The organism is Micrococcus sp. iso_229, from assembly GCF_058072725.1.
Window position 1 is genome coordinate 168,333 of record NZ_CM176514.1, and the last position, 226,039, is coordinate 394,371.

Here is a 226,039-nt window from a genome sequence, read left to right on the forward strand (position 1 = left end):
GCTGCTCCGGGGTGAGCGCGTCCCGGCTATTGGCGGCGTAGAGGGGCTGGACCCAGGCCGCGTCCTCGGCGCGGAGCGGGCGGACGTGGACGGATTCGTCGGTGGTGCTCATGGTCATGAGGGTAGCCCCGCGCCGCCGGCGGCGCCGCGGATGGTGGTGACCACGCGGGTGAGCGCGGGCCGGCGGGGCGTGGACGAGAAACCGAAGCGCGTGGGCGGGTCCACCGGAGCCAGCGCCCCGAGGTCCTGCCCCTCCCAGCGGGCCCCGATGCCGACGACGTCCCGCACGTCCGTGGCTCCGTAGAACTCGCGCCGGCCCTGCCCCGCGGTGCCGCGCGTGCGAACCCCGGGCATCACCACGCGGGCGATCGGGTCCGAGAGCGCGCAGAACGCGGGATGGGAGGCCACGGACGCCGGGACCAGGCGCAGCGCCCAGCCCAGCGGCCGGCGTCGGCCCAGGTGCGCTGTCAGGGTGAGCGACGGCGTCGTGACGGTGAGGGCGCCGGCGGTGAGGTCCGCGGTGACGGGCGCGATGCGCACCTCGTCGAAGCGGTAGGTGGCGGTCACGAAGTCGGCGACCTGAGGGGTGGGCGCGAGGAGGAGCCGGTGCCCGTCCGCGCGTTCGACCATGACGTCCGCGAAGGACCCCAGCGGGGAGTCCGGCCAGACCCCGACGACGATCCGGGTGCCCTCCACGGTGCCGACGCCGAGGATGTGGCCGCGGAAGCGCCAGACGACCGGGGACGGCGACGGAGTGGAGGCGGCGGTCATGCCCCCGAGCGTAGCCGCAGCGGCGGGAGCCCCCGTCGGGCCACGGGCACCGGACCGAGACGGCTCAGCGTGCCCCGCGCCACTGCAGGACCTGCAGGGCGGCGGCGACGTCGACGGGGTTCTCGGCCAGCGGCCGCGGGAGCAGCTCGTCCGCGCGGGCGAGGCGCCGGATGACGGTGTTGCGGTGGGTGTGCAGCCGCTCGGCGGTGCGCGAGGTGTTAAACCGCTCCTGCACGAGGGTCAGGACGGCGTCGTGGATCTCCTGGGCCGCGGTGGCGAGGTCTCCCAGGACGTCAGTGACGTACCCGTCCGCCCGCACGGGCTCGGCGGTGAGGACGTCGACCAGCTGGACGTCCTGGTACCGCGCGATGCGCTGGGGGGACGCCAGGCGGGTCATCATCCGCTGGGCGGCGGCCGCGTCGAGATGGCTGCGGCGGAACCCGACGACGTCATGGCCCGGGCGCCCGATGGCGACGCTCACCTCGGGGTGCCCGGTCAGCCGGGAGGCGACGTCGTCGACCGCGGGCGCGGCGGCGAGGGGGAGCCAGAGCCAGTGGGAGGCGGAGCTGGCGACGACGGTGAGCCGTCGGGCCGTCCCGCCGGCCTGGGCCAGCGCCTCCGCGGCCGCTTCGAGCGCGGCGGGGTCCCCCTCCAGGGTGGTCCACACGACGGCGGCGACGTGCGGCCCGGTCAGCGGGTGGCCGAGCTGGGTCTCGGCACGCGCCCGGCTGATGGGCGCCCCCTCGACGATGCGGGCGACGACGGCCCGGCGCTCAGCATGGCTGCCGCGGTGGAGCTGATCGCGCTCGGCCTCGAGGACCGCGAAGACGGCGTCGAGGGTGTCGTCGATGAAGGTGGCGATGGACAGCAGCGAGACGTCGAGGAGCTCGTGGAGGAGGCTCAGGTCCTGGGTGAGCTCGAAGCAGATCGCCATCCAGCGCCGCGAGGCCAGGCTCTGGCCGGTGCGGTAGCTGTCCAGCGCGGTCCGTCCCAGGCCGCGCCGGGCGAGGTCGCGCGCGGTCTCCAGGTTGTCCGGCTCGAGGTTCGGCGGGACCCTCCGGCCGGGCGCCTTCACGTTCGCGGCGGCCCAGTGCAGCAGGTTGGCCGTGGTGGTGCGGCGGATGCCCTCCGCGAGGACCGGGTCCGCGGCGATGACCTCCATGCGGGTGCCGGCCAGAGCCGCGGCGTCGATGTCGGCCGTCCATTCCGGACGCGGCCGGAGCGCGAGCTCGGCGGCCTGGCGGAGGAGGCGCCGCACCGGCGGCGAGGGGGCCGGCCACGGCTCGGTCATAGTGGCATTGTGCACCACGCGGCTCAATGATCAGGGGCGGATCGCCCTATCCGTGGACGCGGCGGCGTCGGAGACTGTGACACATAAGACATCGAACGCCGTGGGGCCCTCCGCGCCCACGCACCGAACCGCCAGGAGACACCATGCCGCATCCATCCATGCCCGACACCGAGAGCGCGCCGCTCGGCGCCGTCGAGCAGGTCGACGTCCTCATCGTCGGGGCCGGCCTCTCCGGCATCGGCGTGGGCTGCTACCTCACGAGGACGCTGCCGCAGAAGAGCTTCGTCATCCTCGAGGGCCGGGGAGCCTCCGGCGGCACCTGGGACCTGTTCCGGTACCCCGGCATCCGCTCGGACTCCGACCTCACGACGTTCGGGTACGAGTTCAAGCCCTGGCGCGAGGAGGAGTCCATCGCGGACGCCTCACAGATCCTGGACTACCTGCGCGAGACCGTCCGCGAGAACGACCTCGAGCAGCACATCCGCTACCACCACCGCGTGGTGGGGGCCGAATGGTCGTCGGAGACCGCCCGCTGGCTCGTGACGGTGGAGCACGCGGAGACGGGTGAGCAGCGCCTCTTCAGCGCGGGCTGGCTGTTCTCCGCGGGCGGCTACTACGACTACGCGGAGGGCTACACCCCCCACTTCGAGGGCCGCGAGCGCTTCCAGGGGCAGATCGTGCACCCGCAGCACTGGCCCGAGGACCTGGACTACGAGGGCAAGAAGGTCGTGGTCATCGGCAGCGGCGCCACCGCCGTCACCCTGGTGCCCTCGATGTCCGACGAGGCCGCCCACGTCACCATGCTGCAGCGCACCCCCACCTACGTGATGCCCATCCCCCGCGAGGACAAGCTCGCCATCCGCCTGCGGCGCCGCTTCGGGGACGAGCGGGGCCACGCGCTGGCCCGGCGCAAGAACATCGTCAAGCAGCGGGCCATCTGGACGTTCGCCCAGAAGTTCCCCGGCCCGGCGCGCAAGGCCATCCGACGGTTCAACGAGCAGCGCCTGCCCGCGGGCTTCCCCGTGGACGAGCACTTCAACCCCCCGTACAACCCGTGGGACCAGCGGCTGTGCGCCGTCCCCGACGGAGACCTCTTCCGGGCCATCCGCAGCGGCGACGCCTCCGTGGTCACCGACCGGATCGTCACGTTCACCGAGACCGGCATCCTCCTGGAGTCGGGTCAGGAGCTGCAGGCGGATGTGATCGTGACGGCGACCGGGCTCAACATCAAGCTCTTCGGCGGCGTCGACCTCACCGTCGACGGCCAACCCGTGGACGTCGCCGACAGCGTCGCCTACCGCGGCATGATGCTCAGCGGCATCCCGAACTTCGCGATGGCGATCGGCTACACGAACTCGTCGTGGACGCTGAAGATCGGGCTGGTGTGCGAGTACTTCTGCCGGATGCTCGGCTACATGGACGAGCACGGCCACGACGCCGTGTGGGCGGTGGCCGACCCCGACATGGAGACGCGTCCGCTGCTGGACTTCGGCGCCGGATACGTCCAGCGTGCCCTGGGCTCCATGCCCAGGCAGGGCACGGCCGCGCCGTGGCTGATGTCGATGGACTACTTCCAGGACGTCAAGACCCTGCGCCGCGCCGCCGTCGTGGACGAGCACCTGAGGTTCGCGGACGCGGGGTCGGGGGCGACGCCGTCCGGCCCGGACGCCGCGGACGGCGCCTCGCGAGGCGAAGTGGCGACGAGCGCCGCGGGCGCCGCGGCGACGGACCAGCTCGTCGGCTCCGGATCGGGGGCCCGCGCATGAGCGCCGCGGTCGAGTGGCAGCCCGACATCCTCGGCGAGGGCTACGAGCAGACGGTCTTCGAGCTCGGCCCCGACCCGGACGGTCAGGGCGACGTGCGCGCGGTGCTGGTGCGGCGCGTCCCCCGGGCGGGCGAGGACGTGCGGGGAGCCGTGCTGTACGTGCACGGCTTCGCGGACTACTTCTTCCAGACCGAGCTGGCCGACTTCTTCGCCGCCCGGGGCTTCGCCTTCTATGCCCTGGACCTGCGCAAGAGCGGCCGGGCCCGGGTGGCCGAGCAGCACGGCCACTACGCCTCGAACCTGCGCCAGTACGACCTCGAGCTCGACCGTGCCGTCAAGGTCATCACCCTGGAGAACCCCAAGAAGCCGCTCCTCGTGGTGGCGCACTCCACCGGCGGGCTCATCACCCCCCTCTGGCTCGACCGGCGGCGACGCGAGCGTCGCACCGGGCGCATCGTCGGCCTGGTGCTGAACAGCCCGTGGCTCGACCTCCAGGGCCGCCCCGCCATGCGCACCCGCGCCTTCACGACCGGGCTCCACACGCTCGCCCGGGTGCGCCCGTTCCATCCCATCGAGATGGCCGCCGGCGTGTACGGGCAGTCGCTGCACGTCAGCCACGGCGGAGAGTGGGACTACGACCTGGAGCTGAAGCCCGACGCCGCCTTCCCGGTGACCGCCGGCTGCCTCAGCGCGGTCCGCCGCGGCCATGCCCGCGTGCACCGCGGCGTCGAGGTGGGGGTCCCCACCCTCGTCCTGCACTCCGACCGCAGCCACTTCTCGCGCACCTTCTCGGAGGAGACCCACAAGGCCGACGTCGTCCTCGACGTCACGCAGATCGCCGCGCGGGCGCCGTCGCTGGGGAAGGACGTCGAGGTCGTCGAGGTCCCCGGCGCCCGCCACGACGTGTTCCTCTCCCAGGAGGCCGCGCGTCGGGACGCCTACGCGAAGGTCGCCGACTGGCTCGGGCGGCACCCGATGACCGCCGCGGAACGGGTGTGAGGGCCGGACGGAGCACGAGCGGGCCGACGACGACGTCGAGGAGCCGGTCGAGAAGACCTACGGAGAGGCCTCCGAGGAGGGGGCCGACCGGCTGCACTGCTCGTGGCCGGCCCTGCTGACCACCGGATTCCTCGGCGGGGTGGAGATCACCATCGGACTGCTGGCGTACCTGCTCGCCCTGCACGAGACCGGCAGCCACCTGCTGGCGGGCGTGGCGCTCTCAGTGGGGTTCATCGCCCTGTTCCTGGCGCACTCCGAGCTGTTCACCGAGGGGTTCTTCTACCCGATCATGGCCATCGTCGACGGCCGGGGCACCTGGCTCGAGCTGCTGCGGCTGTGGGGCGTCACGCTGGCCACGAACCTGCTCGGCGGCTGGGTCACGGTCGGGCTGATCGCCTTGGCGTTCCCCCAGCTCCACCCGGACCTGGCCGAGACCGCCCACCATTTCCTCGAGATCGGCCTGAGCTGGCAGGGCGCCGCCTTGGCCCTGCTGGCGGGGACGGCCATCACCCTGATGACCCGGATGCAGGCCGGCGCCGAGGACGCACCCACGAGGGTGGCGGCCGCCGTGGCCGGCGCCGTGGTGCTCGGCGGCGGCTCGCTGTTCCACTCGGTGCTGGACTCGGTGATCATGTTCGGCGCCATCCACTCCGGGGCCGCGGGCATCGACTACCTCGACTGGTTGGGGTGGATCTGGTGGGTCATCCCCCTGAACATCCTCGGCGGGCTGCTCCTGACCACGGGGCCGCGCGTGCTGCGCTCGGTGGAGGCGAGGGACTGAGCCGCTCCCCCGACGACGACGAAGCCCCGCGGGGATCACGCGGCAGGTCCTCCTGCGGCGTGTTCGGCGCCACCGCCCGACGCCTGTCCAACACCACCGGACTCCGATCATCGAAACCACCCGTATGCCCGGCCCGCTCCCACGCCCGGTGATGCAGCACCTCGAACAACCCCGACTGAAGCGCCCTGGGTTTCGTTCCGATCCAACTGAAGGAGAATCGGAACATGCCCAAGAAGTACACCCCCGAGCTGCGTGAGCGCGCTGTGCGGATGGTCCTCGAGCGCCAAGTGGCCGAGGGAGGCCCTCGCTCACACTCGATCCGGGCTGTGGCCCCGCAGCTCGGCGTCGGCGAGGAGACCCTGCGCATGTGGTGCAACCGCCACGGCCACGAGATCACCCAGGCGCCGGCGGGAGAAGATCTGCAGCAGGAGAACAAGCGCCTCAAACGTGAGCTCGCTGAAGCCAGGCGCGCGAACGAGATCCTCAAAGCCGCCTAGGCTTTTTTCGCCAGGGAACTCGACCGCCCCACGACGAGATGATCGCGTTCATCGACGAACACCGCGATCAATTCGGGGTCGAGGCCATCTGTCGCACCCTGCGTGCGACGGAATGTGGGTTCATCACCTCCCGCGGCTACCGCGCCGCGAAGACACGACCCAGGTCTTCGAGAACGCTGCGGGACGGGATCCTCGTGGAGGAACTCCGCCGGATCCACGCGGAGAACTACAGCGTCTACGGTGTCCGAAAGATGCACCACGCGATGCGCCGCGCCGGGTGGGAGATCGGCCGGGACCAGGTCGCCCGACTGATGAAGCTCGCCGGCGTGGAAGGGGTGCGGCGCGGACGCACGCCGATCACCACGAGGCCGGCAGATGAGCCGGATGCTCGTCCTGACCTCGTGGAGCGCTGCTTCACCGCCCAGCGGCCGAACCAGCTGTGGGTCGCTGACATCACCTACGTCAGGATCCTGGGCGGGTTCTGCTTGAGTCGCTTTCATCACCGCCGTCTTCTCCCGGCGCATCGTGGGATGGGCGGTCTCGGGCAACCTTCACACCGCGGGGCTGCCGTTGCTCGCCCTCGAGCACGCCCTCGTGAGCACGGGAGCCAGCCGTGGCCGGCAGGGCCTGGTGCACCACAGTGACAGGGGCAGCCAGTACGTCAGCTTGGCATATTCAGACGCGCTCATCACCGCCGGGGTGAGCGCTTCGGTGGGCACCGTGGGCGACTCTTACGACAACGCCCTGGCCGAGACCGTGAACGGGCTCTACAAGGCCGAGCTCATCCACGCCAAGCGGATCTGGGAGTCCGTCGAGGCGGTCGAGCTGGCCACCATGGGGTGGGTGCACTGGTGGAACACGCAGCGTCTCCACGAAGCGCTCGGCTACCGCACTCCAGTGGAGGTCGAGGCGGCCTACACTCACGACCAGGATTCAGCGCCCGTTGCGTCCTGACCTCGGAACGAAACCCAGGGCGCTTCAAAACGACCGTTTGTGCCTCAGGCCAGCCGCGGGGGAGGCGACATCTCTGGCGCACCCCAGGGGAACCTCGTTGAGGACTCGGCCATACGGGCCCGGATCAGGTCTGGGTTGTGGGTGGGGAGCGGGCCGGGCAGGTCGGACATGGTGACCGGCACCGCGTCGACCACGTCCGCGGGGGTGGTGCTGGTCCACTGACATTCGGTGATGACGGCACCGATGTCAGAGTCCAGGTAGGGCGGTTGACGAGTGAAGGCTCCGGCATTGAGGACGTAGACCGTGCCGGCCTGCACGGGAGCGGTGCCGTCGGGGCGGCGTCCGTAGGAGTAGAACAGGCGCCGGTCGCTCGCGGCGCCTGCCCGCTCTCCGGGGTAGAAGCAGGCGTTGAGGAACTGCGGGCAGTCCGGTGCCCGGAGGGCGTAGGCGATGGCCCAGGTGGGGTCCTCAGTGGCGAACACGGCGGTGCGCTTGGACCAGTCGTCGGGGCTGTGGTCCAGCGGCGCGCGGGGTTCGAGGCGGAGCAGGCCGGAAGTGCCCGACCCGTGGAGCAGGTGGCGCCCGTCAGCGGTCCACTGGGCCAGGCGTGTCCAGGCCGGGCTGCCCTGAGTGGGTGCCGGCCAATGCCCTGAGGTCACGAAGGTCTCCCTCTGTCCGACTGGTCTGGCGGTTCGCACTGCCGCTGGCGGAGCGCCCACTCCTTACAGAGCCGAACCATCACCTCCGTGCATGTCAAGGTTCCAGGCGCTCTGGGGCGTATGAATCCAATTGGCGCGTTTTGGAACTCTTCGCTGCATCTCGACACCGGCCCCTCTGGACCGGCGCACTCGCTGACGTCGGGGCCATGGTCCCGCGCTCCTGAACGCTGTTCAATGAACACTGTTAGAGTCCCTCGGGTCAGACCCACCCGGGGCCGAGCCCCGCCCACCGGAGAGGCCCTCCCATGACCGCAGCCCAGGACGACGCCGTCGTCGCCCCCGCCCTCGACCCCGAGGAGCTCGTGGACCGCATCGAGGCCGGACACCGGCTCACCGCCGCCGAGGCCGTCGCCGTGCTCGACGCCCCGGACGCCGAGACCTTCCGGCTCGTCGCCGCGGCGTCCCGCCTGCGCGAGCGCCACTTCGGCCGCACCGTGAAGGTCAACTACCTCGTCAGCCTCAAGACCGGCCTGTGCCCCGAGGACTGTACCTACTGCTCCCAGCGGCTCGGCACCGAGGCCCAGATCCTCAAGTACACGTGGCTCAAGCCGGACGAGGCCGTGCGCCAGGCGGGCCTGGGCATCGCCGGCGGCGCCTCCCGCGTGTGCATGGTGGCCTCCGGCACCGGCCCCACGGACCGGGACGTGGACCGCGTGACCGAGATGATCGGCCGGCTCAAGGACGAGCACCCCCAGGTCGAGGTCTGCGCCTGCCTGGGCAAGCTCAAGGACGGCCAGGCCGAGCGCCTCAAGGCCGCCGGCGTGGACGCCTACAACCACAACCTCAACACCGCCGAGTCCCACTACGAGTCCATCTGCACCTCCCACACCTACGCCGACCGCGTGGACACGGTGGAGCGCGCCACCGCCGCCGGCCTGTCCTCCTGCTCCGGCCTCATCGCGGGCATGGGGGAGACCCACGCGCAGCTGGCGGAGGCCGTCCTCGCCCTGCGCGAGCTCGACTCCGACTCCATCCCCGTCAACTTCCTCATGCCCTTCGACGGCACCCCGCTCGCCGGGCACGTCCAGCTGACCCCGCTCGAGTGCCTGCGCATCCTCGCCGTGGTCCGCCTGGCCTGTCCGGACAAGGAGCTGCGGATCGCTGGAGGGCGCGAGATGCACCTGCGCTCGCTGCAGGCCGTGGGCCTGCAGGTGGCCAACTCGATCTTCCTCGGCGACTACCTCACCTCCGAGGGGCAGGACGCGGAGGCGGACCTGAGCATGATCGCCGACGCCGGCTTCACCGTGCTGGGGGCCGCGGCCGCGCCCGCGGACGACGACGGCGCCCCGGACGGCGGCTGCTGCGGCGGGGGTGGGTGCGGGGAGGGCGGCGTCGAGGACGCCTCGACGCGGGGCGGCACGTCGCCCTCGCCGTCACCGGCGCCGCGCCGCCGGGGCGCGGGCACGGCCGAGCCGGCCAACGCCTGAGCCGGCCGGCTCCGGAGCCGGCCGCAGGATCGGCTAGCGTGGGGGCGCCCGACACCGCCCCGCCCCAGCCGCGCCCCGCGCAGGAGGACCGTCATGACCGACGAACAGGACGCCGTGGACGGAGGCGCCGGCGTCCCGTCCTGGCGCGTCATCGCCGACCGCATCAGCGCCGAGCACCGCGCCGCGGACGACGGGCCGATCGACGAGGTGGACCCCGCCGACTTCGACCTCGACGAGGACTGCTGCCTCGGTGGCTGCTGCGCGAAGGGCATCGCCTACCTGGACGCCGTCGAGCAGGCCGCCGCCCGCCGGGCCCGCCGCACCCGCGCCTGAACCCCCGGACGGACGGACAGGAGGACAGACGGCACCGCGCCGGCCGCCCCGTCGATCCGGGGCGGCCGGCGCGGTGTCCGGCGGGTGCTCGGTCAGGCCGGGCCGCGCTCGGCGTACTCGGCGAAGTAGTCGATCACGCGGGCCTGGTTCACGATGAGGAACGGGAACTCGCTGACCGCCGTCGTCGGGAGCGTGCTCAGCGAACGGCGCGGATCCGCCGCACCACGCACACCACGATCACCGCGAGACCCGTGAGCGCGCTGACGGCCGCGAGGGCGAGGCCTGCCACGGAGCCGACGTCCATCGCGGTGCTCTTGCCGAGCAGGTCCATGAGCACCGGGGTCGTGGCGGCGGAGTCCGGGTGGTCGCCGGCGTCGGGGAAGAGGATCGCGGCCAGCGCGAAGGACCCCCAGGAGACGCCCAGCAGCGTGTGCAGCAGGCGGCCCAGCCGGATGCCGCCCCGCTGCTCGTCCAGCGGGTTCACGCGGGGCAGGAGGAACAGGCTCCCCACCATGAGCATGAGGAAGAGCTCGTGGGGCAGGGCGCCGAAGACCATGTAGATGATCGTCATCCAGCCGTTCGCGCCGAAGTTGGAGCGCAGGGCGAGCGCGATCAAGGGCAGGGCGAGCAGGGCCAGCGCCCACGGCAGCACGGCCCAGGGCCGCCACGTGCCCACGCTCGGGCCCTTGCGGGTGGGGGCCGGGGCGGTGAAGTCCGAGTGCTGTGTGTGGGGCGCTGCGGTGCTCATGGAGCCAGCGTAGCCAGAGGGTGGCATCCGTCACGCTGGTAGGATTCGGGGGTACGGCCTCCGTGCGCACCGCAAGGAGGCGTCTTCCATGTATGGGCCCGAACGGGGCGACCCGCGGCCCTGAGGAGAGATGCAGATGCCAGCGATCGCGATCGTCGGAGCCCAGTGGGGCGACGAGGGCAAGGGCAAGGCCACCGACCTGCTGGGCGGGCGGGTGGACTACGTCGTCAAGCCGAACGGCGGCAACAACGCCGGCCATACCGTCGTCGTCAACGGGGAGAAGTTCGAGCTCAAGCTCCTGCCCGCCGGCATCCTCTCGCCCAACGCGACCCCCGTGATCGGCAACGGCGTGGTGGTGAACCTGGAGGCGCTGTTCGAGGAGATCGACGGGCTCGAGTCCCGCGGCCACTCGTGCGAGCACCTGAAGATCTCCGCCAACGCCCACCTCGTGGCGCCGTACCACCAGACCATGGACAAGGTGACCGAGCGGTTCCTGGGCAAGCGCGCGATCGGCACCACCGGCCGCGGCATCGGCCCCGCCTACATGGACAAGGTGGCCCGCCTGGGCATCCGCGTGCAGGACATCTTCGACGAGTCGATCCTGCGCCAGAAGATCGAGGGCGCCCTGCGGCAGAAGAACGAGCTGCTGGTGAAGCTCTACAACCGCCGCGCCGTGACCGTGGACGAGATCGCCGAGTACTTCCTGGGCTACGCGGACCGCCTGCGCCCCATGGTCGTGGACTCCGTGAACCTGCTCAACGACGCCCTGGACGAGGGCAAGGTGGTGCTCATGGAGGGCGGCCAGGCCACCTACCTGGACGTGGACCACGGCACCTACCCGTTCGTGACCTCGTCCAACCCGACCGCCGGCGGCGCGGCCGTGGGCGCGGGCATCGGCCCCACCCGCTTCTCCCGGACCATCGGCATCGTGAAGGCCTACACCACGCGCGTCGGCGCCGGCCCGTTCCCCACGGAGCTCTTCGACGAGATGGGCGAGCAGCTGCGCACCACCGGCGGCGAGTTCGGCGTGAACACCGGCCGCCCGCGGCGCACCGGCTGGTACGACGCCGTCATGGCCCACTACGCCGCCCGGATCAACGGCTTCACGGACTACTTCCTCACCAAGCTGGACGTGCTCACCGGCATCGAGAAGATCCCGGTGTGCGTGGCCTACGAGGTGGACGGCGTGCGCCACGACCGCATGCCCATGACCCAGACCGAGTTCCACCACGCGAAGCCCGTCTACGAGCACTTCGACGGGTGGACCGAGGACATCTCGGGCGCCCGCGCGTTCACGGATCTGCCGCTGAACGCCCAGCGCTACGTGGAGGCCCTCGAGAAGCTCTCCGGCTGCCGGATCTCCGCGATCGGCGTGGGCCCGGGCCGCGACCAGGTGGTCCAGGTCCGGGACCTCATCCAGGACTGACCCGGCCCGCCGCCCCGCCCCCGGCCCACCCTGACCTGCACTTTCGAACGTGGAAGAGGGCGAATGGGCGCTTTCGAACGTGAGATAGGCCCTATCTCACGTTCGAAAGCGCCCGGGGGTCGCTCGGTCAGTCGGCCAGGCGGCCCGTCGTCGGGAAGCGGTCCCACACGCGGTGCGCGGGCAGCAGCTCCGTCAGCCGGCTGACGGCGGAGGCGCCGTCCGCCGCGGACTCGACGCCCTTGCCGGACACCTGGGCGGCCGCGAGGACGGCCTCCGCCGGCTCGAGGGCGAGGATCGCCTTGGAGTGGCGCCACATCTCCTGCAGCACCTTGACGACGCGCGGGTCCACCGCCTCGGAGTCGGCGGCGCCGGCCTTCTGGTCCAGGCTGGGGGCGGCGTCTGCGGCGGGGGCCGCCGGCGAGGCCACGACCACGGCATCCAGCTCGATGGACGCGGCGGTCAGGTAGGTCCGCTGGGCCACGATCTCCCCGGCCACGGGGCCGCCCTTCGGTGCGATGACCAGCGGGACCATGCCCGCACCGTGGATGCCCTGCACGAGGGCGTCCAGCTCCTTCTCGTCCACGGACTCGCCCACCACGACGCCGACCTGACGGCCGTCGAGCGGCCACGCCCCGCCGATCTGGGACAGCACGGGGGAGGGCTGCACGTCGGCCGGGGTCTCGGTCGGCGCGGGGACGGGGATGCCCAGGCCGTCCGCGACCTGCTGGGCCAGTCGCGTGTCGATCGCGGCGAGGTGGGCCAGCTGGCGCTCTCGGATGGTCTGCTCGTAGCACTTGCCGAGCTCGAACGTGTACGCCTGCGCCACGTGCTCGCGCTCCACCTCGGAGAGGGAGAGGAAGAACAGGCGCGCCTGCGAGAAGTGGTCGTCGAAGGACGCGGCGTGCGCGCGCTCCTTCACCGAGGCCGGCAGCGGCTCCGGGTGCTCGATGAACGCGTGGTCGTCCGCGGGGGTCTCGTACGGCAGGCCGCCGTCGAGCGAATTGGGCCGGTACGGTGCCACCCCGCGATGCACGGCGCTCTGGTGGAAGCCGTCACGCAGCATGTCGTTGACCGGGGCGTGCGGGCGGTTGATGGGCAGCTGGTTCCAGTTCGGCCCGCCGAGGCGGGTGAGCTGCGTGTCCAGGTAGGAGAAGAGGCGGCCCTGCAGGAGCGGGTCGTTGGTGACGTCGATGCCGGGCACGAGGTTGGCCGGGTTGAAGGCCACCTGCTCCGTCTCCGCGAAGTAGTTGGACGGGTTGGCGTTCAGCGTCATGCGGCCGAGGGGCTGCACGGGGGCGAGCTCCTCCGGGACCAGCTTCGTGGGATCGAGCAGGTCGATCCCCTCGAACATCTGCTCCTCGTTGTCCTCGAACACCTGCACGCCGAGCTCCCACTCGGGGAAGGCGCCGGCCTCGATCGCGTCGGCGAGGTCACGCCGGTGGAAGTCCGGGTCCATGCCGTTGGTGAGCAGCGCCTCCTCCCAGGTCACGGAGTGCACGCCGAGCATCGGCTTCCAGTGGAACTTGACCAGCACGGTGGAGCCGTCCGCCGCGATCAGGCGGTAGGTGTGGACGCCGAAGCCCTCCATCATGCGGTAGGAGCGCGGGATGCCGCGGTCGGACATGTTCCACAGGGTGTGGTGCTGCGCCTCGGTGTGCAGGGACACGAAGTCCCAGAACGTGTCGTGCGCGGACTGCGCCTGTGGGATCTCCCGGTCCGGGTGCGGCTTCACCGAGTGCACGACGTCCGGGAACTTGATGGCGTCCTGCACGAAGAACACGGGGATGTTGTTGCCCACCAGGTCCCACGTGCCCTCGTCCGTGTAGAACTTGGTGGCGAAGCCGCGGGTGTCGCGGGCCAGGTCCATGGAGCCGCGGGAGCCGGCCACGGTCGAGAAGCGGACGAACACCTCCGTCTCCTTGTCCTTGGCGAAGAGCCCGGCCCGGCTGATCTTCGCGGCGGTGCCGTAGCCGCGGAACACGCCGTGGGCGCCGGCGCCGCGGGCGTGGACCACGCGCTCGGGGATGCGCTCGTGGTCGAAGTGGCTGAGCTTCTCCCGCAGGTGGTGGTCCTGCAGCAGGGTGGGGCCGCGGCGGCCGGCCTTGAGCGAGTGGTCCGAGTCCTGCAGGCGGACGCCGTGCGCGGTGGTCAGGTACGGGCAGCCCTGCGCTGCGGTCGCCGGGTCTGCACCGGTGTCCTGGCCGGTGGGGGAGACCTGGGCCGGGCCGCGCTGGTCCGGGGCCGGGACGGCCACGGGCTGGTCCGGGTGGGTGAGGGCGGTGTGCTCCTCGAGGTCGGGGGTGATCGGCCCCGGCGTGCCGGGGATGTCGGGCTGCTGGGTGGTCATCGCGTCTGCTCCTGTGGTGTCGACGTGCCGCGCGGTGCCGCGCGGATCGGGGGATGGACGACGACGGCGGCCGATGCGGGCCGACGTCGTGCCCGGCTTCCAGCGTGGCGGCTGGCCGCGGCGCTGACCAGGGCTGACGGCCACCGGCGGGGGCCTGGCTACCCTGGGGGCATGAGGATCAGCGTGGGACAGTTCGGGCCCAGGGGCGACGTCGAGGCGAACCTGGCCGTGATGGCCCGCCTCGCCGCCCGCGCCGCGGGCGAGGGGGCGGACCTCCTGGTGCTGCCCGAGGAGGCCATGCTCGGGGCCCGCGAGGTGGGGGAGGAGTTCCCCGACGCCGTCGCCGCGGCCTGGGAGCCGTTCGCCGCGGGCCTGGCCGCGCTGGCGCGTGAGCACGGGATCGCCGTCGTCGCGGGCGGCTACGAGCCGGGACCGGACCGGCGTCCCTACAACACGCTGCTGGCGGTGGGCGCGGACGGCACCCGACTGGGTGCGTACCGCAAGCTCCACCTCTACGACGCGTTCGCACATCGCGAGTCGGACCGGATCACCCCCGGCGACGGCGGCGTCGCGGCGATCGAGCTCGGCGGGCTCCGCCTGGGTCTGCTCACCTGCTACGACCTGCGCTTCCCCGAGCTGTCCCGGCGTCTGGCGGTGGAGGGCGCGGACGTGCTCGTGATCCCCGCGGCGTGGTTCTCCGGCGAGCACAAGGTGGACCACTGGCGCACCCTGCTCAAGGCCCGCGCGGTGGAGAACACGGTGTGGGTGGCCGCGGCGGACACGTGCTCGGACGGCACCGTGGGCCACTCGATGATCGTGGACCCGCTGGCGCTGCCCGTCGCCGAGCTCGCCGACGAGCGGGAGGCCGTGGTGACCGCGGAGGTCACCCGCGAGCGGATCGAGGAGGTCCGGGAGTTCCTCCCCTCGCTCGCCAACCGCCGCACCGACGTCCTCTGAGCCGCCCCGCCCGGCGGACGGGTCACCATTACCCCCTCGGGCTGGGAAAAGCCTAAAATCACGTCAGACGTGCAACCAGACGGGCGCCCTGGCGCCCGGAACGCGCCCCGCCCGGGGCGGGACGGGAGATCAGAGATGACCATCAACGCCGACGGCAGCCACGCCGTCCAGCCCCACACCGCGAACGCCCACACCGCCCCGACCCGCCCCGTGCGCCACGCCGTGGTGGAGGAGGAGGTGCTCGAGCCGCTGCGCCCGGTGGACGGCTGGGGCTTCACCAACCGCGTCATCCTCGTCTCGGTGCTCGTCGTGATCATCGGCGACGTCGTGCGCGTGCTCACCGGCGGCCTGGGTGATCCCAACGGCTCCGTGGCGCTGGGCGAGACCGGCCACGGCTGGGTCGTGCTGGTGCAGTCGTTCATGTTCGGCCTGGTGGGCGGCGCCCTGGCGGGCGCGGCCGGCTACCTGATCGTGCTGCTGATGGGCGGGGCCGCCCGCTCCGTCGTGCGCTACGTGGTCGGTGGCGTGGTCGGCGGCTTCCTCGGCGCCGTGGGCCTGTTCGCGGTGTTCTCCAACACCGTCCTCTATGGGTCGGGCCTGCACCTGTTCTGGATGCTGCCGGTGGCCGGCCTGCTCGGCGGCCTCTGGGCGGGCGTCGTCTCCTCCCGCCGCTGATCCCCGGACCCGGCGCCTCGGGCGCCGGTCACAGAGAAAGGCCCCGGTCCCGGCTCTCGCCGGGCCCGGGGCCTTCTCCGTCATCACTCGCACCTTCGATGAGGTGGCTTCAGCCTACGAAGTCGCCTTGGGCTTTCCAGGGGAGTCGACTGGGTGTTCCCTGGGAGTGTCGGCCGCCCCGAGCAGGTGCGCGAGCTCGCCGGTGGCGGCGACGAGGGCCGCCCCGCACCGGTCCGCCAGCTCGTCCGTGCAGCGGTAGGCCGGCACGAGCGTGCTGAGCGCCCCGACCACCGTGCCCGCCACGCTGATGGGGGCGGACAGCGAGGTGACATCCTTCTCCACGGAACGGGTGCGCAGCGTGTAGTCCCCCGCGGCCACGCTGCCGCGCAGGGCGTCGCCCACGGCCGTGCCCGCCAGGGGGACGGTGCGTCCGACCCAGTTCGTGTGGCGGACCGAGTGCGTGCCCTCCACGATCGCCAGGTAGACGGCGGAGTCCGGAGGGGTCGTCACCGAGAGGTAGACGGATTCGCCCGTGGCGGCCACGACGTGGTCCATCGGCCCGCGGGCCAGCTGCACGAGCGAGTCCCGGGAGAAGGCCCGCGCCCCGAGCTGGATGAGGCGCACGCCGGGGCGGTAGGCACCGTCGTCGTCGCGGGCCACGAAGCCGGACCCCTCGAGGCTGCGCAGCAGGCGGAGCGCCGTGGACGCCGGCAGCTCCGTGGCGCGGGCGGCCTCGGTCAGGCTCAGCCGGGGCTGCTCGGTGACGGCGGCGAGCAGGTCCAGGGCCCGGTCCACGGTGCGCGTCGAGGCGGTGGGGGTGGAGGTCATGACAGGGAGCGTAACGGGTGCGGGACATGCGGATCGGGCTTGCGCGTGAGCCGGGCCACTGTTTCAATGTTCGGAAAGTGCATGCCGAGCCGTGAAATCACAGGGGCCACCCGTCCCGCCGGCGCACGCACCCCGTCGAGAGGAACTGCCATGGCCGTGGGCTTCACCCAGCACGACCCGTCCCGCACCATCCGCGCCCCGCGCGGCACCGAGCTGTCCGCCAAGTCCTGGCAGACCGAGGCCCCGCTGCGGATGCTCATGAACAACCTGGACCCCGAGGTCGCCGAGCGTCCCGAGGACCTCGTCGTCTACGGCGGCACCGGCCGTGCGGCCCGCTCCTGGGAGGCCTACGACGCCATCGTCGCCACCCTCAAGGACCTCGAGGAGGACGAGACCCTCCTGGTGCAGTCCGGCAAGCCGGTCGGCGTCGTCAAGACCAACGTGTGGGCTCCCCGCGTGCTGATCGCCAACTCCAACCTGGTGGGCGACTGGGCCGACTGGAAGACCTTCCGCGAGCTCGAGGCCGAGGGCCTGATGATGTACGGCCAGATGACCGCCGGCTCGTGGATCTACATCGCCACCCAGGGCATCCTGCAGGGCACCTACGAGACCTTCGCCGCGATCGGCCGCAAGCGCTACGACGGCTCCCTCAAGGGCACCTTGACCCTCAGCGGCGGCTGCGGCGGCATGGGCGGCGCCCAGCCCCTGGCCGTCACCCTCAACGGCGGCGTCTGCCTGATCGTGGACGTATCGGAGGACCGCCTGCGCCGCCGCATGGGCAAGCGCTACCTGGACGAGGTGGAGACGGACATCGACAAGGCCGTCGAGCGCGTCATGCAGGCCAAGCGCGACGGCGAGGCCGTCTCCGTGGGTCTCGTGGGCAACGCCGCCGAGGTGTTCCCCGAGCTGCTCGAGCGCCAGAAGGCCGGCACCGTCGAGATCGACATCGTCACCGACCAGACCTCCGCGCACGACCCGCTGTCCTACCTGCCGATCGAGATCGACGAGAAGGACTGGCACGCCGAGGCCGAGTCCGACCCGGACACCTTCACCAAGAAGGCCCAGGAGTCCATGGCCCGCCAGGTCGAGGCCATGGTCGGCTTCCAGGACATCGGCGCCGAGGTGTTCGACTACGGCAACTCCATCCGCGACGAGGCCCGCAAGGCCGGCTACTCCCGCGCGTTCGAGTTCCCGGGCTTCGTCCCGGCCTACATCCGCCCGCTGTTCTGCGAGGGCCTCGGCCCGTTCCGCTGGGCCGCGCTGTCCGGCGACCCGGAGGACATCCGCGTGACCGACGAGGCCCTGAAGGAGCTGTTCCCCGAGAACGAGCACCTGCACCGCTGGCTCGACGGCGCCGCCGAGTTCGTGGAGTTCGAGGGCCTGCCGGCCCGCATCTGCTGGCTGGGTTACGGCGAGCGCCACAAGGCCGGCCTGCTCTTCAACCAGCTCGTGGCCGAGGGCAAGGTCAAGGCGCCGATCGTGATCGGCCGCGACCACCTCGACTCCGGCTCCGTGGCCTCCCCGTACCGCGAGACCGAGTCCATGCTGGACGGCTCCGACGCGATCGCCGACTGGCCGCTGCTCAACGCGCTGACCGCCACCTCCTCCGGCGCCACCTGGGTCTCGATCCACCACGGCGGCGGCGTCGGCATCGGCCGCTCCATCCACGCCGGCCAGGTCGGCCTGGCCGACGGCACCGAGCTGGCCGCGGCCAAGCTCACCGCCCTGCTGACCAACGACCCCGCCATGGGCGTCTTCCGCCACGTCGACTCGGGCTACTCCCGGGCCGTCGAGGTCGCCGCCGAGCGCGGCGTCCGTGTGCCCATGGAGGCCACGATCCGGGACTGACCCCGGTCACGTCGTCGGACGGCGACGGTGCCGCCGCGCCGTCGCCGTCCGACGGCTTCACCGCCGCGAGCCGGACGGGCGGACGCCCGTCCGGCTCGCGATCGAAAGGACACCACGATGGACTCGTCCCGCCCCGCAGACCACGAGCTGCACACCGACACCACCGCGATGGCCGCGATCGAGGCCGACGCGCCCCGCCCGCCGGCGCGCTGGCGCATGATCGTCTACTCGGCGATCGGCATCGTCATGTTCTTCGTGCCCGTCACGATCAACGGGGCGAGCTCCATCCCGCTGGACCACCTGGTGACCTGGGTGCGCGGGCTGCTCGGCCCGGCCGACCGCTGGGTGGGCATGGCCATCATCGCCGCCGGCGCCGTGTACCCGTTCGCCTCGGGCCGCTGGCGCACCAGCACCACCCGGACGGTCTTCGCCTTCCTCGCCGTGCTCGGCCTGGTCGCCTCGGCGATGGTCGTGTTCGGCGTGGGCCCGAGCTGGATTCTGGACGAGAGCATCGGCCCGTTCCTGATGGACAAGCTCGTGGTGCCCGTGGGCCTGATCGTCCCCATCGGCGGCGTCTTCCTGGCCCTCGTGATCGGCTACGGCCTCATGGAGTTCGTGGGCGTCTACCTGCGCCCGGCCATGCGGCCGATCTGGCGCGTGCCCGGCCGCGCCGCCGTCGACGCCGTCGCCTCCTTCGTGGGCTCCTACGCCCTGGGCCTGCTGCTGACGAACCGCATGTACACCGGCGGCCGCTACACGGCCCGCGAGGCGGCGATCATCGCCGTCGGCTTCTCCACGGTGTCCGCGACCTTCATGGTGATCGTGGCCAAGACGCTGGGCCTGATGGACATCTGGCTCTGGTACTTCTTCGGCACCCTCGCGGTGACGTTCGCGGTCACCGCCATCACGGTGCGCATCCCGCCGCTGAGCCGCATCCCGGACGAGTGCTACCCGGGCGTCACCCACTCGCCCGAGCAGGCCGTCACCCGGGACCGCTTCCGCGTGGCCCGTCGCGCCGCCGAGCAGACCCTCGCCGAGGCCCCGTCCCTGCCGAAGAACATCTGGGTCAACTTCCGGGATGGACTCGTGATGGTGCTCCAGATCCTGCCGTCCATCATGTCCGTGGGCCTGATCGCCCTGGTCCTGGCCACGTACACGCCCGTGTTCGAGTGGATCGGCGTGATCTTCTACCCGCTGTTCTGGGCGCTCGGCTACTCCGACCCCGGCCTGCTGGCCTCGGCCTCCGCCACCTCGATCGCCGAGATGTTCATCCCGGCCACGATGGCGGCCGGTCACGAGGACCTCGTCGCCCGGTTCGTGATCGGCGTCGTCTGCGTCTCCGCGATCATCTTCTTCTCCGCGGTGGTTCCTGCCATCCTGGCCACGGACATCCCCGTGAAGATGTGGCACCTCCTGGTGATCTGGGTCGAGCGCGTGGCGCTCACCATCGTGCTGGCCACGCCGCTGGCCCACCTGGTGGCCGCGCTCACCTGAGGCCCGCCCCACCGGCCCACCCCCGTCCGTCCCGCAGAGAGGCCCCCATGCGCTCCACGCTCATCACCGACATCGCCGAGCTGACCACCGTCGACCCCGAAGGGCGGGTGCTCACGGACGCGGCCGTTGTCGTCGAGGACGAGCGCATCGCCTGGATCGGCCCCGCCGCGGACGCCCCGGAGGCGGACGACCGGGTGTCCGTCGAGGGCCGCGCCGTGCTGCCCGGCTGGGTGGACTCCCACACGCATCTCGTGTTCGACGGGGACCGCTCCGCCGAGTTCGAGGCCCGCATGGCCGGCGAGTCCTACGCGGCCGGCGGCATCGGCGTGACCACCTCCGCCACCCGCGCCGCCTCGGACGCTCGCCTGGCCGAGCTGGTCCGCGGCCGGGTGGCCGACGCGGTGGCCGGCGGCACCACCTACCTCGAGACCAAGACCGGCTACGGGCTCACCGTGGAGGAGGAGGCGCGCCACGCGCGCCTGCTGGCCGGGCTGCGCGAGGAGGGCCTCGTGGACGAGGTGACCTTCCTCGGCGCCCACCTCGTGCCCCCGGGCCGGGATGCGGAGGACTACCTGGACGACGTCGTCGGGCCGATGCTCGCGGCCGTGCGGGAGCACGTGGGCTGGGTGGACGTGTTCTGCGACACCGGCGCCTTCGACGCCGAGCAGACCCGCCGCGTGCTCGCCGCGGGTGTGGCGGCGGGCCTGGGCGTGCGCCTGCACGGCAACCAGATCGAGCAGGGCCCGGGGGTGGGCGTGGCCGTGGAGTTCGGCGCCGCCTCCGTGGACCACGTCAACCACCTCTCCGACGCGGACGTCGAGGCCCTGGCCGGCACCTGGGCCGACTGGGACCGCGCCTCGGCCACCGGCACGCCCGGCACCGTGGCCGGCTGCCTGCCCGCGTGCGACCTGTCCACCCGCGCCCCGCTGGCGCCCGCGCGCCGCCTGCTCGACGCCGGCATCGAGGTCTCCCTGGCCTCGAACTGCAACCCGGGCACCAGCTACACCACGTCCATGAACTTCAACGTGGGCACCGCCGTGCTGCAGATGCACCTGACCCTCGCCGAGGCCGTGCGCGCCGCCACCCTCGGCGGGGCCATCGGCCTGCGGGCGCAGGACCGCGTCGGCAGCCTCGAGGTCGGCAAGCGCGCCGACCTGCACGTGCTCGACGCCCCCGCCGCCATCCACCTGGCCTACCGCCCCGGCATGCCGCTGACCCATGCGGTCTGGCGCGCGGGCCGCCGCGCCGTCTGATCGACCGACATCAAGGAGAACGCATCACCATGACCACCCCTCCCGTCACCGTCACGCTCGGCACGTCCGGGGCCACCCTGGACGACGTCGTCGCCGTGGCCCGCCACGACGCCCGCGTGGTGCTCGCCGACGACGTGCTCGAGACCGTCGGCGCGGTGCGCCGCCACGTCGAAGCGCTGGCCGAGGCCGAGACGCCCACCTACGGCGTGTCCACCGGCTTCGGCGCGCTCGCGGACAAGCACATCCCGCTCGAGTCCCGCGCGCAGCTGCAGAAGTCCCTGATCCGCTCCCACGCCGCCGGCATGGGCCCCGTGGTGGAGCGCGAGGTCGTCCGCGCGCTGATGTTCCTGCGCGCCACCACGCTGGCCTCCGGCCGCACGGGCGTGCGCCCCGTGGTGGTCGAGACCTTCGTGGCCATGCTCAACGCGGGCATCACCCCCGCCGTGCGCGAGTTCGGCTCCCTGGGCTGCTCCGGCGACCTCGCCCCGCTCTCCCACGTGGCCCTGGCGCTGATGGGCGAGGGCGACGTCGTCGGGGCGGACGGCGCGCTGCGTCCGGCCGGCGAGGCGCTCGCCGAGGCCGGGATCGAGCCGGTCGAGCTGCGCGAGAAGGAGGGCCTGGCCCTCGTCAACGGCACCGAGGGCATGCTCGGCATGCTGATCATGGCGCTGGCCGACCTCGAGGAGCTCGCCGACACCGTGGACCTCACCGCCGCGATGTCCGTGGAGGCGCTGCTCGGCACCGACCGAGTGTTCGTGCCGGAGCTGCACCTGCCGCTGCGCCCCCACCCGGGCCAGGCGACCTCCGCCGACCGGATGCTGAAGATCCTGGCGGGCTCGCCGATCGTGGCCAGCCACAAGGAGGGCGACTCCCGCGTGCAGGACGCCTACTCGCTGCGCTGCGCCCCGCAGGTGGCCGGCGGCCTGCGCGACACCCTCGCGTACGTGCGCACCGTGGCCGAGCGCGAGCTCGCCGCCACCGTGGACAACCCGGTGGTGCTCGACGACGGCCGGGTGAGCTCGAACGGCAACTTCCACGGGGCGCCCGTGGCGTACGTGCTGGACTTCCTGGCCATCCCGGTGGCCGACGTCGCCAGCATGTCCGAGCGCCGCACCGACCGCATGCTGGACCCGGCCCGCTCGCATGGGCTGCCCGCGTTCCTCGTGGACGACCCGGGCGTGGACTCCGGCATGATGATCGCCCAGTACACGCAGGCCGGGCTCGTCTCGGACATGAAGCGCCTGGCCGTGCCCGCGTCCGTGGACTCCATCCCGTCCTCCGCGATGCAGGAGGACCACGTGTCCATGGGCTGGCACGCCGCCCGCAAGCTGCGCTCGGCCGTGGAGAACTTCCGCCGCGTGCTCGCCGTCGAGCTCGTGGCCGCCGCCCGCGCGATCGAGCTGCGCGCGCCGTTGCAGCCCTCCGCCGCGACCGGTGCCGCCGTCCGCGTGATCCGCGAGGCCGGCGTGCCCGGTCCGGGTCCGGACCAGTACATGGCGCCGCAGCTGGCCGCCGCCGAGCAGGCCCTGCGCGACGGGTCCGTGCTGGCCGCCGTGGCGGAGGCGCTCGCGGGCGTCTCCGCCGACGCCGAGCCACAGGACCTGGCCGAGGAGTCCGAGGGCGCCGAGGCCGAGGGGCACTGACGCCGCAGAGCGGTCAGACGCCACAGAGTGGTCACGACATGCCGCGTGCGTCTGCACGAGACGGCGTGTCGTGACCACTCTGTGTGTGGGCGACCCTTCCGGCTCAGGCCGCCAGGTCCACGTCCTTCGTCTCCTTCATGAACAGGCCGGTCAGGCCGGTGAGGCCGCCGACCACCATGAGGTAGATCGGGAACGCGCTGGTCCATCCCTGCGCCGTCAGCCACGTGATCAGGTACGGTGCTGTGCCGCCGAAGATCGCGGTGGCCAGCGAGAGCATGGTGGCCACGCCCTTGGCGCGCACCGCCGTGGGCAGCGCCTCGGACCAGACGGCCCCGTTGACGCCGAACAGCAGCGCCACGGCCAGCAGGGCGATGGTCTGCACGAGCAGGAACGAGGCGAAGGTGCCGTCCAGCATGCCGAACAGCGGGAACGGCAGCACCACGAAGAGCAGGCCGAAGGCGATGACCAGCGGACGGCGGCCGACTCGGTCGCCCAGCAGGCCCGCCCCGAGGATGGCGACCAGGAAGATCACCTGGGCCACGAGCGAGGCCGAGAGGGTGGTGGACTTGTCCATCTGATGGGCCACCTGCGCGTGCGTGGGCAGGTAGATCAGCCACGTGTAGAACATCAGGGAGCCGCCCGCGGAGACCAGGAAGATCGTCAGCAGTCCGCGCCACACCGCACCCGGCTCCCGGCGCGGGGCCTCGTCGGCGGTGGGCACCACCTGCTGCGCCGCCGTGAAGTGCTCCGACTCCGTCAGGCTCCGTCGCAGGTACAGCGCGTAGAGGCCGAGGACGCCGCCGATGCCGAACGCTACGCGCCAGCCCCAGGACGCCACCTGCTCGGGGGAGAGCAGCGTGTTGACGGCCAGGCCCACGAGCGTGGCCAGGATCGTGCCCACCACCACGGACACCCACGACGTCGCCCCGAACAGCCCGCGCCGGCCCTGCGGCGCCCGCTCCACGAGGTAGGTCACGGAGGTGCCCATCTCGCCTCCGTGCGCCAGGCCCTGCAGCAGACGGGCGATGACGAGGATCACCGAGGCGAGGACGCCCACCGTGCCGTAGGTGGGGGTGAAGGCGATGATCAGGCTGCCGAGCGCGGTGATCATCATCGCCGCGAAGAGGCTGCGCTTGCGGCCCACCCGGTCCGCGTAGGCGCCGAACACGTAGCCGCCGATGGGGCGGGCGACGAAGCCCACCGCGAAGACGGCCAGGGTGGCGAGCAGCTCGGAGGTGGGGTTGTCCGCGTGGAAGATCTGCGCCGCGAAGACCGGGGCGAAGATCGTGTAGACGTTCCAGTCGTACCACTCCAGCGCGTTGCCGAAGTTCACGGCCAGCATGTCCTTCAGGCTCCGGGGGCGGGCCTCGGGCACGGGAGCGGGCCGGGCCGCACCGGTGGCCGCGGTGCTCATGACCGCCCCTCGAGGCCGGCCTGGGCATCGCCGTCGGCGCCGGGCACCCGCATCTCGAAGGTCTCCCGCACCACGGTGTAGTCGAAGTAGCCCAGGCGGGCGATCGGCTGGATGCGCGGGATGTCGAGGCGGCCGTCGGCGGTGATGACGTCGTCGTCGATGTGGATGGTGTCCACGTGGGCGAAGACCACGTCGATGGTGCCGACGTTCGAGTCGCCCTTGATGCGGTGCGTCGAGTGGTAGCGGCACTCGAAGCGCACGGGGGACTCGGCGACCATCGGGATGGGGTGGTTGTCCGCGTAGACCTTGGTGACGCCGTGCTCGGCGATGCGGTCCCACTCGCTCTCGCCCGGCTCCAGGGCCATGGCGGAGACGTTGACGGCCTCGCGCAGGTCGTAGGTGGCCATGTTCCACACGAACCAGCCGGTCTGCTCCGCGTTGAGGACGGTGTCCTTGCGGCGTCCGTCCGGGTACTGGTTCGCGGAGAACATCACCATGGGCGGGTCGAAGGTGAGGTTCTGCCACTGGCTGTAGGGGGCGATGTTCTCCATGCCGTCCGTGCTCACGGAGGACAGCCAGCCGATGGGCCGCGGCACCGTGGAGCTCTTGAAGGGGGAGTAGGGCAGGGGGGTGGCCTCGTGCTGCGGGCGGTACTTCATGAGTCCTCCATGTGATGCCGGTAACAGGATGTGGGCCACGCTACGCCGCATATTCGGGATATATCAAGAGGATGCGGGAAGATGACTGCCTAGGCTGGGCCCATGAACAAGTCGGAGGAGGCCTACGCCCGCCTGACGCAGAAGATCGAGACCGGGGAGCTGCCACCGGGCGCCGTCCTCAGCGAGGCGGCCCTCATCGACGCCGCCGAGACGGGGCGCACACCCCTGCGCGAGGCAGTGCAGCGCCTCATCCGAGACCACTGGCTCCTGGCCGGTGGGGGACGTGGCCTGCAGATCCCGGCGATCTCCGTGGACGACCAGCTGGAGAGGCTGGAGGTGCGGCGGTCGCTCGAGGCGCTGGCCGTGGGACTGGCCTGCGCGCGGGCGGACGAGGAGCAGCTGGCCGTCGTCGCGGATCACGTGCGGCACCTGCGCACGGTGGAGGACCTGCCGGCGTACGTCGCCGCCGTCGGGCGCTCGCACGAACTCCTGCGCACGATCGCGAAGAACCGCTATCTCGCCGATTCCCTGGTCCCGCTCCAGGGGCTCTGCCGCCGGTTCTGGCTCGCGACCACGAAGGGTCTGCCCGACGAGGTCGAACGCGGCCGGGCGTTCTACGTCCCGGCGCTGGAGGCCGTGACCCGGAGGGACTCGGCCGGAGCCCGGGCCGGGGTGCTGGCCCTGCACGACTTCCTGGCACGCTCGGCGCTGGACTACGCCGCCCGACGCGCGGCCCACGGCAGCGCCGAGCCCCCCGCCCCGTGGGCGGAGGGACGCTGAGGCGCGCGGCCCTCCGCGCCTGAACGGACCCCCGCCCGCCTCAGGCCAGCAGCGAGGCGTCCGTCCGGTGACGGCTGACGATCGTGTGGATCAGCCGGGCCGCGGCCTTCGCCGTGCGGCCGTCCACGTCCAGGGCCGGGTTGAGCTCCACGACGTCGGCCAGGGCCAGCTTCCCGGACTGGGTGGCCTCCACCGTGCACGCGTGGATCACCTCGTACGGCACGCCGAAGCCGGCCGGTGCGCTCACCCCCGGGGCGACGGCGGCCGGCAGCACATCCAGGTCGATCGTCAGGTAGAGCACGTCCACGGCGTTGATGAACGAGCGCACCCAGCGGCGCACGCCGGTGACGTCGGCGGTCTGGGCCTGCTCGTCGGTCACCCACGTGACCCCGCGTTCGCGCGCGGTGTCGAACAGGGCGCGGGTGTTGTTGGCCTCGCTGATGCCCACCACTGCGTAGGAGAGCTGATGCTCCGCCCCCTCGGCGTCGCGCAGCGCCTGCAGGAACGGAGTGCCGGAGCTGGGCCGCGGCGCCTCGCGCAGGTCGAAGTGCGCGTCCAGGTTGAGGATGCCCACGCGGGTGTCCGCACCCACGCGCGTGGAGCCGGTCAGGCCCGTGATCGAGGCGTAGGCGGTCTCGTGCCCGCCGCCGAGCACCACGGCCAGGTCGTGGGCGTTCAGCAGCCCGCTGACCACCGTGCCCAGCTCGGCCTGGCCCGCCTCGAGCTCGCCCGGGGCGTCGTCGTCGCCGCGGTCCACGGACACGTCGCCCGCGTCCACGAGCGCGCCCGTGCCCTCGAGGTACGCGAGCGAGGCGAGAGCGCCGCGCAGCGCCTCCGGGCCGTCCTCGGCGCCCACGCGGCCGTGGTTGCGGCGCACGCCCTCGTCCGAGGCGAAGCCGACGAGCGCCGTGGACCGCGCGCCCGACGTCGGCGCGCCGGCGCCGGGGTGGCGCTGCGTCGCCGTGGGCTCACCGCGGCCGTCGGCGGGGCGGACGACCTGGTGCCAGCGCAGGTGCTCGGGGGCGTCGCCGTCGGTGCGGCCGGTCCAGGCGGGGGAGAGGGAGGTGGTGGGGAGCTCGGAGGTCATGGGCCCATCCCACGCCATCGACGGGCGGGTGCGCAACGAGGGCCGGACGATGCCCGACATGGGGCGTCGTCCGCCTAGCGGTCCAGTTCCTGGCGCCGTGAGCTGATCACGCCGGTGACGAAGCCGGCGAGGTTGAGTCCGCCGTGGAAGCGGGCGTGCTCGATCTTCACGCAGCGATCCATCACGATCTCCAGGCCCGCGGCCTCGGCCTGACGCGCGGCGTCCTCGTTCCAGATGCCCAGCTGCAGCCACACGGTCCGGGCGCCCACGCGGGCGGCGTCCGCCACCACCTCGGGGGCGTCGGAGGACTTGCGGAACACCTCCACGAGGTCCGGGGTGACGGGCAGGTCGTCCAGTGAGGCGTACACGCGGTGGCCGAGGATCTCCTTGCCGGCCGCGGCGAGCACGGGATTCACGAAGTAGACGTCGTACGTGGTCGAGCTCAGCAGGTACGTGGCCACGAAGTAGGACGCACGGGCCGGCTTGTCCGAGGCGCCCACGATCGCGATCGAGCGGGTGCGCCGCAGGATCGCGAGGCGCTCGGGGGCGCCGGGGCCGATCCAGGTCCGTTCGGGGTGGGTGGTGCTCATGGCTCAGGCCTCCTGCTCTGCGGGGACGACGGCGCCGTCACGGGTGCGGCCGGTGGCCTCGGTCAGGGCCTGGTCCAGGTCCCAGAGGATGTCCTCGACGTCCTCGATGCCCACCGAGATGCGGATCAGGTCCGCCGGAATGCCCGCGGCCACGAGCTGATCGGCGGTGAGCTGCTGATGGGTCGTCGTGGCGGGGTGCAGCACCAGCGTCTTCGCGTCGCCGATGTTGGCCAGGTGGGAGGCCAGCTGCAGCGCGGAGATGAAGCGCGACGCCGTCGCGCGCCCGGCCTCCGGGCCGGAGGCGCCGTCGTCGGTGTCCGCGGCCGCCGGGGCCACGCCGAAGCTGAACACCGAGCCGACGCCCCGGGGCAGCAGCTGCTGCGCGCGGGCGTGGTGCGGATGGTCGGGCAGCCCCGCGTAGCGGACCCAGGAGACGCGCGGGTCCTCGTCCAGCCACTGCGCCACGGCCTGCGCGTTGGCCAGGTGGGCGTCCATGCGCGGGGCCAGCGTCTCGACGCCGAGCAGCAGCTGGAACGCCGACTGCGGGGCCAGCGACGGGCCGAAGTCGCGCAGCTGCTCCGAGCGGAGCTTGGTGAGGAAGCCGTACTCGCCGAAGTTGCCCCACCAGGAGACGCCGCCGTACGAGGGCACGGGCTCGGTCATGGACGGGAACTTGCCGTTGTCCCACGGGAAGCGGCCGGACTCCACCACGACGCCGCCGAGCGTGGTGCCCTGCCCGCCGAGGAACTTCGTGGCCGAATGGATGACGATGTCCGCGCCGTGCTCGATCGGCCGGATCAGGTAGGGCGGGGTGAGGGTCGCGTCCACGACGAGCGGGACGCCGTGGCGGTGGGCGACGTCGGCCAGGCCGGGCAGGTCCACGACGTCACCGGAGGGGTTGGCGACGATCTCCGTGTAGACCGCCTTGGTGTTGGGCTGGAGGGCGGCCTCGAAGTCCGCGGCCTCGGCGGAGTCCACGAACGTGGTCTCGACGCCGAACCGGCGCAGGGAGACGTCCAGCTGGGTGATCGTGCCGCCGTAGAGCTTCGAGGACGCCACGATGTGGTCGCCGGCCCCCGCGAGGGCCGCGAAGGTGACGAACTCGGCGGCCATGCCGGACGCCGTCGCGACGGCCCCGATCCCGCCCTCCAGCGTGGCGACCCGCTCCTCGAACGCGGCGACCGTGGGATTGCCGATCCGCGAGTAGATGTTGCCGTACTTCTGCAGCGCGAAGAGGTTGGCGGCGTCCTCGGCGGACTCGAACACGAAGGAGCTGGTCTGGTGGATCGGCACCGCGCGGGAGCCGTGGACGGCGTCCGGGACGGCGCCCGCGTGCAGCGCCTGGGTGCGGAAGCCGAACTCGTGGTCAGCCACGGGGGTCCTTTCGATGGAGGCTTCGGGACAGTCCGTCCCATTGTCCCGGGCGAGGTGCGCCGGGGGCAGGGTGGGCACGTCGCAGAGCGTCACGCGGGGCCGGCCGGTGGCATGCAACGCGGGTTGAGTTATCACCGGTTACGCGGGCCTGGACCCGTGACAAGTGAACCCGCGTTGGCGTGGACCCGTGACACCTCAACCCGCGTCGGGACGGGCGGGGGCGGGTCAGCGCGCGTGGGCGAGCCGATGCCGGACCAGCCCCACGATCCGCCCGAACCCCGCGCGCTGGTCCTCCCAGGTGCAGCGCAGGGTCGTCCATCCCCGCTCGAGGCAGTACGCGTCCCGACGGGCGTCCCTCGCCTGTTGCTGAGCCGTGCGGTGGCCGGCGCCGTCGTACTGGAGGGCCAGGCGAACCGCCCGGTACCCGAGGTCCACGACAGGCGAGGCCGGGTCGGCCGGGTCGACGGCGACCTGCAGCTCCGGCTCCGGCAGCCCGGCCCGGATCAGCGCGAGCCGGAGGAAGGTCTCGGGCGGGGAGTCGGCCCCGACGCGCACCTCCGCCAGCGCGGCACGTGCGAGACGGACGCCCGGTCGGCCTCGGCAGCGGGCGAGCACCTCCGACAGCTCGGGCACGGTGGCCTCGGGATCCGCCCGGCCCGTCGGCGTCCACGGCGGACGCACCAGGTGGTCGCCGGCCGCGATGAGCCAGTCCACCTCGTGGGGGCGGAGCATCCCGGCGAGGTCGAACCAGGTGCGCGCCGCCGTCGTGACGCGCTGGCCGTCGGGAAGGTCGAGCACGTGGTCGGAGGGCAACCGCACCCGGTGGCTGACGACGCCGCCCAGGTCGGTCCGGTGCGTGCGCGCGGACCGGTCGAAGGTCAGGTGCAGTCCGGCCGGCCGCGCGAGGCGGGGCGGCAGCGGCAGTCCGTGCCAGAGGGCGGCAGAGACGTGGGAGACCACCCCGCCCGTGAGGCGGACCAGCGCGGCCGCGCCGTCCGGGGCGCACGGGTCGGGGACGCCCGCGGTGTGCACGCCGCGGCAGATCCGGGCGAGGTCTGCCGCGAGGGTCCGGCGCCACGGCAGGCCGGCGGCCTGCAGCTCGGCCGTCGTGAAGGCGCCCGCGGCGAGGGTGGGCGGCAGGGGCGTGCGCGCGGTCATGGGGCGAGCCTGCCGCCCCCGGACCCTGCGACGGGCCGAACCGACGCGCCCTGGGGAGGGTCGCCGTCGTCGTGGTGGCTGTGCAGGAGCGGCCGGCCCGCCGGACACGGTGGCCCCGGCACAACGCCGGTTGAGTTATCACGGGTGCAAGCCGCCTGGACCCGTGATAACTCAACCCGCGTTGCGGGGAGCGGCCGGCCCGTCAGTCAGGGCGTGCGGTCGACCGGCACCAGCTCCACGTCCTCGAGCCGACCGCCCCGCACCACCGCCCGCATGAGGGTGCACACCGGCTGTCGTCGCCGGTCCGTGCAGGAGCCGGGGTTGAGCAGCCGAAGCCCCGGGTTCGCGGTGTCCGGCCCGGCCACGGTGTCCCACGGGATGTGGCTGTGCCCGAAGACCAGCACGTCCGCGTCCGGGAGCGCCGCGGCCATGCGGCGCTCGCGGCCGGCCGCCGGGCCCGTCTCGTGGACCATCGCGATCCGCACCCCGCCGAGCTCCACGCGCGCCACCTCGGGCAGCCGCGCCCGCAGCCGAGGCCCGTCGTTGTTGCCCCACACGCCCACCAGCCGGGCGGCCCGCGCGTCGAGGTCGTCGAGCACGTCCTCGGCCACCCAGTCGCCGGCGTGGAGCACGACGTCGGCCCGCGCCACCTCGGCCCGCACCTGCGCGGGCAGGGCGCGGGCGCGCCGCGGGATGTGGGTGTCCGCGATCAGGAGCAGGCGGACGGCGACGTCGTCGGGCACGGTCCGCCTCACCGTGCCGCGAACGCGCCGAGCCAGATCGCCAGCGGCAGGCCGACGATGAACACGGCCACGAATCCGCGCACCAGCCACCGGCCCACCGGGGTGGCGAGGTTGACCGTCACGCCCACGCCGTAGCCGGCGCGCTTGGCGGGGAAGACGGCCGGGTCCTTCGGGTCGCGCTTGAGCCCCAGGGGCGTCCACACCTCGTCCTCGGCGAGCTCCGCGGCCGTGGGTCGGTACCCGAGCTCCGCCGCGACGCGGTCCGACCAGCGCGTCCACCGCTGCGTTCCGGTCCGCAGTGCCGGGAAGACACCCACCATGAGCACGGTCAGCGTGAGCGGCAGGAGCCACCACGGCATCGTCCAGGCGCCGGCGGCCAGCACCTCGACCGTCGACGGGACCAGCACCAGGACCATGAGCACGCACAGCCAGCCGAGGCCCTCCTGGACCCCGCGGTGCACCCCCGCCTGGCGCACGCGCCGCCACGGGGACAGCCCCGGATCCGTGGGGACGAGGGCGGTGACCATCGCGGAGACCAACGCCAGGAACCCCGTCATGCCGAGGCCGATCAGCGGCCCCGTCGCCACCGTGCCGAACGAGGCGTCCTCCCACGCATCGGGCCGCCCGTCGACGCCCCAGTGCGTGGGCACCCGCACCGGCAGGCCCGGCAGGGCGACGAGGGCCCACCCCAGCAGCGCCAGGCACAGGGCGGCCGCGAGCAGGAACGGCAGCCACGGACGCAGCCGGCCACGGCGCAGGGCGGCGCGCTCGACGGCGGGGACGTCGTCGGGGGCGGGACGGGACGGGTGGGGCATCGACCCAGGCTAGCCGCGGCCCCCGCCCGCCGCACCCGGTGACCGGCCCGTCCAGACGGCGGCCGCGCACGCCGCGATCACCAGCAGCATCCCCGCCAGGTCCAGCGGGGTGAGCTCCTGCCCGCGCACGGCCCAGGCCGTCAACGCCGCCGCGATCGGCGACAGGCACGTCAGCAGGGAGAACAGGGCGGTCGGCATGCGGCGCAGCACCTGCAGGTCGATCCCGTACGGCACCGCCGTGGACAGCAGCGCCACGGCCAGCCCCACGCCCAGCACCACGGGAGAGAGCAGAGCCGCCCCCGCCGTCGCGACGCCGACCGGCAGCGCCACGAGGGACCCGGCCGCCGTCGCCAGGGCCAGCCCCTGCACCCCCGGCAGATGGGTCCCCGCGCGCCGGGAGAGCAGGATGTACCCCGCCCAGCACGCCGCCGCGGCCAGCGCGAGCGCCACCCCCACCGGGTCCAGTCCCGCCCCGCCGATCCCGCCGCCCGCGCTGAACCCCTCCCGGCCGAGCACCCCGATCCCGGCGAGCGCGAGGGCCGCCCACGCCGCCGACCGCCACGACGGCCGCGCCGCCACGGACAGCGCCAGCGGCCCGAGCACCTCGAACGTCACGGCCACGCCCTGCGGGATCCGCACGAACGCCTCGTAGATGGTCAGGTTCATGCCGGTCATGGCCGCCCCCAGCCCGACGACGGCGGCCCACCCCCGGGGGCCCAGGCCGGCGAGGGCGGCGCGGCTCGGCCGGGTGACGAGCAGCAGCACGGCCGCGGAGAACACCACGCGCAGGGCGACCATGGCCGACGCGCCGACGTCGTCGAACAGCAGGCCCGCCACGGACGCGCCGAGCTGCTGGCTCACCAGCGAGAGCAGGACGAGCAGGACGAGACGCACGCCCACAGCCTAGGGGCGCGCCGCGCCACCCCGGCCCCGGCCGGCGCGGGACCGCTGCTGCCGGAGGACCACCGGGGGCCCGGTTCCGCTGACCCCGAGGCCGCGGAAAACATCACGCTGACGTGCGCTAATCCGCCGCCTCGTGGGAGAGTGGGGGACGCGCGTCCGCGCAGACCCCGCCCCGACCCCAGGAGGCCCGCATGGCCCGGCCCCAGACCGTCCTCACCGTGGTGGCCGCCCGCCGGCTCACCCCGCACCTCGTGCGCCTGACCCTCGGCGGCGAGCAGTTCGACGCCGTCCACGCCCGCTGGGTGGAGAAGGGCGCCACGGACCAGTACGTGAAGCTGCTCTTCGCCGACCCCGCGCTCGGCCTCGAGCCCCCGTACGACCTGGACGCCCTCCGCGAGCGTCTCGCCCCGGAGCAGCTGCCGGTCCGCCGCACCTACACGGTGCGTCGCATGGACGCGGCCGCCCGCACCATGGACGTCGACTTCGTGGTCCACGGCGCGGACGACGACGGCGGCACGCCCGGGCACGACGGCGGCCTGGCCGGGACGTGGGCGGCGTCGGAGCCGGTGGGGCAGCAGGTCGCGTTCCTGGGTCCCGGCGGCGCCTACCGTCCCGACGCCACGGCCGACTGGCACCTGCTCGCCGGCGATGAGGCCGCCCTGCCGGCGATCGCCGCCGCCCTCGAGGACCTGGCCGCCACGGACGCCGCGGCAGCCGGCGTCGCGCTGATCGAGGTGACCGACGCCCGGGACGAGGTGCCCTTGACCGCGCCGGCCGGCGTCGAGGTGCGCTGGCTGCACCGCGGCGGCCCCTTCACCCCGGAGACGACGCGGTTCGCCGCCGCCGTCGAGGACGCGGCGTGGCGGGACGGACGGGTGCACGCGTTCGTGCACGGCGAGCGGGAGCAGGTCAAGCGCGTCCGGGCGTACCTCACGGACGTGCGCGGTGTGGACCGGCGGCAGCTGTCGGTGAGCGCGTACTGGGCCTACGGCCGCGCCGAGGACGTGTTCCAGGCGGAGAAGCAGACCCCGGCGGGACAGATCTTCGAGGACGGCACCACCGGCGGCTGACCTGCACAGGGTCGGCACAGGAGAAGTTCTGGCGTCCGTCAGGGCGCGACGGGCCAGGGGTGGCGTGAGAGGGTCGACGGGACATCGTCCGGCGGTCCCCGGCCGCCGGCACGTCCGCACCTCTGTGAAGGAGTCCCCATGAAGACGCCCGCACGCCTCGCCGTCGGCATGCTCGCCGCCTCCGGTCTGCTGCTCACCGGCTGCGCCTCCGACCCGACGCTGGACGAGAGCTGGCCCGAGGTCCGCCAGAAGGTCGTGGATGCCGAGAGCCTGCGCCTGAGGATGGAGGGCACCGCCGCCGACAAGGAGGAGGACAAGGACGACGCGTCGGCCTCGGCGTCGCCCTCCGCCTCCCTGGGCACGGACGCCATCCAGTCCGCGAACGTGGACCTCGCCGGCGCCACCGACGACTCCCACCTCAAGGGCACCATGAACATGGACATGGGGGCGGCCACCATGGCCATCGAGGTCCTGCGCCGGGACGCCGACGTGTTCTTCAAGCTCCAGGCCGACGGTGACGACCTGCCCCAGGAGATGGGCATGTTCTCCACCCTCGTGGGCGACCGCTGGATCAAGACGAGCGCCGATCAGGCCGCGCAGATGGACATCTCACTGGAGGAGATCATGTCCGACCTCGAGGAGGACATGCCCGCCGCGGACGCCTTCGACGGCAAGGACCTGAAGGCCGAGGAGGTGGAGCTCGAGGGCAGGAAGTACCTCAAGTACGCGCTGCCCGAGGAGCACCACGAGTTCGGCCGGACGATGCTGATCGACCCGGAGAGCACGACCCTCTACCGTCTCGAGGACGTGAACTCGGAGGACGAGGACGTGGACGCGAACGCCACCTTCACCGAGTGGAACGCGGTCGAGGCGCCCGAGGCCCCCGCCTCGGAGGACGTCTTCGACCTGGCCGAGCTGCAGGAGCTGGCCGGCTGACCCGCTGCGCGATCCAGGTGGGCCGGCGGGCCGCCACGGCATGATGTCCTCATGGACCGCACCGCCCCCACCCCGCCCGCGAACGCCCTCGCCCCGGACCTGCCGGAGGACATCGCCCGGGAGGCGATCGCCTTCCGCCGCCTCCTCCACGGGCATCCGGAGCTGGACCTGCACCTGCCCCGCACCCAGGCCGCCGTCCTCGAGCGGCTCGAGGCCCTGCGCGCTGAGGCGGGGGAGGATGCCGCCACCGGCCGCCCCGCGCTGGAGACGGGCGTGGGCCGGGCGCTGAGTTCCGTCGTCGTGGTGCTGCGCGGCGGGGCCCCGCTGCCGGAGGGGGCCCGGCGGCCGGTCGTGCTGCTGCGGGGGGACATGGACGCCCTGCCCGTCACGGAGGAGACCGGGCTGGAGTACGCCCCCTCCGTGCCGGGCACCATGCACGCCTGCGGCCACGACCTGCACACCGCCGGCCTCTACGGCGCGCTGGCCTGGCTGGTGCGCCGTCGCGGGGAGCTCACCGCCGACGTGGTGGCCATGTTCCAGCCCGGGGAGGAGACCGGCGGCGGCGCCCTGCACATGATCCAGGAGGGACTGCTGGAGGCGGCCGGGCGGCCGGTGGACGCCGCCTACGCGATCCATGTCTCCTCGGGCACGTACCCGCGCGGCGTCCTGCTCAGCCGCCCGGGGGCGATCCAGGCCGGCTGCGACGACCTGGTGGTGACGGTGCACGGTCGAGGCGGGCACGGCTCCGTGCCGCACCTCGCCCAGGATCCGGTACCCGTGGCCGCCGAGATGGTGCTGGCGCTGCAGTCCGTGATCACCCGGCAGTTCGACGCCTTCGACCCGGTGGTCGCGACCGTCGGGCACCTGAGCGCGGGCACGGCGGCCAACATCATCCCGGACAGCGCCACCCTCGCCCTCACCCTGCGGACCTTCTCCGCGCCCGCCCGAGCCCGGCTGCGCGCGGCCGTGGAGCGCATGGTGCACGGGATCGCCGCGGCGCACGGCATGAGCGCACAGGTCCGGACGGACTGCGCGTTCCCGGTGACGGCCAACGACGCGGACGCGGTGGCCTTCGTCCGCCGGACCGTGGAGGACCTCTACGGGGCCGACGCCTACCGGGAGCTGCCCGAGCCCGAGCCCGGCAGCGAGGACTTCTCCGAGGTCCTCCAGCGCGTGCCCGGCGCCTACGTCCTGCTCGGGGCGGTCCCGGAGGGCGTGGACCCGGACGAGGCCCCGGTCAACCACTCTCCGCAGGCCGTGTTCGACGACGCCGTGGTGCCGCGGGCCGCTCAGGTGCTGGCCGAGCTGGCGCTGCGGACGGCACCGGTGCCGGCGTCCTGAGCGCGGCGGCCGGCCCGGAGCACCTCGGCGATCTGCCCGACGCACGGCTCGTTCTGCAGGCTCGTGGTGTCCCCGAGCGCGGTGCCCTGGTGCAGCTGCGTCAGCAGCCGCCGCATGATCTTGCCCGAGCGGGTCTTGGGCACGTCGGGGACGAAGACCACCTCGGCGGGCTTGGCCACCGGCCCGATCACCCGTCCCACGTGCTGCCGCAGCTCCTCGGCGCGGTCGGCGGCGGAGGCGCCGGGGCCGTCGTCGCCGGCCAGCCAGCTCTCGTGCGCCACGACGAAGGCGACGGCGGCGTGCCCGGTGGTCTCGTGCGGCACGGGGCACACCCCCGCCTCGATCACCTCCGGGTGCGCCACGAGGGCGGACTCGATCTCGATGGTGCTCAGGCGGTGTCCGGAGATGTTGATGACGTCGTCCACGCGCCCGAGGATCCAGACGTCGCCGTCCTCGTCCCGCTTGGCGCCGTCGCCGGCGAGGAACCAGCCCGCCTCGCCCTGGTCCGCGTAGTCCTCCCAGTACGAGTGGAAGTAGCGGGCCGGGTTCCGCCACACGGTCCGGGCCATCGACGGCGAGGTGCGGGTGACCACGATCCGGCCCTGCAGGCCCTCGGGCGTGGGGGCGCCGTCGTCGTCGACCACGGCCACGTCCACCCCCGGCAGGGGCCGGGAGCCGCAGCCCGGCTTGAAGGCCGTGTCCGTGGGGCGCGGGGAGAGCACGGTGGCGCCCGTCTCGGACTGCCACCACGTGTCCACCATCGGCAGGTCCGGGGTGTCCCGGCCGATCTGGGTCCGCGCCCACGTCCAGGCCTCCGGGTTCACGGCCTCGCCCACGGTGCCGATCAGGCGGATCGAGGACAGGTCCGGGCCGCCGTCCGCGTGCGCCGGGATCCCGTCCGGATGCCAGCCCTTGAGCGAGCGGATCAGGGTGGGCGCCGTGTAGTAGCTCGTCACCCGGTAGCGCTCGATCACCTCGAAGTGCCGGCCCGGGTGCGGGGCGTTCGGCACGCCCTCGTAGATCACCTGCGTGACCCCGTTCGAGAGCGGACCGTAGATCTCGTAGGTGTGCGCGGTGACCCAGGCCAGGTCCGCGGTGCACCAGTGGACGTCGTCGTCGCGCCGTGCCGGGTCCGGGTGGGAGAACAGGAAGTCGTGCGTCCAGGAGGCCGCCGCGAGGTACCCGCCCGAGGTGTGCACGAGCCCCTTGGGCTGTCCCGTGGTGCCGGAGGTGTACATGATGAACAGCGGGTGCTCCGCGTCGAAGGCGCGCGGGGTGTGGGTGTCCGGCTGGCGGTCCACGACGTCGTGCCACCACAGGTCCCGGCCCTCGGTCCACGGGATGTCCCGGTGGCCCGTGCGGTCCAGGACGAGGACGTGCTCGATCGCGTTGTCCCCGGACACGGCCTCGTCCGCGTTGGCCTTCACGGGGACGGCGGTGCCGCGGCGGAACTGGCCGTCGGTGGTGACGAGCAGCTTGGCGCCCGTGTCCTCGACGCGGAACCGCAGCGCCTCCGCCGAGAACCCGCCGAACACGAGTGAGTGCACGGCGCCGATCCGCGCGCACGCCAGCGTGATGACGATCGTCTCCACGAGCACGGGCAGGTACACGACGACGCGGTCGCCCGCCTCGATGCCCAGCTCCTCGAGGGCGTTCGCGGCCCGGGCGACCTCTCGCTGCAACTGTGCGTAGGTGACGGCGCGGCGGTCGCCGGGCTCGCCCTCGAAGTACAGGGCGACCTTCTCCCCGCGCCCCGCCGCCACGTGCCGGTCCACGCAGTTCACGGCCACGTTCAGGGTGCCGTCCTCGTACCAGCGGATCTCCGGGCCGCGCTCGGCGGCCGGGTCCGGGGCGGTGAGGGAGCGCGTCCGGGTGAAGGGCCGCTCCCAGCTCAGACGTCGGCCGGCCGCCTCCCAGAACGCGAGCCGGTCCGCCTCGGCCACCGGGCGGCCGTCGCCGCGCCCGCCGTGCAGCCGGTCCGCCGGGCGGCCGGGATGGACGTCCGGGTCGGCGGCGTCGACGAGCGCCTGCGGGAGGGGGCCGGGCAGCGTCGCGAGGGCCGCGGCGGGCACGCCGTCGTTCGGTCCGCGGACGGCCCCGGAGGCGCCCTCCTCGGCCGGGTCGGGGTGGGCGGGGTCCTCGGTGAGCGTCATGGGCGGCGGTCCTCCTGGTCGGCGGGTCCGACCAGGCTAGGGACGCCGACGACGGCGCCGCGCCCGCCGGCGTCACCGGCGGTCATGCTCGGCCCGCCAGACCCCCGCGGGCGCCCGGCGCGGGCCACGGCGACGGCGGCCGGTGTGGACCCCGTCCCACGGCCGGGGCGTCCCGGCCCCCTGGCCGCCCGCGCGTGTCAGAGTAGGTCCATGACCACCTACGCCACCCTCGCCGCCCGGTACGCCGACGCCTTCGACTCCGTCGCCCACGGCGAGCGGGCCCGCGAGGCGGGTCGGCACCTGCCGTTCGCCGCGCTCGGGGAGCTGCAGGCCGCCGGGTTCGGGAAGGTCGGCGTCCCCGTGGACGCGGGCGGCGAGGGCGGCGGCAGCGAGACCGTGCTGCGCCTGCTCATGGACCTGGCCGCCCGGGACGTGAACACCGCGCACGTCTGGCGCTCCCACCTCGTGTTCATCGCCACGGCCATGGACCAGACGCCCGCCCGCCGGGACCGGTGGCTGCGGCACATCGTCGCGGGGGACTGGGCCGGCTCCGCCCTGGCCGAACGCACCGGCGGGGCCGCGCCGGGCCGCGCCGCCACCCTGGCCAGCCGGGACGAGGGCGGCACCTGGGTCGTGCGGGGGCAGAAGTACTACGCGACCGGCTCGGCCTTCGCCACGTGGACCGCCGCGACCGTGGGCATCGAGGGGGCGGACCTCGTCTCGCGCCGGAACTCGAAGCGGGCCGGGGGCGCGGTCCGCGAGCCGGACCGGGCCGTCGCCGTCGTGCGCGTGCGTCAGCCGCGCGTGGGCATCAAGGACGACTGGGACGGGTTCGGCCAGCGCCTGACCGCCACCGGGTCCGTGGTGCTCGACGACGCCGCGGCCGAGGAGCTGCTCGAGGTGCCGCGGCAGGACGGGCCGGTGCCCGTGCTCATGGAGGCGACCCTGCTGGCGCTGCAGGCCGGGATCGGTCGGGCGGCGCTCACGGAGGGCACGCAGCTGCTGCGGAAGCGGCGCCGCACCTTCAACACCGGCACGGCCGCGCTGCCCAAGGACGACCCGCAGCTCCTCGAGATCATGGGGCAGCTGGCCGGGCGGCAGGCCGCGGCCGAGCTGATGGTGCGCGAGGTCGGGCGTCTGCTCGACGAGGTCGAGGACGGCGCCGACGGGGCCGGCCCGGCGGAGGCCGACGTCGTGGCGGCGTCCGCCGAGGCGATGGCCGCCGCGTACCGGGCTCAGGCCGTGGTGCCGGAGGCCGTCCTCGAGGTGTGCACCCGCATCTTCGACACGCTCGGCGCGTCGGCGACGTCGGCCACGCTGCGGCTCGACCGGCACTGGCGCAACGCCCGCACCCTCGCCACCCACGACCCGGCGGCGTTCAAGGTGCGCATGGCCGGCGACTGGCTCGTGAACGGCACCCCGCCGACCGCGTACACGTCGGCCGGCGAGGTCCCCGAGGAGGACTGACCGCCCTGCCTCAGCAACGCGGGTTGAGTTGTCGCGGGTACAGACGCTCTCGACCCGCGATAACTCAACCCGCGTTTCGCCGGAGGTGCCGGGCTCAGGCCCAGCGGCGCAGGGCCCGGCGCTCCAGCAGACCGAGCAGCCAGTCGGTGAGCTTGCCCAGCACGGCGAGCAGGATGATCGCCAGGATCAGGCGGTCCGTGCGTCCGTTGTTCTGCGAGTCGGTGAGCAGGAAGCCCAGGCCCATCGAGGAGGCGATCAGCTCCGCGGCCACGAGGAACAGCCAGGCCTGGGCCAGGGCCAGCCGCAGTCCGGAGAACACGGCCGGCACCACGGCGGGCAGCTGCACCGTCCGCAGCAGGGACAGCCCGTGGTAGCCGAAGGCCCGTCCGGCCTCCACGAGGTGCGGGTCCACATGGCGCAGGGCCCCGTAGACGGTGGTGAACACCGGGAAGAACGCGCCGATCGCGATGAGGGTGACCTTGGACTCCTCGCCGATCTGCATCCAGAGGATCAGCAGCGGCACCCAGGCCAGCGAGGGCACCGCGCGCAGCGCCCCGATCAGCGGGGCGAACAGGGCGTCCGCCCACCGGGACAGCCCGAGCGCGGACCCCACGGCCAGCCCGAGCGCGGCGCCGAGCAGGAAGCCCAGCAGCACGCGCTGGGTGGAGATGCCCACGTGCAGCCACAGGTCGCCCCGCTCCAGCAGGTTGACGCCGGCGCTCAGCACCGCGCCGGGGGAGGGCAGCTGCACCGCGGAGAGCAGGCCGGCGGCCGTCACCGCCCACCACAGCACCAGGAGGACAGCGGGCGCGGCCAGGCCCACCACCGCCCGGGCGCCGGGCCGGTCCAGCACCCGGGGCCGCTGCCGTCGGCGCGCCCCCGTCCCCCCGTCGTCGTGACCCGACCGCTCGCGTGCCTCGGGGTCCGTCGTCGCGGCGGGGGTGGTCGGGGCGGTGCTCATCGGATGGCCTCCTCGGCGAAACGGGTGTCCAGGATGCTCGCCAGCGCGGCGTCCACCTGGTGCTGGTAGTCGACGGACCCGGTGTCGACCAGGATCCGGCCGACCCCCGTCAGGGCGTCGAGCAGCTCCTGGCCCGGCACGGGGCTGACGTCCGCGTTGGTGCGTTCGAGGATCACGGTGCGGGCGACGTCGGGAGAGATCTTCGCGGCCTCGGCCAGGATCCCGATGGTCTCGTCCGGGTGCTCGAGCGCCCAGGCGCGGGCGCGTTCGTACGTGTCCAGGACGGTCTGGGCGGTCTCCGGGTCCTCCTCGAGGAAGGACTCCGTGGCGTTGAGGACGGAGAACGTGTTCAGGGCGAGATCGCGGTACAGGAAGCGGGCGCCCTCGGCCTCGGCCTTCGCCATGATGGGGTCGAGCCCGGACCACGCGGCCACCGAACCGCCGGCGAGGGCGGCGCGGCCGTCGGCGTGCTGCAGGTTCTGGATCTCGACGTCGGCCGGGTCCACCCCGGCGGCCTCGAGCGCCTGCACGGCGAAGAAGTAGGGATCCGTCCCGCGCGTGGCGGCCACCGTGCGGCCCGCGAGCTGGGCGACGTCCGTGATGTCCGAGCCGGGCGGGACCATGAGCGCGGACCACTCCGGTCGCGAGGCGATGCCCACGATGCGCGTGGGGGCCCCGTTGGCCCGGTTCAGCAGCGCGGCGGAACCGGCCGTCGAGCCGATGTCCACGGAGTTCGAGCGCAGGAGCTCGTTGGCCTTGTTGGAACCGGCGGAGAACACCCAGTTCACCCGGACGCCGCGGGGCGCGAGCGTCTCCTCCAGCCATCCCTGGTGGCGGATCACGAGGGAGAGCGGGTTGTAGGTGGCGTAGTCGATGCTCAGCGTGTCCCGGTCGTTCACCGGGCCGGCCCCCGCCTCACCCTGCAGGACACATCCGCTCAGGCCCAGGGGCAGGGACGCGGCCAGCAGGCCGAGCGCCGTGCGACGGGTCAGGCGTGTGGAGCCGGCGCCGCTCATCGGGCGTGGCTCTCGACGCCGAGGCCCTCGAGGAGCTCGGAGCGCAGCCGGGCCAGGCGGGTGTCTGCGCGGTCGCGGGGGCGGGCCCCCGGCACGTCCACGATCCGCCCCACGGTCGCTCCGGGGCGGGCCACGCCGTCGAGTACCGGGACGTCACGGGAGAGCAGCAGCACGCGGTCGGCGAGCTGCAGGGCCTCCTCCACGTCATGGGTGATGAGCAGGACGGTGGTGCCGGTGGCGGCGTGCACGTCCAGCAGCAGGTCCTGCATCTTCAGACGGGTCAGGGCGTCGAGGGCGCCGAAGGGCTCATCGAGCAGCAGCACGCCGGGGCGGCGCGCCAGGGCGCGGGCGAGCGAGGCCCGCTGGGCCATGCCGCCGGAGACCTCCCGGGGGCGGTGCTCCGCGAAGGGCGCGAGGCCCACGAGCTCGAGCAGCTCCTGCACGCGGTCCCGGCCCGCGGCGCGGTCCAGCCCCCGGGGCAGGCCGAGCTCCACGTTGCGGCGCAGGGTGCGCCAGGGCAGCAGGCGCGGCTCCTGGAAGCCGACGGCGGTGCGCTCGTCGTAGGGGCGCACGGGCGAGCCGTCGATCAGCAGCTCCCCGTCGAAGTCCGGGTCCAGGCCGGCCACGGCGCGCAGCAGCGTGGACTTGCCGCAGCCGGAGGCGCCGAGCACGGCGAGCACCTCGCCGGGCGCCACGGTCAGGTCCACGTCGCGCAGGACGACGCGTGGCCCGTCCGCGGTGGGGAACGTGCGCCCGACGCCCCGGAAGACGACGTCGAGGCTGTGGCGGTCCTCGTCCCGGACCGGGGTGGAGGCGGTGGCACGGGAAGGCGCGTGCACGCTCATGGAGGGCTCCCATCGTCGCTTCGTCGTCGGTGTCGGCGCCGGACGGATGCGGATGCCAGCAGACCACCGCGGGCCCGGTCGGCTGCGAGTCTGCCCCGCCGCCGGCGCCGGAGGGCCGCACGGGCGTCACACCGGGGGCGCCGGGGCCAGCGCCGAGCCAGACGTTTCGGTCGTCGCCGCAGGGTGGAGGCAGCAGATTTCTCTGGCTCAGCGCTGGGGTGCCGCCGGGCCGCAACGGGGCCGCCACCCGCGGACGTGTCCTCCGTCACGTCAGGGCATGTCACGAACCGGGCGCCGGACGCATGGCCGGGCCCGGCGGGGCCGTCATGAACCCCTGGGCCGGACCGGCTTCCACCGCCGGCCGCGTCGGCGTTGCATGGTGCGGAACCGTCGCCCGCCCGGCCGTGCCCCTGCGACCGGGCGGCCCTGGAAAGGAGACCCATGAGCACCGCCGAGAACGCCGGGGCCGGAGCACCCACCCGCCCGGACGAGCACCGCGAGATCCTCTTCAACGCATTCGACATGAACTGCGTCGCCCACCAGTCCCCGGGTCTCTGGCGTCACCCCGACGACCACGCCCGCGACTACAACACCCTCGGCTACTGGACGCACCTGGCGCAGACGCTGGAGAAGGGCCTGTTCGACGGCCTGTTCATCGCCGACGTCCTCGGCCCGTACTCCGTGTACGGCGGCACCTCCGAGGCCGCCATCAGGACCGGCGCGCAGACCCCCGTGAACGACCCGTTCCTGCTCGTCTCCGCGATGGCCGCGGTCACCGAGCACCTCGGCTTCGGCGTCACCGCCGGCACCGCCTACGAGCACCCCTACCCGTTCGCCCGCCGCCTCGCCACGCTCGACCACCTCACGGGCGGCCGCGTGGGCTGGAACGTGGTCACCGGCTACCTGCCCTCCGCCGCCCAGAACATGGGCCAGGACGACCAGATGGAGCACGACGAGCGCTACGAGCACGCCGACGAGTACCTCGACGTCGTCTACAAGCTCCTCGAGGGCTCGTGGGAGGACGACGCCGTCGTCTACGACAAGGAGTCCGGCGTGTTCGCGGACCCGGCCAAGGTCCACGACATCGCCCACGAGGGCACGTGGTTCAAGGTCCCCGGCCACGCCGTCACCGAGCCGTCCGTGCAGCGCACCCCCGTGATCTACCAGGCCGGCGCCTCGACGCGCGGCCGCGCCTTCGCCGGCAAGCACGCCGAGGCCGTGTTCATCAACTCCCCCACGAAGGAGCTGGCGGCCGCCACCGTGAAGAAGATCCGCCAGGCCCTGGTGGACGCCGGCCGTGACCCGTACGACGTGAAGATCTTCGCGATGCAGACGATCGTCACCGGGGCCACCGACGAGGACGCGCGGGCCAAGTACGACGACCTGGCGCAGTACGTGGACCCGCTGGGCGGCCTCGTGCTCATGTCCGGCTGGATGGGCATCGACCTGTCCCAGTACGACCTGGACGAGCCGATCGGGGACGTGAAGTCGAACGCCATCCAGTCCGCTGTGGAGACCTTCCAGAAGGCCTCCGGCACGGACGAGGAGTGGACCGTGCGCAAGCTCGCCGAGTGGGTGGGCATCGGCGGCTTCGGACCCGTGATCGTGGGCGGCGGCGAGTCCGCGGCCCGCCAGCTCGTCGAGTGGGCCGACGAGACCGACGTGGACGGCTTCAACCTCGCCTACCACATCACCCCGGGCACCTTCGAGGACATCGTGGAGTTCGTGGTGCCGGAGCTGCAGAAGCTCGGCCGCTACAAGACCGCGTACACGGACGGCACGCTGCGCCACAAGCTCTTCGGCCGCGGCGACCACCTGCCGCAGAACCACCACGGCGCATCCTTCGCCCTGCGCCGCCGGTAGGGTGACGCCAGTGGCCGCGGCGCCCTGCCTCGGCCGGCAGCAGCCCCAGGAGGAGAACATGCAGCGCAGACGTGCCGTCCGCGCGGCCGGGCTCGGCGTCGTGGGCGCCCTGGCCTTGGCCGGGTGCGCATCCGAGCCGCAGTCGGCGGGGGAGGCCTGGCACCAGGCCCGCACCCAGTTGGACGAGGCCGAGACCGTCCGACTCGAGACCGCCTACACCACCGGCCGTCAGGGCCCGCAGTCGGTCCGCTGGGACATCGCCGGCCGGCTCGACGGCGGCGACGCCGAGTCGAAGGGCGTCATGCAGGTCGGCCGCGACTCGCACATCACCATGGAGTCCCGCCAGGTCGGCGAGGACGTCTTCGTGCGGGTCGACGTGGACGGGTCCGACGTCCCGGACGACGTCCAGATGATGTACTCCGACCCGCAGTGGCGCCGTGTCTCGGCCGGCGAGGGGCAGGAGCCGCCCCTGAAGTCCCTCCTCGACCAGGTGGGCCTCCCCGCGGCGGACGCCCTCGACGGCGCCGAGGTGCGCGCCGAGGAGGTCGACTGGGACGGCGGCACGGCCTACCGCTATGCCGTGCCCGAGGAGGTCGCCGACGCGGCGATGGCCGAGGGCGACGCCACCCGGGTGCACTCCTTCACGGTGGACGACGACGGCGAGCTGGTCGCGCTCACCGTCGACGACGGCCGGGCCACCCAGCAGTACGCCCTGAGCGACTGGAACCAGATCGAGCCGGCCGAGGCGCCGGAGGAGGTGGCCGAGTGAGGCAGCGCCAGACCCAGACCCGCCGCACCCGCCGCGGCCTGTCCCTCGCCGCCGTCGGGGCGGCCGCCCTGCTGCTGACCGGCTGCGCCTCGGGCGATGACGCCCCCGGCGCCTGGGACCGCGCCCGCACCCAGCTCGAGGAGGCCGACTCCGTCCGCATGGTCACCGAGCTGCGGTCCGAGGCCCCGAGCAACGGCCGCGCGGTCCCGGACTCGGTGGACATCTCCGGTCCCGTGGACGGCTCGTCCATGCGGTACGTGTCCGTGTACCAGGACGACGGTCTGATCACCCGGGACGAGTCCCGGATCGTGGACGGCACCGCGTACTCCCGGTTCACGGTGGAGCGCGCCGGCGCGAGCGGCGAGGACCGTCCCGCCTATGTGGAGCGCTGGACCGCCACCCCGTACGAGGGCGATCCCAGCGCCACCGGCATGGGCGCGATGGTGAGCTCGCTCCTGGGCTCCCTGCCGGAGTCGGGCGGCCTGGACGACGTCGAGGCGGACGCGGACGGCATTCGCCGCAGCGGTCAGGACGCGATCCGCTATGTGCTGGACGAGCCCGTCTCGGGCCCGCAGGAGGGCGTGGAGCTGACCGCGTTCACGGTGTCCAAGGAGGACGGCCGCCTGCTCACCGTGGAGACCGAGTCCGCCGGCACGAAGGCCGTGGTGACCCTCTCCGAGACGGGCGAGGTGGATCCGGTGCAGGCCCCGCCGGCCGACGAGGTCCTGAAGCAGGACGGCTGACCCGGCCCACGACGACGGCGGCCCGCCTCCCCGAGGGGAGGCGGGCCGCCGTGTCTGCGCGGGTCAGCGCGTCAGCGGACCCTCGTCACCCAGCGGGGTGGACGGGTCCGAGACGGTGTCCGGCTCGGCACCGTGGCGGGCCGCCGAGGTGATGTTGTCGTTGTTGGACTCGGTCACGCGGTCGTCGCGGACGTCGTTCTTCTTGTCGTTGCCCTGCATGGCATCCTCCACCTTCGTCGTGGCCTTCTGCACCGGATCGGACTTCTTCACCTCAGCGAACTTCTGCTGGGCGGTCTCCTGGACCTGGCCGACCTTCTCCTGGGTCTTGGGGTCGTTCCAGAGTTTCTGGGCGTTCTGGGTCATCTTCTCGAGGTTCTTGCGGCCCTCGGCGGAGCCGAGCAGGTAGCCGAGTGCGGCGCCGAGGCCCAGGGTGATGAGGCGCATGGGTGGTCTCCTTCGTGTGTCGGGACCGCGCCGACCCTCTTGGACGGGCCGGGCGGCGCGCTGGCGCGCTGTCCTGGGATCACTCTGGTCACCGGAGCCCGCCGCGTCAACGGTTGAGGCGCACGGCCGCGCGACGGCCGGTGGCGCGCGTCCCCACCGTCCCGCCCCACGACGACGGCCGCCCACCCCCGGGGGTGAGCGGCCGTCGTCGTGCCGGGGCCCGTGGGCCCAGGGGGTCAGCCGAAGTGCGTCGGCAGGGTGGCCTCCCAGGCCTCGCGCAGCTCCGCGATCGGCAGGGTGAAGGCGTCCTGGACCTCGAGGGCCGCGGAGTCGGCGTCCACCACGCCGATGCGCACGGCCGCGTAGCCGCGGGCCGTGGTCATGTCCGTGAATCGGACCTCCTCGGTGCGGGGCACGGCCACGACGGCGCGCGCCTGCGTCTCCGAGAACAGCGCGGTGAACAGGTCCACGCCGTCGCGGCGCAGCACCTCGTCCAGCACCACGCGGGCGCCCACGCCGAAACGCAGCACCATCTCGGACAGGGTGGCCGCGAGGCCGCCGCCGGAGACGTCGTGGGCGGCGTCGATCATGCCGTCCCGGGACATGTTGACCAGCAGCTCGCCGAGCAGGCGCTCCTTCTTCAGGTCGACCTTCGGGGGCAGGCCGCCGAGGTGGCCGCGCAGGCGCGCGAACTCGGAGCCGTCCAGCTCGTCCCCGGTCTCGCCCAGCAGGTAGATCGCCTGGCCGTCCGCGTCCGGGGCGAAGCCGGACGGGGTGCGGCGCAGGACGTCGTCGAGCTGGCCGAGCACCGCCACCGTGGGGGTGGGGTGGATCGGGGTGCTGCCCGTCTGGTTGTACAGGGACACGTTGCCGCCGGTCACCGGGATGCCGAGGGTCTGGCAGCCGTCCGCCAGGCCGCGCACGGCCTCCGCGAACTGCCACATCACGTCCGGGTTCTCGGGGGAGCCGAAGTTCAGGCAGTCGGAGACGGCCAGGGGCACGGCCCCGGCGGTGGTGACGTTGCGGTACGCCTCGGCCAGGGAGGCCTGCGCGCCCGTGTACGGGTCCAGGTAGGTGAACCGGTCGTTGCAGTCCGTGGCGAGGGCCACGCCCATGCCGGTCTCCTCGTCCACGCGCACCACGCCCGCGTCGTCCGGGGCCGCCAGGGCGGTGTTGCCGCGGACGTAGCGGTCGTACTGGCGGGTGATCCAGGAGGTGTCCGCCAGGTTCGGAGAGCTCATCAGCTCCACGACGGCGGCGCGCAGCTCCTCGCCCGTGGCGGGCAGGTCCTGACCGGCCTCGGAGGAGCGGAACGTGTCCGCCTGGAGCTCGTCCTGCCAGGCCGGACGCGCGTACGGGCGCTCGTAGACCGGGCCGTCGTGGGCCACGGTGCGCGGGTCCACGTCGACGATGACCTCGCCGTCCCAGGTGATGATCAGGCGGCCGTCGCCGGTGACCTCGCCCAGCCAGGAGTACTCGACGTCCCACTTGGCCATGACGGCCTCGAACGCGGCGACGTTCTCCGGCGTCACCACGGCCATCATGCGCTCCTGCGACTCGGACATGAGGATCTCGCCCGGGGTCAGCGTGGAGTCGCGCAGCAGCACGTCCGTCAGCTCCACGCTCATGCCGCCCTCGCCGTTGGAGGCGAGCTCGGAGGTGGCGCAGGAGATGCCGGCGGCGCCGAGGTCCTGGATGCCCTCCACGAGGGAGTCGCGGAACAGCTCGAGGCAACACTCGATGAGCACCTTCTCGGAGAAGGGGTCGCCGACCTGCACCGAGGGGCGCTTGGCGGGCTTGCCGTCGCCGTCGAAGGACTCGGAGGCCAGCACGGAGGCGCCGCCGATGCCGTCACCGCCGGTGCGGGCACCGAACAGGACCACCTTGTTGCCCACGCCGGAGGCGTTGGCCAGGCGCAGGTCCTCGTGCTTGAGCACGCCCACGGCGAGGGCGTTGACGAGCGGGTTGCCCTGGTAGACCGGGTCGAAGCGGGTCTCGCCGCCGATGTTCGGCAGGCCCAGGGAGTTGCCGTAGCCGCCGATGCCGGCCACCACGCCGTGGAACACGCGGGCGGTGTCCGGGTGGTCGATCGCGCCGAAGCGCAGCGGGTCCATCACGGCCACCGGGCGGGCGCCCATGGAGATGATGTCGCGCACGATGCCGCCGATGCCCGTGGCCGCGCCCTGGTAGGGCTCCACGTAGGAGGGCGAGTTGTGGGACTCGACCTTGAACGTCACGGCCCAGCCGTCACCGAGGTCGGTCACACCGGCGTTCTCGCCGATGCCCACCATCATGTGCTGCTTCATCTCGTCGGTGAGCTTCTCGCCGAACTGGCGCAGGTGCACCTTCGAGGACTTGTACGAGCAGTGCTCGGACCACATGACCGAGTACATGGCCAGCTCGGCCGCGGTGGGGCGGCGGCCGAGGATCTTCTTGATCTCGGCGTACTCGTTCTCCTTCAGGCCCAGCTCGGCCCAGGGCTGCTCGACGTCCGGCGTCGCCTGCGCGTCCGCGACCGTCTCGATGTTGAACTGCTGGCTCATGCATGGCCTCCACGGCTGGCGAGGGTGGTCAGGACGGAGGTGAAGAAGCCGAGGCCGTCCACGCCGGAGCGGGGGCCGGCGGCGGTGTCCGGGCCGAAGCCCGTCTCCACGGCGTGCTCCGGGTGCGGCATCAGGCCGACGACGTTGCCGGCCGGGTTCGCGATGCCCGCGATGTCCCGGCGCGAGCCGTTCGGGTTCCAGCCCCGGTAGCGGAACACCACGCGGCCCTCGGCCTCGAGGGCGTCGAGGGTCTTCTCATCCGCCACGTACTGGCCGTCCTGGTTCTTCAGGGGCACGGTGATGGTCTGGCCCTCCTCGAAGTCGCGGGTCCACACAGTGTCCGTGCCCTCCACGACCAGCTCCTGGTCGCGGCAGATGAAGTGCAGGTGGTCGTTCTTGATCATCGAGCCCGGCAGCAGGTGCGACTCCGTGAGGATCTGGAAGCCGTTGCAGATGCCGAGCACCGGCAGGCCGTCCGCGTCGCCCTCGGGGCCGCCGGCCGCCGTCGCCACCGCGTCCATCATGGGGGCGAAGCGCGCGATCGCGCCGGCGCGCAGGTAGTCGCCGTAGGAGAAGCCGCCCGGGATCACGACGGCGTCCACCCCGGCGAGCGTCCGCTGCGGGTCCGCGTCGGCGTGCCACAGGGAGACGGGCTCGGCGCCGGCGAGGCGGACGGCGCGCAGCGCGTCCACGTCGTCCAGGGTGCCGGGGAAGGTGATGACGCCGATGCGCGCGCCGCTGAGCGGCGTCGCCGGCGTCGAGTAGTCGCCGATGAGGGGGAGCTCGGTCATCGGGCGCCCTCGGCCTCGTCCAGGACGGCCACGTTCACGACGTCCTCGATGACGGGGTTGGACAGCATCTCCTCGGCGGCCGTGCGGGCCTGGGCGAGGATCTCGTCGGTGACCTCGCCCTCCACGGTGAGCTCGAACCGCTTGCCCTGGCGGACCTGGCTGAACTCGGTGAAGCCGAGGCGGGGCAGGGCCCCGTTGATCGCCTTGCCCTGCGGATCGAGGATCTCGGGCTTGGGCATGACGTCGACGACGATGATGGGCATGAACACGCTCCTGGGTGCGGGACGATGCCGCGGAGCAGGACGGTGTGATGCCGTCTCACGCCCGGCCCGGGGCGCTCCGCGTGCTTGCCCGCCCAGTCTACTCGGCCGCCCGGACGCGGAATCGGGGGTGTGACGGGGGCGGCACGCGGCAGCCGGCCCGGCGTAGCCTGGCGGCATGAGACCTCAGCAGACCCGTGTGTCCCCGCTCGGCCGCCGTCGGCCGATCAGCCCGCTCGGCCCTGCGCTGCTCGCCGCGGCGGCCGGCGTCGTGCTGACGGGAGTGCGCCGCATCAAGGCCCGGTCCGCCCGGCGTCGCGCGGCCGGACGTCCGCGCCGGTGACCCGTCCTGACCCCTGCCCCTGCGGGTCCGGAGCCGGGCTCGCGGCGTGCTGCGGTCGCCTGCACGAACGTTTCGCCCGGGACGGCGCCCTGATCGCGCCCACCGCCGAGGCGCTCATGCGCTCCCGGTACACGGCGTTCGCGCGGCTGGGCGAGGCCGGGCCGGCGGAGGCCCGGGCGATGGCCGACTACCTCGCCGCGACCTGGGCCCCCGAGCATCGGCCCACCGCGGCCGAGCTGCTGCCGGTCGCGGGGGAACAGGCGCCGCGGTTCACCCGCCTGGCGGTGCTGGAGGTGCGGGACGGCGGGCCGTTCCAGGACGCCGGGACCGTGGAGTTCGTGGCCGTCGGCACGGGGGCCGGGGGGCGGTTCCGACTCCATGAGGTCAGCCGGTTCCGCCGTGAGGACGGGATCTGGCGCTACGTGGACGGCGACGTGCGCTGAGGCCGGGGTGGCGCGTTGGCCGGCGGCCGGCGGTGACGCGTCAGAAGGCCGAGAAGATCCCGGCACCCACGCTGAGGACCAGGCCCAGGATGGCGATCCACGCCACCAGGGTGACGATCGGACGGGGGCGACGCGGGGCGTCGTCGTACCAGTCCACGCCCTCCAGCTCCGGAGGGGTGCGCAGCTCTCGATCCATGGCCCCAGCCTCTCACGCCCCACGCCGACCCGGGCTCAACGCGGGTTGACTTGTCACGGGTGCTGGGTCCCTGGACCCGCGACAACTCAACCCGCGTTGCCGTCAGGGGTGAACAGGTCCTCGATCCGCCGCCCGAACACGGCCGCGAGGCGGAAGGCGAGGGGGAGCGAGGGGTCGTAGCGGCCCTTCTCGAGAGAGATGACGGTCTGCCGGGAGACGCCGAGCTCGTCGGCGAGCCGCTGCTGCGACCAGCCGAGGCGGGCACGCTCGTCGGGGATGGTGTTCTCCACGGCTCAGCCCCGGCGCTTCTGGAGCGCGTAGCGGACGGCCACCGAGGCGCCCGCGACGAGGAGCAGCCCGGCGCCCACGAGGGGGAGGCTGGGCTGCCATCCCGCCAGGGCGACGACGAACGTGCCCAGGCCCAGCATCACGAGCAGGTCGCCGAACGCGCCGGACTGCGCCTTCTCGAGCCACCGGCCCTCGATGGTCTCCTCGGTGTCTCGGATGGCCCCGCGGACGGTGGTGCGGTCCACGAGTGCCAGCCAGGCGAGGGCTGCGCCGACCGGGAGCGCCGACGCCGCCATGACCGCGCCCATGACCGCCGGGAAGCGGGGATCGGCGTCGCCCTGGCTCGAGGCCAGACCGTAGGCCGCGGCCCCGATCAGCAGGGCGATGACGACGCCGGCCACGAGGCTGACGACGATCAGTCGCCCGGATCCGCCGCCCAGACGGGAGGAACGGCCCCAGCGGGAGCGGGTGTCCCGGCGCGGATCGGTGGTGGCGGTGCTGGCGTGCTCCGCCGCGGCGCCCTGGCTGTCCGCTGCGGCGGCGGTGTGGTGGGAGTGGTTCGCGGTCATGGGCCCTCCTGTGGTCGATGCCCTGGGCCGGTGGCCCGGCCCGCCTCGGAGGCCCTGTGAGGGGGACCGACCGGACGTTGTGAAGCAAGCTTGACAGTCAAGTGAGCTTGTCGTCAAGGGAACTTGACGCCGGGGCCCGCACGAACTCCTCCCACGTCATGGGCGGGGTCAGCCCGAGCCAGGCCGGTTCGAGACGGAATCCGAGGGCCGCGTTCATCCGCAGGGACGCCGCGTTGACTTCGGCACCGCCGGTGCCCCACTCGCGCCCACCGCGGGCATGGGTCGCCAGGACGGTCGCCGCCTTGACGGCCTTCGCCACGCCACGGTTCTCGTGCTCGGCCGCGACCGCAGTGCGGTCGACCTCCCACCGGTCAGGGGAGCGGAACGTCAGGGTGAATCCGATGAGCACTCCTCCCACGAAGGCCCCCACGGCAAGTCCCTCTGGGGTGGACAGTCGAGCCTCGAGGTCGTCCGGCAGCGGCTCGTGACGGGAGCCGTCGGTGCGTGGGAATCGGGGAGCCGCTTCCTCGTCGAGGGCCCGCAGCGCGGGCAGGTCGACGGCGGTCAGTCTCCGCACCTCGATTCCCCGCGCTTCGGAAGCCGCGACGTGGCCACGGTAGGACGCCAGGTCGGCGTCGTCGTCGAGGTGGAGGCGCGCGCCCCAGGAGCGGGAGCGTATGCTCCACCCGGCATCGAGCAGCGCGGCGGCCTCGGCCGAGTCTTCGCGGTGCACGCGGGCTTCCGCCCGTGGGTCGGTCACGGGGGTGAGCATCGACCACGGGATGTGCCCGGAGACGGCCTCGCCCGGATAGACGTGCGGGAACTCGGCCGAGTGGGGATCGGAGGGGTCTCCCGGCTCGCGCCGCACCCGCAGGCCGGCCCCCGCCAGTTCGTCCTCGTCCAGGCCGACGACGAACGCGTCTGGCCGGTCCGGGTAGATCGCCGCGCCGACCACGCCCACCTGGGCGGCGTCGTCGGAGGCGTGGAGGAAGCCGACGTCGTCGATCGAGGCGCCGCGCGTCGACGCCGTGTAGCGGCCGATGCGCCGCGCGGCGGCCCAGTCCTCCGGGAGGGTGATGTGCAGGATCATGGCGCGAGGCTATCGGCCCCGGCGTCGACGCCACCCCTCCGGCTGCCCATCGCGGGTTGAGTTATCGGGGGTGCTGGGCGCCCGGACCCGCGACAACTCAACCCGCGTTGCAGGCCCTCCCCGGGCGCGACGACGGCCCGGCGTCTCCGCGGGGGAGTCGCCGGGCCGTCGGGGGCGGACCGGGTTCCGGGTGCCCGGGCCGTCAGTCCTCCAGGAAGGCCTCGACGTCCGGGGTCACCGCGCGGGAGTCGATCAGCTGACGCTCGATCGCGTCGTGGGTGATGCGGTTGGCCTCGCGCACAGCATCGGTGCGCATCGAGATCTTGATGTCGCCCTTGTGCGTCGGGGTCCCGGCCACCTGGACCGGCTGAGTCTCGAGCGGCAGCGGGACGGCGTCGCACAGTGACTTCTCGGCCGGCTGGGCGCCGGTCAGGAAGTAGTCACGGATGGGCGCGTCCACGCACTCGGTGCCGTACGGGAACAGGCCGTGGGTGCCCTCGTTGTCCACGGAGATGAGGGACGTGTTGCGCAGCACGCCTGCGGCACGGTGGCCGCCCTCGTACGGGGTCGCCGCGTCCAGCTCGGACTGCACGATCACGGTGTTCGGGGCGCCCTTGCCGCCGGGCTGGGCGGGCATGGAGGTCTGGGCGGGCCAGTACATGCACTCCGACGGGCCCATCAGCACACCGATCCACGGGGCCTTGCGGCCGAGGTCGTCCACCCACGAGGTCCAGTAGCCCTGCGAGGTGTTCCACTGGCCGTCCTGGCAGCGGATCGCCGAGAACGCGCCCTCGAAGGTGACGGCGTCACCGGCCTGGGTGGCGGCGACGAGCTGCTCGCGCTCGCCCACGGTCTCCAGGCCGCGGGCGGCGAAGCGGTCGAAGGAGTCGCGCTCCTCGGCCGGCAGCGACGCACGGGCCTCGGCCAGGATGCGCTCGATCTGGGCGCGCTGCCCCGCGGGGTCCGTGGCTGCGGCCTCGGACTCCATGATGCGGATGTAGGCGGCGATGACGGACCCGGCGCTGAGGTACTGGGACGTGTCGTACATGGCGGGCAGCAGGAACGAGCCGGCGACGATCATGCCGAGCTGCGTGCGGGTGCCGCCGCCGTCCTCCCAGCGCTGCCGGATCTGCATCGGGTCGTCGCCGAGGCCGAAGATCTCGTCGTGCCGGGCCACGTAGGGGAGCATCGCGTCCTGGAACTGACGGTCGCGGGAGCGCGGCTGCAGGTCCCAGGTGGTCTGGAGCCCGTCGCGGGAGATGTCCACGGCGGAGTCCAGCAGGAACCGGTGCGCGTGTTGGGGGAAGACGCGCTGGTACCAGCTGCCCAGCCATGTGCCGTACGAGTAGCCGATGTAGGAGGTCTTCTCCTCGCCCAGGACGGCGCGGATGAAGTCCATGTCGTACACGGTCTGCTCGGTGGTGATGTACGGGGTGAGCTCGTTCTCGAGGCAGGCGTCGACCTGGGCCTTCGTGTCCTGCCACACGTCGTGCTCGGCGTTCGGCGTGTAGGTGCACTCCAGGGCGGTGGACTGACCCACGCCGCGGGGGTCGAAGCCGATGAAGTCGTACTGTTCCGCGAGCTCCGGGGCGCGCTCGGCCATGGCGGGGCCCCAGGGCAGGCCGGAGCCGCCCGGGCCGCCGGGGTTGACCAGCGCGATGCCCTGGCGGTCGGGGTTGCCCTTCGAGGTCTCCGTCTTGGCCACGCGCAGGGTGATGGTGCGGCCGTCCTCGGGGTTCTTCCAGTCCCGCGGCACCGTGACGTCGGAGCACGCGGTGCCGGGGATCGCGTTGAACCGGGCGTTGAGGCTCTCGCTGCCGAAGTCGCAGGCCTCCCAGTCCAGCGTCTGGCCCACGAGGTGCGGCGCGAGCGCGGCGGCGTCGTTGACCTTGTTGCCGCGCGTGGTGGAGAGGTCGTTGGAGCGGGCCTGGCCCTGCGATGCGGACCCCTTGCCGTTGCCGTTGCCGGGCGCGGAGAGCGCGGGGGCGGCGGCCGTGATGGCGAGTGAGACGGCCGCGACGGCGGCGGCGAACGTGGTGCGGCGGCGAGCTGGAACGGTTCTGGTCACGTCAGGTCCTCGAGTCGTTCGGTGCGGAGAGGGCCGGGGCGCTCACCGGATGACGCGAGTGACGCGCCTCACAGCCTGTATGGCAGCCATCGTAATCATGGACGCGCGCTGGAAGTCCACTCGGCGTCCGGCCGGGCCCCGGGGGCCGCCCCCACGGCCTCGTCCAGCACCGCCAACAGCCGCGCCCGTAGCGCCTGCCCCCGCTCGGCGAACTCGCGCTGTCGCCGCGCGTACTCGGCACGCCCGGCCGGCTCCTCGATCTGCACGGCCGCGTAGCCGCCGCGCCCGTCGGAGAGGTCGCCCACCCCGGTCAGGTCGTACGGCGAGGCCTCCATGTCCAACCGGCGGATGTCCCACGCGAGGTCGAAGCAGTCCGCGAGCAGGTCCGAGTCGACCACCGGCACCAGCTTGTACGCCCACTTGTACAGGTCCATCCCCGCGTGCAGGCAGCCGGGCTGTTCCATCGCCCGCATCCCGGCGCGCGTGGGCAGGACGCCGTCGTCGCCCTCGTTGCGGTCGCGGGCCTCGGGCGCGAAGAACCGGAACGCGTCGAAGTGCGTGCACCGGATCCGCGAGCCCTCCACCACCGCGTCCGTCCCCTCGGCCCCGAGTCGCAGCGGCAGCTGGGAGTGCCGCACCCCGTGCACGTCCGAGCGGTACGCCATCGCCCACTCGTGCAGCCCGAAGCAGCCCAGGCGCGGCGCCCGCGCCGCCGTGCGCGCGAGCAGTTCCCGCGTGAACGCCACCCCCGACGCGCGGTCGGCCAGCACCGCCGCCACGTCCACCAGCCAGCCGCCCACCGGGTGGCCGTCGACGACGGCGCCCGCCACCTCGCCGGCCTCGACGCGCCGGTAGTGCTTCCACTCGCCCCGCGGGGTTGTGCCCAGCTCGGTCGCCTCGGCACGGGCCGCGGCGCCGTCGTCGTCCGCGAGGAGGACCCCCGGCCCGGGGTGCCAGCGCTGCAGTGCGGCGGGGGAGTGCGTGTAGTAGCCGAAGAGGAAGTCCTGCACCGGGTGCTTCTCGCCCCGCATCCGCAGGGCCACCAGCGGGTCCGTGCGTCGGGCGATGCGCGCGCGGTGCGCCCGCGCGTGGGCCCGCCACACGTCGGCGGGCAGGGCGACGACGGCGGTCGGCGGGGACACGGGGGCGGTGCGTGGCTCGGGCATGACCCCACCATCCTCCCCCGTGGCGCTCCTCAAGGGCGAGCGGGCCTGCGGCGCCGACGCGGGGAGCGCGCTCCGGCGGCTCTTATTCGACGGTCCTGGACGTTGCCTGGCAAAGGTCTGGTCAAACGCCCTACCGGACGGTAGATTTCACCTGTCTCGCTGTGGTGCCCATCACATGGGTGCCGATCTCCCCGTCCCCCGGCGCCATCCCCGCCGGTGTGCCACGGGCGAGAGCTGGGCGGACCTTGATGAGAAAGGCGGAGGCAATGCCTCAGAACCCCACCCCTGCCCGGCGCCGTCGGGCCCTGGCCGCGGCCGTCGCCGGCGCGAGCCTCGTGGCCGCTCCCGCGCTCGCGGTGTCGGCCACCGCCGTCGAACTGCCCGACGGCAGCACCGTCTCCAGCCCGCAGGGCGAGGTGCAGGTCCAGCAGCAGTTCGAGGACGGCCGCTACTTCGTGGTCCTGAAGGACCAGCCGTCGGTGACCGCCCCCGAGGCCGGCGCCGTTCCGGGCGCCGCCCCGAAGGCGAAGTTCGACCCCTCGCACCCGCGCGTGAAGAACTACGAGGCCAAGCTCCAGCGCCAGCAGGAGAAGGTCGCGAAGACCCACGGCGCGAAGGCCGAGATCTCCTTCCAGCGCGCCGTGAACGCGTTCGTAGCCGAGCTGACCGCCGAGGAGGCCCAGGAGATCGCGAAGGACCCGGCCGTGCTCGGCGTCGCGCCGGACGAGCAGGTGGCCCCGGACTACAGCTCCACCGAGTTCCTCGGCCTGCCCGGCAAGAAGGGCACCTGGAAGTCCGTGTACGGCAAGGCCGAGAACGCGGGCAAGGGCGTGGTGGTCGGCGTCATCGACTCCGGCATCCACCCGGACAACCCGTTCATCGACGGTCAGCCCGTCCAGCCGCTCAAGGGCAAGGCCAAGGTCGGCGTGCCCTACCGCACCGCGGACGGCCAGATCGCCGTGCTCAAGGCGGACGGCACCACCGCCACGGCCGAGTGCGAGACCGGCCCGGACTTCCCGGCGTCGTCGTGCGACTCCAAGCTGATCGGTGCCTACGCCTTCTCGGAGGACTTCGAGCGCTTCGTCCCGGTGGATGAGCGGGCCCCGGAGGAGCGCATCTCCCCGCTGGGCGTGTTCTCCCACGGCACCCACGTGGCCACCACCATCCTCGGCAACACCGGGGTGGAGCAGACCATCGACGGCGACTCCTTCGGCGAGGGCGCGGGCGTGGCCCCGGCCGCCCACCTGATCTCCTACAAGATCTGCTGGGAGGACACCGATCCGAACACCGGCGGCTGCTACACCTCCGCCTCCGTGGCCGCCGTCGAGCAGGCCATCGAGAACAACGTGGACGTGCTGAACTACTCGATCTCCGGCTCCAACACCTCGATCGTGGACCCGGTGGCCATGGCCTTCAAGTCCGCCGCCGAGGCCGGCATCTTCGTGGCCGCCTCCGGCGGCAACTCCGGCCCCGGCCCGAACACCGTGAACCACGGCTCCCCGTGGCTGACCACCGTGGCCGCGGAGACGTTCTCCAACGAGCTCACCGCCACCGTGCAGTTCTCCGACGGCACGCAGCTCCGCGGCGCCTCCTCGGCCCGCACCGGCGTGGGTCCGGCCGAGGTCATCCACGCGTCCGAGGTCGCCGCCGGCGACGCCGAGGCCGCGCGTCTCTGCCTGCCCGGCGGGCTCACCGACGAGGCCGCCGGCAAGATCGTGCTCTGCGAGCGCGGCGTGAACGCCCGCACCGAGAAGTCGCAGGTGGTGGAGGAGGCCGGCGGCGTCGGCATGATCCTCGTGAACACCCCGTCCGGCTCGCTGGACGCGGACATCCACGCGGTGCCGACCGTGCACATGAACGACAACGGCGTGATCGAGAAGGTGAAGTCCTCCGACCTCACCGCCACGATCGTCCCGGGCGACACCACCGGCCTGCCGGAGGACCCGCTGCCCCAGATCGCCGGCTTCTCCTCCCGCGGCCCGGCCAACGCCGTGAACCAGGAGCTCCTGAAGCCCGACCTCGCCGCCCCCGGCGTGAACGTGATCGCCGGCGTCTCCCCGCTGGACCCCGACTACCACGGCAACACGTTCGGCCTGATGTCCGGCACGTCCATGGCCTCGCCGAACCTGGCCGGCATGGCCACGCTGCTGATCGGCAAGTACCCGGCCTGGTCCCCGATGGCCGTGAAGTCCGCGCTCATGACCACCGCCGGCGACGTGTACAACGCCGACGGCACCGTGAACACGGACAACTTCGCCACGGGCGCCGGCTCCGCCGATCCGGCCGCCGCCGCCCGTCCGGGCCTGGTCTACGAGTCCGGCAAGGAGCAGTGGGACGCGCTGCTGCGCGGCGACATCGCCGGTCGTGACGTGAACGTCCCGTCCCTGGCGATCCCCGACGTCGTCGGCTCGGCCACCGTGACCCGCACCGTGACCGCCCTGGAGAACGGCCGCTGGCAGTTCTCCGCGAACGTGCCCGGCTTCGAGATGACCGCCTCCCCGGCCGTGCTGGACCTGAAGGCCGGCCAGTCCGCCGACGTCGAGCTGACCGTCACCCGCACCGACGCCGCGGTGAACACCTGGACCCACGGCTCCATGTCCTGGACCACCGCCAAGGGCAAGGCCGTCCCGGAGGTGACCTCCCCGGTCACCGTCAAGGCGAAGTCCGCGACCGTCACCTCCGCCGTCGAGGGCTCCGGTGCCACCGGCTCCGCCGACGTGGAGATCACCCCCGGCGTGACCGGTGAGCTGACCCCGCAGGTCCTGGGCCTGGGCAAGGTGGACTCCACCGTGGCCACCGCGACCGCGAGCAACTCGCTCGTGTCCAGCGCGCTGGCCGTGTCCACGGTGACCGTGGAGGAGGGCACCAAGTCCCTGGTGGCCTCGATCAACGCGGGCGCCGCCGGCGCCGACTGGGACCTGTACGTGATCACCCCCGAGGGCAAGCAGCTCTCCCGGGCGACCGCGGAGGAGTCCGAGACGCTGACGATCGCGAACCCCACCCCGGGCGCCTACACCGTGGTCGGCCACCTGTACGCGGCCAACGGCGGCAAGGACACCGGCACCCTCGAGACGCTCAAGCTGCGCGAGGACGCGGGCAACCTCACCGTCTCCCCGAACCCGGTCCCCGTGACCTCGGGCAAGGCCACCGAGGCGACCCTCTCCTGGTCCGGCCTGACCTCGGGCACCTGGAAGGGCCTCGTCACCTGGGACGCGGGCATCACGACCGACGTGACCGTCCAGGTCCCGTGACCGCCGACCCCCTCCGTCCTCGCTGACGGAACGGGAGGAACCGCCCGCACGACGCCGGCCCCGCACCTTCACGCTGAAGGTGCGGGGCCGGCGTCGTGATGGGTGGGGCAGCGGCGGGTGCGGCGTCAGCGGCCGGTGCCGCCGTAGACCGTGGCCTCCTCCTCGGCGTCGAGGCCGAAGGCGGCGTGCACGGCGCGGACGGCGTCGTCGAGCTTGCTCTCGGCGGTGACCACGGAGATGCGGATCTCCGAGGTGGAGATGAGGTCCACGTTCACGCCGGCGTCGGCGAGGGCCTTGAAGAAGGTCGCGGAGACGCCCGGGTTGGAGCGCATGCCCGCGCCGATCAGCGAGAGCTTGCCGATCTCCGGGTCCGAGACGATGTCCTGGAAGCCGATCCGGTCCTGGGCGGCGCGCAGGGCGGCCATGGCGTCCTTGCCCTCCACGATCGGCAGGGTGAAGGAGATGTCCGTGCGGCCCGAGCCCTCGCGGGAGATGTTCTGCACGATCATGTCGATGTTCACGTTGGACTCGGCGATCACGCGGAAGATCTCGGCGGCCTTGCCGGGCACGTCGGGGACGCCGACGATCGTGACCTTGCCCTCGGAGCGGTCGTGGGCGACGCCGGAGACGATGGGCTGTTCCATGGGAGCGCCTTCCTGAAGGGTGATGGTGTCGTTCGGGTCGGGCAGGATCCAGGTGCCCTCGTGGTCGGAGAAGGAGGAGCGCACGTGCAGCGGCACGCCGAAGCGGCGCGCGTACTCCACGGAGCGCAGGTGCAGCACCTTGGATCCGGAGGCCGCCATCTCGAGGGTCTCCTCGGAGGAGAGCTCGGTGAGCTTGCGGGCGGTCGGCACGACGCGCGGGTCGGCCGAGTAGACGCCGTCCACGTCCGTGTAGATCTCGCACACGTCCGCGCCGAGCGCGGCGGCGAGGGCGACGGCGGTGGTGTCCGAGCCGCCGCGGCCCATGGTGGTGATGTCCTTGGACTCGGGGCTCATGCCCTGGAACCCGGCCACGATGGCCACGCGGCCGGCGTCGAGGGCCTCCTGCACGCGGTGGGGGTTGACTTTGACGATCCGGGCCCGGCCGTAGGAGGTATCCGTCAGCATGCCGGCCTGGGAGCCGGTGTAGGAGCGGGCCTCGAGGCCCTCGGCATGGATCGCCATCGCCAGCAGGGACATGGAGATGCGCTCGCCGGCCGAGAGCAGGATGTCCATCTCGCGTGCGGGCGCGTCCTGCGTGAGCTCGGCGGCGAGGTCGAGCAGCTCGTCCGTGGTGTCCCCCATGGCCGAGACGACCACGCACACGCGGTTCCCGGCGCGCACCGTGTCCGCGATGCGGCGGGCCACGCGCTGGATGCCGGCGGCGTCGGCCACGGAGGAGCCGCCGAACTTCTGGACGATGAGACTCATGGGTCGCTCCGGACGGGGTCGAGGGTCGGTTCGGGCCAAGTCTAGGGGCGCACTCTCGCGCGGGTCCGCCAGGTGAACCCCTGTTCCGGATGCTGGACCCGGCGCCCGCGGCAGGCCAGCACGACGGCGCCCGCGGCCCCGCCTGCGACCCCGGTCGGGCTGGGATGGCGCCGGGATCATCCCCCGGGTGGATCCGCGTCCGTGCCCGGCGCGGCAAGGATGGGGCCATGACCGCTCCAGCGCCCCCGCCCGCCTCACCCGTCCTGGGGGTGGCCGCCCACGACGGGATCGTGGCTCACGGCCTCGCCCGCTCGTTCGGCGCCGTCCATGCGGTGCGGGACGTCTCCCTCACCGTGCCCGCCGGCTCCGTGACGGCCCTCGTCGGCCCGAACGGCTCGGGCAAGACCACGCTCCTGCTGATCCTGGCCACCCTGCTGCGCCCGGACGCCGGCGCCGTGTCCGTGGCCGGGGTGGACGCGGTGCGCGAGCCCGTCGAGGCCCGGCGGCGGCTCGGCTGGATGCCCGACACCCTGGGCGTGTGGGAGGAGCTGACCTGCCACGACATCCTCGCCAGCCTGGGACGGCTCTACGGCATGGGGAAGGCGGAGGCGTCGGCGCGCGCGGACGAGCAGCTCGAGTGGGTCGAACTCACGGAGTTCGCCCACCGGCCCGCCCGCGTGCTCTCCCGCGGCCAGCAGCAGCGCCTGTCCCTGGCTCGGGCCACCGTGCACCGGCCCTCCGTCCTGCTCCTGGACGAACCCGCCAACGGCCTCGACCCGGCCGCCCGCATCCGGCTGCGGGACGACCTGCGCGCCATGGCCGCAGCCGGCACCGCCGTGCTCGTCTCCTCCCACGTGCTCGCCGAGCTCGAGGAGATGTCCGACCGCGCCGTGTTCCTCCGTGAGGGCGCCACGGTGGCCACCCAGGAGTTCCGCGCCGCCGACGACCTCGCCCGCCCCTACCGGATCGCCGGACCCGACCCGACGGCCCGGGACACGCTCGTCCGCGCCCTCGAGGCCCGCGGCCTGACCGCGACCGCGGCCACCGGCGCCGGCGCAGGCCAGCGCCGGGACGGCGTCGTGGTGCAGCTGCGGGGGGAGGCCGCCGCGGCCGCGCTGCTCGCGGACCTCGTGCGCGAGGGTGTGCTCGTCAGCCACTTCGCCCCGGAGGGCTCCCGCCTCGAGAACGCCTACCTGGGCCTCCATCTGGAGGGCCCCCGCACCGAAGGAGACCGGCCGTGAGCACCGCCGTCGCGACCTCGATCCACGACCGCCGCCCGCCGCAGCCGCAGCCGGGGGGACGCCTCGGCGCGGCCCAGGCCGTGGCCACCGTGGTGGGCATGGAACTGCGTCAGCGGCTGCGCTCGCGCGGCTGGTACGTGCTGTTGGGCGTCTTCTTCGTGGTGGTGGGGGCGGTGACCCTCGGCGCCCTCGGGCTACGCGGCCTGGGCGTGGCGGAGATGGAGGCGTCCGGCCTGGAGCCGGAGCTGGCGGAGCAGCAGATGCGCGCCCTGGGGCGGACGCTCTTCGACGGCGTCCTGCTCTTCGTCCTCACCCTCTCGCTGCTGGTCTCGCCCGCCCTGGCGGCCAACGCGATCTCGGGCGACCGTGCCGGCGGCACCCTGGCCATCACCCAGGTCACCCTGCTGCGGACCGGTCACCTGATGGCGGGCAAGTGGCTGGCCGCGTGGATCGCCTCCGCCGCGTTCCTCGCGGCGGCGCTGCCGTGGCTGGCGGTCGCGGCCGTGGTGGGGCGCGTGTCCCCGTGGGCCGTGCTGGTGGGGCTCGTGATGATCCTCGTGGAGTTCGGCATGATCGCGGGGATCGGCGTGGCCGTCTCGGCGATCGCCGGGCGCACGCTGTTCGCCGTCGTGGTGACGTACCTGATCGTGGCGGCGCTGACGATCGGCACCCTGGTGGCCTTCGGGCTGTCCCTGCAGTTCCTGCAGACCGAGGTGCGGGCCAACGACGCCGAGTACGGCTCGATGACGGCGGAGCCGTTCACCGAGGCGGAGCTCGAGCAGATGACCCCGGAGGAGGCGGAGCAGGCCTGGGCCGAGTGGGAGGCGGCGAACCCGGAGCTGTTCGACGGGATCGCCGACCGCTGCGTCGGCCCGGTGACCACCCGGACGATCCCCGACCCGCGGCGCAGCGGATGGCTGCTCGCGGCGAACCCGTACGCCGTGCTCGCGGACGCCTCCCCCTGGGAGGCAGGCCTCCTCGAGGACGGGACCCGGGTGGATCCCGGGCCGCTCAACCTGCTGTCCGTGGGGCTGCGCTGGACCCAGCGAGACCCCGTCCGGGACGTCGAGTGCCTCGACGGCGAGCTGCGCGGTCTCGACCAGAGCGGCGTGCCGGACCGGCAGGGCACCTGGCCGGTGTGGCCGCTCGGCCTGGCGATGCAGGGTGTGCTGGTGGCTGGGCTGGTCTGGTGGGGCCACCGTCGCCTGGACACCCCGGCCGGGCGGCTGCCCGCCGGCACGCGTGTGGCCTGAACCGGGCCGGCGTCGGGCGGGACCTGTTCGACGCCGGCCGGTGTCAGCCGCTGATCAGGCGGCGTCCTTCGAAGGCACGGCCGAGGGTGACCTCGTCCGCGTACTCGAGGTCCCCGCCGACGGGCAGACCGGAGGCCAGGCGCGTGACGCGGATGCCCGTGGCGCCGAGGAGCCGGCCGAGGTAGGTGGCCGTGGCCTCGCCCTCGAGGTTGGGATCCGTGGCGAGGATGACCTCCTGCACGGCCTCGTCCTGCAGCCGGGTGAGCAGCTCGCGGACGTGCAGCTGCTCGGGGCCGATGCCGGCGATCGGATTGATGGCCCCGCCGAGCACGTGGTAGCGGCCCTGGAAGGCGCGGGTGCGCTCCATGGCCATGACGTCCTGCGACTCCTCGACCACGCAGATCTGGGAGCGGTCCCGGCGTTCATCCCGGCAGAGCGAGCACACCTCGTCCTCGGAGACGTTGAAGCAGACCGAGCACAGTCGCACCCTGTCCTTGACCGTGCGGATGGCGTCCGCGAGCCGCAGCATGTCCTCCCGGTCCGCCTCCAGCATGTGGAAGGCGATGCGCTGGGCGGACTTCGGCCCGATGCCCGGCAGGCGGCCGAGCTCGTCGATCAGGTCCTGCACCGCGCCCTGGTACATCCGTCTCCCTCATCCGATGGTGCGTCTCGTGGGGCGTGCGCCCCGACGCGGCGCCGTGGTCCGGCGCCGCGTCCATCATGCCCGCGGCCCCGGACGGCGTACGGGCGCGTTCGCCTCAGGCGTCGTTCGGGCGTTCCTCGAGCAGACGGCCGCCGAGCACCCGTTCGATGACGGCCCGGCCCACGAGGCCCGAGTCCTCGAGCGGGATGTCGTCGTCGCTGGCGACCTCGTCCTCCCACCCCACACCGGATGTCGCCGGGGCGGCGGGGCCGGTGTCGGCGGGCCGGGCCGGGCCGCGACCCTGGGCGGCCTCACGGGCGGCGCGGATGGCCGCGGCCCGCGCGTCCAACGACGGCGGCGCCGAGGCTCCCCCGGCGGGCTCGGCGTCGGCGGGGCGTGCCCCGAGCGAGGCCGCGCTCGGCCGGCCCCCGGCGGGAGAGCCCGGCGTGGCGTCCGGGTCGGGGCCATCGGGGGCGCCGGGGCCGCCCGTCCCGCCGCTGGAGCCCGCATTCACCGGAGGCTCGAGGGGCCCTCCGGCCCGCAGCCGCTCCATGAGCCGCGGGTACATGCTCGCCGGATGGCCCGAGCCCGGGAAGTCCGAACCGGCCGAGCCGGCTGCCGTGCGCGGCGTGGCGTCCGCGTCGTCGGCGGGCACGCCCGGGTCGGGGGTCGCGTCGGCCGTGGGCGCGCCCGTGGGGCGCCGTTGCTCGTCCGAGGACGAGCCGGCGCCCGAGGCGGCCGGGTGGGGGTCGCGTCGCTCCGTGGCCGCTGCGTCGTCGTCCGGGGCGGGCGACGGCGTGGCAGGCCGGGCGGAGTCACCGTCCGCGGCGGCGCCCGCGCCGTCGTCGAAGCCGGCGGGACGGGTCGCGCCGAAGCGCTTCGCGAACTCGGCGCGCAGCTCCGCCTCCGGACGGGCGAACACGGGGATCGAGTGCTCCTCCTCGCGGACCAGCGGCCCCGGGTCGTAGGCCCGACGGACCTCCTCGGCACTCGGCTCGCCCTCGCCGGGAGCCGGGGCGGCGGGCCGGGCCGGGGAGTCCTGGCCGGCGTCCGGCGCGGCGCCGCCGGGGGCCGGTGCGGCCTGCGGCGGCGCTCCCCAGTCCTCGACCGACGGCACGGGGCCGTCCCAGCCGGCGGCGCCGACGGGCCGCTCCTCGGCGTCGCGGGCCGGCGGGGTCCAGCCCTCGGGGCCGTCCGAGTCGTCCTGCTCCGCGTCCGGGTCGAACGCGGGCAGCGAGTCCCACGGGTCCTCCTCGGGCGGGGGAGCGTCGTCCCAGGCGGGCGGCTCCTCGTCCGGGCCGCCCCAGCCGTCCGTCGGCGGGGCGGGGGCGGGCGTCGTCGACGACGTCGGCGGCGGCCCCCAGGTGGTGGCGGGTGCCGCGGGCGTCCAGGCGGGGGACGGCTGCGGCGTCTCGCGCTGCTGCGTGGTCCGGGGTGCAGCTGCCGGCGGCGCGGGGTCGTCCTCCGCGGTGGAGGGTGCGGCGGAGCGCGGCGGGGTGGGGCGGGAGGACTCCGGCTCGCGCGGGGCCGGACCCGGCGCCGGGGCGGGCCGGTTCGGCTGCGCCGCCGGTCGGTCGGGCCGGCTCTGCTGCGGGGCCGGGCGCTCAGGCCGGTCCGTCCGCGCCGGTCCGGCCGGGCGAGCGCCGGACTGTGCGCGGGCGTCCCCGGTCGGGGCGTCCCCGCCGAGGATCAGGTCGAGCCGCGGGCGGATGCCGAGCACCTGGTGGACGGCCTCGCCGAGCACGCGGTCGCCGCCCCGGCCGAGCAGCGACTGGCGGGGCCCGTCCTGCTGGAAGCCGATCGTCAGCAGTGAGCCGTCGTAGCCCGCGACGCTCGCGTTGTCCTTCACCAGCATCCACACCAGCCGAGAGGCGTCCTCGAGGGCCGCGAGGATGTCCGGCCACGCCCGGCGGATCATCTCCACCTGGCTCGCCGCCGGGGCGGGAGCGGGGCTCGACGGCGCGGCCGTCTCTTCCGGCCGGTGGGCGGGGGCCGGCGCGGCACCGGTGCGCTCCTGGGCCGGGGGCCGGCCCTCGGGCTCGGGTCGGCTCCCGGCCTCCGGGCGGCGCGCGCCCTCGGCACGGGCCCCCACCTCGGCCGGTTCGGGTCGTCCGGGCTGCGGCGGCTGCTGCGGACGCTCGGACCCCGTGGTCCCGGCGGCCGCGTCCCCCTCCGGCGCCTCGGCCGCGGAGGGCTGGGCAGGCGGTGCCCAGCGCTCCGGCGGGGCGGTCGGCGCCGTCGGCGCGGACTCCTCCGGCCGCCGCATGGCGGCCCGGGCGAGCGCGGCACCGGTCAGAGGGCCGGAGCCCTCCGCGTTCCCGGCCGACCCGCCGCCGTCCGGGGCGGGCGTGCCGGACCGGGCCGGCGTCGTCGTGCCCTCCGCGGTGCCGTCCTCGACGGGCGCGGCGCCCCCGAGCTCGAGGCGCCGTTCGAGGGCCTCGAGGCGGGCGGCCAGGCCGCGGTGCGTCTCGTCCGAGGCGGGCAGCAGCAGGCGCGCCATGAGCAGCTCGAGGTGCAGGCGGGGACTCGTGGCCCCCACCATGTCCGTCAGCGCGAGGTTGGTGATGTCCGCGAGGCGGGAGAGCTCCGCGCGGGAGAGCTGCGCGGCCTGCGCCGACAGACGCCGCACCTGGTCCTCCGGCATGCCGTGCAGGATCGCCCCGGCCTCCTCCGGCAGGGCACGGGCGATCACGAGGTCGCGGAAGCGGTCCAGCAGGTCCTCGACGAAGCGGCGCGGGTCCTGGCCGGACTGCACCACACGGTCCACCACGCGGAACACGGTGGGGGTGTCGTCCGCGGCGACGGCGTCGATCACGTCGTCCAGCAGGGCTTCCGGGGTGAAGCCGAGCAGGCTCACCGCGAGCTCGTACGAGACCTGGCCCTCCTGGGCGCCCGCGATCAGCTGGTCCAGCACGGAGAGCGTGTCACGCACCGAGCCCGTGCCGGCGCGCACCACGAGCGGCAGCACGCCCTTCTCCACGGACACGCCCTCCTCCGCGCACAGCTGCTCGAGGTAGGCGATGAGCGGCTCCGGCGGCACGAGCCGGAACGGGTAGTGGTGGGTGCGGGAGCGGATGGTCCCGATGACCTTCTCCGGCTCCGTGGTGGCGAAGATGAACTTCAGGTGCTCCGGCGGCTCCTCCACGATCTTGAGCAGCGCGTTGAACCCCGCCGCGGTGACCATGTGCGCCTCGTCGATGATGAGGATCTTGTAGCGGTCCCGGACCGGGGCGAACGTGGCCCGCTCGCGCAGGCCGCGGGCGTCCTCCACACCGCCGTGCGAGGCCGCGTCGATCTCCAGCACGTCCAGCGAGCCCGGCCCGCCGGTGGCCAGGTCCCGGCACGAGTCGCACTCGCCGCACGGCGTGGGCGTGGGGCCCTGGGCGCAGTTCAGGCAGCGCGCGAGGATGCGGGCGGACGTGGTCTTGCCGCAGCCGCGCGGGCCGGAGAAGAGGTAGGCGTGGTTCACGCGGTCCTTCGCCAGTGCGGTGCGCAGCGGGACCGTGACATGGTCCTGCCCGATCACGTCCTCGAAACGGTCCGGGCGGTAGCGGCGATACAGGGCGGTGCTCACCCTCGAAAGCCTATCCGGCGGGCGGACGGGCTAAGGGAGCCGGGGAATGCGCACGCCCGCCGGCCCGTTCCCTGGCCCATGACCACCACGCACATGCACACCGACGCCGAGGACACGATCCACCCCACGCAGCCGGCCCCGGACGCGGGACCGCTGAGTCAGGCCGAGATCGACCGCCTCTTCGCGGACCGCCACACGACGCAGCTCTTCTCGGACGAGCCCGTCGACCTCGCGCTGATCGAGCGGGCCTACGCGGACCTCCGCTGGGCGCCGACCGCCATGAACAACCAGCCGCTGCGGCTCGACGTCGTGGACAGCCCCGAGGCCCGCGCCCGCCTGGCCCCGCTGATGATCGAGTTCAACCGGGAGAAGACGGAGCGCGCCCCGCTGACGCTGATCGCCTCCTACGACCTCGACTGGCACCGCCACATGGGCCACCTCGCCCCGTTCCGGGAGGGCTTCGAGGAGGACGCCGAGGGCAAGCCGGGCATGCGCGAGGGGATGGGCCGCACGAACGCGCTCATCCAGGTGGGGTACCTGCTCGTCGCCCTGCGCGCGCACGGTCTCGAGGTCGGCCCCATGGCCGGGTTCGACGCCGCCGCCGTGGACGCCGAGTTCCACGCGGACCGTGCGTGGAAGTCCCTCCTGGTGATCAACGTGGGCCACGCCGCCGCGGACGACGAGAAGGCGCAGCAGCCCCGCCAGGGCCGCCTCGACTTCGCCCAGGCCGCCCAGGTCCTCTGACCGGGGCGGGGCCTGCGGCGGGCCAGGGCGCCGGGCCGCTCAGAGCCCGGTGAACACCCACGGATCACGCGGCAGGGCGGCCGGGTCGAACGCGGGCACGGCGGCCGCCAACGGCCCCGGGGGCAGGCCGAGGGACTCCAGCAGCCGGTCCCGCACCCGCTCGGGGGTCCACGCCGGGTCCTGCGCCGCGAGGTCCTCGAGTGTCACGGCGCCGTCCCGCTTGGCTAGCCGCCGCCCCTCGGCGTTCAGCACGAGCGGCACGTGCAGGTACGCCACCGCGGGCGTCGGCACCCCGCGTGCGGCGCACAGTGCCTCGGCCAGCCAGCGCTGGCGCGGCGCCGAGTCGAGCAGGTCGTCGCCGCGGACCACCTGGTCCACGCTCTGCGCCAGATCGTCCACGACGACGGCCAGGTTGTACGCGTACGCCCCGTCGTTCCGGCGCAGCACCAGGTCGTCGACCAGGCCCGTGACCTCGCCGTGCAGCACGTCCACGGCGGTGGCCCGGGGGATCTCGCCCGCAGGCAGGCCGGCGACCTTCGCCGCGTCGATCCGCAGGGCGGCGGGACGTGCCCGCCGTCGCTCGGCCCGCTCAGCCTCGGTCAGGCCCCGGCAGGTGCCCGGATAGAAGCCGGGGGGACGCAGCGGCACGGTGCCGCCGGAAGCGGGGGCGCCGTCGTCGGGCCTCGGGTGTGGGGCCGACGTCGCCTCGGCGATGTCCTTGCGCGAGCAGAAGCACTCGTAGACCGCGTCCGGGCCGTGCGCGGCGCGCAGGGCGGCCACGGCGGCGTCGTACAGGGCGGTGCGCTCGGACTGACGCACGGGCTCGGCGTCCCAGTCCAGCCCGACGGCGGCCAGGTCCGCCCGCTGCCCGGCCTCGGCCCCGGAGCGGACGCGGTCCAGGTCCTCGACCCGCAGCAGGAAGGCGCGGTCCGTGGCGCGTGCCGCGAGCCACGCGACGAGCGCGGTGCGTAGGTTGCCCAGGTGCAGGCTTCCCGTGGGGGAGGGGGCGTAGCGTCCGGCGGGCATGGGATCTCCTGGGGAAAGTGAAGACCCCTCACGCACCTGCCAGAGCCCACCTACCCTTGCTACCTTCCGGTCCTGGGGGAGTTCAGCGAGATGACACCACGTGAGGGGCCGTCGAAGAGTCTAGCAGTGAGCGTGCCCAGCCGCACCTCGAGCGGCGGCGGGCCGGGGCCGAAATTGGCGCCCCGGGCGCGTGTCTGGTTATGATGGAGCCTGCCCTCGCGCGGTCCGCCGCCTGAGGGCGCACCAAGGAGGATTCGCCTAGCGGCCTATGGCGCACGCCTGGAACGCGTGTTGGGTTAACAGCCCTCGGGGGTTCAAATCCCCCATCCTCCGCGGACAAGCCCCGGGACCCCAGTGGTTCCGGGGCTTTTCGCATGTCCGGGACCGCTGTCGACGGGGCACGGCGCGCCCGGACTCCTCATCCGCCGCGCTGGATGCGAGACGGGGGTCACATTTGCGCGTATCCTTCTCCCCAGTCGTCCGGGACCGCCGGCGGCCGCCGCTCGGAGCTCGCACCGCACCGGCCATCCCCACCCCGATCTGGAGACCCCATGTCCTTCGCAGATCTCATCACCGCCGTGAACGACGTCATCTGGTCCCCGGCCCTGATCTGGCTCTGCCTGATCGTCGGCCTCTACTTCACCATCCGGACCATGTTCCTGCAGTTCGTGAACATCCCGGACATGGTGAAGCAGCTCCGCGAGGGCCAGGACTCCGCGGACGGCACCTCGTCCCTCCAGTCCCTCATGATGTCGCTCGCCGGCCGCGTCGGCATGGGCAACATCGGCGGCGTCGCCACGGCCATCGCGTTCGGCGGCCCCGGCGCCGTGTTCTGGATGTGGGTCATGGCCCTGCTCGGCGCCGCCACGTCCTTCATCGAGTCCACGCTCGGCCAGATCTACAAGGAGCGCGACCCGGACACCGGCGAGTACCGCGGCGGCCCGGCGTACTACTTCGAGAAGGCCTACAAGCACACGGCCGCCGCCCCCGCGTTCAAGGTGTACGCCATCCTGTTCGCCGTCGTCACCGTCTTCGCCACCAGCTACTTCCTGCCGGGCGTGCAGGCCAACGGCGTGGCCGCGGCCGTGGGCGAGGCGTGGGCCGTGCCCGCCTGGGTCGTGGCCCTGGCCATGGTCATCCTGCTGGCCTTCATCGTCCTGGGCGGCGTGAAGCGCATCGCGACGTTCGCCGTCTACGTGGTGCCCGTGATGGCCGTGCTGTACATCATCCTCGCGCTGATCGTGCTGTTCCTGAACTTCGACCAGATCCCCGAGGTCTTCGGCTCCATCTTCGCCAGCGCGTTCGGCGTGCACGCGGTGTTCGGCGCGATCCTCGGCCTCGCCATCCAGTGGGGCGTGAAGCGCGGCGTCTACTCCAACGAGGCCGGCCAGGGCACGGGCCCGCACGCCGCCGCGGCCGCCGAGGTCTCGCACCCGGCCAAGCAGGGCTTCGTGCAGGCGTTCGCCGTCTACATCGACACGCTCTTCGTCTGCTCGGCCACCGCGTTCATCATCATCTCCACGGGCGCCTACCGGGTGTACTCGGACGGGTCCGGCTCCGGCCTGCTGTTCGAGGGCATCGTCTCGCCGACGGCCTCCGAGGGCCCGGCCTTCGTCCAGACCGGCTTCGACGCCGTGTTCTCCGGCTTCGGCCCCACGTTCGTGGCCGTGGCGCTGGCGTTCTTCGCGTTCACCACGATCGTGGCGTACTACTACATGGCCGAGGTCAACCTCGTGTACCTCACGCGCAACCTGCGCAACGGCATGGTCCGCCGCGTCGTGCTGCGCTTCCTGCAGGCCCTGATCCTCGTGTCGGTGGCCTACGGCGCCGTCGCCACCACGGGTGCGGCCTGGGGCCTCGGCGACATCGGCGTGGGCTCCATGGCCTGGCTGAACATCCTCGGCATCCTCGTGCTGCAGGGCCCGGCCCTCAAGGCCCTCAAGGACTACCGCGCACAGAAGCGCCAGGGTCTCGACCCGCAGTTCGACCCGCGCCCGCTCGGGATCCGCAACGCGGACTTCTGGGAGCACCGCGCCGACGGCCTGATCACCCAGGGCGTGGCCGGCACGGCCGAGCACCCGGTCGTCGCCGAGGGCGGCGCCCACCGCGCCTGACGGACCGGCGGGGCTGGTCCCTCCCCGCCCCACCACGACGACGGCCCGGACGCTGCCAGCGTCCGGGCCGTCGTCGTGCGCGGCAGGTCAGAACAGCTGGCGCAGGTTCGCCTTGGCGAGGTCGAGCAGCTTGGTGCCCTTGCCGTCGAGGACGGTGCGCATGGCGTAGAGCGCGAAGCCCTTGGCCTGCTCGAACTCGATGCTCGGCGGGATCGTCAGCTCCTGACGCTCGGTCTTGACCACCAGCAGCGCAGGCCCGTCGTGGGCGAGGAACTCGCGCATCACCGCGGGCAGGTCCGTCGTGTGGTCCGCGCGGAAGCCCTTGATGCCGACCGCCTCCGCGATCACCGCGAAGTCCGGGTTCTCCAGGCCCGTCCCGTAGGGGACGAACCCGGCGGCCATCATCTCGAGCTCCACGAAGTTCAGCGAGTCGTTGTCGAACACGAGCGTCTTCACGGGCAGGTCGTTCTGCACGAACGACAGCAGCTCGCCGAGCATCATGGCCAGCCCGCCGTCGCCGGCCATCGCCACCACCTGGCGGGTGGGGTCGACCGCCTGGGCGCCGACCGCCTGGGTGACCGCATTGGCCATGGAGCCGTGGGACAGGGAGCCGATGATCCGGCGGCGCCCGTTCATCGTCAGGTACCGGGAGGCCCAGATCACGGGGGAGCCGACGTCGGGCAGGAACACCACGTCGTCGTCGGCCAGCTCGTCGAGGAGGCGGGCCACGTACTGCGGGTGCACGCGTCCGCGTCCCGGGGAGGCCAGCTGGTCGAGGTCCTTGCGGGTCTTGGCGTAGTGCTTGAGCGCCTTGTCCAGGAACGCCGACGAGGAGTTCCCGCGCAGCAGCGGCAGCAGGGCCTGGGCCGTCTCCTTCACACCGCCCACGAGCGGCACATCGACGGCCACCCGTCGGCCGATCTGCTCGCCGCGCACGTCCACCTGGATGACCGTGGCGTCCTCGGGGTAGAACTGCCGGTACGGCAGGGACGAGCCGAGGATCAACAGCGTCTCGGCCTCCTTGAGCGCGTGGTAGCCGGAGGCGAAGCCGAGCAGGCCGGTCAAGCCGACGTCATACGGGTTGTCGTACTCGATCCGGTCCTTGCCGCGCAGAGCGTGGACGATCGGGGCCTGCAGGCGCTCCGCCAGGGCCACGACCTCGTCGTGGGCGCCGGCCGCACCCGCGCCGGCCAGGATGGTGATCCGCTTGGACGAGTCCAGGGCCTCGGCGGCCTCGCGCAGCACGGAGTCGGCCGGGATGACGCGGGACGGCGTGTGACGGATCACCTCGGGCTTCGCGGAGAGCTCGGTGAGGGCCACATCGCCCGGGATCACGAGCACGGCCACGCCCCGCTGCTCGACGGCGGCCCGCATCGCGGTGCGCAGCATGCGGGGCATCTGGTCCGCCGAGGAGACGTGCTCCACGTAGACGGAGCACTCGCGGAACAGGTCCTGCGGGTGGGTCTCCTGGAAGTAGCCCGAGCCGATCTCCTCCGAGGGGATGTGCGCGGCGATCGCGAGCACCGGGGTGCGGGAGCGCTGCGCGTCGAACAGGCCGTTGATCAGGTGGAGGTTGCCTGGACCGCACGAGCCCACGCAGACCGCGAGCTCGTCCGTGAGCTGGGACTCGGCGGAGGCGGCGAAGGCCGCGGTCTCCTCGTGCCGGGTGTGCACCCACTGGATGCCGCCGTGGGAGCGCAGGGCCTCGGTCAGCCCGTTGAGGGAGTCCCCGGGCACGCCGTACATGCGGCGCACGCCCGAGGCGTGGAGGGTCTCGACGATGTTCTGGGCGACGGTGGCCACGGTGGAACCTCTCTCTGGTCGGGAGGCGCCCGGGCCGGTGCGGCAGGGGCGCGGCATTCCCTTCCACGCTAGGGGTCGAGGTCCCGGCCCGGGGAGGGCCGGCCGCCCGCAGAGGGGGCGTCCGGCCTGGTCAGCGCAGCAGGTCGCGCTCGACCCAGCGCAGCAGGGACTCGCCCGCCCGCTCGTGGACGTCGTCGGCGTCGCCGATGCCGCGTTCGGCGAGGATCGCCGCCGTCACCACGCCGTAGGGCTTCTCGGGGACGCCGTCGGCGGGCCGCACGTCCATGTGCTCCACGGCCAGTCCGCGCTCGTGCAGCCGGTCGGCCATGGCGTAGTCGCTGCGCGAGTCGCCCGCGGTAAGCCAGCGTTCGGGCACCGGGGTGCCCGCCTGTGCCAGCAGGTCGAAGCAGCGCTCGACGCCCAGGTCCTTGCCCGAGGAGCGGTGCTCGACGTCCACCGAGATCACCGAGGGGGCCACGCGCACGTCCTCGGCGAGTCCACGTTCGGCGAGCAGGTCCTCGACGCCCGCGGCGACGTCGTCGCGCACCCGCTCGTACTCCGTCTGGTCCGCGCCCACCGTCTTCTCGAGGGAGACCATGGCCAGCTTGGTGCGGTCGGTGAACTGCAGGTCCCCGGCGCGCTCATCGTTGAGGGCCCAGATCGCGTCACGGGTGTCCGCGTCGATGGCCATGTCCGGGTCGGTGCGGAGCCAGTCCGGGGTGGTGCCGTCCACGGTGACGTCGGGCAGGTCCCCGGAGGGCACCGCGGAGAACGGGAACCACACGGCGCCCTTCTCGCAGATCGCGTGGAAGGGAGCGTCGTCCGGGAGGCCCGCGTCGCGCAGCGGGGCGATCAGGTTGTGCAGGAGGAAGTCCGTGGAGCGGCCCGTGTTGAAGCCGACCGGCACCCCGCGCCGCGCGAGGCGGACGAGCACGTCGATGATCCCCTCCGGCACGGTCCGGGTCTCGGTGGAGGCCACGGGGCCGTCCACGTCCAGCAGGAGTCCTATCGGGGAGGAAGTGCGCATGCCCCCACCCTAGGCCGCGGTGGCCCGTGCCCGCGATGGGCCCGGCGGCTACGCTGACCCTGAGACCCGCCCCGCCCGGGGCGCACCCCCGACGATCACCCCACGGGAGCACCCATGAGCACCGCCACCGACCTCGGCCCGTCCCGCAGCCCCTTCGGCCCCGACGCCGCGGCGCGCGTCCCCAGCTCGGGGACGGGGCTGTCCTCGACGGGCGGCCGGGTGGCCATGCTCCTGGTCGTGATCCTCGCGGTCGTGGCCGCGTTCCTGGGCTCCGGCGTCGTCGGCGGCCTGACCCCCGTGGCCGAGGCCGCGGGCGGCTGGCTCGGCCCGGACGCCACCTGGGTGTCCCCGGCGACCCCCGCGTTCGGCATCTGGTCCGTGATCTACGCGGGCCTGCTGGCGTACGCCGTGTGGCAGTTCCTCGCCTCGGCCCAGTCCGCCCGCCACGACCGCCTGCGACCGTGGATCCTGGTCTCGGTGCTGCTCAACGCCGCGTGGATCTGGACGGTGCAGGCCGGGCTGCTGGGGCTGAGCGTCGTGGTGATCGCGCTGCTGCTGGCGTGCCTGGCGTGGATCCTGGTGCTCCTCGAATCCGTCCGCGCGCACAGCTGGGGTGAGCGGATCCTCCTGGACGGGGTGCAGGGCCTGCATCTGGGTTGGGTCTCGATCGCCGCCGTGGCGAACCTGGCCGCGTGGCTGGCCTCGACCGGCGTCGTCGGCGATCCGGGGCAGTCGTCCCTCTGGGCGAAGGTGATGCTCGTGGTGGCGGTGCTGATCGGCGCGTTCACCGCCGTGTACAACGGCGGCCGCCCGGCTCCGGCGTTCGCGCTCGCGTGGGGCCTGGTGTGGATCGGCGTCGGCCGCGCGGACGGCACGGGGCTGCTCTCGGGCAGCCTCGCCCTCCTGGCGTGGGGCGGCGCCGCGATCGTCCTGCTGTGCTGGCTGGCCGCGCTGCTGCTCTCGCGTCGGTCCGCGACGGGCGAGGCCCGCGACCTCGTCCTCGACGCCCTCGACGGCGGCGGCGACCCCATCGACGGCCGCCGCTGACCCCCGCCGTCATTGACGGAACGGGGACCGGTGCTGTCGTGACGTGCGGCAACACCTGTGCCTCCCCCATGCGATGATGTGGTGATCCGAAGGCCCCGCCTCACGGCGGGGCCTTCGTCATGTCGTCATCGATCCTCGAGGAGTCCCCATGCCCCCACGTCTCCGCGGGCGCGCCAGTCTGGCCGCCGTCGCGCTGTCCGCCCTGCTGCTGACCGGCTGCACTCCCTCCGAGCCAGCCGAGGCCGGCATCCCCTCCACCGGTGACGGCGGCGCCCCCTCCGCCCAGCCCGTCGTGGCCCAGCCCTCGAGCACGCTCGAGGCCGGTGATCCCGCGACCGTCGTCCGCGTGGTCGACGGCGACACCATCGTGGTGCGCAAAGACGGGCAGGAGGAGACGGTCCGGCTGCTGAACATCGACACCCCGGAGACGAAGCATCCGAACAAGGCCGTGCAGTGCCTGGGGCCGGAGGCCACGCAGGCGCTCGAGACAATCCTGCGCCCCGGCGACGACGTGGTGCTGCGCTACGACCTGGAGCGCACGGACAGGTACGGTCGCACGCTGGCCGGGGTCTTCGAAGACGAGATGCTCGTGAACGCGGAGATCGCCCGGCAGGGCCTCGGCGTGCCGGTGGTCTTCGAGCCCAACCGCCGCTTCTACCCGGAGGTCCTGGCGGCCTGGAATGAGGCCGAGGGGGAGCAGGCCGGCCTGCACCAGCCGGACCTCGCGTGCTCCCTGCCGGTCATCACGGACGCCGCGGCCGCGGAGCCCGACGAGACCCTGATCGGGGAGCTCGCCACGGTGCTCGCCGTCGTCGCCGCCGGCGAGCAGCCGTGGATGGAGGTCCACTACAAGGACGAGCTGGACCGCGTGCAGCGCGTCGTGGACGACCACCGCCGGCGCGCTGACCAGGCGGCCGAGCAGGCGCGCGAGGCGGAGCGGCAGGCCGACCAGAAGGCCGCCGCGGAGCGCAAGGCCGCGGCGGAGCAGGCTGCGGCCGAGGAGGCCCGGGCGGCTGAGGCTGCGCGGGAGGCGGAGGAGGCCCGGGCGGCTGAGGCTGCGCGGGAGGCGGAGGAGGCCCGGGCGGCTGAGGCTGCGCGGGAGGCCGAGGAACAGTCCGCGGCGGAAGCGGCGGCTGCTGAGGCCCGTGCTGCGGAGGAGGCGGCAGCTGAGGCTGCCGAGTCGCGTGCCGAGGAGACGGAGGTGAGCACCTGGGCCGACACGTCGTCCAGCGGCTCCGGTTCGAACTCGAACAAGGCACCCAACCGCTGCTACGCCCCGGGTGGCGAGACGTTCGAGTACTGCGGCGACGAGGAGTCGTCGTCGGACTCCACCGTCGAGGCGGCCACGTCCGGCGACACGGGTTCGGTGGCCGGATCGGGCGGGGTGTGCCCGGACGGGTACCCCGTGAAGGCGAACGACAACTCGGGCATCTACCACGTGCCCGGCCAGCAGCACTACGGCAAGACCAACGCGCGCAACTGCTACGCCTCCGCCGCCGCGGCGCAGGCCGCCGGCTACCGCGCTTCCAAGCGCTGACAGTCTGCGGGGCGACCCCCGCCGACCATGCGATGATGTGGTGCTCCGAAGGCCCCGCCTCACGGCGGGGCCTTCGTCATGTCCCCGTCCCTTCCCCTCCAGGATCCTCGTGCCCCTTGCCCGTCTGCGCGCGGCGCTCCCCGCGGCCGCACTGTCCCTGCTCCTGCTCACCGGCTGCACCGCCACCGACGACGGCGTCACCCCGGCGAGCGATGCCGACACCTCCGCGTCGGGCAGCACGATGCCGACGACGCCCACCCCCTCCGTCGACGCGGCTGCGACGAGCCGTGCCGCTGCGTCGTCGCTGGCCGCCTCCTCCGCCGCGCAGAGCTCGCGCGCCGCGGCGTCGTCCTCGAGCGGGGCCGCCGAGTCGCGTGCCGCACATGCCGCGGAGGAGTCGCGTGCCGCCGAGGTCTCCCGCAGTGCCGGACCGACGGCGCCCGCCGCCCCGGCCGACGTCGAGGGCGACGTGGTCACGGTCGAGTCGATCTCGGACGGCGACACGATCCGCGTGACCCTCGGCGAGGTGTCCACGCGGGTGCGCCTGCTCAACATCGACACCCCCGAGACCCGTCACCCCTCGAAGCCGGTCGAGTGCATGGGCCCGGAGGCGACGGCGGCGCTGACGTCGATGATCAGCCCCGGCGACACGGTGGTGCTGCGGTACGACCGCCGGCTCCACGACCGCTATGACCGCCTCCTCGCCGGCGTGTACGCAGACGGCGTCCTGGTCAACGCCGAGATGGCCCGCATGGGCTACGGCGAGCCGGCGGTCTTCGACGGCAACGACCGTTTCCTGCCCGAGGTCGAGGCGGCGTGGGAGGAGGCCCGGGCGAACGGCGTCGGCAGGTTCTCCGGGGAGTGCGGCACCGCGGCCGAGCCCATCCCGGAGGCGGCCCCCGCCCCGGAGGCGGCCCCCGCCCCGGAGGCGGCCCCCGCACCCGAAGCCGCCCCCGCGGCCGGCGACGCGGGGCCGGTGAGCGGAGCCGACTCCGTGTGCCCGGACTCCCACCCGGTCAAGGCCAACGACAACTCGGGCATCTACCACGTGCCCGGTCAGCAGCACTACGGCAGGACCAACGCGCGCCACTGCTACGCCTCCGCCGCCGCGGCCCAGGCGGACGGCTACCGCGCGGCCCAGCGCTGAGGGCCCCGCGCACGACGACGGCCGCCCACCTCGCCGGGTGAGCGGCCGTCGTCGTCCGTGCCGAACGTGCGCTCGGCGCCGCGCCGGGTGCGGTCAGCGGCCCTCGTGGACGGCCCGCAGCTCGTAGCCGCGCTCCTCCACGGTCGTCTGCTTCTCGGCGCGCTTCTCCACCGCGGCCACGTCCTTCGGGGGCAGCTGCACCCGAGCCTCGGCGGGCAGGCCGGCCTCGAGTTGGAGGGCACGCTCCACCTCGGTGTCGACCTCCAGGCCGAGCAGCAGCACGATGTTGAAGATCCACAGGGCGAACAGCAGCGCCATGATCGTGCCGATCGCGCCGTACGCCGAGTAGCCGGCGAACTGCGTGAAGTACACGGACAGGGCCACCGCGGCCAGCACCATGCCCACCAGCGCCACGATGTTGCCGGGGCCGAAGAGGTGGAAGCGCGGCTTCTGGACGTTCGGGGTGGTGTAGTAGAGGGTCGCGATCAGCACCAGCAGGATCAGGACGACGACGGGCCACTTCACCCACGCCCACACCGGCAGGAACGTGTCCGAGAGGAAGTTCACCACGCCGGTCATGCCGAGCGGGCCGGCGATCGGCTGGAGGAAGCCGTCCACGAGCGAGCGGTTCAGCGCCAGCGAGAGCAGCACGACCGCGATGCCCACGATCAGGATGAGCGTGGTGAGCAGGTTGGTCAGCGTCAGCTTCACCAGGCCGCGGCCCTCCTCGTAGCCGTACACCGTGTTGGCCGAGCGGTTGAACGCCTTCACGTACGCGGAGGCGGACCACAGGGCGGTCGCGATGCCGATGATGAGGGCGATGATCCCGCCGCCTGAGCCGGCCGACTCGCTCATGGTGGTCACCAGGTTCGTGACGAGCGGCTGGTAGTCGCTCGGGACCAGGCCGGTCAGCTGCCCCAGCAGATCGTCGATGGCCCCGCGGTTGGAGGCGAGCACGAGGGACAGGATGGAGAACACGGCCAGCAGCGAGGGGGCCAGCGAAAGCACCAGGTAGTAGGTGAGCTTTGCGGCCAGGTCGGTGCCGCCGTCGTTGCCGAACTCCTTGAGCGCGCGCGTGAGCGCGTACTTCCAGCCGGCGCCGTCGAGCTTCACGCCCTTGAGCCTCTCGGCACGCTGGTCGGGATCGATCTTCGCGGCCTCCAGGGTCGCGTCCACAGGATGAATGGCCACGTCGGTCCTCTCGCGCTCGGGGCAGGGTGGGGATCGGGCCCCACGGTAGCGGACGGGTGCCCCATCCGTCCCGACCGGAGCGGCGCTGGGCCGCGGACCCGGGCGATCAGCACTCGATGACGTTCACGGCCAGGCCGCCGCGCGAGGTCTCCTTGTACTTGGACTTCATGTCCGCGCCGGTGTCGCGCATGGTCTTGATGGCCTGGTCCAGGGTCACCCGGTGCGAGCCGTCCCCGAGCAGCGCCAGCCGGGCCGCGTTGATGGCCTTCACGGACGCGATCGCGTTGCGTTCGATGCACGGCACCTGGACGAGGCCGCCCACGGGGTCGCACGTCAGCCCGAGGTTGTGCTCGATCCCGATCTCGGCCGCGTTCTCCACCTGGTCCACGGTGCCGCCGAGCACGGCGCACAGCGCGCCCGCCGCCATGGAGCAGGCCGAGCCGACCTCGCCCTGGCAGCCGACCTCGGCGCCGGAGATGGAGGCGTTGCGCTTGTACAGGATGCCGATCGCCGCCGCGGTGAGCAGGAACTCGACCACCTTGTCGTCCCGCTCCTGCTGCGTGGCGCCCTCGGGGAGCACGAAGCGCATGTAGTAGAGCATGACGGCCGGGATGATGCCCGCGGCGCCGTTCGTGGGCGCGGTGACGATGCGCCCGCCCGAGGCGTTCTCCTCGTTCACCGCGAGCGCGAAGAGGTTGACCCACTCCATGGCCCACATGGGGTCGGTGCGGTTGGTGGTCTGCAGCAGGTGCTCCCGCAGCGCGGGGGCCCGACGGCGGACCTGCAGTCCGCCGGGCAGGATCGGCTCAGTGCGGGTCACGCCGTTGTGGACGCATTCCTCCATGACGGCCCAGATGGCCAGCAGCTGGGTGCGCAGCTCGTCGAGGTCGTGGCGGGTGGCCTCGTTGGCGAGCATGAGCTCCGCGATGCTCAGGCCCGCCTCGTGGCAGCGGACGGCGAGCTCGGCGCCCGTGGAGAAGGGGTACGGTTCGCCGGTGTCGCCGTCGTCGGCGCGGTTGACGTCCCTGGTGGCGTCCAGCTCGGCCTCGAGCTCGTCCGAGGTGACCACGAAGCCGCCGCCCACCGAGTAGTAGTCGCGGGTGTGGAACTGTTCGCCGGCGTCGTCGTAGGCGGTCAGGCGCATGCCGTTCGGATGCCCGGGCAGGGACTCGCGCATGTGCAGCGTCAGGTCGCCCCGCCGGTCGAAGGCGATCTCGTGGCGCCCGTCCAGGGGCAGCCGACCGCCCGTGACGATCTCCTCCACGAGCCCGGTGCAGGCGTCCGGGTCGATGGTCTCGGGGTCCTGGCCGGCCAGGCCGAGCAGCACCGCGGTGTCCGAGCCGTGGCCCACTCCGGTGGCCGCCAGCGAGCCGAACAGCTCGGCGTGCACGCGGGCGGTGCGCTCGAGGACGCCGTGCTGGCCCATGCTGTCCGTGAAGCGGCGGGCGGCGCGCATGGGTCCCACGGTGTGGGACGAGGACGGGCCGATGCCGATCGAGAACAGGTCGAGGACGCTGAGCGCCATGCAGTGCTCCTAGGGTGCGAGCGGGACGCGCGGTGGCCGGGGGTGCGGGCCGGCCGCGCGGAGCCGGGTGATCCGGTGCAGACCAGACTAGGGGCACGGGGCCCGGCAGGCCATGGGGCCGCGGCTCGTGGTCCGCGGTGCTCTCCGGCCCGTCGCCCGCCGCACGGACCGGAGCCGGGAGCGCTCAGAGGATGTTGTCCTTGGACTCCTCCACCTGCGCGGCCGCACGGAACGCCGTCAGGTCACGCAGATACTCGTCCGCGTGGGGGAACACGGGCCCCTGCCCGGCCACGAGCATGACCCCCTCGAGGGGCTCGAACCGGGAGCGGCCCGCGTGGATGTCCCCGCCGGCGTCGACCAGGGTGCGCAGCTGCCACCACGTGGGGGCCATCAGGTTGACCTCGCCGGCCCGGAAGCGGCGCAGCAGCTCGGCGGGCGACGCCCAGCCGTGGCTGGCCGCCTCGGAGGACATCCGCTCGGGGGACTGGCCCTGCGGCAGGTGGACGGCGAAGAAGAACGTGTCGTAGCGGCGCGGGCCCCCGTGCGGGGTGATCCACCGGGACCACGGCACGAGCGCGCCGGCGTCGGGGCGCAGCCCCTCGCGGTCGAGCAGCTCCCCGAAGTCCACCTCGTGGCGCTCGACGGCGTCGCGCAGCTCGTCGGGGAGCGCGGCCACCCGGGCCGGGTCCACGGGGGTGCCGGTGGCGGCGTCCCGGGCCAGGAGCACTCCGGTCTCCTCGAACGTCTCGCGGACGGCGGCGGCCAGCACGAGGCCGGCGCCCTCGGCGGGGTCGAGCTCCGTGAGGGTGCCGTGGGCGTCCACGGGCTCGTGCGGCAGCCCCAGGCGCCGGCCCCAGTCGGCCAGATCCGTGCCCTCCCACAGCCGGTCCGGCAGGTCGTCCGCGGGGTCCACGCGGCCGCCGGGGAAGGCCGTGGCGTGGGCGCTGAAGGCCATGGTCCCGGCGCGGCGGACGGTGAACACCGAGGTCTCGCCGCCGGCCCCGGGCCGGACCAGCACGAGGGAGGAGGCGGGCACCGCCGGGACCCGGGGCCGGTCCTCGGCGGCCGGCGGCTCGGCGGGCGGGACGGCGGGGCTCACGGTGCCTCCTCGGTTCGGGCGATCATGGTCCGGACGCACGGGCCGACGACGGCGGCCCCGGTCGCTCCCGCGCGCGGGTCATGCGGCCCGGACGTGCGCGGACCCGTAGTCTGTAGCGTAAGTCACCGTGCTCGGGGCGGAGGCCCCGGGGCGAGACCGCGACCCAAGGAGGAGAGGCCGTGAAGATCCTGGTGCTGGCCAAGCAGGTGCCGGACACGTGGCAGGAGCGTGAGCTGAGCCTGGAGACCGGCTGGGTGGTGCGCGACGGCGCGGCCGAGCCCGTGCCGGACGAGATCAGCGAGCGCGTCATGGAGGTCGCCCTGGGCTGGCGGGACGCCGGCGCGGACGTCGAGGTCGTGGCCCTGACGGTGGGCCCCGAGGACTCCTCGAAGACCCTCCGCAAGATGCTGGCCATGGGCGCGGACTCCGCCGTGCAGATCACCGACGACGCACTCGTCGGCTCGGACGCCGTGCAGACGGCCCGCGTGATCGCCGCGGCCGTCGAGAAGGAGGGCGCCGACCTCGTGCTCGCCGGCACGGTGTCCACGGACGGCGGCACCGGCGTGGTGCCGGCCATGGTCGCCGAGCTCCTGGACCGGCCCTACCTGCCGCACGCCGAGGCCCCCGAGCTGGCCGACGGCGAGCTGACCGGCACCGTGGCGACCTCGGACGCGGACGTGCGCGCCGCCGTCGTCCTGCCCGCCGTGGCGAGCCTGACGGAGAAGACCGCCGAGCCGCGGTTCCCGAACTTCAAGAACATCATGGCGGCCAAGAAGAAGCCGCTCACCGTGCTGTCCCTGGCCGACCTCGGCATCGCCGCGGGCCCGGCCGAGGCCGCCTACCGCTCTGTGATGGTCTCGGCGGACACGCGTCCCGAGCGTGCCGCGGGCGAGAAGATCACCGACGACGGCACCGCCGCCGAGCGGCTGGTGGAGTTCCTCGCGGGTCGGGGGCTCGTGTGAGCGCGAACGTGGAGGAGACCGAGATGACGACGCAGACCGACGCCGCGAACAGCGGTCAGACCGTGCTGGTGCACGCCGAGATCGGCGCGGACGGCGCGCTCCGCCCGGTCGTGGCCGAGCTGCTCGGCGCCGCCGCCACCGTGGGCGTGCCCGAGGCCGTCCTCGTGACCGGCGCGGAGGGCAGGGACGCCGCCGTCGCCCGGCTGGGGGAGTACGGCGCCACGCGCGTCCACGTCCTCGTGGCCGACGACGCCGCCACCACCCTCGGGGACGCCGCCGTGCAGGCCCTCGCCGCCGCGGCCGCCCGCACCGCGCCCGTGGCCGTGCTGCTCTCCGGCAGCCCCGAGTCCCGCGCGGTGGCCGGCCGCCTGTCCGTCCGGGCCCGCGGCCCCGTGTGTGCGGACGCCGTGGGGCTGCGCTGGGCCGACGACGAGGTCATCGCCCGCCACTCCGTGTTCGGCGGCGACTACCTCAGCGAGTCCACCGGCGAGGGCGGCCCCCGGATCATCACCGTGCGCCCCGGCGCCGTCGCGGACCGGGCCCCGGCCGTCGAGGCGCCCGAGGTCGTGGAGCTGGCCGCCGCCGAGCTCGGCCCGGTGACCGCCGGCGCCCGGGTGCTCGAGGTGAACGCCCGCACGCAGAACTCCGCCCGTCCGCCGTTGCGCGGCGCCAAGACCGTCGTCGCCGGCGGACGCGGCGTGGGCTCCGAGGAGGGCTTCGCGATAGTCGAGCAGCTCGCCGACGAGCTCGGCGCCGCCGTGGGCGCCTCGCGTGCCGCCGTCGACTCCGGCTACACCGCGGCCGAGCGCCAGGTGGGCCAGACCGGCGTGATCGTGTCCCCGAACCTGTACATCGCCCTGGGCATCTCCGGCGCCATCCAGCACCTGGCCGGCATGAAGACCGCCAAGACCATCGTGGCGATCGACAAGAACGAGGACGCCGAGATCTTCGAGCACGCCGACTTCGGCGTGGTCGGGGACATCTTCCAGGTGGTCCCGCAGGTCATCGAGCAGCTGCGCACCCGCCGCGGCTGAACCGGTGCGGGCGCGGTCCGCTGCGGACCGCGCCCCTCGGACGAGGAGAAGCATGCCCAAGCAGCGAATGGCCGGCTACGTCCCCCTGAAGGGCGCCCCGGCCGAGACCGAGCCCGCCCCCACCCCGGCGCAGGACACCACGACGGCGGCCCCCGCCCCGGTGGTCGCGCCCGCCGTCCCGGTGGCGCCGACCGCGCCGGCGTCGGGCCTCACGCCCCTGTCCGCGCGACGCCGCATGGCCGGGTACGTCCCGTTCGCCCGCGAGGCCGAGTGGCTCGGCGGCGCCCCCGCCCCGGCCGCGGGATCGACCCCGCCTGCCGCCCCGGCGGTGCCCGTCGCGCCCGAGCCGATCGCCGCCTCGGCGTCCCCGACGCGGGCCCCCGCACCCGCGGAGACCGAGCCCGTCGTGCCGGACGTGGCGGCCGCCGTCGCCGCCTCCGCGACCGGTGCGCCGGCCGCGGCCGGGGTGGGCGCTCCCGTGGAGTCCGACCTCGTGCCGCTCGCGGAGCGGCGACGCATGGCCGGGTACGTGCCGTTCGCCCGGGAGGGGGAGTGGTTCACCGAGCTGGCCGCCGTGGGCGCCCCCACCGCGCCGGAGACGGTGGCGCAGGAGGTCGTCGCACCGGAGTCGGTCACCGCCGAGCCCGCCGCCGCGGCGCCGGCCCGGCCGGTCGCCGTCGAGCCGGCCGATGCGGAACCGGCCGTCGCCGCCCCCGTGGCCGCGGCGTCGGCCGCGGAGCCGGCCCCCACCGCGCCGGACACCCGGTCGGCCCCGCCGGCCTCCGCCGCGCAGCCGCCCCGGGCCGCCCCCGGGGCTGCCACCGGTACGCCCGCTCGGGCCGCGGAGACGGACGCCGCCGAGTCCGCCGCCCCGTCCCGTCTGCGCAAGGCGCTGCCGGCGGTGGCCGGCGTCGTGGTGCTGGCGCTGCTCGCGGTGCTGGCCGGACGCTGGCTGCGGAGCCTGGACCCGGTGGCGGACTTCATCGCGACCTACGACGGGCACCCGGTCCTGCCAGAGGGCACCCCCGAGGGGATGCCCTGGTGGATGGGCTGGCAGCACTTCCTGAACATGTTCCTGATGGTGCTGATCATCCGGACGGGGCTGCAGATCCGTCACGAGACGCGGCCTCCGGCCAACTTCACGCCGACGAAGGACGGCCTGTTCTCCGCGCGGGGCAACACCCCGAAGAAGTTCTCGCTCACCATCTGGATGCACCAGGCCCTCGACGCGCTGTGGCTGCTCAACGGCGTGATCTTCGTGGTGCTGCTGATCGCCACCGGCCACTGGGCGCGGATCGTGCCCACGGACCCGCACGTGTTCCAGCACGCCGTGTCCGCCGGCATCCAGTACCTGTCCCTGGACTGGCCCACGGAGAACGGCTGGGTGCACTACAACGCGCTGCAGATGCTCTCCTACGCGCTGGTGGTGTTCGTGGCCGCCCCGCTCGCCGCCCTCACGGGCTGGCGCATGTCCTCGTGGTTCCCCACGGAGGCCACGGGACTGAACAAGGCGTTCCCCATGGAGGTGGCCCGCAAGGTGCACTTCCCGGTGATGGTCTTCTTCGTGGCGTTCATCCTGGTGCACGTGTTCCTCGTGGCCTTCACGGGCCTGCTGACGAACCTGAACCACATGTACACCTCGCGCGGCGGGGCCACCGACGCGTGGGGCCTCGTGGTGTTCCTCGTGAGCGTGGCGGTCACCGCCGCCGCCTGGTTCTTCCTGAAGCCCGCCTTCACGGCCCCCGTGGCCTCCCGGTTCGGCACCGTGGGCCGCTGAGCCGGCCCCACGACGACGGCCCCTCCTCCCGGGACTTTCGAACGTGATGTCGGGGGAATGAGCGCTTTCGAACGTGGGATAGGCCCTATCTCACGTTCGAAAGCGCTCGGGTGCTCGGGCGTGTGGGGCGTCAGCTCCGGGCGGCGCGGAAGGTGACCTGCACCTGGACCATCGGCTTGTCGGCCACGGGGTCGCCGTCGGCGCCGACCGGCACGAGGTCCACGTCCACGAGGCGCAGGGACCGGCCGGCGTGCCGCACCCGCGTGAGGGCGACCATCTCGCCGTGACCCGGGCGCACGAACACCACGCGCACGGCCTGGACGTCGTAGCGCTCGCGGTCCGGCATGGCCGCCTGCGCGGCGGTGACCGCCCGCAGCGTCATGGCCCCGCCGTGGACGGCGCCCGACGGGTTGGCCAGCTCCGGCTTCGGGGCGAAGCGCACGCCCGCCGTGGCCGCGGCGGCGACGGCGGGGCGCACGTCCGGAGCGGCCGTCGGCAGTGACTCGGGGCGGGCGGCCAGCAGCCCCGGCATGGGCACACGGGTCTCGGCCCCGCGGGGCAGCCGTCCGGCGGCGACGAACTCGGCCATCCGCTCCGGCGCTCCGGCCGGCACCGACTGGAACCAGCCGGTCGCCTCGACCACGCGACGCCCGTCCGCGTCCTCGAGCCACGCGCGGGCCACGCCGCCGCCGGCATCCCAGGCCAGCGGGCGGGTCCAGCACTCCAGCAGCGGGCCGTCCTCGTCCCCGGCCGTGACCGCCGCCGCGTCGAAGGCGGGCAGCGGGCCGAGCACGTTGACCTGCAGCTCGGTGGTGACCACGGTCTCGATGTCTCGGGCCGCGTGGTGCACGGCCACCGCCGTGGCGTTGTCCATGATCACGGTGGCCGCCGCGCCGGTGGGCCGGCCGTCCAGGTCGAGGCACCACGGGCCGACCTCGAACGCGGCCGGGTTGAGGGCACCGTCCCGATCGGTCATCAGCGCGTGGCGGCGGATGCCGAACAGCTGTTCCGTGCGGCCGGAGGCGTGGGAGCGGGGGCCGGTGGGCGAGTCCGCGGTGGGGCTGGTGGTGGTCTGCACGGGGAGCACGCTAGCCCACGGCCCGGTGGCGAGACGGCAAATCATTGGATGTCCTATTATCATGGTGACGACAGTCACACCCTGTCGCCGCCCGCGGTGTCACCCCCGCACCACCCCGTCGTGGACCGCCCGCGCGGCCGGACCGAGCCCCAGGAGGACGAACCCATGTTCCCCATCACCGATGACCAGAAGGCCCTGGTCGACGCCGTCCGCGACTTCGCCGAGCAGCGCGTCGCCCCGCACGCCCTCGACTGGGACGCCGAGAAGCACTTCCCGGTGGACGTCCTCGCCGAGGCGGGCGAGCTCGGCCTGGGCGGCATCTACGTGGGGGAGGAGCACGGCGGCACCGGCCTGGAGCGCACGGACGCGATCCTGATCTTCGAGGAGCTCGCCAAGGCGGACCCGGCCTTCGCCGCCTACATCTCCATCCACAACATGGTCGCCTGGATGATCGACTCCTTCGGCAGCGACGAGCAGCGCGCCCGCTGGATCCCCGACCTCGTGGGCATGGAGCACCTGGCCAGCTACTGCCTCACCGAGCCCGGCGCCGGCTCGGACGCGGCCGCGCTGAAGACCCGCGCCGTCCGCGACGGCGACCACTACGTCCTCAACGGCGTCAAGCAGTTCATCTCCGGCGCCGGCGCGTCCGACTACTACGTGGTGATGTGCCGCACCGCGGACACGGGCGCCCGGGGGATCTCCGCCGTCGTGGTCCACAAGGACACCCCCGGCCTGTCCTTCGGCCCCAACGAGAAGAAGATGGGCTGGCACACCCAGCCCACGCGCCAGGTGATCTTCGAGGACGTCCGCGTGCCCGTGGCCGACCGCCTCGGCGAGGAGGGCGACGGCTTCCGCATCGCCATGAAGGGCCTCAACGGCGGCCGCCTGAACATCGGCGCCTGCTCCATCGGCGGCGGCCTGGCCGCCCTGGACAAGGCCACCCGCTACCTCAAGGAGCGCAGCGCGTTCGGCGAGCCGCTCGCCACCAAGCAGGCCCTCGTCTTCGAGCTCGCGGACATGTCCGTGAAGCTGGAGACCGCCCACACGATGCTCATGCGCGCCGCGGACGCCCTGGACCGCAACGACCCGGACACCGTGCGCCTGTGCGCCATGGCCAAGCTCGTGGCCACCGAGTCCGGCTACGAGGCCGCCGACACCGCCCTGCAGCTCCACGGCGGCTACGGCTACCTGCACGAGTACGGCGTGGAGAAGCTCGTCCGGGACCTGCGCGTGCACCGGATCCTCGAGGGCTCCAACGAGATCATGCGCATGATCGTGGGTCGCGGCCTGATCGGCTGAGACCGGGGGGCCCGCCCGGTCGCCCCCCACAGCACGGCGCCCCGCGGTCACCACACGTGACCACGGGGCGCCGTCCGTCGGGGCGAGCTCAGCCGAGCTGCAGCGGGTCCACCCCGGGCACGGGCTCGAAGTGCCCGGCCACGTCCTCGGCCGAGACGTCCTCGAGCCGGGCCGGGCTCCACGTCGGATCCTTGTCCTTGTCCACGAGCAGCGCGCGGATGCCCTCGGCCATGTCCGGCTCGCGCATCAGGTGGGTGCCGATCGTGAACTCCTGGCGCAGCGCGTCGGCCACGGTCAGGTCCGCCCCGCGTGCGGCCAGCCGGCGCTGGGCCTCGTGGGCCACGGCGACGGCGGTCGGGGACTTGGTGCGGATGGCCTCGGCGGCCCTCCCCGCGGCCTCGGCGTGCTCCCCGCCCGCGGCGGCGCGCTCGTCCAGGGCGGCGAGGGCCTCGGCGGCCGTCTCCCGGCCGTAGGCGTCCTCGATCCACTCCCGGCCGGCCGCCAGCGCGGACGCGGGCCGTGCGTCCTCGGCCACCGCGAACCGGGCCAGCACCTCGTCGGCGGCGGCGAAGGCGGCGTCGTCGCGCCCGCCCGCGTCCGCGGCCGAGCCGAGGGCGCCGAACGCCGCGGCGAGGGCCTGCTCGAGCTCGTCCAGCCGGGCGGACTCCACGAAGACGTCCGCCAGGCCCAGGGCCACCGCGTCGGACCCGGAGGCGTGCGCCGAGGTCGCGGCCAGGTGCCGGCCCGCCTGGAAGGGTGCGCGGGCGAGGTGGAAGGAGCCGCCGACGTCGGGGGTGAACCCGATCGCCGTCTCGGGCATGCCGGCGCGCGTCCGCTCGGTGGCCACGCGGTGCGAGCCGTGCGCGGACACGCCCATGCCGCCGCCCAGGACGACGCCGTCCATGAAGGCCACGTACGGCTTGGGGTAGGCGGCGATGCGCTCGTTCATCGCGTACTCGTCGCGGAAGAACTCCTCGGCCTCCGCGAACCGCCCCGCCAGGAGGGAGGCGCGCAGGGAGACGACGTCGCCGCCCGCGCACAGTCCCCTCTCCCCGGCACCGCGGATCAGCACGCCGCGCACGGCGGGGTCCGCGGCCCAGTCGGTCAGGGCCGCGTCGATCGCCCGGACCATGTCCTGCGTCAGCGCGTTCAGGGCGCGCGGACGGTTCAGCGTGATGCGGCCGAGGCCGTCGCGGACCTCGAGGAGCACCTCGTCCGCCGCGCCGTCCTGCCCGGCCGCGGGGGCCGTCGTCGCCGTGGTCTGCGCGTCGCTCATCGGTGCTGCCACCCCGCCTCGCGCTTCGCCGCGAACGCGTCCATGCCCTCCTTCTGGTCCGCCGTGGCGAACGCGGCGTGGAACACGCGGCGCTCGAAGGCGATGCCCTGGGCGAGCGTGGTCTCGAACGCGGCGTTGACGGCCTCCTTGGCCATCCAGGAGGCCGGCTTGGACTTGGACGCGATGGTCGCGGCCACCTCCAGCGCCTCCTCGAGGGCCTTCTCGTCGGCCACCACGCGGGAGACGAGCCCGATGCGCTCGGCCTCCTCCGCCCCGATCATGCGGCCGGTGAGGATCATGTCCATGGCCTTCGCCTTGCCCACGGCGCGGGTCAGGCGCTGGGAGCCGCCCATGCCGGGGATGACGCCGAGGTTGATCTCGGGCTGGCCGAACTTCGCGCCCTCGCCGGCCACGAGCACATCGGCCATCATGGCCAGCTCGCATCCGCCCCCGAGGGCGTAGCCGGTCACGCACGCCACGATGGGGGTGCGGGCACGGGTGAGCCCGTCCCAGCCGGCGAACCAGTCGGCCGCGTACATCTCGGAGAACTCCTTGGTGGCCATCTCCTTGATGTCCGCGCCGGCGGCGAACGCCTTGGGGGAGCCGGAGAGCAGGATCGCCCCGATCTCCGGGTCGGTGTCCAGCTCCTGTACCGCCGCGACGACGGCGCGCATCGTCGCCTCGTTCAGCGCGTTCAGGGCCTTCGGCCGGTTCAGGCGGATGTGGCCGACCCGGCCCTGCCGCTCCACGATGATCGGCGACTCGGCGCCGTCCGGGGTGGTCTGCTCGCTCATGCCTCGCTCCTGTCCGTGTGGGATGCTCGGATGTCCTCGATGATGCCGGAAAAGTCGCGGGCGGCGCCTTCTCCGGCGGCGTACTCGGCGTATTTGGCCTGCGCGAGGCGGCCCAGGTCGGCCGCCACGCCCTGCTCGTCCAGGGCCGCGAGCGCGAGCCCGAGGTCCTTGGCCATCAGGGCGCCGGCGAAGCCGGGCTGGAAGTCCCGGTTCGCGGGGGAGCCGGGGACGGGGCCGGGCACCGGGCAGTTGGTGGTCAGGGACCAGCACTGCCCGGAGGCCTTGCTCATCACGTCGTACAGGGCCTGGTGCTGCAGGCCCAGGCGCTCGCCCAGGACGAAGGCCTCGGCGACGGCGATCTGCGTGACCCCCAGCACCATGTTGTTGCAGATCTTCGCGGCCTGGCCCAGGCCGGCGGCCCCGCAGTGCACGATCCGCGCGCCCATGACCTCGAGCAGCGGCAGCACCTCGGCGTACACCTCGTCCGAGGCGCCCACCATGAAGGCGAGGGTGCCGGCCTCGGCGCCCACCTGGCCGCCCGAGACCGGCGCGTCGGCCGCCCGCATGCCCGCCGCCTCCGCCGCCGCGGCCGCCTCGCGGGCCTCGGCGACATCGATGGTCGAGCAGTCCAGGAACACGGTGCCGGGGCGGGCGGCGGCGAGCAGGCCGCCGTCGCCGTCCTCCCCTCGGTAGACGTCCAGCACCAGGCGCCCGTGGGGGAGCATGGTCAGCACGACGTCGGCCTCCGCGGCCGCCGCGGCCGTGTCCGTGACGGTCTCGACGCCGGCCGCACGGGCCTTCTCGAGGGCCTCGGGGACGAGGTCGAAGCCGAGCACGCGGTGACCCGCTGCGGCGAGGTTGGCGGCCATGGGGCCGCCCATGTGGCCGAGGCCGAGGAACAGAACGGTGGTCATGGGGTCCTCCTGGTCGGGACGGGCTGCGGGGCGGTCACGAGCCGGCCGGCATCACGAAGCTGGCGCCCTCGCGCACGCCGGAGGGCCAGCGCGTGGTGACGGTCTTCGTCTTGGTGTAGAACTTCAGCCCGTCCGTGCCGTGCTGGTTCAGGTCGCCGAAGCCGGAGGCCTTCCAGCCGCCGAAGGTGTAGTAGGCGATCGGCACGGGGATCGGCACGTTCACGCCGACCATGCCGGTGTCCACGCGGGTGGAGAAGTCGCGGGCGGCGTCGCCGTCGCGGGTGAAGATGGCCACGCCGTTGCCGAACTCGTGCTCGTTCACGAGCGTGAGCGCCTCTTCGTAGTCCTTCGCGCGGACCACGGAGAGCACCGGGCCGAAGATCTCCTCGCGGTAGATGCTCATCTCCGGGGTCACGCGGTCGAACAGGGTGGCGCCCACGTAGAAGCCGTCCTCGTGGCCCTCGACGACGACGCCCCGGCCGTCCGTGACCAGGTCGGCGCCCGCCTCGACGCCGGCCGCGATGTAGCCCTCGATGCGCTCCTTCGCGTCCCTCGAGACGACGGGGCCGAAGTCCGAGGACGCGTCGAGCGACGGGCCGACCGTGAGGTCCTCCATGCGCTCGCGGAGCAGCGCGATCAGGCGGTCGGCGGTCTCCTCGCCGACCGGGACGGCCACGGAGATCGCCATGCAGCGCTCGCCGGCGGAGCCGAAGGCGGCGCCGACCAGGGCGTCGGCGGCCATCTCGAGGTCCGCGTCCGGCATGATCACGGCGTGGTTCTTGGCCCCGCCGAAGCACTGGGCGCGCTTGCCCATGCGGGCGGCGTGCGCGTAGATGGACTGCGCGATCGGGGTGGAGCCGACGAACCCGACGGCCTTGACGCGCGGGTCCTCGATGAGCGCGTCCACGGCGGTCTTGTCGCCGTGCACCACGTTGAGGGCGCCAGCGGGCATGCCGGCCTCGAGGGCCAGCTCGGCCAGTCGCACCGGCACGGAGGGGTCGCGCTCGGAGGGCTTGAGGACGAAGGCGTTGCCCGCCGCCAGGGCGATGCCGGCCTTCCACAGCGGGATCATCGCCGGGAAGTTGAAGGGCGTGATGCCCACGGCCACGCCGAGCGGCTGGCGGATGGAGTGCACGTCGATGCCGGTGCCCGCGTCGGCGGTGAACTCACCCTTGAGCAGGTGCGGGGCGCCCGCGGCGAACTCCACGACCTCGATGCCGCGCTGGATGTCGCCCTTGGCGTCCGGGACGGTCTTGCCGTGCTCCTGGGCGAGCACGGTGGCCAGCTCGTCCATGTTCTCGTTGATCAGGTCGACCCAGCGCAGCAGGATGCGGCCGCGGCGCTGCGGATTCAGCGTCGACCACGCGGCGAAGCCCTCCTCGGCGGAGGCCAGGGCGGCGTCGATCTCCTCGGCGGAGGCCAGCGGCACGCGGCCCGCCACGCTGCCCGTGGCCGGGTGGTAGACGTCGCTGTGCCGGCCGGAGGCGCCCTCGCGCCGCTCGCCGTGCACGAAGTGGGGGATCACGGGGGCGGTCTCGGTGGGCGCGGTCTTCTCGGACATGGGGGCTCCTCGCGGGTCCAGGCGGAAGGGCGGACGTCGTTCGGCGCCGCCCACGACGGGCGTGGCGGGCCCGGCCGTGCATGTGATCTGGGTTACTCATCCGCTAATCTAGGATGAGAACGTAGGACATGCAACTATCGAACTCGGGGGGTATCCCGAGGAGGAAGGGAGGGTCCGTCCATGGACCTGTCGAACCAGAGCGCGATCGTCACCGGCGGGGCCTCGGGCCTCGGCCACGCCACCGCCCGCCGCCTGGCGGACGCGGGCGCCGCCGTCGTGGTGGTGGACCTGCCGGACCGCGAGGGCGAGACCGTCCGCGCGGACGCCGTGGCCGCCCTCGGCCCCCATGCGCGCTTCGTGACGGGCGACGTCACCGCCGAGGACACCGCCCGGGAGGCCGTGGCCGCCGCGCTGGAGGCCGGGCCGCTGCGGGTGCTGGTCAACTGCGCCGGCGTGGCGACGCCGGGCAAGCTCGTGGGTCGCGACGGGCCGCTGTCCGCCGAGGTGCTGAGCCGGGTCCTGGCGATCAACACGGTCGGCACCGTGTCGATGATGGCCCAGGCCGCCGCCGCGATGAGGACGCAGGAGCCGCTCGGCGAGGACCGCGGCGTCATTGTGAACACCGCGTCCGTGGCGGCCTACGACGGGCAGATCGGCCAGATCGCGTACTCCGCCTCCAAGGGCGCCGTGGTCGCGCTGACCCTGCCCGCGGCCCGCGAGCTCGCCTCCTCCCAGATCCGCGTGGTCACGATCGCCCCCGGCCTCATGGAGACGCCCATGATGGCCGGCCTGCCCGAGGCCGCCCGCGAGGCGCTGTCCACCAAGACCCCGCATCCGGCCCGCCTCGGCCGGCCCGAGGACTACGCGCTGCTCGTCGAGCAGATCGTGTCCAACCCGTTCCTGAACGGCGAGGTCATCCGGCTCGACGGCGCCGTGCGCCTCGAGCCCCGCTGAGCCGGGCGGCTGCGGAGAGCGTCAGGAGGAGGTGTGCTCCGCCGTCGCGGGCGCGCCGGCGTCGAGGCCGTCGACCTGGAAGTCGCCGGCCTCGGCGCGGAACCGGCCGAGGACGTCGATGAGGGTGTCCACGTCCGCCGGATCGAAGCCGGAACGGCCGAAGACCTCGGCGTTGAGCGTCTCCGTGGCGGCGACGGCGACGCGCCGGCCCTCGTCCGTGAGGGCGAGCACGAGCGCGCGGCGGTCCGACTCGTGGGGGGTGCGCTCCACCAGCCCGGCGGCCTCGAGCCGGTCCACCGCATTGGTCACCGAGGTGGGGTGGACCTGCAGGAGCGCGGACGCCTTGGACATCCGCATCCGCTTCTCGCGCGAGAAGTTCAGCAGCGCCAGGAGCTCGTACCGCGCGAAGGTGAGACCGTAGGGCTTGAGCGCGGCCTGCGTCCGACCCAGCAGGATCTGCTGGGCCCGCATGATCGAGGTGATGGCGGCCATCGGGCGGGCCACGTCACCCCATCCGTGACGCTCCCAGTTCCGGGCGGCCTCCCGGATGGGGTCCTGGGCGAGGGGTGGCTTCTTCATGGCGCTCCAGACTAGCGGCGCACCGGGGGCCCCCCGCCACCGCCGGACGGGGCGGCGGCGGGGAACGGCCCGGTCAGCGCTGCAGCTCCAGGTCCTCCTCGCGGAACTCGGTGCCGTAGCCGTCCGGGGCGGCGCCCGTCTGGGCGCGCTCGACCTCGGCCTTGCGCAGCTCCACGCGGCGGATCTTGCCCGAGATGGTCTTCGGCAGCTCGAGGAACTCGATGCGCCGGATGCGCTTGTACGGGGGCAGCTGGGTGAGCGTGAACTGCAGGATCGCCCGGGCGGTCTCCGCGGTGGGCTCGTGGCCCGGGGCGAGGGTGACGAAGGCCTTCGGCACGGCCAGCCGCAGCTCGTCCGGGGTGGGGACGATCGCGCCCTCCATCACGGCCGGGTGCTTGACCAGCACCGACTCCAGCTCGAACGGGGACACCTTGTAGTCCGAGGACTTGAAGACGTCGTCCGCGCGGCCCACATAGGTCAGCACGCCGTTCTCGTCGCGGCGGGCGATGTCACCGGTGTGGAAGACGCCGTCGCGGAACACCTCGCCCGTCTTCTCCTGGTTGCCGTAGTAGGACTTCAGCAGGCCCACTGGACGCGGGTCCAGGCGCAGGCAGATCTCGCCCTCCTCGGCCTCCTGGCCCGTGAGCGGGTCGAGCAGGGTGACGTCCATGCCGGGCAGCGGGCGGCCCATCGAGCCGATGACGACCTTCTGGCCGGGGGTGTTGGCGATCTGCAGGGTGGTCTCGGTCATCCCGAAGCCGTCGCGGATCGTGGTGCCCCACGCCCTGTGCACCTGGTCGATCACCTCGGCGTTGAGCGGCTCGCCCGCGGAGATGGTCTTGGCCGGCGGGGTCGTCAGCTGCGCCAGGTCCGCCTTGATGAGCATGCGCCACACGGTGGGCGGGGCGCAGAAGCTCGTGACGCCGTAGCGCTCCATGTTGGCCATCAGGGCTGCGGGGTCGAACTTGCGGGCGTTGTGCACGAAGATCGTGGCCTCCGCGATCCACGGGGCGAAGAAGTTGGACCACGCGTGCTTGGCCCAGCCCGGGGAGGCCACGTTGAGGTGCACGTCGCCCGGCTCCAGACCGATCCAGTAGAGCGTCGTGAGGTGGCCGACCGGGTACGAGGTGTGGGTGTGCTCCACGAGCTTCGGCTTCGAGGTGGTGCCCGAGGTGAAGTAGAAGAGCAGGGTCTCGTCCGCGGGGGTCGGCTCGGCCGGGGTCAGCTCGTCGGCGGTGTCGGCGGCGTCGTCGTAGGAGAGCACGGTGTGGCCGGCGACGTCGGGGGCGCGGCGCGCCGGGCCCTCCGCGAAGACGCCCGGCACGTGCACCAGGTGCAGGCCCTCGCCGACGCCGGCGAACTTCGCCAGGTCCTCGGCGCCGGCCACGGCCCACGCGGCGCCGGCGCGCGTCACGCGGTCCTCGAGGTCCCCGGAGGTCATCTGTGTGGTGGTGGGCACCATGACCACCCGCAGCTTGATGCAGGCGAGCATGAACTCCCACAGCTCCACCTGGTTGTTCAGCATGAGGATGAGGCGGTCGCCGCGGCGCAGGCCCTGCGCGGAGAGCCAGTTCGCCACCCGGTTGGAGGCCGCGGAGAGCTCGGCGAAGGTGCGTTCGGTGCTGCGACCGTCGTCCTCGGCGATGATCAGCGCCGGCACGTCCGCGCGGGCCGGGTCCTGGGCCAGGCGGTCGAACCAGTCGAAGCCGAAGTTGAAGTGCTCGAAGCGGGGCCACTCGAACTCGGTGCGGGCGCGCTCGTCGTCGGTCTGGCACTCGACCAGCAGGTCGCGGGCCGCGCGGAACACCTCCGTCGGCGACGGGGCGGCGACGGCGGTGGAGTCCTGGACGGTCATGGGTCCCTCCTCGGGGTGGCTGCTGAACGGATCCTTGGCCGGGGGCCTGTGATCTGGAACACTACTGGCAGACCTGAATAGTTGGAAGTCCTACAGTCGGATTCGCGGCGAAATCGCCCGCCGTCGTCGGACCGCCCCCGAAGGAGAGCCATGACCGCCCTCGCCGACCGCCCCGTCCCCGCCTCCGGCGCGCCCGCCGTCGCCCCTGGCCTGCCCCACGTGGACCTGCTCCGTCTGCGGGGCCGCCTCGAGTCGGCCGAGCGTGCCCGGCTCGACGCGATCGAGGACCACCTGCAGACCCGTGTGCGGCCGCACCTGACCCGGTACTGGGACGCCGAGGAGTTCGCGTTCGACCTGCTGCCGGGCCTGGCCGAGCTGGGTCTGGGGCGCCTCGTCCTGGACGGCTCGTCCTCGCTGTTCCAGCAGCTCGTGCACGCGGAGATCGCCCGGGTGGACCTGTCCCTGTCCGCCCTCGTGGGCATCCACAACGAGCTCAACCTCGGCATGATCGCCGGCCTGGGCTCGGAGCGGCAGAAGGCCACGTGGCAGGGGCGCCTCGAATCCTTCGACGCCCTGGGCGCGTTCTGCCTCACCGAGCCGGACCACGGCTCGGACATCGCCGGCGGCCTCGCCACCACCGCCACCCGCGACGGCGACGAGTGGGTCATCCGCGGCGCCAAGCGCTGGATCGGGGCCGGCACGATCGCCGACGTCGCGCTCGTCTGGGCGCGCGACACCGCCGACGGCGAGATCAAGGGCTTCGTGGTGCCCACCGACACCCCCGGCTACGAGGCCACCAAGATCAGCGGGAAGATGGGCCTGCGGATCATGCAGAACGCGGACATCACCCTGGACGTGCGCCTGCCCGCGGACGCGATCCTGCCCGGCGCCACCACCTTCGCCGCCACCCGCGCCCTGCTGCGCGACTCGCGCATGTGGGTCGGCTGGCAGGGCGTCGGCGCGCAGATGGGCGTGCTGGACGTGCTGCGCTCCTACGCGCTGCGGCGGGAGCAGTTCGGTCGCCCGCTGGCCGCGTTCCAGCTCATCCAGGCCCAGATCGCCGAGGTCGCCGGCAACCTGGCCGCCTCCGCCGGGATGATGCTCCAGGTGGACGCCCTGCGGCAGGAGGGGCGGATGGAGATGATGCACGCGGCGATGGCCAAGGCCACCTCGACCCGGCTGGCCCGGTCCTCGGCGGCGCTCGCCCGCGACGCCCTCGGCGGCAACGGCCTGCTCACGGAGCACGAGATCGCCAAGATCATGGGCGACGTGGAGGCCATCTACTCCTACGAGGGCTCCTACGGCATGAACACCCTGATCGTGGGGCGGGCCCTCACCGGCGTCTCGGCCTTCGTGTGAGCCACGCGTCCTGCAGGTCCTGGATCAGCCGGCGGTGGGCGATGAGCAGCAGCACGCCGGCCACCGGGATGACCACCTCGAAGCCCAGCCAGAGGTAGCCGGCCGCGCCCGCCGTCCCGCCCAGGAAGAACAGGGCCACGGGCAGCGCCAGCAGTCCCACGCGCCGCGGCTGTCCGACGACGGGGGCCGTCGGCAGGATGACGGGAGACGCCGTCGTCGACGCCTCCCGTCATCGTGCCCGGGCTCAGTAGCTGGAGTAGCCGTCCTCCGACAGGGTGTGCTTCTCGTCGCCGGTGATGGCGGGGTTGAACACCGAGATCAGGTGCATGTCCTCGGTGCCGCCGCGCAGGTCGTGCGGCTCGTGGTCCGGCAGGACGTAGATGACGCCCGGCGTGATCTCGTGGACGGTGCCGTCCGGCTCCACCACGGAGCCGTTGCCCGCGATGCAGTAGCAGGCCTCCTGGTGGTGGCGGTACTGGAGCTTCGAGGACGATCCGGCGCGCACGATCGTGTGGGCGACGGCGAAGCCCATCTCGTCCTTCGCGGTGAGGAGGCGTTCGGAGGTGCCTCCGCCCCACTCGACCTTCTCGACGTCGTTCCGGCTGCGGGTGTACATGGGTGGATCGCTCCCTCGGTCGGCTCCGGGGCGGAGGAACACGGCCCGCCCGTCCCCGCCACGGTAGACACGGGCGCGTGGGGTGACTCAACCCCTCCCGGGCGCCCGTTTCCTGAACGAAAGCGCTTCGACACGCCGCCGTTTCGTCAACGAAAGCGCTCCGACACGCCCCGTCTCGACCCCTCCCGGCGGCCCTGTGACGCGGCCTACACGTGTGGGATACTGACGGCACGCCGCATGCCCCGCGCGGGAGAGCGTCGGCGCGCGTCCTGCCCCGGCCGGCCGCGTGAGCAGGCCGCCGAAGGAGCAAACCCTCCCCGGGAATCTCTCAGGCATCCGTACCGCGTGGGGTCAGGCGCTCTGGAAAGCGTCTCACTCCGCCGCGCCCGCGTCCGGACCGAGACCACCGACGGTGCAAGCCGCCCACCCGGGCGTCGGAAACTCTCAGGTCCATGACAGAGCGGGGAGGAGCAGACCCACGCCGTGACCACGGCAGGATCCCCCCGGAGGTACCCCGTGACCAGCCCCCAGACCACCGAGAGCACGACCGCGCTGCCCCACGAGCGCGTCGAGCCCAAGGACACCGCCTCGGCCCCCTTCGTGGCCCGCCACATCGGCCCGCGCCCCGCGGACGTCGAGCACATGCTGCAGACCCTGGGCTACGACTCGCTCGAGGCCCTCGTGGACACCGCCGTCCCCGCCGGCATCCGCCAGCCGAAGCCCCTCGAGCTGCCCGCCCCGCTGACCGAGTCCGCGGTTCTGGAGCAGCTGCGCGAGATCGCCGGCCGCAACGTCATGAAGACCCAGATGATCGGGCAGGGCTTCTCGGACACCGTCACCCCGGGCGTCATCCTCCGCAAGGTGCTGGAGAACCCGGCCTGGTACACGGCCTACACGCCGTACCAGCCGGAGATCTCCCAGGGCCGCCTCGAGGCCCTCCTGAACTACCAGACGATGGTCCAGGACCTCACCGGCCTGGACATCGCCAACGCCTCTCTGCTGGACGAGGCCTCCGCCGCCGCCGAGGCCGTGCTCCTCATGCACCGCGCCAACCGCCGCAGGACCGACGGCGTCACCCTCCTCGACGCGGACCTCTTCCCGCAGACCCTCTCCGTGGTGCGCCTGCGCGCCGAGGCCGTGGGCATCGACGTGCGCGTGGCCGACCTCTCCGCAGGCATCCCGGAGGACGTCCGCGCCGAGGTCGAGGAGAAGGGCCTGTGCGGCGTCGTGCTGCAGCAGCCCGGCGACTCCGGCCGCATCCACGACCACGCCGCCGTCATCGCGCAGGCCAAGGAGGCCGGCGCCCTCGTGACCGTCGCGGCGGACATCCTCTCCCTCGCCCTGATCACCCCGCCCGGGGAGCAGGGCGCGGACATCGCCGTCGGCTCCACGCAGCGCTTCGGCGTGCCCCTGTTCTTCGGCGGCCCCCACGCCGCCTACATGGCCGTGAAGGAGGGCCTGCAGCGCAGCATGCCGGGCCGCCTCGTGGGCGTCTCCCACGACGACGCCGGCAAGCCCGCCTACCGCCTCGCCCTCCAGACGCGCGAACAGCACATCCGGCGCGAGAAGGCCACGTCCAACATCTGCACCGCCCAGGCGCTGCTCGCGATCGTCGCCTCGATGTACGCCGTCTACCACGGCCCCCAGGGCATCGCCCGCATCGCGCGCCACGCCCACGCCCAGGCCGTCCGCCTGGCGGAGGCGCTGCGGGCCGGCGGCGTCGAGGTCGCCGAGGAGCACTTCTTCGACACGATCACCGTCCGCGTGCCCGGCCGGGCCGAGCAGGTCCTGCAGGCCGCCGAGGAGAACGGCGTGAACCTGCGCCTGGTGGACGCGGACACCCTGCGGATCGCGGCCGATGAGACCACCGTCGACGCCGACCTCGTGGCCGTCCTGACGGCGTTCGGCCTGGACGCGGGCTCCCTGCCGGCCTCCGCGCACGAGGGCGCCGTGGCCACCCCGGCCGTGCCGGAGGCGCTGCGCCGCTCCTCCGCGTTCATGACGCACCCGGTGTTCAACACCCACCACTCGGAGACGAAGATGCTGCGCTACCTGCGCCGCCTCTCCGGCTACGACCTGGCGCTGGACCGCACCATGATCCCGCTGGGCTCGTGCACCATGAAGCTCAACGCCACCGCGGAGATGGAGGCCATCTCCTGGCCCGAGTTCTGCTCCATCCACCCGTTCGCGCCCGACCACCAGACCGAGGGCTGGCGGTTCCTGATCACGGACCTGGAGGCCAAGCTCGCCGAGATCACCGGCTACGCGGGCGTCTCGGTGGCCCCGAACGCCGGCTCGCAGGGCGAGTTCGCGGGCCTGTGGGCCATCCGTCAGTACCACCTGGCCCGCGGTGAGGGTGAGCGGGACATCTGCCTGATCCCGGCCTCCGCCCACGGCACCAACGCGGCCTCGGCCGTGCTGGCGGGGCTGAAGGTCGTCGTCGTCGCCACCGCCGACGACGGCACGATCGACGCCGCCGACCTGGACGCCAAGATCGCGGCGAACGAGGGCCGCATCGCGGCCATCATGATCACCTACCCCTCCACGCACGGCGTCTACGACGCCGACGTCAAGGAGGTCTGCGCCACGGTGCACGCCGCGGGCGGCCAGGTGTACATCGACGGCGCCAACCTCAACGCGCTCGTGGGCCTGGCCCAGCCGGGCGAGTTCGGCGGAGACGTCTCCCACCTGAACCTGCACAAGACGTTCTGCATCCCGCACGGTGGCGGGGGCCCGGGCGTGGGCCCCGTGGCGGTGGGCGAGCACCTGGTGCCGTACCTGCCCTCCCGCGAGGCCCTGATGACCGCGGCCCCGCACGGCTCGGCCGGCGTGCTGCCCATCTCCTGGGCCTACATCCACCTGATGGGCGCCGAGGGCCTGCGCTCCGCCACCGAGCACGCGCTGCTGGGCGCCAACTACATCTCCCGCCGCCTCGCGCCCCTCTACCCGACGCTGTACACGGGCAACGACGGCCTCGTGGCGCACGAGTGCATCCTCGACCTGCGCGAGCTCACGGCCCGCACGGGCGTGACCGCCGAGGACGTCTGCAAGCGCCTCATCGACTACGGGTTCCACGCCCCGACCCTGGCGTTCCCCGTGGCGGGCACGCTCATGGTGGAGCCCACCGAGTCCGAGGACCTCGAGGAGATCGAGCGGTTCATCGAGGCCATGGAGGCCATCCACGCCGAGATCACCGCCGTCACCCCGGAGACCGTGGCGGACTCCGTCCTGCGCCGCGCCCCGCACACCCTCAACGTCCTGATGGCCGACGAATGGGACCGCCCCTACTCGCGCGCCCAGGCGGGCACGCCGGTGCCGAGCCTGCGTCTGGACAAGTACCTGCCGCCGGTGGGCCGCATCGACGGCGCCTACGGCGATCGCAACCTCGTGTGCTCGTGCCCGCCGCCCGAGGCGTTCGAGGACGCCGTGGCCGACACCGCCGACGAGGACTGAGAGGATCACCCCATGAGCGATTCGACGCGCAACTCCCCGCTGCACCCGGTCCACGAGGCCGCGGGCGCCACGTTCACGGACTTCGGGGGCTGGAACATGCCTTTGAAGTACGGCTCCGAGCTGGCCGAGCACAAGGCCGTCCGCACCTCCGCAGGCCTGTTCGACCTCTCCCACATGGGCGAGATCCGGGTCACCGGCCCGGAGGCCGGGGCCATGCTGGACTACGCCCTCTCGAGCGTGCTCTCCACGTTGAAGCCCGGCCGCGCCAAGTACGCCCTGTGCCTGACGGACGCCGGCACCATCCTGGATGACACGATCGTCTACCGGATGGACGACGGCGAGGCCGGCTCCGAGCCCGACTACCTGGTGGTGCCCAACGCGGGCAACATCGCCGCGGTCCACACCGCCCTGAACCAGCGGGCGTCGGGCTGGGACGCCGTCGTCGAGGACGAGTCCTCGACCACCGCCCTCGTGGCCGTGCAGGGCCCGCAGGCCGAGACGATCCTTGCCCGGGCCATGCCCGAGGCCGCGGCGCAGCTGGCCGAGCTGAAGTACTACGGCCACCTGACCCTGACCGTGCCCACGGACGCCGGCGACGTCACCGCCGTCGTCGCCCGCACCGGCTACACCGGTGAGGACGGCTTCGAGCTGTTCCTGCCCGCCGCCTCCACCGCCGAGGCCGGTGACCGCGGCTCCGCCGTGTGGAACACGATGCTCTCGGCCGCGGACGAGGCGGGCGTGGAACTGACGCTGTGCGGGCTCGCCTCGCGGGACTCGCTGCGCCTCGAGGCGGGCATGCCGCTCTACGGCAACGAGCTGGACACCGGGCACCAGCCGCACGCCTCCGGCGTCGGCTTCGCGGTGCCCGCGAGCAAGGAGGCCGACTTCGTCGGCCGGTCCGCGCTGGTCGGCAAGGACGACGTCGAGGAGGTCGTCGTGGGGCTGCAGGGTGCGGGCCGGCGTGCCGCCCGGCACGGCTACGCCGTGCTGGACGAGTCCGGCGAGCGGGTGGGCGAGGTGACCTCGGGCGCCCCCAGCCCGACCCTCGGACACCCCATCGCCCTGGCCCGCGTCCGCCGCGACGTGGCCGCCGAGGGCACGTCCCTGCAGGTGGACCTGCGCGGCCGCGGTGAGCCGTTTACCGTGGTGGCCACGCCGTTCTACCGCCGGGAGCGCTGAGCCCGACGCAGCCGTCCCTCGGCCCGCCGCTCGGCGGTCCCGGGGCCCTTCGCTAGACTCGGGCTCCGGGCCGTCGTCGCGGCCCCCCGTCCCGCCGTCCACCTGCAGGAAGTCCGCATGACTCACGTCGCCGCCCGTGCCCGGGTCCCCCTGAAGGGGCTGCTGGTCTTCCTCGCCGTCGCCGCCGTCCTGCTCCTGCTGGGCATCGTCACCGTCCTCCGCGGCGTGGCCGCCGACGCCGCCCGCGTGGACATCGTCACCGTGCTGGACGGCAACACCGTGGTGGTGAACCAAGGCGGCACCGAGCGGACCGTGGTCCTCGCCGGCGTCACGAGCGCGGGCCGCAACCCGGAGGGCCTCAAGGTCGGCCCCAACCTCTGCATGGGGGAGGAGTCCTACGCCTGGCTGCGTGATCGGCTGCCGCAGGGGGCGACCGCGAGCATGACCACCTCGGACGAGGGCGCGCCCGAGGGGATGGAGAGCGCGGTCATCTCGATCGGCGGCGGCACCGTCAACGTGGCCATGGCGGAGGCCGGCATGGGCGCCCCCACGGAGGTCGCCGTCAGCGAGCGCTTGGCGGAGGAGATTGCGCAGGCCAATCAGGAGGCCGTGGGCCGTGGCGTGGGGCTCTACGACATCGAGGAGCCCTGCACGTACCAGAACCTGCTCTACGAGGCCCAGTTCGCCCTGGAGCAGATCCCGGAGGACGCGGAGGCGTCCCTGACGAAGATCGACGAGCGATCGGTGGAGTACGCGGCCGGCCTGGACCAGGTGCGCCTGGTGCAGCAGGAGGTCCGGGCCCTCGACCCGGAGAACGGCACGTTCGCCGACCTCGCCTACGGCCCGGCCAAGGACTCGCTCCTGGCCGAGGCGGACCCGGTGGTGGAGCACGGGATGCAGGTCCTGAAGGACCTCAACACGCGGCGCAACGAGATCGCGGCCCGCGGCTGACCTCGCCGCGCTCAGTCCAGGGCGAGGGTGACGAGCCCGAGCTGGGCCGCCCGGATGATCAGCTGGACGCGGTCGCGGACCTCCAGCTTGGCCATGATCCGCGTGAGGTTGGCCTTGACCGTGGACTCGGAGACGAAGAGGTTGGCGGCGATCTCCGGGTTCGACTGGCCCCGGGCCAGCAGCCGCAGCACGCCCAGCTCCCGCTCGGTGAGGTCGGAGCCGTCGGGGCTGCCGGGCTGCACCGAGGTGGGGCCCACCGTCGGCCGGTCCCGCTCGATCGAGGCGAGCAGCTTGGTCGCCACGGCGGGGGAGAGCACGGACTCGCCGCGATGGACGGCCTGAATGGCGCCCAGGATGGCCGGCGGCTCCGCGTCCTTGAGGAGGTAGCCGCCCGCTCCGGCGCGCAGGGCCGGCACGAGGTAGTCCTCGGACGTGAACGTGGTGATCGCCAGGACCCGGATCGCGGGGTGGGTGTCCTTGATCCGGCGTGTGGCCTCCACCCCGTCCATCAGGGGCATCTGCATGTCCATCAGGACCACGTCCGGCTCGATGGCGGCGCACGCCTCCACGGCTTCGACGCCGTTGGCGACCACACCCACGCAGGTCATGCCGGGGGCAGAGTCGACGAGCACGCGGAGCGCGCCGCTCATGAGCGGCTGGTCGTCGGCGATCAGGATGCGCAGCTCTTCGGACACGCAGGTCAGCGTAACCGGTGCTGTGGCGCATGCCACCTTGTCGGCGTCGGGGCGAGGCCGGGGTGCCCGCCGGCCGTCATCTGCGCCATGCCGCGGCGCGGCCTGTGCGCGGCGTGCACCATTTGTGACGGGCGTCATACATACTGGGGCCATGAAGACTCGCGCTCTCCTCGCTTCCGCTCTCCTGCTCGCCTCCACCCTCGTCGGCGCTCCGGCCGCCGCCGCCTCGGCGGCCTCGGCCGAGGACGACGTCGTCACGACCCTGGGCCTCGGCAAAGGCACTGCGGAGTGGACGTGCCGCCACTTCGGCATCTGGTGCGACTGACCCCGGGGCGGTCCGCCCCCGATGCCTGATTCGAGCCCATCGACCCCCTCCGTCCGGAGCGGCGTGCCCTCCCGGGCGCGCCGCTCCTCGACGTGGCGTCAGCCGCGCAGCCTGCGGTGGGGCGAGTTCTGGGCCGCGGCGCCGCTGAGCCGCGTCTACCTCGCCTTCGGGTCGGCCTTCCTGCTCGCCTCGACCGCGTCCGACATCGGTCTGTTCGGCCCGGGCCACGGCGTCATCCCGGTCCTGGACGGGATCGCCATCGCGTCGGCGACCAGCGCCTTCCTCGCCCAGTGGTGGCGCAGCACGGTGGGCTTCGCCCTGCTCCTGCCCGGGGCCGTCGCGACCGTCGTCGGCGGTTCCGAGGTGCTCTTCGCCGTCGTCGCGCCCGTGGTCCTCGGGGCCGTCGCGGCGACCGCCCGTTCCTGGGGGTTCGTCGTCACGGCCGCCGTCCTGGCACTGACCTGGGGCGTCGCCCAGCCGTTCGCGGTGGGTCAGTCGAACGCGACGTGGTTCATCCTGCTGCTCATGTCCATGGGCCTCGGCGGCGGGCTCTTCATCCGCGAGAGCCTGGCCCGGCGGGAACGGGATCGCCACCGGGTGTTCGAGGCGGAGGAGCGGGCCCGGCTGGCCGCCGAGGCCGAGCGTCGCTCCCTGGCCCGCGACCTGCACGACGTGGTCGCGCACAACCTCACGATCATCTCGATGCAGGCCCGGACGGCACGCTACCTCGGCACTCCGGAGGCGGCTCAGGGTGTGCTGGATGTGGTGGGCGACTCCGCGAAGGACGCGCTGCGGGACCTGCGGCGCATGCTCTCCATCCTCCAGGAGGACGGGATCGTGGACCCGAGCGGTGAGCCGGGCGCCGCGGGGGGCGCGGACGGGGCGACGTCCGCGGATCCGGTGCTGTCCGTGGCCCGCCTGGCCGAGGAGCTGCGCAGTCTCGGAATGACGGTGGTGACGGACGTCCGCTGCGACCAGAGCGCGATGCCGATCTCCGTGCGCTCCACCCTGCACCGGGTGCTCCAAGAGGCCACCACGAACGTCGCCAAGCACGCCGGCGAGGGCGCGCGCGTGTGCATCGAACTCCGCGACGCGGGGTCGGAGGTGGTGATCGAGGTGGAGAACACCGTCACCGAGCGGTCCGGCCCGCCGCAGTGGAACTCCTCCGGTGTGGGCCTGAACTCCATGCGGGATCGCGTGGCCACCTTCGGCGGCACGATCGAGGCCGGGCCGGGGGGCTGGGGGTGGCGGGTGCGCGCGGTGCTCCCCAGGTCCGTCTGACGAGGCCGACGCCGCCGCAGCGGCGGACCAGACCCATGTGATCTGCCTCACATCAGAGCCCGAAAGTCTGCACCTTTCGCCACTGTCGGGGGCGCCGTCGTCCCTCCTAGAGTGGGTCATGCCCCATTGAGACGGTGCACAGTGCGAATCACGAGCCGGGATACATGCCTGAGGGGATGCGGGCCCCGGACGCGGTTCCGAGAAGGACGATGGCCATCCGGCCATCGTCCTTTCTCGTTGTCGGGCGTGCTCAGGCCGGCTCGGCGGGCGACGGCTCCGGGGTGACCGTGCGGACGAGGGGACGGGCCGCCGTCCGGCCCAGGGCCATGAGCACGGCGGCCGGGAAGCCGATCACCGGGATGAGCATCGGCAGGATGCCCGCCGCGCCCTGCGTGAGCACCACCAGGCCGTAGAGCATGCCGATCAGCGCGTACGCCAACACGTGGACCCACTGGTTGAGCACGTGCCGGAACGCCCAGTTCACGAGCAGGCACAGCGGCAGCCCCACCACCAGCCCGGCGATCCCGACCACCGTCAGCAGCGGTGTCAGGCTGCCGAAGGCCTGCAGCCCCGGGACCACGGCCAGGATCGCCACCACGGCGGCCATCACGAGGTTGGGCAGCAGCCAGGCCACGAGGAACCCGTTCAGTCCCATGCGCAGCTGCGGGCGGGGGCCGGAACGGGTCGCGCGGCGACGGACACGGGCGGCGGACGCGACCGGGGCGGGGGTGGTCATGGCGGGAACTCTCCGGGAGGGGGATCGACGACGTCGGGCGGGTCCCCACTGTAGTGGGCCGGGCTGGACGGGCCCCGGGAGGGCCCGGGTCAGGCCCGCCGGTCGCCGTCCACGTGGAAGGTCAGGTCCTCGACGCCGGGGAAGGACTCGATCTCCTGGAACGCGTCCCAGGCGTCGCTGTCCGCCTCGGCGTCCGCGGGCAGGGTCACCGTCAGGGCGCCGATCTCCCCGTCGATCACCTGCAGGCGCAGCTCGAGCTCGTGCCCTCCCGCGGAGCCGGAGGCGAAGCGGCCGCGGACGGGCCAGACGCAGTCGTTCGGCACCGCGCGACGGATGTCGTCGTCGGTCTCGACGACGAGCGGCACCCAGTCCGGGACCTCGCCGGCTTCACGGATGGCCTCGGCCACCGAGGTGACGGTGCGCGCGTGCGGCAGCTGGGAGCGCAGCGCCTCAGCCCCGGGCAGGTCCCGGCCCTCGGCCAGCGCCGGGTCGAGCAGGGTCTCGAGCAGCACGCGCACCTCCACCGGCAGCTCGGCGGTGGCCTCGGGCTCGACCTCGTCGACCGTGTCCTCGTCCAGGCCAGCGGGGCCGGTGACGGCGAGTTCGACGGCGTCGCGGCGGGTCCGGCGGGCGTCCTCGTTGGCCAGCAGCATCGCCAGGGAGGCCGCTGCGGCCAGCGCGACGCGCGGGGCGGGGACGCCGACCCGCTGGAGCCCGCGCACCAGGGCACCGTCGATCCGGTCGTTCAGGCCGGTGGCACGCAGCGCGACCGCCGCGACCGCGCCGCCGACGGCCAGCCCGCCGAGCCCGCGCAGGGCACGCGCGGCGGGGGAGGGGGCCACCTCGCCGTCGGCGATCGCGGCGGTGTGGAGGGCGCCGGCGGTCTCGGCCGCGAGGAACGTGCCGCTGACGGCGGCCTCGAGCTCTGCGAGGGCCCGGCGCTCGCGCCCTCGGCGGGCGTGCGGATCCAACAGGGTGAGCCCGCCGACCGCGGCCGCCGCCGCCAGCCCGTAGAGCCGGCCGCCCGGGGCGAGGGCGCGCTGGCGCAACGCGGGGACGACGGCCTCCGCGTCGTCGACGGGAACGGACGACGCCGAGTGGTGGACCTCGCCGGGGACGGAAGGGGCGGGGGAGGGGAGCTTCATGCCCCCAGTGTGGCGCACCGCCCGGCTCAGGACGAGTCAGCGGCCCACGTGCGCGCTCAAGCGGAGCGCAGGCCGCCCTGCCACAGGGCGGCGAACGGCGTGCGGCCCTCCACCGCCTGCGCGATGCCGGCTCGCACGAACTCCTTGGCGCGGCGCGCGGCCTCGAGCGTGGTGGCACCCTTGGCCAACTCGGCGGTGACGGCGGCGGCGAGCGAGCAGCCCGCACCAGAGACGCCGGACTGGCCGATCTTCGGGGCGGAGAGCACCTCCACGGTGTCCCCGTCCACGAACACGTCCACGGCGTCCGGGCCGGGCAGGTGCATCCCGCCCTTGGCCAGGACGGCCGCGCCGGAGATCTCGTGGATGCGCCGAGCGGCCGCCGTCAGGTCCTCGACCGAGCGCACGGTCATGCCGGAGAGCTGCTCCGTCTCGAAGTGGTTCGGGGTGGTGAAGGTGGCCAGCGGCAGCAGCTCGGCCTTGAGCGCCTGGTCCGTGTCCAGGGCGTGGCCCGGCTCCTGGCCCTTGCAGATGAGCACGGGGTCCAGGACCACGTGGTCCCACTCGGCGCGGCGAAGGGCCGCGGCCGAGGTGCGGATGACCTCCGGGGAGCCCTGCATGCCCAGCTTCACGGTGCGCAGCCGCTCCGGGTAGTCGCCCTGGATGGCGTCGAGCTGCTGCTGGAGGATCTCGGTGGGCACGGGGAAGAAGCGGTGGTTCCAGTCGTCCTCCGGGTCGAAGGAGACGATGCAGGTCAGCGCCACGATGCCGAAGACGCCGAGTTCCTGGAACGTCTTGAGGTCGGCCTGGGCGCCGGCGCCGCCGGTGGCCTCGGACCCGGCGATGGTCAGGGCGAGCGCGGGGGTGGAGGCGGAGTGCTGGGGGGAGTGAGCGGTCTGGGGCATGCGCCCATGGTAGGACCGACCCCGGACGGGAAGCGCCCGACGGCCGGCGGTGTTCACCGGGGAACGAGGGTCCTCGGACCCGGAGCGTCCGCCCGGGCGCCCCGAGCGACCCGCGAAGGACGGGGACGGACGTGCTCGAGTTGCTCACCGGCACGGGCCTGGCCACCTCGGCCGGGCTCAACGCCTACATCCCCCTGCTCGCCCTGGGTCTGCTGGACCGGTTCACGGGGCTCGTCGACCTGCCCGCGGGCTGGACGTGGCTCGCCGCCGACGCCTCCCTCTGGATCCTCGGCGCCCTGCTCGCGCTCGAGCTCGTCGCGGACAAGATCCCCGGGGTGGACGCGGTCAACGACGTCGTCCAGACGGTCGTGGGAGCCGACACGGTCACGGTGGGGGCCGCCGCGCCCGTGCTCTCGGCGGCCGAGGACGTCTCGGCGGCCGGCCTCGTCGCGGCCGCGCTGTTCCTGCCGGTGCTGGTCGCCGTGCTGGTGGTCGCCGTCGTCGTGGGCCTGTGGCTGCTGGCCCGGCGGTTCCGCGACCGGCGGACGCGAGGCCGTGCCGCGGCCGTCCCGGGTGGGCCAGAATGGACGGCATGATCCTCATCAACCTGAAGTTCACCGTCCAGCCCGAGCGTGCCGACGAGTGGATGGACGCCGTCGCGAAGTACACCGCGGACGTGCGCTCTGAGCCCGGCAACCTGTTCTTCGAGTGGTACCGCCCGGTGGAAGGCGGCCCCAACGAGTACCTCCTGATCGAGGGGTTCACGGACGAGGGTGCGCAGGCCCACGTCGCGTCCCCGCACTTCCAGGAGGGCCTGGACGCGATGCGTCCGCTGCTGGCGAGCACGCCCCAGATCATCTCCGAGCAGGTCGGCGTGGAGGGCTTCGGCCCGATGGGCGAGCTGCAGATCGACTGAGCCCGCCTCCGGCCGGAGGAGGCGACGGCGCCCGCGTCACGAGCGTGACGCAGGGCGCCGTCCCTGTGTCCGGGGTCACACCCTGGCTACGGTGAGCGCATGAGCGCCGAGCAGAACAGCACCCAGACCCCCGGCCACCGCGCCGCCCACGTCCCCGCCGGCCAGGATCTCGGCCACCGCTGGTCCACCCGCGAGGCCGATCACGACGATCCGGCGGACCGCCGCGCCGTCCGCCAGATCGCCGAGCTGGCCTTCGAGTCCACGGCCGAGGCCGACCTCGTCGAGGAGCTCGCCGGCGGCGCGGAGGGCTGGCTGCCCCAGTACTCCCTCGTGGCCATGACCGCCGCGATCCCGGGCACGGACCTGCAGTCGGACCCGATGGGCTACGGCACCCTGGTCCGGGCCCACATCGACGACGCCGAGGTGCTCGCCCTCGCCCCGCACGGCGTCCTGCCCGAGCACCAGGGCGAGGGCGCCGGCACCGCGCTGGTCAACGCCCTGCTGCAGAAGGCGCAGGCCGACGGCGAGGAGGTCGTGGTGGTCTACGGCTGGCCCGAGTACTACGCGAAGTTCGGCTTCCACCGGGCCTCCGAGCACGGCGTGCACGCGGCCTTCGCCCGGCAGCCCGAGGCCCTGCAGGTCCTCACGCTCCAGGACGGGGCCGAGGTGCCGGCCGGCGAGTTCCGGTACCCGCCCGCGTTCGGGGCGGAGAACGCGCAGGTCGCCGGCCGCTGAGAGCCCGGTCTCAGCCCAGGAGCCGGCGCACGGCGGCGAGCGTCCGCTCGGCCTCGGCCGGCTCGGCCGTGAGCCGCGCGATGACCTCCGCGAGGTCCGTGCGCAGGCCGGCCTCGGCGTCGTCGGCCGGGGCGTGGAGCCACGCCCGCAGGGCGCGGTTGTGGACGGCCACCACGGCCGCCGCCAGCCCGACGGCGATCCCGCCGCGCGCGGGCGTGTCCGGCAGGGCCGTGGCGAGCCAGCCGGAGAACAGCTCCGTGTAGCGGTGCGAGGTGAGCAGCTCGCGCGTGCGCAGCGACTGGGAGCCGCGCAGCAGGCGGGAGCGCGCCCGGGCCCGGTCCGGATCGGCGGTGTGATGCCGGAAGACCTGGAGGACCGCCTCCTCGAGGGCCTCCCGCACGCCGAGGGAGGTGCCGCGCAGGAAGTCGTTTAGGCGGGCGAGCAGCGCCGCGTGGTCGGCGAAGACCACCTCCTCCTTCCCTCCGAGGTGGCGGAAGAAGCTGGCCCGGCTCATGCCGGCCTGGCGGGCAAGCTGGTCGGCCGTGACGGCGTCGTAGCCCTCGCGGTCCAGGAGGTGGATCAGGGCGGTGAGAGTGTCCTCGGCGGGCGTCGTCATGCGGGCCATGGTGCCACGGGCGCGGCACAGGAGTGAGACTGCGTCTGATTCTGTGAGATGGCGTGTCAGTCGGTGTAGGGTGATGACAGACACACCCATCTCTCCGACCCCGCCCGGGAGGCCACCATGACCGAGACCCTGCCCACCGTCGAGCCCGAGTACGACGTCGCCATGCCGCTGGACACCGACTTCTACCTGGCGCTCGCGGACGTCTCCGACGCCGAGAAGGACGTGTGGCGTCGGGCCCGCGCCTTCGCGCTCGAGCCGGACGTGCTGCCCCGGATCCGGGAGGCGTGGGACCGTCACGAGTACCCGCTCGACCTCGTGGCCCGCCTGGGCCAGGCCGACCTGCTGCGCGACGGCGTCCCCGTGGACGGGCTGCCCGACGTCTCCCGCGTGGCCGCGGGTTTGGCCATGATGGAGCTCTCGCGCCTGGACGGCTCGATCGCCACGATGACGGGCGTGCAGGGCGGTCTGGCCATGCGCTCGATCCAGCTGTGCGGCAGCGAGGAGCAGCGTGCCGAGCACCTGCCGGCCATGGCGCGCGGCGAGCTCTACGGCGCCTTCGCGCTCACGGAGCCGACCCACGGCTCCGACTCCGTCTCGCTGGAGACCCGCGCCGAGCGCGTCGACGGCGGCTGGCGGCTGCACGGGCACAAGAAGTGGATCGGCAACGGGGCCGCCGGCGGGGTGACCGTGGTGTGGGCGCGCAGCGCCGAGGACGAGAAGGTCCGCGGGTTCATCGTGCGCCAGGAGTCCGAGGGCTACACGGCCGAGGTCATCAAGGGCAAGGTCGCGCTGCGGGCCATCGACCAGGCCCACATCACCCTCGACGGCGTGTTCGTGCCCGACGCCGACGTCCTGCCCGAGGCCCGCTCCTTCAAGGACACCTCCCGCGTCCTCTTCGCCACGCGCGTGGGGGTCGCGTGGTCCGCCCTCGGGAAGGCCGTGGGCTGCTACGAGGCGGCGGTGCAGTACGCGGGGCAGCGCATCCAGTTCGGCCGGCCGCTGGCCGCCGCTCAGAGCGTGCAGACCCGCCTGGCCGAGATGCTCTCCCAGCTCACCCAGGTGCAGCTGCTCGTGCTGCGCGCGACCCGGCTCGAGGACGAGGGCCGGCTCACCGGGCCGATGGCGTCCATGGCCAAGTACTCGGCGACGCGCGCCGCGCGGTCCATCGCCGCGAACGCGCGTGACCTGCTCGGTGGCAACGGCATCCTCATCCAGAACGAGGTGGCCCGCCACTTCGCGGACATCGAGGCGATCCACACCTACGAGGGCACCGAGACCGTGCAGGGGCTGATCATCGGCCGCGAGATCACGGGGGTCGGCGCGTTCGTGTGAGATGACGCGAGCGGGGGGCGGCGTGAGCCAGAGATTTCCGCTGGTACGCACGCCCCCCTGCCGCTGATTCGTCTGGCTCGGCGGCCGATTCGTCTGGCTCACGCAGGCAGAGGGAGCCGCAGGTGGGCGGCGAGGTCGCGCAGCAGGGCGTCGAGGCCGCGCCGAGTGAAGACGCTGGCGGCCACGCGCAGCACGATCCACCCCTCGGCCTGCATCCGGCGGTCGCGCTCGATGTCACGGCGCCACTGCTGCGGGTCCGTCCGGTGATGATCGCCCTCGTACTGCACGCAGACGCGGGCCTCCCGCCACACCAGGTCCGGCCGGACGGTGGACCCGTCACGCAGCAGAAGCAGCGGATTCACCTCCGGCTCCGGCACACCCGCGTCGGTCAGCGCCAGTCGCAGGAGCGTCTCGGCCCTCGAATCCGCGCCGTCCCTGAGCAGCGGCAGGGCCGCCCGCAAGGTCCGCGTCCCTCGCCTCCCGCGCACCCGGAGCACCTCCGCCTCCAGATCACGCACGGTGCACCGCGGATGCTCGCCGGGGCGACGCCGGCCCGCCGGGCCGTCAGCCCGTTGCAGCAGGCTGTCCCCGGCGGCGGCGACGTCGGCCAACGGCAGACCCAGCTGCGCCAGCGCCGCCCAGGTGGCGGCCGGCGTCGTGATCCGCACCCCGGCCCGCACCAGCACGGGGTCCTGCGGGTGCAGCTCATGCCCGACGACGCCGCTGCGGCGCGGCGCCCCGCCCTCGGCCCGCGTGCGCGCCAGATGGATGGGGCCGCGCTCCCACTGCCGCGGCAGCCACATCCCCCAGAGGCGAGCGGCGGTGGCGTGGGTGGCCGCGGTGCCGGGGTTCGTCCGCTGGAGGGCGCGGACGACGTCGGCCAGTGAGGGCTGACCCCCGGCGGTGTGCCGCAGCCCGTGGTGCGGGGCATCGAACCGGGGGCTGCGCAGCTGCGAGGCCGTCAGACCGGCCTGCAGCCCCGCGGCGACCGGGAAGACGGGGCTGGGGGCGGCGTCGTGGTGCGGAGGAGGGGCGACCATGCCGCCAGCCTCCCCTTCCGTGGGAGGGCTCGGCGCCGCGGCCGCGAGGGCTGTGGAGGGCGAGCCGGGCCGGCGGCCCTGTGCAGGAGCCGCTGAATCGTCTGGCTCACGTCCCCCACGCGTTCGGGCGGCGCTGAGCCAGACGAATCGGTCGTGACAGCCCCCTCAGAACAGCAGAAACGTCTGGCTCGCGCCCGCCGCAGCGTGCTGGCTCGCGCCCGTCGCAGCGTGCCGGCGCACCCAGCACCGCTCAGCCCTTCGGGGCGTAGTACCGGCCGAGGGTCTCGGCCTTGAGCTCCGCGAGCGTGCCGTCCTGCATGGCCGCGCGGATCCGGTCCACGAGCGAGACCGTGAACCGCTCGTTGTGGATGGAGAGGAGCGTGTGCGCCACCATCTCCTTCGCCTTGAACAGGTGCCGCAGGTACGCGCGGGAGTAGTGGGCGCACGTGTAGCAGTCGCACTCGGGGTCCAGCGGCCCGAAGTCGCGGCGGTACTTCGCCCCGGGCAGGTTGTAGCGCCCGTCGCGGGTGTAGAACGCGCCGGTGCGGGCCACCCGGGTGGGGGAGACGCAGTCGAAGGTGTCGGCGCCGTTCTCGACGGCGGTGAACAGGTCGTCGGGCTCGGAGATGCCCAGCAGGTGGCGCGGCTTGTCCTCGGGCAGCTCCTGCGCGCACCAGCCCACGATGGTCCCGAGGTTCTCCTTCTCAAGGGCCCCGCCGACGCCGTAGCCGTCGAAGCCGGAGGCCACGCCGTCGAGCTCCCCCGCGGCCGGGAACTCGGCCCGCATCGCCGCGAGGTCACGGCAGGCCTTGCGGCGCAGGTCCTCGTACTGGGCCCCCTGGATCACGCCGAACAGCGCCTGGTACGGCCGCGCCGCGCGCACCCCGGTGAGGCGGGCGTGCTCGTCGAGGCAGCGCTGGGCCCAGCGGCGGGTGCGCTCGAGCGCCTCCTCCTGGTAGCCGCGGGAGTTGTGCAGGGTGGTCAGCTCGTCGAAGGCGAACATGATGTCCGCGCCGAGGTTGTGCTGGATGCCCACGGACACCTCGGGGGTGAACCGGTGCCGGTCCCCGGTGAGGTGGGACTTGAACCAGACGCCGTCGTCGTCGACATTGGCCAGGCGCTCCTTGCCGGGGGCGACGGCGTCGTCGGCGCCCTGCCCCTCGGGCGCGCCGGGGCCCTTCATGTCGATGACCTTCTTGAAGCCCGAGCCGAGGCTCATCACCTGGAAGCCGCCCGAGTCCGTGAAGGTCGGCCCGGGCCAGTTCATGAACGCGCCGAGGCCGCCGGCCTCGTCCAGGAGGTCGTCACCGGGCTGCAGGTACAGGTGATACGCGTTGGCCAGCAGCGCCTGCGCGCCGAGCTCCGCCATGGACTCGGGCAGCACGGCCTTCACCGAGGCCTGCGTCGCGACGGGGATGAACGCCGGCGTCTGGATCCGCCCGTGCGGCGTGGTGATCACGCCGGTGCGCCCGAGCGGGGCGCCGTCCGCACCGCCGGTCTCCAGCCGGTGCGTCACCTCGAAGCCGAACTGCGAGGGATGCGCGGGGGCACCGGAGGCGGGCTGCGGCGTCGGGGCGGCGGGGGTCTCAGGCATGGGACCCAGGGTAGTGCGCGGGCGTCGGGCGGAGCGGGCGTGCGGACGACGACGGGGCGGCCTCCGCTGGGAGACCGCCCCGTCCTCAGGCCCGGCAGCCGTCGCCGGGACCGTTCACTCCACGCGGATCTTCGTGGAGTCGACGACCGTGCTGCCGTGGAGGATGTCCACGGTGCCCAGGTACACGCTCGTGCCGTCCGAGGTCAGGGTGCCCTGGAAGACGTGCTCCGCCCCGGGCTTCACGTCCGCGGACGCCGGGTCGAACACGAGGTTCCCCGCGTCTCCGTCCTTCGGGAAGAACACGCGCAGGGTGTAGTCGATCGGCGCGTCGGAGTCCTTCAGGTCCGCGCCGGGCTTGGCCACCACGTAGATCCTGTGCTGCGGGGCCGAGCTGATGATCGACTGCTCCAGCACCTCCATTCCGGTGCCGCGCGTGACCGACCGTGCCACCGGGTAGCTGGACCACGAGCTGGTCACGTAGATGTCCAGATCCACGTCCGGGTCCGCGGCCTCCGCCTCGATGCGGACCTTGGGGTAGCCCCGCGGGTACGCGAAGTCGTGGGCGGTGAGAGCCGCGTCCGAGGCGTCGAACACGGCGCGGCGCACGGTGGAGCCGGTGTACTGGTCACCACGCACGAGCCCGTTCACGCGGGTGGACAGCGTGCCGTCGATGCCGGAGACCACGGGCAGCTCCAGCGTGTCCGCGTCGCGGGCCACGGTGATCGCGGCCGGTGCGTCGGCGATGCCGGGGCGCACCACCACGGGGATCCGGACCTGCTTGCCGGCGGGGCCGGACCACACCACGTGGCCGGTGGCCCACTGGCCCGCGGGCGCACCTGCGGCGGTGACGGTGATCGCCACGTCCTGCTCGCTGCCGCGCGTCGGCCGGATGACGTTCGGGGACACGGCGACGTCGAGGCCCTGGAGCCCCTCCACGTGGGCGGTCCAGGTGCCGTTGTTGCCGCCCACGTTCTTCAGGGTGCGGGTGACGGTCTGCGAGCCGTACAGCTCACTGATCGCCAGGGAGGGGACGTTCAGCTCGGCGGCCGGGATGGGGTGCTCCGAGACCGGCTCACCCGTGTTCGACCACGCGATGCCCTGGCCGGCGAGGTAGTCGTACCAGTCCTGCTGGTCCGAGTCGAAGACCAGGCCCGGGTCCAGTGCCTTCAGCGGGTCGACGAACCCGGCGCCGCCCGCGAAGGGCGAGGTGGCCGAGGCGTGGTCGCGCGCCGTCGTCATCAGGGCGGACTTGATGCCCATCGGGCTCAGATCCGGGCGCGCCTGCTTCAGAAGCGCTCCCAGGCCCGCGATGTGCGGGGAGGACATCGAGGTGCCGGAGGAGTAGGCGAACCGCTCGCCGCCGTTGTCCGGCGAGTAGGCCGCGAGGACGTCCACGCCCGGTGCCGAGACGTCCGGCTTGAGCAGGCCGGACTTCGCCGCCAGCGACGGCCCGCGCGAGGAGAACCCGGCGACCTCGGGCACGCGGGTCGCGGTGCCCTCGTTCGTGGCCAGGATGCGGCCGGTCGGGCGGTCCGTCTTCACGTAGGCGAGCAGCCGGTCCCGCTCCGTGTGGGACAGGTGCACGGCGGGGATCGCGTGCAGATCCGCGTTGAGCCCGGCGTCGGTCACGTTCACGAGGGCCATGCCGGCGCCTCCGGCGTCTGCGACGACCTGGGACTTCTCGGCGCGGGCGTTCTCGCCGCGGTCGCAGACCACGAGCTTGCCCGCGGTGGCCGCCGAGTCGAGGGTGCCGGGCAGGCAGAGGGCCGCCGAGGCAGAGGTGGCACCGGCCGCGGCGACGTCGCCGGCGTAGACCATCGGGGTCTCCGCCTCGAGCGGTGCGGTGATGGACGAGCCGATGAAGCGCTGACCGTCCCCGGTGACGAGGGTCTGCTCGTAGACCGCATGGGTGGAGGCGGCCACCGTCGTGATCCACGGGGACGGGTGCGCCGTCGTCGAGACCGTGGGCCCGGAGTTGCCGGAGGACGCGGCCACGAACACGCCGGCGCTCGCGGCGTGCATGAACGCGACCTCCACCGGGTCCACCACGTTGGTCGTGGTGCCGGAGATGGAGTAGTTGAGCACGTCCACGCCGTCGGCGACGGCGGCGTTGATCGCCGCGACCGTGTCTGACGTGGCGCAGCCGCCGGAGGGCACGCCCTCCCAGCACGCCTTGTACGCGGCCACGTGGGCGCCGGGGGCCATGCCCGAGATCGTGCCGCGTTCGACACCGTCGACGACGGCGCTCACCCCGGAGTTGCCCGCGGCGGTGGACGCGGTGTGGGTGCCGTGACCGCCTGCGTCCAGCGGGGACAGGGTCTCGACCGGCGCCAGGCGTCCCGTGCCGAAGCCGTTGACGAAGTACTTCGCGCCGATCAGCTTGTCGTTGCAGGAGTCGGTGGCGAACGCGTCCTCATCACCGGTCTCGCACCCGCCGACCCAGTCGGCAGGGGCGGCCGGGTGCCCCTGGTCCTGGAAGGACGGCGCCTCCGGACGGATCCCCGAGTCCACGATCCCCACGACGACACCGCGACCGGCGTCCTGTGCGGGCGTCTTCTTGCCCACCACCTGGGCCCAGAGGCCCTTCTTGCCGGTGAGCCCGAGGACGTCGGGGGAGGAGACGGTGTCGAGCGGGCGGATCTCGTCCGGGACGACGGCCAGCACCGCCGGGTCCGCCGAGAGGGCGGCGGCCTCCTCCGCCGTGAAGGTGCCCGCGAAGCCGTTGAGGGCCGTGGTGTAGCGGGTGTGCGGGGTGTCGGGACCGGCGCCGGCGCGCCGCAGGGTCGCGTCCTGGTTCTTCTTCAGGTGGGCGGCGTACGCCTTGGCGTTCGCGCTCTTCGGCTGGAACCCGTTCTCCCGGCCCTTGCCCTTGCCGGGCTTGGTGGGGGCGAACCCGGGGGTGCCGCCGTCATAGGAGGCCACGGGCTGCTCGGCGAGCAGGACGATGTAGCCGCCGTCTTCGAACGTCTCGGGGGCGGTGCGCGGCTGCGCCGGATCCGGCGTCGGCGCGGGGGCCGCGGCGACAGCGTCGTCGACGGCGGAGCCGCCCGGGTCGGTCGTGGCGGAGGCCGAGGCCGCGCCCGCCAGGACCAGGGCGAGCGCAGAGGTGATCCCGAGCGCCTGCTGGCGGCGGGAGTGCGAGTGAGTCATGGAAAGCCCTTCGGTGAGTGGGTCCGGCCCGCGGGTGGGGACGGGGTGCTTCCTCGAACCCGCGCCGGCCCGCCCGCGGGCCGTTCGAGCCATCCCATCACTGTGAGAGCCGTCACAGGGTGGTGTGCGCTAGCGTGAACACGCCATGGCGTGATCCCGCCACCCCGGGGGAGCTCCGCGCGTCGGGCCGTGACCGAGGCCGCTCGCCCGGCAGGAAGGGAGGGGTCGCATGGACATGGCGGGCCACGCCGGGCTGGACCCGGCGGACGTCGACGTCTTCCGCGCCCTCCTGGCCCGGCCCGAGACTCTGGCCGCCGACCTCGACCCCGCTGCGGTCGACCGCCTGGAGGCGCTCGGCCTGGTGCGCCGCGGCGTCGACGGGGCCCTCGCCGCACTGCCCCCGCACCGGCCCCTGCTGGCGGAGGCGCACCGGGCCCAGTCCCGTGCGGATGCCCTGCGGGAGACCGCGGAGACGCTGCGGGCGGAGTTCCACCGGCGTCCCGGGGCTGCCCGCGACGCCGTGGAGGTGGTGGTCGGAGGGCCGGAGATCGTCGGCGCGGGCGTGCAGATCGCGCGGCAGGCGCGCCGGCTCGTCCGTGGCTTCGACCGCGGCCCCTACTTCCATGACGGCTCCCTGCCGGACGACGCGCAATCCCGCTCCTGGACGCGCGGTGTGCCGTGGCGCGTGGTCTACGAGGGGCGGTCCCTGCAGGCCGAGCCGCCGGACCGGTGGGAACACCTCGGCTCGACGCCCGGAGAGACCGGCCGGATCCTGCCGCGGCTGCCGTTCAAGCTGCTGATCGCCGACGACGACGCCGCGCTCGTCGGCCTGGCCGGTGCGGCCGGCCAGGGGGAGGCCCTCGTGGTGCGGGGATCCCTGCTCGTCGACGCGTTCGTGCGGCTGTTCGAACTCCAGTGGGAGCTGGCCCTGCCGATCGCCGACGTCGCCCGGGGCGGAGACGACGGGGCTGACGGCCTCGGGGGTGACGTCCTGACCGAGGTGGAACGGCGGCTCGTGGCGATGCTCAGCTCCGGGATGACGGATGAGGCGATGGCCCGCGCCATCGGGCTCTCGCACCGCACGGTGCAACGGCGCCTGGCCGACCTTGCCCGACGGGTGGGTGCGGAAGGCCGGTTCCAGCTGGGCGTGCAGGCTGCGCGCCGCGGCTGGGTGTGACGGCCGAGGTCACCGCCGCGGGCGTCAAGCGGAGCGGGCCGCCCCGGCTCAGCCCAGCACCTCCCGCGCCACCGCGCTCGCCACCACCAGGTCTTGCCAGGGCATGCCGGTGGTGACGAGCAGGGCGGGCGCTCCCTCCCGACGACGCGCGGTCCCTGCCACGAGCTTGGCCAGCGTCACTGTGTCCTCGATCCCGGCCAGGGCCCCGGAGGCCACCGCGAGGGTCACGTCCCCGGCCTCGCGGGCGGCCGAGTCCCGCGACTCCACCGCCACGGTCGCGCGGCGGGCCAAAGCGTCGTCGGTCTCGCGGGCGTCCGTGGTGTGCGAGCCCATCGCCACGACCGTCGCGTGCTCCGGCACGAGCGTCCCGTCGAACAGCGGGGCCGGCGCGGCCGTGCACGTCACCACGACGTCCGCCTCCGCCACGGCCTCCGGGCCCGCGGCGCTCGCGGGCACGCCGAGCTCCGCTTCGACGCGCGCGGCCAGGGCGGCGGCCCGGTCGGCGTCGCGGCCCACCACGGACACCCGCTCCAGCCCGAACACGTCCTGGAACGTGAGCGCGTGCTCCCACGCCTGCACGCCCGTGCCGAACACGACCAGGTGCCGGGGCGAGGCGTCCGCGAGCAGCCGCACCCCGAGCGCGGACACCGCAGAGGTGCGCAGGCCCGTCAGCTCGACGCCGTCCAGCACGGCCCGCGGGGCCTGGCCGGGGGTGCCGGGGGCGCCGAACAGCACGTAGACGCCCTGGATGACGGGCAGTCCGCGCTCGGGGTTGTCCGGCGTGAGGGTGAGCAGCTTGGTGCCGACCTCGCCCCCGCGCGTCGAGGGCATCTGCAGCAGCTGCCCGGCGGCGGTGGCCACGCGGGTGCGGGGGGCGTCGGCCTCCGGGTCCAGGCCGGCGGCGAGGGCCGCCTCCAGCGCGTCGACGGCGGCGCGCGGGCTCAGGGCGGCGCGCACGGCGGGGCCGTCGATCCAGGGCAGGCCGGGGGCGGTCGAGGTCGGGGTGCTCATGGCCCCACCCTACGGAGGGGCGGGACGGGGCGGGGCGGGCGAGACGACCGGCCCGGCATGGCCGCGGGCGGGCCTCGGCGCGAGGGGCGGCTCAGCCGAACAGCGTGCGGAAGTTCACCAGGATCCGGCGCGGGTGCTCGGGGTCGACGGCGGCCAGCCCCGCCACCGTGGGCTCGTACTCGCCCGGGGCGAAGTACCCGTGGTCGCGGTAGATCTCGAGGCGCTCGAGGATCCCGGCCTGGTCCAGCTCCGGGTGGAACTGGGTGGCGTACTGGCGGGTGCCGAGCCGGAACATCTGCACGGGGCAGTCGGCGCCCGCGGCGAGCAGCACCGCGCCGGGCGGCAGCGCGCTCATCGCCTCCTTGTGACCGACGTACGCCGCGAACCTGCGCGGGACCCCGGCCAGCAGCGGATCCGCGGCACCTTCGTCGGTGAGCGTGACCTCGACGGGCGCGGCCGATTCGCCGTAGGCGTTGTCCACGACGCCGCCGGCGTGCCGGCCCAGCGTGCCGACGCCGTAGCAGCAGCCGAGGAACGGCAGGTCTCGGCGCCGGACGACGTCGAGCATCCGCCCCAGCTCCGCCTCCACGGCGCGCTGCACGGGGGACTTGGTCTCCTCGGGGTCGGTGCCCGTGAACGGGCTGCCGGGCAGGATCACGGCGGCGACGTCCGCGAGCTCCGCCTCCCAGTCCAGGCCGTCGGCCGCGGCCGGCTGCTGCACCGCGCGGTCCAGGCGCAGCACGCGCAGCCGGCCCTCCGGGTAGCCGCCGAGCCGCTCGACGGCCTCGACCTCGGCGGCCGCGGCGTCGTCCTCGGGGCGCGTCTGGACGAGCAGGAACGGCCGTGGGTGCGGGCTCGGGACGGCGTCGGTCGGGGTGGTCATCTCGGCAGACTAGCGGGGCACGAGGCCGGGAGGGCGTGGCGTCGTCGTGGGGCGTCGTCGGGGGCGGGCCGCGGTCAGCGGTCGGCCCAGGGGCGGGCGTCGGAGGCCCACGGCAGGGGACGGACGCGTTCCTCGGGCAGCGGGTCCGTGGCCAGCCGGCCGTAGCGGTGCACGTCGAGCCGCCGCCCGCCCGCACGGAGGCGGCCGCGCTGCGTGCCTTCGTGACGGAGCCCGGCGGCCCGGGCGACGGCTCCCGTCGTCGGGCCGTCCGCCCGGTGGGCCAGTTCGATCCGCTCGAGGCCGCCCTCGGCCAGCTCGGCGTCCGCCACGGTGGTCGCCGCACGGGACATGATCGCGTCCCCGCGCCAGCCCTGATGCAGCCAGGCGGTGAGCGCGCCGATGCCGTGTGCCTCGTCGCGCACGACGGCGACCAGGCCGATCAGCGTGTCCGTCCCGCGCTCCACCACGGCGACGGCGTCCGCCTCCTCTGCCTGGACCAGCCCGTCGACGTAGGCGCGGGCGGAGGTCTCGTCGGTGACCTCTGCGGGATCGGCCATGCCGACGGTGCCCGCGTGGAAGGCCGCCAGGACGGCGGCCGCGTCCGTGGAGCGGAGGGGGCGGAGCTGGGCGGGTGCGGAGCCGGTCATGCCGGGAGCATAACCCCGACACGGGCTGGAAAGTGAGGTGCGCCACACGAACCGGACCCTGGAGGGCGGGTCACCGGGGACGGGGCCGGCTCTCGACGCCCGTCCTGCGGCCGGGCCTCACCGGCGCGTGGCGGCCTTCGCCTCGAGCTCGTCGGCGAGGGTGCGCAGCGTGCCGAGCTCACGGGCGATGCGGGAATCCAGGTCGGCGTCCGTGAGCGTCTCGGAGCCGCCGCGGGCACGCAGATAGAGCAGCTGGTCGAACCGGGCGCGGCGCCACTGATACTCGGCCTCGGCGTCGCGGGCCTGCAGGGCGCGGGAGATCTCCCGGTCGTAGAGCGGCGGCTCGTTGAGCTGGCGCTGGCGCACCTCGAGCACCCGGGCCGCCCGGCCCGGCTCGGAGGGGACCTCGTCCGCCTCGAGCAGGCGCCGACCGAGGTTGGCGGCGGCGATGTGCTCGCCCTCCTCGCGCAGGATCAGCGACGCCAGGGACAGCGCGGCCTGGATGGACTTCCACCGCCCCACGGCCCCGTCCCACGGCAGGTTCGTCAGCAGGCCCAGGGTGGCGAGCGTGCCCTCGGTGTCCTCGTGCAGCAGGTAGAGCCGCTCGGCCATGCCGAACACGTCCTCCAGCTGGGAGCCGGAGCGCAGGTTCAACCCGTGGGAGAGCCGGGCCGCGGTGGCGGTCAGCTCGGTGTCCTCGAGGTGGCGCTTGCCGACGGCGACGATCCGCTCCTCGGGGGATCCCGCGTCCACGGGGGAGAAGGTGGTGTCCGGGATGGCCCTGCGCTCCTCCGGGCGGTCCGTTCGGACCCGGATCACGGAGCCGTGCGCGATCTTGACCTCGCGGCCGCCCTCGAGGGTGGCGATCACGAGCGCGGGGGTGCCGAAGTCGTCCCGCATCACCCGGGTCGAGGCCACGGGCGGGGCGGGCTCGCCGCGGCGGGTCAGGAAGCTGTCCCCGGGCTGCACGTCCTGGGACTTCAGATGGCGGAGATAGCCGCCGACGACCGGTGCCATGCTCAGCGCCCCCATCCCACGTGGGCGAGGGCCTGGCGCACCAGGTCCCCGCGGCCACCGATGAACTCGGCCTGGATGTCCTCGCCGAGGGCCTCCTCGGGGGTGAGCCAGGTCAGCTCGAGCGCGTTCTGGCGCGGCTGGCACTCACCCGTCACAGGCACCACGTAGACCAGGGCCACGGCGTGCTGTCGGTCGTCCGTCAGCCCGGTCTCGGACGGCGCCGGGAAGTACTCGGCGACGGTGCAGGGGACCACCGACGGCGGCAGCTGCGGGAAGGCGAGGGGGCCGAGGTCCTTCTCCAGGTGGCGCATCAGCGCGGCGCGGATGGTCTCCCGGTACTGGACGCGGCCGGAGACGAACGTCCGCTGGAACGTGCCGGTCTCGTCCGCCACGTAGAGCAGGCCGATCTCGGTGACGTAGCCGAGGGAGTCCAGCCGCACCGGGATGGCCTCCACATACACCATGGGCAGCCGACGCCGGGCCTCGTAGAGGTCCTCGTCGGACAGCCAGCCCGGATTCGGGTCGGGGGTGCGCACGCTCATGGTTCTGTTCTACCGGAGTTCCGCGCCGGGGGCACACCGGGTCCCGCGTGTTCCGCTCACCACTTGGCGCGGAAGTACTGCCGGGCCATCGGCACCTGCTCCGAGGGGACGTCGAGCGCGAGGGCGGCCGCGGTCGGCCAGTTCGGGTTCGCCAGGGCGGCGCGGCCCACGCAGACGGCGTCGGCGCGGTCCTCGTCCACCACGGCTGCGACCTCCTCGGCGCCGGTCAGCGAGCCGACGGCGGACACCAGGATCCCCTCGGTGCCCTCCTTCACGGCGGTGGCCAGCGGCACCTGATAGCCCGGGCCCTGGGGGCCCTCGTAGGTGTCCCCGATGCCCGCGGAGGACAGGTCGAACCAGTGCACCTGTCCCTGCAGCTCCTGCGCCAGGCGGACGGTCTCCTCGATGCTCCAGCCGCCCTCGACCCAGTCCGAGCCGGAGATGCGGATGCCGAGGACCTTGTCCGCGGGCCACACCTCGCGCACGGCCGCCACGACCTCCTTGAGGAAGCGGGTGCGGCCCTCGAAGTCCCCGCCGTACTCGTCGGTCCGGGTGTTGGTCAGCGGCGAGAGGAACTGGTGGATGAGGTAGCCGTGGGCGGCGTGCAGCTGCACGGCGCCGAAGCCGGCACGGTCGGCGCGCTCGGCGGCGTCAGCGAAGGCCTGGACGGTCTCCCGGATCTCGTCCACCCGCATCGCGTGGGTGCGGATCTCCATGGAGTTGGTGGCCACGCCGGAGGGGGAGAGGGTCTCCCAGGAGTCGGGGCCCTCCAGGATCGGCTGCCCGGCGGGCGCGCCCGGGTGCATGGGGACGGTCGAGGCCTTGGCGCCGGCGTGACCCAGCTGGATGGCGGGCAGGGCACCCTCGGAGGCGATGAACGCGGCGATCGGCGCCCACGCGTCCTGCTGCTCGTCGTTCCACAGGCCGGTGTCCCACGGGGAGATGCGACCCTCGGGCGTGACGGCGGTGGCCTCGGCCACCACGATCCCGAAACCACCAGCCGCGCGGGCGCCCAGGTGCTGGAACTGCCAGCCGTGCGGGACGCCGTCGCGCGCCTCGCACGAGTACTGGCACATCGGCGGCAGGATCAGGCGGTTGCGCACGCGCACGCCGTTGATCTCGATCGGTTCGAAGATCGCGGTCACGGCGGGGGCGTCGGTCTGCGGGGTGGCGGTCTGAGTCATGGACCCCACCCTACGAGCGGGTCCGGACACGGGAGGGCACGCGTCCGCCGCGGGCGGAAGGGTGGGCACGGCCCGCGCGACGAGAGAAGTCGTCACCGTTGCTGCGTCCACCCCTACCCTGGGCCCATGCCCTCCTACCGCGCCCGCCTGCAGATCGGCGACCTCCTGCCCGGCCACCGGCCCGAAGAGGTCATGGACCTGGCCGAGGCGGCCGTCCAGGCCACGCACGAGCTCGCGGCCAAGGACATCGAGGTCGTCGCGCGCGTCCCGCGGATCGTGCTGCGCTTCACGGTGCCCGGCTCGCACCGGGCCGGGGAGGACGCCGAGGCCGCCGAGGTGGCGCGGCGGATGGCGGAGGCGGTGTCCGGCGTCGCCGTGACGGGCCGGCTGGACGTGCTCCGGCGCGACGGCGGCCGGTGGGTCCCGGTGCCCGCTGGGCCCGGGCGCTGAACGGGGCCGGGCTCAGGCGCCGGCCGGGAGCGGTCGGCGGGCGGCGTCACGCTCGACCTGGCGGACCCAGGAGCGGCGCACGGCCGCGACGGTGAGCAACAGCAGCGCCCCGAAGGCGGCCGCGAAGCCGACCCACGCGCTCTGCTGTGCCCCGAGCGGGCTGGGCAGCAGGCGGGGCAGGGCGAGGCAGAGCAGGGTCCAGGCCATGCCCAGGGCCACACCCAGGCGGCCGCGCCCACCGAGCACGAGGCGCAGGGCCGCCAGCAGCAGGGCCACCAGCACCAGCAGGGCGAGCAGCTCGGTCGGGAACCAGTCGACGTGCACGCCCCAGGCGTGGAGGGCGGCGCCCACCGCGGTGGGCGCGCCGGCGAGGAGGGTGCCCAGCAGCACGCCGAGCGCGCCGTCCTCGGCCACCCGTGCGAGGCGGCGGGCCGCCGGACGGGCGCCGAGGCGCCGGACCACACGGAGCATCAGGACCAGGGCGAGCAGCCACGGGACGACGTCGAGGCCCCCGGGGGCCAGGACGGCCAGGGGGAACCACAGGGCCAGCGCCAACAGGGTCCCCGCGACCGCCCCTCGGATGCGGCGGTGCCGCGGCGACGCGCCCTGGCCCCGCCCCCACTGCCGGAGCACGTACATCCCGGTCAGCAGCCACAGCACCGGCCAGATCGCCGGGTGCAGCGGGGACAGCCCGAACACGCTCGCGCCGGGGCCGTTTCGGCCGTCGGCGGTGAACGGGTAGGCGCCGGCGTCGAGCGCGCCGAGTCCCGGGACGCGCCCGGCCAGACCGAGGCCCCACGCGCTCGAGAGCACGAACAGCGTCCACACGACGGTCAGCAGCGCCTGGCCGCGTCGGTCCGCAGGGGTCGGTGAGCCGGCCGGCTCCTCGGGCGGAGCGGGGGTGTAGCCGGGGATCAGGGGCAGGGCGCCCGTGACCGGCCCCGCCGAGGAGTGGGCGATGGCCTCGGCCTGGACGGCCTGCGCCTTCGTGGAGAGTCGCTGCCGCCGCCGCCACTCGGGCAGGGCCACCCGGGCCCGGGCGAAGAGCTCCTCGTCGGTGAGCCGCTCCTCCGGGTCGGACAGCAGCGGCCGGTCGGCGGCGGCCGGGAAGACCTCGGGGCCCTCGAGCTCGCGCGCGGCCCGGGCGAGCGCGCGGGACTCCCGCTCCTCGTGCTCGCGACGGCGGCGGGCGGCGTCCTCCGCCGCACGGCGCTCGGCCTCCCGGGCGCGGTCCTCGAGGAGCCGGGCCTGGGCGAGGGCGCGCTCGGCGTGCAGCACGGTGTGCGCGCGGACGCGTGCGGTCTGGCGACGACGTCGCTCGGCTTCGAGGCGGGCGGCCTCCTCCGCCTCGCGACGGAGCCGCTCGGCCTCCTCGGCCCGACGGCGCCGCTCGGCCTCGACGCGTTCGGCCTCGAGGCGACGGCGTTCGGCCTCGGCCGCCTGCCGACGGCGCTCCGCCTCCGCCTCCGCCTCGAGCCGCAGCCGTTCCCGCTCGGCGAGCGCGGCCTCCTCGCGGGCCCGTCGCTCCGCCTGCACGCGGGCGCGCTCGGCGGCGACCTCCGCCTCCCGGCGGCGCCGTTCCTCCTGCTCTCGGCGGCGGGCCTCCGCCTCGGCGGCGGCACGGGCCTTCTCCTCGGCCGCCACCCGACGGCGCCGCTCGGCGTCACGCCGACGGCGCTGCTTCTCCTCCTCGCGGCGGCGGCGGGCCACCCGCGCGGCCTGGGCCCGGCGGGCCTCCTCGTCGAGGCGGGCCTGGAGGGCGGCGGCGTCGCGAGCCTGGGCGGCATCGCGGGCCTGGGCCTCGGCGGCGGCCTCGGCGGCGAGCCGCTCGTGCTCGGCGGCCCGGCGACGGGCGGCCTCGGCGGCGCGCTCCCGGCCGGCTCGCAGGCGGGCCCGCCGGCGCTCCTCGGCCGCAGTGCGGCGGCGTGCGGCCTCCGCGGCCTTCTCCGGGTCCCGCCCCGGGGCGGGGAGGATGCGCTCGACCGTGCCGACGAGCGGGTCGGCGAAACGGGCGAGGTCCGGGCTCCCGAGGCGGTCCAGGATATCGCTGAGGTCGCGGCGTGGGCGCTGCTGGGCGGGAGCGCCCGGAGTGCGCAGGCGGTCCATGGCGCGGTGCACGTCCGCGCGGCGGTCCTCGCGCACGCGGCGCTCGGCGGCGGTCTCGGGTCGGCCCGAGCGCAGGGCGCGCTCGTGACGGCGCAGATCGCGGCGGGAGATCTCCCCGGGCGCGGCCAGGGCGCGGCGGGGGCGCGCGGCGGGGGTACGCGGCGCGTCGTCGTCGGGACGGGGCGCCGAGGCGTCCCGGAGGCGCTCGAGCGCGGCGCGGGACTCGGAGGACGCGTCCTGCATGCTCACCCCTTCCGGCCCCGGCGACGGTGGGCCACGATCCCCGCGATCATCAACCCTGCAAGGGTACCGAACACCATGCCGACCACCGCGGACGCCCACCACGGCAGGCCGGTGGCCCGGCCGGTGATCCAGCCGAGCCCCACCATGGACCCGGACCACGCGAGCGAGCCCGCCCCGGACAGCCACAGGAACACGGGCCAGCGGATCCCGCCGATCCCGGCCGCCGCCATCGACGCCGTCCGTCCGCCCGAGACGAACCGCAGCACGGACAGCCCCGCCAGGCTGCCCGCCGGGCCCACCCGCACCAGCAGGGTTCGGATCCCCCGGTGGATCCGCCGCCACCACGCCCAGCGGTCCAGGCGGTCGGCGAGGCCGTGGCGGAACAGCGCGTAGAGGCCGACGTCCCCGGCCCAGCAGCCCAGCCACGCCGCCAGCACCGCGGCCACGGGGGAGACCCGGCCCTCCGCCGCGAGCGCGCCCGAGCCGATGACCACCACCTCCGACGGGACGGGCGGGATCGGGGCGTCCAGGGCCACGAGCAGCGCGGTGAGCGGGTGGAACCACGCTCCGAGCGCGTCCAGCAGGCCGGCCGGGTCCCCGCCCGTCACCGCGGTCGCTCCTGCAGCTCGGCGGGGGAGGTGAACTCCCGCTCCCCGCCCGTCACCGGGTCCGTGAAGCGCAGCGACCGGGAGAGCAGCTGCAGGGGCCGTGTGACGTCGTCCGGGGCGAGGTCGAGCAGGTCCGGGTAGAACGGGTCGAACGCGATGCCCAGGCCCAGGGCGGCCAGGTGGATGCGCAGCTGGTGGGTGCGGCCCGTGCGCGGGGTGAGTCGCAGGTGCGCCACGCGCCGCCCCGCCAGCGCCCCGGCGGAGACGCCGACGCCCAGCAGCTCCACCCGGGACTCCGCGTTCGCCCCGTCGTGGGGCCGGTTCGCCCGCCGGGTCCGCACCGGCGCGCCCGCCCGGCGTCCCGACGCGGCCGGCGGGATCTCCTCCACCACGGAGCGCAGGACCCCCTTGTCCTTGCGGATCCGGCTGCGCACGGTCAGCGGGAACCGTCCCAGGACGGGGTCGGCCGGGGCACCGGGGCGGCGGGCGCCGTCGTCGGGGGCGTCCGGCAGGAGCGCCACGGCCTCGTAGGTCTTGGCCACGGCACGCCGCTCGAAGAGCAGGTGGTAGGCGCCGCGGGTGGCCGGGTTCGCGGAGAACATCACGACGCCGGCCGTCGCCCGGTCGAGCCGGTGCAGGGGCACGAGGTCATCGAGGCCGAGCTCGTTGCGCAGCCGCACCAGCGCGGTCTCCTGGACGAAGCGGCCGCCCGGGGTGGTGGGCAGGAAGTGCGGCTTGTGGATGACCACGAGGTGCTCGTCGCGGTGCAGGAGCGTGTGCGTCACGGGCAGCGGGGCCTCATCGGGGACGTCCCGGTAGTACCAGAGGTCGTCATGCACGCCGAGCGGCGTCGCCGGCGTCAGTGCGGTGCCGTCCGCCGCCACGACCTCGCCGCGGGCGAAGCGCGCGCGGATGCCGTCCGGGTCCACGTGACCGAACCGGTGGAGCACGTAGTCCTGCGCGGTGGGCCAGCCGGCGGCGGGCAGGCGCAGGCGCGTGGCGTTGACGCCGTTGCGCGGGGGGAGGGGAGAGGGGACGGCCACGGGTCCATCCTCCCAGCCCGGCGCGGCTGCGTCCGACCGGCGCCGCTCAGTCCGACCGGCCGGGCCGGCCGGAGCCGGTCGTCTCGTCCTCGGCCGGGCCTCGGTCCTGCGGGGTGAGCACCACGACCTCCTCGGCCGGCGCGGCGCGCCCCGTCACCTCGTGCGCCGGGACCGCCCCGCCGACGTCGACCACCACGGTGTCCAGCACCGCGCCCGCGGGGACCTCGCAGTCGCCCAGCAGGAGGCTGCCGCGCACCGTGGCTCCGGCCGCCACGACCACCCCGGGGCCGACCACGCTGTCCGACACCTCGCCCTCGACCCGGCAGCCCGGGCTGAGCAGCGAGCCGGAGACGCGGGCGTCCGGGGCCACCCACGCCGGCGGCGCCTGGTGGGGGTTGGTGATCAGCGGCCAGCCCTCGGCGGCCACGTCCAGGCCGGTGCCCTCGAGGATCTCCCGGTGGGCGCGGACGTACGCGTCCAGGGTGCCGATGTCCCGCCAGTACCCCACCAGGCGGTGTTCCCGCACGCGTCCGCGCGCCACGAACGCCGGGATGATGCTCTCCCCGTAGTCGCCGAGGGAGGAGCCCACGGGGTCGCCGTCCTCATCGGTCTCGCCCTCGTCCTTGGTGGCCGCCTCGTCCTCGCCCACCACGAGGTCGCCGACCACCTCGGAGAGCGCGGCGACGTCGAACACGAACACCTCGGTGGCCACGAGCGTGCCCGCCGGGTCCTCCGGCTTGTAGGCGTAGTCGGTGACGGCGCCGTCGTCGTCCACCTGCACGACGCCGAAGCGCGAGGGGTCCTCGTCCGTCTCGGTGGTGACCACGGTGAGCTCGGCGCCGGAGCGGGCGTGCTCGGCCAGCACGGGGCGCAGGTCCAGCTGGTACAGGTGGTCCGCGGAGAGCACGACGACGGTCTCGGCGCCGAACTGCTCCAGCAGCGGCAGCTGCTGGGCGATCGCGTGGCCGTTGCCGCGGGCGAAGCCCTCCTCGGCGCGGCCCTGCGCGGGGGGCAGGAGCCGCAGGCCGTGGCGGGTGCCGTCGAGATCCCACGGCCGGCCGCCGGCCAGGTGCTGGTTGAGCGTGAAGGGGCGGTACTGCTCCACGATCCACACGTCCCGCAGGCGCGAGTGGGCCAGGTTGGACAGCACGACGTCGATCAGCCGGTACTGGCCCGCCAGCGGCACCATCGGCTTGGCGCGGGCCGCGGTGAGCGGCATGAGGCGGCCGCCGGTGCCGCCGGCCAGCACGAGCGCGACGACGGCGCCCTCCGGGTCCTTCGGGAACGGGTCGGCCATGGCTCCTCCTCGGGTCGGGGCGGGTTCAGCGTAGGGAACGGGGACGACACGCGGCCACCGTTCGGGTGCGTCCGGCTCAGCGCTGGCAGTGCGGGCACCACCACAGCCGCCGCGCGTCGTCCTCGGGGGAGCCGTAGTCCTCCTGGCGGACGGGGCCGCGGCAGCGCAGGCACGGGGCGCGGTCGTGCCCGTAGACCCAGTACGACGGCGTCCCGCCGCGCGCGCCGGGCGTCCGGCCGGGTGCCGTGCCGGGTGGCGGACCGGCCGGGACCAGCACCTCGACCCCGAAGGGCCGCCCCGGGTTGGGACGCACGCCCGTGGTCCGGCGCCGGGCGCCCGTGGCGGGGGCGGCGGGCGGGACGTTGGCGCGCAGCAGGTCCCGGGCGAGCAGCACGAGTCCGGCGACGTCCTCGACGTCGCCGATCGGCCGGTGCGGGTCGATGCCGGCCAGCAGGAGGGTCTCGCAGCGGTAGATGTTGCCGATCCCGGAGACGAGCCGCTGGTCGAGCAGGGCCAGGCCGACCGGCCGCTCGGGCCGGGCCGTGAGCCGCCGCACGCCCTCGACGAGCAGCGCGGCGCCGTCGTCGGGCGTGTCCCAGGCCGGGTCCAGCAGGTCGGGGCCGAGGTGGCCGAGGACGGTGGCCTCGTCGGCGGTGGGCACGAGGGTGAGCAGGCCCAGCTGGGCGCCGAGCACGCGGTGCTCCGCCGTCTCCAGCACCGCCCGCACCTGCCAGGCGGGGGCGCCCCACCGCGCGTCGACGGCCGAGACGAGCCAGCGCCCCTCCATCTTCAGGTGCGAGATGAGCGTGAGCGGCCGGGCCCCGGGGCGGGCCGCGGGCGGGGCCAGCCGCATCAGCAGGTACTTGGCGCGCGGCAGGACCTCGGCCACCGTCCAGCCGGTCAGGTCCGCGGTGGCGTGGCGGGGCACGCGCAGATCCGCGTGCGTCAGGACCCGGCCCTCGAGCACGGGGCGGAGCCGGTGCGCGACGCGGACGAGGGAGTCGCCTTCAGGCACGGGCCGTCACCGGCTCAGGCCGCGTTGAGCTGCCAGGTCACGCCGAAGCGGTCCCCGACCCACGCGAAGCGGCGGGAGAAGCCGTCGTCGTCGGGCGGCATGTAGTCACGGCCGCCGCCGGCGAGGAGCGCGTCGTGGATCGCGTCCACCGTGGTGGCGTCCGGCAGCTCGACGAACAGGCTGATGGCCGGGGTGAACGTGAACCCGTGCGGGGTGAAGGAGTCGAAGAACCGCAGCCGCTGGCCGGCGATCTCGAGCTCGCCGTGCAGGACCTTGCCCGCCCATGCGGCGCCGCGCGGGGAGGAGTCGTCGAAGAGGTCGCGGCGGACCTCGGTGACCGGCAGGTGCTCCACGAACGCGGTGAGGTAGGCGTCCATGGCCGCACCGGCGTCACCCTCGAACATGAGGAACGGGGTGACGGAGGGGTCCGAGGGGTGCGGCAGGGAGTCCTCGAGGGCCTCGGGGGCGGGGGACGTGCCCGTGGGGGCGGTGCCCACGTCCTCGGGCGGGGCGGCGTCGATGCTCATGGGCCGAACCTACCCCCGGGACCCGTCGCCGCGACAGGGCCACCCTGGGCAACGCGGGTTGAGTTGTCGCGGGTGTTCGACGGCGGGACCCGCGACAACTCAACCCGCGTTGCGGACGGACGGACGGACGGACGGACGGCGTCGAGCTCTCAGTTCCGGAACCGGATGCCCGACGGGCTCGAGTAGAACCCCGCGGCCAGCAGCGCCTCGGCCAGCGGCGTGCCGAGCACGGGCCCGCCGTTGACCTTCTCCAGGCTCAGCCGCTCGGTGCGGCCGGTGCGCAGCGCCCACACGAGCGCCTCCGCCGCGGCCCGCAGCTCGCCCGGCTCCTCCGTGAACGCGAGCAGCGTGCGCCCGCCGCGCTCCATGTAGAGGGCCAGCCGCCCCGCGATCAGCACGACGACGGCGCCCGCCTTCCGGCCCGGGCGGTGGCCCGTGGGCACGACGCCGTCCGGCCCAGCCGGCACGGACGGCCAGTCCAGCGCGGCGCCGTAGGGGTTCGCCGGATCCGTCGCGGCCAGGGCGAGGGCGAGCGGGGCGGCGTCGACGGCGGCGTCCTCCTCGTCCCGCTGGAACCCGCGCAGCCGATCCACGACGGCGCCGGTGGAGAACTGCGCGCCGCCCAGCCCGTCGACGAAGTGGCCGCGGCGCACCTGGCCCGCGTCCTCCATCCGGGTGAGCAGCCGGTACTGCCCCGCGAATCCGCCGGGCACCTCCTCGGCCACCACGGAGCCGCGCGTGATCACGCCGTACCGGTCCAGCAGCAGCTCGGCGGTGGCGTGGGCGCGGATCGTGGGGTCCTGCTCGGCGGCCGGCAGCAGGGACCAGCGGCCGGCCGAGCGGGCCTGCTCGGCGGCCGAGAGCCCGACGGTCCCCGCCGTGAGACCGGCCGAGCCCCGGGCGCCGTCCTCGGACGAGGTGAGCCCCGCGTACCGGCCACGCCCGCGCACCCCGGCCAGCCGCCCGCCGAGTCCGCGCCCGGCCGCCGCCCCCGCGGCCCCGCCCGTCCGCGCGGTGCGGGCCCGCGGCATCTGCCGGCCGGTGCGGTGCGCGGTCTTGCCGAGCGAGAGCAGGCCGCGGACGGGGGCGAACGTGTCGTTGCCGACCCGGCCGTCCCACACCAGGCCCCACAGCGCGCCCAGCACCGCGGGTCCGCGGGCCAGGTCGGCCGGGCCGCGGTGCGGGTCGGGCCCGACCGCCCCGCCCGCAGCCCCCGTGCCGCCGTCGCCGGCCGCCGCCTGCACCGCCCGCACCCGCTCCACGAGCTGGGGGAAGAACCAGGCCCCGCCGCCGGCGAGCACCTCGAGCACGGCCGCGCGCAGGGCGGCGTCGGCGGGCGTCTCCTCGGCGGGCTCGGGCAGGCGCAGCGTGAGGTCCACGGCGTCGGCGGGGTGCAGGGCCACCCAGCCGTCGTTGCCGGTGGCCTCCCCGACGCCCGACCACACGTACTCGCCCGTGGCCAGCAGCTCGTCGAGCAGGGCGGGGGCGTAGTCCCGCACGCGGGCGGGCAGCACGAGGGACTCCCACGCGCTCGCGGGCAGGGGTGTGCCGGCTAGCTGGTCCAGGACGGTGGCCACCCCGTCCACGCCATCGAGCGTGGCCGGCGGCCGCCAGGCCCCGTCGCGCCCCGCCCGCGGCCGCAGGTGCTGCCAGTCGGCGAGGAACCGGGCGTACGCGGCCTGGTCCACCGGCTCGACCTCGGCGCGCAGCGCGGCGAGGGAGCGCATGCGGATCCGCCGCAGCACCTCGGCGTCGCACCACTCGGCGTCCAGGCCGGCGGCTCCGGGGGTGCCCTCCGGCCGGAACGCGCCCGTGCTCACGCGGCGCTCGGTGGCCAGGCGCTGCAGCACCGACAGCACGACGGCGCCCCCCAGCCCCAGCGCGGCCCCCGCCTCGGCGGCGGTGAAGGGGCCGTGGGTGCGGGCGTAGCGGCCCACGAGGTCCCCGAGCGGGTCGTCGACCGGGTCGAGGAACGCGGTGGGCACCCCGTGCGGGATCGGCGTGCCGAGCGCGTCCCGCAGGCGGGCGGCGTCCTCGACGGCGGCGAACCGCTCGACCCCGTCCTGGCGCAGGCGGAACGCGCGGCCGGCGCGCTCGAGCTCCGCCAGCATCCCGGCGACGGCGTCCTCGTCCGCGGCCTCCTCCGCCTCCCCCTCCCCCTCGGCCCGTGTGCGCCGCGCGGCCTCCGCCGCGGACAGCGGGCCCAGCAGGCGCAGCAGGTCCGCCACGCCCTCGACCCCGCGGGCGCGCCGGTCGGGCGCGAGCCGCTGCAGCTGGGCCTCGACCTCCGCGATGACCTCGGCGTCGAGCAGCTCGCGCAGCTCCTCCGTGCCCAGCAGCTCGGACAGCAGTGCCGGGTCGAGGGAGAGCGCGGCGGCGCGGCGCTCGGCCAGCGGGGAGTCGCCCTCGTAGATGAACTGGGCGATGTAGCCGAACAGGATGGACTGGCTGAACGGCGAGGGCGCCGTCGTCGTGACCTCCACGAGCCGGACGGCCCGCGAGGCCACCCGCCCCGCGAGCTCCTTGAGCGCAGGGAGGTCGTAGACGTCCTGGAGCACCTCGCGCACGGTCTCCAGGATCACGGGGAACCGCGGGTGCTTCCGCGCCACGTCCAGCAGCTGCGCGGAGCGCTGCCGCTGTTGCCACAGGGGGGTCCGTCGCCCGGGATCACGGCGCGGCAGCAGCAGGGACCGGGCCGCGTTCTCCCGGAACCGGGCCGCGAACAGCGCAGACCCGCCGACCTCCGCCGTGACGATCTCGTCCAGCTCCTCGGCCGTGAACTCGAACAGCTCCGCGCCCGGCGGCTCCGCGTCCATCAGCGGGATGCGCAGCACGATCCCGTCGTCGGCGGCCATCGCCGCGCCCGAGCCGGTCTCCAGCCCGTACCGCTGCGCCAGCCGTGCCCCCACCGCGAGCGCCCACGGGGCGTGCACCGCCATGCCGTAGGGGGAGTGCAGCACCACGCGCCAGTCGCCGAGCTCGTCCGTGAACCGCTCCACCACGAGCGTCTGCTCGGTGGGCAGCACCCCGGTGGCCTCGCGCTGGTCCTTCAGGTAGGCCAGCAGGTTGTCCTGCGCCCACGGGTCCAGGCCCGCGGCCCCCAGGCGGGTGCGGCCGGCCTCGGGGTCCGCGTCCAGCTCGCGGCGGAAGCGCCCGACGGCGTCGCCCAGCTCCGCCGGCCGGCCTGCGGCGTCGCCCCGCCAGAACGGGAGCTTGCCGGGCTGCCCGTAGGCGGGCAGCACCAGGACGCGGTCCGCGGTGATGTCCACGATGCGCCAGCTCGTGGCGCCCAGCAGGATGACGTCCCCCACGCGGGACTCGTAGACCATCTCCTCGTCGAGCTCGCCGACCCGGCGTCCGCCGGAGCGGGCCGAGCCCGCGGACGCGGTGCCCGCCGACTCGGCGGTGTCCCCGGCCGCCGCGCCGCCGGGGGTGCCGTCCGCGCCGCCGTCGGAGGCCAGGAACACCCCGAACAGGCCGCGGTCCGGGATGGTGCCGCCCGAGGTGACCGCGAGGCGCTGGGCGCCGGGGCGGGCGGCGAGCGTGCCGTTCTCCCGGTCCCACAGGATGCGCGGGCGCAGCTCGGCGAACTCGTCCGAGGGGTAGCGGCCGGCCAGCAGGTCGAGCACGGACTCGTAGGCGGAGAACGGCAGCGTGGCGAACGGCGCGGACCGGCGCACGAGGTCGAACCACTCCTGGGCGTCCAGGTCCGCGACGGCGACGGCGGCCACGGTCTGCTGGGCGAGGATGTCCAGCGGGTTGGCGGGGATCCGCAGCGACTCGATGCGCCCGGCCGTCATGCGCTCGGCCACGACGGCGGTGTCCACGAGGTCGCCCCGGTGCTTGGGGAAGAACACGCCGCGGGAGACCTCGCCCACCTGGTGGCCGGCGCGGCCCACGCGCTGCAGACCGGAGGCCACCGAGGGCGGCGACTCCACCTGGATCACCTGGTCCACGGCGCCCATGTCGATGCCCAGCTCGAGCGAGCTCGTGGCCACGACGCAGCGGATCTGGCCGGTCTTCAGCGCCTCCTCCACGATGGCGCGCTGCTCCTTGGACACGGAGCCGTGGTGGGCGCGGGCGAAGTCGGAGACGGTGCCCGATCCGGTGCCGGCCTGCCCGGCCACCTGGGCGGGGCCGTGGAAGCCGGTCGGATCCGGCGTGCGGAAGCCGGGGACGGCGTCCGGGTGCTCGGCCGCGGCGGCGGCCTCGGCGCGGGCCTCCCAGATCTCGTTGAGCCGACCGGTGAGGCGCTCGGCCAGGCGGCGCGAGTTGGCGAACACGAGCGTGGAGCGCCGCTCGGCCACCAGGTCCACGATCCGCTCCTCGACGTGCGGCCAGATGGACCCGCCCGGCACCGCGCCCTCGCCGTCGAGCCCGCCCGTCGAGGAGCCGGGCCCCAGGTCGTGGGCTGCGGCGGGGGAGGAGAGGTCCGTCAGGTCCGGCACCGGCACCGTGACCGTGAGGTCCCAGCGCTTGGCCGAGGCGGGCCGCACCACCGTCACCGGCTGCGTGCCGCCGAGGAACCGGGCCACCTCGGCGGCCGGCTCGACCGTGGCGGAGAGGCCGATCCGCTGCACCGGCGTGTCCAGCAGGGCGTCCAGGCGCTCGAGGGAGACGGCCAGGTGGGCACCGCGCTTGGTCCCGGCCACGGCGTGCACCTCGTCCACGATCACCGTGCGGACCCCGGCCAGTGCCGCTCGGGCCTGCGAGGTGAGCATGAGGTACAGCGACTCGGGCGTGGTGATGAGGATGTCCGGCGGATCCTGTTGCAGGCGCCGCCGCTCGGCCGCCGGGGTGTCCCCGGAGCGCACACCCACCCGCACGCGCGGCACGGGCCTGCCCTGGTGCGCGGCGGTCTGCGTGATGCCCACCAGCGGGGCCCGCAGGTTCCGCTCCACGTCCACGCCGAGCGCCTTCAGCGGCGAGACGTAGAGGACGCGGGTGGCCGCCGTCCCCTCGGCGGCGGGCTCGCGCACGAACGAGTCGAGCGCCCAGAGGAAGGAGGAGAGGGTCTTGCCCGAGCCGGTCGGCGCGATCACCAGCGCGTGCCGCCCCGAGGAGATCGCGTCCCATGCGCCGAGCTGGGCCGGCGTCGGGGCCTCGAACGCGCCCGTGAACCAGGCGCGCGTGGGCTCGGTGAACCGGCCCAGGACGACGTCGGCCGCGGGCGTGGCCGAGCCCGCTGCGGTCTCCGCGGGCCCGCTCATGCGTGGTGGTACGGTCGGCCGGCGGAGATCTCCTGGGCTCGGTAGACCTGCTCCGCCAGGATCAGCCGCACGAGCTGGTGCGGGAAGACGAGCGGGGACAGGGACCAGACGCGGTCCGCGCGGGCGTGGACCCGGGCGTCCACCCCGTACGCGCCTCCGATCACCATCGTCACCGGGGCGCCGACGTCGAACCGGCTCTGCAGGTGCCGCGCCAGACCCGGCGAGTCGAACGCCGTCCCCCGCTCGTCCAGCAGGATCAGGTGCTCGTCCGCGCCGACCGCGCCCAGGATCCGGTCCGACTCCTCCGTGCGCGCCGCCTCCTCCTGCCGCGCGGAGTGCGGCAGCAGACGCCACGAGAGGTCGTGGGGCTTCTTGAGGCGCCGCTCGTAGCGGTCGATCCCGTCGACGACCCACGCCTCATGCTTCTTGCCGATGGCCAGCACCCGAACAGACATGGCCCCATGATCGCACCGGCCGCGGACACGGTACGGGGATCGGCCCCCGCCGCTCGGTTACGCTCGCCGGGGCGGGGTGCCTGGCTCCGCACCGGAAGGGGGCCCATGACGTCGGCGACACGGTCCGCGCGGGTGTCCCGCCGCGCCGCGCTCGGCCTCGGGGTCGGCGCCCTCGCGGTGGGCGGGGTGGCCGTCGTCGCCGACCTGGCCGGTGCCCCCGCCGGGCCGCTGGGCGCCAACGCGACGGCCCTGTACGGCATGCGCAGCTCCACCGGCCACACGTACGCGGCCCTGCCCGGGCGCGCCGGACGCATCGACGTGTACCGTCCGCCGGGCCAGGGCCCGTTCCCGGTCCTCGTGTGGAACGCGGGCTCCGGCTGGCGCGGCGACCGCGGCTACAGCGACGGCGCCGACATCGCCCGCGGCCTGGTCCCGCACGGCTACGCCGTCGCCGCGTTCTCGGTGCGCAGCTCCAAGCAGGGCACGTTCCCCGCCCAGGTGGAGGACGCGACGGCGGCGGTCCGCTGGGTGCGGCGCAACGCCCCGGGCCTGCAGCTGGACGCGGGGCGGGTGGCGGTGGCCGGCTCGTCGTCGGGCGGCTGGAACGCCCTCATGGCGGGCCTCACGGGCGGGCAGGACCTGGACCGGGAGCAGGTGCCGCCGCCCGGCCGGGAGGTGCCCGACGGCGGCCACGCGATCCCGGAGGAGGACCGCGTCCAGGCGATCGTGGACTTCTTCGGCCCCACGGATTTCCTGACGATGAACCGTCAGATGCTCCCGGGCGCGTGCGCGGACTACAACCGCGCGAACCGGCTCGAGCACTGCCACCTCGACGACCGCAGCACCAAGTCGGACATGCTGGGGGTGCCGGTCCTGGCCTCGGGCGGCCTGACCCGGCTGGCCTCCCCGATCACACACGTGCGCCCGGACTCGCCGCCCCTGCTGGTCGTCCACGGGCGCAAGGACGTCACGGTCCCGTGGGGACAGAGCCTCGAGCTGTACCAGGCCGCCGAGGCCGCCGGACTGCGCACCGCGTTCTACTCGGTGGCCGAGGGCGGCCACGACCTGGGCATGATGACCGCGAAGACCCGCAGCGCGGAGGTGCTCCGCAACGGTGTGCCGGCCAGCGCCGTGCACGCCACCATCTCGTGGTCCGCGGTGGCCTCGTTCCTGGACGCCGTCCTGCCGCGCTGAGCCGGCGGCCGGACCCGCCCGGCATGGCGAAAGCCCGGGAACACGAGGCTCCCGGGCTTCACATCTGGCGGTGACGGTGGGATTTGAACCCACGGTACGGGGTTACCGTACACAGCATTTCGAGTGCTGCACCTTCGGCCGCTCGGACACGTCACCAGACCAGGACACCCTACCCGAGCCGTGGCGGCGCGCCCAAACCGGCCGCCCGCCGGCGTCGGGCGCGGGCGCGTTCAGTCGCGCTGTGCCGCGAAGAACCCCCGCAGCAGCGCCGCGCTCTCCTCGGAACGGACGCCGGCGCGGACCTGCACCTGGTGGTTGAAGCGGGGGTCGCGGACCACATCCAGCACCGAGCCGCACGCGCCCGCCTTCGGGTCCCACGCCCCGAACACGACGCGCGGGATCCGGGCCAGCAGCAGCGCACCGGCGCACATGGGGCAGGGCTCGAGGGTCACCACGAGGGTGCAGTCCGTCAGGCGCCAGCCGTCGCCCGCTCCGGCGGCGGCCCGCAGCTCCGCGCCGCGGCGCAGCGCGAGGACCTCGGCGTGGGCGGTGGGGTCGTGGTGCTGCTCGCGCTCGTTCCCGACGACGGCCAGGACGGTCCCGTCGCCGGCCACGAGCGCGGCGCCGATCGGCACGTCGCCGGCCGCTCCGGCCGCGCGGGCGGCCCGGAGTGCCAGGCCCATCCACGCGTGCTCCTGCTCGGCCGTGGGCGCGGGGGAGGGGACGGGGGCGGACACGCGGCCAGCCTAGCGGCGGTGTCGGCGCCCCCGCGGGCGCGGGGACGGGCGGAGGGGCGCGCGTGGGCGGTACCGTGGGCGCCATGCGCGTCCACATCGTCGACCACCCGCTCGTGGCCCACAAGCTCAGCGTCCTGCGGGACAAGAAGACCCCGTCCATGATCTTCCGGCAGCTCACGGAGGAGCTCGTGATGCTGCTCGCCTATGAGGCGACGCGCGACGTGGCCATGGAGGAGGTGCGGATCGAGACCCCGGTGACCGAGACCACCGGCTTCCGGCTGGCCCGCCCGCGTCCGTTGGTCGTGCCGATCCTGCGCGCGGGGCTCGGGATGCTGGAGGGGATGACCAAGATGGCGCCGTCCGCCGAGGTCGGGTTCCTCGGCATGGCCCGCAATGAGGAGACGCTGGACATCGTCACCTACGCGGAGCGGCTGCCGGCCGACCTGTCCGGGCGTCACGTGTTCGTCCTGGACCCCATGCTGGCCACGGGCGGCACGCTGATCGAGGCCATCCGCTTCCTCTACCAGCGCGGCGCGGCGCGGGTCACGTGCCTCTGCCTGCTCGGAGCGCCCGAGGGCATCGAGCGGTTGGAGGCGTCGCTGGGCGACGTCGAGGTGGACCTGTACCTGGCCGCCGTCGACGAGCGCCTGGACGAGCGGTCCTACATCGTCCCCGGCCTCGGCGACGCCGGCGACCGCCTCTACGGTCTGGCGGAATGACCTGAACGGACCTCCGCGTCCGCCACGAGACGGCCACGGCCCCCGCCCCCACCCGGCGGGGGCCGTGGCCGTCTCGTGGGAGCGTCTCCGGCGGGGACGTCAAGCGGAGCCGCGAATGTGTCGTCCATCTAGTGGACGTCGAGGCCCGCTGTGACCCGTCATCACGGCGTCACATGGCAAACCTGGAAGTCGCCTGCATAAATATTCCGCATACTCACTCATCCTGTGGCACACCCTGCCCTGTCGAACAATGAAAGAGTTATGCGGGCGAGCCGAGCGGCCGCGCAACGCTATTCCGATCCGCGAATAGTGATGTTGAGCACATTCAGGACTCGTTCTCTCAAATAGTGAGACAAAACCGCGAACGTTACTTGCCAGTCTCCTCGGTGACGTCACATTCTTGTCATGTGACGCCTCGTCCGCCGCACCGACCGAGCGGTGGAGGGGCCATGAGCCGAAAGAGGAGTGGTGGCCATGGGTCAGTCCGCCGGATACGTGCACATCTCCGTCCGCAATGCGCAGCGCCGGGCCGACGGCATGTCCCGCCGAGGCCAGGCCCGTGCAGGCCTGCGCCTGGCCGGTGGCACCGACGCCCCCGACTCCCAGACGGCGCCGACGCCGGTCCTGGCGCCGAACGGCATTCCGGGCCCCCAGGCGGTGGCCCGGGAGAACGAGGCGCGTGGGTTCGTCATCTACGTGGGCATGGACGAGCTGGCCGCCTCGGCCGCCGGCACCTCCCTCACGCGGCTGGCCAACGAGCTGCGCCACTACGTGGAGTCCCTCGTCCCCGGCGCGGAGTCGCACGCCGCCGTCGCCCTGGCCCCCGCCGGCGCGGAGGGCCGCGACCTCGAGGTCGTGCGCCAGGTGCTCGGCGATCCGACCGTGCAGGGCAGCACCCGTCCCGACCTGGCACAGGCGCCGGCCCCCGTGTCCACGCGCCAGCCCGGTGTGCTGATCGACCTCTCCCGGCGCGAGGTGCAGCTGGACGGCGAGTCGCTGAACCTCACCTTCAAGGAGTTCGAGCTCCTGAACTACCTCGTGGAGAACGGCGAGCGCACCGTCGGCCGCGAGGAGTTGCTCGACGCCCTGTGGCGCAACGCCGACGAGGTACCCAACGAGCGCACCATCGACGTGCACATCCGCCGACTGCGCGCCAAGCTCGGGCGTCTCGCGAACACCGTGCGCACCGTGCGCGGCCAGGGCTACCGCTTCTACCGCCACCCCGAGGTGGTCGTGTGGGCGGCGCCGGAGTACAGCATCTGACCCGCGCCCGCCCGTGTCCGACGACGGCCCCCGCTCACCCGAGCGGGGGCCGTCGCCGTAGCCTGGCCGCATGAGCACCGCCGACGCGAAGACCCTGATCGTCCTCCGGCACGCCAAGGCCGGCTGGCCCGACGCGGCCGACGACCACGCCCGCCCGCTCGCCGAGCGGGGCCACGCCCAGGCGCCCGCCGCCGGTGACTGGCTCCGCGAGCACGACCTCGTCCCGGACGCCGTCGTGTGCTCCGATGCGCTGCGCACCCGTCAGACGTGCGTGTGGGTGTGCGAGCGCCTGGGCGAGCTGGCACCCACGCCCTACCTGGACCCGCGGCTGTACGGCGCCGACGCGGCGCGGGCCCTGGCCGTCGTCAACGAGACGGAGGAGACCACGCGACGGCTGCTGGTGGTGGGCCACATGCCGTGGGTGCAGGAGCTGGGCATGCGGCTGATGAGCCTGGACTCGGACCAGGACGCGGCGCTGCGCATGAGCGAGCACTACCCGACGCTCGGGATGCAGGTGTTCCGGGTGGAGAAGCCGTGGGCCGAGCTCGACGGCCGCGACGCCGCCCTGACGCACTTCGTGGTGCCGGGGCGCTGACCTCCGCGGCGGCGCGCGTGGGCGCGTGGCGGAGGAGCGCGCCGACATGACGAAGGCCCCGCTCCTGCAGGAGCGGGACCTTCCGATCGTGCGCCCAAAGGGATTCGAACCCCTGACCTTCTGTTCCGTAGACAGACGCTCTATCCAGCTGAGCTATGGGCGCATCATCCGATCCGCCGGAGCGGCTCGAACTCGTAGAACACTACAGGACCTCGCTGACGAAGTGCAAATTGGCGGTCTGCGGTGGTCTGCGGCGGGGGTGTGGCGGAGGCGCGGTCATGATAGCCGCGCTCGGGTACCATGGCAGGACCGTGCGGCCACAACGATGTGGTGCGCGCTTCGGCGGTGCACGCATCGGAGTGGACGGGACGGAACGGCCCCGGACCCCAATGGGAGGACTCTCGACCATGGCTGACAACGCCACCACCTCGTTCGCGGATCGCGCCCTGGCGGACGCGCCCACGGACTACGCCCAGCTGCGCGAGTGGGTCGCCCAGATCGCAGAGCTGACGCAGCCGGACTCCGTCCAGTGGGTCGACGGCTCCGAGGAGGAGCGCGACCGCCTCGCGGACGAGCTCGTGGCGGCGGGCACCCTGACCCGCCTGGCCGAGGACAAGTTCCCCCACTCCTTCGCCGCGTTCTCCGATCCCGCCGACGTCGCCCGCGTGGAGGACCGCACCTTCATCTGCTCCGAGAAGGAGGAGGACGCCGGCTTCACCAACAACTGGATGGACCCGGCGAAGATGCACGGCATCCTCGACGACGCGTTCACCGGCGCCATGCGCGGCCGCACCATGTACGTGATCCCGTTCGTGATGGGCCACCTCGACGCCGAGGACCCGAAGTACGGCGTGGAGATCACCGACTCCGCCTACGTGGTCCTGTCGATGCGCATCATGGCCCGCATCGGCCAGGACGTGCTGGACAAGATGTCCCGCGAGCAGGCCTTCTACGTGCCGGCCGTGCACTCCGTGGGCGCCCCGCTGGAGCCGGGCCAGGAGGACGTGCCGTGGCCGTGCAACGAGACCAAGTGGATCGTGCACTTCCCCGAGGAGCGCTCCATCTGGTCCTTCGGCTCCGGCTACGGCGGTAACGCCCTGCTCGGCAAGAAGTGCTACGCGCTGCGCATCGCCTCCGTGATGGCCCGGGACGAGGCCTGGCTCGCCGAGCACATGCTGATCCTCAAGCTGACCAACCCCGAGGGCCGGTCCTACCACATCACCGGCGCCTTCCCGTCGGCCTGCGGGAAGACCAACCTCGCCCTCATCGACCCCACGATCGAGGGCTGGAAGGCCGAGACCCTGGGCGACGACATCACCTGGATCCGCGCTGGCAAGGACGGCGAGTTCCGCGTGATCAACCCGGAGACCGGCTACTTCGGCGTCGCCCCCGGCACCGGGTGGTCCACCAACCCGAACGCCATGCGCGCGATCTCCAAGGGCAACTCCATCTTCACCAACGTCGCCCTCACCGACGACGGCGGCGTGTGGTGGGAGGGCATGACGGACGAGGTCCCCGAGCACCTCACCGACTGGCGCGGCAACGACTGGACGCCCGAGTCCGGCACCCCGGCCGCCCACCCGAACTCCCGGTTCTGCACGCCCATCGAGCAGACGGACATGCTGGCCGACGAGTACCGCGACCCGCGGGGCGTGAGGCTGGACGCCATCCTGTTCGGCGGCCGCCGCAAGACCACCGTGCCGCTGGTGACCGAGGCCTTCGACTGGGAGGACGGCATCCTCAAGGGCGCCACCCTCTCCTCGGAGACCACCGCGGCCGCCGCCGGCGCCGTGGGCGTCGTGCGCCGCGACCCGATGGCCATGCTGCCGTTCCTCGGCTACGACGCCGGCGACTACCTGGCCCACTGGGTCAGGGAGTCCGGCAAGGCCGACCCGGAGAAGCTGCCGCGCATCTACCTGGTCAACTGGTTCCGCCGCAACCGCGACGGCGGCTTCGCCTGGCCCGGCTTCGGCGAGAACTCCCGCGTCCTGAAGTGGATCGTGGAGCGCCTCGAGGGCAAGGCCGAGGCCGAGGAGACCCCGATCGGCCTCGTGCCGGCCGCGGGCTCGCTCGACCTGTCCGGCATCGAGGTGTCGGCCGAGGACCTCGAGGACGCCCTCAAGGTCGACGCCGCGGAGTGGGCCGAGGAGAACGAGCAGATCGAGCAGTGGCTCGGCCGGTTCGGCGAGTCCCTGCCCCAGGCCATCCGCGACCGCTTCGAGGCGCAGAAGGCCCGGTTCGCCCAGGCCTGAGCCCCGCCGCACGCGGAACGGCCCGCACCCCGTGAGGGGTGCGGGCCGTTCCGCGTTCCAGGGCCGGATCAGGCGGCGAGCCAGAGGTCCGGGCCGAAGATCTCGTAGCGGATGGACGTCGCGGGCACGCCGGCGTCGATCAGCTTCGAGCGGGTGGACTGCATGAACGCGAGCGGGCCGCACAGGATGTAGTGCCCGTCGCGGGGCAGTTCGACGTCGTCGAAGTGCATCACACCCTCGACGGTCGTGACGCCGTCGGGGTCGTGTTCGGGCCGCACCCCGAGGAAGAGGCGGGCGTCGCCGTGCGGCAGCGCCGCCAGGGACTCCGTCACCTGTTCCCGCAGGGCCACGGCCTCCCAGGACGCGTCGCCGTGGAAGAGGAGGACCTGGCGGTCCGAGCCCTGCTGGGCGAGGGCGTCCAGGATCGCGGCGGCCGGGGTGATGCCGATGCCGGCGGTCGCCAGGACCAGGGGAGCGGTGGAGCCCTCGTCCGCGAGGGTGATGTCGCCGTAGGGGTTGGACAGCTCGATGACGTCGCCGACCTCCACGTTCTGGATGAGCATGGGCGAGACCTCGCCGCCCTCGTCCAGCTTCACGGTGATGACACGCTCGTCGGCGGACCCGGCCTTCTCGGAGAGGGAGTACTGGCGGCACTGGCGCAGACCGTCCTCGACCTTCAGGCGCACGGACACGTAGCCGCCGGCCCTGCCGGGGCTCTGCGGGGTGTCGTCGGCCGGCTCGAAGCGGAAGGTGACGGCCGCGTTGCCGGTGGGCTCCTTCGCGACGACCTTCCAGTCCGTCCACATCCTGTCGTTGGCCTGCTGGGCGTAGAGGCCCTTCTCGATCTTGACGAGGGCGTCGGCCATGAGCCAGTAGACCTCGGTCCAGGCGTCGGCCACCTCGGGGGTGACGGCGTCGCCGAGGACCTCGCCGATGGCCCAGAAGAGGTTCTCGTAGACGAGCGGGTACTGCTCCTCCACGATGCCGAGGGCGGTGTGCTTGTGGGCGATGCGGAACAGGACGGCCTCGGGCAGGGTGCCCGGGTTCTCGAGCAGGTGCACCGCGAACTTCACGATGGATCCGGCGAGGGCCTGGGCCTGCTCGCCGTTGCGCTGGTTGGCGCGGGAGAAGACGCCGTCGAGGAGCTCGGGGTGGGCCTCGAACATGTGGGCGTAGAACAGGGGCGTGATCTCCGGCATGTGCTCGGCGACGACGGCGGCGGTGGCCTCGATGACGGGGTGGGACTTCTCGGACAGCACGGGAGTCTCCGTCTCCTCGGTGGCGAATCTTGCGCTGACTTTGCCAGATTACACCCGGCCGTCGCCGTCGGGAACTCGCCCCCGGGCCGTTCCCTCAGTGCGCCACGGGGATCTCCGGCAGGCCCAGCAGCACGGGCCCGCCGACAGGCCCGGCGCTCACCAGATCCCGGATCCGCACGGTGTCGAGCTCGGCGAGGAAGGCCTCGCGTGCGCCGTGCAGGGCGCCGCGCAGGCGGCAGTCGCCGGCGTAGGGGCACGCCACCCCGGAGTCGCGCCCGGCGCAGTCGATCACCTCGTCGCGGCTGCTCAGCGAGCGCACGAGCTCGCCCACACGCTGGTCCAGACCGGCCGCGGCGATCATGGCCCCGCCGTGCCGACCGCGCAGCACCTCGATGGTCCCGCGGCGACGCAGCTCGGCGACCGCCTTGATCACGTGGTTGCAGGGCACCTGGATCCGGTCCGCGATCTGCTGGCTGGTGAGCCGTTCCCCCTCGGCGGCCGCGAGCGTCATCAGCACACGCAGGCAGACGTCGGTGTAGGCGCTCAGCTTCATCCCGCCATCATCCCACCGGTGCACGGCGCCTCCGCGCCTGCGGTGTCCGGGCCGGTTGGCATACTGACGCCATGGACGCCACCTCGCACCCCGACGCCGGCCCCCGCCTCCCCGAGACCTCCACGCCGGGCGGGGACGCCGCGCTGCACGAGGAGGCCCTGGCTGTGCTGCGTCGGCTCGTGGACCGGCCGGACGCGCGGTTCAAGGACGGGCAGTTCGAGGCGATCGAGGCGCTCGTGGCCCACCGCCGCCGGGCCCTGGTGGTGCAGCGCACCGGCTGGGGCAAGTCCGCCGTGTACTTCGTGGCCTCCCTCCTGCTGCGCGCCCGCGGCGCGGGGCCCACGCTGATCGTCTCCCCGCTGCTCGCGCTCATGCGGGACCAGGTCGCAGCCGCCGCCCGGGCGGGCGTGCGGGCGGTGTCCGTGAGCTCGGCGAACGCCACGGAGTGGGACGAGGTCCGGGCACGGCTCGCAGCGGACGAGGTGGACGTGCTCCTGATCTCGCCCGAGCGACTCACGAACCCCCGGTTCCGGGACGAGCAGCTGCCGGACCTCGTGGCGCGCATGGGCCTGCTCGTGGTGGACGAGGCCCACTGCATCTCCGACTGGGGGCACGACTTCCGGCCGGACTACCGCCGCATCCGGGACCTGATCGGGCTGCTGCCCGCCGAGGGGCCGCGCGCGGTGCCCGTGCTGGCCACCACCGCCACGGCCAACGCCCGTGTGGTGGCGGACGTGGTGGAGCAGCTCGGCGTCGCCTCCGAGCAGGACGTGTTCGTGCTCCGCGGCCCCCTGGCCCGCGCCTCGCTGCGCCTGGGCGTGCTGCGCATGCCCAGCCCGGCCGCGCGCCTGGCCTGGCTCCTCGACCACCTCGGGGACCTGCCGGGCTCCGGGATCGTCTACGCCCTCACCGTCTCCGCCGCCGAGGACACGGCGCGCGCCCTGCGCGAGGCGGGGCACGAGGTGGTCGCCTACACGGGCCGCACGGACCCGGAGCGTCGCGCCGAGATCGAGGAGGACCTCAAGGCCAACCGGGTGAAGGCCGTCGTGGCCACCTCGGCGCTCGGCATGGGCTTCGACAAGCCGGATCTGACGTTCGTGGTGCACCTCGGTGCGCCGGGCTCCCCCGTGGCGTACTACCAGCAGGTCGGCCGCGCCGGCCGCGGGACGGACCACGCGGACGTGCTCCTGCTGCCCGGGCCCGAGGACCGTCGCATCTGGGAGTACTTCGCCACCGCCTCCATGCCGGACGAGGAGCCGGCGCGCGCCGTGCTGGGGGCGCTCGCGGACCACGGCGGGGCCCTCTCCGTGGCGGCGCTCGAGCCGGCCGTGCGGATCAAGCGCACCTCCCTGGAGCTGCTGCTCAAGGTCCTCGCCGTGGACGGGGCGGTCGAGCGGGTGGGCGGCGGCTGGCGCGCCACCGGGCGGGAGTGGACGTACGACGCCGAGCGGTACGCCCGCGTGGCCGAGGCCCGCCGGGCCGAGGAGCGGCTCATGCTCGACTACCAGACCACGGACCGGTGCCGCATGGAGTTCCTGGCCCGCACCCTGGACGACCCCACCGCCGCGCCGTGCGGCCGCTGCGACGTCTGCGCCGGCCCCTGGTACCCGACGGGATCGGACGGGGCGGCGCGTGAGCGCGCGGAGGCCGCCCTGCGCCGCACCGGTGTGCCGATCGAGCCCCGTCGCATGTGGCCCTCGGGCATGGACCGGCTGGGCGTGCCCGTCAAGGGGCGCATCGCGTCCGAGTCGCAGGCCGAGGAGGGCCGCGCGCTCGCCCGCCTGACGGACCTCGGGTGGGGCACCGTCCTGCGGGACCTGCTGGACCGGGAGGACGCCCCGGTGCCGGAGGAGGTCCTGCGGGGCGCCGTCGACGTCCTGGCCGGCTGGGGGTGGCGGACGCGGCCGATCGCCGTCGTCGCGATGCCCTCGCGCACCCGCCCGCAGCTGGTGGGGTCGTTCGCCGAGGGGATCGCCCGGATCGGCCGGCTGCCGTTCCTCGGTTCGCTCGAGCACGCGCGCGGCGGCCCCACGGCCGGGCCGGGCGGCAACAGCGCCTACCGGCTCGGGTGCGTGTACGGCCGGTTCGCCGTCCCCGAGGCGATGGCGCAGATGCTGCGCACCGCCCCGGACGCCGGCCGGCACGGCCCCGTGCTGCTCGTCGACGACCTCGTCGACTCGCGGTGGTCGCTCGCCGAGGCCGCGCGGGTGCTGCGCGAGGCCGGCGCGCAGGGGGTGCTGCCGCTCGCCCTCGCCCAGGCCGGATGAGCCGCCGCGGTCAGCGCTGGGCGCGGACGATCGCCAGCACGGCGTCGCGGAGCGCCTCCATGGTGCCGGCCGTGCGGGCCTCGCCGTTGTAGCGCAGGAACGGCTCCGTGTTGGACGGGCGCAGGTTGAACCACCACGTGCCGTCCTGGGCGGCGACCGTGGTGCCGTCCATGCGGGTCACCGTGGTGGCCACCCCGGCGAAGTCCTCGTGCACGGCCTGGCCCTCGCCGACGCCCTCGCCCACGGCGGGGGCGAACTGCGCCACCACCGCGGCCACGGCGGCGTCCTTGTCCTCGACCTGCGAGTTGATCTCTCCGGAGGCCACGTACGGCTCGTACTCCTCGGCCAGCTCGGACAGCGGCTGCTCCTGGCCGCCCAGGGCCGCCAGCACGTGCATGGCCGCCAGCATGCCGGTGTCCGCGTTGAAGAAGTCGCGGAAGTAGTAGTGCGCGGAGTGTTCGCCGCCGAACACGGCGGACTCGGCGGCCATGACCGCCTTGATGAAGGAGTGGCCCACGCGGGTCTCCACGGCCCGGCCCCCGTCGGCCGCCACGAGCTCGGGGACGGCGCGGGAGGTGATCAGGTTGTGGATGACCACGGGGGTCTGCTCGCCGTCGGCCTTCGCGCGGGCGATCTCGCGGCGGGCCACCAGGGCGGTGATCGCGGAGGGGGAGACCGGGGCGCCCTGCTCGTCGATCACGAAGCAGCGGTCGGCGTCGCCGTCGAAGGCCAGGCCGATGTCCGCGCCGTGCTCCACGACGGCGGCCTGCAGGTCCCGGAGGTTCTCCTGCTCCAGCGGGTTGGCCGGGTGGTTCGGGAAGGTGCCGTCCAGCTCGAAGTAGAGCGGCTCGATCTCCAGCGGCAGGGCGGCCAGCTCGGCGTCGCCGAGGACGGCCGGGGTGGTCTTGCCCGCCATGCCGTTGCCCGCGTCCACCACGACCTTCAGGCGGCGCACCCCCGTCAGGTCCACGAGCGAGCGCAGGTACGCGGCGTAGCCGGGGAGGATGTCCTCCTCCGTCACGGTGCCGACCGTCTCGGCGGCGGGGATCTCACCGGCGTCGAGGTAGGCCTGGGCCGCGTCGCGGATCTCGAACAGCCCGGTGTCCGAGGAGACCGGCACGGCGCCGGCCTGGGCCATCTTCATGCCGTTGTACTCGGCCGGGTTGTGCGAGGCGGTGAACACCACGCCCGCGGCCTGCTTCACGCCCGCCGCGTAGTAGAGCATGTCCGTGGAGATCAGCCCCAGGGTGACGACGTCGGCGCCGCGGCGCGTGGCGCCCTCGGCGAAGGCCGTCATGAACGCGGGCGAGGAGGGGCGCATGTCCCCGCCGACCAGCACGGTCTGACCGGCCAGGCCCAGCACGTCCACGAAGGCCGCGCCCACCGCGCGGACGCTCTCCGCCGTGATGGACTCGCCCACGATGCCGCGGACGTCGTACGCCTTGAAGGAATCGTGCAGGTCGAGGGAGGGGGTCGAGGTAGTCACTCGACCGATCGTAGTGGACAGCCTGGATACAGTGATGGCGTGCCCCCGACCACTTCGCCCCCGCCCGCGGGGCCCCCGGCCGTTCCACCGTCGGGACCCGCGCCGGCCGCCCCCGGGGAGCCCGCGTACCGCAGGCTGCTGATCGGGCTGTTCCTGGCCGGGGTGGCCACGTTCGCCCAGCTCTACTCCCCGCAGGGTCTGCTGCCGCTGGTCAGCGACGACCTGGGCGTCCCCGCGGACCGCGCCGCCCTGCTCGTCTCCGCCAGCACGCTCGGCCTCGCCCTGTCGGTGGTGCCGTGGTCCGTGGCCGGGGACCGGTGGGGCCGCCGACGCGCCATGGTGGTCTCGATGGTCTCCGCCAGCGCGTGCGCGCTCGCGGGCGTCCTCGCGCCCACGTTCGAGGCCATGCTCGGCCTGCGCCTGCTCGAGGGCATGGCGCACGGGGGCGTCGCGGGACTCGCCGTGGCACTGCTGGCGGAGGAGGTGGCCCCGCACGCGGTCGCGGCGGCCGCCGGCACCTACATCGCCGGCACCACCCTCGGCGGGCTCTCCGGCCGGCTCCTGGCTCTGCCCGTCGCGGAGGCGTCCTCGTGGCGCGGCGGGATGCTGGCCGTCACCGTGGTCGGGCTGCTGTGCACGGTCGGCTTCCTGGCGATCACGCCGCGCGCCCGGCGTTTCACGCCGTCGCCCACGTCCCCGGCGACGCTCGTGCGCATCGTGCGCGGCCACCTGCGCTCGCCGGAGCTCGTCGCCGTCTACCTGCAGGGGGCGCTGCTGATGGGCGGGTTCGTGGCGCTGTACAACTTCGTGGGGTACCGCCTGCTCGACCCGCCGTTCTCCTGGACGCCGACGGCGGCCGGCCTCGTCTTCCTCGCCTATCTCGCGGGCACGTGGTCGTCGCCGCGCGCGGGCCGGCTGGCCGCGCGGGTGGGCCGGCTGCCCGTCCTGGCCGGCGCGACGGCGGCCATGGCCGCGGGCGTCGCCCTCACGTCGGTCCCGCATCCGGCGGTGCTGGTGCCTGCCCTCGTGCTCGTGACGGGCGCGTTCTTCGCCGCCCACGCCGTGGCCTCCGCGTGGTCCGGGACGGCCGCCCCCACGGGCCGCGCCCAGTCGACCTCCCTGTACAACTTCGCGTACTACGCCGGCTCGAGCCTCTTCGGCTGGCTGGGCGGCGTGTTCCACGAGTCCCACGGGTGGCCGGGGACGGTGTTGATGGTCCTGGCCCTGGTGCTGACCGCCCTGGCGAGCGCCGTCGTCGTGCTGCGCGGGCGCGGGACGGCCCCGGCGCGCTGAGCCGGGGCCGTCGTCGGGGCGGGTGTCAGCGCGCCGACCCGCCGGTCACCAGCCGAGGGCCTCGGCATCCGTGCCGGTGGCGGACCGGGCCTGGTCGCGCCAGGCGGCGAGGACCTCCGGGTCCTGCAGCTCGAGCCACGCGATCATCTGCTGGTAGGTCACGCAGTAGGTGTCCTCCTCGACGCAGACCTCCCGCATGACCTTCTCCACCGCCGGGTTGAACGCGTTGAGACCCCAGTCGTTGAAGTGGTTGCCGAAGACCAGCGGGGCACGGTTGCCCGCGAACGCCGAGTCGTACATGTAGCGGTAGGTGCGGTACTGGAAGTCGGTGAGTCGGGCGACGTCCTCCGGGATGTCCTTGCCGCCGTTGCCGGAGATCCAGAAGTTGTAGTCCATCGCCATCACGAACGGGCTGGCCGCGCCCTTCTCGGCGAGCACGGGGGACCAGGTCATCGGCATCTCGAACTCCCAGATCCCGTCCTCCTGGTAGGGCCAGGCGACGCCGGAAGCGGCCGCGGCACGCGACGTGTCGTACTCGAGTCCGTTGTCCTTCCACATCGGGACGAGCTGGTCCCACTCCCCGTCGAGGCAGGGCAGACGTCCGCCCTTGACGTCCTCGGGGGTGACCTCCAGCGCCGGCAGGGAGCTGCCCGGGTTGTAGGCGGCGGGGTCGGAGAGGATGTCCGCGAACGAGCCGTACTCCTGCTCCCATTCGGCCGTCGACCACTTGTCGCCGCCGTACGTCGCAAGGGCGCACAGGTGGCCCGCGTAGTGGGTGCCGATCTCGTGGCCGGCGGCGTGGGCCGTGTTGATGTTCTCGATGCGCTGCGCCACCTCGGCCTCGTCACCGCCGAACTCCGTGCCCACGTAGCCGGGCGTGTTGCCGGGTGCCGTGTAGTTCTCCCGGTTGGCGGTCTCGATCAGGTTGATCGCGGACTGGAACACCGTGAACTTCGCGTCGGAGTCCGCCGCCGCGTCCAGGAAGGTCTTCCAGCGCGCGTCCTGACGGCCGCCGTCGAAGGAGAAGAGGACGAACTGCGGCGGGCGCTCCTCCGCCGTGAAGGCCCGCATCGGCACGCCCTCATGGGAGCGGGCGGCCAGGGGGACCGCGGGGTCGGCGGCGGCCGACGGCGAGCCCTCGCCGGACGACGCCGCAGCCTGCGAGGAGGCCGCATCCGAGGACCGTCCCTGCGACGACGCGGCCTCGGATCCGTCCGCAGATGCGGGCGACGAGACGGCAGCGTCCGTGGCGCCGGAGGACCCGGCCGCCGTCCCCTCGTCCCCCTGCGGGGCGGCACAGCCGGCCAGCACGAGGGCGAGCGCCACCGACGTCCCCCACCAGCGGCGTCGCCGGGGCGAGGGGGTGTCGACGGTGCGGGCGGACGGGCGGGGGAAGGACATGCGGTCTCCTGGCTCGGTCGAGTGGCGGGCGGAGTGTCTCCTCCATGGCCGCCGTGACCAGACACGGAGGACTCCACGTTCCACCGTAGGGGAGGCCCCCCGGTGGCCCTGGAGCCCTGGCAGAACTGTGACCAGGTTGTGATGTGGCGCCGCGGTCGCCGGCATGGCCCTCGCGGGCCACACCTAGAATGGAGGCATGGAATATCTCGTCCCTGTCCTCGCGGTGGTCGTCATCGGTGCCCTCGCGTTCGCCGCCGCCCGGTGGATGTCGGCCGGTCGAGCGCGTCAGGCGGGGGACCCGCGCACGCCGTCCGGTCGCGGGCTGGACATCGGACCGGAGCGGGCGCGTCTGGCGGCGGGGCTGCTGGACGAGGACGCCCATCGGCGCGTGTACGGGCACATCGCCCAGAGCCGCGTGATGGAGGCCGTGCGCGACTACCGCGCCCACACGGGACGCGGCCTGAAGGACGCCGTCATGGACGTGCAGTCCCTCGCCGTGCATCCGCAGGTCTACTCCGAGCCGGTGCAGGAACCGGACGCCACGTCCGCCGGAGTCGCGGGGCCCGTTCCCGCCGACCATGGGGAGCCCCACCGGGACGACGCGGCCCCGGCCGAGACCCCCGGGCCGGAGCGGCCCGGACAGGATCCGAGTGGGCGGAGGGAGCCGGACGCCCAGACGACCGAGGGCGAGACCTCTGGCGCCGTGGCCAAGGACGACGCCCGGCAGGACGCCGACCACGACTCAGCAGCGCCGCGTCCGACGGCGCCGCCCGCCGACGAGCTGACCACCCTGACCGTCCCGGCCGAGTGGACCGCCTCCCCTGCCGAGGAGGAGTTCCCCTTCGAGGTCGAGGTGATGCGGGGGACGGACTCCGTCCGCCTCTCCTCGCAGGACCTGCCGCCGTGGCTGCGCGACCAGCTCTCCGCCATGGTGCGGGACGGCAACCTCGAGTCCGCCGCCGTCCAGCTGTCCAGCCACTCGGAGCTCTCCGTCCCGGAGGCGTACGAGCTGCTGCGCCGCATGCGCGAGCGTCGCGGGGAGGGCTAGTCACCAGCCGGTCGCCATGTCAGGTCGCCGCGTGCAGACGCGAAGAGGGCCGGAATCGCGTGGATTCCGGCCCTCTCTGGCGGAGACGGGGGGATTTGAACCCCCGGCCCGACTTTCGCCGAGCCCTTCATTAGCAGTGAAGTCCATTCGGCCGCTCTGGCACGTCTCCTCCGTCCGGCGCGCCTCGCACGGGGCGACGCGCGGTCAGACCGGTCCAGCTTAGCGCGCCAGGCCAGGGCAGGGCAAAGGAGCGACGTGCTCACGGGCGGACCACCACCGCGCACGAGCGGGGCCCCGGATCCATGGATCCGGGGCCCCGCGTGATCTGTCAGCCGTCCGGCCTGAGGCCAACGCGTCCGTTCAGATCAGATGCGATCCTTGCGGTCGTTGCGGCCGTCGAGGTCGCGATCGGTGGCGTCGCCGTCGACCTTGACGTCCTCGTGGCGGACCTCCTCGGTCACCGTCTCGGTGTCCTGCACCTGGCGCTTGCCCAGGGAGACCTTCTCGGCGTCCACGGTCTTGTTGACGACCGGGGTCTCCTCGTAGGTGGTCACCTCGACGTCGCCGTCGCGGCCGGCGGTGCGGGCCTCGGCGGAGTTCGGGTCGACGGACTCGCGCTCCACCACGACCTCCTCGCGGGTGACGGGCACCTCGACGGTCTCGGTGGTGGTGTAGGCCTGCTTGCGCAGACGGACGCGGCCGGAGGCGCGGCGCTCGGTGCCGACGTTCAGGTGCTCGTCCTTGACGACGACGGAGTCGGCGTCGGTCACGTCGCGACGGTCACGGTCGGCCACGTCGCGGCGGTCGCCGTCCACGACGGCCTCGTCGCGGCGGTCGGCCACGCCGGCCACGCCCGCAGTGCCGGCCACGCCAGCGGTGCCGGCGTCGGTGCGCACGTCGTCACGACGCACGTCGCCGTCGTGGTCCGCAGCGGAGTACTCCATGGAGTAGTACTCGTAGATGCGCTGCTCCTCCTCGGGGGTCAGCGAGCCGTCCGCGTCCACGTTCGGGGCGTCCTTCACGAAGGACTTCTCGAAGGGCACCGTGATGCCGTCGGCGGTGGTCTGGGCCTGCTGCAGCGGGACGAAGGTCTCGCGGGCACCGAACAGGCCGGTCTTCACCGTGACGAAGGTGGGCTCGTTGGTGACGTCGTCGAGGTAGACCTGACCGACGGAGCCGATCTTGTCGCCGTCGGTGGCGAAGACGGTGGAGTTCTGCAGCTGGTCGAGAGCGTTGCGGTCCATGAGGAATTCTCCTTCTGAATTGGTGTTTTGTTGCCTTACGCTCATTCACAATTCCCCATGGGCCCGAGTGGCGTCAACCGTCGGCCCCCCAGATTCCCAATTCCCAGACTTCTCTCAGAATCTCGGTGCGATCCGCATGATTCCGCGGATTCTCCGTCCGGCCCTGCTGTAGATCCTGGGGGATCGGTGGGAGTGTGGCGCAAGCGGTCCGCGACCCTTGACGGCCACCGATATTGTGTGGAATACGCGCGCCGCAGGCGTGAATAACGATCCCGAGGAGAGTGGAGGCCCCATGTCCGAGCCCCTGGTGGCCGATCGCCGCCTCGCAGTGGTGGGAGCGGGCCCCCGCGGCGTCATGCTGCTGGAGCGGATCCTCGCCCGACTCGAGGGCGCGGCCCCGGACGCACACCCTCGGCGGATGCGCATCGACGTCGTGGACCCCTATCCGCCCGGGCCAGGGCGGGTGTGGCGCACGGACCAGTCCGAGCTGTACCTCATGAACACCCCCGCGTTCTTCCCGACCGCGTGTGCCGCCGACAACCCCGGTCTGCGCCCCTCCACCGCCGCCCAGACCTTCGACCAGTGGCGACGGGTGCACCCGGAGGCCAGCCTCGGCGTGCGCCGCCACCAGTACCCGGCCCGTGCGGTCTACGGGCGCTACCTCCGGCATCTGTACAAGGACGTCGTCGCCGGGCTGCGCGCCCGTCCCGAGGTCGCCGAGGTCGTCGAGCACCGCGCGGAGGCCACCGCCCTGCATCCCCGGCCCGACGGCGGCGCCCGCCTGGAGCTGCGCGACCCCGACGGCGCGGTCTCCGTGCTCGACGCGGACGCCGTCGTGCTCTGCCTTGGCCATCAGCCTGCGGAGCTCAGCCCCGGCCAGAACCGGATGGCCGCCGCCGCGCGGGGCCGGGACGAGCTGCACTACCAGGGCCCGCAGATCCCCTCGGACGTGGACTGGGAGACCGTGGAGGCCGGGGCGGACGTCCTCGTGCGGGGCATGGGCCTGAACGCGTTCGACCTGCTGGCCCAGCTCACCCAGGGCCGGGGCGGGGTGTACCGCCGCACCGGCGACGGACCCGGCCGGGCCCTGCGGTACGAGCCGTCGGGGGACGAGCCGCGCCTGCACCTGATGTCCCGCCGCGGCATCCCCTACCTGCCCAAGGCCGAGGTGGACGCCTTCGTGCCCCGGGGCGTCACCCTCAGCTACCTCTCCGACGCCGCCGTGGACGCCCTCGCCGCCCGGCACGGGGCCCTGGACCTCGCCGAGCACCTCTGGCCGCTGCTGCACCGCGACGTGGTCCGGCACTACTACGCCACGCTCGTCCGGGCCCAGCCCGAGATCCTCGGCGGCCCCGTCGAGGCGCGCCGGTTCCTCGGGGAGCTCGTCGGCCAGCTCGAGGAGGCCGGCCGCGGCGCCCCCGTGACCTCCGCGCACGCCGAGGAGCTCCTCCAGCGGTACGCCCCCGGCCGCCGCTTCCTGGACATCCTGGCCTATGGGTCCCCGTTCGAGGACGCCGTGTTCGCCTCCCATGAGGACTATCAGCGGGCCGTCGCGGACCTCATGGAGCAGGCCTGCGTGGAGGCCGCCCTCGGGGAGGAGTCCCCGTTCATGATGGCCGTCGGCGCGCTCCATGCCGGCCGGCTGCGGATCAAGGCGTGGATCGCCGAGGGCCGGATCGCCGAGGCCTCCCGCATCCGGGACGTCCAGGGCTGGTTCGAGCCGCTGGTCGAGGGCCTCGCCTCCGGCCCGCCCCTGTGGCGCGTCGAGCAGATGCTCGCGGTGCACCGGGCCGGCCTGCTCACCTGGGCCGGCCCCGCGCCCGTGGTCGAGGCCGAGGGCCACGGCTTCACCGCCCGCAGCCCCCAGGTGGGAGCGCAGGACTCGCTGGAGCCCGCCGTCGTCGAGGGGGTCTGGCTGGTGGAGGCCATGATGCCGCCCAACCGCGTGCAGGCCGCCGCCTCCCCGCTGGTCCGTCAGATGCTGGCGGACGGTGTCGCCGCCGCCGGGACGTGGGAGGACGAGGAGGGCGTGCGGGTGCCCGCCACCGGCTTCGACGTCACGGCCCGCCCGTACCGGCTGCGGGCCTCGGACGGCACGGTCCACGCGGACGTGTTCGTGCTGGGCCTGCAGCTCTCGGGCGTGCAGTGGGGCACCGCGATCGCGGCCGAGGCCGGGGCCGATCCGGCCGGACGTGCCCTCTTCCTCGCCGACGCCGACGCCGCCGCGGCGGCCGTGCTCGCCGGCTGAACCCCACGACGACGGCGGGGCCGCCCGGGTGGATCCCGGACGGCCCCGCCGTCGTCATGCCGGGTGCGGCGCCCCGCGCCCCGTCAGGGACGGGCCGGCCCGCGGCCCTTGCCGGGGTGCTCCGGGCCGTGGCCCTTGCCGGGGTGCTCCGGGCCGTGGCCCTTGCCCGGATGGTCACCGCCGTGGCCCGGGGTCGCGCCGATGCAGCGCAGCCACTCGCGCACGGAGTTCGCGGGCTTGCCGGGCACGCCGCGCGGATCGGTCACGCCGTCGCAGGTCTCACCCGGGGTGGGTTCCGGCTCCGGCTCCGGGGTCGGCTCGGTCACGGGCACGTCGAGCTGGAGGCCCACCAGGATCGGGTTGTGGTCCGAGGACCGCCACTGGTCCGCGGAGTACAGGTCCTCGGCCACGTAGTTGTGGCGCGAGTACTCCAGGGCCACGGATTCGTTCGCGTTGATCATCCAGATGTCCTGGCCGGTGATCGCCGCGGCCGCGGACGGCGAGGCGTAGATCCCGTCCAGGCTGCCGACGGCGCCGCCGAACGCGTAGGAGTACTCGCCCGTGAGCGCACCCTGGGAGACGTACCCGGCCGCCTCGAGCACGCGGATCGGGTCCTCCTTCTCGTAGGCGTTGAAGTCGCCCATCAGCAGGACGCGGTCGGTGCCGGTCTCGGCCTTCATGCGCTCGGCGAAGGCCACGAGGGCCTCGGCCTGGCCCACGCGGTCCGCGTTGTACGCGCCCTGGCCGTCGCCGGAGTCCACGTTGCCCCCGGTCGCACCGGAGCCGCCCTTGGACTTGAAGTGGTTGGTGATCGCCACGAACTCGGTGCCGGCCGCCCCCTCGGACGTGCCGTCGGCGGCGCGGAACAGCTGCGCCATCGGCTCGCGTGCGTTGTCGAAGTTCGTCTGGTCGTCCAGGATCACCGACTCGCCCACCGGGGTGACCTCGGCCGGCTGGTAGATGAACGCGGAGCGGATGACGTCCTCGTCCGCGAGCGCGGGGCGCTCGGCCGGGGAGGCGACGAAGGCCCAGCGCTGCTCGCCGGCCTGCGCGTTGAGGGCCTCCACGAGGTGGGCCAGCGCGTGGTCCCGGTCGAGGCCGAACTTCTCGGAGTTCTCGATCTCCTCGAGCGCGACCACCGACGTGTCGAGACCGTTGATCGCGGCCGCGATCTTCTCCTGCTGACGGGCGAACGCCTCGGGGGTGTAGGCGCCGCGCGGCAGGCAGCCGTTCGTGGTGACGGGGGTGCCGGCGCGGTCGCGGTAGGCGCTGCAGCCGGCCACGTCCTGGCCCAGGGTCGTGAAGTAGTTGAGCACGTTGAAGCTGCCGACGGTGACGTTGCCGCCGACCGCCTCGGGGGCGGCCTCGGCCGGGCGGGTGTCCTCGATCGTCACAGGCTGGACGGCGGCCGCCGTGGCGTCGGTGAGGTGGCCCAGCGGCTGGAAGGACCACGCGTCGAAGCGCCAGTCGAGGATGACTCCGGTGGTGAACTCCAGGCCCGCGCCCACGCGCACCGGCTGGTCCGCGTCCAGGTACGGCAGCGGGTTCTGGTTGCCCGGCGAGCGCATGAAGTTCGTGGTGGCCCCGTCGTCGAGGACGATCAGCTGCTGCGCGTTGGCGGCCGCGACGGCCTGCGCCTCGGCGCCGGGCAGCGCCACGGACGTCGGGTTGTCCAGCGGCGTGGTGCCGGGGACGATGCCGAGGGAGCCGTACTGGTTGAGGGAGTAGTTGTCCGTGACCGTCCAGTCGCCCTGCGGGGCGAGGACCATGCCCTCGAGCGCCTCACGGTCGGCCTCCTCCAGCGGGAACTCCACCGGCGTGGGGGCCACGGCGCCGGGCTCGGCGACCGGCAGCACGCCGCCGGCGGCGACCTTGATCTGCGTGAGGCCGTAGTGCTCGGCCGCTTCGCCCGTGACCTGGACGTGGTCGCCGAGCGTCACGGAGCCGACCGTGTCCGGCGAGTACACGAACACGCCGTCGGAGGCGCCCGGGGTGGCGTCGGGGGTGTCGCCGCCGGTGCCGGCGGTCTGGATGTAGTAGCCGTCGTAGCCGCCCGTGGAGTACACGGCGGTGACGACGCCGGTGGTGGTCACCTGGCGCCCGGCGTACGGGGTAGCCGTGCCGGTGCCCTGGAGCTGGGCGATGGTGATCCGCTCGGCCGGGGTCGGCTGCGGCTCGGGCTCCGGGGTCGGCTCGCCGCCGGTGGCGGCGGCGTTGGTCGGGGTGACCTGGTCGGTGACGGTGAAGTCGGCGCTGTTGTCGTCCGTGTCCACGCCGTTCGTGCGGGTGAGGGACTTCGGGTCCGAGTTGGCCGAGGGGGCGCCGGCGGCCGCCGTTTCGAAGGTGTTCGTGGCTCCGTAGCCGAGCACGTCCGCGACGCCCGGCACCTGGCCGGTCACCACGGAGCCGACCGGCAGGTCCGTCACGGTGCCGGCCTGGCGCGCGAGCACGATCGTGCCCTTGGTGCCCGCGGGGTTGAACGCCCCGCCGGCCACGAGGTCCGCCTGCGGCAGGGCGGCGCCCGCGGTGCCGTTGGAGCCGCCGGAGACCAGGAAGTGGCCCTTCGCGGGCACCGTGCCGGACAGTGCGACCGTGCCCTGGGTCGCGGCCGTGCCGGCGGCGGAGCGGTACTGCAGGGACCAGCCGTCGAGGCTGATCGGCTGGTCGGTGGGGTTGTAGAGCTCCACGAACTTGTGGGTGTACACGGCGTTCGCGGAGCCGCCGTTGGTGTACGCCTCGTTGATGACGAGGGAGTCGCCGGCCGGGCTGGCCTGGGAGGGCAGGGCCACAGCGGGGGCGAGCAGGGCCAGGGCGGCGGTGGTCACCGCGGTGCGCGCGGCGAAGCGGGGCAGGGGGGTCATGTCGTCCTCGGTCTCGTTCTCGATGGGTCAGCGCGGCAGGCCCGCGGCGGTCAGCCAGGCATGGGCGGAGAAGACGGGGTGCGTGGGGGCGCCGCGCTGCACGCCGCGGCCCTTGCCCGGGTGGTCCTCGCCCTTCACGCGGCCCTTGCCCGGGTGGTCGGCGCCCTTGTCATGGCCCTTGCCATGACCCTTGCCCGGGTGGGTCGGTGCGGGCTGCTCCGGCTCGGTGGGGGTCGGGGCCGCGGTGACCTCGAGGGCATGGCGCACCACGGTCGTGATGCCGTCGGCGTAGCGCACGGTCATCACGAGCTCGCCCGTGCCCGCGGCGGCGGGGGCGGTGATCCCGGAGAGCGTGACGGCCTCGGAGCCCGCGGGGACGGCCACGGTGCCCAGGCCGGTCTCGGTGCCGTCGGCCGTGCGGAAGGCGACGTCGACCGCGGTCGCCGCGGGGGCGCCGTCGGAGTCCACCACGAGGTCCCCGAGGGTCAGGCCGACGGCCTGCCCGGCCTCGACCGAGGCGGGGGCGTCGGTGACCGGCACGCCGTTCTTGCCGAAGTCCGGGGCGACGGCGCCGTGGGCCGCGTCCTGGGCGCGGGCGTAGTCCGTGATCGCCTGGGAGTCCAACAGGCCCATGTTCACGAAGTTCTGGCGGCCGGTCGCGAAGGCGGTGTAGCCGTCGGGGGCCTTGGTCGGGTCCCCGAGCGTCGTCCAGGTGTCGTCGGCCAGGAACGACTGGCTGGCCACCGTGTACATGCGGTCCGCCTGGAGCGGCTCGCCGTCGATCCACACGCCGGTCACCTTGTCCCCCTGCGGGCGGGACTCGTCGTAGGTCCAGGTCAGCTCCTCGGACCAGCCGAGGGTGAACTTGCGCACGTCGTTCCGCCAGTTCTCCTCGAGGGCCAGCTTGATGGAGGAGCCCGGGATGTCGAAGTAGGTGATGGTGTTGCCGAACGGCGCCATGTCGAGCAGCTCGCCCAGGGTGAGGCGACCGACGAGGTCGGCCGGCTTGGCCGGGAACGCGCCGCCGTCGGTGAAGCGGTCCGTCAGCAGCTCGGAGCGCAGGCCGCCGGGGTTGGTCACGCCGAGGTCCACCTCGGGGTTCGCCTGCTCGGCGGCGTGCTTGACGGCGTCGCCCACCCAGGTGCCCAGGGTGGTCTCGGCGGCGCGCGTGCCGCCGGCCTTCCAGGACCCGCCGGCGTCGATCAGCTTCTGGTAGTCGGTGGTGATGGAGGCGGACAGGTCGGCCACGACCTCGCCCTGCAGGTCCTCGAAGACCGCGACGGCCTCCTGCTCGATCGCGTACACCTGGGCGGTGACGGGGGATTCCGCGGCGGCCTCGGCGGGGGCCTGCGTAGACCGGGCCAGCAGGCGCGGGGTGAGCCCGGTGACCTCGCCGTCGGCGCCCACGGTCAGCTCGACGGCGGCCAGGTGGCTGCCGGAGGCACCCGCCTGGATCACGGGGCGGTGGGCGCCGCCGGCCGCGGTGTCGTACTGGTAGAGCTGGTGGGTGTGGGCGTTGAAGATGACGTCCACGGCGGAGGAGGTCTCGCCGACGATGCGGTCGAACTCGGCCCGGGCCGCCCGCTCGGCGGTCAGCTCGCCCGCTCCGGCGGCGCCGTCGTGGTACGAGGCCACGATCACGTCGGCGGCGTCCTGGGCCTCCAGCTCGTCCGCGACCGCGTTCACGGCGGCGACCTCGTCGAGGACCTCGTTGCCCTTCAGGCCCGCGCCGGTGGTGGTCGCGTACAGCTCGTTGGGGGAGGCGCCGATGACGGCGACGCGCACGCCGTCGACGTCGGAGACGGTGTGCGAGGTGAGGACGGGCTCCTTGCTCGTCGGGTCCACCAGGTTGGCGGAGAGCACCGGGAACTGGGCCCGGGACTCCACGCGGCCCTGCAGGTCGTCCAGGCCCTTGTCGAACTCGTGGTTGCCGGCGGTCAGCGAGGCCAGGCCGAGCGCGTTCATCACGTCGATCGTCGGGTTGTCCTGCTGCACGTTGGACACGGACTTCGAGCCGCCGATCAGGTCGCCGGCGCTGGTCAGCAGCGTGGAGCCGGCGCCGTGCTCGGCCTCGAACGCGGTGCGGTAGTCCTCCACGGTGTCCGCGAACTGCGTGCCGATGTAGTCCGCGGACAGCGCGCCGTGGAAGTCGTTGAAGGACAGGATCGAGATGGTGGTCTCGTCCGCGGCGGCCGTCTCGACGGCCAGGGCGGGCGCCGCGCTCGCGGGCGCGAGGACGAGGACGGTGCAGGCGGCCGTGGTGACGGCACGACGGCGGAACAGGCTGGGCATGGCTCTCCCCGGGATGCGTGATGACAGAGGTGCGCCGCCGGTGGACGGCGGGGTGACGCGCCGAGTCCACCACATCCAGGTGGCCCCCAGGTGAACGAGAGGCGGCGGGCCGTCCGGCCCGCCGCCTCTCGTCGTGTGCACGCGGATGGTGAGGGATTCGAACCCTCGGCACGGGGTCACCGCGCACCGGTTTTCAAGTTCCGCCGGGCACGTATTCATGCGGATTCTGGCGTGTCACGGCGTCCACGATTTGGCATGATTCCGCGGTTCCCGTGCTCGTGCGTGCCGTTCCGTGGTGCCTCGTGCTCGTGCGTGTGGCCACAGATTGGCCACACGTGGCCACGCCTGGCCACAGGGTGGCCGGTTGAGCGGGGACCCGGCCGCGAGCGCGGCCGGGGCGTCGTGTTCGGGGGGGGTGTCTACTGGACGCCCCCTCGAGGGCGGCAGGGAAGGGGGTCGGCAGTGCCGACGCCCTGCGGGAGTAGCGCGGGGAGGGTGTCAGCAGTGCTGACGCCCTTGGAGAGCGGCGCGGGGAGAGGGCCGGCGGGCCGGGGGAGAGGTCGCGTGATGCGTTACGTCCCTGGGGGTGGCGTAACGCGAAACGTTACGGCCCCGGGGCGTGGGGAGAGAGATGACTACCGGGCGGCAGTCAGGGCGGCCGCCGTTCGCGAAGACTGAGACGCCCCTCCCCCTGGGAGCGCACGTCGGCCCCGGCACCGTGGGGTGCCGGGGCCGTGGTGTCGGCGCTGGGAGGTCTGTGACGCGAAAGAGGTCGGACGCCTCGCTCCCATCGTTCCCGCGGGGCCGAGTTCAAGGGCGGCCCCGCGGGTGACGTTGACGCCTACCGGCCGCCGGTGAACCTGAAGGGGGGCGGCGGCCGGTGGCTGGGGATCACGCCGTGGTGAGCTTCACGCGGGTGATCAGGGTCGGCTGCAGCACGACGGGGAGCACGCGCTCCTCGACGCGGCAGGTCATCTGGTTGGTGATGAAGTCGTCGCCGGTGGCGCCGACCTCCACGCGCAGCCCGGTGGCGTGCTGGTAGAAGTGCCCGAAGCCCGGGGAGAGCAGGTAGATCGTGCCCGGGGTGGCCGCGGCGGTCGAGGCGAGGGGCACGCCGTGGATCGTCGGGGCCGCGGCGGCCATCGGGTCGATGGCGTACTCACCGGAGCCGGCGGCCTTGACCATGCGGATCTTGGCGACGTCCACCGGGTTGGCCACGATGGTCCCGGGGTTCAGCCCGTTCGTGGCCTGGGCCGCGGCGATCGCGCCGGCCAGGACGTCCACGGCCTTGTCCTCGGTACCGGTGGAGGTGAGCGCGTCCGTCTGGGCGTCGAGCAGGTCCAGGATGAGCTTGTTCTCCCGGGCCAGGACGGCGCGGGCGGCGAGCTGCTGCAGGTAGTTCACGAGGAACGCGGCGTCCTGGGCGAGCTCGTCGGTGAACTGGAACCGAACGGCGATCTTCTGCAGCGCCTCCGTCACCGGGGTCACGGAGGTGTCCAGCTCGGGCTTGATACCGCCCTCAGCCACGACGTCCGCGCCGCGGCCCACGCTGAACTTGTAGTACCGCTCCACGCCGTTGGCGGTGGTCGTGACGGGGAACAGGTCGCGCAGGGGCGTGGACGTGGCCGCGTCCGGGGCGAGGGAGACGCCGCCGGCCCCGCCGGCCTGGGCGGCGTCACCGATGCGGGCGACGCTGGACCCGTCCGCGCTCGTGGTGGTGCTGAACGACTTCAGGGCGAGGTCGCGGCCGCTCTTGATGGGCAGGTTGTAGCCGAACGTGGACTTGGAGGCCACGGCGCGGGCCAGGCCTTCCTTCACACCGGGCATGTCGGGCGAGTCGAAGCCGGCGCCGTCCGGGGCCGTGTGCGAGCACAGGCGGGCCATGAGCGCGTCGGCGTCGGCGGCCTTCTTGCGGTGCTCGTCGATCTTGTCGACCTCGGCGAGCAGGTCGGTGACGCGCGCCTGATCGGCGCCGGAGACAGCGTGCTGTCCGGTGGCCTTGACGCGGGTCACGATGCTCTCGGCCTCCTTGAGCAGCGCGGCGCGGCGCTCGAGGCTGTAGGGGCTCTGGGTGGTCATGGTCTGGTCCTCCAGGATCAGGGATGCGCCCGCGGGTGTGCGGCGGCCATGAGAGAGGCCGGCGCGGGGCGCGGTGAGTGAGGGTGTCCCTGACGGGCCCGGCTGCGACGGGGGCCACGTCATCACGTGGACCACCCGGAGGGGCTGGCCAGTCGGATGCGTCCGCACGGATCGGCGGCGCGTGTCCTGGGGCTGCACTTACGTTCCAGCGGTGGCGGTGCCTTGCCGTGTCCGGTCCTCGGCCCCGCTCGACTGGAGGTCGTCTCGTGCGCTCCTACGGCCAGAATACCCCCCGGGGGTGTTGGGTCACAACGTGATCCCCTGCTCGCGCAGCCAGCGCGCCCACTCGGCGGTGTTCATGTCCTCGTCGCCCACACGCGCCCGGAGGTCCACGAGGGAGGCGAGGCGGGGCACGAGGCGGCGCAGCTCGTCGGCGTCCATCCGGGCGAGGGCGTGGGCGGCTAGGTCGGTGTCGCGGGTGGCGACGGCCTCCACGATGGACAGGGCCACGGCGGAGAGCTCGTCGTCTGCAATGCGGGTCATCGGGGGCCTCCGTTGGCGAGGTCGGAGAGGGTCTGTCCGTTGAGCTGCTCGGCCGGCACGTTCATCCACGCGGTCCGGGCTCGGAGCTCCTCGTGTGCGAGCCATGCCCGGGTCGTGCCGGGTTCGGTGGGGATCGGTGCACCGCTGCTGCTGCGGTGGGGGTCCGGGTCGGGGGCGGGTTCGACGGTGACGGTCATCATCGGGGGGTCCTCTCGGGTCAGGCAGCCGCGGGGCCGTCGTCGTGGGGGTGGTGCTCGGCGGCCAGGGCTCGAGCGGAGCGCTCGAGGTCGGGGACCGTGCGGCCGCGGATGCGGGAGACGGGGACCCCGTACCGGGCCGCGAGCGCGCGGCGGGCGAGGTCGAGGCGGTGCAGCTGCACGGGCCGGACCGGGGCGGTGGTGCTGCTGGGCTCGGGGGCGGGGCCGCGGGGGCTCATGCCGGCACCTCCTCGGCCTCGTCGTGGTCCGCGTGGTCCTCGGCGTCGGGGACGGCGAGGAACGGGGCGAGCTGGCGGACCTGCGTGGCGGCCTCAACGAGCATGTCCCGGGTCTGTTGGTAGTGGCTCGCCGCCGGGCTGGCCACGTCGCGGACGGTGCGCACGTAGGCGATGACGCCTAGCGCGGTCTCGAAGTCGGACACGGTGGGCGGCTCGGCCGACGTGAACGGGTAGGCGGTCATCTCGGGGGCGGTCATCAGGGGTTCCTCCTCGGGGTGGGGGTGGGCAGGTCGGTGGGGCGGGCGTCCGCGAGCGCGGCGGAGCGTTCGCGCTCGCGGGCGGCCCGGGCGGCCCTCATGGGGGCGAGCAGGTCGCGGACGGCCTGGCGGCCCGGTCCCACGGTGGCGGGGGTGGGACGGCGGCCGGCGCCGGCGGTGGATGGGATGCAGTCCGCGCAGAGCCCGGAGGGGGTCAGGGCCTCGGCCGGGGTCTCGCGCTCGCAGTCACGGCAGACGGTCACGAGATGTCGCCGCCTCGGGTGCGGGCGTAGCTGGCGGCCGCTCGGCGTCGGGCTACGTCCTGGCGGATCGTGGCCACGGTCTCGGCGGCCTCGGCCTTGCGGTGATCGCTGTGCTCGGGAGCGGCCCAGGCGTGCGGGGCGATCATGCCGGCGGCGGCCAGGGCTCGGGCCTGGTGCTGGTCGGGGAACAGGCCGGCGGCGTCGAGGCTGGCCATGACGTCCGCGGCCCGCTCGTCCAGACTGACCGGGGTGAGTTCGGAGACGCTGGCCAGGTGCAGCCGCGGCGCCGGCCGGGCCGAGGCGGGACGACCCGGCTGCGGGGCCGGGAGGCCGTCGAGCTCGGGGAGGGCGGGCTGCGTGAAGTTCGGGGCCGGTGCAGAGTGGCGGGGGCTCATGCGGGCACATCCTCGGCGTCGGGGCTCCACCCTGCCTGGCGGGCCGCGATCATCACGAGGTCATCCTCGGAGAGGCTGCCTTGTACCGTCCGGAGGTCCGCGAGCGCGGCCCGGCCCTGGTCCGGGGTGCGCACGAGGAACAAGGCCGCGGAGCGCAGCGGCGAGCTCGCGCGCGTACTGCTGGTTGCGTCCAAGGCGATGTTCTCCTCCCTGTATTCCTGGTGTGGTTCATCAGTCGTAGTAGGCCCCAACGAGCCGTTGGGGCTCTTTCCAACGATCCGTTGGGGCTTCTGCCCCAACGATTCATTGGGGCTCTGCCCCAACGTTCCGTTGGGCCTCTCCCAGATGCGCGCGGACTTATCCACAGGGCGCCCGGTCGTGCGATCGAGGACAGTCCACGTCGTCACGAGACGCCCATTCCCGTCCCGTGCTGTGCCCGTGGCGGCCACAGATCGGGCGGGGTCCAGGGTCAGCGCGTACTCGGCCCGGCGGCCCGTGTGCGCCTTGCCGGAGGACACGAGGGCCCCGGCCTCCGCGAGCGCGCCGAACGCCTTGCGGGTGACCTCCTGTGCGCTGCGGGCCTTGCCCTCGGGGTCCAGGCCGATGGCCCGGGCCGCGGCCTCCCAGCCGCCGAAGTACACGGGCGGGCGGTCATCGTCGCGGGACATGAGCGCGAGGTAGGCCAGCAGGGAGCGCTCACGGTGGCCCAGGTGAGCCCAGGACGTGAACACGGCCATGGCGTTGGCGTAGCCCATCAGGCGACCCTCCTCTCCTCGCCGGCGGCCGGGACGGGCACGGTCAGCCGGTAGCCGGTCCGGGCGGCCCCCGCGCCGCTGTAGGGCGACGCGGGGGCCGGCTCGAGGTATCCGGCGGCGTGCAGGTCCGCGAGCGCGCGGCGGGCCGTGGACGGGTGGACGCCGGCGAGCTCGGCCACGTCAGGCACCGTGAGGTGTGCGCGGCCGCTCGAGGTGGCGCGGGTGGCCAGGGCCAGGCCGGCCAGGCGGGCGCCGCGGCGCAGCTCGGAGTGCGTGAGCGCGTGCAGCCACAGGGCGCGCGACGCCGGTTCGGGGACAGGGCGGGTGCTCATGCTGCCGCCCGGTAGTAGTCGCCGCGGCGACGGGCCTGGTGCTCGGTCGGCAGGGCGGCCACGAGGTCCAGGCGCCGGTGACGGGAGAGGAACCGTTCCAGGGCGGACACGGTGGGGAAGCCGGCCCGGCGGGCGGCCTCGGCCCGGTTCGTGCCCTGCGCGGCCAGGAACTCGAGGTCCTCCAGGCGGGCGGCCGCGCGCTCGCGGGCGGCGGCGATCGACACGGCGGCGGCCTTCTTGCCGTTCGCGGACCGTGCGGCCCGCTGGGCGGGAGTGGACGTGATCATCGGGTCTCACCTCCGTGACGGCGGGCGGGGAGGTCGAGTCCCTCGGCGGTGTCGGCCAGGTGCACGAGGGCCGCGGCCAGGGACCGGGCGGAGGACGGGGTGATGAACGCGCCCCACGCCTGGCCCGTGGTCGAGCCGGCGTCCTCCCAGATGAGCTGGACCAACGGCACGGCGGGCCGGCCGGTCACGTCCTCGGGCGCATACGCCCCGTGACGGTAGTGCTGCACGAGGGACGCCCAGATGGTGCGCGCGTCCTCGCGGGCGCCCCACGCGTCCACGGGGAAGCCGCGGCCCTCGCAGACGTGGCCGTGTTCGGCGACGGTCTGGCCGGAGGCGGGGCCGTCCATGCTGCAGAACGGCGCGCAGTGGCCGTAGACGGGGATCAGATCGGGGTCCTGATCGGAGTCGCAGGGCTCGGGGAGCGTGGGAGAGGGGAACACGGGCGCGGGGGTCCTATCGCGTCCTGGGGTCGTGGGATGCTGGTTCATGGTTCGAGTTCCTTCCTGGGGGTTCGGGCTGAGGGCGTCCCCGCCGATGCCGGCAAGCTGCGCGGGGGCGCCCGTTGTCGTCTCTGGGGTGGTGGGGCGGGGCCGGCGTCGTCCGCGGCCGCCGCGCGATCCGCGAGCGCGGCGCGGGCGAGGGGTCGGGGTCTCGTCGTCAGGCGGCGTCACGGGGCTCCACCTCCCCGGCGAGGTAACGCTCCAGCTCCACACGGGAGACGAGGCGGCGCGTCCCGAGGCGGAGCACGCGGACGGGGAACTCGTCGCGCTGCACGAGGGTGTAGGCGAGGGATCGGCCGATGCCGAGCCGCTCGGCCGCGGCGGGGATCGAGAGGGTGGCCGGTTCGGGGGCGGTCTTCGTGGCGGTCATGCCAGCTCCTAGGTCGTACTGGGTTAGGACGTAACCCAGACGCTAGAGCATCCGCCCGCGTCCGCGCAAGTCCATTCGCTGTTCCGTCTAACCCGTTCCGTGTTAGCGTGTGCGTCATGCTTGAGGACGGCAACGTGTACATAGGGAGCAAGATCACTGAGGCGCGCGAGAAGCGCGGGTGGAATCAGGGCGCCCTCGCGGCGCAGCTGCAAGACGCCGGCCTCGCATGGCATCAGACCACCGTGTCCAAGGTGGAACGAGGGGAACGGCCCGTGCGGGCCGTCGAGCTGCCCACACTCGCGCTGGTGCTCAGCCGCGACCCGTTCGACTTCCTCCCCGGCGGGCGCCTCGGCCAGCTGGTCAACGAGGCGGAGTACGGCATCGGAAGTGCGCGCATCGAGGCCGCGTCCGGGGCGCGGGGATATCTCCGTGCTGTCGCCGTGCGAGACGCCGTTGTCATGCTCTCGACGCTGAGCGCGGATGGCGGCGCACGATTCGCTGTGGACTCCGACCCGTTCCAGTTCGCCGGATTCCTCACGCGAGACGTGGAAACGGCTGCTCGGCGCGGCGGCTGGCGCGGACTCTGGCCGGAGGTGCTCGGGATGCTGGACACGCGGCTTGCAGACCGCGCCGCAGCGCTTGCAGAGGACCTGCGCCAGGGCCGGCCAGTGGAATGCCCTGAGTCCGTCCAGTGGTTGATAGACGATCTGTCCGCGGACTTCCCAGGTGCCGAACCGGTGACCGATGAGGACTTCAACGCCGTGGCCACGCGCGTGGCCATCGGGCAGATGTTCCCGGATGTCTACCCGGGAGTGGAGTTCAACGCGGACGTGACCGCCGACCCCGATTCGATGTGGGCGCGAGCGGTCGAGCTGCTGAACGCGGACGACGCGGGCGGGTGGGGGATCGAGGACTTCCCCATCATCGTGGCGCGCGAGGGCGGCGCATCGTGAAGGGCACCGTCTGGAAGCGCTGCCCGTGCCCGCCGGAGGACCTCCCGCGGGGCCGGGACGGGCGGGCACTCGCGTGCAAGCGGCGGCACGGGTCGTGGTCGTGGCGGCTGGACGCCGGCGCGGACCCGGTGACCGGGGCGCGGCGCCGGCCCTCCCGCGGCGGCTACCCCACACGGGAGGCCGCGGAGGAGGCGCTCGAGGCCGTGGCGCGCGAGCTGCGCGCCGGTACCTGGACGGACGACGCGGCCGAGACGGTGGGGGAGTTCCTGGACCGGTGGCTCAGCCGGCGGGCGCCGGCGCTGAAGCGGACGACGGCGGACGCCTACCGGGGGCACGTCGAGCGGTACCTACGGCCGGAGCTCGGGCACCTGCGGCTGCGGGACCTGCGACCCTCGCACGTGTACGCGCTGCTCGAGGTCGTGGCCGGCACTCGCGACGACGTGCACGGGGAGCGCCCTGAGCGGCCACGGAGTGCGGCCACGGTCCACCGGGTGCGGGCCACCCTGCGCACGGCTCTGGCGGCTGCGGTGCGGGAGCGGAAGCTCTCGTGGAACCCTGCCCGGGACCTGGACATGCCGCGCGAGGAACGGGCGCAGGTGCAGCCGTGGACGCCGGCGGAGACAGGCGCGTTCCTGGACGCGCTGACGGACGCCGGGGAGCGCCTGGCGCCGCTGTTCCACGTCGCGGCCTATCTCGGGCTGCGCCGCGGCGAGGTCCTCGGGCTGCGCTGGTCGGACGTGGACCTCGTGCGGCGTCGGGTGCACGTGCGTCAGCAGGTCGTGCAGGTGGCCGCGGACGACGACGCGCCGGCGTGCCCGGGCTGCGGCCGCGTGCACCGGGGGATCGGATTCGCCACGCCCAAGACCGCGGACTCGGCCGGCGTCGTCCATCTGGACTCGGGGACGGTGGCCGTGCTCCTCGGCCAGCAGCTCGCGCAGGGCGAGGAACGCGCGGAGTGGGGCGAGGCCTACGCGGACCACGGCCTCGTGTTCGCACGCGAGAACGGGGACCCGCTGCGGCCCTCATGGGTCACGCGCCGGTTCGGGGAGCTGCAAGAGGGCGTGACGGTCCCGAGCGGGCCGAACGGGGCGCCCGTGGCGCTGCGCCGGGTCCGGTTCCACGATCTGCGGCACGGCGCGGCGTCCATGATGCTGGCCGCCGGCGTGGACCTGGCGATCGTCTCGAAGGTGCTGCGGCACTCCACGATCAAGCTCACCGCGGATACGTACGGGCACCTCCTCCCGGGCGTCGGGGAGGCGGCCGCGGACAAGCGCGCGGCCATGATCCCGCGGGCATCGTCCCGAACCGATGGCCACAGAATGGCCACAGATCGGCCCTGAGCGGGGCCGGGCAGACGAAACGGCGGGCCGTGTGGCCCGCCGTTTCCCTTGGGATCACGCGGATGGTGAGGGATTCGAACCCTCGGCACGGGGTCACCGCGCACCGGTTTTCAAGACCGGCTCCTTCGGCCGCTCGGACAACCATCCCGGGCCTGACCGCGACGGCATGGGCCGCCGCGTCGAGGACCCACTCTAGCCCGTGGCCCGGCGGGCGACCGGTGGCGAGTCCGGCCCCCGCGCGCGAGGATGGACCCTCGACCCCCGACCAGAGGAGGAGACCCCCATGGACGTCCCCGCACAGATGCGCGCCGTGCGATTCACCGGTGCCGGCGACAACGGCGTCGTCCGCGTGGGCCACGAGCCCGTGCCGGACCCCGGCCCGGGCGAGGTGCTGGTGCACGTGGCCGCCGCGGGTCTCAACCGCGCGGACATCGCGCAGCGCGAGGGCCGCTATCCGCCGCCGCGCGGCGCCTCCGAGATCCCCGGGCTCGAGGTCTCCGGCACCGTGGCGGCCCTGGGACCCGAGGCCGGGATGCCGGGTGAGGGGCGCTTCGCCGTCGGTGACCGGGTGTGCGCGCTCCTGGCCGGCGGCGGCTTCGCCGAGTACGTCGCTGTGCCGGCGGGCCAGCTCATGGCCGTCCCCGACGGCGTCGGCCTCGTCGAGGCGGCGGCCCTGCCGGAGGTCGCCTGCACGGTGCACTCGGCGCTCGTGGGCCGTGCGGGCGTGCAGGCCGGGGACTGGGTGCTCGTGCACGGCGCCACCGGCGGCATCGGCTCCTTCGCCGTCCAGTTCCTCACCGCGCTCGGTGCACGGGTGCTGGGCACGGCCGGCGGCCCGGAGAAGGTGGCGCTCGGCCGGCGGCTGGGCGCCGAGCACATGTTCGACCACCGCGCCGCCGAGTCCGGTGCCTTCGCCCCGTGGGTCAAGGAGGTCACGGACGGCCACGGCGCGGACGTCATCCTCGACGTCGTCGGCGCCCCGTACCTGGCACCCAACGTGTCCGCGCTCGCCCCCGAGGGCCGCATCGTGACGCTCGCGGTCCAGGGCGGCGCCGTCCCGGAGGACTTCAACATCATGAAGCTGGTGGTCAAGCGCGGCTGGCTCACGGGGGCGACGCTCCGCTCCCGCTCGGTCACAGACAAGGCCGGGATCGTGGCCGCGACCGAACGTGCCGTGTGGCCCCTGGTGGCGGCGGGCCGCATCGACGCGAGCGTCGGGGCGTGCTTCCCGCTCGCCGAGGCCGCCGAGGCGTTCGACTGGTTCGACTCCGCCACCCGCACGGGCAAGGTCGTGCTCGTCACCGACCCCGCCGACGCGCGCCGGCCGTCCGGCGACCGCGCATGAGGGGGCCCTTCGCACGCTTCCGTCAGGAGCGTGCCGACGACCGCGAGCTCGGCACGGGGCTGTGGCGCCGTGCCCACGACCGCCTCGGCCGGGCCATGGACCGCTACTGGCAGGTGCTGGAGGGCCGGCGGGGCACGGACGTGCTGAGCCCCGAGGAGCGCAACGGCGTGGTCCACGCCGGCAACGTCCTCACGGAACGGCTCCCCGCGGTCCGTGCCCTGTGCGTCCGTCTGCACCGGGACCACGAGGGCGACGGCGAGCACATCCCGGCCGAGGCCGCCGACGTCCACCGTGAGCTCTCCCGCGCCGCACACGAGCTGGCCGCCACCGCCCAGGCCCTCGCCCTGTACCGGCTCGGCCAGGGCTCGGCGGAGTCGGTCGGCCGGCACGCCGAACGCACCCTCGGCCACCTGGACCGGGCGGAGGAGCTGGGAGCCGGGCTCTGACGGCGGCGCGCCCCGGAGGGCCGGCCCGGAGACGAGAGGACCCCGCCGCGTGATCACGCGGCGGGGTCCGGGGGAGCCCCCTGCCGGATTCGAACCGGCGACCTGCTCTTTACGAGGGAGCTGCTCTGGCCAGCTGAGCTAAGGAGGCACGTGACCGTGAACGGCCACGGCTGACGAGCATACCGGTTTCGCGGCCCCGATTCCACCGCGCGGCCGGGTGCGCGGGCCACCGAGTGTGGCCCGCCCCTTCTGCGGGCGTTCACCCCCAGGCCATGCCGCGGCCAGACGGGGGCGGTTCCCTGGTGGGCACACACCGTCGACGGGAGACGCATGAGCCTGCCCCACGCCCCTCGCACCCCGGCACCCCCCGCCGCGGCCTCGTCGGCCGTGCCCCTCCGCCTGGCCGTGGTGGACATGTCCGGCACGTCCATCGTGGAGCACGGGCTCCAGGACACGGCGTTCGCCCGCACATTGGACCAGCACGGCGTCCCGGCGGGCACGCCGGAGCACGACGACGCCGCGCGGCGGTTCCGCGCGCTCCGGCCCACCTCGCGCACGGCCGTGTTCCCCCGCGTGTTCGCGGACCGGGCGGTGGCCGCGGCGGCGACCCGCACGTTCGAGGCGGCCTTCGACGCGCTGCTGGCCGAGCACGGCGTCCGGGCCGTGCCGGGCGCGGAGGAGGCGCTCGTCCGCCTGCGTGCGCTCGGCCTGCACGTGTGCCTGTGCACCGGCTACGCCCGCCACACCCAGAACATGATCCTCGAGTCGCTGGGGTGGATGGGCCTGGCGGATCTCAGCCTCTCCCCGGACGACGCCGGCCGCGGCGTCCCCTACCCGGACATGATCCTCACCGCCCTGCTCGGTCTCGACCTGGACGACGTCCGCAGCGTCCTCGTGGTCGGGGACACCGCGGAGGACATGACGGCCGGGCGCCGCGCGGGGGCCGGACTCGTGGTCGGCGTGCGCACGGGTCGCGACGCGGACGACGTCCTGCTGGCGGCGGGCGCAGACCGGGTGGTGCCGGGCCTGGCCGATGTGCCGGACCTGGTGGTCCGCACCCGCTGAGCCGGCGCCGGTCCGCCCCGCGCGGCCGCTCAGCGACGTCGCGGGGTGCGCACCCGGCGGGGCAGCAGCGCCAGCATCATGGCTTCGAGGGCCAGCTGCTCCGGCACGTTGGCGGCGATGCGCTCGCGGGCCGTGGTGACGGCGTCGATCCGGGCGAGCACCTCGGCCGAGTCACCGGCGGCGCCGCGGGCGTACGCCTCGATCTCGCCCCGGCGGTGCTCGTTGATGAGCTCGCCGTCGGCCCCCAGCTGCACGCGCAGCACGTCCCGGAACAGGCCCATGACGTCGATCATGGCCCGGTCCAGCGAGTCCCGGACGGCGCGGCGCCGCCGGCGGGTCTGGTCCTCCTCGAGCCGTTTGACGTGGTGGCGCAGCTTGGGCGGGACGGGCTCGCCGGGCTCGAGGCCCAGGGAGCGGCGCAGCGCCTCGAGCTCCTCGGCGTCCCGGGCTTCGGCGGCGGACTCGGCCTCGGCCTTGGACACCTCGGCCAGCGTGGCGGCCAGCGCCATCGCGTCGGAGACGGCGGTGGCCTGGAGCGGCAGGGAGAGGATGCGTTCGCGACGCTCGAGGGCGTCCGGGTCCCGCGCGAGGCGGCGGGCCATGCCCACGTGCGACTGGGAGATCCGCGCGGTGGTGAGTGCGGTCTCGCGGTCCAGCCCGTCGCGGCGGTGCAGCAGCTCCGCCACCTGCTCCACGGCGGGGATGCTCAGCGTGATCAGCCGGCAGCGGGAGCGGACGGTGGGGAGCACGTCCGCGGGGGACGGGGTGCACAGCATCCAGATCGTGCGGGCCGGCGGCTCCTCGATGGCCTTGAGGAGCACGTTCGTGGCGCGCTCCGTCATGCGGTCCGCGTCCTCCATGAGGAAGATCCGCCAGCGCCCGGTCGCGGGGGTGGACTGGCCGGCCTCCACGAGGGCGCGGACGTCCTCGATCCGATAGCTCACCGCCTCGGTGGCCAGCACGGTCACGTCCGGGTGGGTGCCGCCGAGGACGGTGCGGCACGCGTGGCACTCGCCGCAGCCGCGCGCCGCCGGGTCCGCGACCTCGCACTGCAGGGCCGCGGCGAACGCCCGCGCGGCCGTCGATCGGCCGGAGCCGGGCGGGCCCGTGAACATCCAGGCGTGGGTGGGGCGGTCCTCGGCCGCGGCACGGCGCAGCTGGGCCACCGCGGCGTCCTGGCCCGCGAGGTCCGCGAACACCGGGGGCACGGGAGCGGGGGCCGTCATCGGTCGGCCACCTGGGCGGTGACGCGGGCCAGTGCGCGGGCGGTGAGCTCCTGCGGCGGCAGCGCGCCGTCGAGCACGAGGTACCGCTCGGGCGCGGCCGCCGCGCGGGCGAGGAAGGCGGCGCGCAGGGCCTCGTGCCGGTCTGCCGTCTCCCGCTCCATGCGGTCGGGGGCGCCCTCGCCCCCCGCCGCGCGGCGCTCACGCCGGTCCGCGGCGGTGGCCGCGTCCACGTCGATCAGCACCGTCAGATCGGGGACGAGCCCGTCCGTGGCCCACTCGTTCAGGGCGCCGATCCGCGCCTCGCCCAGCCCGCGCGCCGCGCCCTGGTAGGCCACGGACGAGTCCACGTACCGGTCCGTGACGACGACGGCGCCCCGGGCCAGCGCGGGACGCAGCGTGCGGACGGCATGGGCGGACCGGGCTGCGGCGAACAGCAGCGCCTCGGTGCGGGGGTCCACGGGGGCGTGCTCGGGGTCCAGCAGCAGCTCCCGCAGCGTCTCGCCCAGGTCCGAGCCGCCGGGCTCGCGGGTGAGCACCACCTCGTGGCCCGCGGCGCGCAGGGCCTCGGTCAGGGCGCGGGCCTGGGTGGACTTGCCGGATCCGTCCGGCCCCTCGACGGCGACGAACAGGCCGCGATGCTCGGTCTGGGTGCTCACGCCTCGAGCCTAGACGCCGCCCCGGACGGGGAAGGAACCCGGCCGGGCCGACCGCCTAGACTGACCGGCATGAGCGCCCCCATGCACGTCGCCCTCCTCTTCGACCACTGGCTGTTCCGCGTCCTGGCGATCGCCGCACTCGTGCTCGAGGTCTGGGCGCTGGTGGACGTCGTCCGGCGCCGCCCCGACGACTTCGCCCGCATCGGGGGCCGGGACAGGAGCTTCTGGCTGATCCTGACCGGCGTGGCCGCCGTCGTCGGGCTCCTCGGCGTGCTCGCGGGCGGCGGGATGGGCATGTTCGGCCTGGTGGCCGCGTGCGTGGCGTGCGTCTACCTCGCCGGCCCCCGCCAGGACATGGGCCCGGCCCTGCGCCGCTGAGGGCCCCGCGCCGTCGGCGCCGCCCTCATGACGACGGCGCCACCGCCGCCCAGCGCACGCTCAGCTCCCCGCGCCGCCACTGGTGCGGGCCGCCCAGCACGGGCCAGCCCGCCGAGCGCAGCGTGCCGACCGTCGCCAGCCACCGCTGCCGCGTCCCGTAGGCCGCGAGCGGGGCGTGCGCGGCCCACGCGGCGTCGGCCTCCGCCAGGAGCCGATGGACGGGCTCGCCGGGCACGTGCCGGTGGATGAGGACCTTCGGCAGGCGCGCCGCCACGTCCGAGGGGCGGGCGAAGGAGCCCAGCCTGAGGGCCACGGTCAGGCTCGCCGGTCCGTCCCGGCGCAGATCCACCCAGGCCGCCCGCCGACCGTCCTCGGAGCAGGTGCCCTCCACGAGGACGCCGTCGTCGGCGAGCCCCGCGCACAGCAGAGACCAGATCGCGGGTACGTCCTCCTCCCGGTACTGGCGCAGCACGTTGAACGCGCGCACCACGGTGGGCGGCCGCGGCACGGGCAGCTCGAAGCCGCCGACCGCCCAGGTGACCCCCGGCAGGTCGCCGGCCCGCTCCCGGGCCCGGGCGACCCGAGCGGGGTCGATCTCGAGGCCCACCAGCTCGAGGGCCGGGTTCTGCACGCGCAGCCGCTCGGCCATCTCGACGGCGGTCACCGGCTCCGCGCCGAAGCCCAGGTCCACGGCCAGCGGGCGGGGAGTGCGCCGCAGCAGGGGGCCGTGCACGTCCGTGAGCCAGCGGTCCACCCGGCGCATCCGCTGCGCCGCCGTCGTGCCGCGGGTGATGTGGCCCTGCGGGCCCCGTGCCGGGCCGGGGCCGGGCGTCGTGCGCGCGCGCAGCCGCCGGGCCTTCTCCACCATGGGCTCCAGCGTAGGGGAGCGGCGGGACGGGTCCGCCTAGGATGGTGACATGGCGAACACCACGTACACGCTGGTCCTGCTGCGGCACGGTCAGAGCGAATGGAACGAGAAGAACCTGTTCACCGGCTGGGTGGACGTCCCGCTGACCGAGAAGGGGCGCGCCGAGGCCGCCCGCGGCGGTGAGCTGCTGGAGGCGGAGGGCCTCCGCCCGGACGTGGTCCACACGTCCCTGCTCAAGCGCGCCATCACCACGGCCAACCTGGCGCTCGAGGCCGCGGACCGCCAGTGGATCCCGGTCAAGCGCAGCTGGCGCCTGAACGAGCGCCACTACGGGGCCCTCCAGGGCAAGGACAAGGCCCAGGTGAAGGAGGAGTTCGGCGAGGAGCAGTTCATGGTCTGGCGCCGGTCCTTCGACACCCCGCCGCCCGCCCTGGACGACGACTCCGAGTTCTCCCAGGTCGGCGACGAGCGCTACGCGGACCTGGGCAAGGACGCCCCCCGCACCGAGGCCCTCAAGCAGGTCGTCGACCGCCTGCTGCCCTACTGGGAGGAGCAGGTCCTGCCCGACCTCAAGGCCGGCAAGACCGTGCTGATCGCCGCTCACGGCAACTCGCTGCGCGCGCTGGTCAAGCACCTGGACGGCATCTCGGACGAGGACATCGCGGGCCTGAACATCCCGACGGGCATCCCGCTGGTGTACGAGCTGGACCAGAACTTCAAGCCGATCACCGCGAACGGCCGCTACCTCGACCCGGAGGCCGCCGCGGCCGGCGCCGCCGCCGTGGCCGCCCAGGGCTCCGCGCACTGACGCGCCCGACGACGACGGGCCGGGCCCCGCTCGGGGGCCCGGCCCGTGGCGTCGGGGACGGTCAGGAGCCGGTGGCGTCCGGGCGGTGGGTCGCCCACTCGCCCGTGACGAGATAGCGCACCTTGGCGGCCACGGACAGGCCGTGGTCCGTGAACCGCTCGAGGTAGCGGGAGGCCAGCGTGACGTCCGTGGTGGTGGCCGGCGTCGCGCTCCAGTCCGGGGCGGCGATCGCGCGGAAGACGGACACGTGCAGCGCGTTGACGTCCTCGTTGAGGGTGTCGATCCGGTCCCCGTGCGCCAGGTCCTGGGTCTCGAGCAGCAGGACGACCTCCTCGGCCACCTCCACGGCGGCGTCGCACATCGCGGTGAACACGGTCCGGACCGGCTCCGGGATGACATGCTCGGGGTAGCGCAGCCGGGTCAGCTGGGCCACGTGGCGGGCGAGGTCGCCCATGCGCTCGAGCGAGGAGCTCATCCGCAGCGTGGCGACGACGGTGCGCAGGTCCGTGGCCACGGGCGCCTGCAGCGCCAGGATGCGCACGGCCTGCTCGTCGAGGGACTCCTGCAGCTGGTCGATCCGCGCGTCCTCCGAGATGACCCGTTCGGCGCCGTGCACGTCGGCCGCCTCGAGGGCGGCCTGCGCGTCCATCATGGCGCGGTGCACCAGGCGGGCGATCTCGGTCAGGTCGCGGCCCAGCCGTTCGAGGTCGGCTCGGTAGAGCTCGCGCATGGTCTCCTCTCCCCGGCGACGCCCGTGCGCCGCCGACCCCGAGTCCGCGGGGCAGCGGCCCATCCTGCCAGGGCAAGATGAACGGCCCATGAACGCCGATCGTCCGGCGTCTGGCGGGGCCGGGGCAGCCCGTCTCCGGGCCGCCAGAGGCTAGTCTGGTGCCGTGGATCCCGTCATCATCGGCCTGCTGTGCGGAGCGGTCGGACTGTTCACCGGAGTGGCCTCCATGCTGGCCTTCCGGGCGTCCGAGCGCTCGCGGACGGTAGACCTGACGGTCGGCGAACCCACCCTGGCGCCGGGCGCCGCCGAGGTCCTCTCCGTGGTCGGCCGCGCGTACGCGGTGGTGGACGACATCGACGGTGTGGTGCGGGCGAACCCCGCGGCCTACGCCCTGGGCCTCGTGCGGGGGCACTCGCTCGTCCAGGACCAGCTGCGGGAGCTCACGCGGACCGTGCGGGCCGACGGCGTCATCGTCGAGCGCCGCATGGAGCTGCCCCGAGGACCCCTCGGGCAGTCGAGCCTCGTCGTCGAGCTGCGCGTGGCCCCGCTGGACGAGGAGTACATCCTGATCCTGGCCGACGACCGCACGGACGTGACCCGCACCGAGGCCATGCGCCACGACTTCGTCGTCAACGTCTCGCACGAGCTCAAGACGCCGGTGGGTGCCATCTCCCTGCTCTCCGAGGCCATCGGCGACGCCGCGGAGGACGAGGAGGCGGTGCGTCGCTTCGCCGCACGGCTGGGCGTCGAGTCCCGCCGGCTCACGGCCCTCGTGCAGGACATCATCGAGTTCTCCCGGCTGCAGGCCAAGGACGTGGTCCAGGACGGGGGGCCCGTGGACCTCAACGCCGTCGTCGCCGACGCCGTGGACCGCCTGCGCCTGACCGCCGAGGACCGCGGCATCGCGCTGCGCGTGGGCGGCCGCGTGGACGCGGTGGTGCACGGGGACCAGGACCAGCTGATGACCGCGGTGCGCAACCTGGTGGACAACGCGGTGCGCTACTCCCCGGAGGGCACCACGGTGGGCATCGGCCTGAGCTCCGTGGACGGGCTCGCGCAGGTCACCGTCACGGACCAGGGCATCGGCATCAGCCCGGAGGAGCAGGAGCGGGTCTTCGAACGCTTCTACCGCGTGGACGCGGCGCGGTCGCGCCAGACGGGCGGCACGGGCCTGGGGCTGAGCATCGTCAAGCACGTCGTCATCAACCACGGAGGGGAGGTCACCCTCTGGTCCCAGCCGGGCCGCGGGTCGACCTTCACCATCCGCCTGCCCGAGTGGGGGGACGGTGTCGCCGTCGACGGCGCGCCGGGCGCCGCCCACGTCACCGAGCGGCGCGGTCACCGGGTGACCGCCTCGGCCGCACACCCGACCCGGAAGGAGACGAGCGCATGAGCCGCATTCTGATCGTGGAGGACGAGGAGTCGTTCAGCGACCCCCTGTCCTACCTCCTGGAGAAGGAGGGGTTCGAGGTCACCGTCGCCGCCGACGGCAACGAGGCGCTGAGCGTCTTCGAGCGCGACAGCGCGGACCTGATCCTCCTGGACCTGATGCTCCCGGGGATGTCCGGCACCGAGGTGTGCCGTCAGGTGCGCCAGCGCTCCAACGTCCCCGTGATCATGCTGACCGCGAAGGACTCGGAGATCGACAAGGTCGTCGGCCTCGAGCTCGGCGCGGACGACTACGTGACCAAGCCGTACTCCTCGCGCGAGCTGGTGGCCCGCGTCCGCGCCGTGCTGCGCCGTCAGGGGGAGCAGGAGGAGCCGATGTCGGCGACCATCAGCGCCGGCCCCGTGCGCATGGACGTCGAGCGGCACGTCGTCTCCGTGGACGGCGAGCAGGTGTCCCTGCCCCTCAAGGAGTTCGAGCTGCTGGAGATGCTGCTGCGCAACGCCGGGCGCGTGCTCACCCGCGGCCAGCTGATCGACCGCGTGTGGGGCTCCGACTACGTGGGGGACACCAAGACCCTCGACGTGCACGTGAAGCGCCTGCGCTCCAAGATCGAGCCCGACCCCTCGAGCCCCCGCTACCTCGTCACGGTGCGCGGTCTGGGCTACAAGTTCGAGGCCTGACCGGCACGCTCCGCCCGGGACGACGACGGCCCCGGCTCCACCTCGCGGTGGGGCCGGGGCCGTGGCGTGCCGGGCGCGGGCCCGGCGGAGGTCAGTGCTCCTCGCCGTAGTGGTGGGTCTCCTCGTGGAGGTGCCCGACGAGATCCTCGTCTGCGGGCTCGACGCCCTCGGGGAGCAGGTCACGGTACTGCTCCTGGGTGGCGCTCAGCAGCGGGACGGCCAGGTCGGCGGTGCCGCCGGTGCCGGAGACGGTCACGGGCAGGTTCTCGCCGACCCACACGCCCTCGCGCTCCAGGACGGTCGTGTTCGCGTCGTCCTCGAGCTTGCGGCTCTCGCCGGCGGGGACCCTCAGGGTCGCGGAGCTGCCGCCCTCGGCCTGGAAGGTGTAGGTCTGGTCCTGGCCGGAGGTGTTCTCCACGGTGCCGATCAGGCGGGCGGGACCCGACTCGCCGTCGCCGACGAGGGCGAGGTTGCGGTAGCTCAGGAAGTCCTGCTCCTGGCCGTTGATGCCGTCCGAGGCGGAGTACTGGATGGCGGTGGCGATCGGGCTCACGGCGGAGCAGCCGGTGGCGCCCAGCAGGGCGACCGCGGCCAGCGCACCTGCGGCGAGGTGGCGCCGGGCGGGCCGGGATGCGTTCTTCACAGAGGTCTCCTCAGGTGCGATGACGTGCTCAGGAGCCCCGAGGCAGGGGTCCTGCCAGGTCAGGCTACCGCATCCCGGGACGCCGACAGGCGTGTGGCGCGGGGTCCTCCACTATCACATCCGGAGGCCGAAGATGTGACGGCACGCGCGGCATGACGAGGCCGCATGATAGAATGAGACGACTGAAAGGGGCACAACAACATGGTTTTTGAGGTCGGAGAGACCGTCGTCTACCCCCACCACGGTGCTGCGCGGATCGAGGAGATCAAGATGCGCACCATCAAGGGGGAGGAGAAGATGTACCTCAAGCTCAAGGTGGCACAGGGAGACCTGACCATCGAGGTCCCTGCGGAGAACGTCGACCTCGTCGGCGTGCGTGACGTCGTGGATGCGGAGGGGCTTGAGCACGTCATGGAGGTCCTGCGGGCCGAGCACGTGGAGGAGCCGACCAACTGGTCCCGCCGCTACAAGGCCAACCTGGAGAAGCTCGCCAGCGGCGACGTCAACAAGGTGGCCGAGGTCGTCCGTGACCTGTGGCGCCGCGACCAGGACCGCGGCCTGTCCGCCGGCGAGAAGCGCATGCTCTCGAAGGCCCGCCAGGTGCTCGTGTCCGAGCTGGCGCTGGCCAAGAAGGTCACCGAGGAGGAGGCCGAAGGCCGCCTGGACAAGGTGCTCGAGGGCTGACGAGCAGCACACGGCAGGGGAGGGGCCCGCGTCCACGACGCGGGCCCCGCCCCTGTCTCGCCCCCGGCCACGGCCGTCGCCGTCGGGGGTCCCGGGCCACGGACACCGGCGCGCTCCCTAGGATGAGGCCATGCCCACCGCCCTCGTGATCGCCGCCGCCGGCGCCGGCACCCGCCTCGGCGCCGGGCTGCCCAAGGCCCTCGCCCCCCTCGCGGACGGCCGCACCCTCCTGCACCACTGCCTGGCGTCCGTCGCCGCCGCACGCGCCGCCGGGCTCGCCCTCGACGCCGTCGTGGTGCTCACCCCGCCGGCGGAGGCCGACGCCGGCCGCGTGGCCGCCGAGGTCGACGCCGGCCCGCGCCTGGACGTGCCCGTGCACTGCGTGCCCGGCGGCGCCGAGCGCGCGGACTCGGTCCGCGCCGGACTCGCCGCGGCCTCCCGCGCTCTGGCCGACCTCGCCCCGGCGGGGGCGCCCCGCCGCGTCCTCGTCCACGACGCGGCCCGCGCACTGACCCCGCCGAGCGTGTTCGGGGCCGTCACGGCGGCGCTCGAGACCGGCGCGGTCGCCGCGGTCCCGGGCCTGCCGCTGACGGACACCGTCAAGCAGGTCACCCCCGGACGGGGCGGCGTCGACGTCGTCGCGGCCACGCCGGCCCGCGCCGGACTGCGCGCGATCCAGACGCCGCAGGGCTTCGACCTGGACACCCTGCTGGCGGCCCACGAGGCCGTGCGCACGGACCCCACGCTCGACGCCGCGGCGCTCACCGACGACGCGATGGTCATGGAGGCCGCGGGGCAGGAGGTCGTGGTGGTGCCCGGCGACCCGGCCGCGTTCAAGGTCACCGCCCCCGCCGACCTCGACCTCGCCCGCCTCGAGCTCGCCCGCCGCGCCCCCCAGGAGGCCTCCATGAGCCAGCCCACCCGCCCCGCCGTCGCGGCCGCCCCCCTTCCGCGCGTGGGGATCGGCACCGACGTGCACGCGTGGGCACCCGAGGATGCCCCCCGGCCCCTGTGGCTCGGCGGGATCCACTGGCCCGGCGAGCGGGGCGTGGCCGCGACCTCGGACGGGGACGTGGCCGCCCACGCGGCGTGCAACGCCCTGCTCTCCGCCGCCGGCCTCGGTGACCTCGGGGCCGTGTTCGGCGTCGACCGGCCCGAGATGGCGGACGCCTCCGGCGCGGACATGCTCCGCGAGGTGCTGCGCCTGCTGACGGAGGCGGGCGTCGCCGTCGGGAACGTGGCGGTCCAGGTGGTCGCCCCCCGGCCCAAGGTGGGCACGCGCCGCGCGGAGATGGAGGCCGCCCTGTCCGCCGCCCTCGGCGGGGCCCCCGTGTCCGTCTCCGCCGCCACCACGGACCGGCTGGGGTTCATCGGGCGCAAGGAGGGGCTGGTCGGGATCGCGACCGCGCTCGTCATCCCTGCGGCCTGAGCCCGCACCGGCGCACCGACTAGGCTGGCAGAGCCCCGTCAGGACCCCGCCCCTCCGGAAGGACCGCGCCCCCATGGCCCAGCGCTTCTACGACACCCGCACCGCGCAGATCCGGGACTTCGAGCCCCTCGTGCCCGGCGAGGCGTCGGTGTACTACTGCGGGGCCACGGTGCAGGGCATGCCGCACGTGGGCCACGTGCGCAGCGCGATCGTGTTCGACATCCTCATCCGCTGGCTCGAGGCCACGGGGCTGCGCGTCACCTCGGTGCGGAACGTGACGGACATCGACGACAAGATCCTCGACCGCTCGGCCGCCTCCCACGAGGCCGGCTTCGAGGCCTCGGACCTCTACCCGGCCCGCGAGCCGTGGTGGGCCCTGGCCTACCGGTTCGAGAAGGCGTTCGACGCCGCCTACCTCGCCCTCGGCGTCCGCCGTCCCACCTACGAGCCGCGCGCCACCGGCCACGTGCCCGAGATGTTCGCGCTCATCGAGCGCCTGATGGAGCGCGGCCACGCCTACCCCGCGCAGGACGGCTCGGGCGACGTCTACTTCGACGTCCGGTCGTGGGAGCGCTACGGCGAGCTCACCCGCCAGCGCGTGGAGGACATGCAGGACGCGCCCGACGCCGACCCGCGCGGCAAGCGCGACCCCCGCGACTTCGCCCTGTGGAAGGGCGCCAAGCCCGGCGAGCCCGCCACCGCCGTGTGGGAGTCGCCCTGGGGGGCCGGCCGCCCCGGATGGCACCTGGAGTGCTCGGCCATGTCCACGAAGTACCTCGGCGCCGAGTTCGACATCCACGGCGGCGGCCTGGACCTGCGGTTCCCGCACCACGAGAATGAGCTGGCCCAGTCGACGGCCGCCGGTGACGGCTTCGCCCGCTTCTGGCTGCACAATGGGCTCGTCACCTACGGCGGGGAGAAGATGTCCAAGTCCGTGGGCAACACGATCTCCCCCGAGGAGATGCTCGGCATGGCCCGCCCGACGGCGGTGCGCTACTTCCTGGGGCAGGCCCACTACCGCTCCCAGCTCGACTACCGGCCCGGCGCCCTCGACGAGGCCGAGGCCGCCGTCGAGCGCATCGAGGGCTTCACGGCCCGCGCCCGCGCCGCGGGTGCCGTCCCGCCCGCCCCCGACGGGGCGCTCGCGGACCGCGTGCCCGCCGCCTTCCGCACCGCCATGGAGGACGACCTGAACGTGCCCCAGGCGCTCGCGGCCCTGCACGAGGCCGTGCGTGCCGGCAACTCGGCGCTGGCCGGGCAGGACCTCGACGCCGCGGCCGCCCGCCTGGCCGAGGTGGAGGCCATGACCGCGGTGCTGGGCCTGGACGACGTGCCCGAGGGTGACGACGCCGCGGCCGGCCCGGTGTCGGACGCCCTCGACTCGCTCGTCCGCTCGCAGATCGAGGCGCGGGCGCAGGCCCGCGCGGACAAGGACTGGGCCACCGCGGACCGCATCCGGGACGCGCTGGCCGCGGCCGGCGTCGTGCTGGAGGACGGTGCCGACGGCGCCACATGGCGCCTGGCGGACTGACACCTAGACTGGAGGGCGATCCGGCGGCGCCCCGCGTGCCGCCGCCCCCGTCCCCGGCACGCAGGAGTCCCGCCATGTCCACCGCACCCCGCTCCGGCGGATCCCGCAAGCCCAAGGGCAAGAAGGGCCCCATGAAGGGCACCGGCGGCCACGGTCGCAAGGCGCTCGAGGGCCGCGGACCCACCCCCAAGGCCGAGGACCGGGTCTACCACAAGGCGCACCGTGCCAAGCAGCTGGCCGAGCGCTCGGCCGCCAAGCGCGGCCCCGTGACGGACCAGGTCCGCGGCCGCGTGAAGCTCACGGACGAGACCGTCTCCGGCCGCAACCCCGTGCTCGAGGCGCTGCGCGCGGGCATCCCCGCCAAGGCGCTGCACGTGGCCGTGCGCATCGAGATGGACGACCGCGTCAAGGAGGCCCTGCGCCTCTGCCTCGAGCAGGGCGTGCCGGTCCTGGAGAACACCAAGCCGGAGCTGGACCGCCTCTCCGGCGAGGCCGTGCACCAGGGCATCGTGCTGCAGATCCCGCCCTATGAGTACGCCGACGCCACGGCCCTGGCCCTCGACGCGCTCGCGAAGCACGAGAAGGGGCACCTGCGGACCCCGCCGCTGCTGATCGCGCTCGACGGCATCACCGACCCCCGCAACCTCGGCGCCATCATCCGGGCCGGCTCCGCGTTCGACGCGGACGGCGTGATCGTGCCCGAGCGCCGCTCCGTCGGCGTGACCGCCACCGCCTGGCGCACCTCGGCCGGCGCGGCCGCGCGGGTGCCCGTGGCCCAGGCCGGCAACCTGAACACCACCCTCGTCGACCTGCACAAGGCTGGCTACTTCGTGCTGGGCCTCGACGGCGGCGGGGACGTCTCCCTGCCCGGGCTCGCCCTGGCCACGGAGCCGCTCGTGCTCGTGGTGGGGGCCGAGGGCAAGGGTCTGTCCCGCATGGTGCGGGAGCACTGCCAGCAGATCGTGTCCATCCCGATCGACTCGACGATGGAGTCCCTCAACGCCTCGATGGCGGTGGGCATCTCCCTGTACGAGATCTCGGTGCAGCGCGCCGGCGGGCGCTGACCTCCACGGCGTCCCGCCCGGGATGACGGCCGGGCGGGGACGCGGGTGTGGCGCACGGCGCCGACGGGCGCAGAGTGTCCACGGTGACGCCGATCACATGGCAGGATGTCGCGTGGATGCGCGCACGTCTTGCCCGTGATGCGTGTCACCGCGCACAGTGTCTGCACTGTGTCCGACGGGCCCCCGTCGGCGAGCGCATCCCGCACCGCACCATCAGAACGAGGTCCGTCTCATGAAGCACCGCTCCCTCCCCCTCACCGCCGCCCTCGCCGTCGCCGCCCTCGGGCTCACGGCGTGCGGCGACTCCGGCTCCGGCGGTTCCGGCTCCTACACCGTGGGCATCAACCAGCTCGTCTCCCACCCGGCGCTCGACGGCGCGGCCGAGGGCTTCAAGGAGGCGTTCACGGACGCCGGCCTGGACGTGACGTTCGAGGAGCAGAACGCCCAGGGCGAGCAGGCCACCGTCACCTCCATCGCCTCCACCTTCGCCAACGACGGGGACGTGGACCTCGTGGCCGCGATCGCGACCCCCGCCGCGCAGGGCACCGCCTCGGCCGTGAAGGACAAGCCGGTCGTGTTCATGGCGGTCACCGATCCGAAGGGCGCTGAGCTCGTGGCCTCGGACGAGGCCCCGGGCGGCAACGTCACCGGCGTCTCGGACCGCAACCCGGTCAAGGAGCAGCTGCAGCTGCTCAAGGACGTGAAGCCGGACGCCACGACCGTCGGCATCGTCTACAACTCCGGCGAGGCCAACTCCAAGGTCCAGGTGGACCAGGCCAAGGAGGCCGGCAAGGAGCTGGGCCTCGAGGTCAAGGAGGCCACCATCACCAACTCGTCCGAGGTCCAGCAGGGCGTGCAGTCCCTGTCCGGCGTGGACGGCATCTACGTGCCCACGGACAACGCCGTCGTCTCGGCGCTGGAGACCGTGGTGGGCTACGGCAAGGAGCAGCGCGTCCCCGTCATCTCGGCGGACATCGACTCCGTCGAGCGCGGCGCCCTGGGCACGTACGGCATCGACTACAAGGCGCACGGCAAGCAGGCCGGCGAGATGGCCGTGAAGATCCTCAAGGACGGCGCGAAGCCGGCCGAGCTGCCCGTGGGCTACGCCGACCCGGCCAACCTGCAGCTCGTGCTGAACCCGACGGCCGCCGAGGCCTACGGCGTCGAGATCCCCGCCGAGCTCAAGGACAGGGCCGACCAGCTCGTCGAGGGCTGATCCCGCGCCTGCCCGCCTCCGCGGCGGCCCGGACCACGGGGTCCGGGCCGCCGCGGAGCACGTCGACGGCCGGCCCACCCCGTCCCGCCGTCGTCCGTCCCCCTCGCACCGCCCGAAAGGCACCCACCCCATGCTGACCGCAGTGGAACTGGGTCTGATCTACGCCGTCGTCGCGCTCGGCGTGTACCTGACCTTCCGCATCCTCGACTTCCCCGACCTCACGGTGGACGGCTCGTTCACCACCGGCGCCGCCACGGCCGCCGTGCTCATCACGGGCGGCACGCCGGTGCCCCTGGCCATGCTCGCCGCCTTCGTGGCGGGCGCGCTCGCGGGCCTCGTCACCGGCCTGCTGCACACCAAGGGCCGGATCGACGGCCTGCTCGCCGGCATCCTCACGATGATCGCGCTCTACTCGATCAACCTGCGGATCATGGGCAAGGCCAACATCCCCCTGCTCGGCCAGGACACCCTGTTCACGTGGCTCGGCGATCTGGGCCTGGCCCGGAACTGGGGTTCGATCCTCGTCCTCTTCCTCGGCGTGTTCGTGGTGAAGCTGATCCTCGACTGGTTCCTGCACACGGACCTGGGCCTCGCCCTGCAGGCGACCGGTGACAACGAGGAGATGATCCGCTCGTACGGCGTCTCCACGGACCGGATGAAGATCCTCGGCCTCATGATCTCCAACGGCCTCGTGGCCCTCGGCGGCTCCCTGCTGGCCATGTACCAGGGCTTCGCGGACATCTCCATGGGCATCGGCCTCATCCTCGTGGGCCTGGCGTCCGTGATCGTGGGCCAGGCCGTGTTCGGCCAGCGCACGGTCTTCTGGGCGACGCTCGCCGTGATCGTCGGCGCCGTGCTCTACCGCCTGATCATCCAGTTCGCCCTCAACGCGGGCCTGAGCCCGAACGACATGAAGCTGATCTCCGCGGCTCTCGTCGTCGTGGCCCTGCTGCTGCCGCGTTTCGGCTTCGCCAAGCGCCTGAGCCTGCGCACTCGGGGCACGGCCGCGACCCCGGGGCCGGCCGCCGCCGCACCGGCCACCGCCGGCATGCCCCTGACCGGCGAGCCGGGCGGCGCCACCCCCGCCGCATCCGTCCCCGAGGAGGCCCCCCGTGCTTGAGATCTCGCAGGTCTCCAAGACCTTCTTCCCGAACACCGTCAACGAGCGGCGCGCCCTGCAGGGCATCGACCTGCACCTGGCCGAGGGCGACTTCGTCACCGTGATCGGCTCCAACGGCGCCGGCAAGTCCACGATCCTGAACACGATCGCCGGCAAGCTGCTCCCGGACACCGGCACCGTGGCCGTGAGCGGCAAGGACGTCACCCGCATGCCGGACCACCGCCGCGCGGCCTCGATCGGCCGGGTGTTCCAGGACCCGACGGCGGGCACGGCACCGAACCTCACGATCGAGGAGAACATGGCCCTGGCCTGGCGACGTGGGCACGCCCGCGGGCTCTCGCGGGGCGTCTCCCGCGCCCGGCGCGCCACGTTCCGCGACGAGCTCACGAAGCTCGAGCTCGGCCTGGAGAACCGCCTCACCGCCAAGGTGGGGCTGCTCTCCGGCGGCCAGCGTCAGGCGCTGAGCCTGCTCATGGCCACGTTCTCGGGCCCGAAGATCCTGCTGCTGGACGAGCACACCGCCGCCCTGGACCCGTCCCGGGCGGAGCTGGTGACCCGTCTGACCCGGCAGGTGGTGGCCGAGCACCGGCTCACCACGCTGATGGTCACGCACAACATGTCCCAGGCCCTCGAGGTCGGCAACCGGCTGATCATGATGCATGACGGCCGGATCATCCTCGAGCTGGACGAGCAGGAGAAGGCCGGGCGCACCCCGGCGGACCTGTTGGCCGAGTTCGCCAAGATCAAGGGTGCCGTCGTGGACGACAAGACCATGCTGTCCTGAGCGCTCCGTCCGGCGCCCCCGTCCCCGGCCCGCCCCTCCGCCCCACGGCGGGCGGGCGGGCCGGCCGTTCTCACCGGCGCGGCCGCGGGGTAGCGTCGTGGCGTGAGCACCGTGAAGCCCGACACCCAGAGCGCCACCGCAGCCGATGTCCGCCTCCAGACCGTCACGGGGCGTATCCCGGTGACGGACGTGCAGCCCGTCGTGCTGGACGGCCGGTTCCCGGCGAAGGCCGTGGTCGGCGAGGACATCCCCGTCCGCGCCACCGTGTTCCGCGAGGGCCACGACTCCGTGCGCGCCACCGTCCGTCTGCTCGACCCGGCCGGCGCCGAGGTGCAGCGCGTGCAGATGCGTCCGGGCCGGCCCGGGCTGGACGAGGTCGTGGCCACGCTGCGGCCCGCCGAGCCGGGCCTGCACCAGTTCGTGGTCGAGGGCTGGGACGACCCGGTGGGCACGTGGAAGCACGCGGCCACCGTCAAGATCGCCGCCGGCATCGACGTGGAGCTGATGCTCGCCGAGGGCGCCGCCCTGTTCCGCCGGGCCGCCGAGGACGCGGAGCGCTCGGCCGAGGACCGCGCCGTGTTCGAGGAGGTCGTCCGCGGCCTCGAGGACGAGTCCCTCATCCCGGTCCAGCGCCTGGCCTCCGCCGAGTCGGCGGAGGTGTCCGCCGTCCTCCACGCCCGCCCCGTGCGGGAGCACCTCACAAGCTCCGAGCTCTACCCGCTGGACGTGCAGCGTGAGCTCGCCGGCCGCGGCGCCTGGTACGAGTTCTTCCCCCGCTCCGAGGGCGCCCGCTTCGACGAGGCCTCCGGCACGTGGTCCTCCGGCACCTTCGCGACGGCGGCCCGCCGGCTCCCGGCGGTCGCCCGGATGGGCTTACAGGTCGCCTACCTGCCGCCGATCCACCCGATCGGCACCTCGCACCGCAAGGGTCCGAACAACACGCTGACGGCCGGTCCGCAGGACCCGGGCTCGCCGTGGGCGATCGGGGCGCCCGAGGGCGGACACGACGCCGTGCACCCGGACCTGGGCACCGTCGAGGACTTCGAGGCGTTCGTGGCCACGGCCGCGGACGAGGGCCTCGAAGTGGCCCTGGACCTGGCCCTGCAGTGCTCCCCGGACCACCCGTGGGTCGCCGCGCACCCGGAGTGGTTCACCACCCGCGTGGACGGCACCATCGCGTACGCGGAGAACCCGCCGAAGAAGTACCAGGACATCTACCCGCTGAACTTCGACAACGACCCGGACGGCCTCGCCCAGGCGGTGCTGGACGTGGTGCGGGGCTGGGTGGCCCGCGGCGTGCACATCTTCCGCGTGGACAACCCCCACACCAAGCCCCTGTGGTTCTGGGAGTGGCTGATCGCCAAGGTCCGCGCCGAGGAGCCGCGCGTCGTGTTCCTCGCCGAGGCCTTCACCCGTCCCGCGATGATGCACGCCCTGGGCAAGGTCGGGTTCCAGCAGTCCTACGGGTACTTCACCTGGCGGAACACCGCCGAGGAGCTCGCGGAGTACCTCCAGGAGATCTCGCACGAGACGCCGGCGTTCTACCGCCCCAACCTCTTCGTCAACACGCCGGACATCCTCACGGAGTACCTGCAGCACGGCGGCCCGGGCGCGTTCCGGATCCGCGCCGTCGTCGCCGCCACGGCCAGCCCGCTGTGGGGCGTCTACGCCGGGTTCGAGCTGTTCGAGCACGTGGCCCGGCCCGGCGCGGAGGAGTACATCGACAACGAGAAGTACGAGTACCGGCCCCGGGACTGGGAGGGCGCGGAGGCCGCGGGTGCCTCGCTCGCCCCGTACCTCACCCGGCTCAATGAGATCCGCGCTGCGCACCCGGCGCTGGGCGACCTGCAGAACCTGACCCTGCACGCCTCGACGCACCCGGACCTGCTCGTGTTCTCGAAGACGCGCTCGGCCCGGCCCGAGGGCGCGCACCGGGACGCCGAGGCGGTCACCGACGCCGGTCCCGCGGAGGACACCCTGATCGTCGTCGTCACCACGAACCCGCACGACGTCGTCGAGGCGACCCTGGACCTGGACCTCGAGGCGCTGCGTCTGCGCCCCGAGGACCGCGACGCGTCCGGGGCCGTCGAGGTGGAGGACCTGCTCACCGGCCAGCGCTGGCAGTGGGGCCGCACCCCGTACGTCCGCCTGGACCCGAACGTCGAGCCCGCCCACGTCCTGCGGGTCGTCCGGAACGGCTGAACCGCTCCCGACGCCTGCCGTCCCCAGAACAGGAACCGCCATGACCCCGTCCGCCGCCCCCCGTCCCGCCGCCGCCCCGCTCGCCGTGGACCCGGAGGTGCTGGCCGCCGTCGCGCAGGGCCGGCACCACGATCCGCACACCGTGCTGGGCGCCCATCCGCATCCCGACGGCGCCGCGGTCACCTACCGCGTGCTGCGCCCGCTGGCGCGCACGGTCACGGTGGTCCGCGCCGGCGACGGGCAGCGGGTGGAGCTGACGCACGAGCACGACGGCGTGTTCGCGGGCGTGGCCCCGACGCCCCGCGTGGCCGGGGCCGCCGCGGGCGACTACCGCGTCGAGGTGGCGTATGAGACCGAGGACGGCACGACCGGCCCCGTCCAGGAGCAGGACGACGCGTACCGGCACCTGCCCACGCTCGGCGAGCTGGACCTGCACCTGATCGGGGAGGGCCGGCACGAACGGCTGTGGGAGGTGCTCGGCGCCCGCGTGGTCCGCACCTCTGCCGACGAGGCCGTCGGCACGGCCTTCGCGGTCTGGGCGCCGAACGCGCGGGCCGTGCGCGTGGTGGGCGACCACAACGGCTGGGACGGCCGGACCCACGCCATGCGGTCCCTCGGCTCCTCCGGCGTGTGGGAGCTGCTGGCGCCCGGCATCGGTCACGGCGACCGCTACAAGTTCGAGATCCTCGGCCGGGACGGGCTCTGGCGGCAGAAGGCGGACCCGCTGGCCCGCTGGACGGAGGTCCCCCCGGCCACGGCCTCGCGTGTGCTGGAGTCCGACTACGCCTTCGGGGACCGCACCTGGATGGAGCGCCGCCGCGTCACGGACCCGCACGAGCGTCCGCTGAGCATCTACGAGGTGCACCTGGGCTCATGGCGGCCCGGGCTCGACTACCGCGAGCTGGCCGAGCAGCTCGTGGAGTACGTGCAGTGGCTCGGGTTCACGCACGTGGAGTTCCTGCCGGTCGCGGAGCATCCGTTCGGCGGGTCCTGGGGCTATCAGGTGACCGGCTACTACGCCCCCACCTCCCGGTTCGGCTCCCCGGACGAGTTCAAGCACCTGGTGGACGCGCTCCACCGGGCGGGGATCGGCGTCATCGTGGACTGGGTGCCGGCGCACTTCCCGAAGGACGAGTGGGCGCTCGCGCGCTTCGACGGGACCGCCCTGTACGAGCACCCGGACCCGCGGCGGGGCGAGCATCCGGACTGGGGCACCCTCGTGTTCGACTTCGGCCGCACCGAGGTCCGCAACTTCCTCGTGGCCAACGCGCTCTACTGGCTCGGCGAGTTCCACATCGACGGGCTGCGCGTGGACGCCGTCGCCTCGATGCTCTACCTGGACTACTCGCGCGAGGACGGGCAGTGGGAGCCCAACGTGCACGGCGGCAACCACAACCTCGAGGCCATCGACTTCCTGCGCGAGGTCAACGCGACCGTGTACCGCCTGCACCCCGGCGTCCACATGATCGCGGAGGAGTCCACGGCCTTCTCCGGGGTGAGCGCTCCCGTGGACGCGGGCGGTCTCGGCTTCGGCAAGAAGTGGAACATGGGCTGGATGCACGACACCCTGGCCTACCTGTCCCAGGACCCGGTCAACCGCCGGTGGCACCACGGGCAGTGGACGTTCTCCATGGTGTACGCCTACTCGGAGAACTACGTGCTGCCGCTGTCCCACGACGAGGTCGTCCACGGCAAGGGCTCCCTGCTGGGCCGCATCCCGGGCGACCGCCGGCAGCAGCTGGCCACCCTGCGCGCCTACTACGGCTACATGTGGGCGCACCCCGGCAAGCAGCTGCTGTTCATGGGCGGGGAGTACGCGCAGCCGAGCGAGTGGTCCGAGGGCGAGGGCCTGGACTGGCCCGTCTCGTGGGACGAGGCGCACCGCGGGGTCCAGCTGACGATCCGGGAGCTCAACGCGCTCTACCGCAGCAAGCCGGCGCTGTGGTCGCTGGACCACAGCCCGGAGGGATTCGCGTGGGTGGACGGCGGCGACGCCGACGGCAACACGCTCGTGTTCCTCCGCATGCCCGCTGCGCAGGTGGTGCCGGAGCAGCGGATCGACGACGGCGACGCGGTCCCGGCCGCCGAACCGGGCGGCGCCCCGCTGCTGTGCATCACCAACCTCTCGGGGTCGCCGCGTCAGGGGCTCCGGGTGGGGGTGCCGTCCGCAGGGGAGTGGACGGTGGTGCTGGACACCGACGCGATCGACTTCCACGGTGACGGCTGGCGGGAGCAGACCGGCCAGTCCGAGGTGATCGCCGCCCATGAGGGCCAGTGGCAGGGCCAGCCTGCCCACGTCACGGTGAACGTGCCGGCGCTGACCACCCTGTGGCTCCAGCCGCATCCGGACTCGACGGTCACGCCCTGACGTGTGGTGCACGTCACGATCGACGGTCTCGGCGCGGGAGTGCCGAACCGAGTCGGACGGCATCGAGGAATCCGCGAGAACACGCGGAAGTCGACCGTCCGCCCGGGACTGCACGCCGGGTGTCACCCCTGATTTTGTGTTCGGTGGGGTTCGTGTGTAGAGTTCCATCTCGTGCTCAAGACGCCGACCGGGTGACCGGGAGGCGGGGTGAAGAACACAGAATCCGCGGATTCATGCCGAGAATGGCAGGTCCAGGGCGGGTGGTGCTCACCGGGTGCGCGGCTGGCAGTGATGCTGGTCGGGATTCCTGAAGAAGATGATCTGGTTTGACAGCCGGGAATCATGTGGTAAGCTTTTCGAGGCCTTCCACGTGGATGGTCCGGTGAGTGTCTGGCCCCGCGGAAGCGGAGTTGACATTGTCGGATCGCGTGGTAAGGTTTTCTAGCCCGGCCACGTGAACGGACGGTGAATGCTTCGGACACGGAGTTGACACGGTCGAAACGGATGGTCTAGGATGGAGAAGTTGCTCCAGAGCGAAACGGCCCGCGGAGCGGGTCGCTGAAGCTGGAAGCGCCTGTTGTTTGAGAACTCAATAGTGTGCCAAGTTTGTTGATGCCAATTGTTTTAACACATATTGGTTGATCATCGCCTGCCACCCCCGTGGTGTGGTGATGGTCTGCTAGGTATTGAATGGATGTCGTGGTGGTTATTTCCGGCTGCCACGGTGTTGTTCTGTAATTTTTTTACGGAGAGTTTGATCCTGGCTCAGGATGAACGCTGGCGGCGTGCTTAACACATGCAAGTCGAACGATGAAGCCCAGCTTGCTGGGTGGATTAGTGGCGAACGGGTGAGTAACACGTGAGTAACCTGCCCTTAACTCTGGGATAAGCCTGGGAAACTGGGTCTAATACCGGATAGGAGCGCCTACCGCATGGTGGGTGTTGGAAAGATTTATCGGTTTTGGATGGACTCGCGGCCTATCAGCTTGTTGGTGAGGTAATGGCTCACCAAGGCGACGACGGGTAGCCGGCCTGAGAGGGTGACCGGCCACACTGGGACTGAGACACGGCCCAGACTCCTACGGGAGGCAGCAGTGGGGAATATTGCACAATGGGCGCAAGCCTGATGCAGCGACGCCGCGTGAGGGATGACGGCCTTCGGGTTGTAAACCTCTTTCAGTAGGGAAGAAGCGAAAGTGACGGTACCTGCAGAAGAAGCACCGGCTAACTACGTGCCAGCAGCCGCGGTAATACGTAGGGTGCGAGCGTTATCCGGAATTATTGGGCGTAAAGAGCTCGTAGGCGGTTTGTCGCGTCTGTCGTGAAAGTCCGGGGCTTAACCCCGGATCTGCGGTGGGTACGGGCAGACTAGAGTGCAGTAGGGGAGACTGGAATTCCTGGTGTAGCGGTGGAATGCGCAGATATCAGGAGGAACACCGATGGCGAAGGCAGGTCTCTGGGCTGTAACTGACGCTGAGGAGCGAAAGCATGGGGAGCGAACAGGATTAGATACCCTGGTAGTCCATGCCGTAAACGTTGGGCACTAGGTGTGGGGACCATTCCACGGTTTCCGCGCCGCAGCTAACGCATTAAGTGCCCCGCCTGGGGAGTACGGCCGCAAGGCTAAAACTCAAAGGAATTGACGGGGGCCCGCACAAGCGGCGGAGCATGCGGATTAATTCGATGCAACGCGAAGAACCTTACCAAGGCTTGACATGTTCTCGATCGCCGTAGAGATACGGTTTCCCCTTTGGGGCGGGTTCACAGGTGGTGCATGGTTGTCGTCAGCTCGTGTCGTGAGATGTTGGGTTAAGTCCCGCAACGAGCGCAACCCTCGTTCCATGTTGCCAGCACGTAATGGTGGGGACTCATGGGAGACTGCCGGGGTCAACTCGGAGGAAGGTGAGGACGACGTCAAATCATCATGCCCCTTATGTCTTGGGCTTCACGCATGCTACAATGGCCGGTACAATGGGTTGCGATACTGTGAGGTGGAGCTAATCCCAAAAAGCCGGTCTCAGTTCGGATTGGGGTCTGCAACTCGACCCCATGAAGTCGGAGTCGCTAGTAATCGCAGATCAGCAACGCTGCGGTGAATACGTTCCCGGGCCTTGTACACACCGCCCGTCAAGTCACGAAAGTCGGTAACACCCGAAGCCGGTGGCCTAACCCTTGTGGGGGGAGCCGTCGAAGGTGGGACCAGCGATTGGGACTAAGTCGTAACAAGGTAGCCGTACCGGAAGGTGCGGCTGGATCACCTCCTTTCTAAGGAGCATCAGTGCCCGTTGCATCACCGCGTGTGTGATGGCGGGTTGCTCATGGGTGGAACATCAATGAATGGTGCCAGTGGTGGTGCCGGCAGTGCTCGAGTACGTCATGCCTTTGTGGGTGTGGTTGGAATGGGTGGTGTTGGTGGCTGCGAGCTGGTGTTGGCACACTGTTGGGTCCTGGAACAGCAGGCGCCCTGGCCTTGGGGTTGGGGTTGTTGTTTCTGGTCTCCGTATCTTGTGAAGCTGGCCTTGTGGGTTGGTGGATGGGGTGTGGGTTGTTGTTTGAGAACTGCATAGTGGACGCGAGCATCTTATTTTTTGTTGCTGCATCGTTGATCGCACTGTTCCCCCCTGGGGTGGTGTGTGAGGTGTGGTGATGCCGAGAATGACATCTTAGTTAGATATTGCTCATTTGAGGACTTTCATTGTGTGTGAAAGTTTCCAAGGGCGCATGGTGGATGCCTTGGCAACAGGAGCCGAAGAAGGACGTGGGAATCTGCGATAAGCCTGGTGGAGTCGATAACCGGACGTTGAGACCAGGATTTCCGAATGGGGAAACCCCGCACGACGTGTCGTGTGACCCCCGGTTGAACACATAGACCGGGTGGAGGGAACGTGGGGAAGTGAAACATCTCAGTACCCACAGGAAGAGAAAACAAAAGTGATTCCGTTAGTAGTGGCGAGCGAACGCGGATGGGGCTAAACCGTATGTGTGTGATACCCGGCAGGGGTTGCATGTGCGGTGTTGTGGGCCCCTCCTTGTCATGTCTGCCGGCATGGCGCAGTGAGGTGCGGGCATATAGACGAACCAGTGTGGATGCTGGACCGTAGAGGGTGAGAGTCCCGTAGTCGAAATGTGTTCCGCCGCTGTTGGAGGGTCGCCCGAGTAGCACGGGGCCCGAGGAATCCCGTGTGAATCTGCCAGGACCACCTGGTAAGCCTGAATACTACCTGTTGACCGATAGCGGATCAGTACCGTGAGGGAATGGTGAAAAGTACCCCGGGAGGGGAGTGAAATAGTACCTGAAACCATGTGCCTACAAACCGTTGGAGCCTCCTTGTGGGGTGACAGCGTGCCTTTTGAAGAATGAGCCTGCGAGTTAGTGATACGTGGCGAGGTTAACCCGTGTGGGGAAGCCGTAGCGAAAGCGAGTCTGAATAGGGCGTTTGAGTCGCGTGTCCTAGACCCGAAGCGGAGTGATCTACCCATGGCCAGGTTGAAGCGCGTGTAAGAGCGCGTGGAGGACCGAACCCACTTCAGTTGAAAATGGAGGGGATGAGCTGTGGGTAGGGGTGAAAGGCCAATCAAACTCCGTGATAGCTGGTTCTCCCCGAAATGCATTTAGGTGCAGCGTCACGTGTTTCTTCCCGGAGGTAGAGCTACTGGATGGACGATGGGCCCTACAAGGTTACTGACTTCAGCCAAACTCCGAATGCCGGGAAGTGAGAGCGTGGCAGTGAGACTGTGGGGGATAAGCTTCATAGTCGAGAGGGAAACAGCCCAGACCACCGGTTAAGGCCCCTAAGCGTGTGCTAAGTGGGAAAGGATGTGGAGTTGCTGAGACAACCAGGAGGTTGGCTTAGAAGCAGCCACCCTTGAAAGAGTGCGTAATAGCTCACTGGTCAAGTGATTCCGCGCCGACAATGTAGCGGGGCTCAAGTACACCGCCGAAACCGTGGCATTCAGTTTTGCTGGATGGGTAGGGGAGCGTCGTTCACGAGGTGAAGCCAGCGGGTAACTTCTGGTGGATTGTGGACGAGTGAGAATGCAGGCATGAGTAGCGAAAGACGGGTGAGAAACCCGTCCGCCGGATGACTAAGGGTTCCAGGGTCAAGCTAATCTGCCCTGGGTAAGTCGGGACCTAAGGCGAGGCCGACAGGCGTAGTCGATGGACAACGGGTTGATATTCCCGTACCAGTGAAGAACCGCCCATGCTGAGCCGGTGATACTAACCGCCCGAACCATCCCGATCCTCGTCTTTGACGGGGACGGTGATGGGGAGCGCGGGACCTGAACCGGGGAGGCAAGCGCATTAACAGGTGTGACGCAGGAAGGTAGCCGGGCCGGGCAATGGAAATGACCTGGTCTAAGGGTGTAGGGCTGCCGGTAGGTAAATCCGCCGGCTGTATGCCTGAGACCTGATGGGCGCCCACGTGGTGGGTGATCCGGTGATCCTATGCTGCCAAGAAAAGCATCGGCGCGAGGTTCAAACTGCCCGTACCCTAAACCGACACAGGTGGTCAGGTAGAGAATACTAAGGCGATCGAGAGAATCATGGTTAAGGAACTCGGCAAAATGCCCCCGTAACTTCGGGAGAAGGGGGGCCCCAACCTTGAGCACCACGTGCTGGTGTGAGGGGATCGGGGCCGCAGAGACCAGGGGGAAGCGACTGTTTATCAAAAACACAGGTCCATGCGAAGTCGTAAGACGATGTATATGGACTGACTCCTGCCCGGTGCTGGAAGGTTAAGGGGACCTGTTAGCTTCGGCGAAGCGGAGAACTTAAGCCCCAGTAAACGGCGGTGGTAACTATAACCATCCTAAGGTAGCGAAATTCCTTGTCGGGTAAGTTCCGACCTGCACGAATGGAGTAACGACTTCCCCGCTGTCTCAACCATGAACTCGGCGAAATTGCATTACGAGTAAAGATGCTCGTTACGCGCAGAAGGACGGAAAGACCCCGTGACCTTTACTATAGTTTGGTATTGGTGTTCGGTGTGGCTTGTGTAGGATAGGTGGGAGACTGTGAAGCGGGCACGCCAGTGTTCGTGGAGTCATCGTTGAAATACCACTCTGGTCACTCTGGATATCTAACTTCGGCCCGTGATCCGGGTCAGGGACAGTGCCTGATGGGTAGTTTAACTGGGGCGGTTGCCTCCCAAAATGTAACGGAGGCGCCCAAAGGTTCCCTCAGCCTGGTTGGCAATCAGGTGTCGAGTGCAAGTGCACAAGGGAGCTTGACTGTGAGAGTGGCAGCTCGAGCAGGGACGAAAGTCGGGACTAGTGATCCGGCGGCTCGTTGTGGAACGGCCGTCGCTCAACGGATAAAAGGTACCTCGGGGATAACAGGCTGATCTTGCCCAAGAGTCCATATCGACGGCATGGTTTGGCACCTCGATGTCGGCTCGTCGCATCCTGGGGCTGGAGTAGGTCCCAAGGGTTGGGCTGTTCGCCCATTAAAGCGGTACGCGAGCTGGGTTCAGAACGTCGTGAGACAGTTCGGTCCCTATCCTCTGCGCGCGTTGGAAATTTGAGAAGGTCTGTCCTTAGTACGAGAGGACCGGGACGGACGAACCTCTGGTATGTCAGTTGTACCGCCAGGTGCATGGCTGATTAGCTACGTTCGGGATGGATAACCGCTGAAAGCATCTAAGCGGGAAGCCGGCTTCGAGATGAGATTTCCTTGCCCCTTTGAGGGTGTGAGGCCCCCAGCTAGAACACTGGGTTGATAGGCTGGATGTGGAAGCGAGGACTGAAGACTCGTGAAGCTGACCAGTACTAATAGGCCGATGACTTACACACACTCTTATCCCGTTGCTTGCTTCAAGGTGATGGGTTGGTGTTCGCGTCCACTGTGCGGTTGTCTGATTGCAACCGGCTGTCCACTGTTGGTGGGTGGTTGGGGTGTTTCAGTTGAATAGTGTCACTGTTGTGTGACCCGTAGGTTTCCCTGCTGTTGCCCGTGTTGAGGGTGGTGGTGTGGGGTTAGGGTTACGGCGGTCATAGCGTGGGGGAAACGCCCGGTTCCATTCCGAACCCGGAAGCTAAGGCCCACAGCGCCGATGGTACTGCAGCCGGGAGGTTGTGGGAGAGTAGGTCGCCGCCGGACATTCTTTGAGGGAGGGCCTCGCACTGTTCGTGCGAGGCCCTCCCCGCATTCCCGGGAGGATTCACCGGGCGGCCCCGTGCGATGAGCACGGGGCTTTCTGCGTTTCCGGGTGCATTCGCCCGCGGCGCTCAGAGCTCCTCGCCGGCCCGCAGTCGTGCCGTGAGCGCGCGGGTGAGTCGGCGGCGCAGCCGGCCGTGCTCCGTGCCCTGCTCCAGAAGGCGCGCGTGCACGGCATCGGCATGGGCCGGCTTGTCCGAGTCGGGGAGTGCGAGGAAGTCGCGTAGCAGCGGCTCCAAGCGCCCGGTGAGGGCGAGCACGAGCTCCTGGGTCTCCAGGGGTCGTATGCGCTGCAGGCGAGTCCAGGCCGGCGCGTACTCGGCGGCGTGCTCGACCATCTCCCACGCGAGGGCCCAGCTGTCCGGGCGCAGTCGGTGCCGCTCGGCGCGCAACAGCTGTCGCAGGGCCGCCACGGCCTCCTCGAGCTCGGCGGCCGTGGCGCCGTCGTCGTCGGGGGAGGGGCTCGCGGAGGGACGCGGGAACGGCCACCAGCTCATGCCGGCCTCTCTCGGATTCGCGGGGTGCGCAGAGGTCTCACGCGTGAGATTCTGCCCCGCATATCGGTTTGGCGGCACCCGGTGTGGCTGGTATAGTCGGTCTCTGTTGGATTCAGGTCTGAGACCTCCAACGGGGTGTGGCGCAGCTTGGTAGCGCGCGTCGTTCGGGACGACGAGGCCGCAGGTTCAAATCCTGTCACCCCGACCAGAAAGAGCCCCCGCCGGATCGGCGGGGGCTCTTCTCGTCTCCGGGTGCTCACCGGGTGCGGTGCGTCAGTCCTGGCGGGACTCCAGGAACTGCAGATGCTCGGGGCCCGCCGGGTCCACTTCGCCGGCCACGTCGTCGTGTTCGTTCACCCAGTCCTTCACGTACGGGCACACGGGGACGATCCGGCGTCCCGCGGCCACGGTGTCCTTCAGCGCTTCGCGCACGAGGGTGGAGGCCAGGCCCCGGCCCTCGTACCCGTGGTCGACCTTGGTGTGCGGGAAGATCCGCTGGGTCGGGCCGTCGCCGGTGTCGTCGTCGATCGCCACCGTGTAGCCGGCCACCGTGCCCGCCTCGTCGACGACGATCTCGTACCTCTCCGCGTTCTTGCGGACCTGCGGGTGCTCCAGGCTGGGGGTCTGCTCGGTCATGGTCGGTCCTCTCGTTCCTGGGTGGACCCCGCCGCCGGGCCGGCGACGGGGAAGGGGGTCAGCCGTCCCGGCGCCGCACGGGGTGATGGGACAGGATCGAGATGCGGTTCGTCAGGTTCATCACGATCGCGACCCACTGCACGGCCGCGTACTGGGCGTCCGTGAGCACAGCGGCCGTGGAGGCCTGCACGTAGTTCAGCTGCTCCTGCTCGGGGAGGTCCGTGACCGCCTCGGCGAGCTCGAGCGCGGCGCGTTCCTGCTCTGAGTACACAGCCCCGGCCTCACGCCACGCCGGCAGCAGCCCGAGGCGCTGCACGCTCAGACCGGCGTCGGCGCCCTGGCGGGTGTGCCGGTCCAGACAGAACACGCAGCCGTTGAGCTGGGAGACCCGGAGGTTCACGAGTTCCACGAGCTGCCGGTCCAGCCCGGCCTGCTCGGCGGCGCCGCGCGCGGCCGAGGCCAGCGGCCCGACCGCGTGCCATGCCTCGGGCACGGCCTTGTCGAGGAAGAACGCGAGGGGGTCCTGGCGGGGTGCGGGGGTGTCAGCGGCGGTCATGGTCCTTCAATGTCTCGCAGAACGGGGCGATGGGCCAGGGGCCGGGTGCCGGTCCCGGGCGAGCTTCCGGCTCAGATCCGGCCCCGATCGGCTCAGAATCGGCCGGACGAGCCCGCCCCGGAGAACGAGCCGGCTGAGGATCCGTAGCCGGTCCCGGAGGAGCTGGACTGCGCCTGGCGATGGTCCTGGACGGACCGCTCGCCAGCCTGGTGGCCCGTGGTGAAGGCCACCACCGTCCAGTAGGCATCCGTGGGCAGCGCGGAGTCCAGGATCGAGCCGCGCGCGGACCGGGCCGGGCCACGGTGCGTGCGCAGCTCGTCGCGCAGCAGCTCACGCTCGGCCTCGTCCTTGCCGAACGCCGCCACCTCGGCGTCGGCGAGTGCGGAGACCAGCCCGGTCAGGCGACGCCGCAGCGCATCCAGCTCGTCCAGCGCTGCGGCCGGGGTCAGGCGCTCGTCCTGCAGGTCCGCGCCCAGCGCCTCGAGCCGGCCCTGGGCCTCGGCGCGGAAGGACTCCAGCGCGGCGACGGCGGACCGGACGGGTCCGGCGGAGCCGACGGAGGAGGCCAGCGTGCCGACGGCGTCCAGGTCGGCCCGCAGCGGGGCGGTCTGCTGGTCCCACGCCGACGGCCACCCCGGGTGGCGGTTGAGGAAGGTGTTCGCCGCGGCCACGGCGTCGTCGAGGCGGTCGAGCTCACGGGCGCGGTCCCGGACGTCCTCCGCGGCCCGGGCGTGCTCCGTGCGATGCAGGCTGCGCTCCGGCAGGGCCTCGAGGCGGTCCAGTTCCGCCGACGCGTCGAGCGCCTGGCGCCGGAAGCCGCGGAAGCGCTCCATCAGCGCGGCCGCGTGGGGCGAGTCCTCAGGCACCGTGGACGCGTTCACCTCGGTGGCGTCCATCTCCAGGGTCACGGAGGTCAGGTGGGTGCGGGCCTCGGTCAGCAGGTCGGCCGTCCGGCGGCGGCGACGCCGTCGGCTCGCGAGCACCGCGGCCGCGGCGCCGCCGCCCGCCACACCGACGATCCCCGCGCCGAACCACAGCTCGGGAGCCTGCCACCAGGGGCGCCCGATCAGCTCGGCGGCGGCGTCCGTCACCTCCACGACCGTGTCCGTCCACCGGGCCGCACGGGCTGCCTCGTGGCCGGCCTCGCGCACATCCCGCAGCTGGTCCGTGCTGAGCATCCGGTCCTCGCCCACGTACACCCCGATCAACCGGTTGTCCGGGTCGAGGGCCACGATCACGAGGCCGTCAGCCCACTTCTGGCCGTCCGCGCTGAGCCAGTCCGGGTGCTCGGCGCGAGCCCGCTCGAGCACCCGCCCGTTGAACGCCTGAGACGCGCGGTCGTCGTCCAGCGCGGACAGGTCCGGGCCGCGCTCGGTGACCACGGCGACGCGGGTCGGCTCCCGGAACTCGATCCCCGCCAGGTCACGGCGCAGCTGGGCGGGGTCGATCACGCCCGCGTCATCCACGAGCTCCACCCGGTCCCAGGCCACGGCGTGGGCCTGCGGCGCGGCGGCCACGACGGCGCCCGTCACCCCTGCCGTGACCGGCAGGGCGACGACGGTGGCGGCCGCCGCCGGCCCGGTGAGGGCGGCGGCGGACAGGGCGACCGCGGCGAGAGTGCGGCGGGCGGTGCGGTGCGTCGGACGGGTCACGGGGGCCTCCTGGACGGGTCGGCGGTCCCGCCCAGCGTAGGCACCGCAGGGCCGGTGGCGCCTCAGCCGGTGGGCGCGTCGGCGAGCAGCGCGGCGAGCCGGCCGGCGTCGTGCGCGGTGCCGAACCCCGCCGCCCCCGGCTCGAGGACGCCGGCCCGGTCGAGGCCCGTGTAGGGGACCGCGTCGAAGCCCATGGCGGTGACGAGGGCGATCACCGTGTCGCGCGCGGCGGCGACCGCGGCCGGGTCGGCCGTCGCGTCGGCCGGCTCGGTGCCCACCGCGAGGGCGCGGAGCGGGGCTGTGGCACGCCCGGCATCTCCGAGGTCGTGATGCGAGATCTCCGAGAACGCGCGCACGACGGGCACGCGCAGCCCTGCGGCGGCCCAGCGCTCGGCGATCCGGACTGTGCCCGGCGCGCCGTCGTCGTCGAGCCACGCCGGGACCGGCTCGTCCCCCCAGGTGTTCGTCAGGTCCACCACGGCGCGCGTGGCCGGCCCGGCGAGGGTGAGCGGGTCGACGTCGTCGAGCGCTTCGCGCGGCACGGCCACGACGACGAGCTCCGCCTCCGCCGCCAGGTCCTCGGCCGACACGGCGACGGCCTCGGGAGCGTAGATCGCCAGGTGGCGCTGGACCGCCGCGGGGCGCCGCGTGCCCGCGACCATCACCCGCGGGGCGGCCGTGCCCGGGGAGAGGCGGGGGATGCGCGCGATCGCCCGTGCCAGCGCGGTGCCCGCCCGCCCCGCACCGAGGATGCCGACGACGCGGGGCAGGGCATGCGCCGGTGCCGCCGCCTCAGACGAGCTCATTGCGCTGGCGTCCCAGCCCGGTGATCTCCACCTCGACGACGTCGTCGGGACGCAGCCACGGGCGGCGGCCCTCGGCGTCCCGGCGGGCCAGGGCGACCCCCGCGGGCGTGCCGGTCAGGATCAGGTCACCCGGGTTCAGGGTGATCAGCTGCGAGGCGTAGGAGACCAGCTCGGCGGGGGAGAAGACGACGTCGGCGACCCGGTCCTCCTGACGCAGCTCGCCGTTGACGTGCGTGAGGACGCGCGCATCCGCCGGGAACTCGTCCGGGGTGACCAGCCACGGACCCACGGGCGTCGAGGCCTCCCACACCTTGCCCTGCAGCCACTCGGAGGTGCGGCCCTGGAAGCCGCGCATGGAGATGTCGTTGGCCACCGCGTAGCCCGCGATGTGCTCGGGGGCGTCCTCGGCGGCGATGCGTCGGCCCGGCTCCCCGACCACGATGCACAGCTCGCCCTCGTAGTCGACCCGGTGGTCCTCCTCGGGAACCTCGATCGGGTCCAGCGCGCCCGTGAGGGACTGCGGGAACTTCGCGAACAGCGTCGGATGCTCGGGGCGCTCCAGGCCCGTCTCGTCGATGTGGTTCGTGTAGTTCAGGCCCACGCAGAACACCTTGGTGGGGAAGGGGACGAGCGTGTCGTAGACGAGGCCGGAGGTGTCCAGCAGGAGGGACCGGTCGGCCTGCGCCGCGCGGAGGGCGCCCTCCACCATCTCCCGCTGCTCCTCCGGCGTGGCGGTGAGGTACTCGCCGACGTCGCGACAGTCCGGCAGGGCGACGGCGCGCACGGCGACCTCGGGGTCCTCGGGGTGCACGGAGGTGATGACCGCGGCGAACGTGGCGCCGGGGTAGGCGGCGTCGGAGTCGGGCTGGCGGAACGTGGCGAGCTTCATGGGCCCATCCCATCACAGGGCGGCGGGTCCGGACCCGGGGCGGGCGGACGTGAGACGGTGAGGCCATGAGCACAGCCCCCACGCATCCGCCGCTCGACCTCGACCCGACCCCGGCCACCCCGATCGTGCTCGGGACCATGGCCTGGGGGTCCGTTCCCCCGCCGCCCCCGGACGCCGATCCGGGGGCGGGGCCGGAGGGGCCAGCGGGCGACGCGCAGGTCGAGGCGGCCGTGGAGCGCGCCCGCCGCGCCCTGCGCGCCGGGATCGAGGCCGGCGTCGACCTGCTGGACACCGCGGACATCTACGGGGCCGGCCGCTCCGAGGAGACCGTCGGACGGCTGCTGCACGAGCTGCCCTACGAGGAGCGCTCCGCCCTGAAGGTGCAGACCAAGTGCGGGATCGTCCTGCACGAGTCAGACCCGGCCGGGCGGCGCCTGACCCGCTACGACTCCTCGCCCGAGCATGTGCGCGCCTCGCTGGAGGGCTCGCTCGCCCGCCTCGGCGAGCAACGCGTGGACACCCTGATCATCCACCGGCCCGACGTCCTCACGCCCGTGGCCGACACCGTGCGCGCCTTCCTCGACGCGCGGGAGGCGGGCCTGGTCGGCAAGCTGGGCGTCTCCAACCTCGGCGTGGGCCGCGTCCTCGAGTTCCAGCGCGAGCTCGAGAGCCAGGCGGCGGACGGGACCGGGCTGGCGTGCGTCCAGGTCGAGCTCGGCCTGCACCACCGCACCCTCGTGGAGGCGGTCGTGCTCGCCAACCACCCGGACGCCCCCGCGGACGCCGACGCCGGGCGCCTCGGCCCGGTGTGCGCCGCCGAGGGGATCGAGCTGCAGGCCTGGGGTCCGCTGGGGCAGGGCCGGTTCAGCTCCGGCGACGACGGCGCGGCCGGCGTCGTCGGCGAGGTCGCGGCGGAGCTGGGCGTCAGCCGGGAGGCCGTGGTGCTCGCCTGGCTGCTGCGCCTGCCGTGGGGCGTGCGGCCCGTGATCGGCACCCAGGACCCGGAGCGCGTCGCCGCGTGCGCCGAGGCGGCTGCCGCGGCCGAGGCGATGGACTCCGCGCAGTGGCACCGCCTGTGGACCGCGGCGCGGGGCGCCGGCCTGCCCTGACGAGGCGCGACCGGCCGCGCGCCCTCCCGCCGGAGTGAGACCTGTGTCACACTGGGGCATGGACTTTGCGAACGTGGACCTCGTGACTCCCTGGATCCTCTACTGGCTGGCCTCACTGACCCTCGTGGTCGGCGGCACGCTCGTGGTCGTCGGCTTGTGGCGTGCTCGGCGGCACCGGCGCTTCGCCGCGACCCACGGCCGCAACCCGGAGATCGGGCTCCTCGAGGACACCCGCACCCAGCGCGGGGTCGGGGCTGTCGCGCTCGCGGCCGCCGTCGCCCTCGGCGCGACGGGCGCCGTCCTGCACGTCCAGGGTCTGGACGCGTTCCGCGGCAACCTCGAGGCGAAGTACGGCTACACCGCGGTGGACCGCATCCGTCAGTCCGGCCCCGGCTTCGTGGCCGATCTGACCCAGGCCGACGGCAGCGTGCTGCGCGACGAGATGATCCTGCTGGAGTCCTCGGGCGAGCCCGTCGTGGGGGAGGACATCTTCGCCCGTCCGGTCGAGACGCGTTGACCTTCCCGCCCCGGCCCGTCGGGCCTGATGCCGCGTCGGGGGCCTCTGTTAGCGTCGCCGCGTGAGCACCTCGACCGTCCGTCCCGCCCCCGCGTCCACCTACCGGCTCCAGGTGAGCCCGGATCTGCCGCTGGAGTCCGTGGCCGGGCTCGTGCCCTATCTGCGGCGCCTGGGTGTGGACTGGCTCTACCTCTCGCCGCTGCTCGAGGCCGAGCCCGGCTCCGACCACGGGTACGACGTCGTGGACCCCACGCGGCTGGACGCCGCCCGCGGCGGGGCCGAGGGACTGGACGCGGTCGCGCGCGCCGCGCACGAGGCGGGCATGGGCGTGCTCGTGGACATCGTGCCGAACCACGTGGGCGTGGCCACGCCCCAGGCCAATCCGGCGTGGTGGGACGTGCTCACCCACGGTCCCGAGGCGGCGCATGCGGCGTGGTTCGATGTGGACTGGCCGGCCGGCGACGGGTCCCTGCTCATCCCCGTGCTGGGAGACGGTCCCGACGGGGACGCGGACGCGGAACTGGACCGTCTCGTCGTCGACGCCGAGGGCGGCCGTCTGCGCTACTGGGACACCGTCTACCCCCTCGCCCCCGGATCGCTCGAGGCGGCCGAGGCGGAGACCGGGCTGCGCGCCGCGGAGGTCTTCGCGGCGGCGGACCCGGCGAAGGAGCCGACCGCGGAGCAGGCCCGCCTGGCCCGCGCCGTGCACGACCGCCAGCACTACCGGCTGGTCGGCTGGCGCCGCGGCGACGCCGAGCTGAACTACCGCCGCTTCTTCACCGTCACCACGCTCGCGGGCGTCCGGGTGGACGAGCCCGAGGTCTTCGACGCCGTCCATGCCGAACCCGCCCGCTGGGTCCGAGAAGGGCTCGTGGACGGGCTGCGCGTGGACCACCCGGACGGCCTGGCGGACCCGGCCGGCTACGCGCGGCGCCTGCGCTCCCACGTCCTGCCGGAGGGCTACCTCGTGGTGGAGAAGATCCTCGAGCCCGGCGAGGCGCTGCCCGCGGACTGGCCCGTGGACGGGACCACCGGCTACGACGCGCTCGGCGAGGTCGAACGCGTCTTCATGCATCCCGAGGCCGCGGGTGATGCGGCCGAGGACGCGCGCCGTCGTCGGGAATGGGACGAGGCCGTGGTGCGGGCCAAGCACGACGTGGCCACCGGCTCCCTCGCGGCCGAGACCGCCCGGCTGGTCCGGGAGGTCCGCGCCGTGCACGCGCTCGGTGCCCACCCGGATGAGGACGTGGCCGCCGCGTTCGCCGCCGTGCTCGCCCGCCTGCCCGTGTACCGCACCTACCTGCCCGTGGGCCTGGCCGTGCTCGAGGGCGCGCTGGCGGACGCGGCCGCGGCGGAGCCGGGCCTCGCCGACGTGCTCGGCGACCTGCGGCCCGAGCTGACCGACCCGGACTCGCCCGTGGCCCGCCGGTTCCAGCAGACCTCCGGCATGGTGATGGCCAAGGGCGTCGAGGACCGGTCCTTCTACCGGTACACCCGGTGGGCCAATCTGAACGAGGTCGGCGGAGACCCCTCCCACGTCGCCCTGTCCCTGGCCGACTTCCACTCCGCCCAGCAGGCGCGCCAGGCCGCCTGGCCGACGGCCATGACCACCCTGAGCACCCACGACACCAAGCGCGGCGAGGACGTGCGCGCCCGCATCGCCGTGCTCGCCGAGGAGCCCGACCGCTGGGCCGCCGAGCTCGCCGAGCTGACGCGCCTCCACCCGCTCGGCCACCCCGACGCCGAGCGGCTGCTCTGGGAGTCCATCGTGGGCGTCTGGCCCACGGACGGCACCGCACCGGAGGAGGAGCGGATCCTCGGGTTCCTGCAGAAGGCCTCCCGCGAGGCGGCCCTGGCCACCAGCTGGACGGACCAGGACCCCGAGTTCGAGGCCCGGCTCGCCGCGCTCGCCGCCGCCGTCACCTCCCCCGAGGGGCCTGCCCGGGGCGTGCTGCAGGCCGTCGCGGACCGCATCGCCGAGCCCGGCCTCGTGGTCCAGCTCGGCCACAAGCTCGTCCAGCTCGCCGCCCCCGGCGTCCCCGACGTCTACCAGGGCACGGAGGTGCCCTTCCCCACCCTCGTGGACCCGGACAACCGCCGCCCCGTGGACTTCGCGGCCCGGGCCGACCTGCTGGACCGCCTCGACGCCGGCCACACACCCGGCCTCGACGACCCCGCCGCCGCCAAGCTGGCCGTCGTCGCGGCGGTGCTGCGCGCCCGCCGCGACCGGCCCGAGCTGTTCACCGGCCACCGCCCGCTCGACGTCTCCGGCCCCGCCGCCGACCACGCGATCGCGTTCGACCGGGGCGGGGCGCTCGCCGTGGCCACCCGCTGGCCCGTCCGCCTGGCGGCCGCGGGCGGCTGGGGCGAGACCGTCGTGACCGTGCCGGCGGGGCGGTGGGAGGACGCCGTCACCGGCCACCCCGTCCACCCGGACGCGCGCGGCGCCGTGCGCCTCGACGAACTGCTCAGCACCCTGCCCGTCGCGCTGCTCGTCCCGGCGCACGCCCCGTCCGACCGCCGAGAGAGGACCGCCCCGTGACCGAGCCCCGTCCGGCCGACGCCCCCGCCCCGGGCCTGCACCCGATCGGCTCCGACCCCGTGGACCCCGCCGCGGCCGAGCGGGCCGCCGTCGACGCCGCGCGCGCCGTCCCCTACGCCGTATGGGCGCCGCACGCCGAGAGCGTCGACCTCGTCCTCGTCGACACCGAGCCCGGCGCCCTGCACGACGCCGAGGACCGCTGGCCCGTCGCCGCCGTCGTGGCCATGGACCCCGCCGCCGGAGGCTGGTGGACGCCCACGGAGGACCCGCTGGCCGCCCTCTGCCTCGACGCCGCCCAGCCGCCGGCCGACCCCGGCTACGGCTACCGCGTGGACGGGGCGGACCCCGTGCCGGACCCCCGCTCCCGACGCCAGCCCGACACGGTCCACGGGCCCTCCCGCCGCGACGTCGCCGGCCGCGCCGTCGCATGGCCCGACGAGGGCTGGGCCGGGCCGCCCGGGGTGGAGTCCGATCCGACCGCGCCCCAGGGCGGCGGCCTACGCGGCGCCGTCCTCTACGAGCTGCACGTGGGCACCTTCACGGCCGAGGGGACCCTCGACGCCGCCATCGCCCGCCTGCCGCACCTGACGGACCTCGGGGTCACCCACGTCGAGCTGTTGCCCGTGAACTCCTTCTCCGGCCCGCGGAACTGGGGCTACGACGGGGTGGCATGGTTCGCCGTCGACGAGTCCTACGGCGGCCCCGCCGCCTACCGCCGCTTCGTGGCCGCCGCCCACGCCGCCGGCCTCGGCGTGGTCCAGGACGTCGTCCACAACCACCTGGGCCCCTCCGGCAACTACCTGCCGGTGTTCGGGCCCTATCTGGGCCCGGGCGGCACCGGCTGGGGCGACGGCCTGAACCTGGACGGCGCCGACTCGGACGAGGTGCGCCGGTTCGTCCTGGACAACGTCCGCTTCTGGCTCGAGGAGATGCGCGTGGACGGGCTGCGCCTCGACGCGGTGCACGCCCTGCGGGACGCCCGCGCCGTGCACCTGCTCGAGGAGATGGCCGCGCTCGCGGACGGGATCGCGGCCCGTGCCGGCCGACCCGTGCCGCTCCTGGCCGAGTCGGACCTCAACGACCCGCGCCTGGTGCTGCCCCGCCAGGCCGGCGGGCTCGGCCTCGCGGCGGCCTGGAACGACGACGTCCACCACGCCCTGCACGTGGCCGCGACGGGGGAGACCCACGGCTACTACGCGGACTTCGCCCCGCTGGAGGCGGTGGCCAAGGTCATGGAGCGCACCTACTTCCACGACGGCACCCGCTCCACGTTCCGCAGCCGTGACCACGGGCGCCCCGTGCCGGACGCCGTCCCGAACCATGCGTGGGTGGCCAGCATCCAGAACCACGACCAGGTGGGCAACCGCGCCGGCGGCGACCGCACCGCGGCCGCCCTGTCCGAGGGTGCGCTCGCGGCCGAGGCCGCCCTGCTGCTGACCGGCCCGCACGTGCCGATGCTCTTCATGGGCGAGGAGTTCGCCGCGTCGACGCCGTGGCCGTTCTTCACCTCGTTCCGCGAACCCGAGCTCGGGGACGCCGTCCGGCAGGGACGACGCCGCGAGTTCGCCGCTCACGGCTGGGACCCGGCCGACGTCCCCGACCCGCAGGACCCCGCCACGCGGGACGCGGCGGTGCTGGACTGGGCGGAGGCCACGGGCGGCGCGGACGGCCAGGGCCGCGGGGTGCGCGTGCTCGCCGCCTACCGCACCCTGATCGGCCTGCGCCGCACGCTGCCCCAGCTCACCGACCCTCGTCGCGACCGTGTCCGGGCCGAGGTGGACGCCGCCCGGCGCCACGTGCGCCTCACCCGCGCCGGCGCGGACGCCGACGTCGTCCTGCTCGTCGCCCTCGGCGCGGAGCCGCTGCCCGTGCCCGCGGACCTGACGCGGGCCGAGCTCCTCGCCGGCCACGGCGACGACGGCCCCCTCGGCCCCGGCACGGTGCCGGCGGCGGTCCCGGCCCCCGGCTTCCTGCTCCTGCGCCGCTGAGCCGCGGGCGGCGTCAGTCCTCGTCCGCGGGCGGGACGGCGCGCAGCATGGTGGTCGTGGGGTGCAGCGCCACCGCGTCCTCGTCGCGGCGGGCCCGCAGCACCGTGTCCACGTAGGAGTCCACCACCTCCTGCAGGGGCACGGCCTGGCCGCGGGCCTCGGAGAGGTACCAGCGGTGCTCGAGGAGCTGGTGCATCACCTCGGCGGGCTCGAGCTTGGCACGCAGTTCGAGGGGCACCGAGCGGACCACGGGGTCGAACACCTCCACCACCCAGCGGTGCGCCGCGCCCTCGATGTCCATGTACGGGTCCCACTCCCGGCGGGCGGCCTCGATGTCCACGAGCAGCCGGCGGGCCTGGTTCTCCTGGACCTCGAGTCCCGTGAGGCGGGTCAGCCGACGGCGGTGGTAGCCCGCGTGGATCTCGACGGGCCGGGCGATCATCATCCCGGGGGCGTCGGCGGCGCGCAGTGAGTACTCGGCCAGCTCGAAGCCGAGCTCCTGCAGGCGGCGGACGCGGCGGTCCAGGCGCCACGGCTCGGCGCGGGGGAACAGCAGGGGCCCGGTCAGCTCGTCCCACAGCCGGCGGTAGGAGGCCACGAGCAGGTCCGGCGTGGTGACGGGGTCCACCTCCGGGTCCAGCAGCCCGCTGGCCTGCAGGTCCAGCAGCTCACCGCCCACGTTCACGGCGGCCACGTCCAGGTCGTGCTGGCGCTGGCCGTTGGACAGCCGCTCCCGGAGCTCGCCGGTCTCGGCGTCCACCAGATGGGCGGCGAACCCGCCCGCGTCCCGCCGGAACAGGACGTTGGACAGGGAGACGTCACCCCAGAAGAACCCCTCGAGGTGCAGTTCCACGAGCAGCGTCGCCAGCGCGTCCATGAGGCGTACGAGGGTGCGGCGCTCGAGGCGCTCCGAGAACACGGCGCGGTACGGCAGGGAGAAGCGCAGGTGCCGGGTCACGAGGGCGGCGGGCAGGGGCGTGCCGTCGTCCTCCGTGCGTCCGGTGACCACGGCCACCGGCACCACCGACGGCGCCGGGCTCCGCTCGAGCCGGCGCAGCAGCCGGTACTCGTGGAACGCGAGCTCCTCCGTGGTCTCCTTCACCGCCACGATGCCCCCGCCCATCCGGGCGAAGCGCACCACGTGACGGGAGATGCCCCGCGGCAGGGCCGCCAGCACCTCCCGCGGCCACGTCTCGAGGGGGAGCGCCCAGGGCAGGGCGAGCAGAGACGTCGCCGGGTCCTCGGTCGCGTCCCCCGACGGGGCGCCCGTGATGGTCAGTCGATCGACGGGGGAGGGGGTCTCGACGGTGTCCATGGTCACGATCCTTCCAGACAGGGCCGCTATGCTCGCCTGGCGCGGCGCGCCCGCTGCCCGCCGGCTCCGGTGCTCGACCCGGACCGACTGCCCCACGAGGAGGACCCTTGGCCCGGAACACGTCAGGCTCGCACACCTCGGCGACGGACGCCCGTGCGCGTGCCCGCCAGATCCAGGAAGAGCAGCGCAGGAAGGACCGCCGCCGCCGCACCGGCGTCATCTGGGGCTCGGTCCTCGCGGCGGTGCTCGTGATCGGCCTCGTCGTCGCGTTCGCGCTCACCCGCAACGGCGACGACGCCGCGGCCGCCGGCCCCATCCCGGCCGCGGCGAACGAGCAGGGCGGCATCGAGTTGACCTCGGCCACGGGCCTGGCGGAGGGCGCGGGAGAGCGTGAGGTCGACCCCTCGAAGATCGAGGTGCCGAAGCAGGCCGAGAGCTCCCAGCCCGAGACCCTGCCGAACACGGAGGCCCGCGGTGACGGTGAGCCGACGCGGATCGTGCTCTATGCGGACTTCAACTGCGTGCACTGCGCCGACTTCGAGTCCTCCAACGCGGAGCAGATCGAGCAGTGGCTCGAGCAGGGCGAGGTCACGGTCGACTACCGGATGGTGGACTTCCTGAGCGCCCCGAACAACCAGAACTACTCGGCCCGCGCCGCCAACGCCGCGTACTGCGTGGCGGACCAGAAGCCCGAGGCCTACAACGGCTTCGTGACCGCCCTGTTCGCCGCCTACGACGAGCACCAGGGCAAGGGCCTGGACAACGCGGCGCTCATCCAGCTCGCGCAGGAGCACGGCGTGGACATCTCCTCCTGCGTCGAGGACGGCACGTTCCGCTCCGCGGTCGAGCACACCACCCGCCAGGCGCGCGTCGCCGGCGTGGCCGGCACCCCGACCGTGTTCGTGGACGGCAAGAACTGGGCCCTCGACGGCGAGGACAAGACCTTCACCGACTGGGCGGGCGCCAAGATCGCCGGCTGACCCGGCGCCGAGGCCCGCGGGGCGTCCCCACACGGGGGCGCCCCGCGTCGTCCGCCCGGGCCTTGTACGCTGGAAGGGCTGGCCGCGGCACCCCCAGGTGCCGGCCGCAGGCCTCCTTAGCTCAGCTGGCCAGAGCAGCTGCCTTGTAAACAGCAGGTCGCCGGTTCGAATCCGGCAGGGGGCTCCACCCCACCGCGGGCCCGACGGCGCCGCGCACCTCCGCCGGGAGGGCGCGGCGCCGTCGTCGTGTCCGGCGTGGGCTGACGCTGGGGTTCCGCTGTGCCGGTCCGAGGCCATCCGCCAGGTCCGGCTGGCGGAACCGCCAGAGATGCCTCGACTATCCGCCAGACTTCGGCCCGCGGCCTCGCCGTGACGGAATCGTGACCTTACCGTGATCTCAGTCACCCCGGCCCGAGTCCCTCGGGCATCCGCATCCGGTGGCCCCGAACTCCGAGGAGATCCCGTGCAGTCCTCCACACCCCGCAGCACCCGCCGCCGCATCGGCGCCCTCGTGGCCGGCGCCGTCCTCGCCGGCGGGACGCTGACCTCGTCCCCCGCGCTCGCGGCCCCCTCCGGCGCCGCCCCCGCCGCACCGGCAGCCAGCCCGACCGTCGCCTCGCCCCTGGCGGCGGCGCAGGTCGAGGACCCGAACGCCGACGGCTACGACTCCTTCATCGTCACCTACAAGGAGACCGCCGCCAACGCCCACGCGAAGGGCCGCGCGAACGCCTGGGGCAAGGCCGCGAAGGAGGCCGGCGTCTCCGTGAAGGAGCTGCGTGAGACCGCGCTCGGCTCCCGCGTGATCACGGCGGACCGCAAGCTGGATCAGGCCGAGTCCGCGAAGTTCATGGCCGACCTGAAGGCCTCCGGGGCGGTCGAGGCCGTGGAGCCGGACGCGATCCTCACCGCCACCGGCCTGAGCCCCGTGGACGCCCTCTACTCGCAGCAGTGGGGCTTCACCGGCACCCACGGCATGCGGGTCCCCGGGGCGTGGGATCGCACGACGGGCTCCGGTGCGACCGTGGCCGTCATCGACACCGGCATCACCTCCCACCCGGATCTCGACCGCAACGTCGTGCCCGGCTACGACTTCATCTCCGACAGCGCGGCGGCACGTGACGGCGGTGGCCGCGACTCCAATCCGCGTGACGAGGGCGACTGGTACGCCGCCGGCGAGTGCGGCACCGCCGGCGCCTCCGACTCCTCGTGGCACGGCACCCACGTGGCGGGCACCGTCGCGGCCGTGGCCGACTCCCAGGGCGTCGTCGGTGTGGCGCCGAACGCAAAGATCCAGCCGATCCGCGTGCTCGGCAAGTGCGGCGGCTCGCTGTCCGACATCGCCGACGCGGTCGTGTGGGCTGCCGGCGGCACGGTGGCGGGCGTGCCGGCCAACCCGAACCCGGCGGACGTCATCAACATGTCCCTCGGTGGCTCCGGCATGTGCGGCACCACCTACCAGAACGCGATCAACGCGGCAGTCTCCCGCGGCGTGCCCGTCGTCGTGGCCGCGGGCAACGAGAACCAGCCCGCCGCCAATGTGCGCCCGGCCAACTGCCAGAACACCATCGTGGTGGCCGCCTCCACCTCGCAGGGCGCCCGCGCCTCGTTCTCGAACTACGGCTCCGCCGTGGACGTGACCGCCCCGGGTGCGAACATCATCTCGACCGTGAACAACGGCGCCACCACCCCGACGACGGCCGGCCACGCCGCCTACAACGGCACCTCGATGGCCACCCCGCACGTCGCGGGCCTGGCCGCCCTGCTGCTGGCCGCGCAGCCCAGCCTCACCCCGGCCCAGGTCGAGTCCACCCTCAGGTCCACGGCCCGCTCCATGCCGGTGACCTGCTCCGCGGGCTGCGGCGCCGGCCTGGCGGACGCCTCCGCGGCGGTCTCCTCCCTCGGCGGCGCCCAGACGGAGCCCGGGCCGGCTCCGGTGGCCTCGCTGATCGTCAACGGCGGCTTCGAGTCCGGCAGCACCGGCTGGACCGGCACCCCGACCGGCTTCGTGCGCACCGACGCGGCCAAGGCCGCCTCGGGTCAGGCCTTCGCCCAGCTGAACGGCGTGGGCCGCCGCAACACCGCGACGGTCGAGCAGAAGGTCACCGTGCCGGCCTCCGGCGCCACGCTGACCTATGCGCTGCAGGTGGACACCGCGGAGACCACCGCCTCCCGCTCCTACGATCTCCTGGACGTCCAGGTCGTGACCGGCGCCACCGGCACATACACCGTCGCCTCGCACTCCAATCTGGACAAGGGTGGCTACGCCACGCGCACCGTGGACCTGTCCCGCTTCGCGGGCACGACCGTGACGCTGCGCTTCCGCGGCACGGAGGACTCCTCCGCGGCCACGACGTTCCGCATCGACGAGGTCGCCGTGACCGCGCGCTGACCGCCCTTCGGCTCTCGATGGCCGCTCCGCCGCGCGCGGGGCGGCCATCGTCCGGGTGGACAGGCGGCGCCGCCTGAGGTATCGTTCTTCGAGTTGTCACCCCCATGGGGCGACGCCCGGATCTTTAGCTCAGTTGGTTAGAGCGTTCGCTTCACACGCGAGAGGTCGCTGGTTCGAGTCCAGTAAGATCCACCACAGCAGGGCCCTCCTCCGGGAGGGCCCTTTCGCGTTCCCGGGCCGCGGCGCCGTCGGCCCCGGCGGAGGAGGCGTCGGCGTGGTTGGATGGACGCGCGGCGGGGCTCGGCCCACCGCCGTGGCGCGTCCAGCGCCCGCATACGGAAGGAGAGGGTGAGCCGCATGGAGCAGGAGGGCACCCAGGAGCCGGCGCGGTTCGACCCCCGCATCGCGGAGCCCCCGGCCGTCCCCACGCTCATCCCCGTGCTGCGCCCGGCCGGTGCCGAGGACGCCGCCGCTGCCGGCGACCTCGACCCGGAGGACCCCGGCCTGCTCGACCTCGACCCGGCGGAATCGGCCCACCCGGCCGCGGTCGCCGTCGAGCCCACCGAACCGCTGCCGCCCGTGGTCCGCCCCGCCGCCGCCGATCCGGCCCCGGCGCCGGAGCCGGAGCCAGAGGAATCGGCCGAGCCGGAGGCGGAGACGCTGCCGGAGCCGACCGCGGACGCGCCCCTGACCGAGCCGCCGCTGTCCGAGCAGGTGCCCACCTCCGTCCTGGCCCCCGCGGAGGCCGACGGGGCCCTGCCCGCCCCGGACGTGATCCCCGCGCCAGACATCACCGTCCCGGACCCGGTGGTCCCCGTGGGCCCGCCCGAGAAGCGCGGGCGTCGGCGCGGCCGGCGCTCCCGCGAGGTCTTCGTCGAGAACCTGCCGACGCAGGCGCTCGTGCTGGCCGACCGCCTGCACTCCTCGCCGTACGGGCGCCGCATGCGCTCCACGCTGCAGCAGCGCCGCGCGGAGGCGCAGGCCCTCGAGGCCCGCACCACCCTGGACTTCGCCCTCAAGCTGGGCGAGACCATGTTCAGCTTCGGCGCGGCCTCGCTGGACGTGGAGACCTCGATCATCGTGGCCACACAGGCCTACGGGATCCTCGAGACCGAGGTGGACCTGACCAACCAGTCCATCTCCCTGAACTACGCGCCCGACTCCTCACGCGGCGAGGCACCGTTCACCCTCCAGCGGGTGGTCCGCTCGTCCTCGGTGAACTTCGAGGGGCTCGTGGCCGTCCACCGGCTGGTCGAGGAGATCGCCGCGGGCGAGGTGGACCGGGCCGAGGCCCAGCGCCGGCTCGTGGAGATCCGGCATCAGCCCAAGCCGTTCCCCGCCGTCTTCGAGGTCCTCTTCTCCGGCGTGTTCGTGGCCTGCTTCGTGCCGTTCATCGGGGGGACCTGGACAGGCGCGGCCCTGGGCATGGTCTCCACCTGGCTGGTCTTCTGGCTCAAGGTCCAGGCGGACAAGGCGCGCTTCCCGGAGATCTTCTCCACCATGTTCGGGGCGATCACGGCCACGGTGATCGCGCTGATGGCCTACGCCCTCGACCTGCCGGTCAACCCGGCGCTGGTGATCGCCGGCGGCATCATGATGCTCCTGCCCACGGCGAGGTTCGTCACCGCGGTGCAGGACGCCATCCACGGCTTCCCGGTGACCGCGGCGGGCCGCTTCCTCTCCGCGCTGCTCGTGTTCGCCGGCGTGATGGCCGGGATCATGATCGCCGTGGGCATCGGGGATCTCGTGGGATTCGAACAGCTGGACCTGGCCGAGGCGGGGACGCTGAGCTATCCGCCGCTGCTGCTGCTGGGCCTCGTGGTGGCCGCGGGCATGGCGGACGCGGTGGTGGAGCAGTCGCGGTGGCCCCAGATCCTGGCCTGCGGTCTCGTGTCCGGGGCCGGCTTCGGCGCGTACCTGGCAGCGCAGCAGATCGGGGTCAGCGACCGGCTGGTGCCCGCGGTCGCCGCGGCGGCGGTCGGGTTCCTCGGCCGCCTGGTGGCCCAGCGGCTCGCGGCCCCGGCGCTCGTGATCGTCCTGCCGTCCATGCTGTTCCTGCTTCCCGGACTCACCATGTTCCGGTCCGTCTACGGGTTCACCGTGGAGACCGGGGCCACGCTGCTGGGCGTCGAGGGACTCTTCAACGCCGCGGTCATCGTCGTGGCGATCGCGGCCGGCGTCGCCTTCGGCAACACCCTGGCCAAGCCGATCACCGACCGGATGGGCACGCTGCTGCCCACCGAGCTCGTGATGCATCAGCGCGGCTGACCGGCGGCCCGGCTCAGTCGGGCAGGCGCCAGTCCACCGGATCCGCGCCGGCCACCTCGAGGAGCCGGTTCACCCGGCTGAACGGCCGGGAGCCGAAGAACCCGCGGTGGGCGCTCAGGGGCGAGGGATGCGGGGACTCCACGACGCCGGCCCCGGCCGCCGTCAGCAGCGGCGCCATGCGCCGCGCGTCGGCTCCCCACAGCAGCCCCACGAGGGGGGTGCCGCGCGCGCAGAGGGCCCGCACCGCGGCCTCCGTGATCTGCTCCCAGCCGAGGCCGCGGTGGCTGCCGGGTGCGCCGGCCCGCACGCTGAGGGCGCGGTTCAGCAGCAGCACGCCCTGGTCCGTCCACGCGGAGAGGTCGCCGTGGGCGGGCGGGGTGATGCCGAGGTCGTCGTGCAGCTCCCGGTGGATGTTGGCTAGGGAGCGGGGCAGCGGCCTCACGTGGCGGTCCACCGCGAAGCTCAGGCCGATCGGATGGCCCGGCGTCGGGTAGGGGTCCTGGCCCAGCACGAGGACGCGGACGTCCGCGAACGGCTGGCGGAACGCCCGCAGGATGTGCTCCGGTGCGGGCAGCACCTGCTCTCCGGCTGCCCGGCGGGCCCGCAGCCGCTCGCCGACCTGCTCGAACGCGGCGGCCTGCGGGGCGAGGGCCGCCTCCCAGCCCGGATCCAGGGGCGCGATGAATTCCATGCCCCGAGGGTAGACCGGGTGGGTACAGTGGCCGCCATGTCCCACCCCACGCCCGTCTCGCCCGATCCGGCCCCGGACGAGGGTGCCCGCGCGCGGGCGCGGCGGGACGAGCTGACGGACCTGGAGCGTGCGGTCCTGGACCTGGAGGCCGCCACCTGGCGGTACGGCGGGGCCAAGGACCACGCCGTCCGCGAGCGTCTGGGGCTGTCTCCGACCGCCTATTATCAGGTGTTGAACGGATTGCTGGACCGTGAGGCCGCCCTGGCCTACCGACCCCTGCTGGTCACGCGGCTGCTGCGCAGGCGCGGCACCCGCAGCCGGGCCCGGAGGGGACCCGCGGATCCGGCGCCGTCCACGCCCGCTTCCCGCCAGGAGAACTGACCCATGGCCTACCAGCCCGACCGCTTCGACGAGGTCCCCGAGTACACGGACCAGCGCGGCGCGCACCGCGAGTCCTTCGCCGCCGCCGGCGCGACCGCCACGGGCGGGGGTCGCCGCCTGAGCCCGCTGCTCTGGGTGGCCGGCCTCGTCCTGCTCGCCGGCCTGTTCGTGGGCGTCGTCCTGCCGTGGCTCACCGGCGACCGCTCCGCGCCCGTCGCCGCCGAGAGCTCGACGACGGCCCCGGCTGCCGCGCCGTCGACGTCGGCCTCGTCCGTGTCCTCCTCGGCGTCCTCCGCGCCGGCGTCGACTGCATCCGCGTCCGAGTCCGCCACCCCGTCCGAGGACGCGGCGGAGGCGTCCCGCTCCGCGGCCGCGGCCGAGTCCTCGCGGGCGGCGCAGGAGGCGGCCGCCGCCGAGGCCGCCGAGTCGTCCCGTGCCGCCGCCGAGGCACAGGCGTCGGAGGCCTCGCGTTCCGAAGCCGCCGCGCAGTCCGCCGAGGCGTCTCGGTCGGCGGCCGCCCAGGCGGCGGAGTCCTCGCGCGCCGCCGCGTCCCGTTCGGCCGCCGAGGCGTCCCGTTCCGCCGCCGCGGCGGAGGCCTCGCGCTCGCAGGCCGCGGCCGCGTCGAGCTCCCGTGCGGCCGCACAGTCGGCGGCCGCGTCGAGCTCTCGTGCAGCCGCACAGTCCTCGGCCGCGTCGAGCTCCCGTGCGGCCGCGCAGTCCGCGGCCGTGCGCGGCACCCACGTCACCGTGTACAACGCGACCCGCACCCAGGGACTCGCCGCCTCCTACGCGCAGCGGCTCACGAGTGCCGGCTACACCTCGGTGGAGGCGAAGAACTGGAGCGGCTACGGCATCCAGTCCTCCACCGTCCTGTACAACGGCTCGGCCAACAAGGCCGCCGCCGAGGCGGTCGGCAAGGAGCTCGGCTTCCCGGTCATGCAGACCCCGAACCTGCAGGTGAACGGCGTCGCGGTGGTCGTCACCGGCTGATCCGCCCGTCGCGCGGCCGTGCCGGCCGCGCACCGCTCACGGCCCCCGGCGGGGCGCCTCCCGAGGCGCGCTGCCGGGGGCCGTCCGCCGTCGGCGGAAGGGCGGCCTCCCGCACCGCAGACCTTTTGCACTCTCCCGGTGCGAGTGCTCATAATGGGGTTAGCACTCCGAAGGCGCGACTGCCAGCCGTACCCCGGTCGGCCCGGCGCCGTGGAGGAGGACCTGTCCACCGGTGAGGCCCCCAGGGGCCGTCCGTCGCGGGCATCGGCGCGGGTCAGCCACCAGCAGTAGGAAGCCGACGTCCAGAAAGGACCTGCACATGGCCAAGACCATCGCATTCGACGAAGAGGCCCGCCGCGGCCTGGAGAAGGGTCTGAACACCCTGGCCGACGCCGTGAAGGTGACCCTCGGCCCCCGCGGCCGCAACGTGGTGCTGGAGAAGAAGTGGGGCGCCCCCACCATCACCAACGACGGCGTCTCCATCGCCAAGGAGATCGAGCTCGAGGACCCGTACGAGAAGATCGGCGCGGAGCTCGTCAAGGAGGTCGCCAAGAAGACCGACGACGTCGCCGGCGACGGCACCACCACCGCCACCGTGCTGGCCCAGGCGCTGGTCCGCGAGGGCCTGCGCAACGTGGCCGCGGGCGCCGACCCGCTGTCCCTGAAGCGCGGCATCGAGAAGGCCGTGGAGGCCGTCACCTCCGAGCTGCTCTCCGCCTCCCGCGAGATCGAGACCAAGGACCAGATCGCGGCCACCGCCTCGATCTCCGCCGCGGACAAGCAGATCGGCTCCCTCATCGCCGAGGCCCTGGACAAGGTCGGCAAGGAGGGCGTCATCACCGTCGAAGAGTCCAACACCTTCGGCCTCGAGCTCGAGCTCACCGAGGGCATGCGCTTCGACAAGGGCTACATCTCCGGCTACTTCGTGACCGACGCGGACCGCCAGGAGGCCGTCCTCGAGGATCCCTACATCCTCATCGTCAACTCGAAGATCTCCTCCGTGAAGGACATGGTGGCGATCCTCGAGAAGGTCATGCAGTCGGGCAAGCCGCTGCTGATCATCGCCGAGGACGTCGAGGGCGAGGCCCTGGCCACCCTCGTGGTCAACAAGATCCGCGGCACCTTCAAGTCCGTGGCCGTGAAGGCCCCGGGCTTCGGTGACCGCCGCAAGGCCATGCTCGCCGACATCGCCATCCTCACCGGCGGCCAGGTCATCTCCTCCGAGGTGGGCCTGTCCCTGGAGAACGCGACCCTCGACCTGCTGGGCACCGCCCGCAAGGTGGTCATCACCAAGGACGAGACCACCATCGTGGAGGGTGCCGGCGACGCCGAGCAGATCGCCGGCCGCGTGGCCCAGATCCGCTCCGAGATCGAGAACACCGACTCGGACTACGATCGCGAGAAGCTGCAGGAGCGCCTCGCCAAGCTGGCCGGCGGCGTGGCCGTCATCAAGGCCGGCGCGGCCACCGAGGTGGAGCTCAAGGAGCGCAAGCACCGCATCGAGGACGCCGTGCGCAACGCCAAGGCCGCGGTGGAGGAGGGCATCGTCGCCGGCGGCGGCGTGGCCCTGATCCAGGCCGGCGCCAAGGCGTTCGGCGGCCTGCAGCTCGAGGGCGACGAGGCCACCGGCGCGAACATCGTGAAGGTCGCCATCGAGGCCCCGCTGAAGCAGATCGCCTTCAACGCCGGCCTGGAGCCCGGCGTCGTGGCGGACAAGGTCAAGACCCTCGACGACGGCCACGGCCTGAACGCCGCCACCGGCGAGTACGAGGACCTGCTGGCCGCCGGCATCAACGACCCGGTGAAGGTGACCCGCTCGGCCCTGCAGAACGCCGCGTCCATCGCGGGCCTGTTCCTGACCACCGAGGCCGTCGTCGCGGACAAGCCCGAGAAGGCCACCGCCGGCGCCGAGGGCATGGACCCGATGGGCGGCATGGGCGGCATGATGTGATCAGCCGCTGAGCCGGCCCGACCCGTTCGGGCGCCCAGCCTGCGAGGCCCGTCTCCCCGTCCGGGGAGGCGGGCCTCGCCGCGTCCCGGGCCGGCACCGGGGCGCCCCGCTCAGGCCGACAGCGCGGCTCGTTCCGCCGCCAGATTGCGGCGGGCGGCGGCCTCCCAGCGTGCTCGGCCGGGCGCGGTCCGATACAGCCGCCCGGCGTCCAGCAGGGCGTCCAGCACCGCGCCGCGACCGCGGGCCCAGTCCGCGTCGGACACGTGCGCGTAGTCCCGCCGCACCGCGGCCGCGTAGCGGGCGTAGGCCTCGGGGGAGCGGCCGAGGACCTCGAGGTCCGCGTCCGAGAGCACCGCCCCGGCCGCGTCGTGCGGGGCGGGGTCATGGGCCGCGGTGAGCAGCACGAGGCGTGCCACCTCGTCGACGACGTCGGCCGGCACGGCCAGCCGCGGATCGGTGAGCACCTCCCGGGCCAGGGCGGCCGAGTCCGCCTCGTCCTGGCCGGCGGGCGCGGTGGGGTCCCCGGCGTAGACGGCGTCGTGGAACCACGCGGCCAGGCGGACCGCACGCGGATCCGGCCCGGTCTCCGCCCCCGCCCGCTCGAGCAGGTCCACGGACTCGAGCACGGCGAGCAGGTGGGCCGGGTCGTGGTAGTGCCGATGCGGCTCCGCCCAGCGGGCCAGCAGATCGCGTCCCGCCGTCGTCACCGCATCCGGGCTCGCCGCCGTGCCCTCGAACAGCCGCGCCCAGCGCCGGGCGAGGACGACGTCCCGCTTCTCGGCGCGGCTCCGGGCGGGCACGCGCAGCCCCGAGGCGGCGAGCCGACGCACCAGCTCCCGTCCGGTGACGGGCACCGCCCCGCGGGCCACGAGCTCGGCACGTCGGTGCGCGGGCACGTCGTAGTGGTCCCGGTCGAAGGCCCGCTCCGAGAGCCCCGCCGCCCGTGCGAACGCGTGGAGCTCCTCGAGGGAGGTGTCGGAGACGAGGTGGGAGAACACGGTGCCGTGGGCGGGCCACGCGGGCGGGTCGATCAGGACGGTCATGCCCCCACTCTAGGAAGCACGGACCGGGGCGCGGCCAGCCGGCCGCACCCCGGTCCGTTCCGGGCGCTCAGAACCGGAACATCGCGGCGTTGGCGGTCTCCGCGTCCTGGTACTGGGTGGCGGCGGCGTCCATCGCGCGGCGGATGCCCGCCAGGGACTCCTCCACGCGCTGCTGGGTGGCGCGCCACTCGGTGAGCACGCCCTGGAAGTTCGCGGCCGCCTGGCCGCGCCAGGTGTCCTGCAGCTGGCGCAGGTTGGCCTCCATGGTGCTCACCTCCGCCTGGAGGCGGCCGATGGAGCCCTCCACCGCCCCGCTCTTGGCCCGCAGGTCCTCGACGTCGATCTGCACGATGCTCATGTGACTGTCCCCTCTGACGAGTGCTGATGGGCGGCGGGCGCCGCCGGGCACCACGCTAGGGACGGGCGTCCCGCTCCGCCGCCGGGTCGTCCTCGCCTGGGGACGGGGCGTCGGCCTGAGGCGCCTGTGCAGGAGCAGACGCCCGACGGCGGCGCTCGGCCGAGGCGCGACGGAACCGCTCCGCCGCGCGCAGCAGGCGGCTGCTCCGGGCGGCGTCCGCGGCGCTGGCGCCGGCGCCCGACGGCGCGGTCAGAGCGAGGGGGCCGGTGGGCGGACCGGCCGCGTCGTCGTCGATGTCCCGTGCGGGCAGGCGCTCGTCCTCGACGTCCTCGTCCGCCTCGTCCTCGAACGGTGCCCACGGCAGGTGGACGGAGAAGGTGGCGCCGCCGCCCTCGGTCTCCAGCAGCCGGACGGAGCCGCCGTGCTGGGCCACGATCGCCGCGACGATGGCCAGGCCGAGCCCCGTGCCGCCCGTCTCGCGGTGCCGGGAGGTGTCCGCGCGGTAGAACCGCTCGAAGATGCGGGCGCGGTCCTCCTCGGACACGCCCGGCCCGTGGTCACGGATCTCGATCACGGAGCTGCGGCCCGCGCCGTCCGCCCCGGCCTGGCCGCCGAGGTGGTCGACGGTGCCGACCGCGATCTCGATGGGGGTGCCGGCGGGGGTGTAGCGCAGGGCGTTGGCCACGAGGTTCACCACCACCTGGCGCATCCGGTTCTCGTCGCCGAGGATGGGCGCCGGGGCCGCCCGGTCGTCGTCGGGGCCCACGAGGGTGACCTTGCGGTCCGGGGCGTTCACGGAGGCGTCCATCAGGGAGTCCATCGCGAGGATGAGCAGGTCCACCGGGGCGTGCTCGAGGGGGCGCTGCTCGTCGAGGCGAGCCAGGGTGAGCAGGTCCTCCACGAGGCGGGTCATGCGGGTGGCCTCGGACTCGATGCGCTCCATGGCGGCCGCGACGTCCTCCTCCTCGCGCAGCCCGCCGTGCCGGTACAGCTCGGAGAACCCGCGGATGGTGACCAGGGGGGTGCGCAGCTCGTGGGAGGCGTCCTGCACGAAGCGGCGCATCTTGTCCTCGGAGATCTCCTTGTCCCGGAACGCGGACTCGATGTGCGCGAGCATCGCATTGAGGGAGCGGGAGAGCCGGCCCACCTCGGTGTCGGGTGCCGCGCTCTCCACGCGCTGGCTCAGGTCGCCGGCGGCGATCTTGGCGGCGGTGCGCTCCACGCGGTTCAGGGTGCGGAACGCGCGCTGGACCGCCAGGTTGGCCACGATCACGGTGCCCGCCGTCGCGAGCAGGCCGATGGTCACGACGATCGAGGTGACGCGCTCGACGGAGGAGGTCACGCTCTGCAGGGGCAGGGCCACGGCCATGGTGCCGTCGCCGCTGCTGAGCCCGTACAGCTGCACGCGCCAGCCGCTCGAGTCCGCCTGTGTGCCGGGCACCTCGAAGGAGGCGGAGCCGCGCTCGCGGGCCTCGGCCGGAGTGAGGTCCGGCAGGGCCGGCTCGTCCGCGTCCAGCATCACCGGGGTCTGGACGACCCGCGCGCCCTCGTTGTCCCACACGACGCCATAGAAGCGCAGGATGGGCAGCTGCGGCATGTAGTACTCGCCGGTCTGGGCGACGTTGGCCAGGTACATCGAGACGGTGTCCCGGTTGGCGGCCATGTCCTCGTCCAGCTGGCGCACCGCCTCCTGGCGGAACAGCGCCGCGGTCGCCAGGGCGGTCACGGCGACCAGGCCCAGCATGAGCGCCGCGATCATCACAACCAGCTTGGTGCGCAGGGACTGCCCCTGCCACGCACCCCTCAGCCAGGCGCGCGGATGGCGGGCGCGGGCCGCCGCGGCGTCGAGCCGCGCACGCACGTCAGCGCTTGTCCGCGGTGCGGAGCATGTAGCCGACGCCGCGCTTGGTGTGGATCATCTTCTCGCGGCCGCCGACGTCGATCTTGCGGCGCAGGTAGGAGATGTAGGACTCGACGATCGAGGCGTCCCCGTTGAAGTCGTACTCCCACACGTGGTCCAGGATCTGGGCCTTCGAGAGCACCCGGTTCGGGTTCATCATGAGGTAGCGCAGCAGCTTGAACTCGGTGGGGGAGAGCTCCACGACCTCGCCGCCGCGGCGGACCTCGTGCGCGTCGTCGTCGAGCTCGAGGTCGTCCACGCGCAGCACCGCCGCGTCGTCGTCGAGGGAGGCGGTGCGGCGCAGCACGGCGCGGATGCGGGCGACCACCTCGTCGAGGGAGAACGGCTTGGTCACGTAGTCGTCGCCGCCGACCGTCAGGCCGGTGATCTTGTCCTCGGTGCCGTCCCGCGCGGTGAGGAACACGACGGGGAAGTGGCGGCCGGCGGCGCGCAGGCGGCGGGTCACGGTGAAGCCGTCCATGTCCGGGAGCATCACGTCCAGCACGGCCAGGTCCGGCTGGAACTCCTCGGCGGCGTCCAGGGCCTCCCGGCCGTTGGCCGCGGCCGTGACCTCGAAGCCGGCGTAGCGCAGGGATGTGGAGAGCAGCTCGCGGATGTTGGGCTCGTCGTCCACCACCAGGAGGCGTGCTTCGGGGTTCTGAGGCTGCATGGCGCCCAGTCAACCGCTCCGACCTGGGAACACCCTGAAAGGGCGCTGGATGTCGCGGGGCGTGGTCGGCCCGGCGACTCAGGGGCGCGAGCGCCGGACGGCGCCCAGCACCACGTGCAGCAGCATCAGGCCGAAGCCGACGGGCAGGCCGAACAGCGCGAGCGCGAACAGCGCCGGGGACGCCGGCCAGGCCAGGAAGTACGCGACCAGCAGGGCCACCAGGGCCAGGGCCGACACCGCCGTCACGGCCACGCCCAGCACCAGGACGACGCCACGACCGCCCCGGTGGTCGGCGGGCGCGGGGGCGGGGAGGGTGGAGGTCCGAGGCATGCCTGCCACTCTAGTCGGGCTATCCTGGGAGGTCATTGACGACCACGTCCTCCGCCGTCCCCTCCGGGCGCACGGCCAGGCTGGTCCCACCGATGCCGCGGCGCACCGCCACGCCGGTGCCGGACCCCGCCGACCCGAGACGAGAGCACGGCCGCCCCCGCGGCGCCGGCCCGACGCGGAGGACCCGCATGACGAGGAGCAGGTGACGCACATGCCCACCGGACGCATCAAGTTCTACGACTCGACCAAGGGCTTCGGGTTCGCCCAGACGGACGAGGGCGAGGAGGTCCACGTGCCCGCCTCGGCCCTGCCGGCCGGGGTGACCGAGCTGCGCGGAGGCACCCGCGTGGAGTTCGGCGTGGCCGAGGGTCGCCGCGGCAAGCAGGCGCTCTCGCTGCGCGTGCTCGACGCCGCGCCCTCGGTGGTCCGCAACCACCGGCCCGGCGCCACCGAGATGGCCGTCCTCATGGAGGACCTCATCACGTGGCTGGACCAGGCCTCCAACGGCCTGCGCCGCGGCCGCTACCCCCAGCGCGCCCAGGCGCAGAAGATGGCGCAGGTGCTGCGCCGTGTCGCCGACGACCTGGAGGCCTGAGCCATGACCACCCACGACGACGCCCCGCGCGTCGACCACCGGAGCCCCGACGCCGAGCCCGCCGAGGAGCGGACGGCCGTGCCGCCCGCGCGCCGCCGGGCCCCGCGCCGCGACGAGCTGCTCGCCGCCGACGTGGACACCGCCCGCGCCGGGCTGGCCGGGCT

The 226,039-nt window shown here is 73.4% G+C and carries 194 protein-coding genes, 9 tRNA genes, 3 rRNA genes, 1 other RNA gene, 2 pseudogenes, 1 riboswitch and 1 other annotated feature (2 of these 211 only partly in view); of the genes and pseudogenes, 94 read left to right on the forward strand and 115 right to left on the reverse strand.

The annotated features are described in order from the left end of the window. The 3 genes from AC3RKA_RS00830 to AC3RKA_RS00840 form a co-directional block, all read right to left on the reverse strand. Positions 1-112: the start of a GNAT family N-acetyltransferase gene (locus tag AC3RKA_RS00830; protein WP_136940443.1), read on the reverse strand. It extends 317 nt beyond the left edge of the window; only the first 112 of its 429 coding nucleotides appear in the window; it begins with the start codon at positions 110-112; the stop codon falls past the left edge of the window. Positions 113-114: 2 nt separating this feature from the next. Continuing rightward, positions 115-771, reverse strand: a complete 657-nt coding sequence (locus tag AC3RKA_RS00835) for a hypothetical protein (protein ID WP_049161051.1) — start codon at positions 769-771, stop codon at positions 115-117. Between the two features lie 64 nt (positions 772-835). Beyond that, positions 836-2,062, reverse strand: coding sequence for a PucR family transcriptional regulator (locus AC3RKA_RS00840; RefSeq protein WP_489727331.1), 1,227 nt, complete (start codon positions 2,060-2,062; stop codon positions 836-838). 143 nt (positions 2,063-2,205) lie between these two features. On the opposite strand from AC3RKA_RS00840, the gene AC3RKA_RS00845 reads away from it, so the two are divergent. The 4 genes and pseudogenes from AC3RKA_RS00845 (at position 2,206) to AC3RKA_RS00860 (ending at position 7,058) form a co-directional block, all read left to right on the forward strand. Continuing rightward, the gene (locus AC3RKA_RS00845) at positions 2,206-3,828 is read left to right on the forward strand and encodes a flavin-containing monooxygenase (RefSeq protein WP_002856196.1); all 1,623 of its coding nucleotides are present in this window, start codon (positions 2,206-2,208) and stop codon (positions 3,826-3,828) included. Beyond that, positions 3,825-4,826: an alpha/beta hydrolase gene (locus AC3RKA_RS00850; protein WP_489727332.1), complete on the forward strand. Its 1,002-nt coding sequence runs from the start codon at positions 3,825-3,827 to the stop codon at positions 4,824-4,826. Before AC3RKA_RS00845 ends, AC3RKA_RS00850 begins: the two co-directional genes overlap by 4 nt. 67 nt (positions 4,827-4,893) lie before the next feature. Next, positions 4,894-5,607, forward strand: a pseudogene (locus AC3RKA_RS00855) (formate/nitrite transporter family protein); the annotation flags it as partial. Positions 5,608-5,831: 224 nt separating this feature from the next. Continuing rightward, positions 5,832-7,058: pseudogene (locus tag AC3RKA_RS00860) on the forward strand (IS3 family transposase). Beyond that, positions 6,104-6,205: a sequence feature (AL1L pseudoknot), on the forward strand. Its footprint overlaps the pseudogene before it by 102 nt. 44 nt (positions 7,059-7,102) lie before the next feature. Here the strand turns inward: AC3RKA_RS00860 and AC3RKA_RS00865 are convergent. Continuing rightward, the gene (locus AC3RKA_RS00865; protein WP_002856206.1) at positions 7,103-7,717 is read right to left on the reverse strand and encodes a hypothetical protein; all 615 of its coding nucleotides are present in this window, start codon (positions 7,715-7,717) and stop codon (positions 7,103-7,105) included. Between the two features lie 305 nt (positions 7,718-8,022). Here AC3RKA_RS00865 and bioB point away from each other — a divergent pair, with 305 nt between their 5' ends. Next, positions 8,023-9,204, forward strand: coding sequence for a biotin synthase BioB (bioB, locus tag AC3RKA_RS00870; protein ID WP_489727333.1), 1,182 nt, complete (start codon positions 8,023-8,025; stop codon positions 9,202-9,204). A gap of 93 nt (positions 9,205-9,297) precedes the next feature. Then, complete coding sequence (locus AC3RKA_RS00875; protein WP_049161781.1) at positions 9,298-9,537, forward strand: hypothetical protein; 240 nt, start codon at positions 9,298-9,300, stop codon at positions 9,535-9,537. Between the two features lie 92 nt (positions 9,538-9,629). Here the strand turns inward: AC3RKA_RS00875 and AC3RKA_RS00880 are convergent, their stop codons facing one another. After that, entirely contained in the window at positions 9,630-9,767 is a 138-nt protein-coding gene (locus AC3RKA_RS00880; RefSeq protein ID WP_002857626.1) for a hypothetical protein, read from the reverse strand. Then, on the reverse strand, positions 9,734-10,285 hold the full coding sequence (locus AC3RKA_RS00885) for a hypothetical protein (protein ID WP_136940442.1): 552 nt from the start codon (positions 10,283-10,285) through the stop codon (positions 9,734-9,736). Before AC3RKA_RS00885 ends, AC3RKA_RS00880 begins: the two co-directional genes overlap by 34 nt. A 136-nt stretch (positions 10,286-10,421) precedes the next feature. Here AC3RKA_RS00885 and AC3RKA_RS00890 point away from each other — a divergent pair, with 136 nt between their 5' ends. Further along, positions 10,422-11,711 (forward strand): adenylosuccinate synthase, encoded by a 1,290-nt coding sequence (locus tag AC3RKA_RS00890; protein ID WP_002857631.1) that lies wholly within the window; start codon positions 10,422-10,424, stop codon positions 11,709-11,711. A 127-nt stretch (positions 11,712-11,838) separates the two neighbouring features. Here the strand turns inward: AC3RKA_RS00890 and AC3RKA_RS00895 are convergent, their stop codons facing one another. After that, entirely contained in the window at positions 11,839-14,058 is a 2,220-nt protein-coding gene (locus AC3RKA_RS00895) for a catalase (protein WP_036335107.1), read from the reverse strand. Between the two features lie 171 nt (positions 14,059-14,229). Here AC3RKA_RS00895 and AC3RKA_RS00900 point away from each other — a divergent pair, with 171 nt between their 5' ends. Both AC3RKA_RS00900 and AC3RKA_RS00905 read left to right on the forward strand, forming a co-directional pair. Further along, a complete protein-coding gene (locus tag AC3RKA_RS00900) occupies positions 14,230-15,015 on the forward strand; it encodes a carbon-nitrogen hydrolase family protein (protein ID WP_036335109.1) in 786 nt (261 codons plus the stop codon). Positions 15,016-15,150: 135 nt separating this feature from the next. Then, positions 15,151-15,690 (forward strand): hypothetical protein, encoded by a 540-nt coding sequence (locus tag AC3RKA_RS00905; RefSeq protein WP_002857637.1) that lies wholly within the window; start codon positions 15,151-15,153, stop codon positions 15,688-15,690. 114 nt (positions 15,691-15,804) lie between these two features. Here the strand turns inward: AC3RKA_RS00905 and AC3RKA_RS00910 are convergent, their stop codons facing one another. Next, positions 15,805-16,518, reverse strand: coding sequence for an IclR family transcriptional regulator (locus tag AC3RKA_RS00910; protein WP_060775768.1), 714 nt, complete (start codon positions 16,516-16,518; stop codon positions 15,805-15,807). A gap of 150 nt (positions 16,519-16,668) precedes the next feature. On the opposite strand from AC3RKA_RS00910, the gene hutU reads away from it, so the two are divergent. The 4 genes from hutU to hutH all read left to right on the forward strand — a co-directional run bounded on the left by hutU (position 16,669) and on the right by hutH (position 22,756). After that, positions 16,669-18,366 (forward strand): urocanate hydratase, encoded by a 1,698-nt coding sequence (hutU, locus tag AC3RKA_RS00915; protein WP_489727334.1) that lies wholly within the window; start codon positions 16,669-16,671, stop codon positions 18,364-18,366. 117 nt (positions 18,367-18,483) lie between these two features. Next, positions 18,484-19,860 carry a YjiH family protein gene (locus AC3RKA_RS00920; protein ID WP_098093788.1) on the forward strand — a complete coding sequence of 459 codons (1,377 nt, stop codon included), beginning with the start codon at positions 18,484-18,486 and terminating at the stop codon, positions 19,858-19,860. Positions 19,861-19,907: 47 nt separating this feature from the next. Beyond that, a complete protein-coding gene (gene hutI, locus AC3RKA_RS00925) occupies positions 19,908-21,113 on the forward strand; it encodes an imidazolonepropionase (protein WP_144860036.1) in 1,206 nt (401 codons plus the stop codon). Positions 21,114-21,142: 29 nt separating this feature from the next. Continuing rightward, positions 21,143-22,756 (forward strand): histidine ammonia-lyase, encoded by a 1,614-nt coding sequence (gene hutH, locus AC3RKA_RS00930; protein WP_227449214.1) that lies wholly within the window; start codon positions 21,143-21,145, stop codon positions 22,754-22,756. Positions 22,757-22,859: 103 nt separating this feature from the next. On the opposite strand, the gene AC3RKA_RS00935 is transcribed toward hutH, so the two are convergent. Together AC3RKA_RS00935 and AC3RKA_RS00940 are read right to left on the reverse strand one after the other, a co-directional pair. Beyond that, positions 22,860-24,170, reverse strand: coding sequence for an MFS transporter (locus AC3RKA_RS00935; RefSeq protein WP_489727335.1), 1,311 nt, complete (start codon positions 24,168-24,170; stop codon positions 22,860-22,862). Beyond that, positions 24,167-24,829 carry a flavin reductase family protein gene (locus tag AC3RKA_RS00940; RefSeq protein ID WP_489727336.1) on the reverse strand — a complete coding sequence of 221 codons (663 nt, stop codon included), beginning with the start codon at positions 24,827-24,829 and terminating at the stop codon, positions 24,167-24,169. The genes AC3RKA_RS00935 and AC3RKA_RS00940 overlap by 4 nt, the downstream gene beginning before the upstream one ends. A gap of 102 nt (positions 24,830-24,931) precedes the next feature. Between AC3RKA_RS00940 and AC3RKA_RS00945 the strand changes: the two genes are divergently transcribed. After that, the gene (locus AC3RKA_RS00945) at positions 24,932-25,609 is read left to right on the forward strand and encodes a GntR family transcriptional regulator (protein WP_222958845.1); all 678 of its coding nucleotides are present in this window, start codon (positions 24,932-24,934) and stop codon (positions 25,607-25,609) included. Positions 25,610-25,649: 40 nt separating this feature from the next. Here AC3RKA_RS00945 and hutG read toward each other — a convergent pair whose 3' ends face one another. From hutG to AC3RKA_RS00980, 7 genes are all read right to left on the reverse strand, one after another. After that, positions 25,650-26,696, reverse strand: a complete 1,047-nt coding sequence (gene hutG / locus AC3RKA_RS00950; protein ID WP_489727337.1) for a formimidoylglutamase — start codon at positions 26,694-26,696, stop codon at positions 25,650-25,652. Between the two features lie 74 nt (positions 26,697-26,770). After that, positions 26,771-27,286: a CoA-binding protein gene (locus AC3RKA_RS00955; protein ID WP_049158295.1), complete on the reverse strand. Its 516-nt coding sequence runs from the start codon at positions 27,284-27,286 to the stop codon at positions 26,771-26,773. A 3-nt stretch (positions 27,287-27,289) separates the two neighbouring features. Further along, entirely contained in the window at positions 27,290-28,660 is a 1,371-nt protein-coding gene (locus tag AC3RKA_RS00960; RefSeq protein ID WP_489727338.1) for an O-acetylhomoserine aminocarboxypropyltransferase/cysteine synthase family protein, read from the reverse strand. 225 nt (positions 28,661-28,885) lie between these two features. Further along, positions 28,886-29,818, reverse strand: a complete 933-nt coding sequence (locus tag AC3RKA_RS00965) for a hypothetical protein (protein WP_489727339.1) — start codon at positions 29,816-29,818, stop codon at positions 28,886-28,888. Between the two features lie 206 nt (positions 29,819-30,024). After that, positions 30,025-30,561, reverse strand: a complete 537-nt coding sequence (locus tag AC3RKA_RS00970) for a metallophosphoesterase family protein (protein WP_489727340.1) — start codon at positions 30,559-30,561, stop codon at positions 30,025-30,027. Positions 30,562-30,569: 8 nt separating this feature from the next. Next, complete coding sequence (locus AC3RKA_RS00975) at positions 30,570-31,376, reverse strand: DUF1648 domain-containing protein (RefSeq protein ID WP_489727341.1); 807 nt, start codon at positions 31,374-31,376, stop codon at positions 30,570-30,572. 9 nt (positions 31,377-31,385) lie between these two features. Next, positions 31,386-32,270, reverse strand: a complete 885-nt coding sequence (locus AC3RKA_RS00980; RefSeq protein ID WP_489727342.1) for an EamA family transporter — start codon at positions 32,268-32,270, stop codon at positions 31,386-31,388. Between the two features lie 200 nt (positions 32,271-32,470). Between AC3RKA_RS00980 and AC3RKA_RS00985 the strand changes: the two genes are divergently transcribed. From AC3RKA_RS00985 to AC3RKA_RS00995, 3 genes are all read left to right on the forward strand, one after another. After that, the gene (locus AC3RKA_RS00985) at positions 32,471-33,349 is read left to right on the forward strand and encodes a siderophore-interacting protein (RefSeq protein ID WP_136940441.1); all 879 of its coding nucleotides are present in this window, start codon (positions 32,471-32,473) and stop codon (positions 33,347-33,349) included. A gap of 138 nt (positions 33,350-33,487) precedes the next feature. After that, positions 33,488-34,285: a hypothetical protein gene (locus tag AC3RKA_RS00990; RefSeq protein WP_387101107.1), complete on the forward strand. Its 798-nt coding sequence runs from the start codon at positions 33,488-33,490 to the stop codon at positions 34,283-34,285. Positions 34,286-34,336: 51 nt separating this feature from the next. Next, positions 34,337-35,626 (forward strand): M20 metallopeptidase family protein, encoded by a 1,290-nt coding sequence (locus tag AC3RKA_RS00995; RefSeq protein WP_489727343.1) that lies wholly within the window; start codon positions 34,337-34,339, stop codon positions 35,624-35,626. On the opposite strand, the gene acs is transcribed toward AC3RKA_RS00995, so the two are convergent. Further along, entirely contained in the window at positions 35,575-37,779 is a 2,205-nt protein-coding gene (acs, locus tag AC3RKA_RS01000; RefSeq protein WP_489727344.1) for an acetate--CoA ligase, read from the reverse strand. The genes AC3RKA_RS00995 and acs overlap by 52 nt on opposite strands. A 210-nt stretch (positions 37,780-37,989) precedes the next feature. Between acs and AC3RKA_RS01005 the strand changes: the two genes are divergently transcribed. Further along, positions 37,990-39,246, forward strand: coding sequence for an acyl-CoA dehydrogenase family protein (locus tag AC3RKA_RS01005; protein ID WP_489727345.1), 1,257 nt, complete (start codon positions 37,990-37,992; stop codon positions 39,244-39,246). Positions 39,247-39,340: 94 nt separating this feature from the next. Here AC3RKA_RS01005 and AC3RKA_RS01010 read toward each other — a convergent pair whose 3' ends face one another. Genes AC3RKA_RS01010 through AC3RKA_RS01020 form a run of 3 tightly spaced genes read right to left on the reverse strand, consistent with a single transcriptional unit; the run spans position 39,341 to position 42,068 of the window. Next, the gene (locus tag AC3RKA_RS01010) at positions 39,341-40,207 is read right to left on the reverse strand and encodes an ABC transporter permease (protein ID WP_065572844.1); all 867 of its coding nucleotides are present in this window, start codon (positions 40,205-40,207) and stop codon (positions 39,341-39,343) included. Then, entirely contained in the window at positions 40,204-41,223 is a 1,020-nt protein-coding gene (locus AC3RKA_RS01015) for an aliphatic sulfonate ABC transporter substrate-binding protein (protein WP_065572845.1), read from the reverse strand. The genes AC3RKA_RS01010 and AC3RKA_RS01015 overlap by 4 nt, the downstream gene beginning before the upstream one ends. After that, positions 41,220-42,068 carry an ABC transporter ATP-binding protein gene (locus AC3RKA_RS01020; RefSeq protein ID WP_489727346.1) on the reverse strand — a complete coding sequence of 283 codons (849 nt, stop codon included), beginning with the start codon at positions 42,066-42,068 and terminating at the stop codon, positions 41,220-41,222. Before AC3RKA_RS01020 ends, AC3RKA_RS01015 begins: the two co-directional genes overlap by 4 nt. Before the next feature lie 441 nt (positions 42,069-42,509). Here AC3RKA_RS01020 and AC3RKA_RS01025 point away from each other — a divergent pair, with 441 nt between their 5' ends. From AC3RKA_RS01025 to AC3RKA_RS01035, 3 genes are read left to right on the forward strand one after another with little or no spacing between them, the layout of a single operon-like run. Next, positions 42,510-43,931: an LLM class flavin-dependent oxidoreductase gene (locus AC3RKA_RS01025; protein WP_002857679.1), complete on the forward strand. Its 1,422-nt coding sequence runs from the start codon at positions 42,510-42,512 to the stop codon at positions 43,929-43,931. 58 nt (positions 43,932-43,989) lie between these two features. Then, on the forward strand, positions 43,990-44,700 hold the full coding sequence (locus AC3RKA_RS01030; protein ID WP_232502418.1) for a Tat (twin-arginine translocation) pathway signal sequence: 711 nt from the start codon (positions 43,990-43,992) through the stop codon (positions 44,698-44,700). Next, a complete protein-coding gene (locus AC3RKA_RS01035) occupies positions 44,697-45,443 on the forward strand; it encodes a hypothetical protein (RefSeq protein ID WP_002857683.1) in 747 nt (248 codons plus the stop codon). The genes AC3RKA_RS01030 and AC3RKA_RS01035 overlap by 4 nt, the downstream gene beginning before the upstream one ends. A 63-nt stretch (positions 45,444-45,506) precedes the next feature. Here the strand turns inward: AC3RKA_RS01035 and AC3RKA_RS01040 are convergent, their stop codons facing one another. The 4 genes from AC3RKA_RS01040 to purS all read right to left on the reverse strand — a co-directional run bounded on the left by AC3RKA_RS01040 (position 45,507) and on the right by purS (position 49,484). Further along, positions 45,507-45,887: a YtxH domain-containing protein gene (locus AC3RKA_RS01040; RefSeq protein ID WP_002857685.1), complete on the reverse strand. Its 381-nt coding sequence runs from the start codon at positions 45,885-45,887 to the stop codon at positions 45,507-45,509. A 236-nt stretch (positions 45,888-46,123) separates the two neighbouring features. Then, the gene (gene purL, locus AC3RKA_RS01045; RefSeq protein WP_002856625.1) at positions 46,124-48,430 is read right to left on the reverse strand and encodes a phosphoribosylformylglycinamidine synthase subunit PurL; all 2,307 of its coding nucleotides are present in this window, start codon (positions 48,428-48,430) and stop codon (positions 46,124-46,126) included. Continuing rightward, a complete protein-coding gene (gene purQ, locus AC3RKA_RS01050; RefSeq protein ID WP_002856628.1) occupies positions 48,427-49,221 on the reverse strand; it encodes a phosphoribosylformylglycinamidine synthase subunit PurQ in 795 nt (264 codons plus the stop codon). Before purQ ends, purL begins: the two co-directional genes overlap by 4 nt. Further along, complete coding sequence (purS, locus tag AC3RKA_RS01055) at positions 49,218-49,484, reverse strand: phosphoribosylformylglycinamidine synthase subunit PurS (RefSeq protein WP_002856633.1); 267 nt, start codon at positions 49,482-49,484, stop codon at positions 49,218-49,220. The genes purQ and purS overlap by 4 nt, the downstream gene beginning before the upstream one ends. A 175-nt stretch (positions 49,485-49,659) precedes the next feature. On the opposite strand from purS, the gene AC3RKA_RS01060 reads away from it, so the two are divergent. Both AC3RKA_RS01060 and AC3RKA_RS01065 read left to right on the forward strand, forming a co-directional pair. Then, complete coding sequence (locus tag AC3RKA_RS01060) at positions 49,660-49,824, forward strand: hypothetical protein (protein ID WP_155116188.1); 165 nt, start codon at positions 49,660-49,662, stop codon at positions 49,822-49,824. Beyond that, a complete protein-coding gene (locus AC3RKA_RS01065) occupies positions 49,821-50,267 on the forward strand; it encodes a YchJ family protein (protein ID WP_002856636.1) in 447 nt (148 codons plus the stop codon). Before AC3RKA_RS01060 ends, AC3RKA_RS01065 begins: the two co-directional genes overlap by 4 nt. Before the next feature lie 40 nt (positions 50,268-50,307). On the opposite strand, the gene AC3RKA_RS01070 is transcribed toward AC3RKA_RS01065, so the two are convergent. The 6 genes from AC3RKA_RS01070 to AC3RKA_RS01095 all read right to left on the reverse strand — a co-directional run bounded on the left by AC3RKA_RS01070 (position 50,308) and on the right by AC3RKA_RS01095 (position 55,644). Further along, positions 50,308-50,463, reverse strand: coding sequence for a hypothetical protein (locus AC3RKA_RS01070; RefSeq protein WP_002856637.1), 156 nt, complete (start codon positions 50,461-50,463; stop codon positions 50,308-50,310). Between the two features lie 86 nt (positions 50,464-50,549). Beyond that, on the reverse strand, positions 50,550-50,753 hold the full coding sequence (locus AC3RKA_RS01075) for a helix-turn-helix transcriptional regulator (RefSeq protein ID WP_002856639.1): 204 nt from the start codon (positions 50,751-50,753) through the stop codon (positions 50,550-50,552). 3 nt (positions 50,754-50,756) lie between these two features. Beyond that, complete coding sequence (locus tag AC3RKA_RS01080; RefSeq protein ID WP_002856641.1) at positions 50,757-51,320, reverse strand: hypothetical protein; 564 nt, start codon at positions 51,318-51,320, stop codon at positions 50,757-50,759. A gap of 97 nt (positions 51,321-51,417) precedes the next feature. Next, positions 51,418-52,410 carry a GNAT family N-acetyltransferase gene (locus AC3RKA_RS01085; RefSeq protein WP_002856643.1) on the reverse strand — a complete coding sequence of 331 codons (993 nt, stop codon included), beginning with the start codon at positions 52,408-52,410 and terminating at the stop codon, positions 51,418-51,420. Positions 52,411-52,612: 202 nt separating this feature from the next. Then, positions 52,613-54,478 (reverse strand): alpha/beta hydrolase, encoded by a 1,866-nt coding sequence (locus AC3RKA_RS01090; protein WP_002856645.1) that lies wholly within the window; start codon positions 54,476-54,478, stop codon positions 52,613-52,615. A gap of 95 nt (positions 54,479-54,573) precedes the next feature. Next, positions 54,574-55,644, reverse strand: a complete 1,071-nt coding sequence (locus AC3RKA_RS01095) for a hypothetical protein (protein WP_002856647.1) — start codon at positions 55,642-55,644, stop codon at positions 54,574-54,576. Between the two features lie 266 nt (positions 55,645-55,910). Between AC3RKA_RS01095 and AC3RKA_RS01100 the strand changes: the two genes are divergently transcribed. After that, a complete protein-coding gene (locus tag AC3RKA_RS01100) occupies positions 55,911-58,895 on the forward strand; it encodes a S8 family serine peptidase (protein WP_002856649.1) in 2,985 nt (994 codons plus the stop codon). A 125-nt stretch (positions 58,896-59,020) separates the two neighbouring features. On the opposite strand, the gene AC3RKA_RS01105 is transcribed toward AC3RKA_RS01100, so the two are convergent. Next, positions 59,021-60,307, reverse strand: coding sequence for an aspartate kinase (locus tag AC3RKA_RS01105; RefSeq protein WP_002856654.1), 1,287 nt, complete (start codon positions 60,305-60,307; stop codon positions 59,021-59,023). 227 nt (positions 60,308-60,534) lie between these two features. Here AC3RKA_RS01105 and AC3RKA_RS01110 point away from each other — a divergent pair, with 227 nt between their 5' ends. Together AC3RKA_RS01110 and AC3RKA_RS01115 are read left to right on the forward strand one after the other, a co-directional pair. After that, positions 60,535-61,548, forward strand: a complete 1,014-nt coding sequence (locus tag AC3RKA_RS01110) for an ABC transporter ATP-binding protein (RefSeq protein WP_002856656.1) — start codon at positions 60,535-60,537, stop codon at positions 61,546-61,548. After that, positions 61,545-62,801, forward strand: coding sequence for an ABC transporter permease (locus tag AC3RKA_RS01115; protein ID WP_489727347.1), 1,257 nt, complete (start codon positions 61,545-61,547; stop codon positions 62,799-62,801). Before AC3RKA_RS01110 ends, AC3RKA_RS01115 begins: the two co-directional genes overlap by 4 nt. A 43-nt stretch (positions 62,802-62,844) precedes the next feature. Here the strand turns inward: AC3RKA_RS01115 and recR are convergent, their stop codons facing one another. Continuing rightward, entirely contained in the window at positions 62,845-63,444 is a 600-nt protein-coding gene (recR, locus tag AC3RKA_RS01120; RefSeq protein WP_002856659.1) for a recombination mediator RecR, read from the reverse strand. A gap of 115 nt (positions 63,445-63,559) precedes the next feature. Further along, positions 63,560-67,018, reverse strand: a complete 3,459-nt coding sequence (locus AC3RKA_RS01125; RefSeq protein ID WP_489727348.1) for a DNA polymerase III subunit gamma and tau — start codon at positions 67,016-67,018, stop codon at positions 63,560-63,562. A gap of 78 nt (positions 67,019-67,096) precedes the next feature. Between AC3RKA_RS01125 and AC3RKA_RS01130 the strand changes: the two genes are divergently transcribed. Then, a complete protein-coding gene (locus AC3RKA_RS01130; RefSeq protein ID WP_002856661.1) occupies positions 67,097-67,762 on the forward strand; it encodes a malonic semialdehyde reductase in 666 nt (221 codons plus the stop codon). A gap of 39 nt (positions 67,763-67,801) precedes the next feature. Here AC3RKA_RS01130 and gluQRS read toward each other — a convergent pair whose 3' ends face one another. Together gluQRS and ffs are read right to left on the reverse strand one after the other, a co-directional pair. Further along, complete coding sequence (gene gluQRS, locus AC3RKA_RS01135; protein ID WP_002856662.1) at positions 67,802-68,788, reverse strand: tRNA glutamyl-Q(34) synthetase GluQRS; 987 nt, start codon at positions 68,786-68,788, stop codon at positions 67,802-67,804. 16 nt (positions 68,789-68,804) lie between these two features. Beyond that, positions 68,805-68,901: signal recognition particle sRNA small type (gene ffs / locus AC3RKA_RS01140), an RNA gene on the reverse strand. Between the two features lie 134 nt (positions 68,902-69,035). On the opposite strand from ffs, the gene AC3RKA_RS01145 reads away from it, so the two are divergent. Then, positions 69,036-69,121: transfer RNA gene (locus AC3RKA_RS01145), tRNA-Ser, on the forward strand. 218 nt (positions 69,122-69,339) lie between these two features. After that, positions 69,340-70,902 carry an alanine/glycine:cation symporter family protein gene (locus AC3RKA_RS01150; protein WP_002856663.1) on the forward strand — a complete coding sequence of 521 codons (1,563 nt, stop codon included), beginning with the start codon at positions 69,340-69,342 and terminating at the stop codon, positions 70,900-70,902. 87 nt (positions 70,903-70,989) lie between these two features. Here AC3RKA_RS01150 and poxB read toward each other — a convergent pair whose 3' ends face one another. Then, positions 70,990-72,705: a ubiquinone-dependent pyruvate dehydrogenase gene (poxB, locus tag AC3RKA_RS01155; RefSeq protein WP_002856667.1), complete on the reverse strand. Its 1,716-nt coding sequence runs from the start codon at positions 72,703-72,705 to the stop codon at positions 70,990-70,992. Positions 72,706-72,835: 130 nt separating this feature from the next. Next, positions 72,836-73,732, reverse strand: a complete 897-nt coding sequence (locus tag AC3RKA_RS01160) for an HAD family hydrolase (protein WP_098471137.1) — start codon at positions 73,730-73,732, stop codon at positions 72,836-72,838. A gap of 114 nt (positions 73,733-73,846) precedes the next feature. On the opposite strand from AC3RKA_RS01160, the gene AC3RKA_RS01165 reads away from it, so the two are divergent. The 3 genes from AC3RKA_RS01165 (at position 73,847) to AC3RKA_RS01175 (ending at position 77,463) form a co-directional block, all read left to right on the forward strand. After that, positions 73,847-74,779, forward strand: coding sequence for a TspO/MBR family protein (locus AC3RKA_RS01165; protein ID WP_002856669.1), 933 nt, complete (start codon positions 73,847-73,849; stop codon positions 74,777-74,779). Between the two features lie 148 nt (positions 74,780-74,927). Further along, positions 74,928-76,316 (forward strand): thermonuclease family protein, encoded by a 1,389-nt coding sequence (locus AC3RKA_RS01170; RefSeq protein ID WP_002856670.1) that lies wholly within the window; start codon positions 74,928-74,930, stop codon positions 76,314-76,316. A gap of 109 nt (positions 76,317-76,425) precedes the next feature. Further along, the gene (locus AC3RKA_RS01175; RefSeq protein WP_002856671.1) at positions 76,426-77,463 is read left to right on the forward strand and encodes a thermonuclease family protein; all 1,038 of its coding nucleotides are present in this window, start codon (positions 76,426-76,428) and stop codon (positions 77,461-77,463) included. Positions 77,464-77,556: 93 nt separating this feature from the next. Here AC3RKA_RS01175 and AC3RKA_RS01180 read toward each other — a convergent pair whose 3' ends face one another. The 3 genes from AC3RKA_RS01180 to AC3RKA_RS01190 form a co-directional block, all read right to left on the reverse strand. Then, entirely contained in the window at positions 77,557-78,654 is a 1,098-nt protein-coding gene (locus AC3RKA_RS01180; RefSeq protein WP_002856672.1) for a YihY/virulence factor BrkB family protein, read from the reverse strand. Between the two features lie 106 nt (positions 78,655-78,760). Beyond that, complete coding sequence (locus AC3RKA_RS01185) at positions 78,761-80,179, reverse strand: L-serine ammonia-lyase (protein WP_002856673.1); 1,419 nt, start codon at positions 80,177-80,179, stop codon at positions 78,761-78,763. Positions 80,180-80,363: 184 nt separating this feature from the next. Then, positions 80,364-81,278 carry an NUDIX hydrolase gene (locus tag AC3RKA_RS01190; RefSeq protein ID WP_002856674.1) on the reverse strand — a complete coding sequence of 305 codons (915 nt, stop codon included), beginning with the start codon at positions 81,276-81,278 and terminating at the stop codon, positions 80,364-80,366. A gap of 179 nt (positions 81,279-81,457) precedes the next feature. Here AC3RKA_RS01190 and AC3RKA_RS01195 point away from each other — a divergent pair, with 179 nt between their 5' ends. The 3 genes from AC3RKA_RS01195 to AC3RKA_RS01205 are packed head-to-tail and all read left to right on the forward strand — an operon-like array spanning position 81,458 to position 85,051. After that, positions 81,458-82,240, forward strand: coding sequence for an electron transfer flavoprotein subunit beta/FixA family protein (locus AC3RKA_RS01195; RefSeq protein ID WP_002856675.1), 783 nt, complete (start codon positions 81,458-81,460; stop codon positions 82,238-82,240). Beyond that, positions 82,237-83,274 (forward strand): electron transfer flavoprotein subunit alpha/FixB family protein, encoded by a 1,038-nt coding sequence (locus AC3RKA_RS01200; protein WP_002856676.1) that lies wholly within the window; start codon positions 82,237-82,239, stop codon positions 83,272-83,274. Before AC3RKA_RS01195 ends, AC3RKA_RS01200 begins: the two co-directional genes overlap by 4 nt. Positions 83,275-83,326: 52 nt before the next feature. Continuing rightward, positions 83,327-85,051, forward strand: coding sequence for a cytochrome b/b6 domain-containing protein (locus AC3RKA_RS01205; protein ID WP_232502398.1), 1,725 nt, complete (start codon positions 83,327-83,329; stop codon positions 85,049-85,051). 130 nt (positions 85,052-85,181) lie between these two features. Here AC3RKA_RS01205 and AC3RKA_RS01210 read toward each other — a convergent pair whose 3' ends face one another. Next, the gene (locus tag AC3RKA_RS01210) at positions 85,182-86,129 is read right to left on the reverse strand and encodes a PaaI family thioesterase (RefSeq protein WP_489727349.1); all 948 of its coding nucleotides are present in this window, start codon (positions 86,127-86,129) and stop codon (positions 85,182-85,184) included. A 165-nt stretch (positions 86,130-86,294) separates the two neighbouring features. On the opposite strand from AC3RKA_RS01210, the gene AC3RKA_RS01215 reads away from it, so the two are divergent. Beyond that, the gene (locus AC3RKA_RS01215) at positions 86,295-87,428 is read left to right on the forward strand and encodes an acyl-CoA dehydrogenase family protein (protein ID WP_065572879.1); all 1,134 of its coding nucleotides are present in this window, start codon (positions 86,295-86,297) and stop codon (positions 87,426-87,428) included. A gap of 88 nt (positions 87,429-87,516) precedes the next feature. Here the strand turns inward: AC3RKA_RS01215 and AC3RKA_RS01220 are convergent, their stop codons facing one another. The 4 genes from AC3RKA_RS01220 to AC3RKA_RS01235 are packed head-to-tail and all read right to left on the reverse strand — an operon-like array spanning position 87,517 to position 91,973. After that, the gene (locus AC3RKA_RS01220; protein WP_489727350.1) at positions 87,517-88,704 is read right to left on the reverse strand and encodes an enoyl-CoA hydratase/isomerase family protein; all 1,188 of its coding nucleotides are present in this window, start codon (positions 88,702-88,704) and stop codon (positions 87,517-87,519) included. Further along, positions 88,701-89,498 (reverse strand): enoyl-CoA hydratase, encoded by a 798-nt coding sequence (locus AC3RKA_RS01225; protein ID WP_100059002.1) that lies wholly within the window; start codon positions 89,496-89,498, stop codon positions 88,701-88,703. Before AC3RKA_RS01225 ends, AC3RKA_RS01220 begins: the two co-directional genes overlap by 4 nt. Next, positions 89,495-90,412, reverse strand: a complete 918-nt coding sequence (gene mmsB, locus AC3RKA_RS01230) for a 3-hydroxyisobutyrate dehydrogenase (RefSeq protein ID WP_041102792.1) — start codon at positions 90,410-90,412, stop codon at positions 89,495-89,497. Before mmsB ends, AC3RKA_RS01225 begins: the two co-directional genes overlap by 4 nt. Positions 90,413-90,446: 34 nt before the next feature. Further along, positions 90,447-91,973 (reverse strand): CoA-acylating methylmalonate-semialdehyde dehydrogenase, encoded by a 1,527-nt coding sequence (locus AC3RKA_RS01235; protein WP_002856683.1) that lies wholly within the window; start codon positions 91,971-91,973, stop codon positions 90,447-90,449. Positions 91,974-92,153: 180 nt separating this feature from the next. Here AC3RKA_RS01235 and AC3RKA_RS01240 point away from each other — a divergent pair, with 180 nt between their 5' ends. After that, positions 92,154-92,927 carry an SDR family NAD(P)-dependent oxidoreductase gene (locus tag AC3RKA_RS01240; RefSeq protein WP_002856684.1) on the forward strand — a complete coding sequence of 258 codons (774 nt, stop codon included), beginning with the start codon at positions 92,154-92,156 and terminating at the stop codon, positions 92,925-92,927. Positions 92,928-92,948: 21 nt separating this feature from the next. Here the strand turns inward: AC3RKA_RS01240 and AC3RKA_RS01245 are convergent, their stop codons facing one another. Then, positions 92,949-93,506, reverse strand: coding sequence for a MarR family winged helix-turn-helix transcriptional regulator (locus AC3RKA_RS01245; RefSeq protein ID WP_002856685.1), 558 nt, complete (start codon positions 93,504-93,506; stop codon positions 92,949-92,951). A gap of 73 nt (positions 93,507-93,579) precedes the next feature. Continuing rightward, a complete protein-coding gene (locus tag AC3RKA_RS01250; RefSeq protein ID WP_002856686.1) occupies positions 93,580-95,361 on the reverse strand; it encodes an AMP-binding protein in 1,782 nt (593 codons plus the stop codon). A gap of 150 nt (positions 95,362-95,511) precedes the next feature. Between AC3RKA_RS01250 and AC3RKA_RS01255 the strand changes: the two genes are divergently transcribed. Continuing rightward, positions 95,512-96,720, forward strand: a complete 1,209-nt coding sequence (locus AC3RKA_RS01255) for an acyl-CoA dehydrogenase family protein (RefSeq protein WP_002856687.1) — start codon at positions 95,512-95,514, stop codon at positions 96,718-96,720. Here the strand turns inward: AC3RKA_RS01255 and AC3RKA_RS01260 are convergent. Then, on the reverse strand, positions 96,695-96,880 hold the full coding sequence (locus tag AC3RKA_RS01260) for a hypothetical protein (protein WP_036334812.1): 186 nt from the start codon (positions 96,878-96,880) through the stop codon (positions 96,695-96,697). The two genes, AC3RKA_RS01255 and AC3RKA_RS01260, sit on opposite strands and share 26 nt — an antisense overlap. A gap of 84 nt (positions 96,881-96,964) precedes the next feature. Beyond that, on the reverse strand, positions 96,965-97,336 hold the full coding sequence (locus AC3RKA_RS01265; RefSeq protein WP_002856688.1) for an ectoine synthase: 372 nt from the start codon (positions 97,334-97,336) through the stop codon (positions 96,965-96,967). Between the two features lie 237 nt (positions 97,337-97,573). Continuing rightward, positions 97,574-97,690: riboswitch (glycine riboswitch) on the forward strand. A gap of 162 nt (positions 97,691-97,852) precedes the next feature. Here AC3RKA_RS01265 and gcvP point away from each other — a divergent pair. From gcvP to AC3RKA_RS01280, 3 genes are all read left to right on the forward strand, one after another. Then, positions 97,853-100,789 carry an aminomethyl-transferring glycine dehydrogenase gene (gene gcvP / locus AC3RKA_RS01270; protein WP_065572888.1) on the forward strand — a complete coding sequence of 979 codons (2,937 nt, stop codon included), beginning with the start codon at positions 97,853-97,855 and terminating at the stop codon, positions 100,787-100,789. 12 nt (positions 100,790-100,801) lie between these two features. Continuing rightward, the gene (gene gcvT, locus AC3RKA_RS01275; RefSeq protein WP_144824626.1) at positions 100,802-101,968 is read left to right on the forward strand and encodes a glycine cleavage system aminomethyltransferase GcvT; all 1,167 of its coding nucleotides are present in this window, start codon (positions 100,802-100,804) and stop codon (positions 101,966-101,968) included. Positions 101,969-102,085: 117 nt separating this feature from the next. Continuing rightward, the gene (locus AC3RKA_RS01280; protein WP_095695293.1) at positions 102,086-102,919 is read left to right on the forward strand and encodes a thermonuclease family protein; all 834 of its coding nucleotides are present in this window, start codon (positions 102,086-102,088) and stop codon (positions 102,917-102,919) included. An 11-nt stretch (positions 102,920-102,930) separates the two neighbouring features. On the opposite strand, the gene AC3RKA_RS01285 is transcribed toward AC3RKA_RS01280, so the two are convergent. Beyond that, entirely contained in the window at positions 102,931-103,614 is a 684-nt protein-coding gene (locus tag AC3RKA_RS01285) for a response regulator (RefSeq protein WP_002856693.1), read from the reverse strand. 151 nt (positions 103,615-103,765) lie between these two features. On the opposite strand from AC3RKA_RS01285, the gene AC3RKA_RS01290 reads away from it, so the two are divergent. Beyond that, complete coding sequence (locus AC3RKA_RS01290) at positions 103,766-103,939, forward strand: hypothetical protein (protein WP_002856694.1); 174 nt, start codon at positions 103,766-103,768, stop codon at positions 103,937-103,939. A 63-nt stretch (positions 103,940-104,002) separates the two neighbouring features. Then, the gene (locus tag AC3RKA_RS01295) at positions 104,003-105,220 is read left to right on the forward strand and encodes a sensor histidine kinase (protein WP_227449178.1); all 1,218 of its coding nucleotides are present in this window, start codon (positions 104,003-104,005) and stop codon (positions 105,218-105,220) included. Between the two features lie 250 nt (positions 105,221-105,470). On the opposite strand, the gene AC3RKA_RS01300 is transcribed toward AC3RKA_RS01295, so the two are convergent. The 3 genes from AC3RKA_RS01300 to AC3RKA_RS01310 form a co-directional block, all read right to left on the reverse strand. Further along, complete coding sequence (locus AC3RKA_RS01300; protein ID WP_489727351.1) at positions 105,471-105,956, reverse strand: hypothetical protein; 486 nt, start codon at positions 105,954-105,956, stop codon at positions 105,471-105,473. 89 nt (positions 105,957-106,045) lie between these two features. Beyond that, positions 106,046-107,101 carry a hypothetical protein gene (locus AC3RKA_RS01305; protein ID WP_144824629.1) on the reverse strand — a complete coding sequence of 352 codons (1,056 nt, stop codon included), beginning with the start codon at positions 107,099-107,101 and terminating at the stop codon, positions 106,046-106,048. Between the two features lie 56 nt (positions 107,102-107,157). Further along, positions 107,158-108,003: a hydroxymethylpyrimidine/phosphomethylpyrimidine kinase gene (locus AC3RKA_RS01310; protein ID WP_144824630.1), complete on the reverse strand. Its 846-nt coding sequence runs from the start codon at positions 108,001-108,003 to the stop codon at positions 107,158-107,160. A gap of 131 nt (positions 108,004-108,134) precedes the next feature. On the opposite strand from AC3RKA_RS01310, the gene AC3RKA_RS01315 reads away from it, so the two are divergent. The 3 genes from AC3RKA_RS01315 to AC3RKA_RS01325 all read left to right on the forward strand — a co-directional run bounded on the left by AC3RKA_RS01315 (position 108,135) and on the right by AC3RKA_RS01325 (position 109,654). Further along, the gene (locus tag AC3RKA_RS01315) at positions 108,135-108,599 is read left to right on the forward strand and encodes a DUF4126 family protein (RefSeq protein ID WP_144824631.1); all 465 of its coding nucleotides are present in this window, start codon (positions 108,135-108,137) and stop codon (positions 108,597-108,599) included. Next, positions 108,596-108,919 (forward strand): putative quinol monooxygenase, encoded by a 324-nt coding sequence (locus tag AC3RKA_RS01320; protein ID WP_489727352.1) that lies wholly within the window; start codon positions 108,596-108,598, stop codon positions 108,917-108,919. Before AC3RKA_RS01315 ends, AC3RKA_RS01320 begins: the two co-directional genes overlap by 4 nt. A 99-nt stretch (positions 108,920-109,018) precedes the next feature. Continuing rightward, positions 109,019-109,654 carry a GNAT family N-acetyltransferase gene (locus AC3RKA_RS01325; protein WP_049161301.1) on the forward strand — a complete coding sequence of 212 codons (636 nt, stop codon included), beginning with the start codon at positions 109,019-109,021 and terminating at the stop codon, positions 109,652-109,654. 10 nt (positions 109,655-109,664) lie between these two features. On the opposite strand, the gene AC3RKA_RS01330 is transcribed toward AC3RKA_RS01325, so the two are convergent. Further along, positions 109,665-110,270, reverse strand: a complete 606-nt coding sequence (locus AC3RKA_RS01330; RefSeq protein WP_049161321.1) for a TetR/AcrR family transcriptional regulator — start codon at positions 110,268-110,270, stop codon at positions 109,665-109,667. A gap of 126 nt (positions 110,271-110,396) precedes the next feature. Here AC3RKA_RS01330 and AC3RKA_RS01335 point away from each other — a divergent pair, with 126 nt between their 5' ends. Next, positions 110,397-111,611: an acyl-CoA dehydrogenase family protein gene (locus tag AC3RKA_RS01335; protein ID WP_049161303.1), complete on the forward strand. Its 1,215-nt coding sequence runs from the start codon at positions 110,397-110,399 to the stop codon at positions 111,609-111,611. 98 nt (positions 111,612-111,709) lie between these two features. On the opposite strand, the gene AC3RKA_RS01340 is transcribed toward AC3RKA_RS01335, so the two are convergent. From AC3RKA_RS01340 to AC3RKA_RS01350, 3 genes are all read right to left on the reverse strand, one after another. After that, positions 111,710-112,651: an endonuclease domain-containing protein gene (locus AC3RKA_RS01340; protein ID WP_410992914.1), complete on the reverse strand. Its 942-nt coding sequence runs from the start codon at positions 112,649-112,651 to the stop codon at positions 111,710-111,712. A 250-nt stretch (positions 112,652-112,901) separates the two neighbouring features. Beyond that, positions 112,902-114,245 (reverse strand): tRNA guanosine(34) transglycosylase Tgt, encoded by a 1,344-nt coding sequence (gene tgt, locus AC3RKA_RS01345; RefSeq protein WP_060775709.1) that lies wholly within the window; start codon positions 114,243-114,245, stop codon positions 112,902-112,904. Between the two features lie 114 nt (positions 114,246-114,359). Beyond that, on the reverse strand, positions 114,360-117,395 hold the full coding sequence (locus tag AC3RKA_RS01350; RefSeq protein WP_489727353.1) for a S8 family peptidase: 3,036 nt from the start codon (positions 117,393-117,395) through the stop codon (positions 114,360-114,362). 229 nt (positions 117,396-117,624) lie between these two features. Between AC3RKA_RS01350 and AC3RKA_RS01355 the strand changes: the two genes are divergently transcribed. Next, the gene (locus AC3RKA_RS01355) at positions 117,625-118,572 is read left to right on the forward strand and encodes a helix-turn-helix domain-containing protein (RefSeq protein WP_102708197.1); all 948 of its coding nucleotides are present in this window, start codon (positions 117,625-117,627) and stop codon (positions 118,570-118,572) included. A 48-nt stretch (positions 118,573-118,620) separates the two neighbouring features. Here the strand turns inward: AC3RKA_RS01355 and AC3RKA_RS01360 are convergent, their stop codons facing one another. The 6 genes from AC3RKA_RS01360 to AC3RKA_RS01385 form a co-directional block, all read right to left on the reverse strand. Further along, complete coding sequence (locus AC3RKA_RS01360; protein WP_489727354.1) at positions 118,621-119,583, reverse strand: ornithine cyclodeaminase family protein; 963 nt, start codon at positions 119,581-119,583, stop codon at positions 118,621-118,623. 91 nt (positions 119,584-119,674) lie between these two features. Further along, a complete protein-coding gene (locus tag AC3RKA_RS01365; RefSeq protein WP_489727355.1) occupies positions 119,675-120,466 on the reverse strand; it encodes a glutamine amidotransferase in 792 nt (263 codons plus the stop codon). A 74-nt stretch (positions 120,467-120,540) separates the two neighbouring features. Beyond that, a complete protein-coding gene (locus AC3RKA_RS01370) occupies positions 120,541-121,113 on the reverse strand; it encodes a GNAT family N-acetyltransferase (protein ID WP_489727356.1) in 573 nt (190 codons plus the stop codon). 117 nt (positions 121,114-121,230) lie between these two features. Next, positions 121,231-122,130 carry a DUF6707 family protein gene (locus AC3RKA_RS01375; RefSeq protein ID WP_489727357.1) on the reverse strand — a complete coding sequence of 300 codons (900 nt, stop codon included), beginning with the start codon at positions 122,128-122,130 and terminating at the stop codon, positions 121,231-121,233. 2 nt (positions 122,131-122,132) lie between these two features. After that, the gene (locus tag AC3RKA_RS01380) at positions 122,133-122,672 is read right to left on the reverse strand and encodes an NUDIX hydrolase family protein (protein ID WP_036316089.1); all 540 of its coding nucleotides are present in this window, start codon (positions 122,670-122,672) and stop codon (positions 122,133-122,135) included. 56 nt (positions 122,673-122,728) lie between these two features. Continuing rightward, positions 122,729-123,856, reverse strand: coding sequence for an NADH:flavin oxidoreductase/NADH oxidase (locus tag AC3RKA_RS01385; protein ID WP_489727358.1), 1,128 nt, complete (start codon positions 123,854-123,856; stop codon positions 122,729-122,731). 126 nt (positions 123,857-123,982) lie between these two features. On the opposite strand from AC3RKA_RS01385, the gene AC3RKA_RS01390 reads away from it, so the two are divergent. Further along, complete coding sequence (locus AC3RKA_RS01390; protein ID WP_065572907.1) at positions 123,983-124,306, forward strand: hypothetical protein; 324 nt, start codon at positions 123,983-123,985, stop codon at positions 124,304-124,306. Positions 124,307-124,318: 12 nt separating this feature from the next. Here the strand turns inward: AC3RKA_RS01390 and AC3RKA_RS01395 are convergent, their stop codons facing one another. The 8 genes from AC3RKA_RS01395 to AC3RKA_RS01430 all read right to left on the reverse strand — a co-directional run bounded on the left by AC3RKA_RS01395 (position 124,319) and on the right by AC3RKA_RS01430 (position 136,810). Further along, the gene (locus AC3RKA_RS01395) at positions 124,319-126,655 is read right to left on the reverse strand and encodes a hypothetical protein (protein ID WP_489727359.1); all 2,337 of its coding nucleotides are present in this window, start codon (positions 126,653-126,655) and stop codon (positions 124,319-124,321) included. A gap of 2 nt (positions 126,656-126,657) precedes the next feature. After that, a complete protein-coding gene (locus AC3RKA_RS01400) occupies positions 126,658-127,263 on the reverse strand; it encodes a DedA family protein (RefSeq protein ID WP_002856741.1) in 606 nt (201 codons plus the stop codon). Beyond that, the gene (locus tag AC3RKA_RS01405) at positions 127,260-128,306 is read right to left on the reverse strand and encodes a pseudouridine synthase (RefSeq protein ID WP_489727360.1); all 1,047 of its coding nucleotides are present in this window, start codon (positions 128,304-128,306) and stop codon (positions 127,260-127,262) included. The genes AC3RKA_RS01400 and AC3RKA_RS01405 overlap by 4 nt, the downstream gene beginning before the upstream one ends. 46 nt (positions 128,307-128,352) lie before the next feature. Further along, complete coding sequence (locus AC3RKA_RS01410) at positions 128,353-129,603, reverse strand: glucose-1-phosphate adenylyltransferase family protein (RefSeq protein WP_002856745.1); 1,251 nt, start codon at positions 129,601-129,603, stop codon at positions 128,353-128,355. A gap of 76 nt (positions 129,604-129,679) precedes the next feature. After that, positions 129,680-130,618, reverse strand: coding sequence for a DNA-formamidopyrimidine glycosylase family protein (locus tag AC3RKA_RS01415; protein ID WP_002856746.1), 939 nt, complete (start codon positions 130,616-130,618; stop codon positions 129,680-129,682). A 14-nt stretch (positions 130,619-130,632) separates the two neighbouring features. Further along, positions 130,633-131,145, reverse strand: a complete 513-nt coding sequence (locus AC3RKA_RS01420; RefSeq protein ID WP_002856747.1) for a VOC family protein — start codon at positions 131,143-131,145, stop codon at positions 130,633-130,635. Between the two features lie 149 nt (positions 131,146-131,294). Next, positions 131,295-136,355, reverse strand: coding sequence for an ATP-dependent helicase (locus AC3RKA_RS01425; protein WP_336265198.1), 5,061 nt, complete (start codon positions 136,353-136,355; stop codon positions 131,295-131,297). Further along, entirely contained in the window at positions 136,352-136,810 is a 459-nt protein-coding gene (locus AC3RKA_RS01430; RefSeq protein ID WP_002854101.1) for a 23S rRNA (pseudouridine(1915)-N(3))-methyltransferase RlmH, read from the reverse strand. The genes AC3RKA_RS01425 and AC3RKA_RS01430 overlap by 4 nt, the downstream gene beginning before the upstream one ends. A gap of 105 nt (positions 136,811-136,915) precedes the next feature. Between AC3RKA_RS01430 and AC3RKA_RS01435 the strand changes: the two genes are divergently transcribed. Beyond that, positions 136,916-138,004 carry an alpha/beta hydrolase gene (locus tag AC3RKA_RS01435; RefSeq protein WP_002854102.1) on the forward strand — a complete coding sequence of 363 codons (1,089 nt, stop codon included), beginning with the start codon at positions 136,916-136,918 and terminating at the stop codon, positions 138,002-138,004. 65 nt (positions 138,005-138,069) lie between these two features. Here AC3RKA_RS01435 and AC3RKA_RS01440 read toward each other — a convergent pair. Beyond that, a tRNA-Ser gene (locus AC3RKA_RS01440) sits at positions 138,070-138,160 on the reverse strand. Between the two features lie 74 nt (positions 138,161-138,234). Next, complete coding sequence (locus AC3RKA_RS01445) at positions 138,235-138,741, reverse strand: nucleoside deaminase (protein ID WP_002854128.1); 507 nt, start codon at positions 138,739-138,741, stop codon at positions 138,235-138,237. Between the two features lie 83 nt (positions 138,742-138,824). On the opposite strand from AC3RKA_RS01445, the gene upp reads away from it, so the two are divergent. The 3 genes from upp to AC3RKA_RS01460 all read left to right on the forward strand — a co-directional run bounded on the left by upp (position 138,825) and on the right by AC3RKA_RS01460 (position 141,318). Beyond that, positions 138,825-139,460, forward strand: a complete 636-nt coding sequence (gene upp / locus AC3RKA_RS01450) for a uracil phosphoribosyltransferase (RefSeq protein ID WP_010079486.1) — start codon at positions 138,825-138,827, stop codon at positions 139,458-139,460. A 474-nt stretch (positions 139,461-139,934) separates the two neighbouring features. Next, a complete protein-coding gene (locus AC3RKA_RS01455; RefSeq protein ID WP_002854132.1) occupies positions 139,935-140,723 on the forward strand; it encodes a winged helix-turn-helix domain-containing protein in 789 nt (262 codons plus the stop codon). A gap of 70 nt (positions 140,724-140,793) precedes the next feature. Next, positions 140,794-141,318 carry a SixA phosphatase family protein gene (locus AC3RKA_RS01460; RefSeq protein WP_002854135.1) on the forward strand — a complete coding sequence of 175 codons (525 nt, stop codon included), beginning with the start codon at positions 140,794-140,796 and terminating at the stop codon, positions 141,316-141,318. 89 nt (positions 141,319-141,407) lie between these two features. Here the strand turns inward: AC3RKA_RS01460 and AC3RKA_RS01465 are convergent. Continuing rightward, positions 141,408-141,481: transfer RNA gene (locus AC3RKA_RS01465), tRNA-Arg, on the reverse strand. 244 nt (positions 141,482-141,725) lie between these two features. Here AC3RKA_RS01465 and AC3RKA_RS01470 point away from each other — a divergent pair. Further along, positions 141,726-143,570: a phosphoenolpyruvate carboxykinase (GTP) gene (locus tag AC3RKA_RS01470; RefSeq protein WP_206395876.1), complete on the forward strand. Its 1,845-nt coding sequence runs from the start codon at positions 141,726-141,728 to the stop codon at positions 143,568-143,570. A 68-nt stretch (positions 143,571-143,638) separates the two neighbouring features. On the opposite strand, the gene AC3RKA_RS01475 is transcribed toward AC3RKA_RS01470, so the two are convergent. Together AC3RKA_RS01475 and AC3RKA_RS01480 are read right to left on the reverse strand one after the other, a co-directional pair. Continuing rightward, positions 143,639-144,829, reverse strand: a complete 1,191-nt coding sequence (locus AC3RKA_RS01475; RefSeq protein ID WP_489727361.1) for a globin domain-containing protein — start codon at positions 144,827-144,829, stop codon at positions 143,639-143,641. Positions 144,830-144,923: 94 nt separating this feature from the next. Then, on the reverse strand, positions 144,924-145,382 hold the full coding sequence (locus tag AC3RKA_RS01480) for an RrF2 family transcriptional regulator (RefSeq protein ID WP_489727362.1): 459 nt from the start codon (positions 145,380-145,382) through the stop codon (positions 144,924-144,926). Between the two features lie 71 nt (positions 145,383-145,453). Here AC3RKA_RS01480 and AC3RKA_RS01485 point away from each other — a divergent pair, with 71 nt between their 5' ends. Then, positions 145,454-147,649, forward strand: a complete 2,196-nt coding sequence (locus tag AC3RKA_RS01485; RefSeq protein WP_489727363.1) for a RecQ family ATP-dependent DNA helicase — start codon at positions 145,454-145,456, stop codon at positions 147,647-147,649. Positions 147,650-147,659: 10 nt separating this feature from the next. Here AC3RKA_RS01485 and AC3RKA_RS01490 read toward each other — a convergent pair whose 3' ends face one another. Then, positions 147,660-149,135 (reverse strand): phosphomannomutase/phosphoglucomutase, encoded by a 1,476-nt coding sequence (locus AC3RKA_RS01490; protein ID WP_489727364.1) that lies wholly within the window; start codon positions 149,133-149,135, stop codon positions 147,660-147,662. A gap of 141 nt (positions 149,136-149,276) precedes the next feature. Between AC3RKA_RS01490 and AC3RKA_RS01495 the strand changes: the two genes are divergently transcribed. Beyond that, positions 149,277-150,428, forward strand: a complete 1,152-nt coding sequence (locus tag AC3RKA_RS01495) for an MFS transporter (RefSeq protein WP_489727597.1) — start codon at positions 149,277-149,279, stop codon at positions 150,426-150,428. 45 nt (positions 150,429-150,473) lie between these two features. Here AC3RKA_RS01495 and AC3RKA_RS01500 read toward each other — a convergent pair whose 3' ends face one another. Then, positions 150,474-151,829, reverse strand: a complete 1,356-nt coding sequence (locus AC3RKA_RS01500; RefSeq protein ID WP_049160826.1) for a polysaccharide deacetylase family protein — start codon at positions 151,827-151,829, stop codon at positions 150,474-150,476. A 196-nt stretch (positions 151,830-152,025) separates the two neighbouring features. Between AC3RKA_RS01500 and AC3RKA_RS01505 the strand changes: the two genes are divergently transcribed. Beyond that, positions 152,026-152,877, forward strand: coding sequence for a hypothetical protein (locus AC3RKA_RS01505; protein ID WP_489727365.1), 852 nt, complete (start codon positions 152,026-152,028; stop codon positions 152,875-152,877). A gap of 77 nt (positions 152,878-152,954) precedes the next feature. On the opposite strand, the gene AC3RKA_RS01510 is transcribed toward AC3RKA_RS01505, so the two are convergent. Both AC3RKA_RS01510 and AC3RKA_RS01515 read right to left on the reverse strand, forming a co-directional pair. Next, positions 152,955-153,046: transfer RNA gene (locus AC3RKA_RS01510), tRNA-Ser, on the reverse strand. A 196-nt stretch (positions 153,047-153,242) separates the two neighbouring features. Then, the gene (locus AC3RKA_RS01515; RefSeq protein ID WP_489727366.1) at positions 153,243-154,121 is read right to left on the reverse strand and encodes a PRC and DUF2382 domain-containing protein; all 879 of its coding nucleotides are present in this window, start codon (positions 154,119-154,121) and stop codon (positions 153,243-153,245) included. 292 nt (positions 154,122-154,413) lie between these two features. On the opposite strand from AC3RKA_RS01515, the gene AC3RKA_RS01520 reads away from it, so the two are divergent. Next, positions 154,414-156,369, forward strand: a complete 1,956-nt coding sequence (locus AC3RKA_RS01520) for an FAD/NAD(P)-binding protein (protein ID WP_489727367.1) — start codon at positions 154,414-154,416, stop codon at positions 156,367-156,369. Positions 156,370-156,452: 83 nt separating this feature from the next. On the opposite strand, the gene AC3RKA_RS01525 is transcribed toward AC3RKA_RS01520, so the two are convergent. The 14 genes from AC3RKA_RS01525 to AC3RKA_RS01590 form a co-directional block, all read right to left on the reverse strand. Continuing rightward, positions 156,453-159,230, reverse strand: a complete 2,778-nt coding sequence (locus tag AC3RKA_RS01525) for an ExeM/NucH family extracellular endonuclease (protein WP_186309393.1) — start codon at positions 159,228-159,230, stop codon at positions 156,453-156,455. Between the two features lie 27 nt (positions 159,231-159,257). Beyond that, the gene (locus AC3RKA_RS01530; RefSeq protein ID WP_489727368.1) at positions 159,258-161,522 is read right to left on the reverse strand and encodes a bifunctional metallophosphatase/5'-nucleotidase; all 2,265 of its coding nucleotides are present in this window, start codon (positions 161,520-161,522) and stop codon (positions 159,258-159,260) included. Positions 161,523-162,413: 891 nt separating this feature from the next. Then, a complete protein-coding gene (locus AC3RKA_RS01535; protein ID WP_489727369.1) occupies positions 162,414-163,601 on the reverse strand; it encodes a phage major capsid protein in 1,188 nt (395 codons plus the stop codon). A 306-nt stretch (positions 163,602-163,907) separates the two neighbouring features. After that, the gene (locus AC3RKA_RS01540; RefSeq protein ID WP_489727370.1) at positions 163,908-164,144 is read right to left on the reverse strand and encodes a hypothetical protein; all 237 of its coding nucleotides are present in this window, start codon (positions 164,142-164,144) and stop codon (positions 163,908-163,910) included. Beyond that, positions 164,141-164,344 (reverse strand): hypothetical protein, encoded by a 204-nt coding sequence (locus AC3RKA_RS01545; protein WP_489727371.1) that lies wholly within the window; start codon positions 164,342-164,344, stop codon positions 164,141-164,143. The genes AC3RKA_RS01540 and AC3RKA_RS01545 overlap by 4 nt, the downstream gene beginning before the upstream one ends. Positions 164,345-164,361: 17 nt before the next feature. After that, complete coding sequence (locus AC3RKA_RS01550) at positions 164,362-164,580, reverse strand: hypothetical protein (RefSeq protein ID WP_489727372.1); 219 nt, start codon at positions 164,578-164,580, stop codon at positions 164,362-164,364. After that, complete coding sequence (locus tag AC3RKA_RS01555; RefSeq protein ID WP_489727373.1) at positions 164,577-164,837, reverse strand: hypothetical protein; 261 nt, start codon at positions 164,835-164,837, stop codon at positions 164,577-164,579. The genes AC3RKA_RS01550 and AC3RKA_RS01555 overlap by 4 nt, the downstream gene beginning before the upstream one ends. After that, complete coding sequence (locus tag AC3RKA_RS01560; RefSeq protein WP_206397296.1) at positions 164,837-165,100, reverse strand: hypothetical protein; 264 nt, start codon at positions 165,098-165,100, stop codon at positions 164,837-164,839. Before AC3RKA_RS01560 ends, AC3RKA_RS01555 begins: the two co-directional genes overlap by 1 nt. Next, positions 165,097-165,495 (reverse strand): hypothetical protein, encoded by a 399-nt coding sequence (locus tag AC3RKA_RS01565; protein ID WP_489727374.1) that lies wholly within the window; start codon positions 165,493-165,495, stop codon positions 165,097-165,099. Before AC3RKA_RS01565 ends, AC3RKA_RS01560 begins: the two co-directional genes overlap by 4 nt. Continuing rightward, on the reverse strand, positions 165,492-166,250 hold the full coding sequence (locus tag AC3RKA_RS01570) for a hypothetical protein (RefSeq protein WP_489727375.1): 759 nt from the start codon (positions 166,248-166,250) through the stop codon (positions 165,492-165,494). The genes AC3RKA_RS01565 and AC3RKA_RS01570 overlap by 4 nt, the downstream gene beginning before the upstream one ends. Next, positions 166,250-166,582, reverse strand: coding sequence for a helix-turn-helix domain-containing protein (locus tag AC3RKA_RS01575; protein ID WP_489727376.1), 333 nt, complete (start codon positions 166,580-166,582; stop codon positions 166,250-166,252). The genes AC3RKA_RS01570 and AC3RKA_RS01575 overlap by 1 nt, the downstream gene beginning before the upstream one ends. Beyond that, complete coding sequence (locus AC3RKA_RS01580; protein ID WP_489727377.1) at positions 166,579-166,869, reverse strand: hypothetical protein; 291 nt, start codon at positions 166,867-166,869, stop codon at positions 166,579-166,581. Before AC3RKA_RS01580 ends, AC3RKA_RS01575 begins: the two co-directional genes overlap by 4 nt. Then, positions 166,866-167,357: a hypothetical protein gene (locus tag AC3RKA_RS01585; RefSeq protein ID WP_489727378.1), complete on the reverse strand. Its 492-nt coding sequence runs from the start codon at positions 167,355-167,357 to the stop codon at positions 166,866-166,868. The genes AC3RKA_RS01580 and AC3RKA_RS01585 overlap by 4 nt, the downstream gene beginning before the upstream one ends. A 169-nt stretch (positions 167,358-167,526) precedes the next feature. Further along, positions 167,527-167,739 (reverse strand): helix-turn-helix transcriptional regulator, encoded by a 213-nt coding sequence (locus AC3RKA_RS01590; RefSeq protein ID WP_489727379.1) that lies wholly within the window; start codon positions 167,737-167,739, stop codon positions 167,527-167,529. Between the two features lie 116 nt (positions 167,740-167,855). On the opposite strand from AC3RKA_RS01590, the gene AC3RKA_RS01595 reads away from it, so the two are divergent. Together AC3RKA_RS01595 and AC3RKA_RS01600 are read left to right on the forward strand one after the other, a co-directional pair. Continuing rightward, the gene (locus AC3RKA_RS01595; protein ID WP_489727380.1) at positions 167,856-168,692 is read left to right on the forward strand and encodes a helix-turn-helix domain-containing protein; all 837 of its coding nucleotides are present in this window, start codon (positions 167,856-167,858) and stop codon (positions 168,690-168,692) included. Continuing rightward, complete coding sequence (locus AC3RKA_RS01600) at positions 168,689-170,032, forward strand: tyrosine-type recombinase/integrase (protein WP_206397303.1); 1,344 nt, start codon at positions 168,689-168,691, stop codon at positions 170,030-170,032. The genes AC3RKA_RS01595 and AC3RKA_RS01600 overlap by 4 nt, the downstream gene beginning before the upstream one ends. 59 nt (positions 170,033-170,091) lie before the next feature. On the opposite strand, the gene AC3RKA_RS01605 is transcribed toward AC3RKA_RS01600, so the two are convergent. Further along, positions 170,092-170,179, reverse strand: a tRNA-Ser gene (locus AC3RKA_RS01605). Between the two features lie 136 nt (positions 170,180-170,315). Between AC3RKA_RS01605 and AC3RKA_RS01610 the strand changes: the two genes are divergently transcribed. Both AC3RKA_RS01610 and AC3RKA_RS01615 read left to right on the forward strand, forming a co-directional pair. After that, the gene (locus AC3RKA_RS01610; protein ID WP_489727381.1) at positions 170,316-171,377 is read left to right on the forward strand and encodes an NAD(P)H-quinone oxidoreductase; all 1,062 of its coding nucleotides are present in this window, start codon (positions 170,316-170,318) and stop codon (positions 171,375-171,377) included. Then, positions 171,374-171,823, forward strand: coding sequence for a hypothetical protein (locus tag AC3RKA_RS01615; protein WP_489727382.1), 450 nt, complete (start codon positions 171,374-171,376; stop codon positions 171,821-171,823). The genes AC3RKA_RS01610 and AC3RKA_RS01615 overlap by 4 nt, the downstream gene beginning before the upstream one ends. A 74-nt stretch (positions 171,824-171,897) precedes the next feature. Here the strand turns inward: AC3RKA_RS01615 and AC3RKA_RS01620 are convergent. Further along, positions 171,898-171,971, reverse strand: a tRNA-Thr gene (locus AC3RKA_RS01620). Positions 171,972-172,153: 182 nt separating this feature from the next. On the opposite strand from AC3RKA_RS01620, the gene AC3RKA_RS01625 reads away from it, so the two are divergent. Then, positions 172,154-172,888 (forward strand): HAD family hydrolase, encoded by a 735-nt coding sequence (locus AC3RKA_RS01625; RefSeq protein ID WP_489727383.1) that lies wholly within the window; start codon positions 172,154-172,156, stop codon positions 172,886-172,888. Positions 172,889-172,917: 29 nt separating this feature from the next. Here AC3RKA_RS01625 and AC3RKA_RS01630 read toward each other — a convergent pair whose 3' ends face one another. Both AC3RKA_RS01630 and tmk read right to left on the reverse strand, forming a co-directional pair. After that, positions 172,918-174,114, reverse strand: coding sequence for a DNA polymerase III subunit delta' (locus AC3RKA_RS01630; RefSeq protein WP_144824647.1), 1,197 nt, complete (start codon positions 174,112-174,114; stop codon positions 172,918-172,920). Beyond that, complete coding sequence (gene tmk, locus AC3RKA_RS01635; protein WP_489727384.1) at positions 174,111-174,770, reverse strand: dTMP kinase; 660 nt, start codon at positions 174,768-174,770, stop codon at positions 174,111-174,113. The genes AC3RKA_RS01630 and tmk overlap by 4 nt, the downstream gene beginning before the upstream one ends. A gap of 81 nt (positions 174,771-174,851) precedes the next feature. Between tmk and AC3RKA_RS01640 the strand changes: the two genes are divergently transcribed. Next, complete coding sequence (locus AC3RKA_RS01640; RefSeq protein WP_012750739.1) at positions 174,852-175,148, forward strand: DUF2516 family protein; 297 nt, start codon at positions 174,852-174,854, stop codon at positions 175,146-175,148. A 25-nt stretch (positions 175,149-175,173) separates the two neighbouring features. Here AC3RKA_RS01640 and AC3RKA_RS01645 read toward each other — a convergent pair whose 3' ends face one another. Next, a complete protein-coding gene (locus tag AC3RKA_RS01645; RefSeq protein ID WP_489727385.1) occupies positions 175,174-176,016 on the reverse strand; it encodes a class I SAM-dependent methyltransferase in 843 nt (280 codons plus the stop codon). A gap of 49 nt (positions 176,017-176,065) precedes the next feature. Here AC3RKA_RS01645 and AC3RKA_RS01650 point away from each other — a divergent pair, with 49 nt between their 5' ends. Next, complete coding sequence (locus AC3RKA_RS01650) at positions 176,066-176,824, forward strand: phosphoglyceromutase (protein ID WP_002858068.1); 759 nt, start codon at positions 176,066-176,068, stop codon at positions 176,822-176,824. A 61-nt stretch (positions 176,825-176,885) separates the two neighbouring features. Here AC3RKA_RS01650 and phoU read toward each other — a convergent pair whose 3' ends face one another. Next, positions 176,886-177,554, reverse strand: coding sequence for a phosphate signaling complex protein PhoU (phoU, locus tag AC3RKA_RS01655; protein ID WP_002858069.1), 669 nt, complete (start codon positions 177,552-177,554; stop codon positions 176,886-176,888). 163 nt (positions 177,555-177,717) lie between these two features. On the opposite strand from phoU, the gene AC3RKA_RS01660 reads away from it, so the two are divergent. Further along, on the forward strand, positions 177,718-178,947 hold the full coding sequence (locus AC3RKA_RS01660; protein ID WP_489727386.1) for a sensor histidine kinase: 1,230 nt from the start codon (positions 177,718-177,720) through the stop codon (positions 178,945-178,947). Next, a complete protein-coding gene (locus AC3RKA_RS01665; RefSeq protein WP_002858071.1) occupies positions 178,944-179,624 on the forward strand; it encodes a response regulator transcription factor in 681 nt (226 codons plus the stop codon). The genes AC3RKA_RS01660 and AC3RKA_RS01665 overlap by 4 nt, the downstream gene beginning before the upstream one ends. A 91-nt stretch (positions 179,625-179,715) precedes the next feature. Here AC3RKA_RS01665 and AC3RKA_RS01670 read toward each other — a convergent pair whose 3' ends face one another. Further along, on the reverse strand, positions 179,716-180,267 hold the full coding sequence (locus AC3RKA_RS01670) for a hypothetical protein (RefSeq protein ID WP_002858072.1): 552 nt from the start codon (positions 180,265-180,267) through the stop codon (positions 179,716-179,718). A 201-nt stretch (positions 180,268-180,468) separates the two neighbouring features. Between AC3RKA_RS01670 and AC3RKA_RS01675 the strand changes: the two genes are divergently transcribed. From AC3RKA_RS01675 to rrf, 12 genes are all read left to right on the forward strand, one after another. Next, positions 180,469-180,951, forward strand: coding sequence for a CarD family transcriptional regulator (locus tag AC3RKA_RS01675; protein WP_002858073.1), 483 nt, complete (start codon positions 180,469-180,471; stop codon positions 180,949-180,951). Between the two features lie 130 nt (positions 180,952-181,081). Then, positions 181,082-182,380: a 2-C-methyl-D-erythritol 2,4-cyclodiphosphate synthase gene (ispF, locus tag AC3RKA_RS01680; RefSeq protein WP_002856486.1), complete on the forward strand. Its 1,299-nt coding sequence runs from the start codon at positions 181,082-181,084 to the stop codon at positions 182,378-182,380. A gap of 73 nt (positions 182,381-182,453) precedes the next feature. Continuing rightward, positions 182,454-183,911, forward strand: a complete 1,458-nt coding sequence (gene cysS, locus AC3RKA_RS01685) for a cysteine--tRNA ligase (protein WP_002856488.1) — start codon at positions 182,454-182,456, stop codon at positions 183,909-183,911. Positions 183,912-183,985: 74 nt separating this feature from the next. Beyond that, complete coding sequence (rlmB, locus tag AC3RKA_RS01690) at positions 183,986-184,975, forward strand: 23S rRNA (guanosine(2251)-2'-O)-methyltransferase RlmB (protein WP_002856490.1); 990 nt, start codon at positions 183,986-183,988, stop codon at positions 184,973-184,975. Positions 184,976-185,207: 232 nt separating this feature from the next. Next, complete coding sequence (locus AC3RKA_RS01695) at positions 185,208-186,191, forward strand: ABC transporter substrate-binding protein (RefSeq protein WP_002856492.1); 984 nt, start codon at positions 185,208-185,210, stop codon at positions 186,189-186,191. A gap of 130 nt (positions 186,192-186,321) precedes the next feature. Then, on the forward strand, positions 186,322-187,311 hold the full coding sequence (locus AC3RKA_RS01700; RefSeq protein WP_002855118.1) for an ABC transporter permease: 990 nt from the start codon (positions 186,322-186,324) through the stop codon (positions 187,309-187,311). Further along, the gene (locus AC3RKA_RS01705; protein WP_002855120.1) at positions 187,304-188,095 is read left to right on the forward strand and encodes an ABC transporter ATP-binding protein; all 792 of its coding nucleotides are present in this window, start codon (positions 187,304-187,306) and stop codon (positions 188,093-188,095) included. The genes AC3RKA_RS01700 and AC3RKA_RS01705 overlap by 8 nt, the downstream gene beginning before the upstream one ends. A 102-nt stretch (positions 188,096-188,197) precedes the next feature. Continuing rightward, on the forward strand, positions 188,198-190,297 hold the full coding sequence (locus tag AC3RKA_RS01710; RefSeq protein ID WP_489727387.1) for an alpha-1,4-glucan--maltose-1-phosphate maltosyltransferase: 2,100 nt from the start codon (positions 188,198-188,200) through the stop codon (positions 190,295-190,297). Positions 190,298-190,337: 40 nt separating this feature from the next. Then, positions 190,338-192,665, forward strand: a complete 2,328-nt coding sequence (gene glgB / locus AC3RKA_RS01715) for a 1,4-alpha-glucan branching protein GlgB (RefSeq protein ID WP_002855123.1) — start codon at positions 190,338-190,340, stop codon at positions 192,663-192,665. A 742-nt stretch (positions 192,666-193,407) separates the two neighbouring features. Further along, positions 193,408-194,930, forward strand: a 16S ribosomal RNA gene (locus AC3RKA_RS01720). Positions 194,931-195,366: 436 nt separating this feature from the next. Continuing rightward, a 23S ribosomal RNA gene (locus AC3RKA_RS01725) occupies positions 195,367-198,458 on the forward strand. A 190-nt stretch (positions 198,459-198,648) separates the two neighbouring features. Beyond that, positions 198,649-198,765 (forward strand): 5S ribosomal RNA (rrf, locus tag AC3RKA_RS01730). Together the 16S, 23S and 5S rRNA genes form the textbook arrangement of a ribosomal RNA operon. Before the next feature lie 128 nt (positions 198,766-198,893). On the opposite strand, the gene AC3RKA_RS01735 is transcribed toward rrf, so the two are convergent. Then, positions 198,894-199,319 carry a hypothetical protein gene (locus AC3RKA_RS01735; protein ID WP_002858298.1) on the reverse strand — a complete coding sequence of 142 codons (426 nt, stop codon included), beginning with the start codon at positions 199,317-199,319 and terminating at the stop codon, positions 198,894-198,896. A 131-nt stretch (positions 199,320-199,450) separates the two neighbouring features. Between AC3RKA_RS01735 and AC3RKA_RS01740 the strand changes: the two genes are divergently transcribed. Beyond that, a tRNA-Pro gene (locus AC3RKA_RS01740) sits at positions 199,451-199,527 on the forward strand. A gap of 65 nt (positions 199,528-199,592) precedes the next feature. Here the strand turns inward: AC3RKA_RS01740 and AC3RKA_RS01745 are convergent. From AC3RKA_RS01745 to AC3RKA_RS01765, 5 genes are all read right to left on the reverse strand, one after another. Further along, entirely contained in the window at positions 199,593-199,955 is a 363-nt protein-coding gene (locus AC3RKA_RS01745) for a GNAT family N-acetyltransferase (protein ID WP_216879677.1), read from the reverse strand. A 58-nt stretch (positions 199,956-200,013) separates the two neighbouring features. Further along, a complete protein-coding gene (locus tag AC3RKA_RS01750; protein ID WP_002858301.1) occupies positions 200,014-200,511 on the reverse strand; it encodes a carboxymuconolactone decarboxylase family protein in 498 nt (165 codons plus the stop codon). A 92-nt stretch (positions 200,512-200,603) separates the two neighbouring features. Then, entirely contained in the window at positions 200,604-202,163 is a 1,560-nt protein-coding gene (locus tag AC3RKA_RS01755; RefSeq protein WP_489727388.1) for a DUF5129 domain-containing protein, read from the reverse strand. A gap of 62 nt (positions 202,164-202,225) precedes the next feature. Next, complete coding sequence (locus AC3RKA_RS01760; protein WP_049158106.1) at positions 202,226-202,969, reverse strand: NADPH-dependent F420 reductase; 744 nt, start codon at positions 202,967-202,969, stop codon at positions 202,226-202,228. Further along, positions 202,956-203,858 (reverse strand): fumarylacetoacetate hydrolase family protein, encoded by a 903-nt coding sequence (locus AC3RKA_RS01765; RefSeq protein ID WP_049158107.1) that lies wholly within the window; start codon positions 203,856-203,858, stop codon positions 202,956-202,958. Before AC3RKA_RS01765 ends, AC3RKA_RS01760 begins: the two co-directional genes overlap by 14 nt. 65 nt (positions 203,859-203,923) lie before the next feature. Here AC3RKA_RS01765 and AC3RKA_RS01770 point away from each other — a divergent pair, with 65 nt between their 5' ends. The 4 genes from AC3RKA_RS01770 (at position 203,924) to treZ (ending at position 210,014) form a co-directional block, all read left to right on the forward strand. Continuing rightward, positions 203,924-204,967 (forward strand): aldo/keto reductase, encoded by a 1,044-nt coding sequence (locus tag AC3RKA_RS01770; protein ID WP_049158108.1) that lies wholly within the window; start codon positions 203,924-203,926, stop codon positions 204,965-204,967. A gap of 58 nt (positions 204,968-205,025) precedes the next feature. Beyond that, on the forward strand, positions 205,026-205,484 hold the full coding sequence (locus tag AC3RKA_RS01775; protein ID WP_049158109.1) for a hypothetical protein: 459 nt from the start codon (positions 205,026-205,028) through the stop codon (positions 205,482-205,484). A 61-nt stretch (positions 205,485-205,545) separates the two neighbouring features. Next, positions 205,546-208,026, forward strand: coding sequence for a malto-oligosyltrehalose synthase (treY, locus tag AC3RKA_RS01780; RefSeq protein ID WP_049158110.1), 2,481 nt, complete (start codon positions 205,546-205,548; stop codon positions 208,024-208,026). Further along, positions 208,023-210,014, forward strand: a complete 1,992-nt coding sequence (treZ, locus tag AC3RKA_RS01785; protein ID WP_489727389.1) for a malto-oligosyltrehalose trehalohydrolase — start codon at positions 208,023-208,025, stop codon at positions 210,012-210,014. Before treY ends, treZ begins: the two co-directional genes overlap by 4 nt. A gap of 13 nt (positions 210,015-210,027) precedes the next feature. Here treZ and AC3RKA_RS01790 read toward each other — a convergent pair whose 3' ends face one another. Beyond that, positions 210,028-211,329, reverse strand: a complete 1,302-nt coding sequence (locus tag AC3RKA_RS01790) for a DUF4032 domain-containing protein (RefSeq protein ID WP_060774764.1) — start codon at positions 211,327-211,329, stop codon at positions 210,028-210,030. A gap of 107 nt (positions 211,330-211,436) precedes the next feature. Here AC3RKA_RS01790 and AC3RKA_RS01795 point away from each other — a divergent pair, with 107 nt between their 5' ends. The 5 genes from AC3RKA_RS01795 to AC3RKA_RS01815 all read left to right on the forward strand — a co-directional run bounded on the left by AC3RKA_RS01795 (position 211,437) and on the right by AC3RKA_RS01815 (position 216,966). Next, on the forward strand, positions 211,437-212,309 hold the full coding sequence (locus AC3RKA_RS01795; protein WP_002855115.1) for a DsbA family protein: 873 nt from the start codon (positions 211,437-211,439) through the stop codon (positions 212,307-212,309). 110 nt (positions 212,310-212,419) lie between these two features. Continuing rightward, a tRNA-Thr gene (locus AC3RKA_RS01800) sits at positions 212,420-212,496 on the forward strand. A gap of 276 nt (positions 212,497-212,772) precedes the next feature. Next, a complete protein-coding gene (locus AC3RKA_RS01805; protein WP_002857439.1) occupies positions 212,773-214,698 on the forward strand; it encodes a S8 family peptidase in 1,926 nt (641 codons plus the stop codon). 118 nt (positions 214,699-214,816) lie between these two features. Next, positions 214,817-214,893: transfer RNA gene (locus tag AC3RKA_RS01810), tRNA-Val, on the forward strand. A 162-nt stretch (positions 214,894-215,055) separates the two neighbouring features. After that, the gene (locus AC3RKA_RS01815; protein ID WP_036335082.1) at positions 215,056-216,966 is read left to right on the forward strand and encodes a threonine/serine exporter family protein; all 1,911 of its coding nucleotides are present in this window, start codon (positions 215,056-215,058) and stop codon (positions 216,964-216,966) included. A 13-nt stretch (positions 216,967-216,979) separates the two neighbouring features. Here the strand turns inward: AC3RKA_RS01815 and AC3RKA_RS01820 are convergent, their stop codons facing one another. Continuing rightward, the gene (locus AC3RKA_RS01820; RefSeq protein WP_049158111.1) at positions 216,980-217,657 is read right to left on the reverse strand and encodes a uracil-DNA glycosylase; all 678 of its coding nucleotides are present in this window, start codon (positions 217,655-217,657) and stop codon (positions 216,980-216,982) included. A gap of 36 nt (positions 217,658-217,693) precedes the next feature. Here AC3RKA_RS01820 and AC3RKA_RS01825 point away from each other — a divergent pair, with 36 nt between their 5' ends. From AC3RKA_RS01825 to groL, 3 genes are all read left to right on the forward strand, one after another. Next, positions 217,694-218,038, forward strand: coding sequence for a DUF3263 domain-containing protein (locus tag AC3RKA_RS01825; RefSeq protein WP_227449136.1), 345 nt, complete (start codon positions 217,694-217,696; stop codon positions 218,036-218,038). A gap of 3 nt (positions 218,039-218,041) precedes the next feature. Further along, positions 218,042-219,028 carry a LytR C-terminal domain-containing protein gene (locus AC3RKA_RS01830; RefSeq protein ID WP_002857445.1) on the forward strand — a complete coding sequence of 329 codons (987 nt, stop codon included), beginning with the start codon at positions 218,042-218,044 and terminating at the stop codon, positions 219,026-219,028. Positions 219,029-219,347: 319 nt separating this feature from the next. After that, positions 219,348-220,979, forward strand: coding sequence for a chaperonin GroEL (gene groL / locus AC3RKA_RS01835; protein WP_336265289.1), 1,632 nt, complete (start codon positions 219,348-219,350; stop codon positions 220,977-220,979). Positions 220,980-221,089: 110 nt separating this feature from the next. On the opposite strand, the gene AC3RKA_RS01840 is transcribed toward groL, so the two are convergent. The 5 genes from AC3RKA_RS01840 to AC3RKA_RS01860 form a co-directional block, all read right to left on the reverse strand. Then, the gene (locus AC3RKA_RS01840; protein WP_049159874.1) at positions 221,090-222,022 is read right to left on the reverse strand and encodes a DUF4031 domain-containing protein; all 933 of its coding nucleotides are present in this window, start codon (positions 222,020-222,022) and stop codon (positions 221,090-221,092) included. A 67-nt stretch (positions 222,023-222,089) separates the two neighbouring features. Further along, entirely contained in the window at positions 222,090-222,380 is a 291-nt protein-coding gene (locus AC3RKA_RS01845) for a WXG100 family type VII secretion target (RefSeq protein ID WP_010079419.1), read from the reverse strand. A gap of 55 nt (positions 222,381-222,435) precedes the next feature. Then, positions 222,436-224,241: a sensor histidine kinase gene (locus tag AC3RKA_RS01850; protein WP_049159877.1), complete on the reverse strand. Its 1,806-nt coding sequence runs from the start codon at positions 224,239-224,241 to the stop codon at positions 222,436-222,438. A gap of 1 nt (position 224,242) precedes the next feature. Further along, positions 224,243-224,950 carry a response regulator transcription factor gene (locus AC3RKA_RS01855; RefSeq protein WP_002855565.1) on the reverse strand — a complete coding sequence of 236 codons (708 nt, stop codon included), beginning with the start codon at positions 224,948-224,950 and terminating at the stop codon, positions 224,243-224,245. Between the two features lie 78 nt (positions 224,951-225,028). Beyond that, positions 225,029-225,280, reverse strand: a complete 252-nt coding sequence (locus AC3RKA_RS01860) for a hypothetical protein (RefSeq protein ID WP_002855567.1) — start codon at positions 225,278-225,280, stop codon at positions 225,029-225,031. Between the two features lie 211 nt (positions 225,281-225,491). Here AC3RKA_RS01860 and AC3RKA_RS01865 point away from each other — a divergent pair, with 211 nt between their 5' ends. Further along, positions 225,492-225,875, forward strand: a complete 384-nt coding sequence (locus AC3RKA_RS01865) for a cold-shock protein (RefSeq protein WP_010079414.1) — start codon at positions 225,492-225,494, stop codon at positions 225,873-225,875. 3 nt (positions 225,876-225,878) lie between these two features. Then, positions 225,879-226,039: the 5' end (the start) of a DUF3027 domain-containing protein gene (locus AC3RKA_RS01870; RefSeq protein WP_049159883.1), read on the forward strand. The gene runs 337 nt beyond the window's last position; only the first 161 of its 498 coding nucleotides appear in the window; its start codon is at positions 225,879-225,881; the stop codon falls past the right edge of the window.

Coding starts and splice junctions, on each gene's coding strand:
- AC3RKA_RS00835 (WP_049161051.1), bottom strand. CDS start 771: ATGACCGCCGCCTCCACTCCGTCGCCGTCCCCGGTCGTCTGGCGCTTC.
- AC3RKA_RS00840 (WP_489727331.1), bottom strand. CDS start 2,062: ATGACCGAGCCGTGGCCGGCCCCCTCGCCGCCGGTGCGGCGCCTCCTC.
- AC3RKA_RS00845 (WP_002856196.1), top strand. CDS start 2,206: ATGCCGCATCCATCCATGCCCGACACCGAGAGCGCGCCGCTCGGCGCC.
- AC3RKA_RS00850 (WP_489727332.1), top strand. CDS start 3,825: ATGAGCGCCGCGGTCGAGTGGCAGCCCGACATCCTCGGCGAGGGCTAC.
- bioB (WP_489727333.1), top strand. CDS start 8,023: ATGACCGCAGCCCAGGACGACGCCGTCGTCGCCCCCGCCCTCGACCCC.
- AC3RKA_RS00875 (WP_049161781.1), top strand. CDS start 9,298: ATGACCGACGAACAGGACGCCGTGGACGGAGGCGCCGGCGTCCCGTCC.
- AC3RKA_RS00885 (WP_136940442.1), bottom strand. CDS start 10,285: ATGAGCACCGCAGCGCCCCACACACAGCACTCGGACTTCACCGCCCCG.
- AC3RKA_RS00890 (WP_002857631.1), top strand. CDS start 10,422: ATGCCAGCGATCGCGATCGTCGGAGCCCAGTGGGGCGACGAGGGCAAG.
- AC3RKA_RS00895 (WP_036335107.1), bottom strand. CDS start 14,058: ATGACCACCCAGCAGCCCGACATCCCCGGCACGCCGGGGCCGATCACC.
- AC3RKA_RS00900 (WP_036335109.1), top strand. CDS start 14,230: ATGAGGATCAGCGTGGGACAGTTCGGGCCCAGGGGCGACGTCGAGGCG.
- AC3RKA_RS00905 (WP_002857637.1), top strand. CDS start 15,151: ATGACCATCAACGCCGACGGCAGCCACGCCGTCCAGCCCCACACCGCG.
- AC3RKA_RS00910 (WP_060775768.1), bottom strand. CDS start 16,518: ATGACCTCCACCCCCACCGCCTCGACGCGCACCGTGGACCGGGCCCTG.
- hutU (WP_489727334.1), top strand. CDS start 16,669: ATGGCCGTGGGCTTCACCCAGCACGACCCGTCCCGCACCATCCGCGCC.
- AC3RKA_RS00920 (WP_098093788.1), top strand. CDS start 18,484: ATGGACTCGTCCCGCCCCGCAGACCACGAGCTGCACACCGACACCACC.
- hutI (WP_144860036.1), top strand. CDS start 19,908: ATGCGCTCCACGCTCATCACCGACATCGCCGAGCTGACCACCGTCGAC.
- hutH (WP_227449214.1), top strand. CDS start 21,143: ATGACCACCCCTCCCGTCACCGTCACGCTCGGCACGTCCGGGGCCACC.
- AC3RKA_RS00935 (WP_489727335.1), bottom strand. CDS start 24,170: ATGAGCACCGCGGCCACCGGTGCGGCCCGGCCCGCTCCCGTGCCCGAG.
- AC3RKA_RS00940 (WP_489727336.1), bottom strand. CDS start 24,829: ATGAAGTACCGCCCGCAGCACGAGGCCACCCCCCTGCCCTACTCCCCC.
- AC3RKA_RS00945 (WP_222958845.1), top strand. CDS start 24,932: ATGAACAAGTCGGAGGAGGCCTACGCCCGCCTGACGCAGAAGATCGAG.
- hutG (WP_489727337.1), bottom strand. CDS start 26,696: ATGACCTCCGAGCTCCCCACCACCTCCCTCTCCCCCGCCTGGACCGGC.
- AC3RKA_RS00955 (WP_049158295.1), bottom strand. CDS start 27,286: ATGAGCACCACCCACCCCGAACGGACCTGGATCGGCCCCGGCGCCCCC.
- AC3RKA_RS00965 (WP_489727339.1), bottom strand. CDS start 29,818: ATGACCGCGCGCACGCCCCTGCCGCCCACCCTCGCCGCGGGCGCCTTC.
- AC3RKA_RS00975 (WP_489727341.1), bottom strand. CDS start 31,376: ATGCCCCACCCGTCCCGTCCCGCCCCCGACGACGTCCCCGCCGTCGAG.
- AC3RKA_RS00985 (WP_136940441.1), top strand. CDS start 32,471: ATGGCCCGGCCCCAGACCGTCCTCACCGTGGTGGCCGCCCGCCGGCTC.
- AC3RKA_RS00990 (WP_387101107.1), top strand. CDS start 33,488: ATGAAGACGCCCGCACGCCTCGCCGTCGGCATGCTCGCCGCCTCCGGT.
- AC3RKA_RS00995 (WP_489727343.1), top strand. CDS start 34,337: ATGGACCGCACCGCCCCCACCCCGCCCGCGAACGCCCTCGCCCCGGAC.
- acs (WP_489727344.1), bottom strand. CDS start 37,779: ATGACGCTCACCGAGGACCCCGCCCACCCCGACCCGGCCGAGGAGGGC.
- AC3RKA_RS01005 (WP_489727345.1), top strand. CDS start 37,990: ATGACCACCTACGCCACCCTCGCCGCCCGGTACGCCGACGCCTTCGAC.
- AC3RKA_RS01010 (WP_065572844.1), bottom strand. CDS start 40,207: ATGAGCACCGCCCCGACCACCCCCGCCGCGACGACGGACCCCGAGGCA.
- AC3RKA_RS01015 (WP_065572845.1), bottom strand. CDS start 41,223: ATGAGCGGCGCCGGCTCCACACGCCTGACCCGTCGCACGGCGCTCGGC.
- AC3RKA_RS01020 (WP_489727346.1), bottom strand. CDS start 42,068: ATGAGCGTGCACGCGCCTTCCCGTGCCACCGCCTCCACCCCGGTCCGG.
- AC3RKA_RS01025 (WP_002857679.1), top strand. CDS start 42,510: ATGAGCACCGCCGAGAACGCCGGGGCCGGAGCACCCACCCGCCCGGAC.
- AC3RKA_RS01030 (WP_232502418.1), top strand. CDS start 43,990: ATGCAGCGCAGACGTGCCGTCCGCGCGGCCGGGCTCGGCGTCGTGGGC.
- AC3RKA_RS01040 (WP_002857685.1), bottom strand. CDS start 45,887: ATGCGCCTCATCACCCTGGGCCTCGGCGCCGCACTCGGCTACCTGCTC.
- purL (WP_002856625.1), bottom strand. CDS start 48,430: ATGAGCCAGCAGTTCAACATCGAGACGGTCGCGGACGCGCAGGCGACG.
- purQ (WP_002856628.1), bottom strand. CDS start 49,221: ATGACCGAGCTCCCCCTCATCGGCGACTACTCGACGCCGGCGACGCCG.
- purS (WP_002856633.1), bottom strand. CDS start 49,484: ATGCCCATCATCGTCGTCGACGTCATGCCCAAGCCCGAGATCCTCGAT.
- AC3RKA_RS01060 (WP_155116188.1), top strand. CDS start 49,660: ATGAGACCTCAGCAGACCCGTGTGTCCCCGCTCGGCCGCCGTCGGCCG.
- AC3RKA_RS01070 (WP_002856637.1), bottom strand. CDS start 50,463: ATGGATCGAGAGCTGCGCACCCCTCCGGAGCTGGAGGGCGTGGACTGG.
- AC3RKA_RS01080 (WP_002856641.1), bottom strand. CDS start 51,320: ATGACCGCGAACCACTCCCACCACACCGCCGCCGCAGCGGACAGCCAG.
- AC3RKA_RS01085 (WP_002856643.1), bottom strand. CDS start 52,410: ATGATCCTGCACATCACCCTCCCGGAGGACTGGGCCGCCGCGCGGCGC.
- AC3RKA_RS01095 (WP_002856647.1), bottom strand. CDS start 55,644: ATGCCCGAGCCACGCACCGCCCCCGTGTCCCCGCCGACCGCCGTCGTC.
- AC3RKA_RS01100 (WP_002856649.1), top strand. CDS start 55,911: ATGCCTCAGAACCCCACCCCTGCCCGGCGCCGTCGGGCCCTGGCCGCG.
- AC3RKA_RS01105 (WP_002856654.1), bottom strand. CDS start 60,307: ATGAGTCTCATCGTCCAGAAGTTCGGCGGCTCCTCCGTGGCCGACGCC.
- AC3RKA_RS01110 (WP_002856656.1), top strand. CDS start 60,535: ATGACCGCTCCAGCGCCCCCGCCCGCCTCACCCGTCCTGGGGGTGGCC.
- recR (WP_002856659.1), bottom strand. CDS start 63,444: ATGTACCAGGGCGCGGTGCAGGACCTGATCGACGAGCTCGGCCGCCTG.
- AC3RKA_RS01130 (WP_002856661.1), top strand. CDS start 67,097: ATGACCACCACGCACATGCACACCGACGCCGAGGACACGATCCACCCC.
- gluQRS (WP_002856662.1), bottom strand. CDS start 68,788: ATGCCCGCCGGACGCTACGCCCCCTCCCCCACGGGAAGCCTGCACCTG.
- AC3RKA_RS01150 (WP_002856663.1), top strand. CDS start 69,340: ATGTCCTTCGCAGATCTCATCACCGCCGTGAACGACGTCATCTGGTCC.
- AC3RKA_RS01160 (WP_098471137.1), bottom strand. CDS start 73,732: ATGCGCACTTCCTCCCCGATAGGACTCCTGCTGGACGTGGACGGCCCC.
- AC3RKA_RS01165 (WP_002856669.1), top strand. CDS start 73,847: ATGAGCACCGCCACCGACCTCGGCCCGTCCCGCAGCCCCTTCGGCCCC.
- AC3RKA_RS01170 (WP_002856670.1), top strand. CDS start 74,928: ATGCCCCCACGTCTCCGCGGGCGCGCCAGTCTGGCCGCCGTCGCGCTG.
- AC3RKA_RS01185 (WP_002856673.1), bottom strand. CDS start 80,179: ATGGCGCTCAGCGTCCTCGACCTGTTCTCGATCGGCATCGGCCCGTCC.
- AC3RKA_RS01205 (WP_232502398.1), top strand. CDS start 83,327: ATGCCCAAGCAGCGAATGGCCGGCTACGTCCCCCTGAAGGGCGCCCCG.
- AC3RKA_RS01215 (WP_065572879.1), top strand. CDS start 86,295: ATGTTCCCCATCACCGATGACCAGAAGGCCCTGGTCGACGCCGTCCGC.
- AC3RKA_RS01220 (WP_489727350.1), bottom strand. CDS start 88,704: ATGAGCGACGCGCAGACCACGGCGACGACGGCCCCCGCGGCCGGGCAG.
- AC3RKA_RS01225 (WP_100059002.1), bottom strand. CDS start 89,498: ATGAGCGAGCAGACCACCCCGGACGGCGCCGAGTCGCCGATCATCGTG.
- mmsB (WP_041102792.1), bottom strand. CDS start 90,412: ATGACCACCGTTCTGTTCCTCGGCCTCGGCCACATGGGCGGCCCCATG.
- AC3RKA_RS01235 (WP_002856683.1), bottom strand. CDS start 91,973: ATGTCCGAGAAGACCGCGCCCACCGAGACCGCCCCCGTGATCCCCCAC.
- AC3RKA_RS01240 (WP_002856684.1), top strand. CDS start 92,154: ATGGACCTGTCGAACCAGAGCGCGATCGTCACCGGCGGGGCCTCGGGC.
- AC3RKA_RS01245 (WP_002856685.1), bottom strand. CDS start 93,506: ATGAAGAAGCCACCCCTCGCCCAGGACCCCATCCGGGAGGCCGCCCGG.
- AC3RKA_RS01250 (WP_002856686.1), bottom strand. CDS start 95,361: ATGACCGTCCAGGACTCCACCGCCGTCGCCGCCCCGTCGCCGACGGAG.
- AC3RKA_RS01255 (WP_002856687.1), top strand. CDS start 95,512: ATGACCGCCCTCGCCGACCGCCCCGTCCCCGCCTCCGGCGCGCCCGCC.
- AC3RKA_RS01265 (WP_002856688.1), bottom strand. CDS start 97,336: ATGTACACCCGCAGCCGGAACGACGTCGAGAAGGTCGAGTGGGGCGGA.
- gcvT (WP_144824626.1), top strand. CDS start 100,802: ATGAGCGATTCGACGCGCAACTCCCCGCTGCACCCGGTCCACGAGGCC.
- AC3RKA_RS01280 (WP_095695293.1), top strand. CDS start 102,086: ATGACTCACGTCGCCGCCCGTGCCCGGGTCCCCCTGAAGGGGCTGCTG.
- AC3RKA_RS01290 (WP_002856694.1), top strand. CDS start 103,766: ATGAAGACTCGCGCTCTCCTCGCTTCCGCTCTCCTGCTCGCCTCCACC.
- AC3RKA_RS01300 (WP_489727351.1), bottom strand. CDS start 105,956: ATGACCACCCCCGCCCCGGTCGCGTCCGCCGCCCGTGTCCGTCGCCGC.
- AC3RKA_RS01305 (WP_144824629.1), bottom strand. CDS start 107,101: ATGAAGCTCCCCTCCCCCGCCCCTTCCGTCCCCGGCGAGGTCCACCAC.
- AC3RKA_RS01310 (WP_144824630.1), bottom strand. CDS start 108,003: ATGCCCCAGACCGCTCACTCCCCCCAGCACTCCGCCTCCACCCCCGCG.
- AC3RKA_RS01320 (WP_489727352.1), top strand. CDS start 108,596: ATGATCCTCATCAACCTGAAGTTCACCGTCCAGCCCGAGCGTGCCGAC.
- AC3RKA_RS01325 (WP_049161301.1), top strand. CDS start 109,019: ATGAGCGCCGAGCAGAACAGCACCCAGACCCCCGGCCACCGCGCCGCC.
- AC3RKA_RS01330 (WP_049161321.1), bottom strand. CDS start 110,270: ATGACGACGCCCGCCGAGGACACTCTCACCGCCCTGATCCACCTCCTG.
- AC3RKA_RS01335 (WP_049161303.1), top strand. CDS start 110,397: ATGACCGAGACCCTGCCCACCGTCGAGCCCGAGTACGACGTCGCCATG.
- AC3RKA_RS01340 (WP_410992914.1), bottom strand. CDS start 112,651: ATGGTCGCCCCTCCTCCGCACCACGACGCCGCCCCCAGCCCCGTCTTC.
- tgt (WP_060775709.1), bottom strand. CDS start 114,245: ATGCCTGAGACCCCCGCCGCCCCGACGCCGCAGCCCGCCTCCGGTGCC.
- AC3RKA_RS01350 (WP_489727353.1), bottom strand. CDS start 117,395: ATGACTCACTCGCACTCCCGCCGCCAGCAGGCGCTCGGGATCACCTCT.
- AC3RKA_RS01355 (WP_102708197.1), top strand. CDS start 117,625: ATGGACATGGCGGGCCACGCCGGGCTGGACCCGGCGGACGTCGACGTC.
- AC3RKA_RS01360 (WP_489727354.1), bottom strand. CDS start 119,583: ATGAGCACCCCGACCTCGACCGCCCCCGGCCTGCCCTGGATCGACGGC.
- AC3RKA_RS01365 (WP_489727355.1), bottom strand. CDS start 120,466: ATGACCACCCCGACCGACGCCGTCCCGAGCCCGCACCCACGGCCGTTC.
- AC3RKA_RS01370 (WP_489727356.1), bottom strand. CDS start 121,113: ATGACCGGCTCCGCACCCGCCCAGCTCCGCCCCCTCCGCTCCACGGAC.
- AC3RKA_RS01375 (WP_489727357.1), bottom strand. CDS start 122,130: ATGGCACCGGTCGTCGGCGGCTATCTCCGCCATCTGAAGTCCCAGGAC.
- AC3RKA_RS01380 (WP_036316089.1), bottom strand. CDS start 122,672: ATGAGCGTGCGCACCCCCGACCCGAATCCGGGCTGGCTGTCCGACGAG.
- AC3RKA_RS01385 (WP_489727358.1), bottom strand. CDS start 123,856: ATGACTCAGACCGCCACCCCGCAGACCGACGCCCCCGCCGTGACCGCG.
- AC3RKA_RS01390 (WP_065572907.1), top strand. CDS start 123,983: ATGCCCTCCTACCGCGCCCGCCTGCAGATCGGCGACCTCCTGCCCGGC.
- AC3RKA_RS01395 (WP_489727359.1), bottom strand. CDS start 126,655: ATGCAGGACGCGTCCTCCGAGTCCCGCGCCGCGCTCGAGCGCCTCCGG.
- AC3RKA_RS01410 (WP_002856745.1), bottom strand. CDS start 129,603: ATGGCCGACCCGTTCCCGAAGGACCCGGAGGGCGCCGTCGTCGCGCTC.
- AC3RKA_RS01420 (WP_002856747.1), bottom strand. CDS start 131,145: ATGAGCATCGACGCCGCCCCGCCCGAGGACGTGGGCACCGCCCCCACG.
- AC3RKA_RS01425 (WP_336265198.1), bottom strand. CDS start 136,355: ATGAGCGGGCCCGCGGAGACCGCAGCGGGCTCGGCCACGCCCGCGGCC.
- AC3RKA_RS01430 (WP_002854101.1), bottom strand. CDS start 136,810: ATGTCTGTTCGGGTGCTGGCCATCGGCAAGAAGCATGAGGCGTGGGTC.
- AC3RKA_RS01435 (WP_002854102.1), top strand. CDS start 136,916: ATGACGTCGGCGACACGGTCCGCGCGGGTGTCCCGCCGCGCCGCGCTC.
- upp (WP_010079486.1), top strand. CDS start 138,825: ATGCGCGTCCACATCGTCGACCACCCGCTCGTGGCCCACAAGCTCAGC.
- AC3RKA_RS01455 (WP_002854132.1), top strand. CDS start 139,935: ATGGGTCAGTCCGCCGGATACGTGCACATCTCCGTCCGCAATGCGCAG.
- AC3RKA_RS01460 (WP_002854135.1), top strand. CDS start 140,794: ATGAGCACCGCCGACGCGAAGACCCTGATCGTCCTCCGGCACGCCAAG.
- AC3RKA_RS01470 (WP_206395876.1), top strand. CDS start 141,726: ATGGCTGACAACGCCACCACCTCGTTCGCGGATCGCGCCCTGGCGGAC.
- AC3RKA_RS01480 (WP_489727362.1), bottom strand. CDS start 145,382: ATGAAGCTGAGCGCCTACACCGACGTCTGCCTGCGTGTGCTGATGACG.
- AC3RKA_RS01485 (WP_489727363.1), top strand. CDS start 145,454: ATGGACGCCACCTCGCACCCCGACGCCGGCCCCCGCCTCCCCGAGACC.
- AC3RKA_RS01500 (WP_049160826.1), bottom strand. CDS start 151,829: ATGTCCTTCCCCCGCCCGTCCGCCCGCACCGTCGACACCCCCTCGCCC.
- AC3RKA_RS01505 (WP_489727365.1), top strand. CDS start 152,026: ATGGAATATCTCGTCCCTGTCCTCGCGGTGGTCGTCATCGGTGCCCTC.
- AC3RKA_RS01515 (WP_489727366.1), bottom strand. CDS start 154,121: ATGGACCGCAACGCTCTCGACCAGCTGCAGAACTCCACCGTCTTCGCC.
- AC3RKA_RS01520 (WP_489727367.1), top strand. CDS start 154,414: ATGTCCGAGCCCCTGGTGGCCGATCGCCGCCTCGCAGTGGTGGGAGCG.
- AC3RKA_RS01525 (WP_186309393.1), bottom strand. CDS start 159,230: ATGACCCCCCTGCCCCGCTTCGCCGCGCGCACCGCGGTGACCACCGCC.
- AC3RKA_RS01530 (WP_489727368.1), bottom strand. CDS start 161,522: ATGCCCAGCCTGTTCCGCCGTCGTGCCGTCACCACGGCCGCCTGCACC.
- AC3RKA_RS01535 (WP_489727369.1), bottom strand. CDS start 163,601: ATGACCACCCAGAGCCCCTACAGCCTCGAGCGCCGCGCCGCGCTGCTC.
- AC3RKA_RS01540 (WP_489727370.1), bottom strand. CDS start 164,144: ATGACCCGCATTGCAGACGACGAGCTCTCCGCCGTGGCCCTGTCCATC.
- AC3RKA_RS01545 (WP_489727371.1), bottom strand. CDS start 164,344: ATGATGACCGTCACCGTCGAACCCGCCCCCGACCCGGACCCCCACCGC.
- AC3RKA_RS01550 (WP_489727372.1), bottom strand. CDS start 164,580: ATGAGCCCCCGCGGCCCCGCCCCCGAGCCCAGCAGCACCACCGCCCCG.
- AC3RKA_RS01555 (WP_489727373.1), bottom strand. CDS start 164,837: ATGACCGCCCCCGAGATGACCGCCTACCCGTTCACGTCGGCCGAGCCG.
- AC3RKA_RS01565 (WP_489727374.1), bottom strand. CDS start 165,495: ATGAGCCCCCGCCACTCTGCACCGGCCCCGAACTTCACGCAGCCCGCC.
- AC3RKA_RS01570 (WP_489727375.1), bottom strand. CDS start 166,250: ATGGGCTACGCCAACGCCATGGCCGTGTTCACGTCCTGGGCTCACCTG.
- AC3RKA_RS01575 (WP_489727376.1), bottom strand. CDS start 166,582: ATGAGCACCCGCCCTGTCCCCGAACCGGCGTCGCGCGCCCTGTGGCTG.
- AC3RKA_RS01580 (WP_489727377.1), bottom strand. CDS start 166,869: ATGATCACGTCCACTCCCGCCCAGCGGGCCGCACGGTCCGCGAACGGC.
- AC3RKA_RS01585 (WP_489727378.1), bottom strand. CDS start 167,357: ATGAACCAGCATCCCACGACCCCAGGACGCGATAGGACCCCCGCGCCC.
- AC3RKA_RS01590 (WP_489727379.1), bottom strand. CDS start 167,739: ATGACCGCCACGAAGACCGCCCCCGAACCGGCCACCCTCTCGATCCCC.
- AC3RKA_RS01595 (WP_489727380.1), top strand. CDS start 167,856: ATGCTTGAGGACGGCAACGTGTACATAGGGAGCAAGATCACTGAGGCG.
- AC3RKA_RS01610 (WP_489727381.1), top strand. CDS start 170,316: ATGGACGTCCCCGCACAGATGCGCGCCGTGCGATTCACCGGTGCCGGC.
- AC3RKA_RS01615 (WP_489727382.1), top strand. CDS start 171,374: ATGAGGGGGCCCTTCGCACGCTTCCGTCAGGAGCGTGCCGACGACCGC.
- AC3RKA_RS01625 (WP_489727383.1), top strand. CDS start 172,154: ATGAGCCTGCCCCACGCCCCTCGCACCCCGGCACCCCCCGCCGCGGCC.
- AC3RKA_RS01630 (WP_144824647.1), bottom strand. CDS start 174,114: ATGACGGCCCCCGCTCCCGTGCCCCCGGTGTTCGCGGACCTCGCGGGC.
- AC3RKA_RS01640 (WP_012750739.1), top strand. CDS start 174,852: ATGCACGTCGCCCTCCTCTTCGACCACTGGCTGTTCCGCGTCCTGGCG.
- AC3RKA_RS01645 (WP_489727385.1), bottom strand. CDS start 176,016: ATGGTGGAGAAGGCCCGGCGGCTGCGCGCGCGCACGACGCCCGGCCCC.
- AC3RKA_RS01650 (WP_002858068.1), top strand. CDS start 176,066: ATGGCGAACACCACGTACACGCTGGTCCTGCTGCGGCACGGTCAGAGC.
- phoU (WP_002858069.1), bottom strand. CDS start 177,554: ATGCGCGAGCTCTACCGAGCCGACCTCGAACGGCTGGGCCGCGACCTG.
- AC3RKA_RS01665 (WP_002858071.1), top strand. CDS start 178,944: ATGAGCCGCATTCTGATCGTGGAGGACGAGGAGTCGTTCAGCGACCCC.
- AC3RKA_RS01675 (WP_002858073.1), top strand. CDS start 180,469: ATGGTTTTTGAGGTCGGAGAGACCGTCGTCTACCCCCACCACGGTGCT.
- ispF (WP_002856486.1), top strand. CDS start 181,082: ATGCCCACCGCCCTCGTGATCGCCGCCGCCGGCGCCGGCACCCGCCTC.
- cysS (WP_002856488.1), top strand. CDS start 182,454: ATGGCCCAGCGCTTCTACGACACCCGCACCGCGCAGATCCGGGACTTC.
- rlmB (WP_002856490.1), top strand. CDS start 183,986: ATGTCCACCGCACCCCGCTCCGGCGGATCCCGCAAGCCCAAGGGCAAG.
- AC3RKA_RS01695 (WP_002856492.1), top strand. CDS start 185,208: ATGAAGCACCGCTCCCTCCCCCTCACCGCCGCCCTCGCCGTCGCCGCC.
- AC3RKA_RS01700 (WP_002855118.1), top strand. CDS start 186,322: ATGCTGACCGCAGTGGAACTGGGTCTGATCTACGCCGTCGTCGCGCTC.
- glgB (WP_002855123.1), top strand. CDS start 190,338: ATGACCCCGTCCGCCGCCCCCCGTCCCGCCGCCGCCCCGCTCGCCGTG.
- AC3RKA_RS01735 (WP_002858298.1), bottom strand. CDS start 199,319: ATGAGCTGGTGGCCGTTCCCGCGTCCCTCCGCGAGCCCCTCCCCCGAC.
- AC3RKA_RS01745 (WP_216879677.1), bottom strand. CDS start 199,955: ATGACCGAGCAGACCCCCAGCCTGGAGCACCCGCAGGTCCGCAAGAAC.
- AC3RKA_RS01750 (WP_002858301.1), bottom strand. CDS start 200,511: ATGACCGCCGCTGACACCCCCGCACCCCGCCAGGACCCCCTCGCGTTC.
- AC3RKA_RS01760 (WP_049158106.1), bottom strand. CDS start 202,969: ATGAGCTCGTCTGAGGCGGCGGCACCGGCGCATGCCCTGCCCCGCGTC.
- AC3RKA_RS01765 (WP_049158107.1), bottom strand. CDS start 203,858: ATGAAGCTCGCCACGTTCCGCCAGCCCGACTCCGACGCCGCCTACCCC.
- AC3RKA_RS01770 (WP_049158108.1), top strand. CDS start 203,924: ATGAGCACAGCCCCCACGCATCCGCCGCTCGACCTCGACCCGACCCCG.
- AC3RKA_RS01775 (WP_049158109.1), top strand. CDS start 205,026: ATGGACTTTGCGAACGTGGACCTCGTGACTCCCTGGATCCTCTACTGG.
- AC3RKA_RS01790 (WP_060774764.1), bottom strand. CDS start 211,329: ATGGACACCGTCGAGACCCCCTCCCCCGTCGATCGACTGACCATCACG.
- AC3RKA_RS01815 (WP_036335082.1), top strand. CDS start 215,056: ATGGAGCAGGAGGGCACCCAGGAGCCGGCGCGGTTCGACCCCCGCATC.
- AC3RKA_RS01820 (WP_049158111.1), bottom strand. CDS start 217,657: ATGGAATTCATCGCGCCCCTGGATCCGGGCTGGGAGGCGGCCCTCGCC.
- AC3RKA_RS01825 (WP_227449136.1), top strand. CDS start 217,694: ATGTCCCACCCCACGCCCGTCTCGCCCGATCCGGCCCCGGACGAGGGT.
- AC3RKA_RS01830 (WP_002857445.1), top strand. CDS start 218,042: ATGGCCTACCAGCCCGACCGCTTCGACGAGGTCCCCGAGTACACGGAC.
- groL (WP_336265289.1), top strand. CDS start 219,348: ATGGCCAAGACCATCGCATTCGACGAAGAGGCCCGCCGCGGCCTGGAG.
- AC3RKA_RS01840 (WP_049159874.1), bottom strand. CDS start 222,022: ATGACCGTCCTGATCGACCCGCCCGCGTGGCCCGCCCACGGCACCGTG.
- AC3RKA_RS01845 (WP_010079419.1), bottom strand. CDS start 222,380: ATGAGCATCGTGCAGATCGACGTCGAGGACCTGCGGGCCAAGAGCGGG.
- AC3RKA_RS01855 (WP_002855565.1), bottom strand. CDS start 224,950: ATGCAGCCTCAGAACCCCGAAGCACGCCTCCTGGTGGTGGACGACGAG.
- AC3RKA_RS01860 (WP_002855567.1), bottom strand. CDS start 225,280: ATGCCTCGGACCTCCACCCTCCCCGCCCCCGCGCCCGCCGACCACCGG.
- AC3RKA_RS01865 (WP_010079414.1), top strand. CDS start 225,492: ATGCCCACCGGACGCATCAAGTTCTACGACTCGACCAAGGGCTTCGGG.